Source organism: Microcoleus sp. FACHB-672, assembly GCF_014695725.1.
Classification (GTDB): domain Bacteria; phylum Cyanobacteriota; class Cyanobacteriia; order Cyanobacteriales; family Oscillatoriaceae; genus FACHB-68.
In genome coordinates, this window is record NZ_JACJOU010000004.1 from 115,343 (window position 1) to 325,435 (window position 210,093).

Below are 210,093 nucleotides of genomic sequence, written 5' to 3' on the forward strand. Positions count from 1 at the left end.
TGGAAAATGCCGCAGCCGCAGCGAAAGTGCTCGACCAACTTAAAGCCAGAAACATTCAGTTATGTATCGATGATTTTGGCACCGGCTATTCTTCTTTGAGCTATTTGCAAAGCTTGCCGGTGAGTACCTTAAAAATTGACCGTTCCTTTGTCAGCCGGTTAGATAGTCAGGATGAAAATTCAGAAATTGTTAAGGCCATTGTTGTGCTAGCAAATAATTTAGGGATGGATGTAGTCGCAGAGGGAATAGAAACCGAGCAACAACTAATGCAACTCAAAGGACTGCAATGCGACTCCGGGCAAGGATATTTATTTTCTAAACCTTTGGATACAAAAATGGCTGAGGCATTGATAACCTCAGCACCTAAGTGGTGAGAGAGGAGTGCTGAATTTGGAGTTTTGAGTTCAAGAGGTTGATAGACTAATGAGTATTTAACTTGGCAATATCTCTCGGACTCTACGCTAATAGACTATAAAGAAATTCTATAAAGGAATATGTATATTAACCGCAAAATAGCTACAGAAACACAGTAAATTGTTCTCGATAAAAGCTTAGAAGACTTGCAGAAACTAACCATATAAAATAATTAATAGAAGTTCCCATGAAAACGGATAAATGAAAAATTAGACAAAAATGTTATATTTTCTATCTATTTTTTAGAGAGTAGCAGTGGAGAGAACTTAACTTTAGCTTTCCTATTAATTAAGTTATGAAATATGGGCAGGTAAGAATATGTCTCTAATAGGCCATGTGTATTCCAGCGGTTTTAAACTCCAGTATATTATTGAGGGGAACGGGGTTCCTACCATTGTGGTTGGAAGTTCACTGTATTATTCTCGAACCTTCTCTAACAATCTTCGTAATAGCCTAAAGTTAGTCTTTGTCGATCATCGAGGTTTTTCACCTCCTTATGATTGTAAAGATACTGCTCAGTTCCAGTTAGACGCACTGGTTGATGATATTGAACTCGTTAGGAAAGAGTTAGGATTTGACAAGATTATTGTTATTGGTCATTCAGGTCATGCATTTATGGCGTTGGAATATGCGAAAAAATATCCTGCCAATGTGTCTCATGTGGTAATGATGTGTGCCGGCCCAAATTTGTCGCAGGAAAGCCATCTTGCGACTCAACGGTATCTGAATGACTCTGTTTGCCCTGAGCGTAAAGCAGCGCTTGCTGAAAACCTAGCTAGGTTGCCTCAAGAAATCGAAGCTGCACCTGAGAAAGCCTTTATTACCTATTGCCTTCTCATGGGACCCAAAAGTTGGTTTGACTACAACTTTGACGCGACAAAGCTTTGGGAAGGAGTAGAAGTCAATATGGCTATGTTTGATTATGTTTGGGGCGAGGTTTTTCGCGACATAGATATCGCTAAAAACTTAGATAAGTTGCAAGCACCTGTATTTCTGGCCCTTGGTCGCTATGATTATCTTCAGCCACCGGCATATCTATGGGAATCTGTAAGAGACAAGTTCAGTAATCTGACTATCCGCATATTTGAGAAGAGTAGTCATGCCCCTCAGTTTGAAGAACCGGCACTCTTTGATAAAGAGTTAGTCGAGTGGCTTTTCAATGTCAGCATAATTATGCAAAGCGATATTCAAGCACTCAGCAATGCAGAATAAACTCCCAAATACAGCGATTTTTAATTAACAAAGTGAAGGTTTGAAAATGTTGAAAATTGCCTATTTAATTTTCTGTATTCTAGGCACTGCTTTGCCCTACTCCCAGTTTATCCCGTTTCTTTTAGAAGAAGGGTTGAATATTAACGCTTTCTTCGGAGAGTTGTTTGCCAATCAAATTTCCGGTTTTTTCGGCATGGATGTCATAGTGTCATCCCTGGTTTTTGGTACTTATGTATTTAGCGAAGGTTCGCGTCTAAAAATGAAAAACTTGTGGATTTATATTGCCAGTAACTTACTGGTGGGTGTTTCCCTGGGTTTGCCTTTATTTCTCCTAATGCGGCAGCGCAAACTTGAAGAAACACCTTGAGAGTTTTGTAGTTGTGGGGTTTTGCTTTCGCTAAACCCAACCTACACAATCTGAAAAAAACGAACATCAACTAACCACTCGTTCTATCAGATTTTACACTTATACCATTAACTAAAAAGCCTTATCTTTTTACTCTACTAGCCCCTAGCCCCTTTTTGAGGTCTGCGAGATCGCCATAGAACCGGCTACAGAAATTGGCTCTAAAACTGGCTCCATTCGCGGCTTTAAGGGTAAGAAATTGCGAATAAGCTGGCCCACTGAAAGACTGCGGCGTTCTTGGACAAACAGCAAAGGCAAAATGGCCACCAGTCGGAGGACGGCTGAGAGGGCAAATAAGCCGGTTAAACCACCGACTGCCGGGATCTCGGCAAGAAAACCCCCGACTGTAGTTCCCAACGCACCCGTTACACCGGCAACGGCGGCGGCAATGCCAAAGTAGGTAGATGGCTGTCGTTTTGGTGCGATTTCCATCTGGATATTATTACTGCACAGGTCAATTGCCGCCCAAGTGCCGCCACCCAGCGCGTGCAGTAGTGGCAACCACAACCAAAGGGACAGAGAATTGTTGCTGGTGCCGACCCAGAGTAAAGGCGTCACTCCGACTAAAATCCCAACCAAAAGCAGGATGGGCCGGTTGCCCAACCGATCTGCCAATTTACCCCAAAGCATCAGCATCAGCAAGTTTGCTCCAGCGCTACAGCTGTTAAAAATTGTCACCCAACTCACATCCAAGCCTAAATCTTTCAGCAGGTAGAGATTGAAGAAGGGGCTGCTGAGATTAACCGCAAACGTCCAAAAACCAAAGTAGAACAGAAACATTAAGAAATTGCTGTCTTTGAGGAGTGCAGCGAAGTTTTTTGTCTCTGTTTCTTCCTCTTTCCCCGTCTCCGCCTTTTGGGGGTTCTCCTGCTGCTGGGGGTTAACATCTGCCATGAAACACTGACACCCCAGACTGATTAATCCTGCGATGACTCCGACAGATAAAGCGACTCCATAGCCTTGAATGGTGCCGCCGGCCCATGCCGATACGACGATTCCCATCAGTGGCACGCCTAGCAGTGTTGTCAAGCTGCCGGCACTGTTGCGAAAGCCAAAATACCGCCCTCGCAGCCGATGGGGAACTAATACGCTCATCCAGCTTAGCCACGAAGCACTGCCTAGTGCTGAGAGCAAATTGGCGGCAAAGACAACGGCTAGCGTCCCTTGCAACAGCAGGTGCCGGTCTGCGTGAGACCAACTAGCAAACCCGATCCCCACCACTAAAATCAACCACAACAGCCTTGAGAAGCCAAACATCAGCAAGTTATACCGGCTGCGACTCGTCTGCCGGTCTGCTAAATAAGCTCCCACCGGCTGCAGGAAGTTCATCACCATCGGCAGCGCACACAGCAAGCCAATTTCCCAACTCGTCGCCCCCAACCGTAGCGCGAAGTCTGTTAGCAACACGCCGGTGGTGGCTGCGCCAAAAATGTTGGAAAAGACACTATCAAACGTTGAAGCTTTTAAGCTAGAACGTATTGCCTGCTTAGAAATCCCCTTTTGCTCCCCCGTCGGTTCGCAAGTGCTGAGCACTTCGCAAGGCACGATGGAGTCGGAAATCTTCGTTTCTGAAATCTCCGGGTTTGAGAGAGAAAGTGATTCAACAGGAGCAAAATCCACCACGGGTCTGAGCATATGGGAATTGGCAACCTTTTGATATGAGTTGGAGTTCATGGCTGAGTGTTGCTAAGGGCAAGGTAATCTGCTGAAACTGTTTCGTCTCTTGGCTTTTACCGCTCAAACAAAACTCAAAATCCGTGCATTGAATATCTTGGGAGTTGAGCGAAGAATGAAGCCAACCCCACCTTCAATAAACAAGTATCGAAGGCGAGGCTAGCGTTACCGGGTAATTCTCTGAAAGTAAAGGGTGAGCGAGTGTGAACACATCCATCAGCCGGGAGATATGTCTCAATATTTTGAGACAAAACTACACAATTTGTCTGGGTGTTCCTATGCAATTTGCGATCATCTACAGTGCTTATTGACATTAAGACAAGGATGTGCAGTGTATTGGTCTATTCTTCTTAGAATGCCCAATCACTGCCGGTTAATCTCAATAAATTGATAGGAACTGCAAATAGCCCAGATAAAAGCGTACCCTGCCCTCTTCCCTTGGCTATAAAAAAGCAAGCTTGAGCAGCGCTTGACTTTGATGGTTGAGTCTGCCAGAAGAGAGGAAAAGCAACTGATACCAAATCCGGTTATGAGAGACACCTTACAGATTGACAAAATTCTCTTGGAGCAAAGGTTTTGGTTGGGTGAAAGGAGTGATATCAAAAAGGATTTGGTATCACTTATAACAAATGCAGTTTCACAGTCCAATCACTTGAAAATTGTTGTAATTAAGTTTCCGGAAATGTATCTGTAGAAGAGTAATAAACAATAACCGATAAGGGTGCTGTCAGGTGGTAGATCGCCTTGCTTACGATTGAGCAAGATTCTGCTTAGAACAAGTCAGGAATCAAATCGAGGAAATTACTTGCGATATCAGGGTCGTGTCGCGGTATGAGCGCATTTTTTACAGTTGACGGTAGTTCCCAAAATCCTTGTTAACAGCAGAATTCGTCTGTCGTTATATGCCCAAGATGCTGGATGGTTGGACAACGATGACTTTTGGGGAAGTTGGGTGGTCTAGTCTGGCGAGGTGAACTAAGGTATGCGAGAGGCTCAATTCAATGGTGATGGAGCAGATTAGACCATCACACATGAGGTTCTACCTTAGAAAAGATGATCTTGAAGGTGGGTTGGAAAACCCTGCTCATCAACTTTCAATTCAAGATACGCAAATCATTCATCCATTTTACAAAATATAGTAGGAGAAATCGCATGGCTAGTGATATCAAACTTCTTGATGGAGACCAGGTTCTTGTTGAAGGGGCTGATTTATTTATTGACCGAGTACAAGCAGCAGGACAAGAGCCTTCTTCTGTATCTTTAAATCTTAAGAACCCGACTGGTTTTTGGCATATTTCAGGCCCCCGCACCTATGAAGTTGGAAATCCCCTCTGTATTTTTTGGAATGATTACAGTCAGTGGTCTGGTGCGTATTTAACTATTAATACAGCAGGAAATGTTGGGATTGGAACCCCAGACCCTGGATATAAGTTGGATGTTGCCGATCGAATGCGGGTAAGACAGGCAAATGACACAGCAGGTATTTGGTTTTATCAAACTAAACCTGCTAAAGACCAAGCTTTTGTCGGGATGGCTAGCGATACTCAAGTCGGTTTCTATGGTAGTACTGGTGCTGGCTGGGGCTTTGTGATGGACACCACGACTGGCAATGTTGGGATTGGAACCCCAGATCCTGGATATAAGTTGGACGTTGCTGGTCGAATGCGGGTAAGAGAGGCAAACGGCACAGCAGGTATTTGGTTTTATCAAACTAAACCTGCTAGAAACCAAGCCTTTGTCGGTATGAGTACTGATACCCAAGTTGGTTTCTATGGTAATACTGGTGCTGGCTGGGGATTAGTCATGGATACCACCACTGGCAATGTTGGGATTGGTACTGGGCAAGCTACTCCCAGCCAGAAATTACATATTGTAGGTGATGCACTGGTGACTGGCACCTTAACCGCCACTGCCGTTAAGCAAACTTCATCAAGAGTACTAAAAGAGAATATCGCTGAACTTTCTCCACAAGAAGCCATATCGGCTTTAACAAATTTGAATCCCGTCAAATTCAACTTTAAAGCAGATAGTAGCAAAGAGTCGCATGTTGGTTTTATTGCCGAAGATGTTCCAGAGCTAGTGGCAATGGCTGATCGGAAGACACTAAGTTCAATGGATATTGTTGCCGTACTCACTAAAGTGGTACAGGAGCAACATCAGCAGATTTCACAACTGGTAACTGAGGTAAACGCTTTGAAGCAGACACAAAAAACTGCGTAGTTGAGGTGAGAGCTTACATGAAGAGAGAATGCTCTAGATTTGATTGATGAGGTCAAGAAACTGCCTCTAAAGCGTTGACTTTTTGAAGGCAAGATTCAACGCTTTAGAGGCAACCCAGAAAAAGTAGATCAGACATCCTATGAAAATAGGGCGTTGCTGAAAAGTAATAGTTTTGGCATCATAAAATCAGCTTCAGAGGTATCTAAATCATTAGCAATTCAGCAACGCCTAGATTTTTACGGAAATTTTAAATACTAGCATTCCAGTAACTTTACGGAAATAGAGATGATTTCATACAGAGAACAACTGGCAAAAATTGGATATTCAACGAGCCAATCTGTGTTATACCGAGATTTCTTCTTGGCTCCAAGCAGTCTTCGAGAAATCATGAGGTCAATGGACTTCCCGAATAAATTTTGGGAAGAGATTCCGGGAGATGAACTTGATCAAAATTGGACAAATGAGGTACAAGGCTGCGCCTTTGCACATAATCGTTGGTTCTTTACTTCTAATGCAGAAGGAAAGCGATTGCATGTATTTGACGGTCCAACCGGGCAGAAAATTAAGAGTTGGTCACTAGATAATCTCCCACCACCCGAACCCCCGTTGCCTGGTTTTTCTATTTATCATGTTGGTGCCATTATTATCAACGGCAATCAAATCTACATTGATCACTGGTGTGATGCTGGTGGACAAATCCTAGTTTTTGAAGGTGATGGAGCAACTCTGAACTTCTCAAAATGGATTCCCTTAAAAAATCCTAATGGAAGAGTAGGCATGATCGCAATAGACTTTACGAACCGCAGAGTCATCACTTCACTTGGAAAGATAAATATCGACCAGGTATATCTTCATGATCTCGATACAGGTGAGTTCCTTAACAAAACACTCACATTGAATCCGGGGATAACTGATGGTTGCTATGCTCAAGGAGGTTTCTTGTCACCCAACAACCATTTGTACATATCCTCCGGTCAGGGTGGCATACTCGACTCTAGCAAGGGGTATCAGTATATTTACTGCTACTCACTTCTAAACGGTAAGCTAATGAATTCGATTCCGGTTCGTTCAGCGGCAGGAAGACAGGAGCTTCAAGGCTGCTGTTATGCAAATATTACGCGTGAAGGCAAGAATGTTTTCATCCATGCTGTACTACTAGAGAACGAACCCGGAGCGAAGGATGATATTTTTCTGAAATCCTTTACTGCCGATCTTCCTGAGTTGATCTAAAAAGGATGGCTCATATTCACTTTTGGTGAAGGAGGTCAAGAAACTGCGTACAGAGGTTGACTCTTTGAATGCAAAAGTCAAAGCTTTAGAGGCAACCCAGAAAAAGTAGATTAAACCTGCTATAAAAATAGGAGCTGAAACAACACTAAATCGCTTCTATCCTATTTCCATCCTCAGTTGTGACTATGTTCTGTTTACATTTAGCAGAATGAAGACAGTAGTGATAATTGACAATCTAGGTTCTGGAGCGGATGACCTTTATTTCAAGCACTATAAGGTTGTTCATTCTGAAGATAAAGACAAGATTTAGCAGGGAGCAGCATCCTAATACCATGAATTTAACTATCAATAGGAGGAAGAAATGACTGAAGTTCATCTATCAAAAATAATGAAAGACCTGGGGATCACCTCTGTACGAGAGCTTTTTAATAGAACAGGATCTTCCGAGCAATCCGTCTTCAAACAAGCACAGATAGCAGCTATCGACTCACTTTACCTCAAAAATAAAAGTTTTAGAGGCTCTTTAGGTTTTCCTCTTAATGAAGTTCAGTTTAATGATAATGAACGGACTGCTGAGCGTAGATATGCTGGGGGAACATTAAAATTTCAATTACATGGACCCCAATGTAAGGAAGAAATAGTAGTTCGTGTGCGATTCGTTGGCTTTCATTGCAAGTCAGAGTCGGAGTGGGACCAAGGCTCAAACTCAGATGAACCTTATTTCATAATTGGAGTTGCTGGGTCAAACGGATCGAATACTGTAGGCTTTGGTCCTTATGAAGATGTAGATGGTGGCGAAAATGGATTTGAAGCATCATATATCGTAGACACGGTGCATAAAATTAAGCCACCAATAGTTCTTGGTGTTACTGCATGGGAATACGATTACGGAACACCCGAGGAAGCAGAAGGCAAGGTTAGAAAAGTCTTTGAAGAAATTGAAAAGAAATTTGAACAAGCACTTGGTCTTGTTGGTGAATCAGGAGACAGTCATGTCATGCCAGAATGGGCGCGAGAAATATATATAGGCTGGCTACCAGAGGGAATTGCTGCGGTATTTGGATTGGGCGACGATAAGGTGGGTTATAAGGCAAGAGTATTCTTTGACTATAAGCCAGACCTCCTAGAATGGGGTGCGCCAAAAGTTATAGGGAAGCATGGAGACAATGAGTACAACGTTGTTATCAATGTTGATGGTGGTGACCAGGGTAACTATGACCTTTACTTTCTAGTCGATCTTTTCCGGATAGAAGAATGTATCTTGCCTCATAAGGAATAGAGTTAAGGGTAGCTCGAAAAATACAAATCTTATTGAGAAGTGCACCGAAACTTCAATAATTTCAAGTACTAAAATTCGCAATAAGTCAATTAATCGAGTTGCCCTTAACGGGACTTAAACAAAAATCAAGCCCAAATCAAGTCCAAAGCCGCTTTGTGAGCCACTCCACAAATCGGAAAGACATGGCTGTGCGGAATGCCTCTAATGCCTCTATAAAAGTGTTTAAAGGTTTGTTTGCCCAACGCCTTCTTAAGCCTCCCGTTAAGGTGGGCCATAAGATAAATGTGTAGGCGCAAAACACCAGCGTGAAATGCCTGATTAGGCTTCTAGAATCTCTAACTTGATATTGATACCAAATCCGGTTTATTTAAGATACTAATAACTTGTCGTATTTAAGCCAATGATAATTCGTTAAATTTTTGATTTCCTCTCTAATCTGTTCCTGAAGAACGCAACATCTTTTGGCTAACACCTCTTCCAACTCTTCAATACTTTCAAAGTGTTGGTTGACCAGCGGCTCATCTACTAATGGCCATAACCTTTCTGCTGGTTGTAATTCCGGTGAGTAGGGGGGCAAAAATTCTGTCACAATTCCTATTGGTAATTTGACTTTTTTACTCTAATGCCATCCCGCTCTATCCTGCACTAAAAGTATTATTTTCTCGGTTGAAGCTCCGACTTCCTGTGCAAAGGTTTCCCAGACTAGGTTTAACCATTTTGTATTGACTCTTGGAATTAAATACCAATATGTTCTTCCGCTTTTTGGCTCCACGAATCCATATACATATACCCATTCATATCGATGCTCTACCACGGCTTTCGATCTTGACCCTACCAAAGCCCATACCTTTCTCAGTATTGGTTTCAACCCGACTCTATGTTCGTCAAAGAACCAAACTTCTATTTCCACTTTGTCGATGCTTTTGGTTTTTCTTCCGTTGGTTCTTGACTCCTTCTGCTCCTAGTTCGTTATAGTTCTTGACAATCTTTTTTGCATATTGATAGCCTAATCCTACGGCTCTTGCACTATTTTTTATCGTCCATCCCAAGGCGACTTTCCATAGCACGTGCCACCTCCTTGCTTCTACTGGGTCTTGGCTCATGAGATAGTTTTGTTTGAGTTCACTCACATCCAAATGATTCACTAGGTTGGCTTGTTTGGGCATCGGTTTTGACTGCCTTTTTCTTGCAATTATATATGTACCTTATAATAACCGGATTTGGTATGAAACATCGCCTACAAGAAATTCTGATAGGGGTTGAGGAACATTGGGCAGGAATTTCCTAAGGGATTGATGTGTGGAATAATTGGATGCCAAAGAATCCTGTAGCGAAAACAGCAGTAAAGCCAAGCTGACTAAGACAAACCGCAACGATGCCTATTTACGTGATTGAAATACCAAATCGGCAGAGTTTGACAATTGGAAAATCGAGGGAATTTCTGCCACGAATTGAAAATTATATGAAGCAAAGCAGTCGAATCTGAAGAGAGCGCTACTACTTAAGGTGAACCGGCAATGGCAGGGGATAATCAGAGAGTGTCTCAGTTGACGTATCTGCTGCTCAAACCAGAAAAACTTTCTGATGTCATCAAAGCGTTCTGTTTCGCACTGCCCCTAATTCTAACTTGTCTTTTCCCAGCCGGCGCAAAGCAATTTTAACAACCAGATAAATAGGAGAAATATATTTCAATTATTAATATAAATTTATTGCTCTGTCTTGCTGAAATTATCATAATTGCCTGATGAATCTTTCTAAACCCCGCTCTGGATATACGCTGCCGGTGTTTGCTTGCGCGGCTGCCCTCGCTGCATTACACCGGCTTAAAAACGCTTTGCAACCGATCCCGTCAGTATCAGTCGATTTAATTGAGCCGGCTGAAACAGTAGAAATTTCGATTGAACAGGTTGCCGGTATTAAAGAAGGCATGGCCTTAGCTATTACCCGCAGCGATCCCGGAGATAATCTTGACTTAACACGCAACACGCCGATTTGGGCAATGGTTGAATTCCAAAACCGGCAGAACTCTTCTCAACAAAATCTTAGTGATTCCGAATCACAAATCACTATCCAAGGAGGCGAAGGAATTGGCAGGCAAATGAACGCTAATGAGCAACCGGCAATTTATGCCTATGCGCGGCGTTTGCTACAAGAAAACCTGAGCCGGCATTTGCAAGCCGAGGAAAAAATTACCGTCACGATTATTTTGCCAGAAGGCCGGCAGCTTGCCACCCGCACCTCAAATGAAGCCTTTGGCGTAATCGAAGGACTCTCGCTGCTGGGAACCTCCGCTATCTCTCAACCTTTAAGTGCTCCCGGACAACTTGATGCCTACTGCGAAGAACTGCGACAAAAAGCTGGCAATTTTAATGAGTTAGTGCTCTGTGTCGGAGAAAATGGATTAGATTTAGCCAAGAACTTAGGCGTTAATCCAGAACAACTGGTGAAGACGGCCAACTGGTTAGGGCCAATTCTAGCGGTTGCCGGCACAGTGGGACTGCAATCGCTCTTATTATTTGGCTATCACGGCAAACTGATTAAACTAGCCGGTGGAATCTTTCATACCCACCACCACTTAGCTGACGGACGCCTAGAGATTCTTTGCGCTCATTGTGGGAATTTAGGATTGCCGGCGCAGGATTTACAAGCAATTTTTAAGTGTGCCACCGCAGAAGACGCGCTGCAATATCTCCGCACGTTGGATCAAGCTGCCGGCACTGATTGGGTCAGCTTAGTTTATCGCGCAATTGCCCAAAAAATTGACCAGCGTTCACAGAATTACATCCGCAATCATACAGAAGCCGGCGTTCTCGTCGGTTCCGTTATGTTTGATCGCAAACGTCAAATCATTGTTAAAAGCGATTTAGGTGCTTCATTACTAGCAAAATTTTGTTAGTGTAGTTTAAATCCATAGAATGAACTCTATAGATAAGCAATTCACAAGATGCCATCAGCCTTAAGTATTCATGGCTAAATGCCGGCAAGCGAAGGGTTGATTGCTGATTGTTGATTCCATCCAAAATCCACGCATCTAAAGTCTAAAATCAGCATGACCCTGCATACACAAACCCAAGAACCCTCAGAGGCGCTCTCTTCAGGAGAGATGGAAGAAGAAGCGTTTGTAAATCGCCAGATGCTCGTAATTCTGGACTTTGGTTCTCAGTATTCGGAATTAATCGCCCGCCGCATTCGGGAGACGCAAGTTTATTCAGAAGTTTTATCTTACCGCACCACCGCTGAACAGTTGCGCCGGTTGAATCCTAAAGGAATTATTCTTTCTGGGGGACCAAGTTCTGTTTATGATGCCGGTGCCCCCCATTGTGACCCAGAAATTTGGAATTTGGGCGTGCCGGTGCTTGGTGTCTGCTACGGAATGCAATTAATGGTGCAGCAGTTAGGCGGCGAAGTTGAGCGTGCCAAACGAGCTGAATATGGAAAAGCCTCCTTATTAATTGACGATCCCACAGATTTACTAACCAATGTGGATGATGGCACCACCATGTGGATGAGTCATGGAGATTCTGTGACAAAACTGCCAGATGGGTTCAAAGTGCTCGCTCACACCGGCAATACATCCTGTGCTGCCGTCGCCCACCATGATCAAAAGTTTTACGGCGTGCAGTTCCATCCAGAGGTGGTACATTCCATTGGCGGTTTGGCTTTAATTCGCAACTTTGTTTATCATATCTGCGAGTGCGAACCGACTTGGACAACAGAAGCGTTTGTTGAAGAAGCCATTCGAGAAATTCAGGCAAAAGTAGGCGATAAACGAGTGCTGCTGGCGCTATCGGGAGGCGTTGATTCATCCACCCTGGCTTTCTTGCTGCACCGGGCAATTGGAGATCAGCTCACTTGTATGTTCATCGATCAAGGCTTTATGCGTAAGTATGAGCCAGAACGGTTGGTGAAGCTGTTCAAAGAGCAATTTCACATTGATGTAGAGTATGTGAATGCCCGTGAGCGTTTCCTTTCACAAATTGCCGGTGTCACCGATCCAGAGAAAAAACGCAAGATAATTGGGCACGAATTTATTCAGGTATTTGAAGAAGAGTCTAAACGCCTCGGCCCTTTTGATTATTTGGCACAAGGCACTCTGTATCCAGATGTGATTGAGTCTGCTGATACGAACGTTGATCCCAAAACGGGCGAACGAGTCGCGGTGAAAATTAAGAGTCATCACAATGTCGGCGGTTTGCCAAAAGATTTGCGCTTTAAATTAGTTGAACCGCTGCGGAAACTGTTTAAGGATGAAGTACGGAAAGTTGGGCGATCAATTGGCTTACCCGAAGAAATTGTGCGCCGGCATCCTTTCCCCGGCCCAGGTTTAGCCATTCGCATTTTGGGTGAAGTGACGGCGGAACGGTTAAATATTTTGCGAGATGCAGATTACGTTGTCCGCCAAGAAATTAATCAGCGGGGATTGTATCACGAATTCTGGCAGGCTTTTGCGGTGCTGTTACCAATTCGCAGTGTCGGTGTTATGGGCGATCAGCGCACCTATGCTTACCCAATCGTTTTGCGATTAATTTCTAGTGAAGATGGCATGACGGCTGACTGGTCACGTGTGCCTTACGATCTACTGGAAACGCTTTCTAACCGAATTGTTAATGAGGTTAAAGGCGTAAACCGCGTGGTTTACGATATTACTTCTAAGCCGCCTGGAACCATCGAATGGGAGTAGAGGGCGAGAGGTAGAAACCCAACCCAACCTCCGCATCTCAACAGCAGATGTAGGTTGGGTTGATTACCCTCCGTTTCACTTCCCCCAACTCAATCTCCGCATCTCAACAGGAAAACTTAGCGGAGTCGCAGCTGATGTCTATCCCTTCTTCTGATCTCGCTGTCTCTGCCTTGATATAAGTTTGGATTGAAACGCAGAAGTCTTGCTTGAGAGAAGGGGCTACCGGCACGGCTGAGCCGGTTAAAGTCGAATTAATGATTAGGAAGTTTGCTCTTAACCTTCCTATTAACTTTTGTGGAAAACTACCCATAAATCTGTGGAAAACTACCCCTTTCTGTGGAAAACTTTGGGGAATTTTCCTCAACTGTCGGCAACTAATTTGTCTCAGATTCAGATTTGTAGGTGATATTTTCAGACTGGTAAGCCGGCGGCTCGATATGAATCATAACTCGCACCGGGTTGTAGCGTTCTTGCAGGCGAGTTTCTACTTCTTCTGTGATTTGGTGAGCGGTTTCCACATCCTCGGCATCTACAATCATGTGCATTTCAATAAACACCTGCCGGCCTACAATGCCACGAGAAGCAATTTCGTGACAGTTAATCACTCCCGGTACTTGGATCACCATTGCATGAATGGCTTCAGGGGCAATTGCCATTTCATCAACCAGCCAGGGTAAATTGTCTTTAATCACTTGCCAGCCACTGCGAAATACTAACAGCGCGACCGGAAACGCCAGCAGAATATCGAGCCACATTAGCCCCTGCCAGACGCCGATTAAACCGGCAATAACGAGAATTGTCACCCAAACATCACTCATGGTGTGTTTGGCGTCTGCAATCAAAATACTGCTGCCAATGCGCTGCCCGACATTGCGCTCATAATAGGTGACAAAAATATTGATGCCTAGCACAAGTAACAGCAACCACAGTTCTGAGGGAGAAATGTTCACCGGCTTGCCCCCGTTGAGCAGCCGGTCAACTCCCCCTTTTAAAATTTCAAAGCAGGCAATGCCTAGAAATGCGGCAATTCCTAGTGCTCCCACAGCGTCAAATTTCTGATGTCCGTAAGGGTGATCCCGATCTGGGTGGGGAGAGGCTAGTTGGTTGGTCACCAGTCCTAATATATTGTTGGCGCTGTCGGTGACACTATGCAGAGCATCGGCTAGTAAGCTAAGAGAGCCGGTGAGGAATCCCACCCCTGCTTTGATCACCAACACGACTAAATTCAGCAGCAGGGTAATGAGCAAAACTTGGCGAACTTTCGCGCGGTTATCTAGTAACATAAATTTGTCTAATTCACTATTAAGTTCTATGTCATTTAGTTTAGAGCTTAATAGTTAAAAAGGCTTCAATTTGTTGTGGGGCAAGGCTTTTAATGTTTATAAGTTGCAGATAGAGAGAGATTTAACTGACACAATTAATCAATTGCGCTCACCGGCTTCCCAAAAATTTCAAAAATGCTTTCCCTAATGTGACGCTATCTTTTAGCATTAAGAGCAGGATGTTAAATTTGATAGCCCATGTCTGTTTCCCAACTAAAACTGAATCTCATTGAAGGTTCTGTCTCCTTTAGCTTTAGCCCCCAAGCGGCGCGAGAGTTGCAAGGGGCACTGGCAGAATTGATGGTTAAACTCAGAGCTGTGGCAAATAAAACAGCCGTGGGGGGTGGCGGTAAACCTAGCCCTCAGAAACCGATGGAATACCAGCACACCGGCGAGGTGTTTTTAGAAATTTTCTGCAACCCGAACATTTGGCCCAGTCCATTTGCTGCGAAAGTTTTAATTACGCTGCGCGATGAGCGTATTCGCTTGACGACTGAAGCTGAACTAACTCGCACCCTTGAGGATGTTAACCAGTTTTTGGAACAAGTAGGTTAAATCTTCAGCACGCGTCAAGGATCGAGGGATGGGGATGTGCCGGCACCCTTGGACACCACTAACGCCAGTGAGTAGCCGAGGCGACATCATTAGCTGTATTGTGTTCCAATCGTTTTGAAGCGATTTTTAACGAATGAACCCAGATAATTTAACTGATTTACTGCAAAAAGGATTTCGCGTCACCTTGGGCGCTACAAGTGCCTTCGTTGAAAGTCTGCAAGACTCCGAAAAACGCGATGAAAATCTTTCTAAGATGCAATCAGATTTCGGTAAACTAACGGAGGAGTGGGCGGACAAAGGCGCGGTGACTGAGCTGGAAGCCCGAAACTTCGTGGATACTCTCTGGACTCAACAGGCTCAATCGGCAAACAGCGAAACAACGGCGGCAGGAGATGCCACCGTTACGACAAGCGCCGAGTCGGTTGCCGATCCTGATGTTCAGGCAGATGTTGAAGCGCTAACGGCACAACTTGCGGCGCTTCGAGCTGAGCTGGAGAATCTCAAGTCTTCAGACTCTAACGGGTGAAGGGTGCCGGTTGCCAGAGTGTAACCTTAAATCCCCTTAAAAACATAAAGTGCTCGTTAGGTATCCAATCGAGCACTCACAATGCCTATATTACGGGCGGTTTTTCAACCGACAAACAAGTCTTTGAGGCACCGCAGCGCCGATTTAATAATTTAATCGTTGTCCCAGACTTCACGACCCATGAGGTCGCCAATCCGGTCTCTTAGTAAGAAGTTGCATCTTTCTAACTCGTTTTCTACGCAGGCCCACTCACGCGCCGGTATATACTGACACAGACTGTAAATGGGTTGCTGGCGGCTAACGATGCCTTTACTCACGAGCTGCCGAGCTTCATCTTTTATGACATCGATGGAGTATCGAACGGTAGACAAATTCATATTAATCCTTTCAATCTTGATTTACAAACTAGCCGGGGTAGACCGTGAAAACCACTAAGGGGAGATGAAATATCTCGTAACAGGAGGTAAAACTCCCTACTTGATATATTAAACGTAAATTTGTATCTAGGTATACTGAATCCTTTCTATTGTCACGCTAAGTCCCCCGGAATTAGGTTAAATAATTATTAAGAATTTCCCAGATCTGAAGTTGGGTAAGCGGGCTGATGTGGTTGTATCCCTTACAATACCGTCATTCTGCCGCTGCCTGAAGCGTTGATAAAATTTTCGCTTTGGTAGAGCTGGGTGTTCCTCCTGCCGCTAGGCATGAATCGACAAGCTTTTCCCACTGCCGGTCAACGCTAAGGATTATGTAAATTACAAAGATTTGAATGTCGTCTCCGCCAGATCAGAAAGTTTGGGAGAGAGAAAAGGAAGTACCAAACAAGGTTTCTAGCGCGAGTGCTTGGGCGGGAAGCGTTTGTCCGTAGGAAAACACGTAAGTTATTTCTTTCGGTAGATCCGCTGAGAGCTGCTTTAATACATAAGGACTACCGTAAACCACTAATGCCTGTAGTTCCCCAGTTTTTAATAATTTTTTAAACCAAGCGAGTGCTGCCTCACTTACCTGGGCGCTGCTGCGGAAGGGATTGCCACGAATAAAGATTTGCAGCAATGTGGGGTGCAAGTTGCCTGCCGCTAAATTTTTGAGCAGAAAATTGCTGTTGCGGTCACAGATTTGGAGTTGATAGCCAAGTTGTTTGGGGAAGTCGATTGCCGGCGCGTGGTGGCCCAACACATCGCTGAGAAGGATGTCATCAAGGATGATGAGGTTCTGTAGATTGTCCTTTTTGTCAACCGGCAAAGGCAAAGAGCCACCGGCTTGCATTGAATCCTGCAAGATACTGGCAGCAGCATTTTGGGCTGCCGGTGTGGCGAGGAGACTGAGCGCTGCATCCTGAGTGGTGGAATAATTTTGTGCGGATTGTTCGTAAATTTTCCGCTTGGCTTGCCAAATTCGCTCGACGGAGGCGCGAATTCGTTCTGGGGAAATGCGACCGGCTGCAACGGCATCACATACAGCTTTGATCGCATTCGCGGGATCAAGCGGCATCAGCAGAATATCGGCACCGGCTTCTAACGCTAAAATCGGGGCTTCATTCGGGCCATATTCATTGGCGATGGCACCCATTACCAAGGCGTCGGTGACAATTAAGCCATTAAATCCCAGCTTTTCTCGCAACTGGCCGGTCAAAATTTGATGGGACAGAGTGGCCGGTTTCTCAGCGTCCCAGCATTTAATCACCAAATGAGCGCTCATGACTGCATCGACATCGGCAGCTATGGCAGCGGTAAAGGGCGGTAATTCAATTTCTGCGAGTCTATCGCTGCTGTGGGGCAACACCGGCAGTTCTAGATGGGAATCAACGGCTGTGTCGCCGTGTCCGGGAAAATGCTTGGCGGTGGTTAAAACCGGCCACTGATGAGCACCGCGAATAAACGCACTTGCCAGCCGGCTTACCGTTGCCGGTGTTTCACCAAATGAGCGGACATTAATCACCGGGTTGTCGGGATTATTGTTCACATCCACCACCGGCGCAAGCACCCAGTTAAAGCCGAGAGCGACTGCTTCTTGAGCGGTGAATGCTCCCATTGCTTCGGCGTAGCCTTCCGCTTTAACCGGGTCTTTGCCGGCAATGGCACCGAGGGCCATCGGTGGCGGAAACCAAGTGGCCCCGTCAAACCGTTGGCCCGTGCCTTCTTCGATATCAGAGGCAAGCAGCAAGGGAATTTTAGACCAAGATTGCAGCTGTTGAGTTCGTAAAATCAGATCGCCGCTGTTCCCCACCGGCAACAGCACACCTCCGACACCGAGGTTGGCGATCAAGTGTTTGAGGTTGGCTGCCGTTGGTTCCCATTCCGGATAACGAATTTGGTGATCAAACAGGTAGCCAGACGCCCGAATTACGAACATTTGAGCCACCTGTTCCTCTAAGGAGAGGGTTTTCACGTCAGGCAGCGCTGCTTTGGAATCAAAATTCGCCAAATCTGTCAATCCTCTTCTGCCGAGATAGTATAGAAGTCTTCGTCGCCTTCGGTTTCTGAAAAATCGTTGCCTTCATCACCGTTGCTTTCTGAAAGCTTGTTGCCTTCATCGCCGTTGGTTTCTGAAAGATCGTCGGGTTTGCGATCACCACTGATCTGATTAATCAGCGATAGGATGCGATCTCCCCGTTCTAAAGAGCGATCTTCTAAAAACACGACTTCTGGCGTGCGGCGTAGGCGGACTCTATGGCCCAGTTCGCTACGGACAAAGCCGGTTGCAGACTTCAAGCCGGCCATTGTTTCAGCCCGTGCCTCTATGCTGCCGTAGATGCTGACGAAGATTTTAGCGTGTTGCAGGTCGCCGGAAACGTCAACATCTGTAACGGTGACCATGCCGGCACCCACGCGGTCATCTTTAATATCGTTTAGCAACATCAGGCTAACTTCGCGTTTGATTTGGGAAGCCACGCGGGAAACTCGACGATCGGTAGCCATAATTTCAACCTTTTTAATGCAGTATGCGCTTTTGCTTTTTGTCAGTTACCTGATGTCAGTTGTGATCGGTTATGGGTTATTTGCCTGCCGGCAAAAGACACAGGAGGAATGACAAAAGGCAAAAACCTCTGAGTGCTAACCTCTAGTCTAGACTGGACTCAGCCCCAGCATGGCTCGCAGGGTCAAACTGATAAAGATTGCACCTGACACCAATAACGCTATTAGGGCAACTGCCGTGACAGGTCGCTTTATAAACGGTTTCAACCATTCAAACAAGAAGAAAAATATCCCCAGGATGATGGTGACAAAGTATCGGGGGTAACGAGTGACGTTTGTCCAAAAATCATCAAATGCGACCATATTTAAGAGCGGCTAACACGAGCGGCTAAGAGTCAGTGTTCTTTAACTGGTAACATTTGTTTGCAAGTTCGACAAGTTCAGCATATCGCCAAGATCCCCTATCGTTGAGCCGGCTTCCTAGTTCTTGAGGAATGGCGGCAAGTCCAAGGTAGGCACCACTCATCGCACCTGCCATTGCTGCCGTGGTATCAACATCCCCACCGACTGCGATAGCGGTGCAGATAGTTTGCCAGTAGTTTGCTGGCGTTTTGAGGAAAGAATACAAGCTCCACAATACGCTGCCAACAACAAACGGGGATATGCCCCGCCAATCAGATGTATAGTCGGTTGGTAAGCCGGCTGTGGAGACAAATTTTACGGCTTCTGCCGGCGGTTGTGGTATCCACAATATTAGTTCTTTTATACTCGCTGCGAAGGTCAGGTCTATTTCGCTGACCCACTGGCTTAATTGAGATAAAAATGGCTTCGGTTCCATACTAGATCCCTGAAGCCCAAGCGCAACCGCACCAGCGACTGCCACTGCGCCGGCAGAGCAACGCACGTCTTGATGGGTGATACGTCCTTGGTCATGTGCCGCTTGAATCATCTGTTGGGGATCATCACAAAAGATTAACCCAATGGGTGCCGCTCTCATGGCGCTGCCATTGCCGGCATCAGGTGCTGGAGTGCCGGCATCTTGCCAAGGGACACCTTGTGCCAGCCGCAGTGCCGCTTTTTCCGTTGCTCTACCGCGTCCAACAATTCGATTTTCTGTGAAAATTGCAGCGATGCGGCAGGCATAATCGTCGGGATCGAATCTGCCGCAGGTAACATAGCTTTGCAGGAGTTCCCTTGCCAGTTGCGAGTCGTCGGTATACTGACCGAAGGGATAGGGGAAGCGATCTCTCTCCCCTGGTTGCTTGATGCTCAGTTCATATTTAACATAATTCTGACAAGCTTCGGGGGCATAGCCTTCGACTCGGCAGCCGGTCGCGTCTCCAAGACACTGGCCGATCAGGCAACCGGAAAATTGTTCTGGACGCGGTAAGCTCATGCTCTTTTTGTTAACTGTAAATGTCTTAGCTGCTGCCTGTTTCTATTTTTATCGCTTATGTTAATGCAAGATTTAAAAACAGTCTCTCCCCGTCCGTTTTTAAAATGGGCTGGGGGTAAAGGTAAGCTGATTCAGCAGTATATTCCTTATTTTCCAACCGAATTTAAAACTTATTATGAACCCTTTTTGGGCGGTGGGGCTGTTTTTTTTCACCTGTTGTCGGCCCACTCTATTTTAACAGATATTAATCCAGAATTAATTAATGCCTATCGCTGTGTAAGAGATCTGGTCGAGGCAGTTATCTTACTTTTAGAAAACCATCACTTAAAACATCACAAAGAATATTATTATCAGGTGCGTTCGCGTGCCGGCACTTCAGAAGTAGAAAGGGCGGCTCGTTTCATTTATCTCAATAAAACTTGTTTTAACGGTCTTTATCGAGAAAATTCTAAGGGCGCGCTTAATGTTCCGATTGGAAACTACAAAAATCCAACCATTTGTAATGCCGAGTTGCTGCGCTCGGTTTCAGTCGCACTGAAAACTGCTCAAATCGAAGTCAGACCTTTCGATGCTGTTCTGAATTTTGCCAAAACAGGCAAAGACTTTGTTTATTTTGATCCGCCCTATTATCCTTTAAGCCCAACCAGTAATTTTACCGCCTACAGTCGCCATGCTTTTACTGAAGCAGACCAAATTAAATTGAAAGATATTATTACAAAATTGGTAAGTTTGGGCGTAAGTGTGATGCTGTCTAATTCAGATTGTTTGTTTATTCGAGAACTGTATAAAGATTTCAAGATTCACACGATATCAGCGGCAAGGGCGATTAACTCAAAAGGGAATAAGCGCGGAAAGATTGCTGAGGTTCTTGTGACTTCTTATTAAAATAAGCATTTGACTGGCGAAAACCTGGGGAAAGCGAGCGCAACATTGAGCGTTTATCGAGCAACTTGGTACAAGCGTTATTTTTTCTTCAATCAGTCACAATTAGGCTAGCAAAAATTTTCAATAGAAACTTCTAAATTAATAAGTTTGGTAGTTAAGTCTGCTTATCCCCATCTGTACGATACCGCACAGATAAAGCAGCTAAATTATATAGACGAAATGCAAACTTAATCTGTTACGATTGAATTGAATAAAAGGAAGTTTAGTCTTTTTTCTGCAAAATCGTTTCTGACATAAGCAGCGGTTTCTGTATTGCGTTGCTGATGTCATCACTTTTTTTATAATCATTTGGTCAAGAGAGCTATGCCTGTATCTAAAGATTCCGGAAGAGCGGGAAATCAACTGCTTGCAGCGCTGCCGGCTGAAGAGTACCAACGCCTGGTTCCTTACTTGGAAAAAGTTGAACTCAACAACCACCAAGTGCTGTATAACCCTAACGAACTCATCGAATTTGTGTATTTTCCCACTCAAGGAGTGGTTTCTTTGCTTTACGCGATGGAAGATGGCTCAACTGTCGAAGTTGGAATAGTTGGAGCGGAAGGAATGGTCGGTATTCCCGTAATTTTGGGAGGCATGAAAACGACGAACCTAGCTCTTGTGCAAGTTGCCGGCTATGGGATGCGGCTTAAGGCAAGCCTGCTGAAAAGTGAATTTGAACGGGGAGGTGTGCTGCAAACTTTGCTGCTGCGATACTCACAAGCGCTGTTGAGTTTTGTGTCACAGACTGCTGCTTGCAACCGGCTTCATACCCTAGAGGAACGACTCTCCCGGTGGCTGCTGCTAGTCCAGCACCGGCTACAATCGGACGAGTTGCCGCTCACGCAAGAATATATCTCGCAAATGCTAGGGACACGTCGCTCCGGTGTGACGGTGGCAGCCGGCACCCTTCAACAGGCGGGAATTATCTCCTACAAACGCGGTAAGATTAATATCCTTAACCAAGAGAACTTGGAAGCAACGGCTTGCGAATGTTATCAAGTGATCCAGAGCGAGTTTGCGCGGCTATTGAATCTTGAGCAAGGTTAAATTCTTAAGAAATTTCGGTTAAATTCCCGCTTATGTGCGAGAGCGTACTGACAACGTCAGGCAGGGGACTTTATTGTTTAAGGATGTAGAAATAGGCGTTAACGGCTCTTGTAGTAGCAACGGTCGTTTGTTCCTTTCCTAAAACAAGCTCTTGCGTACACGGGAGATCCATCCATGCTTAATGATTATCTATTGCTGGACGGTCTGCGGTTGCTCGTTGTGGATGACGACCCTGATACGATATCTTTACTCACGTTTCTCTTTGAAGCAGACGGAGCAGAACTGATCGCGGCAAATTCAGCCAGTGAAGCCCTACAAGCACTGAAATTTTTTAAGGCAGATATCTTAATCAGCGATATTAAGCTGCCTGAAGAAGACGGCTACGCTCTGATCGCCAAAATTAGGACTCTTGATGCTGAGCGAGGTGGAAACATTCCAGCTATTGCGATGAGTGGATATGTCAGGGATGAGGATAGCAGAGAGGCACTCTCAGCCGGTTATGATGCCCACATAGCTAAGCCGGTCAATCTAGATGAGTTAGTCGAAGTTGTGACGACCCTTGCTGCCCGAACTGGGGTATTACGCGGAATGGATGGCAGTGCTGAATTCCCCTTAGCTGTTTAATAAAATAATTCCTTGATCGAAAATTTGGTTTTCCCTATTGGGATCGCTGAGCAAAATGTGATAAGTTAGCCGGTGCGAATTTGAGTTAAATTCGCACCGGCTAATCTTAAATTTGTGCCCAAATCCATTCTATCCATCCTCGAACAGTAGAGGCACGTCTTCCTTGAGTGCCTGGGTTGATACCTAAATTGCTTCGCGACATGATTTCACAAATTTGCTCTTTTGATGGAATTCCACCGTTCTTTATACTTAATTCAAAGCATCGATAAAAAATTTCATGTTCTAAAATTTTTTTCATAAAATCAAGATATTTTAATTTATGTCTTTTTCTTAAAATAGATTTTGCTTCATTCGTTAACTTAAAACATATTTTTTTAGTTACAGGATCTTTATACTTTTTTATCAATCCTAAATATCTACTTGCATGAGTGTAATAATCCGTCTGTCTCCTATCAAATTGATAGTTTTCTGTAATCTCATCTTTAGTTAAATCTTTGTCAACTAATAATGATAATAAGTCAACAACTTTTTCAAATATATCTGCTTGCGGAATTGAAATATTTTTTGGTTCTGCTACTAATTGAATATTCTCAAAAAGGATAGAAACATCTTCTCGTTGTATTTCTTCATGGGCTATCGTATAATTCTTTTGGCTAACTAGAATCAAAGAATTATAATCTTGAGGATTTTTAAATTCATAAATAAAGAAAGTATAAGTGTCATTAGAATAGGTCATCAGTATGGGGATGACTGGTTTGCTGATTTTTTGTGACCATAGCCTATAGGGATAGTAAAGTTGTCGAATTAAAAAATCATCAATCATAGACTTTTTAGCTTCTATTAATAAAAAATAGTTTTTGCTCTCAAACCCCCCATCTATTTCACACTGAGAATTTTTTACCTCAATTGTATAAGGTTGATTAGCATTATTTAAATTTCCAATACTAAATTCAAAAGAATCTGTAGACATTCTTCCTGAAACAGTGTAATGAGTGCTTTCGCCATCCTCTATCAAATTATCAATAATTCCTATATTAAATGCACAATGCAAGGCAGAACTTTCTGAGTATAAATTTGTATAATCAATGCTTTCTATATTCTCTGGCAAATTAACAGGTATTACTTCAGTTTCCTTATTGTATTCCACAGAACAGTAGGAATCAAAATGACCAATAACATATTCGTTACGAGATATTGGTAGAATTGAAAGTTTGTGTTCTCTAAAGATTTCTGGCAAGTTAACATGATGATCAAACTTAGCCATCAATCTGCTTTCTCTTTCTTCATTGATTTGGGCTGCGCGGATTTTAAATAAACCATTTTTACTGACTTCCTCTAAAATATTGTATTGCTCAAACAGTTTTTTCCAAGATTCATCATTCTTAGTCATTTTTAGCTTCATTAGGGGTTATAGTTAAGAACTAAAATTTCCTCAACAACTCCTCTTTTTAAAGCATTAGAATTAATATTTCTTGTAGCCCTTACTATTTTAAAATTATCTTGATAATCTTTGTACAATTCTTTGATAAAATCCGTACAAGAGTTACTTAGCATAACCTGGCAACCTCGGTTAGTTAATTCGTCGAAAACTCTCTTTAATCGCTTCTGTTCTTCTCTATTAAAACCATTAACATCATAGCCAGTAAAAGAAGCTGTATCTGATACCGGATCGTAGGGTGGATCTAAATATACAAAATCTCCCTTCTTAGCAGTTTTAACGGCTTCTTCAAAATCCGTGTTCAAAAGTTTTACTTGATTTGTGTTTAAGTAATTACTGACAGCTTTTAAAACTGCATCATCTAAAATATTGGGATTTTTGTATTTACCAAATGGAACATTAAATTGGCCTTGAGAATTAACTCTAAATAATCCATTGTAACAAGTTTTATTCAAGAATATAATTCGAGCAGCCTTTTCTACTGGTGATAGACTTTGATATTTTTTAGTTGACCGATCTAAATCTCTAACATCATAATAGTAATGCTCACTATTATTATTCTTATAAACTGTTAATTGTTCAATCAGCTCATCTAATAAATCTTTCACAACTTGATAGCAGTTAATTAGTTCCCAGTTGCTATCATTAATAACAGCTTTTTTGGGTTGAAGTTCAAAAAATAATGCTCCACCCCCTATAAAAGGTTCATAGTATGTATGTTTGCTTAAACTTTTTTTAGGAACATATTTTAAAATTTCTGGTAATAGTTGTCTTTTACCTCCAGCCCACTTCAAGAAAGGTTTTACTACCTTATTGCCGCTCACAAACAACCTCTATAGACACCTATGGAACGAGACAAAAATGACTAATGATTTTTAAGTCATCAGCTATTATAAAGTAGATTGATTTTTAAGTCAACTACCTCAAAACTTATTTTTATAGATTCAAGAAATCATCCACGTTCATAGAATTCGCATAGAGCAATTCTAAATAAAACGTTATAACATTTGCGGGCATCTTGCCTTTAGCCCAGTTTTTTTATATTTTTTGCTTGTTTACAACTTATTTATGATTACTATAAAATGAGAAATTATGCGAGATCAAAAGAACAATCAATAAATATTTATTTATTATTTAAATTTTTATTGATTGATTTATAAAAGTGAAGAGTTTAAAAGCTAAATTTAATAAGATGCCCAAGTTTAAATCGGTTTCAAGAAAATTACCCCTTGGTCGAAAATTTGATTATTTTTATCTATCCCACTGAGCAAAATGTGAGTGGGATAGATATCAATTGCAGCAAAACTTAGCTTACTAACAGAATGGGCCGTTACTTCAGAATGACCAACCGGCCTGGTTCCTGCGCCGGCACCGCAAGTTAAATAAGTTGTGCCTTTAATAGTCCGTGTGCGTTCATAATTGTGATCATGGCCGTTGATGTAAAGACGGACGTTATATTTTTCAAACAAAGGCGTTAAGATTTGCTTTAATTGCTTGCTAGCTCCATGTAGGCCGGCAGAATAAACGGGATGATGACCGAAGACAATTTTCCAAGGGGCATCGCTGCTGCTCAGTTCTTTTTCTAACCAGGGAAGTTGGGTTTTCCAATCTGCATTGTAATTGGTGTCTAATGCAAAAAATTGGATGGAATCGCGGCGAAATGTATAGTAGCGCCCTGACATATTGAAACCGGCATATTTCACTTGGGGGTTGCCATTATCGGTGGCAATATCGTGGTTGCCAAGACAGGCTTGAAATTTCACTCCTGCATCCAGCAATGGCTGATAGGGTTTCTCGAAAACAGCCTCAATTTTTTCAATTTCACCACTATTGTAAATATTGTCGCCGGCAAGAATCGCTAAATCAAACGGGTGTTGCTGATGGTAGCGAGTCATCGCCTCAGCAACCGCATATTGTCCGCGTGTGCCGGTGCCGGTGTCTGCCAGGGAAACAAAGCGAAAAATTGGCCGGCTGAGGCGTAGAGAGGCGATTGTCGCCGCTTCTTCTGCATTGGCAGCAATGGCATAGCCAGCCGCACTTTGGGCAGTGTGTCCCCCAAGGGTTTTGCCCAGCGCAGTTAACCCAAAGCCGGTGAGACTGGTTAAAATTAAAAACTGACGGCGTGTAATGCTCATAGTTGGCTAGACTTCACAGGAAGACAAACGGCTAAGATATTCGATTTTACTTTCTGTGGGCTTACCGTGCCGGGAAAGTGAGCCGGTGATAGCGCCTGAAATCCACTTGAATCCCTATCAGGGATTGAACGCTTGATTTTTGAACGATTTACCCGGTGATAGAAACCGGCATAAAAGAGTTTTCTGGGGATGCCGGTATCACTCTGCTACTTCAGTTGCCCGGTGCGCCCATGTGATTTTTGTCCTAGAATGCCCATAAAATGAGGGGTGAAAACAGGGAAAGCGATTCCTTGAATCCCTCAACGGGATTGAAAAAAGGGAGATCACATGACCGAAAATCAGCCAAACCCCCCAGAGTCAGCACAACCTCAACCTCAAACGCCTGCGCCCCAAGCTTCAGGCGCACCGGCAGCAACAGGGTTGCCACCCCAGAAGCCATCGTTAGTCAAAACGCTCAGCATTAAAACGCTGCGGGGCACAATCGGGGTGTTAGAAAAGGCGGTGGCAAAACTGGAGGCACCCCCCCCAGCGCAGCCTCAGCCTTCTGTGTTCGATAAACTGCGCCCCGTACTCCTCAGCCTTTGGAATGGCTGGGTGGTTGTGCTGGATACGATTCGCTCTTTTTTACCGGCATCCCTGAGTCAAAAATTGCCCAACTGGGGTTTAACCAGCACGATAGCGGGACTTCTGGCGCTGGTCATTTGGACGGGATCTGCCCTATTCTCCGAAAAACCCCCAGAAGTTGCCAAACTTCCCACCGGAGGCGTCCCCACACCCCCAGAATTGAGCGCACCCTCAGCGCCGGTGCCGGTGGAACCTGCCCCAGAACCCGTACCAGAATTAACGCCGGAACAGCGCTTAATCGCCTCGATTCAGGAGCAAGTTACGGACGTTACCACTCAATATGCAGACGGGTTAATTCAGTCTGTAGAAGCGAATTTTCAGGGCAGTCTTTTGGTGGTAAAAGTTAGTGATGATTGGTACACCCTGAAGAATGGACGTCAAGATAAGTTGGCGAAGGAAATGTTACAGCGGGCTAAGGATTTAGATTTTAGCCGGTTGAAAATTTTGGACTCTCAAAGTGTTGTGGTTGCCCGGAGTCCGGTTATCGGGACTGATATGGTGCTTTTGAAGCGACGGGTTACGAGTCCTGAAGCTTTGACAAGTTGATTTTTTAACCGCAGATGGATGCAGATAAACGCAGATGATTGCGCGGGTGCCGGCAGATATCAGCAGATCAGGTTAGTTTAGGTTAAATAAGGCTGATTTATACGCTTTAACCTGGAGATCAATGCCGGTGATTGCTGTGCCAACCACGACAGCATAAGCACCTAAATCAAGGGCTTGTTTCGCCATTTCTGGCGATGCAATTCCGCCTTCACAAATTGCCGGGATTCTCACCTTTTCTACAATTTCAGCAAGCAAGTTAAATGCTGGGGGCGTTTGGTTTTGAGTGATGCCGGTGTAACCATAAAGTGTCGTTCCTACAATGCCTGCGCCGGCATCTGCTGCGGCGATGGCTGCTTCAATTGCATCCACATCTGCCATCACCGGCACGTTTAACTCTTTGTTAATCCGGTAAATTAATTCACCCACCACTTCTGGGCGATTTCTTAGGGTGGCGTCAATGGCAATAATATCTGCGCCGGCATCTGCAATTGCTGCTGCGTGTTCAAATAGGGGCGTAATATAAACGTCATATCCCGGCACTTGTTGCTTCCACAATCCGATGATTGGAATGCCGGCACCTAAACGTTCTCGCACTGCTTTAACGTGTGCAGGAGTATCAATTCGGATGCCGGCAGCGCCTTGATTGATCGCGGCTTGCGCCATTGCTGCAATGACTTGAGGATCGTGTAAGGGCGAGTCTGCCGGTGCTTGGCAGGACACAATTAGTCCTCGATTGAGTAATTCTATGGGCTTTACAAAATTAGCAGACATGGCAACAATTAGCGGCAAATATTTTTATATCTTACCGTATTTTCTGTTTTTTTATAAACCACAGATACACACAGATGGTTTTGAAAGATTTTTAGTTTGGCAGTTGATTAAGTTTTCTAGAAAGTGATTGTTAGGAAATTCAAGATTTCTCTAAATTCCTCTTAAAAAGCTTCGTCGGGTGCGTGAGTCACGCACCCGAATGATCTTACGGCTGAGGTGCGACTCCTTTTTCTTCGAGGCAGCGCTTAAACTCGACTTCTGCTACCGTTGTTTGATCACTGTTTCCTTTTAGTGCGCCGGCAAGCCGGTCATTTCCCATTTTATCCAGGGGTTTATCTGGCTTAGCAACTGTATTTTTATTACTTTTATTCAGGGACTGTTTGCATTCTTCAACCGCATCAATTCGTTGACCCCTTGCTTGAGAAACCGCAGAGTCTCCCTGAGTCAAATCTTCCTTGGGTTGCAAGGCGGTGTGTGCCCCATCTGCATAGTAAATATTGCTGTCAAAATTAAGATTCGGCATTGCCCAAGCTGAGAAAGCCGGCAAGCTGAATAACCAGAATAACCCAGCTAACACTGTAGTCACAATTGTGCGACTAAATATTTGAAAACCTCGATTAGAGTTAATCATTTTCTCATTCCTTTGTTCAAAAGTTTTTGTATTCTCTGATATGTTATTCAAGCTTTAGCTAAAATCAATGTGCCTTGAGAAAGATTTTTTTTATAAACATGAGAATAATAAATTGCAAACAAAAATTACCTCCAAAAAAACAGAGCCGGCAATGCCGGCTCTGTACTCTTAGCAATCAAATAACTTAAACGCTAATCGGCACCTTGCCATCAGCAGATTCAGGAGAACGAACTTGATTCAACAAATCTTGCAGAATCTCGCCTTCAATTACCTCGGTTTCTAAGATTTGAGAGGCAATTGTCTCCAGTAAATCCCGATTGTTTTTCAAGATATTGACAGCGTGCTCGTGGGCACTTTCCACAATTTCCTTGACTTCGTGATCAATGGCTTTTGCGGTTTCATCGCTCACCATACGGCGGGGGTTCATTGCACCCTCTCCTAGGAAGCTCGTTTGCTGCCCCTTATCATAAGCCAGAGGGCCAAGAACCTTGCTCATCCCGTAAGCGGTTACCATCCGTTCTGCTAAGTCAGTGGCGCGTTGCAAGTCATTAGAGGCACCTGTGGTGATGCTGCCAAAGACAACTTCTTCTGCGGAACGTCCACCTAAAAGTGTGGCAATTTGACCGCGCAATTCTGCTTCATCCATTAAGAAGCGATCTTCCGTTGGCAGTTGCAGGGTATAGCCTAAAGCTGCCATTCCACGCGGCACAATGGAGATTTTCGCAACTTTATTGCCACCTGGCATTAAGGCACCGACTAAGGCGTGACCCACTTCATGATAGGCAACAATCTTTTTCTCTTTTTCGTTGAGGACGCGGCTTTTCTTCTCTAAACCGGCAACAACGCGTTCAACGGCTTCAGCAAAATCTGCTTGTGATACGGTTTCGCGGCGATTACGTGCAGCAAGCAAAGCGGCTTCATTCACCAAATTTGCCAAGTCTGCGCCGGCAAACCCAGGTGTGCGAGTGGCAATGGCCTTGAGATCGATATCTGGCCCTAATTTCACCTTCTGGCCATAGATATTTAAGATGGCCAAGCGACCCGATAAATCTGGACGATCTACCAATACTTGCCGGTCAAACCGGCCTGGACGTAACAACGCAGGGTCAAGGGTTTCCGGACGGTTCGTTGCAGCCAAAACGATGACCGTTGCATCGCCGGCAGAGAAACCATCCATTTCTGTGAGCAACTGGTTTAACGTTTGTTCTCGCTCATCGTTGCCGCCGTACATACCAGAACTGCTACGGGATTTACCAATCGCATCAAGTTCATCGATAAAGACAATGCAGGGTGCTTTCTTTTTCGCCTGCTCAAATAAATCACGCACACGCGCCGCGCCGGCACCGACAAACAGTTCGACAAATTCAGATCCAGAGATGCTGAAGAAAGGCACGCCGGCTTCCCCTGCCACCGCTTTCGCTAGCAAAGTTTTACCCGTCCCTGGAGGGCCAACCAACAGCACACCCTTGGGAATTCGTGCCCCAATTTGGGTAAAGCGTTGGGGAGTTTTTAGGAATTCAACAATTTCAACTAACTCTGTTTTGGCTTCTTCTACGCCGGCCACATCAGCAAAGGTAATTTTTGCAGATTCACCTTCGACATAAACTTTCGCCTTGCTTTTATTAATTGAAAGTGCGCCTTGCGGGCCACCATTGCGACCGATGAAAAACTGCCAAATCGCAACAAAAATCAGTGGCGGAACCACCCAACCTAAAATATTGCTAAACCAGCCATTTTTGGGCGGCGGCGTGGCGGCAAATTCAACGCCTTTTTCTTCAAGCCGTTTGGGCAATTCTAAATCCAGTACCGGAGTTGTCGCTAACACCGCCGGCGGTTGGTCGCCTTCCGCTTTCAGCTGGTAGCGGATTTGATTTTGACCGACAGAAACTCGCGCAACTTCTCCGTCTTCTACCTGATCGATAAATAAGCTGTAGGGCACCTGTGGAATTTTGGGGCCAAAGAATTGCGGCACAAATATGTTTGCCAGCAAAAACAACCCCGATACCAGTAATAAAATATTGCCGATCTGTCGAGACCGAGGGGGTTGTGGCTTGTCTTTAATACTCATGGATGTCAGTGTTCCTTTGATTGAAGATTGAGAAATCGTTGGGGTGGGGTGGTTGCCAAAATTTTAAGGGATAGGCAACTTATTTTTAGCTAACTGGCCCATAAAAATGAGCGGCTTTACCCGCTCTTATCGCAGTTAGCAGAACAACCTCTCAAAGCTGAATTAAAAATTAAAAAAATGTAACTTACCATTTCTATTGTTTAATTTTTAATTCTTAATTTTAATCCCTCTCCAGTAAGAGATTAAGCAATTTCTAACCAGTCAAAGATTCGCTCTAATTGTTCTATCGTTACCAGTCCATACTGCCAAAGTACGATGGGCAGAACGTTTGAGCTTTGTTCGCACTCTCGTACAGCCAGCTTGATTGCATTGGCCGGCAGGGTCAATTCTTCTTGCAAGAAGCGGATCAATCGATTTAGCCGTGCAGACACCATCTCCATATTGCCCTTCACCTTAAAGCTAATGTAACAAAAATTTATTAACTTCTACAACATTCTCTCATAATTCAGCAGCAAGTAGACGGGATTAAGCCTGAGAAGCCGTCAGAGTAGCAATTTTTTGCAATAAATGAGCCGGCTGTATGGGTTTGACCAAATAATCATCCGCACCGGCAGCGAGGCAGTATTCTTGGTTATCGGTTCTCGCCTTCTCCTTCAACACCAAAACCTTAATCTGTTGCATCGCCGGTGATTGGCGCAAATGATAGATAATTTCATAGCCGTCCATACCGGGCAATTCCATATCAATAATCACCGCAGTGGGCTGCAAGACCTCTATTTGCTCGATAGCGGTGGAACCTTCAATCATCCACACCACCTGATATCCCGCCGCTGTCAGGGTGTCGCAGATGCTTGTCGCCGTGTCATCATCGTCTTCAACCAAAACGATGCGCCCCTGTAGATTTTCAGAATTGACAGACAACCCATCTTGATTAACCGTTGAGCTAGGCACCCTCAAAGGCTGAGCCGGCAACCAGACTGTAAAGGTCGAGCCAACATTAAGGGTAGATTCTACTTCAACCCAGCCGCCATGAAGTTCGACCAACTGTTTAGTAAGCGCCAAACCCAAGCCGGTGCCACCATATTTACGCTGGTAAGAGGTATCTAACTGCTGAAATTTCTGAAAAAGTAGAGGGCGCTGATTCTCAGAAATCCCAATGCCGGTGTCCTCAACCTGAAACAAGGCGGCATTGCTGTCAAGCCAAATTCGCAGCGTCACTCCTCCCCCTTCAGGCGTAAACTTAACCGCATTGCTCAAAAGATTGTTGAGAATTTGTTTTAAGCGCCGCTCATCTGCAATAAACAGATCCTGACTCGGCTCGAGTCTTAACTCACTTTTGAGTTCAACTCCATTTTTGGCAGCTTGTTCTTTTAGGGCTTCCAAACTTTGCTCAGCGAGTTGAGAAAGGGACAACTCACTGATATTCAAAACCGTCTTGCCGGCCTCTACTTGAGACAAGTCGAGAATATCATTAATCAGATGCAGCAAATGCTCTCCGCTGTCGTGAATCGTTTGCAAATAGCTCCGCTGCTTCTGATTTAACTGCCCAAAAGACCAGCGCAACAGCGTCCCCGACATCCCAATCACACAAGTTAGAGGCGTCCGCAACTCATGGCTCATCGTTGCCAAAAATTCACTTTTGGCGCGGCTGGCTGCTTGAGCAGCAATTAGCGCATCATACAGGGCTTGAGTACGCTCGCTTACCCGATCTTCTAAGGTTTGTTTTTGCTGTTGCAACTCAGCATAAAGTTGAGCTTGGTAAATCGCAATCGCTAAATGTTCGGCAATTTGTTTAAGAAAATCTTGTTCATTTTCTTGCCACCGGCGCGGTTCAAAGCACTGCTGGGCGATGAGTAAGCCCCACAATTCGCCGCCAACGACAATGGCTGTCACCAACTTCGCTTTTACCTGCGCTTCTCGTAGGAAATTTAATAAGCACGGAGAAAATACATAAGTTGTTTCAATATCTTCGATTGCCTGAGTGAAGCCCTTACGATATTTATCTCGCAAATGGCGTACCCCCACAAAACACTGCTCTTTCTCACGCCAGTGCAGTACAGAAGAGATACTATCGGATGCTCTCGCTTCGTAGGTAATCGAACCGCTGCCGTCTGGGATGTTCTGTTCTATCCGGTGCGAGTCTTTGCTTTGGCTTTTGAGGGGGTGAGCTTCGCCTTCTGTGCTTCTCTGCTTTTGCGGGACACTGTTATAACTATCAAATTGATAGATCACCAACCGATCAACTTGCAAAAAACTTCGTACCTTCTCAACAGCCGTTTCTAAAATGACAGGTAACTCCAAGCTTTGGCGGATTTGAGCCGTGACTTGATTTAAAACCCGTTCCTGTTCAATTTGCTGGCTTAGCGCCTCTTCTACCGGCTGACAGACGGAATAAGCGTATTCCATCTGTGGGGCAGGAAAGCTGCTGGTGTCTGGGGCGAGAATGTTCAGTAATTGCAGCGTAAACTCACTTTGAATTTTCCCATCATTGGGGCTGAGGATGCCCTCAGCTTGTTCGATTAGGCTGAGCACCTGGGGTTGGTTTTGCAGAACCTTCCGCAGATGAGATAAAAAAGCGGCGATAGTTGATTCCTCAAAGCTCACCTCGATTTGATAAAGCGTCATTTGAGGATTTTCCCAGCCTAGCGCCGAGGTAGCGGCGCTGGGAATTCCCGTCAGCAACGCGCTAAACCTTTGGGACACCACGACTGCAAACCGCCTCGTCCGCTGGCTTTGAAGAATTTCTACAGAGGCGAGAATATCTTCTGCAATCGTGACAGATGTTTCCCCTTGATTTTGAGCAACGTGTTGTAATAGGGTAAAACGCAGTTGCTCAAAGGTTGCTAACGGCAAGGTTCGACGGATGAATTGAGAATTAGGCATTGTAGCGGTTAGTTTGCAGAAAGCGTGACAGTTGATCTAAAGCCTTTCACCTGAGACTCAATCAGCATCTCGTAATCGACACTCGGAGTTTCCAGTGGTGGGTGCCCCATGATGATTAGCAGCAACATAGCCTAGAACTGGCCACGCCTTTTGGGTATCCTTGCCTAGGTTTCTTAGCGTCTAGTCAATCGCTTACTTTGTTATAGTAGTCTGCGATCTCATTTTTTCTAAGTAGGCTGAATTAAAATTATTATTTTGTTTCTTCAACTAAACCGGAAGCGGGCAGATATTGTTGATTACGATTGCGGCTGTGCAGCACGTTGGAAGAAAAAGCAGTATCCCAATTTTGCCGCAGGGGCGAGGTATTTCGGGTGATCAATCTTTGAAGTTGAGCCATTAGCGAGCGGCCTGAATCCGTTGCCCCTCATTTCTCTCCACCACCGACTCAAGCATCTTTTGCCTTTTTCTTCGTGTTGCCACAGGAGCTTAGCATCATGCACCGTCTCGCCACATCTCCCGGAGGATGGAATTCTCAATCCGAAGGGATTTCCTTTATTTCTCAAACACCGGCACCGATTGTTTTTCTCACTGCGGCTGATACGGATATTCAAACGCTTGCGGTTGCTGTTTCTAAACTTCCTAAGGGTTTCCCTGCCTTACGTGTGGCGAATCTCCTACAACTGCAACAACAAATAAGTATAGATGTTTATGCTGAAGAAATTTTAGAATCGGCACAAATTATTATCGTTCGATTGCTGGGGGGACGTGCCTACTGGTCTTATGGAATGGAAGTATTAATAGACACAATTGCACGCAACAAAAGTCATTTAATTGTACTTCCTGGCGACGACCGGCCCGATCCAGATTTAATCAGTCACTCCACAATTTCTCTGAAGGCGGTTAATCAGTTGTGGCGCTACTTCTGTGAAGGTGGCGTTGATAATTTCGTGAATGCCCTTCAGTTTGTCGCAGATGTTTGTCTGGGAAGTGCTTACAATCCACCGACACCCGTGGAAGTGCCTCGGGTTGGGCTTTATGCGTGGCAGCAGGAGATAGGAAGAGACGTTGGATCTGCACTCTCCTCTTCAGGAATGAAGAAGGCGGGGCTGCTTTTTTACCGCGCTCATTATTTGGCGGGAAATACTGCGCCGGTAGATGCGCTTTGTCAAGCTTTAATTGAGCGAGGATTAAAGCCGGTGCCGGTGTTTGTTTCTTCCCCGCGTGATCCGGATGTGCAAGCCGAGGTTTTAGAGTATTTCCAACCAAAAGACGCTGAGGAAATTCAAGTTTTACTTAACACGACAAGTTTTGCAATTAGTCAAATTCCAGACTTTGGTAAATCTGCCGGCACACTCACCCCCTCTCCCTCTCCCCTTCTCTCCCTAAACGTGCCGGTGTTGCAGGTAATTTTCAGTAGTGGCGGGGTGGAAGCGTGGGAAGCAGGATTTCAAGGACTTTCGCCGCGAGATATGGCGATGAATGTGGCGCTGCCGGAGGTGGATGGGCGAATTATTAGCCGGGTGGTTTCCTTTAAAGCCTTGCAACACCGGCATCCCCAACTAGAAACCGACGTAGTGGTTTATCAGCCGGTGAGCGATCGCATTAAATTTGTTGCAGATTTAGCCGCCGGCTGGGTGCAGTTGCGGCAAACGATGCCGGCGCAGCGGCGCATTGCACTAATTTTGGCAAACTACCCGACGCGAGATGGACGGATTGCTAATGGCGTTGGGTTGGATACGCCGGCAAGCTGTATAGAAATTCTCAAAGCGTTGCAACAGGCTGGGTATCAAGTAGAAAATATACCAGCAACTGGGGATGAGTTAATTCAACGCCTAACTGCTGGGATAACAAATGACTCAGAAGCGCGGGAATTACGCTCAATCAACCAACAATTATCGATAGAAGAATATCAAGAATATTTTGCCACTTTACCAGAGCCGGTGCAGCAGGAAATCACCAGCCGTTGGGGAAGTATTGAAGAAAAAATTATCCGCTCCTTTCCCATTGCCGGTATCCAATTTGGAAATATCTTCGTAGGAATTCAACCGGCACGCGGTTATGATCTCGATCCCAGTTTAAATTATCATGCCCCAGATTTAGATCCCACCCACGATTATCTAGCCTTTTATTATTGGCTGCGAAAACATTTTAATGCCCAGGCAGTCGTTCATGTGGGAAAACATGGAAATTTAGAATGGTTGCCCGGTAAAAGCATTGCACTGTCTGAACGTTGTTACCCAGAAATCGCTCTTGGTGCACTCCCACACTTATACCCCTTTATTGTCAACGACCCTGGAGAAGGTTCGCAAGCAAAAAGACGAGCGCAAGCAGTCATTATCGATCATTTAACACCACCCATGACGCGTGCCGAGCTTTACGGGCCTTTGCAAAAGCTAGAAAATTTAATCGATGAATATTACGAGGCCGAAAGTTTAGATCCCTCCCGATTGCCTATTTTGCAAGAACGCATTAGTCAGCTAATTGTCCGAGAAAATCTGCAGAACGATTTAGGACTAGAAAAAGATGATGTCGAAAATTTAAACACTCAAATTCAAACTCGAATCGATGGTTATTTGTGCGAAATTAAAGAAGCACAAATTCGAGATGGACTGCATATTTTTGGGCAGCCTCCCCAAGGCCGGCAATTACGAGATTTAATCGTCGCAATTGCCCGTCATCCGGGTGCCGGTCGCTTGGGATTAACCCGTGCGTTAGCTCAAGATTTAGCCTGGAATTTTGACCCACTCACCGCAGATCCAACCCAAACGATTAATTCCAACCGGCCTTTAAACGAGATCCGGCCAGATGCCGGTTACACGAAATTACTCAATGCCGGTGATCTCGTAGAAAAACTAGAACATCAAGCAGCAAAATTAGTTGAACAAATTATTAGTCAGAAACCCCAAATAATTTTAGAATCTCCGAATGTTAGCATAAAAGATTTCCAATCCTGCACTCAAAAAGAACTCGATTGGATACGTGATTATTTGCTGCCGGCGCTCCAACAAACAACCCAAGAAATTACCCAATTATTAACAGGATTAAATGGGCACTATGTCCCTAGTGGCCCATCCGGCGCACCCACACGCGGGCGTCCCGAAGTCTTGCCTACAGGTCGCAATTTTTACTCTGTAGATATCCGCGCCATCCCCACAGAAACAGCCTGGGATGTGGGGCGCAAAGCCGCTGAAGCACTGATTGAACGCTACACGCAGGAAAATGGCGAATACCCCAAAACGCTGGGTTTGTCGGTGTGGGGAACTTCCACAATGCGAACCGGCGGCGATGATATTGCAGAGGCGTTGGCTTTGTTGGGTGTGCGTCCAGTTTGGGATGGCCCATCGCGGCGAGTCGTGGATTTTGAAATTCTGCCGGTGTCAATATTAGGCCGGCCTCGTGTGGATGTCACGTTGCGAATTTCTGGTTTTTTCCGCGATGCGTTTCCGAATTTAATTGATTTATTTGATTGTGCAATCAATGCGGTTGCAGCTTTAAATGAGCCGGCACAGGAAAATCCTTTAGCCGCGCAAGTAAAACAGGAAACTCAATTTTGGGAAAGTGCCGGTTTAACGTTGCAGCAAGCACAAAGCCGGTCACGCTATCGTATTTTTGGTTCTAAACCGGGTGCGTATGGTGCCGGTTTACAAGGTTTAATTGAAGCACAAAATTGGACAGATGACGCAGATTTAGCCCGCGCTTATATTAACTGGAGTAGTTACGCTTACACCGGCATCTCAGATTCATCCCAAGGGGAAAATCTACCATATTCAAAAAAAGGCGAAATCTCTGCACCAGAAGCATTTGAGCAGCGTTTGAAGGGAATGCAAATTGTGCTGCACAATCAAGATAACCGCGAACACGATTTACTGGATTCCGATGATTACTATCAATTCCAAGGCGGTTTGACTGCGGCTGTACGGGCTGCAAGTGGTAAAAATCCTGATACTTATTTTGGGGATAATTCCAGGCCGGAAGCTCCTAAAGTTCGCCGCTTACAGGAGGAAATCGCACGGGTGTATCGTTCGCGGGTTGTGAATCCTAAATGGATTGCCGGCGTGATGCGTCACGGGTATAAGGGAGCTTTTGAAATGGCGGCAACGGTGGATTATTTATTTGCTTATGATGCCACAGCGCGTTGCGTGGAAGATTTTATGTATGAAGGGGTGGCGAAGGCGTATTTATTGGAGCCGGCTGTACGGGAGTTTATTGAGCAGAAAAATCCTTGGGCATTGCGCGATATGGCGGAACGGTTGCTGGAGGCGAATCAGCGTTCTTTGTGGCAATCTGCAAGCCAAGAAATGCTAGAAGATTTGAGGGCACTGGTTCACCAAGCTGAAGGGGTGATTGAATCAAAAACCGGCTCTTAAAATAAGAAATAGCCACTCAATACTTCACTGCGCGATGCCAAGCTGTAGGAACTGGTTTAAGGGCAACCGACTATCAAGATATTCCTAAAAATCTGCCCGCCGGTAGTTTGGTTTTTACATCGCCTGCTCCCTTTTTGCCTCGCCTGTAAGTCTTGTTAATGCTTGATCATCAAGGTTACGATAAAAAAAATTCTCTCACATCTTTTGAAGGGTGAAAGTGTCTGCTTGAAGTAATGTCGGCTTAAGTTTATCTAAACGACTGAACAATCCAATACTTTACTTAAACCCGCTCTTATAAGTTGTTGAGTTGCTTCCTCCGCCGATAAAGGTTGACTGAATAAATCTCCTTGCATTTCTTCACAATCTAGAGAAGTTAATAAATCTTTTTGTTCTGAAGTTTCAACACCTTCTGCAACCACTCGAATATTTAATCCTTTTCCTAAAGCAATAATTGCTCTAATAATGGCTGCATCTTTTGATTTTGGAGCCAAGTTATCAAGAAAAGAACGGTCAATTTTGAGCGTATTAAATGGAAAATTTTTCAGATAACTCAGTGAAGAATATCCCGAACCAAAACCGTCTAGAGAAAGGCGAACTCCCATACTGTGAAACTCGCGTAATCTCCCACTGGTTAAGTCGGCATTTTGCATCACGGTAGTTTCAGTAATTTCCAACTCCAAGCAACTTGCCGGTAATCCGGTTTCTTGCAAAATACGTGCCACTTTTTCGACTGAATTTGGCTGCTGAAATTGTCGGGCCGATAGATTTACCGCTACGCCTATCCGTGGCAAACCGGCATCCTGCCAAGCTTTATTTTGAGTGCAAGCAGTCCGCAATATCCATTCACCAATCGCTACAATTAGTCCATTTTCTTCAACAATCGGAATAAATGTTTCAGGCAAAATCAGCCCCAACTGGGGGTGCAGCCAACGCATGAGAACTTCCATCTGAGTGACTTCCCCAGTGGTTATATTGACTTGAGGCTGGTAGTAAAGCACCAATTCTTCCCGTTCCAAAGCCTGGTGCAGGCTATTTTCTAATGCTAATAATTCAGAAGCTTTAGAATTCATCGTAGACGTATAAAAATGATAGTTGTTACGACCGTCTTCTTTAGCCCGATATAACGCTGCATCTGCATTTTTAATCAGGGCTTCCGCATTTTCGCCTCCAAAGGGATAAAGCGCAATTCCTATACTGCTGCTGATATGAAGGTAATGAGTTTCTAAATCAAACCCAACTTTGAAGGTGTCTAAAATTCGTTGAGCAATCTTAGCCGCATCATTTTTACAAGTGATGTGGGACAAGAGCAAAGTAAATTCATCACCTCCCCATCGGGCAACAACATCGCCCTCTCGCAAACAACTTTTTAGCCGTTTAGCAACACCTTGCAACAATCGGTCACCAACAGCATGGCCGAGTGTATCATTAATTGTTTTAAACCGATCTAAATCTAGAAACATGACAGCTAGCGAACTTTGATTTTCGCTGGCATTAGCGAGTGATTCTGCAAGTCGCTCATTAAATAATGTTCGGTTTGGTAAACCCGTCAAAATGTCGTGTAAAGCCTGATATCGAATGGTTTCTTCTGCTTGCTTTCGCTCAGTAATATCTCGAAAACTGCACACTCTGCCAGTAATTTTTCCACCAATCCACTGAGGCTGAGAATAGCGCTCGAAAACTCTTCCGTCCTTTAATTCGTAAATCTCGTAGCATTGTGCGTCTGGTTGACCGAACAAATTCATGGTTTTGCAGAGAAACTCTGCCGGCTCTTTAAGTAAATCTAGTACAAAACTTACCACCTGATTCTGATCTTTTGACTCAATTACAGACTCAGGAATGCCCCACATATCTACAAATTTTTGATTGAAAACGACGATTTTTCCGCTGTCACCAACAAGGATTCCATCAGCCGTCGCTTCTAAGGTTCCGCGTAGGATTGAAAGCGATTGTTCAAGTTGTTCTTCTGTGCGCTTGCGTTCAGTAATATCTCGCTTGAGAATCACATAGTTGGCGATTATACCGGCTCCACTGTAGACGGGAGAGATCGTTGCCTCTTGAGGGTAAATCGTCCCATCTTTCCGCCTTCCGAGCAAACAACCATTCCAAACTTGCCCGCTAGAAATGGTCTTCCAAATACTTTGATTAAATGCTTCCTTATCCTCAGGAGTGTGCAGCAAGCTATCCGCAGTTTTCCCCAGCACTTCAGCACTGCTATATCCAGTAACTTTCTCAAAGGCTGAATTCACGTATTGCAGCCTTGCTTCAGCATCAGTAATTTCAATAATATCAGCCGCGTGCTTGACGGCAGTTACTAGCAGAGTGTTCGCTTCCTCGGCTTGCTTTCGGTCACTAATATCGCGAACAATAACGATAACTTGCTGTTCCAAAAATGGAAAAAATCTTGCTTCAAAAAACTTTTCTGTATTTTGAATTGGTAATGAATATTCAATCGTTACTAAAGTGTTTGTTTGAACAACTTTTCTAAGTGCCTGATAAGATAGCTGCGCCACATTACCTGGCATAACCTCTTGGAGTGTTTTACCAATGAATGCTTCAGGTGGTGCATACAATTGTGATGTTTTACCGGCATAATATTCTTGAATCATGCCGTCGGTTCGCAATCGGAAGTATAAATCTGGAGAAGTTTCAAAAATTGCTTTTAATTCTGCCGTAGCTAGTTTGGCTTGCTGCAAGGTTTCATGTAGTTTTATCCGCTGCTCACTCAGCTCTTGGGTTAAGTTTTTGGACTCTAATAAAGCATTTTTATGAGCTTGCAACAGCAGCAAAAACTCAGCCATAGGCGCGTGAATGGCAAAGTCATTAAAGGTTAATCCCAGCCGAGCAAGAGATTCTAGATCAGTGAGCCAAGGAAACCCTAAAAAGTAGAGAGCGTCTTGCTCCTCAACATAAACCATCGAGCCTTTAAACTGTATTCCATTTTGCTTAGATTCCAAAACAAATATGCATCCAGATTGCGCTCGGATCGCTTCAAATTCTAGAGCGATTACAGGAGAATTAATTTTAAAATGCTGTTCAATAGGGCTATCGGCTGCCAAACTAACATACAGCCGTTGTAGGACTTCTCCCACTTGCACAATTGAGCCATGCCGGTTAAAGACTAAGTGAAATGGAAACAGTTGTAAAAATAGCTGCGGCGGGAGTGTCACCCCAGAAAATGCTGCGCTTGTTGCTGGCTGAAAAGTGGATAAAAAACTTGTCACAATCGGCCCCCTCCTCTTACACTTCCTGTGCGTAATCTCAACAGACTTGCGACATCTCCCGCTAAGTTCCCTCGTCAGTTCCTTTTGCCTCGAAGTAAACCTCGCACTGGAAACACGAAAGTGCAAGTATGCTTAATTTTCTAGGATATCAGTGCCCACCATCAGAGTCACTAAAAGTGCTAGAAGCTCATACCCAGGTGCTTTGAGATCGTCGAGTTTTGGGGGAAACGCCGGCTTGTCGTCTTCTCTATCGAATGCAAAATGCTATAACCTTTTACTGATATGTAGAACACCCAATATTTACTGAAGGCTCATATAGTTTTACGGCTGATCCGGACAACCATCTCTATGCACGTGGCTATCGCGTTCCCAGCCGGCCTTTTTTCAAGGGGTTCCACTTGTTTTCATCAAAATGAGGTCTACTCCATCTTCAATTACTTTGTGTCCCAGGCTCGCTCTAAAAGTTGCGAGCCTTTTGATAGCTTGATTCAGTTAAGCTAACTCACACTTGCGTTTATTATATTCCGGTTAAGGTTAGCGAATGGCTCATCCGAAAGACATATTTCCCTAGTCGCCCATTTATGGATCATACATAACTGCTGACTGCTCGCGCAAATAGTTTGCATATTAAGTTTAGCTATGATCAAAAATCTATGTGTAAATCAAGGTTTTATCCAGGCAAAATGTAAAGTCTTACAATTCCAAAAAACTGTAAAAATAATTTCAAGAACTGGGAGTAAACATTTTTCCCCCTTCTTAAAGGCAAGAGGCACTTTGCTATCTTATGCAATTGGCATTTAATGAAAATGGATGTTGAGAAAGATTGCTTTAAAATCGCTCCTTTGCCGCCACCGGCTCTTGATGTGCAACCATTGAATTTAAATCGGCTGTCTCCCTTTGCCTGTTTTGACACACCGGCAGATCAATGACAAACTCTGCCCCTTCTCCTGGCGAGGAAACGCACTCAAGCCTTCCCCCATGCTTGTCTACCACAATTTGATAGCTGATCGACAAACCCAAACCAGTGCCCTGCCCCACCGGCTTCGTCGTAAAAAACGGCTCAAATAATTGTGTCATTACATCTTTTGTCATTCCCGGGCCATTATCCGCAATCCGCACCCTCACATAATCCGGGTGCGAGACTTCCGTACGGATCTTAATGCAGCTAGGATTGCCCTGCACATCTAGATCACAGCGCTGTGCGTTGTAGCAATTGAGCGCATCTAGTGCATTCGCCAAAATATTCATAAATACTTGATTAAGCTGGCTGGCATAGCACTCAACCAGCGGTAAATTCCCAAACTCTTTCACCACTTTAATGCCGGCACAATCAGGCTGAGCTTTTAGACGATTTTGCAAAATTAATAACGTATTCTCAATTCCCTCGTGAATATCAACCAGAGTAATTTCTGCTTCATCCAGTCGCGAGAAATTCCGCAAAGATAAGACAATCTGACGAATGCGTTCAGCTCCCATTTGCATTGAAGACATGACCTTTGGCAAGTCTTCAAGCAGAAAATCAAGTTCAATAGAATCACTCAAGTTTTCAATTTCAGCAGCCGGCTTTGGGTAACGCTGCCGGTAAAGATTCAGCAACTCAAGCACATCTTGAACGTAATTATGAGCGTGGCTTAAGTTGCAATAGATAAACGTAACTGGATTATTAATTTCGTGCGCCACACCCGCCAAAAGCTGGCCAAGGCTAGACATTTTTTCACTGTGCACCAAATGGGCTTGAGCTTGTTGCAAATAGTGCAGAGTTTGCTGCAACTGCTGAGCTTGAGCTTGGGCGGCAGCAGTCGCCGTACAACTTTGTTTGTAAAGTTCAACCAGCTTCATGTCAAGTGCCAGCTGTTCAGCCTCACTTTCCTTCTGATACTGACTCACTACTGCATCCAACGCTGTGAGCAATTCCGAGGACGCGGCACTCATAATATAACTAAGATAAGAATTCTCGGCCTTCAATTCAGCATCAGCAACAGAAATCAGCACCCTCACTTGCTCAATATAGTGACGCACCTGCTTGTCTAAATACAGCGGTGCCTCAAAATACATCGCTTCGATAGTCTTTGAGAGATTTGCCGGTAAATTCATGCTTTCATCGCCGCAGATCAGCCCATTGTGAGACTTTTCCATCAGCTCAATTGCATCCACCAGCGCCATCCGCAGCTTTTCTCGTTCCAGTGGATTTTCTGTGCAAACAAGTTTTAAGCAGAAGAAAGCGATTCGTTGCGATAGCATTCTCTGTCGCCCACTGACATTGACAACGGCTGCGTTTATTTCCCTAGCCATACTAATTTCATGATAAAGGCTGTCTACAGCTCGATTCACGGCAAGTCTCTAGTAAATTTTGATTGTGGAAGCATGACATATACTCTCATTTGTCCGAGTGGACGTAGAATTTATTAAGTCTGCCCAGCCTGCTTATAAGAGTTTCTAAAATTTTAAACCTCTTTGAGGACAAATGAGATGATTCAACCTAGAATCGCACCGATCTTTTTGGTATCTTTATAAAAACTATTATCTAGAGGGCTTAAAGGTTTTGTATGCTTTTATACGGAAGCAATTAAATTTTAATAAATTTTTAACACTATAGACTAAGTGTGCTGAACTTTCACAAGTAGCTAAAAAAACTAAACAGTTAAAAATTTTAAGTATTTTCTCGGAGTTAAAGGCGAATAGAAAAAATTCATTTACTTTTTAGGTGAGGGTGCGCCTTCTTCTCAAATGCGTTTAGTTGATTACCAAGAAGGTTAAAAACGCAACAAAAACCGGCAACTGGCAATCAGCACATCTGTACAATTCACGGCAATCCAAAATTTTGCGCTTGTTCATCCAGTTGAAGGTGACACCGAAGCATTCTGTCCTACGTCCGCTTGACTTGATTGCAAAAACCGGCATCTGTGAGCAGCGGAAAGTTTCAAAGAATAATCTGATAATTCATTGGACTCTCTGCCGGCCAGCAGATAAGTCAGCATTTCTCCTTTGCCCTTAATCGGAATATAGCCCCGTCTCTCAAACTGATAAAGATGCTGCAATTGCTCATAAGTCGCCGCACTGATCTGAATGCAACCAGCGATGCCGTGAGATTCCATGCGGTTCGCAATATTAACCGTGTCGCCCCACAAATCATAAATAAACTTGTTCGTGCCAATCACACCGGCAACCACCGGCCCGGTGTGAATTCCAATCCGAATCGTGAACGCTTCACCATGATCGGCATTAAATTTAAGGATGGCTTGCTGCATATCCAGAGCCATTTCAGCAATCGCTTGTGCATGATCGGGCCGGTGCATTGGGAGGCCACCGACAACCATGTAAGCGTCCCCAATCGTCTTTATTTTCTCCAATCCATGCCACGCTGCCAGCTTGTCGAAAGCGGAAAATATTTCGTTGAGCAGTTGCACCAATTCTGTTGCCGAGATTCGCGATGCTAGCTGGGTAAAACCAACAATATCAGCAAACATAACGGTAACTTCCGCAAAGCTATCGGCAATAATTTTTTGCTCCTGTTTCAAGCGCTCTGCAATCGGTTGAGGCAAGATATTGAGCAACAGACGCTCTGACTTTTCCTGCTCATTTGAGAGTTGCTGGAGCGCTTTTTGCAATTGTTCGGCTTGGCGGGCGCGTTCGTGTGCGAGCTGTTCAATCTGTCTCTGCCGGCTCAAAGAAGTGAGCAAATAAGTAACCGGAATGTGAGTCCAAAGTAACCCAATAATTAGCGCTGCCCAAGAACGCCAATGTTTTGTTTGAATTTCTCGATAAGCCGGCGTAGAAAGTAGGTAAAGCGACCATTGACGGCCACCAACCGTTAAGGTTCGCGTACCCACCGTCCGCTCAGTTTTGCTGATGCCATCGACTTGCAGCAAATTTTGCACAGCAGGAAATTCCACCACTTTTTTCGTGCTGGAGTCGTAAAAGGCAAGGAAGCGATTTTCTTGTCTAGACGCCCAGCGAAAAGCTTCACTCCTATTGAGCAAACTGCTTGTTGTATCCGTTTTGTCAGCAAGATAAAGATCGAGATTGCCAACGCCTCGTCCCTTTAAAGCCGCCTCAAAAATCTCAGCAACTCGAAATACTCCCACCACAAACCCTTGTAAAGAGTCAGGACTGTCGCTGGAAAAAGTATCTTGATTATCGTAAATGGGTTGAATGACCATGAGGCTGAGTTGAGCGTCTTTTGCCGGCTGTAACTCAACGCTGCCGGTGACAACCATTTTGCCGGTATCCCGCGCCCTTTCTAGTGCCGCGCGGTAAGCCGGCTGGCTTGCCAAATCAAACCCCAATGTCCTCTCGTTACCTTTGAGCGGTTCCAAAAAATATACAGGGTAATATTCTGGGCGTTGCTGAGCTGGGACAATTGCACCGTCAGCGTTTCGTTCGGCAATTTGGAAATTAGGAAGCGTGCCGGTTTGATCTGCCGCTTCGTAAGCTTGCCGGTTTGCGTCACTGACTTTTGGCACCCACGCTAAAAATTGAATGCTTGTGTTGCTAGACACAGGGCGCTGAACGAATTGCTTAAAAGCAGACGGTTCAATTTTGCCAGACGCGGCAAAGAAGTCGCTCAGGTTTGGGATAATTTGCAGATCTTCCTTGAAGTGCTGCTGCAGCGCGGCGGCAACTCCATCTGCATAACGGTTAAATTCATATTCGCGACGTTTGTCTTCCCATCTCGCTACAACAACGCACGCAAGGATAGACAGTCCCACCCCCACACAAAGCGTCAACCCGGCAGGGATATATCGAGACCAAGGTATAGGTTGTTTTTTAGGCATACTTGCATCTTTCCGACCGAGGTAAAGGAAGGCACCCCACTGAGTTTGAGTGAACGCAACGGCTTAAGTCATGCTTTTTGCGACTTAACAACTTTTTAAAGAAACGAACAAACTTCTAGCACTCGTGATAATACTGATCTACCACATAATAAGAGAGAGCCGAGCTGATTCATCGTAACTTTACATAGAAACGCTTTTTATTGCCTTGCTGATAAAGATTTGCAGCTCACCTGCTTTAGATTGCCCCAATTCCCTACTTACCTATCACCGAGGACAGCGGAATCAGAAAAGCTTAAGAAATCCGGATATTAATACAGAGATTGCATTACCTCAGCCTCAGGAACTACACTGAGAACTTGTTACTTTTTGAAATGTTTATATTCTTTTGATTCATGATATTAAAAAAATCTTTAATTTTTGTCTTTGACTAGCAGATTGTGGGTTGATAGGAGATAAGCGGCTCTAGTCGGAGTCAAAAATTAAGTTTGTTTAGTATATTTTGGGAAATGGCAGAGCAACAGCAGAGTAACGAGAACTTATCTTTTCAGGGCGAACCAAAGAAGCATTCAATATTTAATTCCCTGAGCCGTGCCGAAGCCTTTGCAGCCATTGCATTAGCGGCTATCGCTTCAGATGGTTACTTTACTAATACAGAGACACGAACAATCTTTCTCGTGCTATCGCGCATGAAACTTTTTGAAGGCTATTCAGAAGTACAAATTAAAAGCGTACTTGATAATTTGCTTCAATTTCTCAAGCAGCACGGAACAGAGGCGTTTGTCAACTCGGCCAAAGAATTTCTTTCCCCTGAACTTCAAGCGACAGCCTTTGCTGTATCTGTTGATTTAGTTTTGTCAGATGGCGTTTTACATAAAAAAGAGGAAAAGTTTTTAGCCGATCTTCAACACGCTTTAGGGGTTTCAGATGAAACAGCTGATCAACTGATTCACGCCATGCTTATTAAAAATCGGGGTTAGAAAAGCTGCTGCGTTATAAAGTGCCGGCTATTTATGAGTTAGAACAACTCGCAAACGTCATGTCAGTAAACTTACTGATTATGATCGACATCACTGAAAGAAAAAATATCTATCACATTTGATTTGTGCCGGCATCACCTGATTGGCTGAAAGTTGTCACAACCTCACACCGATCACCATCACCCTTTTTATAATTCTTTAGTGAGATATTAAAAGGATAAGCAATAAATTGATCGAACTGGGGGGAACAAAAATGGCAGTTAATTCTAGTTTTCTGTACGCCCGCAGTCGCTATTATGGCGAAGTCAAACCGGAAAATTTAGTTTTTAATGCAAACTTGCAAGAATTCGCTCAGCGCGTCAGCATCATCACCAGCTTAGCGACTGGGGGAAAACTCTCTCTAGAAAAAGCTTACACAGATATTGAACAGCTTTGGCAACAACTAGAAAGCAGTAAAAAACAGTTGAGAGTGGGTGAACATCCTTTCCAAATAGAAGAATAAAAACCATGTTATTTTGGTTTTTTAAATCTTCCCAAAAACTTATTTCCTGCCGGCATCTACTAAAAAATCAAATTAAATAACATCTACATTACCTTCTATCCTTGTATTAACTCTCAGGGTTCAGTTGTTTATAGCAACTGAACCGTGAAAATCATAATCTTCTAATTTCCGCGCTGCCGGCCTCTTCTAAAAACCTTACCCACCCACATCAGAAGTGTTGTAGAGTGCAAACATCTACAAACCGGCAACTCATGCCATGAATCGCGCAAACCTTACAGAAAACCCCTATTCTTCAACCCGGCAAGTCATCCTGGGACAACGGGGTGCAGTGGCGACAAGCCAACCCCTAGCTACCCTCGCCGGCATGGAAATGTTGTGGGCGGGGGGAAATGCCGTGGATGCCGCAATTGCAATGGCGATCGCTTTAACTGTTGTTGAACCCACCTCAAACGGCATCGGTTCAGACGCTTTCGCCCTCGTTTGGGATGGCAAGTTGCACGGCTTAAATGGTTCCGGCAAAAGCTGCCAGAACTTGACAGCAGAATATTTTTCTGGGGTAGATAAAATTCCGACTTATGGCTGGCTGCCGGTGACGGTTCCAGGTGCGGTTTCTGCGTGGCGTACGGTATGGGAACGTTGGGGCCGGCTGCCATTTGAGCAACTGTTTGCGCCGGCAATTCGCTATGCCGAGGAAGGCTTTCCCGTTTCGCCGGTGACATCCCTGGCTTGGAAACGTGCAGAAGCAACTTATTTGTCTCAAATCGGCTTGGAGTTTCAAGCGTTTAAAGCAGTATTTTTTAAGAATAACCGCGCACCATCTGCCGGTGAAATTTGGGCCAGTCCTACCCATGCTGCAACCTTGCGGGAGATCGCAACCACCGGCGGCGAAAGTTTTTATAGGGGCCGACTAGCTAAGGAAATGGCGAATTTTGCCGCAGAAACCGGCGGTTTTTTAACCTTAGCTGACCTCGCAGTCCACCAAGCTGATTGGGTAACACCAATTTCTACAGACTATCGCGGTGTGAGCGTTTGGGAAATGCCTCCCAATACCCAAGGGTTAGCCACATTAATTGCACTGAATATTTTAGAAGGTTTTGACTTAGGGAAATATCCCCGCGAGTCGGCTGACAGCTACCACCAGCAGATCGAAGCGATGAAACTTGCCTTTGCAGATGTTCACCGCTACACCGCCGATCCCAGATTTATGGAGATGCCGGTGGAACGACTTTTAGATAAAACCTATGCAGCACAACGCCGGCAACTGATTGGAGAAACCGCCATTCCCTTAGCTGAACCCGGTTTACCCAAAGGCGGAACCGTTTATCTCGCTGCCGCCGATGGGGAATTGATGGTTTCGTTTATCCAATCTAACTTTACAGGGTTTGGCAGTGGCGTCCTGATTCCTAGCACCGGCATCGCCTTACATAACCGGGCAATTGGGTTTACGTTAGAAGCCGGTCATCCCAACCAATATGCGCCGGCAAAGCGTCCTTTTCATACCATTATTCCTGGTTTTCTCACCCAAGATGGCGTGCCGGTAGGCCCATTTGGCGTGATGGGAGGGCCAATGCAGCCCCAAGGACATTTGCAAGTTGTGGTGAATTTAGTCGATTACGGCATGAATCCGCAAGCTGCCCTTGATGCTCCTCGCTGGCATTTTGTCAAGGATAATCACGTATTTTTAGAACCGGCTGCCGGTGTTCAATTAGCAAAAGAATTAAGTGAACATGGTCATAATATTCAAGTGAATCCAGAAGCCGGTTTATTCGGTCGCGGCCAAATCATTTTACGAAAAAATAAAGTCTTAATCGCCGCATCCGAACCCCGCGCCGATGGATTAGCACTTGCCTGGTAAGAAATATCAAGCAGGGTGCGTGACTCACCTATCCTACTTCATTGATTGAAATGATTAAGCCGGCCAAAAATTTATAGTGGGTTATTTCACTCGAAATGATATTAGCTGATACAAAATTAGTTCAGCTAATATCAATGAACTGACCCGATTTTTAGCGCCCTAACTGTTGTAAAATAGTTTTTCTTAATTCTTGGGCGTATTGAAGGTTGGGATTAATTTGCAGCGCCTTCTCCACAGACTCAAGAGCTTCTTTATTTCGTCCCTGCATAAATAGCATCATGCCTCGGAAATTCCAAGCCTCAGCATCGTTAGGCGTAATTTGAATTACTTTGTCAAAAGAAGCAACCGCATCTTTGTAGCGTTTCAAGTCATATAACGCAAAGCCTCGGTTGTACCAAGCCACAGCAAATTCAGATTTAATTTGAATCGCCTTGTCATAAGAAGCAACCGCATCTTCGTAGCGTTTCAAGCTGCTTAGTGCCAAGCCTCGGTTATACCAAGCATCTGCATTTTGAGGCTGAATTTGAGTCGCCTTGTCATAAGCAGCAACCGCATCTTTATAGCGTTTCAAGCCATATAGCGCATTGCCTTGCTTAAACCACAAAGCCGTCACAACAACGATAGAATTAACTTGAAATGTCTTGTCATAAGAAGCAACCGCATCTTCATAGCGTTTCAAGTCATATAGCGCATTGCCTCGCTTAAACCAAGCATCAGCATTGTTAGGATTAATTTGAATTGCCTTGTCATAAGAAGCAACCGCATCTTCATAGCGTTTTAAGTCATATAGCGCATTACCTCGAAACATCAAAGCCAAACCATAGTTAGACTTCATTTGAATTGCCTTGTCATAAGAAGCAACCGCATCTTCGTAGCGTTTCAAGTGATATAGTGCCCAGCCTCGGCCAAACCAAGCCCGAGCAAAGCCAGACTTCATTTGAATTGCCTTGTCATAAGAAGTAACCGCAGCTTCGTAGCGTTTCAAGTTGCTTAGCGCAAAGCCTCGGCTCAACCAAGCATCAGCAAAGTCAGGTTTAATTTGAATTGCCTTGTCATAAGCAGCAAGTGCATCTTCTTCGAATTGATACGGCTGAAAATCGTGGCCGAGTTTCAACCATTCTTGGGCACTTCGTACACTAGCAGCATCACCGATAGAAGGCTTATGAACATTTGCTAGATATATATTGATGGGAATTGCCCACTTACTATGGGAAGGAGAAACTTCCGCTTTATCAAAATTGGTATTGACTTTCGACGGTGGTTTTTGTGGTTGCTTACTAGCTTTGTGTGCCGCAAGAAAAGAAGCTTCTAGCCCCCCAATTCCGTGAACTGCCACCACCTTGCCAATTTTATCAAACACAGGACTCCCACTCATTTCCTTAGGAGTCATGGCACTATAAGAAATATCATAACCATCAGCAAAATCTTCCTTTGATAATACACGGCTGGCAACGAACTCCTTATCTATTTTTCCACTATCTGTCTTTTTTGCAAATCCAGAAATGTAGGCATTATCGCCAACTTTAAAACTCTCAGAATTGCCCAACTCAAGAGCTTTGTAAGAGCAATGTTGGCTGCCAGAATCAAACATCACCAATGCTAAATCATGATTGGGAAAAAGTCGAACTTTGTTAGCTCCCCAAACTTTCAAGTCATGGGTTTGTAGTTGCACTTGGCTACTCATCCCAATGACATGACGTGTGGTTAGCACTGTGCAGACATTCTTTTCTCCAGCCACAAAAAATCCGGTGCCATTTCTCTCCCCTTTCTCATGAGTAATTAGCACAAGACTAGGAGTTAATTTGGCAATATGAGGGGGAGTAAGTAGCTTGGTAACACCGGCAGATAATTTTTTTACACCACTACAGCCCGTGAGAGATAAAGTAAAAATGCTACAGAAAAGCAACCAGTACCGAAATTTCTTCATAGTGCACCCAAAGAATTTAAGAGTTAACGCTCAGCAGCTTTTGTTGCCGGCTCCACAAAATAGTAATCTTTCTAGGAAAGTGGGATGCTTGCCTTCAAAGTCCCTATTTTGCGAGGCAGTTTTATTTTCCTCAAACCCACCAGTCGTTAAAACCGCCGGCTAATAACCTAGTTCAGTTTTAACCGGCTGCAAAACAAATGGCTAGTGGTATTGAGACAACTTTCCCAATGATGCCGGTGTTTCAACCTCAGTATGCAGACATCAAAACTTGGATTGTGGCTAAAATTAGTTCAGCTAATATCAATGAATTCACACAATTTTTAGCGCCCTAACTGTTGTAGAATAGTTTTTCGTAATTCTTGGGCGTATTGAACGTTGGGATTAATTTTCAGCCCCTTCTCCACAGACTCAAGCGCTTCTTGATTTCGTCCCAATAAAACTAGCACTATGCTGCGTCCAAACCAAGCATCAGCATCATTAGGCTGAATTTGAATTGCCTTGTCATAAGAAGCTACCGCATCTTTGTAACGTTTCAAGTCATATAGCACACCGCCTCGGAAAAACCAAGCATCAGCAAAGTCCGGCTTAATTTGAATCGCCTTGTCATAAGAAGCAACTGCATCTCCGTAGCGTTTTAAGTCAGATAGCACACCGCCTCGGTTATACCAAGCATTTGCAAAGTCAGACTTAATTTGAATCGCTTTGTCATAAGAAGCAACTGCTTGCTTGTAGCGCTTTAACTTGCTTAGCGCCAAGCCTTGGTTATACCAAGCATCAGCATCGTTAAGGCGAAGTTTAATCGCCTTATCATAAGAAGCTACCGCATCTTCATAGCGTTTCAAGTCAGATAGCGCATTGCCTCGCTTAAACCAAGCCGTCTGAGAAAAGCCAGAATCAACTTGAATCACTTTGTCATAAGAAGCAACCGCATCTTCATAGCGTTTCAAGTCAGATAGCGCATTGCCTCGCTTAAACCAAGCCATACCATTGTTAGGATTAACTTGAATTGCCTTGTCATAAGAAGCTACCGCATCTTTGTAGCGTTTCAAGTCATATAACGCATTGCCTCGGAAAAACCAAACCGAACGATAGTCAGGTTTAATTTGAATTGCCTTGTCATAAGAAGCAATCGCATCTTCGTAGCGTTTCAAGTGATATAGCGCCAAGCCTCGGAAAAACCAAGCCTGAGCAAAGCCAGACTTTATTTGAATTGCCTTGTCATAAGCAGCAACCGCAGCTTCGTAGCGTTGCAAGTTAAATAGCGCACCGCCTCGGCCATCCCAAGCATCAGCAAAGTCAGATTTAATTTGAATTGCCTTGTCATAAGCAGCAAGCGAATCTTCTTCCAATCGATACGTCTGAAAATCATTGCCGATCTTCACCCACTCTTTGGCACTTTGTGTACTACTAACATCACTAGCAGGAAGCTTATGAACATTTGCTAGATATGTATTAATGGGAATTGCCCACTTACTATCGGGAGTTTCTCCTCCCAGCTTATCAAAGTTAATATTGACTCCCGACGGTGGTTTTTGTGATAGCTTGCCACCCGGTCTGAATGCCATTATAAAAGAAACTTCTGCCCCAGAAAGTCCTTGGACTGCCACCACCTTGCCGATTTTATCAAACACAGGACTCCCACTCATTCCCTCAGCAGTCATGGCAGTATAAGAAATAGCATAACCATCAGTTACGTCTTGCTTTATTAATACACGACTGGAAGCAAATTGCTGGGTTATTTTTTCACTATTTATCTCTTTAGCAAATCCAAAAATGTAGGCATTATCGCCTACTTTGAAACTATCAGAATTGCCCAATTCAAGAGCTTTGTAAGGGCAACCTTGGCTGCCGAAATCGAACATTACCAACGCTAAATCATGATTGGGGAAAAGTCGAACTTTGTTAGCTCCCCAAACTTTCAAGTCATGGGTTTGTAGTTGCACTTGGCTACTCATCCCAATGACATGACGTGTGGTTAGCACTGTGCAGACATTCTTTTCTCCAGCCACAAAAAATCCGGTGCCATTTCCCTCTCTTTTCCCGTGGGTAATTAGCACAAGACTGGGAGTTAATTTGGCAATATGAGGGGGAGTAATTAGCTTGGTAACACCGGCAGATAATTTTTTTACACTACTACAGCCCGTGAGAGATAAAGTAAAAATGCTGTAGAAAAGCAACCAGTACCGAATTTTCTTCATAGTGCACCCAAAGAATTTAAGAGTTAATGCTCAGAGTAACCTTTGATAGATTTTTCTCACTTAGTCTAAAGAGTAATGAGAAGCTGATAACAATTTTTGAGAAATTACTGCCCAAAAATTTATAGATTTTAAAGCTTCTAATTGCCGGCTGCCGGTTTAAAATAGTAGCTTTTATTGCCGGCTCCCCAAAACAGCAATCTTTCTAGGAAAGTGGGATGCTTGCCTTCAAAGTTCCTATTTTTAAGGCAAGGCTGTTTTACTTTCCTGAAACCCGTCAGCAGTTAAAACCGGCGGCTAATAACCTAAGTCAGTTTTAACCGGCTGCAAAACAAATGGCTAGTGGTATTGAGCAACTTTCCCGATGATGCCGGTGTTTCAACCTCAGTATGCAGGCATCAAAACCCGGAGTGTGGCTAAAATTGCGGCAGCTTGCAACCGGCACTTAATAATAATGCCGGCCTCACGATTAACCCATCTGAGAAGGTTAGGTGCAAACAGAGGCAAGCGTTTTATGGTAAAACAACCGAATTTAGCAGTAAAGGAAACTTGATGGTTGTGCCGCACCCATCAAGGTTGCCACCTGGCTGGATTGTTTAACCTGTACTGCGTAGAATCATGTTGCCCTTGATTGCGGCGAACCTGAAGAACTTAGCACCACAACCGCCCACGCGGCTTCACAATGTTTAAAAAATCACGCCATGAAACGAACCTGGCTTTTATTTTTACTGATTCTGGCCTTACCTAGCGCCGCCCTCGCTGCGGAAACAGCAGCCCCAGGCGGCTTTTTAGATGCCATTGATGCTGTCTTCGCCCAGATGGTTGAGGCAATGTCTGGGCTGCTGTTCTTAAGCATCGGCGGGATGCCCTTTATTGTGCTGTGGCTGATTGGCGGTGCAATCTTCTTTACCATCCGGATGGGTTTTGTTAACATTCGGGCTTTCAAGCACGCTATCTACGTGGTTCGGGGGCATTATGACGACCCAGCGGAAGAGGGCGAAGTCACGCACTTTCAAGCTTTATCGGCTGCCTTGTCGGCAACAGTGGGGCTGGGTAACATTGCCGGCGTGGCTATTGCCATCAAGCTAGGCGGCCCGGGCGCGATGTTTTGGATGACCCTCGCCGGCCTATTGGGCATGAGTAGCAAGTTTGTTGAGTGTACCCTGGGCCTTAAATACCGGCTGATCAGCCCAGATGGCCGTGTTTCTGGTGGCCCCATGTACTTTTTATCTCGCGGACTCGCTGAGGTTGGCTTACGCCCACTGGGTAAGGTTCTAGCAATTTTCTTTGCGATCTTCTGCATCGGCGGGTCTTTCGGCGGGGGCAATATGTTCCAAGCCAACCAATCCTTTGCCGCCGTCGCCCAAGTTTTGCCGGTTTTTGCTGGCCGCAGTTGGCTGTACGGTTTAGTGATTGCCTTTTTGGTTGCCCTCGTCATTATCGGCGGAATTCGTCGCATTGGGGCAGTGGCAGAACTGTTAGTGCCGGCTATGTGCCTCCTCTATGTCTTAGCTTCCCTGTGGATTCTGCTGTTGAACATCCCGGAAATCCCTGGTGCTTTTGCCACGGTTGTCAGGGAAGCGTTTTCTCCTACAGCCGTTGAGGGAGGCTTTATTGGGGTACTTGTGCAGGGGGTGAGACGCGCGTCTTTCTCCAACGAGGCGGGGATTGGATCGGCATCCATCGCCCACTCAGCCGCCCGGACTCATGAGCCGGTTCGTGAAGGAATTGTCGCCCTGCTAGAACCCTTTATCGACACGGTGGTGATCTGCAATATGACTGCAATTGTCGTCATTCTCACCGGCGTCTACAGCAATCCGGCAACTGCCAACTTAGATGGCATTTACATGACCTCAGCGGCCTTTTCAACCGTCATTAGTTGGTTTCCTGCAATCTTAGCGATTTCTGTTTTCCTGTTTGCTTTCTCAACGATGATTTCTTGGAGTTACTACGGGGAAAGAGCTTGGGCGTATCTATTTGGGGAAAATACAACAATTTTTTACAAGGCACTGTTCGTAATCTGCGTCTTCATCGGCTCAGTGGTGAACCTGCGCTCAGTGCTTGACTTCAGCGACATGATGATCTTAACGATGGCGTTCCCTAATATGTTGGGCGGCTTCCTCTTATCTGGAAAGGTGGCAGCTGATCTCAAGAATTATATGGATCGTCTCAATCGTGGGGAGATGCCGGTTTATAAGTAGGGCATGGGGCATAGGGCATGGCGAATGGGGCATGGGGCATGGCTACGCCAACCTAAAGGTACGGGCATAAATTCAGGAATGAGGAATCAGCAACATTTCTCCCCTCAGCACTCAGCACTAAAAACTCCCCCATTCCCCATGCCCCATGCCCAATCCCCTATTCCCTCTCCCCAGCATGATACGAACTGCGAACCAATGGGCCAGATCGGACGTGGGAAAAGCCCATTTCTGTGGCGATTTCGCCCAGCCGGCTAAATTCTTCGGGTGTCCAATATTTTTGCACCGGCAGGTGTTCTAAAGAAGGACGCATATACTGTCCCAAGGTGATGCGATCACAGCCGGCTTCTCGCAAATCTTTCATTGCCTCGATTATTTCCGCTTCTGTTTCCCCGTGTCCCAGCATTAACCCTGATTTGGTGGGAATGCTGGGATTAATTTCTTTAACGATCCGCAACACATCCAGCGATCGCTCATACTTCGCACCCCGGCGCACCGGCCCCTGCAAGCGTCTGACGGTTTCAATATTGTGGTTATAACAGGCGGGATTTGCTTTAACGACTGTCTCAATGCGTTGGCGCTGCTGCTGTGCCGGTGGAATCTCCTCAGAATGACCGCCCCAAAAATCGGCGGTGAGCACTTCAATCTCAGTTTGGGGATTGAGCCGGCGCACCGCTTCTATTGTCGCCACAAACCAGCTGGCCCCGCTATCGGGCAAGTCATCTCTGGCAACAGATGTCAGGACAACATAACGTAAGCCCAATTGCTGCACGGCGTCGGCTACCTTCTGGGGTTCCTCAGGATCTAAAGGCATCGGCGCATGACCTTTATCCACTTGACAAAACGCACAGGAACGGGTGCAAACTGGACCCATGAGCAGAAATGTTGCGGTTTTCTGTGAATAGCACTCACCTCTGTTGGGACACCGGCCCTCTTCACAAATGGTGTGGATCTGGCGCTGCTTAATAATTCTTTGAACTGTCGAAAGTTGGCTGGCTTTACCGATAGGGCGTCGCAGCCACTCTGGCATCGCTTCAATTTCTGCCCTCAGATGTTTGTTTGAAGATGGAGTTACAGAAGGTTGCTGATTTTGGTTAGGCATAAACGTGACATTATAATCCTTCAGGCAGGTTACTAACATCAATAACTGTGATATATTTTGCCTTTCTCAAGAGATGCCGGTGGGGTGTCTCTAAAAAAGTGAGGTTGCTTTTTTGCTGTTGGCTCCAATAGGGCATTAAGCTAGGGGATGAAGAACTCAGCTCGTTTTTAGCGAGACTTCAAAATACAGAAAAATGGAAATAGCCGGCTCAAAAATTGTATCGCTGCTATTACTGTTGTATAAAACTCTAATCAGAGTGATTTTGTTGGGCAGCGAGGACGCTACTTTACTTCGTTGTAGGGTGACTCACCGGGTCTGGGCTGGATGCACCGCAGCTAGGCATTGCTGATTCTTCTTCCGTCCTTGGCCTGAGCTAGTTTGTCTAATCGGGGTTGCATCCTCAACTAGGATTCAACTGCTTCAAGGTCACAAAACTGTCACCATTAAATTTAATCCTTCACTCAACCACTAGAGGAGTCAGTCGTGGCAAGTCACAAGATCCTGGTTATCGATGATAGTAAGGTCATTCGGGTGCGAGTTCGAGAAATGTTACCGCCTGGTAACTTTGAAGTCCTAGAAGCGAAAGATGGCGAAGAAGGACTCAAGCTAATCCGTCAGGCACGCCCCAATTTGATTATGTTAGATTTCCTCCTGCCTAAAGTGAGCGGTTGGGAAGTGTTTCAGCAGATCCAATCGAATGCTGAACTACGAAGCATTCCTCTGGTGTTAATGTCGGGGCGTAAAGAGGAAGTTACGGAGAAAATTCAGGAACCGTTTAAGCATTTTGCCTTTATCGAAAAGCCTTTTGAGAAGAAAACGCTGATTGAGGCGATCAAATTGGCAATGAAGATTGCGCCAAAAGCACCGCCAGCCGCAGCCGCGCCGGCAGGCGCAGCCGCACCAGCAGCGGCAGCTTCAGGTGATTCTTCTGCAGATGTTCAGGCACTGAAGCAGCAAATGGCCAAAATGCAGGCTGAAATTGATGGCTTGAAGAAACAAATCACTCAGATTATGACGTTCATTAAACAAAAAATGAAGTAGCCGACACGGGTAAGCAATAGGCTGTGGGGGAGTGTCGGCAAGTATAGAAGTCAACCAATTTACCCCACCATTGGCTAGCCGGCAGCTTGAAAATGTGATTCACTGACCAATTGCAGGGGCACGGCATTACCGTGTCCTTGTCGGTTTAATGGGCCATTTCGGGAATGCTGAGTGCTGAGGGAGGTGGCTGAATTCCAAACTTAAGATTTGTCCCCATCGCGTTTGAGAATGCAAAAGATGATAGATATCACATCTGCAGTTAACCGAGCAAATACTGCCGGTATTGATGCTACAGACATTCAACTTTTAGTGCTCGATATTGATGGCACCATTGCCGGGGTGTCGAATGAAATAAGCGAGCCGGTGAAGCAAGCAATTAAGGCAGCTCAGAGGAAAGGTGTCCAAGTGGCAGTTGCAACTGGGCGGATGTACTGCTCAGCTTTACGCTTCTATGAGGAAATTGGCTCGACTCTCCCTTTAATAACCTATCAGGGAGCGCTGATTAAAGATCCCGCAACCCAACACCTTCACCGGCACTTGCGAGTTTCTCAACCACTTGCGTTACAGCTGCTGGACTATTTTGAGTTGCCCGAACTGCGATCCCTGCTTTCTATTCACTGTTATGTGGATGACCGGCTTTATGTGCGCGAACTCACCCCAGCCAGCATCGCTTATGGCGAACGCACCGGCGTACAGCCCATTCCAGTTGGGGACTTGCGTCAATTTCTGACAATTGAACCAACCAAAATTTTAGCGCTGTGTGATGATCCCGCCGTCATTGACCAGTTGCTAGGAACGTTGCGCGGACGCTACACGCCGGCTGAGCTTTACTTAACCAAATCAGTCGCCACTTTTTTTGAAGCCACTCACCCAGCCGTAAATAAAGGCGAAGCGGTTCGTTACCTCGCTGAGGAGATACTGGGCTTGCCGGCTTCTAGCGTGATGACGATTGGCGATAACTTTAATGATGTCGAAATGCTTGTTTATGCCGGCCTTGGTGTAGCGATGGGTAATGCGCCGGCAGAAGTGAAGGCTGTGGCTAAATGGGTTGCTCCAAGCGTCGAGCAAGACGGTGCAGCGGCAGCGATTGAGGCGTTTTTGCTATAAGTGCTCAGCAGAAAGGGCACCGACGACTGGCCGTGTTTCGTCTCGGTGCCCTCGCTGGTTCGCTCCTCACACAAGAGAAACTCTAGCCTATGTACGTTTCGTTTGTCAATCCCTCTTCTTATATTTTTATTACAATTTTTATTAATGTTTTAACCCGCAACCATAGATTTTAGATTATGCATTTAAATTAATGGCTGATATAGGTGTGGTATATCGGAGCTAAGGTTGATCCTCAAACGCTTTCCTACTATCCTTTTAAGGATTTTAAAACTAAGTTTTAAGAAAGTAGTATTCAAACAGCTTTCATTTCATTATCAAAACTTTAAAGTTCCACCGGCGCACAAACACCGAACAAGTCTTGCAGAATTAACCGCAGCACCGATTGGGTAGCCATGATCAAACCCAATCTTGCTTGGGCAAGTTGTGGCGTTTCAGTTTTAACCTCGCCCCAAAGCCGACAAGCGCTGTAGAAGCTCTCAAACGCCGTACTCAAAGCAGTCGCCAGTTTCAGCCACTCACTGAGCCGGTGATCTGCCGGTGGCAAGGATAAAGCATCTAGGGTGTCAACTAACTGGGAAATTAAGCCCCATTCTGCTGGCTGCACGAACCGTAGGGCGGGAGAGGGGAAGACTTCAGCGTTGAGCCAGGGGATAGGGTTGGGGGCGAGTAGATGCCAAAATGGGGAGCAGAGTTCAGGATGGAGAGCGCTGAGGGTGATCGTGCCGTCCCAATGTGCCAAGCGCAGAAGTGAGCAGCAGCGAGCGTGAGCATACTGAATAGCAAAAAGGCTTTTAGAAGAATGAAAAGCATCTTGGGACTTATCTGCCCCCTGTTTCCCTTTTTCGCCGGCTATCCCTATCCCTGGCTTGGATAAGATTACCGATGCCGGTTGTTGCACCTGCCCTTCTCCCTCTCGTTCCAACAGATATTCTTTAAGCGGGAAAGGATCTATCCCCTGAGTAAGGCATTGCAACCAGTTCGCCAAGCCAGCGTTTGTTAGGTGCAAATGAATCCAACCGGGAGGGACAGCTTGAACAGTAAAATCCAGGCTGCCGGCATTGATTGGGGCAATGTGTAATAAATAAGCTGTAATTTTAGTTGCAATATCCATTGCAGACATCTGCCAGATTTTAGCCAGTTTTAACGCTATCGGACAAAGGTACAGAATTCGATTTGTATCTTTTGCCCGGAGTAAGGTTATAGACTCTGGAAAAACTTCTAAGGCAGCAGAGGCTAATGTTTGGGAGGTTGGGCCGTGCAGCCGGATGGCAGCTTGTAGCCGGCCCTCCAACGACCGCTTAAGAGCCGGTAATTTAGTAGCAGATAAATCAAAATTCACACTCACTCACCTGCATCCTTAAGTAATGGCGGACTCAATCCCAGCTTGTCATTGGAACTTTCAGCACAAATAACCAATCAAACAAAAACATCCTGAAACATTTATGGAGGTTAGAAGTATTTTTTGCTACCTTCAATTTTTCCTTAAGACCTATAAATAAAACAGAGACAACGCAGCTAAACCTAAAGGAGTTTGATTCTTTACTCAATTTTTTGAAATTTATGAGTGAAGTGTAACTTCCTCACACGGGTTCAACAAATGCGCTGTCTTTGAAGTCTTCACCGCTCTGCAAAAGCCTTTTTTATGCATTCATTCTTACAGTCACAAGTCTCTCGACCATTTTTAACTTGGCAACTGATTCTCGACTGGGCTGAGGAACACTATCGCTATCGTACATTTAGTAAAGATGAGCGAATTCCAGCTCGATCTGAGCTGCTGTATTTGGTGCAACGGGGTGCTGTGCGACTGGTGGGGACTGCCCAAGTGAGTGCCGCTGCCGGCAAGTCAAAGTCTCACTCAACTTCCATAGATTCATCAGAAGAAGCATTTTTAGGATTCGTGGGTGCCGGCCAACCGTTTGAAATTGTAGCCCAATCCCCGTTTAAGCTCCAAGCCTACGCCCATATCGATCAAACTTCTGTGGTGTGGATGTACTGGCAAGACTTAGACAACTGGCCTCATTTCCGCCGCGAAGTCATGGATGCGTTTCGCTATCAGCACCAGCGGAAATTGCTGTGGCTGGCAACTTTGGGACAGCGGCGCACCATCGACCGGCTTTTAGGGTTTCTCACGCTGTTGGTGGAAGAATATGGGGAACCTTGCGAGTTAGTTCGCAAAACCGGCAACGAACCCGGTTACTGCCTGCCTTGGGCGTTAACGCACGCCCAAATTGGTAGCGCCATCGGTTCTACCCGTGTCACGGTTACCCGCTTAATGGGTAAATTGCGAACAACAGGATTCATTCACACCCACGGCGATCATATTATCTGTTTGCCGTCAGCCATTCGAGGCCGGCGCTTAGGTGCTTAGCCGGCGGGAAAAAAGAAAAGTGACCAGTTTAGGGGAATTTTTCCCCGTGTCTTCTCACTGATCCTTTTTCCCATTCAATTTTCTTCGGGCGGGAAAGCCTCTGGCAAATGTTGAACGAGGTGTACAACCGTATCAAAACTTGCCTGATCAATATTGCCAAGCATATTTGCTAATGTCTCAGGAGATTGGTGTAGGGGCAGCGAAATCGTGAAACTCGAACCCTGACCACTGTTAGATTTTAAGGTAATAGAACCGCCGTGGAGTTCAGCTAATTTGCGAGTAATCACCAAACCGAGTCCCGTTCCCTGATACTTGCGAGACAAAGAAGAATCGATTTGTGAAAAGGGAGAAAAAAGCCGGAGTTGATCAGCTTCATCAATACCAATGCCGGTGTCCCAAACTTGAAAGTGAATGGTTTCAGGTGTAAAAATGTTACAGTCACCCTCTTCTTTTATCTCGTTGCGGGTGCGATAGATTTTTAGACCCACACTGCCTTGAGGGGTAAACTTGATGGCGTTTGTGAGCAAATTCAACAGCATTTGTTTCAACCGGCGAGGATCTGTAACCATGTACTCCAAGTCAGGTTCTACATCCACGTCCAAGTTTAAACCGTGATTCATCACTCGCTCTTGAATTAAGCTAATCACACTTTCACAGATATCTCGGATAAACACAAGTTGCGGCTCCAATTCCAGACGATCTGCCTCAATTCGTGACAAGTCTAGAATGTCATTAATCAGTTCTAATAAGTGTTCACCGCTGCTGTGAATACGGTCAACATACAACATTTGTTTAGGATTCAGTTTGCCGAAAGATTCCTCTAGCAGCACGCTGGAGAAGCCAAGAACCGCAGTCAAGGGCGTGCGAAGTTCGTGGCTAGTTGTGGCAATGAATTCTTCTTTGAGACGGTTAACTTCTGCAAGCTGGTAATTTTGTTCTTGGAGCAACCGCCACTGCTGCCTGATTTCCGTGACATCTTGACCAAACCCAATGACGCGATGAATGGTGCCGGTGGCGTCTGTAATCGGTGCGTAAACCGTTTCAAATGTGCGAGTGCCGGTGGGGAAGGAAATTTCGTGATTGAAAACAACTTTTTGGCCGGTGCTAAACACATGATGAATTAATGGTTCAATCGTACTGGCTTCGGTTCCTAACAGCTGCCGGTTGGTTTGGCCGATAATTTCACTCTGTGGTTTGCCGATAAAAGATGCTCCCGCTGGGTTGATGGAAAGGTAGCGCATCTGCCGGTCATATTCGACAAAGACATCCGTTGATTGTTCTAAGAATAAGCGGAAGTATTCTGCACTGAGGCGCTGTTCGTGTTCTTGCCGGTATAGACGCGCTTGACGGATAGCGATCGCACACTGAGAAGCCACCTGCTCTACTAAGTTCATTTCCTTTGCTTGAAACCGGCGGTGAGTGGTATGAAACACGCACACTACCCCAATTAAGCCTTGGTTATCCAAAATCGGACTAATTAGCAAAGACACTACCGTAGCAGCCTCTAGGGATTGTGCGCCCGGTATATCCTCAACCTTAGAACTTTCGGTTTGCGGCATCGGAACTTCGTGAATGCAGGGTTGACCGGCAAAGAGTCGGTTTCGGAACTGTTCAGGCCAATCTTGCAGAGACGAACGCGATCCAATCAGCGGCGCTGCTAGTTGAAGTGAGCCGATCAAGTGTTGAGAACGCACCTCAAAGACTTCCTGCCGCTCATCAAACAAACTGGCATAACAACCATCAACGCCAAGGGTGTTCGCCAAACCTTCCACCGCAATTTTTAGCATTTGGTCTTCACCCAGCGATTGCAGCAGTGCTTCAGTCAGCTGGCGGATCAGCTGCTCAAATTTCAGCGATTGTTCTAAAGAGCGCGTTCGCTGGTTAACCCGGTTTTCCAATTCATGCGCGTAAGCTTGCAGTTGGTGCACCAGATTGGCTTGCTCAATGGCAATGGCCAACTGATTGGCAACTGCTTGCAAAAGCTGCTGTTCGTCAGCCGTCCACTGTCGGGGACCCTGACATTGATGAACCACCAACAAACCCCACAGCGGAGGAATGGAAGGCCGGCGGAGCGCATTGCCGGCATCTTGCCTGGAGCCATTTTCTTGAAAGTTTCCGTTGCTACGATGCCCTGCGCCTTCGGTACGTTGAATGGCCACTGCCATCATGCTACGAACTTGCATTTGCTGTAGCATTTTATGGTGACATTCGGCGAGTTCTTCTGTCCGAACATCGGTCACACTCCATAGACGCCCGTTGCGATAGGCTTCCAGATAAGGCAGGGGAATACAATCTGCAGAGAACGACATCCCCTTAAGGGTCGGATAAATAACAAGAACGTCTTCAGCAACACAAATTCCACTGCTTGACAGATTTGGATTAACCTGAGCAAGCGCTGAGACGCTAAGCTCAACTAACGAATCGTCAACTAGCTGGTAAGCTAAAACTCGGTCTGCACCCAGTGCCTGTCTAAGACGCTGGACTGCTGTTTGCAAAATCGCATCGAGATCGAACGTCGCACGGATTTTAGCGGAAATTTCACTTAAGAGGGCTTCGCGCTCCCGCCGCTGCTGGATCTCCAGTTCAGCTCGTTGGTGTTCGCTTAAGTCTGTGACAAAACTCAGCAAGTAGCTTTCTTCTACCTCTTCGCCAATCAGCGACATTGCCACTTCTGCTGTGACAAAGGAACCGTCCCGCCGCAGATATCGTTTGCGAAGCGTTTGACGTTTGCTGCCGCCGTTCAGCATTTGTTGAATGACTCTCACCTCAACCGCAAAATCTTCTGGATGAGAAATTGATCGGCGATCTAAATGGCGCAACTGGGTTTGGGTGTAACCTGTGAGGCGACAAAATGCTGGATTGGCACTCAGGATACCGCCATCGAGGCTTTCGTAGAGAATGCCGATGGGGGCTTCCCAGAATAAGTTGTTAATGCTCTCATCCGGGCTGAATTTGGCCTGAGGTATGCCGGCTGCTAAGGGGTGAGGATTGCCTGGAATTTTAGTTTGTGAAACAGGTGGCGAATCAGGCAAGGGTGAAGTTTGTTGTTTTAAGTTGTTAACGTTTAACTTTTCAGTTTCTTGATTGCGCTTAATCGTTTCTTCTTGTAGGTTTTCGGTGACATCAGCGCTATTTTCTCCGACAACTCCTAAGAGTTGTAACCAAACCCGGCGCAGCACGTTGCTGTGATTGTTAAGGTCTGTTGCTTTTAATCCTGAGCAATGAGGTGCTGCCGCTGCTACTGCTGGGGTGCTGAGCAAATTGACGATGACTTGTGGGTCAAAGTTTAAGGAAACTTGCCAAATTGGGGTTGTTACGGATGCAGATAAGAACTCTGTTTCTGAAGATTGCCCTAGGGAAAATGAAGGATGAATTTGCTGATGGTGTTGTGACTTGAGGCTTGTTGTGGCAGGCTCTAGATGAATCCAAATATTGAGATAAGAACTCAATATGATTAAACTTGCTTCCACTTCAGCCAAATCAATTAACTGGAAGGTTGGCAACTGAGGCGTCCCGGTCGCTTCTGGGTTGCCGGCTGAATTTTTTGAGGCTCTGTTGTTGGCTTTTTTAGTAGATAGTGGCTGAACAGGGTTGCTGCTGTCGGCAGGCCGCACCAGCAGTTTTGGATCAAGGCTTTGTTGGGCTTTGTGGGCGGCTTCCCACCAGGTTTGCGCTAAACTCTGACAAAGTTCTCTATTTTTGCCGGCAGCCAATAACGTCCGCAACCGACCATTCGAGGCGACGGCTGTTTGTAAAATTTCTACTAGAGAACACACTCTGGGCCAAGTCAAATGGAGGATAATTTGACTTGGCAAAGTTAGATAGCTCATTCGTTTACCGCGCTGATTCAGTCGTTGTTCACTTATTTTGATAACGGTCAGCTCGCCTCTTAAGAAAAGACTAAACAACAAAATTTTTTGTTGGAAGCTTATGTCTAAGTCTAGCTATTAAATAACCATTCAGAGTTTTAAAGAGTTGATCCCAGGTAGTTGTACTTTCACAAAGCCAGATAAAAAGTCATCTTATGTACCCACCATTAAGTGCGGCGCTTACAGGCTGAGGTCATGCTTTATCCCTTTTCAACTTCTCTAGTCCTATTGTGCCTCGTTAATCGGGTAAGCAGAGCAAATATTTACAACGCCTTGTAACTATTAATACATTTTAAAGGGCTGCCGGAAAGCTGGCTCAGCAACCGACTGCATTGACATCTAGAGTTTGAAGGCGGTGAAAGGTGAGTTTGGCTGGTTGTCAATAAGTCGGCTTTCTAGCAAACAGGCTGATAAATAGAGCCAACATTGCCTGTAAGCCGAATCTTTGGGTAAGTTTTACGAATCGTTAAATTGACTAATTTTCCCCTGCCGACTGGGGATCGCTCTTGCCGGCGGGGGCGATTTGCACTCAGGCAATTGCAGGGACTCAGCTGCCGTCGGCACCCTCTGAATAACGCACAATTCCATCAGCAGACTCTGCATAATAGCTGCCGTCAGCGTCTTGATAATAGAGATTGCCCTCGGCGTCTATCGCTGCGATGTTCCCCTGAGAGTCTTCTGTATAAAGCGTTCCGTCTGCATCGACTGCTGTATAATTTCCTGCAACATCCACTACTTCGGCATTACCCCCGGCATCCTCTATATACACATTCCCCTCGGCATCCTCTGCATAAGCGTTGCCTTCCGAGTCGTATTGTGTGTAAACCATCAAAACAGTCCTTCATTGCAGACCTGATGGGTCGTATTCTAACAAAGGGTTGAGAAAGCTTTCTGAAAGCCATCTAAAGATTGAATGAAGGCTTTTCTCCCCTCAGCTTGCTGTGGATGAATGCGATAAACTGTCACTCTACAGGTCAAAAGCGAGGACACTTCTAGTATGGGTTTGGAGCCAACCACCGCTGATGCCGGCACTGAAGAAGTCTCAATCGAGTTGCCGACGAGCATCGAATCCTCCCCACTGCACAATGGGAAGCCGTCAAATCGAGCCAGCGCTCGTAAATCTTGGACAATCGAGAAAAGTGAAGAACTGTATCGCATTCGCGGCTGGGGGGAGCCTTATTTTTCAATTAATGCTGCCGGTCATGTAACGGTATCACCCAAGGGCGATCGCGGCGGTTCTCTCGATCTTTGTGAATTAGTAGAAGCCTTACAACAGCGTAACTTAGGGCTGCCTTTGCTGATCCGGTTTTCGGATATTTTGGAAGATCGGATTGAGCGGTTAAATGCTTGCTTTGCCAAAGCTATTGCCCGTTACAAGTATCCCGGTGTTTATCGCGGTGTTTTCCCGGTGAAATGCAACCAACACCGGCACTTGTTAGAAGACTTGGTGCGTTTTGGTCAACCGCATCAGTTTGGCTTAGAAGCCGGTTCTAAGCCAGAGTTGCTGATTGCTTTGGCAACCTTAAAAACCCCAGGGGCACTGCTGATTTGCAACGGTTATAAAGACCGGGAGTATATCGAAACTGCAACCTTAGCGCAGGGATTGGGACAGTTGCCGATTATTGTGATCGAGCAGCTAGAAGAAGTGCAGTTAGTGATTGAAGCCAGCCGTAAGTTGGGGATCGAGCCGGTGCTAGGGGTTCGAGCCAAGCTGAGTAGTAAAGGAATTGGCCGCTGGGGTGGCTCAACCGGCGATCGGGCTAAATTTGGCCTAACGATTCCCGAAATAATTCAGGCTGCCGATCAGCTCAATGAGGCCGGTTTGTTGAACTCGTTGCAGCTACTGCACTTCCACATTGGCTCTCAAATTTCCTCAATTAGCGTAATTAAAGACGCGATCCGAGAAGCCAGCCAGATTTATGTCGAGTTGGCCAAGTTGGGAGCCAATATGAAATATCTGGATGTGGGCGGCGGTTTGGCGGTGGATTACGATGGCTCTAAAACCAATTTCCACGCCTCCAAAAACTACAATATGCAAAACTACGCCAATGATATTGTGGCGGAAGTTAAGGAGGCTTGTGAGGAGCGCCAGCTGCCGGTGCCGACGCTGATCAGCGAAAGCGGGCGGGCGATTGCTTCCCATCAATCGGTTTTAGTCTTTGATGTGCTCGGTACAAGTGAAGTCCCGTCTGTGGCACCGGCACCGCTGGGAGAGCGAGAACACCTGATTTTGCGAAATCTCTACGAAACTTACCAGTCGATCGGCGTGGAGAATTACCAAGAGGCTTACCACGACGCGATTCAGTTTAAGGAAGAAGCGATTAGCATCTTTAACTTTGGCTATCTCAGCCTGCGGGATCGCGCGAAAGCTGAGCGTCTCTACTGGGCTTGTTGCGAAAAGATTCTTTCTCTTGTCCGCCAGCAGGACTATGTGCCTGATGATTTGGAAGATTTAGAGAATATCATGGCGTCGATTTACTATATCAACCTCTCTGTCTTCCAATCAGCGCCTGATAGTTGGGCGATTAACCAGCTGTTCCCGATTATGCCGATTCACCGGCTGGAGGAAGAACCGACGCAGCGAGGCACACTGGCGGATCTGACTTGCGATAGCGATGGCAAAATTGATCAGTTTATTGACCTTCAGGCGGTCAAGCCGGTGTTAGAATTGCATCCCCTGAAAGCCGGCGAACCTTACTACTTGGGTATGTTTCTTGCCGGTGCTTACCAAGAAATTATGGGCAATCTGCACAACTTGTTTGGCGACACTAACGCGGTTCACATCAAGCTGACGCCCAAAGGATACCAAATTGAACACGTTGTCAAGGGGGACACGATGACGGAAGTGCTGGGCTATGTTCAGTACGATCCTGAAGATTTGGTTGAAAGTATCCGCAAACAAACTGAGCAAGCTTTGCAAGAAGGGCGGATTTCCCTGAAAGAATCCCAGATGCTGCTGCAAAATTACGAGCGCAGTTTGAGCGGGTATACCTATCTATCGAGCTAGGGAATGGGGAATTGTTAATTCAATAGCGCTCAGGTGTCAGTTGCCACTGATATCTGAGCGCTATTTATTCGTGATTCCCTACAAGTTTTCGGTGCCTAAAAGTTCGGCAATGACTTGCCGTTCCGCCGGCGGTTGGTCTGGCAGCGATTTCCGGGCGTCGGTAATCAACCAGTCTAAAGCGGCTGCTTCCAGGTCAATGTTTTCGCCGTTTTTATCAATGCAGTAACGCCCAAAAACTAATTTATCGATTAACCGTGCCCCTTGCCCCAAACGCGAGTATTCAAAAATCACGCTGTTTTCAACGGTTGCCCCACTGCAAATACAGCAATTCGGGCCGATCATCGTTGGGCCGATAATTTTTGCGCCATCTTCAATGCGAGTCATGCCCCCGATGTAGACCGGCCCTTCAATCTCGACTTTGTCCCAGTTAATGGCGACGTTGAGACCTGTGTAGACGCCTGGCTTCACTTCATGCCCTGGAATGGCAACATTTTTGACTTCTCCGAGCAGCACGCCGCGAATGGCACGCCAGTAGTCAGGAACTTTGCCAATGTCCACCCATTGAAAATCCATTGTGATGCCGTAGAATGGCGCTCCAATTTTTACCAGATGGGGGAACAACTGGCCACCAATGTCAAATTCTTGGCCGGAGGGGATGTAATCCAAGACTTCTGGCTCAAAAATGTAAATGCCGGTGTTGATGCTGGTGCTGAGGGCTTCTTCGACTTTGGGTTTTTCTTGGAAGGCTTTGATCCGGCCCTCTTCATCCGTAACCACAACCCCATAGCTAGGAACTTCCTCTTTAGGGACGGATTTCATAACCACTGTGGCAATTGAACCTTTTTCGCGGTGCCACTTGACGGCAGCGGTTAAGTCCAGGTCAATTAAAGCATCGCCACACAACACCACAAAGGTGCTATCAAAAAAGGGAGAGAAGTCTTGGATGCGGCGCATCCCGCCGGCTGAGCCTACGGCTTCCCCTAGGAGTTCACCTTCTACAATTCTGCCTTCAAAGGAATAGGCAATCTGAACCCCAAATCGCTGGCCATCTCGGAAATAGTTCTCGATCTCATTTGCTAGATGGCTGACGTTGACCATAATTTCGTTAAAGCCATGTTGCCGTAGCAACTCAACTAAGAACTCCATCACTGGCTTTTGCAGGATGGGAATCATGGGTTTGGGAATGGTTTGGGTAATGGGGCGGACGCGGGTGCCCTTCCCAGCAGCCAGAATCATGGCTTTCATAAAAGTTTTTCTCTCAAGCCGTGGCCAATCAATTTAGTCAATTGATAGTTTACAGTTCGTTTAATGCCGATGGGAGCGAAGGACGCGCAAGTCATGCGTTGATTTAGAAATTTATCGTTCAGTCCAGCCGGCTCCAAACAACAGGCTACCAGTTATTTTCCTCATTAATGCACATTTCTTGAGATCCTGTGGATGCCAGCCTGCTGATGCATCCTTTTCAGCCGCTCAACTTGCCGGTTTAATGCTTTCATCCACTTCGGCGGCTGGTAGCTGGAGCGATTCTGGAAGCGCCCGGATTTTCAAGTCTTGGTAGAATTCCTCTTGACTTAACTCGACCTTAGACTGAGCCGACAGCAACAGCAGCGCCCAGAAAACGCCTACCCGGTCATTTTCCTTGATTTCTTGCCGGCTCGTGTCTGCCGGCACGGGTGACTCATCGGCAGCTTGCTGGGTTGCGGATGACAAACGCTCTAGCAATTGATCTAGCTCTAGCCAGTCGTGTTCTTGCGAGATTTGAGTCCAATTCTGGAGGAAAAACCGCTCCAAGACGCCGGCAACTTCGGAAAGATTTTCCTGGTGGGCCAGATGGGTGATGGCACGAGCGACCTGGGCACTGGATCTGGGGCTAGATTTTTTGGGACGCGCCCGACGGGGGCGATCTTCCATTGCTACTGCCATCAGCTGTAGCTGGTCGATCAATTCCTGAAGGGTGACGCGGCGTTTTTGCGGCGGCTGGGCAACGGCACGCCGCCGCAACTGGCGCTCTAGCTTTAGTGGCCCTCGCTGTGCAGTATCGTCGAGTAGTTCTGTGTCATCTTCGAGCAGTTCTGCCTCGTCCTCCGGCTCGGAAGAACGAGCCAGACTATCGGCTTTGAGCAATACCAGCATGGAGGCATACAAAAAAGCCTGCCCTGACTGCGATAGGGCGACTTCCCGCTCAAGTTGGCCGGCTTCGCGAACTGGAGCAAGTTCGCTTAAAAAGCGGTCAATGACCTCAATCACTTGGACATCCCAGGGGTTAATTTCTCCCTGTTTGGCTAGGTCGATTAGCAGGGCAATGCCGAGTTCTGGGGCAGACGAGCCGCGATGATTGAGGTTCGCTGCATCAGGGGACAATGAAACTGTCATATATTAGACCTTCATCTCAAATCCGCGCATACAGACTCGTGTCGAATGCTAAGTTAACACAACTGCATTCAGCTACCGCGCCCCATAAAGTACACAAGGGAAGTGGGGGAGCTTTTGGGGGTTTTTTTAACATTGAAGCAGCGAATCAGGGGAGATGGGGAGATACTGGGAAATGATTCGGTAATTAATTAATCGTAAATTATCTCATTTTTTGATTGGAAACGGCAAGCTGGCCACTAGCAGCCAGGAAGGAGTGGCAAGTCTTGGGCCAGTTTGTGGATCTCATGTTCAGCCGGTGATGCTAAGGCGTCACCCAGGCTCGCATTTGTGTCTGATCAGGCGTCTGTGGTTGACACCTCCTGAGCGAGAGAAGCATTCGTGGTGAGGGGTTCGCTGGCAGGAGGCAGCCGGTGCTGGTCTTGCAATTCTGCTTTATAGCGTTCCATATCTTGCTCTAATTCTTGAATGCGGTCATCTCTTTTACGAATTTGACGAATATCTTGGCGGGCTGCCAGTAGCCGCTGCAAGCGAGTCCACACACCAAAAAGCCAAGCTAAAACGGCTCCAATCCCCATCGCCAAAATCAGTTCAATGGAAATTGGGGCTTGAAATTGGATACCTTCGATAATCTGAATGGTGGCCGGCTGTGTATTTTCGATGCTGAATAAAACCAGCGCTAAGCACACTACGAAGATGATGACGAAGTTGAGCGGTCGCATCAATGGACTCCTGCATCTTGGGGTTCATTTGCCCATTTTACGGGGGCACCGGCACGATTCAGCATTGTGAGGTTGGAGATTTTAATCGGAAATCTCCGATAGGGAGATAAATTCTGAGTGATACAACAATGCCGGTGAATTTTGGCACTGGGATTTGCCGTCTTGCGTACTGAAATAATTATACAATTTCCGTTTGATAAGTTTATTATAAACTGGGTGGAGGAATTAATGGACAAACTAGCTGATGCAAAATGGATAGGTTGCCGGCATTGAAGGAACGCTTGGAGATAGGAAAGATTACTGCCTCTGGCTTTGAAGCGATTGGTGCCGGTTCAGCAGTCGCCACCCATTACGATGATCGCTCTCTGAAAGCGTATATTTGGCAACAAGACAATTAGTAAATTAAGTTGCAGACAAATCTTGATCAATTGCCAAAAGCTGGGGCTTTGGTGGTAGTCGCTTTCTGGAAACTGAAAAATAATTCTGGATTTTCGGCGCGAGGGTTTACGATTTTGCCATAATCAAGCTATCAGTTAAAAAGACCGGCAAGAAGCTATCATTGCAATTTGAGAATGTAACATTTTATATCAAAGATACCGTGTCGCTTGTTCTTTCTATCTAGGGTTTGCCTAGTGAGACTCGGCAGATAAAAATCTCTCATGAGATTTTCCCCTCTCCCCGTCTTTTGTTTTTTCACTGAAAGATGTGAGATGCTTTCTGTGAGGGAGGCTACCGGGCGAGTTCGGGCTTTCTCCTAGCAGGTTAAGCGCCATGGGCAACAACTCTCTAAAAAGATGCCGGTGTTTGCTGACAGTAAATGTCCATCTGCTGACAGCGAGTTGCTCGATGTTGCCGGCGATTCCCCGTACCTTGTTGATGCTACGGCTTTTTTAACAAGATGTTGGCGCTACAATTTTATATTTAAGCCACTACCTTTAAGGATAACCCTACGATGCTTGCTATTCCTGGCTACCAAATTCTCGCTTTAATTTATGAAAGTGCCAATTCCCTGGTTTATCGGGGACGCCGTGAGCATGATAATCAACCTGTTATCTTGAAACTGCTTAAACACGAGTATCCCTCCCCAGCAGAACTTGCCAGATATGAGCAGGAATATGAAATTACTCGGTCTTTAAATTTAGAAGGCGTTGTCAAAGCTTATGATTTGCTAAAGTATCAAAATACTTCAGTTATGGTTTTAGAGGATTTTGGCGGCGAGTCGTTAAGAACTTTAATGGCTTCGCAAAGGTTTACACTTTTAGGATTTCTGACTCTGGCTGTGAAAATTGCCAAAAGTCTGGGAAACCTTCATGCTGTTAATATTATACACAAAGATATCAATCCCTCCAATATCAGTTTTAATCCTGCGACCGAGCAATTAAAAATAATCGATTTTAGTATTTCCACTGTCCTATCTCGCGAAAGTACGGCGATTAAAAATCCCAGCATTTTAGAAGGAACCCTGGCTTATATGTCGCCGGAACAGACCGGCAGAATGAACCGAAGTTTGGATTATCGAACTGATTTTTATTCTTTGGGGGCGACTTTTTATGAATTACTAACCCATCAATTGCCGTTTATTGCAACGGATGCAATGGAATTGGTACATTGTCACATTGCTAAACAGCCGGTGCCTCCCCATGTGATTAATCCAGAAATTCCTAAAGTTTTGTCTGATATTGTGATGAAACTGTTAGCAAAAACCGCTGATAAGCGATATCAAAGTGCTTGGGGATTAATTGCTGATCTAGAGGAATGTTTAACTCAGTTACAGGATCAAGGGACAATTTCGGAATTTCCAATTGGTCGTCAAGATATATCTGATAAATTTCAAATCCCGTCAAAACTTTATGGCAGAGAACGAGAAATTGAAACACTTTTAATGGCTTTTGATCGGGTTTATGCCGGTACGACGGAACTCATGTTGGTTTCGGGTTATTCAGGAATTGGGAAATCAGCCTTAGTGCAGGTTCTTTATAAACCGATTACCAGGCGCAAGGGTTATTTTATCGCGGGGAAATTTGACCAGTTTCAGCGAAATATTCCCTACTCGGCTGTCGTCAGCGCTTTTTCTGAATTGGTACGGCAACTCTTAACAGAAAGTGAAGTGCAGTTAAATCGCTGGCGCGAAAAACTTTTGACTGCTTTTGGCCCTAATGGTCAAATTATTATTGATGTTATTCCCGAAGTCGAATTGATTGTAGGTACTCAACCTTCTATTGCGGAATTGGGTCCTACAGAGTCTCAAAATCGCTTTAATTTAGTTTTTCAAAACTTTATTCAGGTGTTTTGTTCGAGGGAACATCCACTCGTTATCTTTTTAGATGATTTGCAATGGGCGGACTCTGCAACACTCAAATTAATTGAGTTAATGTTGATGGATCAGGGGACGCAATATCTGTTTGTAATTGGGGCATATCGAGATAATGAAGTGAGTCCTACTCATCCATTAATGATGACCCTAGACACGCTACACCATGAAGAAGCGGTTATTAACCAGCTTAGCTTAGAACCTTTGAACCTTGAGCAAATCAGCTTACTCATTGCAGAGACTTTGCACAGTAATGAACAAGCTGTCAAACCATTAGCAGAATTGGTTTTGCGTAAAACCCAAGGCAACCCGTTTTTTGTGAGTGAATTTCTCAAAACTCTCTATCAAGAAAATCTTCTCACTTTTAATCCCCCATCCTCTGTGACTAAAGGGGGGTGGCAGTGGGATATGGCTAAAATTGAGGCGCTTGCTATCACAGATAATGTGGTGGAATTAATGATTTGGAAGTTAAAAAAACTGCCAGAATCAACCCAGCAAGTTTTACGTTTAGTGGCTTGTTTGGGCAACCAATTTGAATTAAATACCCTGTCTTTAATTCATAAAAAAGAAGCCTCAGAAACCTTTAAAGACCTTTGGCCGGCAGTCCAAGAAGGATTAATATTACCAGCGTCAGAATTAGAAAATACAGATCTTGATTTGATTAATTATCCGCTTTTAATTCTTAATTATAAGTTTTTGCATGACCGCGTGCAACAGGCGGCTTATTCACTGATTGATGAATCCAATAAAAAAGTCGTTCATCTGGAAATTGGGCGGTTATTGCTGGCGAATACCCCCGCCGAATACCGAAGCGAAAGAATTTTTGAGCTAGTCGATCATTTGAATGTAGCGAGATCATTAATTGTAGAGGAAGAAGAACAGCTTGAATTGGCAGTATTAAATTTAGAAGCTACCCGAAAAGCTAAAGATGCAACTGCTTACGTTTCCGCCCAACAGTATTTGACAGCAGGAATGGAAAGCTTAAGCGAAACGATTTGGGAGTCGGATTACGATCTAGCTTTTGCTTTGCATAAAGAACGGGCAGATATTGAATATTTAAATGGAAACTTTGAAGAGTCAGAAAAATTTATCAATTTAACCTTAGAAAATACGCAATCAACTTTAGAAAAAGCAGAAATATACAATCTCCTGATTGTGCAATATACACTGCGGGCTAAATATGAGGAGGGCGTGACAGCAGCGAGAAAGGCTTTAGCTTTGCTAGGCATTGAACTGCCGACAGATAATTTAGAAGCTGCAATCGGTGCAGAAATGGCAGCAGCACAAGAAACTTTAGCAAACCGAAGCATTGCTTCTTTGCTTGATGCACCAGAAATGAGTTTACCAGACAAAAAAATCGCTGCAAAATTAATCGTCAATGCTTTAACCTCTTTTTACTTGATAAAAGCTGAATTCTGGACTTTGAGCGTGCTTAAAGTTGTGAATATGTCGTTTCAATACGGAAATGCTCCAGAATCATGTCTTTGTTACTGTGCTTATGGAATCTTATTGATTAACGTTTTTGGGAATTATAAATTAGCCTATGAGTTGGGAAATTTAGGGAGAAAATTGAGCGAAAAATGGAATAATACCGATCTCAGATGTAAGGTTTTAGTAACCTTTGGAAATACAATTAATTACTGGTATAGACCGATAAAAGAAGGGAACATAATTACTAATGAAGGCTATCAAGTTGCTTTAAATTCTGGATGTTTGGAGTATGCTGGCTATGCGTTGCATAACAAAGTTGTAAATTTATTTATGCAAGGAACTAATCTTTCTCAAATCAGTGCCGAAATTCCTAAATATTTGCAATTTGCCCAAAAAACAAAAAATCAACTGTCTACTGATACGATGATTGGAATGCAACTCTTGATCATGCAGTTAGCCAAACTTGATCAAGAAGAAACTCCTCTTATCAAAAAAGGACTCAGTGAAAGCCAGTATGTAGAAGATTGCCGGCAACGCAGTACCTTTTTATCGCTAGCTGCGTATCAAATTTATAAAATTCAAGTTCTCTACCTCTACGAGCATCTAGATGAAGCCCTAAAAATTGCTTTAGAAACAGAAAGCTTACTTGCTTTCACCGGAGGGATAGCTGTCTCTACAGACTATAATTTTTACTTGTCACTTGTTTTAATTGCCGCCTATCCAGAAGCGTCAGAAGATGAGCAAAAACAATATTGGCAAAAATTAGAAACTAATCAACAGCAGATGAAAATTTGGGCAGAAAACTGTCCGGAGAACTTTTTGAATAGGTATCTTTTAGTCAAAGCAGAAATTGCTCGCATTTCTGGGAAAGGAGAAGAGGCAATAGATTTGTACGATCAAGCAATTGAATCAGCCTTAGAAAATCAGTTTACCCAAAATGAAGCCTTAGCCAATGAACTGGCAGCAAAATTCTGGTTAGCGAAAGGTAAAGAAAAGATTGCCAAAATTTATATGACTGAAGCGCATTATGGCTATCAGCGCTGGGGGGCAAAACGCAAAGTTGAAGATTTAGAAACTAAATATAGTCAGTTGCTAGCCAAAACGCCGGCTAAAAATCGGAGGGGTGATACTTCCAACACGAAGCTAGATGCAACGATTCACACGACAACCGGCAGCAATTCGGAATCTCTAGATTTAGTAACCGTCATGAAAGCTTCCCAAGCAATTTCTGGGGAAATTGTTCTGGATAAATTGCTGGCAAAGTTGATGAAAATTCTTATCGAGAATGCCGGCGCACAAAAAGGCTTGCTGGTTTTGCCAAAAGATGGAAAATTGATCGTTGTAGCCGAAGCATCTGTCACGCAAGATGAGGTGGTGATGCAGAAATCTAACTTGGTTGAGTCCAGTCAAGATTTGCCGGTGTCGGTGATTAATTATGTCGAGCGCACTCGCTCTGATATGGTTTTAAGTAATGCTGCCGGCGAAGGACGATTTACGAGTGATCCGTATATTTCTAAACGGCAACTGAAATCAGTTTTGTGCAGTCCGATCATCAATCAAGGGCAACTGATCGGCATTCTTTATTTAGAGAACAATTTAACCACCGGCGCGTTTACTCCAGAAAGACTGGAAGTTTTAAGGTTGCTTTCTTCCCAGGCTGCTGTGTCCTTAGAAAATGCTTTACTTTACGCTTCAGTCGAACAAAAAGTATCAGATAGGACACAAGAATTAAACGAAAAAAATGTTCGTCTCGAACAAACTCTTCACGAACTAAAACGTACCCAAACCAAACTGATTCAGAGCGAAAAGATGTCGAGTTTGGGGCAAATGGTTGCTGGGGTCGCCCATGAAATTAATAACCCGATTAGCTTCATTTATGGCAATCTTACACCCGCAAGCGAATATGTTCAAAGTTTGCTTTCTGTCATTAATCTCTACCAGCAACACTATCCCACACCGGCAGCCGAAATTTGTGAGGAGATAGAAAACATTGATCTCGAATTTGTGGTGGAGGATTTGCAAAAACTTCTAGATTCCATGAAAGTGGGTGCTGAACGCATCCGCAAAATAGTCTTGAGTTTGCGAAATTTCTCGCGGCTGGATGAAGCGGATATGAAGCCGGTTGATATCCATCAAGGAATTGAATCTACCTTGCTTATTTTGCAACCTCGAATAAGAAAAGAAGGAGGGCGTTCTGGAATTGAGATCATTAAAGAATATGGAAAGTTGCCTCTCATTACCTGCTATGCCAGTCAAATGAATCAGGTATTTATGAATGTCCTAAGCAATGCGATTGATGCTTTAGAGTCATTCGTTCCGTGTTCAGAATCCTTGGAAAATGAGCTAAAGCAAAAAACCATTTATATTCGCACTGAAGCAAATTCTACCGGCTTTGCGACGATTCGGATTTCTGATAATGGCCCAGGTATGACAGAAGATGTGATTCGGAAGATATTTGATCCCTTCTTTACCACAAAGCCGGTGGGTTCCGGCACCGGCTTAGGATTATCCATTAGCTATCAAATTGTCGTAGACTCTCACCAAGGGCAGCTTAACTGTATTAGCACCCCCGGTAAAGGTGCAGAGTTTGTAATTTCAATTCCCATCAAACCTCAAAAATAATAAAGCGGAAGGATAAAACTTGTTTCTGCAACGGGTTTATCCTTCCCCCTGATTGTTAAGCTAACGGTTTAGGTGAAACAGTGGGTTTCCGCCGGCTGCCAATACCAAATGCCGGCAGCAATTGATATTTCAAATATCCACCCGCAGCAACCAGCAAAATAATCACAAACGCACCAATCCCAATCGGACTCGGCACCCAGAACACAGTTTCCAAATGATTTAACTGACCCGGTTGGAGTGCCCAAACTAACTGATTTCCCTGTTTTTCCGGGCTAGTATCATCCGCAGACGCTTGAATTGTGCGCGCGCCCCAAGGCGTGTTTAAACTAAACTTGACATCGACCAATTCACCCGGACTGACTAAGACACTACCATCAGAAGAAAGTACGCCTAAAGAGCGCATATCCAAGTCATAAATTAACCGATTACGAATTGCAAACAACCAGTTATTTTGATTGACGGTAAGGTGAGATTGAATCTCAGGTAGCGCAGGCTCAAGGTTTGCATCTGAGCGAGATTTTTTAGAGTCAACCAAATTAAAAAATTGGTTAAACTTCTTTTCTAGCTCAGCGCCATTATTAAAAGGAATCGTGACCAGCATTTCTCGCTCAGAAATTCGCTGAGTTTTACCTCCCAGTTGCTGTGTGCGCCGCTTCACGCTATCTAACCATTGCTGAACGGTTAAGCTGCTAAAACTTCTGAGCTGTTCTCCCAACTGAATATGCTGTACAATTTCGCCGTGAGTCTGGCTCTCGAAGTTCACCCCAACATCATACTCCACACATCCTGACAGCAATAGCGAAGCCAAAAATATTACCCATAAAAGCCGCCATCGGCTCCAGATAGTCCGAAGACTCCGCATTAAAGAAAAACGATTGCTTGCTGCTAGCATTGCTGATGTAACCTCCACTATTTTTGCAGTTTTATATAGATTTGGTGGCCTAATTTTGGATTTATTTTAATTCGCTAAACCCCGTAAAATCTAAACGATTCGCTTTCGTTTTCCATGCTTCGCATAAAAATGACTCCCCATCTTCCCTACCCAGAAACACAATCCCTGATCAGTCTTTGGTTTCTTGGTATTTTAACGATTATTTTCAACCTCACTCAGGGTGTGCCGGCTTCCTAGCTCACAGAACTCAGGGCAATCAAGCGGCGCAGTGGCCCATTTGAAACCTCAAGCGGCTGCTTTTCGCCAATTCCTGATCGATCTTAGGCTGGATGGTGCTGCGGTTACTAGCCCGATGGCGATCGATATAACTGCAAAATCTGCCGATTACGGTTTAGCTGTGGGTTTTTTAGTGGTTAAATAAATCGAGCTACGAGATAACAACGACAGGAAGTTAGCTGTCCCCAGGGTGAAGCGGGCGTTTTTGCCGGCTGTATGGTTCTAGTCTGCGATCAAGTAAAACAGTTGGTGGCACAGACTCATGGATGAGTTGGATACGCGGGAATGGCTGCTCACAAATGGTTTAGGAAGTTTTGCCGGCGGTACGGTGTGCGATGCTCATACCCGCACCTATCACGGTTGGCTAATTGCGGCGCTTGAGCCTCCCAGCCGGCGCACGCTTTTGCTGTCTCATTTAGAGGCAAGCCTAGAAGTTGCCGGTCAGATTTTCGCCCTGGGGACGCATTTCTGGCTAGGCGGGGCAGTTTCCCCGTTGGGGTTCAATCTGCTGCGCTCTTTTGAAATAGAACCCGTTCCCACCTGGGTTTGGGGTCAAGATAACTGGCAGCTAACCAGGCAATTAGTGATGCCGTATGGAAGAGAAGAATTCGGAAATTCTCTGACTTCGGCTCAAATTGCCAATTCCCAGCCCGAATTGTGTCACCGGCTGTTAATTCAATATCGCTACACCGGCTCTGAAGTGGCCACACTGAGGCTGCGCCCTCTGATTGCGGATCGTGACTTTCACCACCAGCAAGGCGCTGATCCTGGGTTGCAGTTTTGGCAAGAAGCCGGTTCTCGGCAAGTCCGGTTGCAAGGAATCCGCAATGGTGAACCGGCAACGCCTTGGCAACTGCGTTGGAGTGCTGGGGATTACCAACCAGATGGGTTGTGGTACTGGAATTATCAATATTTAGAGGAAACGCGGCGAGGTTTAGGGGATCGGGAAGACCTTTACAGTACTGGCGAACTAAGCGTTTCTTTGCAACCAGGGAATGCCGTGGTTTTGGAAGCGAGGGTGGGATGGCCAGAAGCACCCCTATCTGACCTCAGCAGCGTAGACTTTGAAGCGGCGGTGGAAGCTGAGCAGCAGCGCTTAGATGGGCTGTTTGGCCGGCTGTCTCCACCAGATGCCGGTGAGCGGATTTGGCGACAACTGCTGAAGGCGAGCGATCAATTTATTGTTTACAGAAGTTCGATTGATGGGCCAACGGTGATTGCCGGCTATCCCTGGTTTAATGACTGGGGCCGGGATACGCTGATCGCGTTGCCTGGATTGGCTTTGGCGACGGGTCGTTTTGACATTGCTCGCGGGTTGCTGGAAACCTTTGCCCGTTACTGCCAGCAAGGGTTGATTCCCAATGCTTTCCCGGATGCCGGGGGTGAGCCGTTTTATAACAGTCTGGATGCAACGCTGTGGTGGGTTGAGACCCTGGGGCTGTATTTGGAAGCGAGCCAGGATTGGGATTTCTTGAACTTTGCCTATCCTGTAGTGCGGCAGATTTACAAGGCTTTTACCGCCGGCACTCGTTATAACATTCAGGTGGATGCGTCGGATGGGTTGCTGACGTGGGACGCTGCCGGTGTGGCCCTGACTTGGATGGATGCGGTAATTGATGGGCTGCCGGTGACGCCGCGCCGAGGCAAGCCGGTGGAAATTAATGCGCTTTGGTATTCTGCATTGTGTTGGGCGAGCCAGTGGGCAGAGCGGTTGGCAAGGGATGCCGGTGAGCGCTCTGTGAACTATCAAAATCAGGTTCGCAACTATTCACAAAAAGCGGCAATTGTCAAGAAATCTCTGTCAAAGTTTTGGAATTCGCAACAAGGTTATTTTTACGACACGCTGGAACCGGATGGGCGTGCCGATCCCCGAATTCGCCCCAATGCAGTGCTGGCGCTTTCTCTGCATCACTGCGCCTTCTCTGAGGGGCAAGGGCGTCGGGCTTTGCAAGTGGCGCGGGATCGGCTGCTGACGCCCTATGGTTTGCGGAGTCTTGATCCTGGCGATCCTGGCTATATTGGTGGTTATGCCGGTGATCGGTGGCATCGGGATCGCGCCTATCACCAGGGTACGGTTTGGAGTTGGTTAATTGGCCCATATATCCGGGCATGGCAGCGGTTTTATCCGAATGAGCCGGTTGCTTTTGATTGGCAGCCGGTGTTGGATCACTTCCAGCATCAAGCTTGTTTTGGCTCGATTTCCGAGATTTTTGATGGCGATGCGCCTCACGCACCCCAAGGCGCAATCGCTCAAGCTTGGTCTTTGGCAGAAATTCTGCGTCACTTTGCTGCCGGTGGTCAAATTTATAACAACTCAGGAGGGTAGCTAGTTGGCTCGTAGGAGAGTCGATTTGTTATTCAGAATTCCTGAGTGCTTGTAGGGAGATTCTACGACAAAATAACAGGTTTTATTTCAGCAGGCGATAAGCGCCTCAAGCAACCCCTATTCCCAATACTGCGGGTGCGGCAACAGCAGCACCTCCACCAAGCATTACAGCAGGTGCAATACCTCCGACCATTAATGCAATTCTTCTTGCTGTTTTGGCATCTTTCCTAGCATTACACTCATGCTGAGGCAGATCTTCGTTGTCTTCAAGAAATTTTCCTATTACTATGTCACTCGCTAAACCACTTACAAGACTGCCCACACCTAAAATACCAGCAGCGGCTTTACCGGCAACAGCAACATTAACGAAGCAGCTTTTCTAAATCCCACTTTCATAAGAGTTGTTGCTATAGAATTTAAAGACTTTATCGCGACTTCGGTCGCTTTGTGACTAGCAATTTTAGTTGCTTTTTAAGTTGCGATTTTTGTAGCCACACTAATAGGGGCCGCAGCACCAGCACCTGCTACGCCTGCTCTTACATTGTTCACTTGCTCGCTCTTATATTTTCCTGTTTTGCACCAGTAAGCAAAGTGTTCGCAGTTGTTACTATGGGCATATTGCCAATAAAATACCCCCATGCGTTAAATGAGTGGGAACCTCACTACGGCAGCGCCAGAAAAAGCTTTCCTTGTATATTGGTTATCTTCCTACTGCTCAAACTTATATTGAGCGTAATAGGAGGTACTGTGGCAATCATGTTACGCACATTAGCGATTGTGCTTTGCTTCTTACCGGACAAGAATGAAGTTTCGGAAAAGCTTTAAAAGACAGCGACAGAGAGCAGCACTCCTGTTTTGGTGGGGTTGCTTACCTTTCTTGCCGATAAAGCATACGTTACACGACGTCTGCTTAATAAACAATCGGCTAATAAGGAACAAGTTTAGGTTGAGGAACAATCCCTTGAAACTTTGAAAACTCAGTAACGAAGAATAAAAATTCGTCTGCTGCCTCTAGCCTTGCGTGCCGTAAGGCTGTTGGGGGACGCTTGCGTAGTAAACAACTGGCGAATCAGGAACAAGTTCAAATTGAGGAAGAACCCCCTGAAAACTCAATAACCGAGAACAACAATTCGTCTGTTGATTCATAGTCAAAGCCAATCTTCAAGCATAGAAAAACTTAGGGGAGCAACCCAACGAAGATATAGGCTACTCCCCTAAAATGCTGACTTCATAATATTTTTGTAAATGGCTCAAGCGGGATTTGAACCTGCGACCTTGGGCTTATGAGTCCCCTGCTCTAACCACTGAGCTACTGAGCCGTGCTTTTTTTCAGCCTTAATATCTTAACTCATCAAAGTTCAAGAGTGCAATAGCTAAATTGCAAATTGACTGACAAATTTATGAAAATTTTTCCAGGTAATCTCTCAAAACTGCTGATACGGCTGAGTTTTCTGAGGTTAGCCAGTCAACCGGCAACAATTGTGAATTCCTTCACGGGATCTTCATATTTCGATGTTAATCTCGAAAATAGAACCCTTTCAGGAAAGCAATCTAACGAGAGGGTGAGGACTGGTTAAAGCGATTTGTCTAGAGAAGTCTCCAGAAATCAAATCGGTGAAATTCAGATTCCTTCAAAACTTAGCTATCTTGAAGAGTTGGAACGCACAACATCTGCTGCGACAGAGTTGGCTAAAAGTTGTTTCACTTAACCAGACTTTTCTCAGAAAGATGCTTAAGGGAGCCAATTGGCTGCCCTGTCATCTATCCAATTAGCACAACAGGTGTTTTTATTCACGATTGTGCCCTGGGTGAGATTTTGAGTGGGGGATGTCTAAAATGGGCACTTCAGACTTCCACACTCAAGATTCTCTCAATCCTGCCGCTTAACTACTGAGGTAACATGGCAATCGGATCGATGGCTCCCGTGCCACGCCGGTGGAGTTCAAAGTGAAGGTGCGGGCCGGTACTAAAGCCGGTGCTGCCCATTTCAGCGATTTGCTGGCCTTGCTCGACTTGTTGGCCTTCGCGCACTAGAATCCGGTCATTGTGGGCGTATAGCGTCAAGCTGCCATCTGGATGCTGAATTTCAACCAGATTGCCATAACCCCCCTCGTTCCAGCTTGCGTAGGTGATAACACCAGGCGCAGCGGCGACAATTGGCGTGCCAATGGGACCGGCAACGTCAATGCCTGCGTGCATCCGTCCCCAGCGCCAGCCATAACCTGAGGTCATTTCTCCCTTAGCCGGCCAGATATAGCCATTAAAGCTAGCTGCTCCGTTGGGCAAATAGCGCTCAGCAGGGGCGAGAGGCGGTAAATCTGGAGAAACCATGCGGGGTTGAATGCCTTGATTGTAGGCATCAGCGCCAATTGGTGCTGTCGCAACAACCGGCGCTTGTTCGGGAGCCGGTTGCGTTATTTGTCCACTTCGGGTTCCCAACCGAGCTTGCTGTGGGAGTTTTCCCTGCAACGACTCACGAGGCTGAGCGGGAGTGAACTCTGGGTTGCTGATTTCTCTAGTCGGCACAGATAAGTTCATCACAGAAGGCACCACCGGCGTCGGAGTGGCGATGGCTGCGTTCCCTTGATTGCTAACTTTCTGTGTCTGGTACTTCTCTCTGAGCTTGAGGACTTCAGCCCTTAACCCTTCAACGTAAGGGTTAGATTTGTGGTTAACTTCAGACTCAAGCGACTGATTTGGTTGAACCGGCACCACTGCTACGTTGGCGCTTTCGTTGGGTTTGGATTCCATCGAACTCGAAAAACTGCCGACGATCTCAGGAGTCCCAGGAGTCACCAACGGTAGAGTCGGGTTCAATGCTGAAGCCGGCTGCGGAATTATAAGATTCGGCACTTGCTTCTCTTCAATCAGCTCAGTATTCGCTGCCGGGTTGTAAGCCGCTTCCGGTGCCACATTACTGTTGGCAATCAGAGTCATCGTCTGAGCTTGGGGTTTACCGGCATCAGCGACAGGAATTTTCAGCGTTTGATCCACATTGATAAAATTCGGATCCCTCAGCTCATTCGCATGAATCAACTCTGACTGAGAAACTCCATAATTCTGGGCAATCACACCGACTGTGTCGCCCGAATTGACTCGGTAAACATTTGCTTTCGCTTCTTTGACTTGCTTAGAAGGAATCACAACCGTTTGTCTGTCGTCCGTTGCAATCACAACCGCTTGCGACATATCCGGCACTTGTACTCCCTGTGAGGGCGTAAACACCGGCTGTTTGTCTTCAAGAGGCGATGCTGCCATCTCTGGGGCTGGCACCACAGTCGTTTCCGGTGTGGGCACACTCAGTGGCACGCTCTTGATTGCAGCTTCCGGACTCGCTGCCGGCACCACGGGCACAAACTCTGGATGCGGCACCACAGTCGTTTCCGGTGTGGGCGCAATCAGTGGCACATTCTTGAATTCAGCTTCCGGACTCGCTGCCGGTACTACTGGCACTAACACTTCTCGATCCGCCCCGACAGACGGATAGGAAAAGTTTGTGATTTGATTGGCCACAGAGGGGTTTTGCCCCCGCTCCGTAACCCATTGAGATGAACTTGCAGGCTCCTCAGACCGCAACTCCGCCAGACCATTTTTCAGCCGATTCGATGATCGCTGTAAATTTTTGATGGCAACATCTTGATTTGCCTTTAAAACCTCTTGCTTAGCCTTAAACAGCTCATTAACGTCATCCGCAATCGGACTGTTAATGGCTAAGGGTACCACCAGCGTGTTTGCCGGCGACACCACCTGAAATTCCTCAAAGCTCCTTGTGGCCTCAGGAATATCCAGCCTTGGCTCTGCAAGCCGGACAGGCTCTGAGCTAATGCTGTAGGAAGGTTCGTTTGCCGTAACGGGCAAAGCTATTTCCGTAGAATCAACTTCAGGTGACAAGGGCAAAAGCCTTGAATCTTCCTGTTCCGCGTGTCTGGGTAGCGCATTCGCTTCAGGTATGGCAATCACTGTCTGGGCAGCCGGTGTCACTTCATCGGTGACCGGCAACCAAGCTGTTTGATCTAACGATGAGATTGCCCTCTTCGCCGTCGGTTCAGCTTTTATGGGTTCAGCTGCAAACGCTCTATCTCCTTGTCTCGGCAGAAACAGGCTAGAGGCACCCATAGAAATGGCCAATCCAATCATGGCTGCAGAAGTACGAACCCGGCGGTTGCCCTCTGGGTGCGCCTGCCTGAATAATCCCAACTTGCACGCAGAAAATTTTACTAACGCCTCCTTTTCTGAAGAGGGGGAAGGAACAAACCTTACCTTCTGCGGAAATTCTCGTTTCAAGAAACGACCTCCTAACAACCAGCGCTTAACTGTCCTTGAGTGAACCAATCTATTATGACCAATCAATGATGAGAATCACCTCTAAAAGAGATCTAAATCACTGAGAGTCGATATGCTTAGGCAAGATTACCCTGCTTTTCCAATTTAGACAAGCTTACATTGATAAAAACCTCAGACCGGAGAGTTTTCGTCTAGCCTCGAGTGGTCAGGGGCTTGTGTAAGGCTTTCTCGCTGCTGTTCAGCGCTGTGTAGATGTTGGCACCGTTACTGTGGCCAAATAACGGAATTGACTCACCAGACGTGTATTTACGCTTATTTTTTCGAGAAATACAACCCTACCTTTTGGCTGCTCCGCTCTGGCATTACTCAAGTAACCGCCTCCACTGAAGCGCTCAATCTGCCAGTTTTGCTTAACAGATAAGTGTTTGAGCGAATTGAAGCTCATTGTTTTCGATCAAAAAAAACTATCTATTTCGCCACCTGTTCTCTCTGAGAGTTTGATAGAAATTTCTTATCACAAGTAACTTCGGCTCATTTTTATCATACCTGGATAGTTTTGGGATGATTATAGAACGACTTTACTAACTGTCGAAGTATTTAATCTCTTTTATGTAAAGGTTATTTATAAAAAATTATTTAATATCTGTGTAGATATATTAGGGATTTCCCTTCAGAACAAGTGTGCAATAATTCATCTTGCTGAAATCGCTACAGGTTAAGGTTTTCCACAGATGTGGCGGCCAGAACTATAAAGTGATAAAGTCATGACCGGCCTCACCAGTAGCGACTGTCAGCCGGCAAAGTTTTCAGCCCAAATAGCCCAATTGACGGCGCGCTTCAAATAAACCTATTGCCGCACTCACTGAAAGATTAAGGCTGCGAACGTGGGGCTGTGTCATGGGAATGTAGACAGTCTCATCACACGCAGATAACACTTCTGCCGACAGACCTAGGGTTTCACTGCCAAACAATAGCCAATCATTGGGCAGAAACTGAAATTGAATATAGCTACACTTTCCGCGAGTGCTAAATCCCACACATCGACCCCCACGCGCTTGCTGGAAATCTTGGAAAGCTTCTACAGATAGGTGATACTGCCAATTCACATACGGCCAGTAGTCCAAACCGGCTCGTTTGAGATAGCGATCACTAATTTCAAAGCCCATTGGTCCCACTAAATGCAGTTCTGTGCCGGTAGCGGCACAAGTACGGGCAATATTGCCAGTATTTGGCGGAATTTGGGGATGAATCAAGACAATTTGAGGCATGAATTACTTAATCAATCTTAATGCCGGCAACTATAGACTTAATCAGGCTCTCCAGACTGACTAAACCCCTCTCAAGATAGAGGTTAACTATTGCTTTTTCTAATACACCCTCCACCCACTCCATTGATTAAATATTCTAATTTCCCATTTGGGCACTGAACTAAGCAGCCAACAGTTGGCATAACTTATCTTCTAGATCCCGTTCTTGCTCAGCCATCGATTGAATAGCCTGAGTGATAATACTCTGACAATCGAGTCCTCCAGAGTGCATTTTTAGCCACTGTTGGGCGCTATTGCCTTCTCGGAGAATTTTTTTCAGGGGTGAGAGGAAGCAACTGAAGCCGCGTTTTTTAGCCACAGGCCAAACTTCTTGGTAAATTTCCTCAATCCAATCTCTAGCTAAGATGGGCCTGCCGTCCTGCCAGTGTCGCAGCTGGGCATCTAAACTTTGATGGGCAGCAGCCTGTTCGTTAGCATCCGTTAAGACTACTAATTCTTCTGCTCGGTTCCCTGCCGGCAACTGGCTCATTTCCAAAGGATCTAAACCCGGATCATTAAGCAATTGCCACAATCTCGCTTCTAATAACGCCGTAATCGCCAGCAGCGAAATCGGATCGGTAACTAGGTCGCAAATTCTTAGTTCCAGCCGGTTGAGATTGTAAGGACGCCGATCACCATTAGGGCGCACTGATGACCACAAGTGGCGAACATTTTGCATGGTTCCCAGCACCAGCTGAGCTTCAGTCCACTGCACAAAATGGCGGTGGCTTTCAAATAGCGGAACATGGGCCGGCGTTTTCGGAAACATCCGCCACCGGGTCGAGTGATTGCCGGTGATTTGGCCATTGAGGAACGGCGAAGAGGCACTGAGGGCGAGATATAAAGGAGCTTCTACGCGGATCAGGCGACAAGCCCGCATCAGTTGCTCCAAATCGCTGATGCCTATATTAATGTGAATGCTGGCGGTGACAACAGTAGTGCCGTAAGTTTGTTCAATGTAATCGTGGTAGGGATTATTGGGGTCAGATCGGTAGAAGCGATCGCTCCCTTCTAAGGGCAACGTACTGCCAGGGATCACCGTGTAATCACCCAGATTTTTTAAATACTCCCGCAACTCCACTCTCGGGCGCACTAAGGCACATAACAACCGCTCATAGCGACAAAAAGGCGCAGTGGTATATTCCACGTTACGACTATCTGGCTCTCGGACAAATCCATCTAAGTCAGCCACAATTCGGTCAGACAACCCCACAACCCTGCCTTGGGGTGTGCCGGTGTACATTTCGACTTCAAAGCCTTTTGATAGCAGCACAGTTTCTCCTTTGCTGAGTTAATGACTCTTTATCTAATATCAGGGAAAAGTGGGCGCTACATCTACCGAGCGTCTGAGGTTTTCGCTGAGCTTGTCACTAGATAGTTGTGTATATCCTTTCTAATTTACATAAAATTTAGGCAAAGATACTCAATTGTGATTATTAAAAGTCTACTTGACTGCAAAAGTTCTAACACTTATACAAAGAATTTCCACACTTGCTTTCCTGTAACTTTATTTTTTATGGGCTTAGGCTTTACCTAACACAAAGTAACCTAACGATTTGATTGAAAGCCCCACAAAAACTGGGCAAACAAGGAACCCTAAACTTCAAAAAATGCTGTATTTTTTTTATCCAAAGCCTAATTAAAAAGCTTGTTCTGCAAGAAAGGCAAGTGCTACCCAAAGTAGTAAAAATAGACAGTATTTTTAAGATTTTAAATATTTAAAAGTAAATAATTAAAATTTTAGATAAGTAGTTACCTTTTATCTTTAGCAAAAAGTTTTCAGGGAGAATTTTCGTAAAGTGTTAAAAATATATTTCTAGCCAAGCTAAACCATTAACACTGTTTGTTGCGAACAGACAAACTTCGCCGAACGTGCAGCAGACGAGAATGTATCTCTGGGTCACAAGAGCACAACAAGGGAATTAGGCTAATCGGATGCGAGTCCCCTACTTAGCCTGTAAGATAAAACACTATCAAACGAGGTCTTCAGAGATGGCCTTGTATCCTGCCTTGCCGATCATCAATGAGAGAGTATAACTGAGTCTATGCGTAGATGGGGTTCCTTATTACTAGCCACCATGCTCTTGGTCATGCCCCTAGTAGGCTGTCGGAGCCGGCAGTCACAACAGACAACATCCAGCCAAACTACCCGTCAGAGTCGCTTAGAGACTGTATTAAAACGCGGAAAGTTAATTTGTGGTGTTGGTGCTGACTTGCCCGGATTTAGTTATGTGGGCCAGGACGGCAAATATGTTGGATTGGATGTAGATGTCTGCCGTGCGGTCGCTGCCGCTTTGTTTGATAACCCGGATGCTTTAGAAATTCGACCTTTGACCCCTAAAGAGCGGTTTACCGCTATGCAGTCCGGTGAAGTGGACATTCTCAGTCGCAACACCACCTGGACTTTAGGCCGTGATACCGAAGTGGGAATGGAGTTCGCTCCCACGGTGTTTTATGACGGTCAAGCCATGATGGTAAGAAAAGATAGTGGCATTAAGTCATTAGAAGACTTCAAGGGAAAGGCTGTCTGCGTGCAAACCGGCACCACTACTGAGAACAGCTTGGCTGACCAAATGCGTAAACGCGGCGTTACTTATCAACCGCTTGTGTTTGAAGAAACCGATGCCACCTTTGCAGCTTACGCACAAGGTCGCTGCCAGGGTGTAACAACCGATCGCTCTCAACTAGCCGGACGTCGCAGCATTTTGCCAAATCCAAATGACCACATTATTTTGGATGCGGTGATGTCGAAAGAACCTTTAGCACCATTAGTTCTTGGTGGAGACACCAAATGGTTCGACGTTGTTAAGTGGTCAGTTTTTGCTTTATTTAATGCTGAAGAGTTAGAAATCACCTCGCAGAATGTAACACAGATTGCCTCTACAACCACCGACCCAGTAGTGCGGCGTTTTTTAGGCGTCGAAGGAAATCTGGGTAAAGGAATGGGTGTTTCTAATGAGTTCGCAATTCGCATCATTAAACACGTTGGGAACTACGCGGAAGTTTACGACCGCAACCTCGGCCCTAAAACACCGTTAAACTTGCCGCGTGGGATTAACAATTCTTGGGGAAAGGGAGGTCTGTTATACTCTCCTCCGTTCCTCTAAGAAGATACTTCAGTTGTCAATTCTTAGGGTTCTATTGTCAATAGCAAAAAACAATGGAGAGACAAAGGACAGAATACAAAGGACAAAAGATAAGGAACAAAACCCCCCTATGGCGTGATGACAGGTTTTGGCGGATTGCCGGCCAAGTTTTGGCCGTTTTGCTAGTAGGCATCACAGTTGCCATCTTAGTAGATAACCTACTTTTTAACTCTGAGCAGCAAGGAGTTGAATATGGGTTAGATTTTCTGGGTGAGCAGGCATCTTTTGATATTGGTGAAACACTGATTCCTTACTCCCCTTTAAGCCCCTACAGTCAGGCTTTACTGGTGGGGATAGCTAACACCCTGCGAGTGATAGTTATCGGGATAATTCTGGCTACTATTGGGGGCGTAATCATTGGATTCTCTGTAATTTCAGATAACTGGCTAGTGCGGCAACTGGCAATTATATATGTAGAAACCATCCGCAACACGCCTTTACTGCTCCAACTGTTTTTCTGGTACTTTGCTGTTTTTCTAACAATGCCTGTGCAAGAAAATTCAATTTCGCTGCTGGGATTTATTTCTCTTAGCAATCGCGGAGTCGAGTTGGGTAGTATCCGTCTATCTTCTGAATTCTGTGCTTTGCTGGTGGGGCTAACCGTTTACACTGCCGCTTTCATTGCAGAAATCGTTCGCGCCGGCATTCAATCTGTGCCTCGCGGACAGTGGGAAGCCGCAAAAGCTTTGGGAATCAAACCATTTTTGATGCTGCGGTTGGTCGTGTTTCCCCAAGCTTTGCGGGTGATTATTCCACCTCTAACGAGTGAGTATCTCAATTTAGCAAAGAATTCGAGTTTGGCGATTGCTATTGCCTATCCAGATATCTATTCGGTTTATTCAACCACCCTCAATCAGACGGGTCGCTCTGTAGAAGTCATTGTGCTACTTATGGGTACCTACTTGGCGATTGATCTTCTGATTGCCGGCGGGATGAATTTGTTCAACAACTCAGTACAAATTAAAGAGAGGTAAAAGTTTTAAACTTTGAAGGATAAGTTTGCCCGAATCCAAAGCTTGTAAATATTCATAAACTGAGTTTTGAGTGATGAATTTTACAGAATAGAAAATTCTAGATATTCGTAAAATAAGCTTTGTCGTTATACTTATCCTTCTTCTGATAAAATTTTCGCTTTAGATAGTCTCGAAAAAGCAGTCGCTCAAAACTCAGAATTAATGCAAAACCCTGAAAATTCAAAATTCAAAATTCAAAATTCTATCCCCTGGTTGCGCCAGAATCTCTTTAATACTTGGTACAACAGCTTACTCACGCTTTTCTGCCTCTGGCTGATCTACCAGTTACTGGGAGCGATTTTGGGCTGGGCAATTGGCAAGGCACAATGGGCAGTTGTCTGGGCAAACTTACGACTACTTTTAGTAGGCCGATACCCACTTGGCGAAACTTGGCGGCTGTGGTTGATTGGGCTTATTTTGGCGGGATTAACCGGCTTGTCAGTGTGGCGACCTCGTCTTTTGCGGCGGTGGTTGCCGGTGGGGTGGCTGGCTGCTTTCCCAGTCACTTTATGGCTCATTGGAGGCGGCTGGGGTTTAATGCCGGTGGGTACAGAACTTTGGAACGGTCTACTGCTGACCTTGTTAATGGCTGTGGTTAGTATTGTTCTATCTTTTCCCCTCGGTGTCTTACTCGCTTTAGGACGACAGAGCACTCTGCCGGTGGTGCGGTGGTTTAGTATCTTCTACATTGAAGTGATCCGAGGACTGCCTTTAATTGGCATTCTGTTTATGGCACAAGTGATGTTACCACTACTTTTGCCACCAGAAATCCGCTTGGATCGGGTGCTGCGAGCGATCGCCGGCTTGACTTTATTTAGTGCCGCCTACCTGGCAGAAAATGTGCGCGGTGGATTGCAATCTCTGCCTCGCGGTCAAGTTGAAGCCGGCAAAGCCCTCGGATTCAATCCATTCTTAGTCATTGGGCTAATTGTGCTGCCTCAAGCATTACGGGCGGTTATCCCAGCGATTGTCGGTCAATTTATTAGTTTGTTTAAAGACACAACTTTGCTATCAATTGTAGGATTGCTGGAGTTGATAGGGATAGCTCGGTCGGTTCTCGCACAGCCACAGTTTTTAGGGCGCTATGCGGAGGTTTATCTGTTTATCGGCATCATTTACTGGTTCTTTTGTTACACCATGTCTTTAATCAGCAGACGTTTAGAACAGCAGTTAGACGCGGGCAAGCGGTAAAAGGCCAGGAAAAAGGAAAAGGGAGAAGGGACAAATGAACCAAGAGATCAAGAATAAAGGACAAAACGAAGATTTGATGATTGTGGCCCAAGATGTCCACAAATGGTATGGCCAATTTCACGTTCTGCGTGGCGTCAGCCTTACAGTGAATAGAGGAGAAGTGGTAGTGATCATGGGGCCGTCAGGTTCTGGAAAATCCACGTTTATTCGCACCTTTAACGCTTTAGAAGAGTACCAGCAAGGACAAATTGAAATTGATGGGATTACTCTCAGTCACGATCTCCGCAATATCGATGCAATTCGCCAAGAAGTGGGGATGGTGTTTCAGCAATTTAACTTGTTCCCTCACTTAACAGTGCTGCAAAACGTCACCCTAGCACCGATTTGGGTTCGCCGATGGCCAAAGGCGAAAGCAGAAGAAGTGGCGATGCAGCTACTGGAACGTGTAGGAATTCTAGAACAAGCGCGGAAATATCCAGGCCAGTTGTCAGGGGGCCAGCAGCAACGGGTGGCCATTGCTCGGGCTTTGGCCATGCAGCCTAAGATTATGCTATTTGATGAGCCGACATCGGCTTTAGACCCAGAAATGGTGCGGGAAGTTTTGGATGTTATGCGCTCGTTGGCCGGTTCGGGTATGACAATGGTCGTAGTCACTCACGAAGTCGGGTTTGCTCGCGAGGTAGCAGACCGAGTGGTATTGATGGATAGTGGGATGTTGGTCGAGGAAGCTCCACCGGCAGTTTTCTTTCAAAGTCCAAAAGAGGAACGCACTCGCAAATTCCTCTCTCAGATTCTCTAAGTTTGAAAGCGTTCTAAGTGCTGTGCGGGAAAATTTCTATAATTTTCTGCTTTTAGTGCCAGGGATGATGAAGTTACGGCCAACCTAATAGCCCTTAAATGTTTAAAGTTATTCGCCTTTTATTTCTGTCTTAAATAAAACAGGGTTTCACTATTTAAAGAGACGACTATGTCAATTAACAAAGCCCGCTTGCGTCAACTACACTCCATGCTTGCCCCCATCATGGTTTTACCCATTCTGCTAACCCTAATAACCGGCCTTTTTTACCAAATGGCAGATGTTGCCGACAAGGAAGCAGACTTTTTCTGGTTGCTCGAGCTGCATAAGGGGAATTTTGGCCCTTTAAATTTAGAGGTAATTTATCCTTTTTTAAATGCTTTGGGTTTATTTACTTTGGCAATCACCGGCATTACCCTTTGGTTTCAAACCCCCCGTCGCCACCTTAGAAGCTAGCAGCTATCAAATTGAGACTTTGCAAGATAGCGTTTGAAGGCATATTATAAGCGCTTTCTGTGACCGAGCAGCGGATAATTTAAGAGTACACAAGTTAAGGGATGCCTGACAGTAGCTTAATTTGTAGTATTTATTACATTTTTAGATATTTTAAGAAATTATAGCATTTATAAAGAAAGTCTTAACTTCCGTACTATTAAATCTTTACCTCTGCTTAAGCTGTAAAAATTAGGATTTCTCATAGATTCAAATGCTCCCATGCTACTTGGAGGAGTTGTCTAAGCAGATACCAAAGTTACAACTCAGGTTGGGATCAAAAATATAAGAAGCAATAACCAGAGATTCTCGATAAAATCTGATAAATTATTTGAGTGGTGAAACAAAAGCACAATCTGCTCAGCAGTTTTTAAGTTAGTTAGGTGTGAGGACAGAAGAATAATGATGCCAAAGATTTTTAGGGCTGCCTTCCTTTACAAATCAGCCGTCCTAGGGGCAATTTTGGTTGTGACCAACAGTGCCTTGGCCGTTGAAGTTCCTGCCGGCGAAAAAGATGCAGAGAAAATCGCAGCAGCCGACCCAATTGCCTCGTCTCTGGAAAACAATAACCGGCCCACTCAACAGGCTGGTGATCTGCTTGCAGTAAGTGCCCTCGACCAGTCGTCGTCTGTTAAAGCCACCTCAGAGCCAGCCGACACTCGTTTAAGCACACAAGTATCAGCCACAGGAACACTTCCCGCCCCTACCTCCGCTCAGACATCAGAAATCACCACTCCAGTAGAAGCCGGCAGCACCTTACTGGCAGAACTCCCAGCCGACGGCACGCTCCCCTCTGAAACTTCTGTCCCTGCTGAACCCTCTGTGAATTCGCTAGACGGCATGGACCAAGCCAACGAAGAAGTAGACCCAATGGCTCAGCTGAGCGATGTGAACCAGCTCTCAGATGTTCAGCCAACAGACTGGGCCTATGAAGCCTTGCGGAACTTGGTAGAGAAATATAACTGTATTGCCGGCTACCCGGATGGAACATTCCGAGGAAACCGGGCCATGACTCGTTATGAGTTTGCAGCCGGCTTAAATGCTTGCTTAGATTCAATTTTGGCGTTGATACCAGAAGGGGAAGACTATGCCACCCCAGAAGATTTAGCGATACTGCGCCGGCTCTTAGATGAGTTTCAAGCAGAACTGGCCACCCTACGCGGTCGGGTTGATGTCCTCGAAGCTCGCACATCTGAATTAGAGGCCAATCAGTTCTCCACCACCACCAAGCTCAGGGGAGAAGTCATATTTGCCGGTAGTGACATTATCGGAGAAGGTGGCAGCTCGGTTCCCCACTTTACTCACCGCACCCGGTTAAACTTGGATACTAGCTTTACAGGCAAAGACCTCTTGAGAGCTCGCTTGCAAGTCGGTAACACCGAAGACTTGACAGCCTTTGGTGGAACTCCAATGGATCGCTTGGCATTTGAAGCCAATACTGAGAACCAATTTCAAATCCATAAACTGTTCTATCGTTTCCCCCTTACTAGCAAGGCTACAGTTGTCGTTGATGCCAATCAAGGCGAGTACAATGAGAACGTCTTCGTATTTAACCCGGCCTTAGAAAGTAGCGGACGGGGATCTGTATCCCGCTTTGGCCGATTCAACCCCATCTATCGGCAAGGCGGAGGACAGGGCCTAACCCTAAACTACGACTTTAGCAAAGCATTGGGTGTATCCCTAAGTTATCACGCTCCTAATGGTAACGATCCTGATCCCGCTCCTGATGGGGGAGGTGGATTTTTCAGCGGTTCCTATGCAGCACTCGGTCAAGTCACTTTCCGACCTAGCAATCGCTTTGCTTTAGGTTTAACTTACGTCAATTCCTACCATCGTAACGGCACCAACCTATCGGGGGGCACCGGCAGCAGCTTAGCAAATCGACCCTTCGGTGCAGTTCCTACTTCAGCTAATCACTATGGTGTTGAAGCCAGCGTCAATATCAGCCCTCGATTTATCATTTCGGGTTGGGGTGGCCTGACAGACGCTCAGCAAGAATCAGGAGGAGATGCAGATGCCCAGATAATCAACTGGGCTTTGAGCTTAGCTTTCCCGGATCTGGGCAAAGAAGGAAATTTGGCGGCCTTTATCATTGGGATGCCGCCTAAAGTGACAGAGAGCGATGCCACTGAAGATAGAAACTCCTCTTTACACCTAGAGGCTTTGTATCGCTATCAAGTGACGGATAATATCGCCATCACTCCAGGCTTGTTTGTGATTCTCGATCCAGAGCATAACGACAACAACGAAACGGACTTCGTGGGAACCGTCCGAACCACCTTCACATTCTAGGTGCCTCAATTGTCAGAAGGCGTTCAGTCTGATGATTTTGGGGTCTGAGCCTTAAAGTTTCCCACTCAGTCATCCTGATAGTCCCTGAAACTGTAGGTAGGGTGAACATCTCCACCCTACCTACAGTTTTTCAAATTTAAGTGGGAGCAAACTCAATAGAACTTTTTTGGATGCAAGTAGCTGCTTTTGAGTTGCTCAAACTGTACATGAGATGCTCAGCGAAGTCAGCCATTGATTTAGAAAACGTCTGCTATGTCCCCGGTCAGCTAAACCAACAGCTTAACCGGGAAAAATGTTTGAGCTTAATGTAGGAAAATAAAATTGGTGTAATCTACTGGAAGCAGCTCAGATTGAGCCATTTATTCAGAAGGCAGGTATTGAAGATGAAGTTACAAGACTTTCTCAACACAAATATCAAGTATGACGTTAATGCCATAGCATCTGACCCAGACCTCACCCGTCAAATCCAGATGCGGATGATCGAATTAAATTTGCTTGAACCGCCGGCAGATGGTAGATTTGGCCCAATTTCTACAGCGGCTTTGAGGCGTTTTCAATCCTTAATGCAATGTGAAGAACCAGATTTTTTAGGTGCCATCACTGCTAATAAGATGATTGAAACTAAGCCCCAGGAAATTGCCGTTCCGCCTCCAGTCCTTAAAATTATTTGCGACACAGTTTTAAAAGCAAAACCTATCCCCTTGTCTCAACTATCACAGGAAGAGAAACAAGAAGTTAAAGGCGGTCAATCTTTTAAGCTTTTGTCCTTTGAACTTGTTCGCAATCACGTAAGAGTCACTCTGCGTAAGGATTCTTTTAACAATTCTAAAATTTGGTACGCATTTGGGCACCATATTGAGGTTTATGAAAATACAACGCTTGTTTATCCAAAAGCTAAGCCAGCAACTGTAAAGCTTGATGTTCCTTATAAGTCTCAACTAGACAACTGGTTTAATCCCACAGGTTCTGGCAATGTAACTTCACTTGCCATGTGCTTGGAGTTCTTGGGCGCTCGTGGCAAGAGCAATTCTGGGCAATTTGAAGATGAGCTGTATGAATATACTGAAAGTAATGGTTTAAACAGACAAAATCCGCATGAATTGGTTCAAGTTGTGGCAGCTTACGGATGTCATGATCATTTTAAAGAAAATGCGACAATCGAGGAAGTTCAAGATTGGCTATCAGAGGGTAAGCCGGTTGTGATACATGGCTTTTTCTCTTCTTTTGGTCACCTTATTGCTATCGTCGGTTACGATGACAAAGGCTTCTATGTCCACGATCCTTATGGAGAATGGAGTCCTGAAGGATATCGTACAGATGGCAGTGGAGCTTATCTACATTACTCCTATCAGCTGATCCGCACTGTCTGCATTCCAGATGGGAGCTTCTGGGTGCATTTTATCTCGAAATAGTAGTGCTTAGAAATTCCGAACAGGAAATGCGTTAATGAAAAATCTACCGGCCCTACCGAGATCAGTCTATATAAATTTGCCGATGGGGCCGGTAGATTTATTGTTTAATGCACTTTATTTTTCATCGAGAAAATTAACTAAATTTTAGTGATCATCTTTTTGAAGCGACTGGGTGCCGGTGTTAAGTTTCATGCTTAAATCTAGCCAAGTCGAGCGAGTTATGGGGGCGCTGGTGGAAATGTAGTCAACGCCGGTTTGGGCGACAGCACGCAGGGTTTCCAGAGTGATATTGCCCGATGCTTCAATTTTGATATGAGGCTGTGAAGCCCGAATTAGCTGCACTGCTTGCTGCATCAGCTCAACAGGCATATTGTCTAGCATGATGATGTCCGCTCTGTGGTTGAGGGCTTCTTCTACTTGAGCTAGTGTTTCTGTTTCCACTTCTACTGTGAGAGGGTAAGGAATTCGCGCTCGAATTTGCGTGATTGCTGCGCCAATGCTGCCGGCAGCGGCAATGTGGTTATCCTTAATCATCACACCGTCATCGAGTCCCATGCGGTGGTTCTTAGCTCCTCCTACTTGGGTTGCGTATTTCTCTAAAAGCCTAAGACCAGGCGTTGTCTTGCGAGTATCTACCAGTTGTGCAGGGAGATCAGCAATTTGCTCAACATATTTGCTTGTCAAGCTGGCGATCCCACTAAGACGCATGGCTAGGTTTAAGGCCACTCGTTCACCCATGAGTAGCGCATCTAGTGGGCCATTAAGGTGAGCGACGACTTGTTTTGGGTTGCACCATTCACCTTCGGCAACAGTAGGCACGAAGCGAACCTTATCATTCAACATCTGAAAAACTAAGGCAGCGATAGGCAGGCCCGTGATCACGCCCGGTTCCTTGACAATCCATTCGGCTTGCCCCTCTGGGACGTTTGCCGTAAATAGGCTTTGAGTCGTGCGATCTCCTCGGCCTATGTCTTCCAGCAGCCAGCCCTCCAAGAGCGGCTCCAACACCAGCAAGGGGGGCAAAACAGTATTAGCGCTCACAGCGTACATTTCCCTATTAGAGTATTAGAGTTTTTCTTCATGGAGATAAGCTAGCTCAAAGTCTTACCGGCAGGGAGTTTGAGAGATTTGTTAAAACAATTTCAAAATATTTTTTCAAAAAGGGGTTGACAGACTTTGGGGGAATTGATAGATTAGTAAAGCGCTCAAGGGAAGCGACGTGAAAGCGAAGCGCCTCAAAGCGCCCTGAACCTAGAAAAAATAATAGTTTGAAAGCCAGAAACATTCAACCGGGTCAAGAAAAAACTTAGAACGAGCTGATTAGTCAGTAAGTGAAAGGAACCGGAACCGAAGAAATACCGGAGCCAAACCAAACGGAGAGTTTGATCCTGGCTCAGGATGAACGCTGGCGGTCTGCTTAACACATGCAAGTCGAACGGAGGTAGAAATACCTTAGTGGCGGACGGGTGAGTAACGCGTGAGAATCTGCCAAAAGGACGGGGACAACAGGGGGAAACCGCTGCTAAAACCCGATGTGCCGAGAGGTAAAAAATTAATTGCCTTTTGATGAGCTCGCGTCAGATTAGCTAGTTGGTGAGGTAAAGGCTCACCAAGGCGACGATCTGTAGCTGGTCTGAGAGGACGACCAGCCACACTGGGACTGAGACACGGCCCAGACTCCTACGGGAGGCAGCAGTGGGGAATTTTCCGCAATGGGCGAAAGCCTGACGGAGCCAGACCGCGTGGGGGACGAAGGCTTTTGGGTTGTAAACCCCTTTTCTCAGGGAAGAAAAAAATGACGGTACCTGAGGAATAAGCATCGGCTAACTCCGTGCCAGCAGCCGCGGTAAGACGGAGGATGCAAGCGTTATCCGGAATGATTGGGCGTAAAGCGTCCGCAGGTGGCTCTTCAAGTCTGCTGTCAAAGAGCAAGGCTCAACCTTGTCAAGGCAGTGGAAACTGAAAGGCTAGAGTGTGGTAGGGGTAGAGGGAATTCCCAGTGTAGCGGTGAAATGCGTAGAGATTGGGAAGAACACCGGTGGCGAAAGCGCTCTACTGGACCTGCACTGACACTGAGGGACGAAAGCTAGGGGAGCGAATGGGATTAGATACCCCAGTAGTCCTAGCCGTAAACGATGGAAACTAGGTGTGGCCTGTATCGACCCGGGCCGTGCCGTAGCTAACGCGTTAAGTTTCCCGCCTGGGGAGTACGCACGCAAGTGTGAAACTCAAAGGAATTGACGGGGGCCCGCACAAGCGGTGGAGTATGTGGTTTAATTCGATGCAACGCGAAGAACCTTACCAGGACTTGACATGTCGCGAACCCCTTTGAAAGGAGGGGGTGCCTTAGGGAGCGCGAACACAGGTGGTGCATGGCTGTCGTCAGCTCGTGTCGTGAGATGTTGGGTTAAGTCCCGCAACGAGCGCAACCCTCGTCCTTAGTTGCCATCATTAAGTTGGGAACTCTAGGGAGACTGCCGGTGACAAACCGGAGGAAGGTGGGGATGACGTCAAGTCAGCATGCCCCTTACGTCCTGGGCGACACACGTACTACAATGGTTGGGACAGAGGGCAGCCAGACTGCGAAGTCGAGCTAATCCCGAAAACCCAGCCTCAGTTCAGATCGCAGGCTGCAACTCGCCTGCGTGAAGGAGGAATCGCTAGTAATCGCAGGTCAGCATACTGCGGTGAATCCGTTCCCGGGCCTTGTACACACCGCCCGTCACACCATGGGAGTTGGCCACGCCCGAAGTCGTTACTCTAACCCGCAAGGGAGGAGGACGCCGAAGGCAGGGCTGATGACTGGGGTGAAGTCGTAACAAGGTAGCCGTACCGGAAGGTGTGGCTGGATCACCTCCTTTATAGGGAGACCCGCTTCATCTGTCAAAGAAGAGTAAAAATCATCAGACAGAGAGAAGATATCCCGAGGTCGTGACCGGGTGAAGAAGAAAGGCTTTCAAACTATTAAACGGTTCAGAAAATGGGCTATTAGCTCAGGTGGTTAGAGCGCACCCCTGATAAGGGTGAGGTCCCTGGTTCGAGTCCAGGATGGCCCACCTGAATAGAAGTGAGGAAAGAGGAAAAACCTCTCAAAACGAACTTCTCTAGTGGGGGTATAGCTCAGTTGGTAGAGCGCTGCCTTTGCAAGGCAGATGTCAGCGGTTCGAGTCCGCTTACCTCCACTCAACCAACAGCCAAAATCTAAAAAAAAAGTCATCTCGTCATTGCCAAATCAAAGAAAAAGCGGTTAGAATAAGAATCCGCTCAATGAAAAGGCAAAACGCGAACAGCGGAAAAAATTCAGCAACTGAACTTGAACAAAGACAAGCCAGCCTGCTGGATGAGATTCCAGTCAGAACCTTGAAAACTGCATAGCAACAAGTCAGGTAGAAAGTGTCAGGCAAACAGCGAAGCGCAGCCGTAAAAGTTGTGCCGAGCGAATTGCCCCACAGACAATCAAAGAAAAATAGTGGTCAAGCTACAAAGGGCTGACGGTGGATACCTAGGCACACAGAGGCGAAGAAGGACGTGGCGACCGACGAAACGCTCCGGGGAGCTGGAAGCAAGCATTGAGCCGGAGATGTCCGAATGGGGCAACCCCTAGTACAGCCTGTTGAATACATAGACAGGAATGAGCCAACCGGGCGAACTGAAACATCTTAGTAGCCCGAGGAAAAGAAATCAACAGAGATTCCCCGAGTAGTGGTGAGCGAAACGGGAAAAGCCTAAACCAACTGGAATACCAGTTGGGGTTGTGGGACAGCATCACGAGACGGGAAAGGTTAGACGAAGCCATTGAAAGCGGCACCAGAGAAGGTGAAAGTCCTGTAGTTAAAAACCCGAACCGCTCAGCTGTATCCCGAGTAGCACGGGGCACGTGGAATCCCGTGTGAATCAGCGAGGACCATCTCGTAAGGCTAAATACTCCTGTGTGACCGATAGCGAAACAGTACCGTGAGGGAAAGGTGAAAAGAACCCCGCAAGGGGAGTGAAATAGAACATGAAACCGTCAGCTTACAAGCAGTGGGAGGACGATTTAACGTCTGACCGCGTGCCTGTTGAAGAATGAGCCGGCGAGTTATAGGTTGTGGCAGGTTAAGGCAAAAATAGCCGGAGCCAAAGCGAAAGCGAGTCTGAATAGGGCGAATTCGTCACAATTTATAGACCCGAACCCGGGTGATCTAACCATGTCCAGGATGAAGCTTGGGTAACACCAAGTGGAGGTCCGAACCGACCGATGTTGAAAAATCGGCGGATGAGGTGTGGTTAGGGGTGAAATGCCAATCGAACCCGGAGCTAGCTGGTTCTCCCCGAAATGTGTTGAGGCGCAGCGGTTGAGATTATAACCTGGGGGTAAAGCACTGTTTCGGTGCGGGCTGCGAGAGCGGTACCAAATCGAGACAAACTCTGAATACCAGGCGTACACTCAGCCAGTGAGACGGTGGGGGATAAGCTTCATCGTCGAAAGGGAAACAGCCCAGACCACCAGCTAAGGCCCCCAAATGGGCGCTAAGTGATAAAGGAGGTGGGAGTGCATTGACAACCAGGAGGTTTGCCTAGAAGCAGCCAACCTTAAAAGAGTGCGTAATAGCTCACTGGTCAAGCGCTCTCGCGCCGAAAATGAACGGGGCTAAGCGGCCTGCCGAAGCTGTGGGATATGTAATTTATGTATCGGTAGGGGAGCGTTCCGCAGTAGTGAGAAGCACTAGCGGCAAGCAGGTGTGGACGAAACGGAAGTGAGAATGTCGGCTTGAGTAGCGAAAACATTGGTAAGAATCCAATGCCCCGAAACCCCAAGGGTTCCTCCGCAAGGCTCGTCCACGGAGGGTCAGTCAGGGCCTAAGGCGAGGCAGAAATGCGTAGTCGATGGATAACGGGTTAACATTCCCGTACTGATTTAGGTTTGTGCAGAGGGACGGAGAAGGCAATCGCCAGCCGGATGTTGGTTACCGGTTCAAGCGTACAAGGTGTTGAGGGACGGAGAAAACGTCCTGAGCTGAGGCGTGAGTACGACCCCCTACGGGGGGGAAGTGGTAGAGGTCAGGCTTCCAAGAAAATCTCTAAACACGTTAAGCCTAAATTACCTGTACCCGAAACCGACACAGGTGGGGAGGTTGAGAATACCAAGGGGCGCGAGATAACTCTCTCTAAGGAACTCGGCAAAATGACCCCGTAACTTCGGGAGAAGGGGTGCCCACGCAAGTGGGTCGCAGTGAAGAGGCCCAGGCGACTGTTTACCAAAAACACAGGTCTCCGCCAAGTCGTAAGACGCAGTATGGGGGCTGACGCCTGCCCAGTGCCGGAAGGTTAAGGAAGTTGGTCAGGGGGAAACCCTAAAGCTGGCGACTGAAGCCCCGGTGAACGGCGGCCGTAACTATAACGGTCCTAAGGTAGCGAAATTCCTTGTCGGGTAAGTTCCGACCCGCACGAAAGGCGTAACGATCTGGGCGCTGTCTCGGAGAGAGGCTCGGCGAAATAGGATTGTCTGTGAAGATACGGACTACCCGCACCCGGACAGAAAGACCCTATGAAGCTTTACTGTAGCCTGGAATTGGGTTCGGGCTTCACTTGCGCAGGATAGGTGGGAGGCATTGAAGATTCCCTTGCGGGGGAATTGGAGCCACCGGTGAGATACCACTCTAGTGAAGCTAGAATTCTAACCCTAACCCGTTAACCGGGAAGGGAACCGTTTCAGGTGGGCAGTTTGACTGGGGCGGTCGCCTCCTAAAAAGTAACGGAGGCGCGCAAAGGTTCCCTCAGGCTGGTTGGAAATCAGCCGCAGAGTGTAAAGGCATAAGGGAGCTTGACTGCAAGAGCCACAACTCAAGCAGGGTGGAAACACGGCCTTAGTGATCCGACGGTTCCGAGTGGAAGGGCCGTCGCTCAACGGATAAAAGTTACTCTAGGGATAACAGGCTGATCTCCCCCAAGAGTTCACATCGACGGGGAGGTTTGGCACCTCGATGTCGGCTCATCGCAACCTGGGGCGGAAGTACGTCCCAAGGGTTGGGCTGTTCGCCCATTAAAGCGGTACGTGAGCTGGGTTCAGAACGTCGTGAGACAGTTCGGTCCATATCCGGTGCGGGCGCAAGAGCATTGAGAGGAGCCCTCCTCAGTACGAGAGGACCGGGAGGGACGCACCGCTGGTGTACCTGTTATCGTGCCAACGGTAAACGCAGGGTAGCCAAGTGCGGAGCGGATAACCGCTGAAAGCATCTAAGTGGGAAGCCCACCTCAAGATGAGTGCTCTCATGGAGTTAATCCAGTAAGGTCACGGAGAGAACATCCGTTAATAGGCGCTAGGTGGAAGCCCAGTAATGGGTGCAGCCAAGGCGTTCTAACAGACCGAGGGCTTGACCTCACCTTCTATTGATTACTACTAACTTGTTGCTATGCAGCCTTCAGGGTTGTGTTAACCCACTAATTTTTCCTGGTGCGTTTGGCGCGGCGGAACCACACCGACTCCATCCCGAACTCGGAGGTGAAACGCTGCAGCGGCGAAGATACTTGAGGGGTAGCCCTCTGGAAAAATAGCTCCGTGCCAGGTCTCAATTTTCTTCAAAAGCTCCTTACTAATAAGGGGCTTTTTGTTTTTAATTTGACGTTAATCAGCCAACTTAACTATTGTTTAGAGACAGACTCTTATTGAACTTGAAGAAAAATTAAATTTTTACGTTGCCCACTCTATAATGCGTTCAAAAACTTAAAAAATAACATTATTGCGTTCAAAAACTTAAAAAATAACATTATTATGTCATCTGTGTTTTTAGCAATTATTCTCGTTGCTTTGCTTAATCTGTCGGGTGTTGCAGTGATCACTTACCTTTTTCCGAAACGCGACTCCCACCATTAGATTTGCATGAATGATGAGCCAGAAACAAGTGCGAGAAATGAGTGCTCGTTTCAGACAAAAAAAGGATGGGCGAGCGACCCATCCTAAACAGTCAATCAGGAAATCTATTTAAAAACTTTGAAGCGCTAACCAGTTATTGTTCCTGAGCCGGCAGGGGTGCCGGTCGCACAGCTAACTTGAGGCTTTGGCCATTGCGGCGCAATTCTACTTGCATATCCGTCCCGATTTTGCCTTTTTCAACTTCTTGTTGAATGCTGCCGGCATCGTTTACTGGTGAGCCATTCAGCTTTTGAATAACATCACCGACACGTACTCCCGCTTTGGCTGCCGGTGAATCTGGCAAGACTTTCATCACTAACACGCCTTGATCTTCATTAACAGTCACAGGCGCATTCGGATTTTTATTGATATTTTCCTTAATTTCTGGGGTTAGCGTTACCATTTGGATGCCTAAATAAGGATGTTGCGCCCTGCCGGTGGTTGCGAGTTGATCAGCAATTTGTTGTGCCTTATTAATCGGAATCGCAAAACCCAACCCTTGCGCCCCACTAATGATAGCCGTATTCATCCCAATCACCTCACCGGCTTGATTCAGCAGAGGCCCCCCTGAATTACCGGGATTAATTGCAGCATCGGTTTGAATAAAGCTGACTCGCTTATCAGGCACTCCGACTTGAGAACTTGTGCGGCCAGTAGCACTAATAATTCCCACAGTTACCGTATTATCTAACCCCAAAGGATTGCCGATGGCAATTGCCCATTCACCGGGTTGTAGCTGCTCAGAATCACCCAGCTTTACACTCGGCAAATTATTCGCTTCAATTTTCACAACGGCAACATCTGTGACGGGATCGACCCCCAAAACTTTGCCCTTAAACTCACGTCCATCTTTCAGCGTTACTGTTACCGTGTCGGCACCATCGACGACATGAGCGTTGGTCAGAATATTACCGTCGGAGTTAATAATAAAACCTGAACCTGAACCTCTTTGAACCTGCGTCTGAGGTGGAATTGGAACCTTAGAGCCGAAGAATTGACGGAAGAAGGGGTCATTCAAAGCATCGGGTATCTGGGAAGTCACGGTTCGAGAGGCATCGATCCGCACAACAGCCGGCCCAACATTCTGAACCACTGAGGTAATAAAATTAGACTCGGTCGATATCGGCAATCGAGATTGAATGATCGGGCGAACTGGCACCTGAGCCGCCACAGACGCAGCCGGCTGGAGCGAGAGCACTTTCTGAGAAGCTAAGTAAGCTCCGGATAGAGCCATGCCGGCACCCAACAAAAGTACCGACAGATAACTAGCTGGCTTTTGCCAACCAGAGCGTGAAGCATTGAAGTCGATGCTGTTTGGCTGGCTAGAATGATGATTGGAATCGCGGGGTTGTGTTTGCATTGATAGTACCTGCTGCAAAGACGTCAGAATCAAGCGCTCTTGGCTTTAGCGAAAGCAGCCTTCAAGAGTTGACTCTTTTTAATTTAGATAGTGGATATGACGCTCTTGTGACAAACTTGTCTCAAAACCGTGATGATTTTATTTTCTTGTCCTTGGCAGCTCAAACAGGCTGGTTTTCAGATGGGAATGGGGAATGGGGCATTGGGGATTGGGCAATCAAACTCTCACTGCATTCCCTGCAACACTTGCCGAATTAAATCTGCCGGCACCTGATCGGTTACCGTTGCCGCACCGATTTTTTCTGGTAGTACAAACCGAACTTTTCCTGCCTTGACTTTCTTATCGCTTTGCAAACTTTCCAGAATTTTATCAATATCCAAAGGTGCCGGCAATTGAGTGGGCAAACCGGCTTTTTCAATTAATGCCAACTGCCGGTGATCGCAATCTTTATCCCACATTTGCAACTCAACTGCTAGCTGACTGGCTGCCACCATGCCGATGCCAACCGCTTCCCCATGATTGACGACTTTATAGCCGGTGAGGCTTTCCACCGCATGACCGATGGTGTGACCGTAATTTAAAATTGCCCGTAAGCCCGATTCTTTTTCATCTTTGCTCACTACATCTGCCTTACTTTGGCAGGATCGGCTTAAAATTTCTAGCAATAAATCAGCACTCACATAGCGCATTTGATCCAGGCGCTTGCACTCTTCCAGCTTGACAAATAACTCAGCATCCCAGATGACACCGTACTTAATCACTTCCGCCATGCCGGCTCGAAATTCCCTTGCCGGCAGCGTTTTCAGCACATCCGGGTCAATTAAAACCAACCGAGGTTGATGAAATGCCCCAATCAAATTTTTACCTTGCGGGTGATTAACGCCGGTTTTGCCGCCAATAGACGCATCCACCATTGCCAAAAGTGTTGTCGGCACTTGTACAACATTAATCCCGCGTAGCCAAGTTGCCGCCGCAAAGCCGGTCATATCGCCAACCACGCCACCGCCTAGCGCAACCATTGTTGACGAACGTTCTAAGCGGTTTTCCAAGGCAGCATCGTAAATCTTTTGCAGCGACTTGAGGGTTTTGTACTGTTCACCGGCAGGCAAAATGCAGCTAGCCACTTCAAACCCAGCCGTTTTTAAGGATGCCTGTACCTGTTCTCCGTAATGCCGGTAAAGCACCGGGTTAGAAACCAATAAAACTTTCTTACCGAGTTGCAACGGTTGCATCTGTGCGCCCAGTTCACCTAAACTGCCACAGGCGATCGCAATCTCATAAGACTGCTGCGGTAGATTCACGCGGACGACAGAAGCCATAATTCAATGCCTGATCAATCTTCAAGGTTACTGTACTTAGTACGTTTCTACCGCAGTCTTAACCAAAAGTCGAGTGTGCCGGTAGCAACCCGCTTCAGGGGCTGTATTCTAGCCCGCACCATGTTTCAATAGTTCTTATTAGATTTTGATGGAGAAATGTAAATGAGCGTAGATGCAGCCTTGTCTTATTTTCTGCTTTTAGGCGGTGCGTTTGGAACTGCTGTTGTGCTGCTATTTGGCTTGAGAGCTGTCAAACTGCTTTAGGCGCTAGGTTCTCGTTCCCAGGCAAGCGCTTGGGAACGAGGAGAATCGCTGAGTTAACTTGCTAGTTTCGCCGGCACCTCGGCTTCGGTAAGTTTGTGTTCCGCCTCATTTGCCAGAAACTCAGCCACCTGTGCTTCAATTTCATCGCGCACAATCTGCCGGTATTCTAAGAAATGCTCGTTGTGAGCGCACACTGTCAGGTAATGCTCCCACACCGCCGGATTGCGCTTAATGATGCTAAATAGGTGATGCCAGAATATCCAGCGAGTATTGCGCTTGAAACCCTGACGCCAGCAGACAATCAAGAAAGCGCGTACATCCACCCAACTGGGCCATTTAAACGGAAGTTTGCACACCGGCGCACCCATCATCAAGAAACAGCGATAGGTGCGATCCAGAAATAGCTTCGGATCGTACAACTGCCAGAACGCTTCCACATATTCCCTGGCAATCTCTTCTAAAGGCCGGGTGGGAATAAAATTCATCAATGTGGTTTGATTGATGTTGCCATCTTTGTTCCGCATCCGTCCTTCTTTTTCCAGCCGGTTCCACAGTGCGGTATGCGGCAACGCTTGCAACATGGCAAACGTTGTGCTAGGAATTGCTGCCAGCTCTGCAAATCGGACAATCCGATCACCAGCACCCGATTTTTCCCCATCAAAGCCAATAATAAATCCAGCCATTGGTCGCAGCCCAGCACGCATAATTGTCTGCACAGCATCAATCAGCGAACTGCGCGTGTTTTGAAATTTCTTGGTTAGTTGTAAACTTTCTTCATCCGGCGTTTCAATCCCCACAAACACCGCATCAAAATAGCACTCTAACATCAGCTGCATCAGTTCCGGGTCTTCTGCGAGGTCAATGGATGCTTCTGTATTAAATCGGAACGGATATTTATGTTCAGCTTGCCAGACTTTTAACTCTTTCAGCAACAACTTAACATTGCGTTTGTTGCCAATAAAGTTGTCATCTACCATGAACACACTGCGCCGCCAGCCTAATTCATAGAGATAATCCAACTCGGCTAGCAACTGTGCCGGTGTTTTGGTGCGGGGTTTGCGACCATAGAGTACAATAATGTCGCAGAATTCACACTGGAACGGACAGCCGCGAGAGAACTGAACCGACATGGAATCATAGGCGTCGAATTCCAGCAAATCGAAACGCGGAACGGGGGTGCTTGTCACATCCGGCTTCTCACCGCCAGATCGGAAAATTCCTTGCGTCTCACCTTTTTGAATCGCCTCGACAAACATCGGCAGCGTGATTTCCCCTTCATCCAAAATCAGATAATCCGCACCGGCTTCTGTGGCTTCACAGGGAACCGAAGTTGGATAAGGACCACCGACTGCGACTCGCTTGCCGCGCCGCTTGGCTTCACGAATTTGTTCAAGCAAATCAACTTTCTGGACAATCATCGCAGAAAGAATGACAATGTCTGCCCATGCCCAGTCTTCCTCAGTGACAAAGCGAATGTTGCGATCAACCAGCTTAAATTCCCACTCCTGAGGCAAGATTGCTGCCACTGTCACTAAACCTAAAGGCGGTAGCAAAACCTTGCGATTCACAAGTTCTAGGATTTTCTCGTAAGACCAGAACGTTTTGGGAAATAGAGGATAGACTAGCAAAACCCGCATTGATAAGCTCCTCACACTGTGAAATTAACATCTGAGTCTAAATGACTTAAGCTTAACGCGACTTGACTGCTTTCCCGGTTTGTACAACCGGCAGCTAAGTAAGTGAAACGTTCAAAATTGTCGCTTGTAAAGTTTTGTAACAATCCAGAAAATTCCACAGGGTTAACCGATATAAGCGGTTTAAGCAATTTCATTCCTCATGAAATATAGCGTTCACCGGGAAGCTAGAGTTATGAACCCGCAGCAAAGCCAACTTTATCAACAAATCCAAGCATTTTCCCTCGACGATCCCGATGCGAAATGGTGTTTTAGCCGGCGACTGGCAAAAGAAAAGGGCTGGAGTGATCGCTACACTCAGCGAGTGATTGCGGAATACAAAAAGTTTGCGTTTCTGGCAGTCGCGGCAGGACATCCGGTTTCCCCATCTGAGCCGGTTGATCAAGTCTGGCATTTGCATTTAACTTACACGCGATCTTACTGGCAAGAATTTTGTTCTCAGATTTTACAAATGCCACTGCATCATGAACCTTCTCGCGGAGGTAGCAGTGAACGCGATAAATATAACGATTGGTACAAAAAAACACTTGCCAGTTACGAGCGTTTTTTTGGGTATGCACCCCCTAATGATATCTGGCTTCCCTTGCACATTCATGCCAGTCACAGCAAGCAATTCGTGCAAGTCAACCGGCAACAGAATTGGATTGTGCCGAAGCCAAGTTTGAATTTCTTGCCCAAGATTGACTGGAATCAGCCGGCATTCTTGGCAGTGCTATTTGTTTTAACCCTTGCTGTAAGCGGCTGTGCTTCTTCCCTACAATCAGGCACTTTCCCCAATCCGCTTAACCTAACGGGGCCAACCTTTTTGGCACTATATGTATTTTTAGGGCTTGTCAGCATCATCTTGGGAGTCCTGCTGGGCCATTATCTGCGACTGCCGGGTGGCAACTCTACTGTTGAACTGGATTTGTATGAAACTGCCTACCTCAGCGCCGGACAACACCACACCGTGGATACGGCAATTGCCAGCCTTGTACAGCGCGAACAAGTGGAACCGCATACAGGCTGCCGGCTTGTCCTCACAACGACCTTAGAGCAGATTGATCACCCACTAGAACAAGCCGTTGCCGCAGCAATTGAAACCTATGGAAATATTTATCAGGTGAGAACAGCGACTGCGGTTACTGCTGCGGTTGAGCAAATTCGTGAACGCTTACAGCAATTGCAACTGCTGCTGAATCAAAAGCAAGCTGATTTTGTTCGGATCTTTTCAGCAATTCCTATTTTCTCTTTGTTGGCACTCGGCGTTACCAAAATTTTCGTGGGACTCTATCACGGCAAGCCAATAGGGTTGCTGCTGTTTCTGTGCATTCTCACCGCCTTCATTGGGTCAATTTTTCTATCTTCATCGCCGTTTCGTAGCCGATTAGGCGATCACGTACTCGTGAATATTCAAAGTCATTTGGGACGTCCAACAGTTGCTAGCACCACTGATCCGCAACTTCCAAGGGCGTTTGCTGTACTGGGCGCTGGCGTCTTAGCCGGCACCACACTTGTCGGTTTAAAAGAAGTTTTCATTCCTCCTGTGGCTGTTAGCAGTAGTGCCGGTGGCGGTGATGGTGGCGGCGGCGGCGGTGATGATGGTGGCTGTGGTGGTGGCGGTGGCTGCGGTGGCTGCGGCGGCTGCGGCGGCTGTGGCGGCTGAGACATGAGTAAGTATTCAGCGATTTGCCAGATGAAATGCAGTTGCTTGTATTGAAGGGTTGCCGGTTTATGTAAAGTTTCGTAACCATCCAGATAAATGTATCAGATCAATCCCAATAAGCAGATTGCTGATGAGGTGAGGATATGATGAGTTCGTTCGCCGGCACTCCCGAATTTTTCGTTTTGCTTGCTCCCCAAACCGAAGATTTTTTGTGTTTGGTAGAGGGTACGGATGGGGCGAATCTGTGGGAATGGACTCCTTTCATCATGAGGGCAATACAGTTCAAAACCTTTCAGGAAGCGAGGGAGAAAGCCGAAGAGTTAGTTAGGGATCGCCAAGAAGGTTACGAGCTAGCCGTGTGTCATGTTTTAGTATTCGACGACGGAACACATTTCATGTGGGGAAAGCAGGAAATCATCAGAAAGGGAAAGGGCTTTTCAACAATTGAGATAAACGCAGTCAATAAACCCCTATAAGCAAATAATGATGAGGTGAGGATATGATTGGGCAGGTGTTAGGCGAGCGATACCAAATTCAACAGCAACTCAGTAAAAAACCCGGACGAGAAACCTTTCTGGCGTTTGATCTCGTAACGCAGCAACTCGTGGTTGTCAAAATTCTGAAATTTGGTGGGGACTTGGAATGGGATCACCTGAAGTTGTTTGAGCGAGAAGCGCAAATCTTACAAACGCTTTCGCAGCCGACAATTCCTAAATACCTCAATGGGTTTGATCTCGATTTACCCACTTGCAAAGGCTTTGTTTTAGTTCAAACTTACATCAAAGCTGTTTCTTTAGAAGCTCATTTAAAAGCTGGCCGTACCTTCAGCGAGTCAGAGGTGAAACAACTTGCTGAAAAGCTCTTAGAAATCCTGATTTACTTACACGAACAAAAGCCACCGATTATTCACCGAGATATAAAACCGAGCAATATTCTGCTGAATAACCGTTCAGGTAATAATGTGGGGAACGTGTATTTGGTTGATTTTGGTTCTGTACAGAATTTGGCAGCGGTGGAAGGAGGAACTTTTACAGTTGTGGGAACCTATGGTTATATGCCGGTGGAACAATTTGGCGGGCGGGCAGTACCGGCTTCTGATTTGTATAGTCTGGGGGCAACGTTAATTTATTTAATGACAAGAGTGCATCCCTCTGATTTGCCGCAAAAAGATTTTCGCATTCAATTTGAACAAGTAACGGAGCTAAGTTTAGAATTCAGTCGCTGGTTGAGAAAGATAGTAGAACCGAGTTTGGATAAACGTTTTACTTCGGCTCAGGTAGCTTTGCAAGCGTTGAAGCAACCCAATTTAATCGATTCTGCACCGTTGATTCCTAGAAAGCCGGCAGGTAGCAATCTATTACTTACCAAGAGTGCAGCCGAACTGCAAATTATTATTCCATCATTTCTACAAGTAGTATTATCTAATTTTTTTAAATTCAATTGGTCATTGCCGATTATTATCAAAAAAATGTTTGTTGGTTTACATATTATCATCGAAAAAATAGTTTCATTTGCGGTTTTTATTGTTCTCTTTGGTTGGATGTTTATCGGTTCTTTGGTGGCAGGCATTTATTTTTATCCTTTGATGGGCTGGGTAATACTAGGTTTTTTGTTCTTTATTGCTATTCATAAATTATTTTACAAAGTTCGGTTACAAATAAATCAAGAAAAAATTTACTTTATTCAAAAAATTCTTGGATTTCAAATAATGACTTCATCTCTGAGAAAAGATATTATCAAAATTGAGCGAATTTGTCCTCATGTAAAAATTATAGAAAGCCCAGACAGTTTTTCATCTAATCTTGTTCGCAGCTCAATTGTGGTTTGGGCCGGCACCCAGAAATATGAACTGACAAATTTGACAGAGCCAGAACTAGATTGGTTGGCTTATGAGTTGAGTGAATGGTTAGAGTTACCTATCGAAATCCGCCAAGTACATACAGTAAAATCTACTAGCTAAATGATGTTTTTGTTTGAAATCGGCCTTCTAATTTACCTTACTTTATGTGTGAATTAAATGAACTCGTGTTAGAAACCCGTTGCTATCCGCATGGCAGCTTGGAGCGTCAAAAAAGGCTGAATCTTATTATTGCGAAGATGCAGCGCTCCACCCAAATTTGGCAAGCTCCAAATGTGCAAAGAGATGATTATCAGGAGGCACTGCAACAAACTTGGCTATGGTTTTGTGAGAATCTTGATCGTTACGATCCTAGTAAAGCCGGGGTCATGACGTGGTTCAACAATAATTTAAGGTTTAAAATTCTCAACCGCTGGCAAGAAATCAAAAAAGAAAAAGCAAAATTTATCTATTTAGAACACCCTCTGAATAAAGATGAAGCACCCTCCATGTGGAATATTCCAGACAGCCGGCCTGAACCTTCAACTCTTATGGAAGATCTCCTAGAATGGTTGGAGAAAAACAAAAAAGAACTCAAACGAATTCATGTAAGGAACTGCCCAGATGTGAACTGTTATATTTTAATCCGCTGTCGGTTGCCGCCAGAACCCATTCCTTGGGAAACGCTTTCTAAAGAACTTAAGGCTGCCGTTCCGACCTTGAGCGGTTTCTATCAACGCGAGTGTATTACTCAGCTCCAAAGATTTGCCAAAGAAGGCGGCTACCATTCCTAACATCACAATTAATCATGAAAGACTTAACTTCCTTTAGTACCTTTAGCATTCCTCTAGCTCCCAGAGATCGCTACACTGCCGAACAATTTGCGCGGGAGCAACCAACTGCCGAAAAAGCCACTCAGGTTTATTGCAATACTTTGGCAGTTTTGGTCGTCCATTACTATTTGCGAATGCTCGATATTTCTGTCGATCTCAAAACGAGTTATAGCTGGAACGCCGGCTGTCGTCTTGGGGCAGATATTGCTGATTTATATTTACCCGGAAAAGGGCGGCTAGAATGTCGCCCCATCCCTCTAGGAGAAGCAACCTGTGCCATTCCCCCAGAAGTTTGGGCAGATCGACTGGGTTACATCCTTGTTGAAATCAATGAAAGTTGTGAAGTAGGAACGATCTTAGGATTTGTTCAACTTGCCGCACCCACCATTTTCCGCTCACAATTACAACCACTTGACGCATTACTAGAAATATTGCACTCTACACCGACACTGGTTCCTTCACTCGGATTTATCCGCTTAAATCAATGGTTACATCAAGTATTCGATCCAGGTTGGCAGGGTTTTGAAGAATTAGTTTATCAGCAGCAAGCCTGGGCATTCCGCACGCGACTGGCTAAGTCTGTCCGCACGCGACAGGCTGAGTCTGTGAGTGTTTGGCAACCAATTGAACAGTTGTATTCTAGTCAAGAGACGGCTATTCTGCAAGATGAGCATTTTGCCCCCAGCGATGCACTGAGTTATTTAATTCAGAGGACTGAAGACGAAGAAGTGCGCTGGAAAGCGGCTGAACTCTTGTGGGATCTTGCTCCGGAAAACCCGCTAGCCGGCATTCGACGCGTCACTGACTTGAGAAGCCAATTAGCCGGTTATGCCGGCGCTTTAATGGTGGCAATTTTGCCTAAGGCTGATCAAACTTTCGCATTGTTATTGCGAGTCTATCCGCTGCGCTATCAATCCTATTTGCCAGCCGGTTTACAACTGGAAGTAAGCGGACAGGATGAATTGGGTAATCCAGTGAAAGAAAATGTTATAGCAAGAGAAAGTGATGACTACATTCAGCTAAAGTTAATTGCAGAACCGGGAGATCGGTTCAGTGTTGCCCTCAAGTTGGACAATGCCCGCTTTGAAGAACACTTTATGGTCTAACGCCAAGCGCGAATAAGCGATGGGAAAGCAGATTATCTTCACAATTGGTAATGGCAGCTTTGATCAGGGATTTCCCGTAGAGTTTCAGATTCGAGAAGCTGGACAAACTGCATTTACGATTACGGGACAGCTACCTCCTGCTGCGGAAATTCTGCAACGCTATGATCATTGGCAACAGGCTTATTGCTCTTTAGAGAAAGTGCGGCATAAATTGCGGCGCATCAAGATTCCTTCTAACCAAACAAAAAACGTTTCCAATTCCAAGGATTGTAGTAAATTAGCAGAAGATCTTGAAACCACTTTAAAACAGTGGTTTGATTGCTTACCTCTGCAACAGTTTTCCGAGCCGGCTCAGATTATTCTGCAAACTCAAGATCCTGCGTTGCGCCGGCTTCCCTGGCATCTGTGGAATTTAGTCGAGCATCGCCCTGATATCGAGCTATGCGTTAATTTCCAGAATCTTCCCAACACTCAGCCGGTGTGGAAGCGACTGCCAAACCCGGTGCGAATTTTGGCAGTTTTGGGCAGTGATGAAGGCATTGATACTCAAGCAGATTTGCAAGTTTTGCAGCAGCTACCGGCTGCTAAGGTAACGCAATTACAAATGCCGCACCGTAGCCAACTGATTGAGACACTGCTCAAACAACATTGGGATATCCTGTTTTTTGCCGGCCATAGTTTTAGCAATACTGAAGGAAAAGGGGGGCAAATTTATCTCAATGAAACAGAATGTTTGTCTCTCAATGATTTGCGACTCGCCTTACACGCAGCCGTGCAAAAAGGCTTAATGCTGGCAATTTTTAATTCCTGTGATGGCTTAGGACTCGCGCAAAATGCCGCAGACTTACAAATTCCCCATGTTATCGTCATGCGGGAACCTGTTTCAGATCCGGTGGCTCATGCTTTTTTGCGCTACTTTTTTGAAGCATTTGCTCAAGGGCAATCTTTGTATCGTTCAGTATGGCAAGCGCGGGCAAAACTTCAGGGAATGGAAGACAAATTTCCGGGGGCTTCTTGGCTGCCGGTATTATGTCCAAATCCAACAAAACCGCTGCCCGTTTGGTGTAAACCGCGCTCTCCCTATCGTCAACTGACTTTGTTAATCGGCATTTTAACAATTCCCCTTGCTTTATTTGCCGGTTGGAAAGTTTATGAATGGAATGCTTTGCAACGTCGGATCAGTTTAGGCGAAAAAATTTTAATCAAATCTGTTAAAACACCAGAGAAGGAAGCCGGTGTAAAAGCTTTTGCAGCTAAGAATTTTCCCAAGGCAATTTCCCACTTCCAAACCTCCTTAAAAATCCATCAAAATGATCCGGAAACGCGGATTTATCTGAATAACGCCAAAGCCGGCTTGCATCCTGCCATAACAATTGGTGCGGCTGTCCCCATCGGCACAAATTCCAATGTTGCCCAGGAAATTTTGCGTGGTATGGCACAGGTACAGGAAGCGGTGAATCGTGCCGGCGGCATCAACGGGAAGTTTTTAAAAGTCCAAATTGCCGATGACAATAATAATCCCAACCTCGCCAAACGCCTTGCTGAAGTGTTTGTGGAAGACAGCAACATCCTAGCCGTCATTGGACATAATGCCAGCGATGCTTCTGCTGCCGGTGGTGCCGTCTATCAGGGCAAGTTGGTGATGATTACACCCACCAGTTTTTCTAAAGGCTTGGTTGAACTCGGAGGGCGTGCTAACGATAACTTTTTGTTTCGTACAGTTCCCAGCCTGAGCTCAGCAGCCAATAAGCTGGCTCGCTACGCTATCAAAACGGCGCAGAAAACCCGTATTGCCATGTGTTTTGATATTGATTCTGTCGATAATCAATCTTTTCGCTATGAATTTGCGGCGGTAATGGATAGCGCTATCCGAGAAGATGGGGGTACGCTCATCGATATTCGCTGCAATTTTGGTGCACCGGGCTTTAATGCCGAGGTGGCGATCTCCCGCGCTAAAAATCATGGGGCTGATGCCATGCTGTTGTCTCCCCATGTTGATCGCCTCTCCAACGCGTTGGACATTGCTAAGGCGAATCGGGGACAATTAGCTTTATTTAGTAGCCCAACATTGCACACGGCAAAAACACTAGAAGGACAAGCCGATGTTAATAATTTGGTGATTCCTGTTTTCTCGCATCCAGCAGCGATGTCTGCCAATCATCCATTTATCGCAGGTGCTAAAAACTTGTGGGGCAGTTTAGAAACCCTCACTTGGCGAACTCCCAGCGCTTACGACGCCACGCAAGCCGTTGTAGCGGCAGTAAAGCAAAGCGATGGTTCTCGACAACAGTTGCAGCGAGTGTTATCAAGTCCGGGGTTTTCAGTTCCGGGTGCTTTCGATGAAGTGCAGTTTCACCAGTGGGGCGATCGTGTTGGGGGAAATCCCGTCTTGGTTCAAGTTCAACCCAATCGTTCTGCCGGCAAGTATGAATTCAAATTAATTGAAGGCGTTGAACAATCTGTCAGTTTAAAGAAGACGAAGTTAATTCCTTAGAATGCAAAAGTTTTCTTAGCTCTCCGTGGGAGTGTAGGGTGCGTAAATCACGAACCCTACTAGCACTGTTCTCGATTAAGAAAGCCAAAAATTATCTGCCGGCATAAGCTTTCATCGGTTCCTTGATAAATCGAATATAAAGATGCCTGAAGGTTGATTTAATCACGCGAGGCATTCCAAAGTCGATAGGAACCAGAGAAGCCGGAAGTTTCCAATCAGAAATTTGCAAATCTGCCGGTTGTTGCAGTGGGAAGTGAATGTCTGCGAGTTCTGGACACAATCCCAACCTCATTGATGCGGCAACTGTCGGCACAATGCTTGGCTCAACATTCAAAATTTCTAAGATCGCACGATCCAGAGCAAAAACATCTTGAGAAGCGCCTAAAATCCCCAAATTCCGGGGTTCACCGCCACTAGGGCCGTTGCCTTCATGGCCAATTATTCCATCCAAAATAGTTAAATTTGGGTTAACTGCTCGTGCGGTTTCTACTAGCATTTGACCAAACCGGCTGGCATCTTTGCCGGCTTCCATGTGCCACCAGGCTTTCATTTTTCCAGGCACACACCCAAATAAGTTTTTAACGCCCATCGTCATGGTTAGCTGAACGTGGGATTTTACCTTTGGTAAATTAATCACCACATCTGCTTCCATTGTTTCTTTACTCAGTAACAAATGGTCAAATTCTTTGCTGACGGTTTCGTATCGCTTCCCGTGAAATTCAACAACCGGCAAATTTAATTCTTCTAGAATCGGCTGATATCCATTTGCCACAGCTACCCCTCTAGCGCTGCCAAATGCGGGGCCATCTCCCATAAACGGTTTACCCCCAACTTCCCGCACCATTTTGGCAACGCAGTAAACAATTTCTGGGCGAGTCACGCATTCTTTAGTCGGACGTGATCCGGTGAGCAAATTGGGTTTGAGCAGCACCCGATCTCCGAGTTTAACAATCGCCGCCATTCCTCCCAAAGGTTCTAGCAACGTTTCCAAAGATTCCCGCAAAATTTGGCGTTCATAAGAGCCGGCGCGAATTAAACTAACGGTAGGCATGATGGTAATTTTTGTCCTAATTTAGCTGAGCTTATTTGGAACTATGCATAACTGTGGGGAGGGTTTTAGTAAATTTTATTTAAAAATAACAAAAATATCTAAGTTTTGCCATTAATGGATTATTGTTATTAAAATAAATCAGTTTTTGGTTAAAATTGTGCTTTGTCATTTGCCGTCGGCACTCCAACAAATGACAAAGACAAAGAACCTTTTAAAATTGTTACCGGGCTGCACCACGCGTCAGGGCAGTCACCCGCTTAGCATCTGGGAAAACACCATCGCCGGCAATCTCAGGGAAGGGAGGTTTCACTTCCACTTTTGCCACCTTATCAAGTCTGATAACAACGCTTTGATCAGACAGATGCAGCGTTATCCAATTTTGCTCGGAAGCAATTTGCAGTTGCTGATAAAATTCTTGGGGCGTTTTCGTGATACTAAATGATTCGCTCTGACCGTGCACGTAATGAAAGGTCACTTGGGTTGTGCTATCTTGACTTGGCATTGACAATCATCTCCTGATTTAAAATTCGGCCTTTGAAATTAGGAGGGCGCACACACTTTTGTGGGCGTACACGTCGGTACGCCCCTACAAGCCCCTAGCCCCTAGCCCTCTTCACGTGGCAGTGCGCTCATTGTTTCCAAGTCTATAACGTTTGCCAGTTCTTCAGCACTCATCAGGCCCCGTTCTAGGACAATCTGCCGCAGAGATTTGCCGGTTTCTAGGGATTCTTTGGCAACGGCAGCAGCGTTGAGATAGCCGATATGAGGGTTAAGGGCAGTAACAAGGGCTAAGCTTCCTTCAGCGTAAGCGAGGCAGCGCTCACGGTTGGCGCTAATGCCTTCTAAGCATTGCTGAGTCAATGCTGCCAAAGTGTTGCCGAGAATTTCAATACTGTGAATTAGGTTATAGGCAATCAGCGGCATCATCACGTTTAATTCTAGTTGGCCGGCTTGGGCAGCCAGGGCGATGGCACTGTCATAACCCATGACTTGAAAGCAAACCATTGAGGTCATTTCTGCCATCACGGGGTTATATTTTCCGGGCATAATTGACGATCCAGGCTGCACCGGCGGCAGCTGAATTTCTTTGAAACCTGTTTTTGGCCCAGAATCCATCAGGCGCAAGTCATGGGAAATTTTAACGCAATCCTGGGCAAGGTTCCGTAATGCACCGGACACGCTAACAAACGGTGCCATACTCTGCATCGCTGCCATCAAATGAGGGGCCGGTCGCAATGGCTGATCAATCAATTCTGATAAAATTTGGGCGACACGATGGCGATATTGCGGGTGCGTATTCAAGCCGGTGCCGGCAGCACTCCCGCCCAACCCCAGCGTCATTAAATCCTCTGATGCTTTCTCAACTCGAATCATGTGTTCGGTGAGAATTTGCGCCCAAGCACGAAAGCTTTCTCCTAAGCGCACCGGCACCGCATCCTGCAAGTGAGTTCTGCCAGATTTAACAATATCTTTGAATTCTTCAGCTTTGTTATCTAAAGCAGCGATCGCCCCTGAAAGCGCGGGGTAAAAGGTTCTCTCCAAAGCCAACAGTCCCCCGATCCGAATTGCTGTGGGGATTACGTCGTTTGTAGACTGACCGTAATTAACGTGATCGTTGGGGCTAACGCGCTTGTAATTGCCTTTTTCATCACCCAAAATTTCTAGCGCCCGATTGGCCAGCACTTCATTAATATTCATGTGGTGGGAGGTGCCGGCACCGGCTTGATAGATATCCACCACAAACTGATCGCGGAACTGGCCGGCGAGAACTTCGTCAGTTACCTCTACAAGCACTTGACTAATCTCTGTCGATATGCATCCAAGTTCGCCATTAACCACCGCCGTAGCTTTTTTAATCAGCACACAGGCATCGATATATGTGGGCAACGGTTTTATCCCACTAATCGGGAAATTTTCAATGGCACGTAGGGTTTGAATGCCGTAGTAGGCATCGGCAGGGATTTGCCGTTCCCCCATAGAATCTCGCTCTGTCCGGTAATTTGTGCCTGATTGTAGATTCATGGTGTGGGTTTGGGTACTTTAAATAAAATCATCCTAAAGTAAGATGCCAGATTCTTGGTGCTAATGGCAGTCAAGTTGTTGAGTTCAGGGCAGATTTTGGGTATTTTAGATAAAATCATCCTAAAGTTAGATGTCAAACCTTATGAGTAATGCAGTCGCGGTGGAACTGGAAGTCGAGTTTTTCTTCCAGAAAGGGTTACACCTCAACCGATCTGAGCAATACGCCCACGCAGTTGCCAGCTATGATAAAGCCTTAGAACTGCAACCGGACTACCACGATGTCTGGTACAGTCGGGGGAATGCGCTGTATCACCTGCGCCGGTTTGAGGAAGCAATTGCTAGCTATGATAAAGCGATTGAGTTTAAACCGGCCTTTCATGAAGCATGGAACAATCGCGGCAATGCCCTAGATGACATGGGCCAGTATGAGGAAGCAATTGCCAGCTATGATAAAGCGATTAAATTTAAAACTGACTATTACTGGGCTTGGAACAATCGCGGCATTGCCCTCAAAAATCTGGGCCGCTACGAAGAAGCAATCACCAGCTATGATAAAGCCATTGAATTTCAACCCAATTACTACTGGGCTTGGTATCACCGGGGGATTGCCCTAAGACACTTAGGCCGGTTAGAAAAAGTGATTGCCAGCTACGACAAAGCCATTGAGATCAAACCGGACTTCCACGAAGCTTGGCACAATCGGGGAAATGCCCTATATGACTTACAACGCTACGAAGCGGCAATTATTAATTATGACAAAGCTTTAGACGAAAAACCTGACTATCACTGGGCTTGGTATAACCGTGGGATGGCGCTTCTGAATTTGGGTTACTATGCAAAAGCGGTTGCTAGCTTAGATCGTGCCTTAGTGCTTCAACCTGATAACGCCGATACTTGGTACTTTCGCGGTCAGGCGTTGGATAACCTAGAGTGCCATTATGGGGCCATCGCCAGCTACGATAAAGCGATAGAGTTGCAACCCGATAAACACAAAGCCTGGTACAACAAAGCCTGCTGTTATGCCGGTTCCGGTCATATTGATTTAGCAATTGAACACTTACAAAAAGCAATTAATCTCAATCCCGACGAATACGTGGAAATGGCAAAAACTGACTCGGATTTTGACGAAATTCGGGAAGATGGGCGATTTCAGGCATTAATTCAACAAAAATCTTGTTCCACCCCTTCTACAACTGCAGTGCTGTGGAATTAGGAATGGGCGCGATAGTGAGGCAGCCTCCATCCCGCCGGCATCCAATCACTCAGCAAATCTTTCCCATACAGGGCAAGATTTAGCAGAAATTGTGAGGGATTTGCAGCCAATGAGGTGACGCTCAAGCAAAAACAACTGCTTAGCGCCACCTATTGGCGTTATCGAAACACTTTTAACTACGAATCACAAGTTACTTTTAAATTGTGGGAAAATTTATATAGAAAACATGAGTACGCTATATAAAGTTACTAGACTTTGCCGTAGTGCTTGCTCAGTAAGGTGACGCTATTGGGTTAAAACTTAAGTGGCCAGACATTTCCACTTTCTGAAAGTCGGCCCTAGGACAGTAGAAAGAAACATCGTATCGGCAGATCTTGTGAACTTTTATTTCAAAACTAGCTGCATTCTTAGTTCTGTCGCCTGTTTCCGGGAGAATTGGGGAACTCTAACCCTTCTATGGGACTCTTGATGGTTGTGACGTGTTTCCACAAAATTCGGGGAAACACACTCCAAGCATTTCCTGCCTCGTAGAGTTTATAGTGTTCTCATGCTCCAGCAATTACTGCTCAAACACCTAGCAGATGCAATTCAGAAGGCTGCAGCCTCACTCTCTAGGCCACAAAAGCACGGGCTGCTCATCGCCATTGATATCGTACTATTTTTGGCAGCTATTTACAGCGCGTTTGGGTTACGTTTCAGCACTCTAGACCCCGTTGCAAAAATTCTGCCCTACACTTGGTTAATTTTCTTACTGATTTTCATTAAACTTTTCGTGTTTTTAGCACTAGGCATCTACCGCCCAGTGCTGCGCTACACCGGCTTAGAATTTTTATTTAGCGCCGCTAGAGCAGTCCTGCTCAGCTGTGGTGCATTTGTTGTTCTTGCCTATTTACTAGAATTCTTACAACTGCCGCGTTCGGTTCTGCTCAACGATGCTTTGCTGACCCTGCTCTTAGTTGTTGGGGTGCGGGTATCTATGCGCTGGATTGTTTACCATTTAACTTACCAGCCCAATTACAGCAACCCGCCAGAACGGGTGGTGGTTTACGGTGCAGGAAAAGCCGGTTCCCAACTCGCCCAAGCCTTAACTTACCATAATGGCTACCATCTCGTAGCCTTCGTGGATGACGATGTATCTCTTCACAAGCAAATTATTCAGGGGCTTACCGTTTACCCCCCAAAAGACCTTCCCAAACTTTTAGCCCAAAAAAGCTTTGACACCATCTTACTAGCCATGCCCTCTGTGGATCGGGCAGCCAAACGTCAAATTATAGAAAGGTTGCAGTGTTTGTCAGTGCCGGTGAAGACTGTACCCGGTATTGGGGAGATATTATGCGGCAAAGTTTCTATCAGTGAAATCAGAGATATAGATATTGCTGATCTTCTAGGACGAGAAGAAGTTGTACCAGATCCAGACTTGCTGCGGATGAATATCACAGGAAAAGCGGTTCTGGTGACGGGTGCGGGTGGCTCAATTGGCTCTGAGTTATGCCGGCAGATCGCGCAGCAAGCACCTAAATGCCTGATCTTATATGAGCAGAGTGAGTTTGCCCTCTACAGCATTGACATGGAATTAACTGAAGCTTATCCCAAGCTTCATAAGGTTGCCTGCTTGGGGAGTGTAACCGAGCAAATGCAGCTAAGTGCTATTTTGTATAAATATAAGATAGAGACGATCTATCATGCTGCTGCCTACAAACACGTTCCGATCGTAGAAGCCAATCCCGCTCAGGGAGTAATTAATAATGTTTTAGGAACGCTGACAGTCGCTCGTTGTGCCATTGAGTGTGGGGTCAATAATTTTGTCTTAATTTCCACCGATAAAGCGGTGCGCCCTACGAATGTTATGGGAGCAACAAAACGCGTGGCGGAGCTGATTTTACAAGCACTGGCAGCTCAACCGGAAATGACAACCTGTTTCACTATTGTGCGATTTGGCAACGTGTTAGATAGCAGTGGTTCAGTTGTACCGCGTTTCCGCAAACAAATTGCCGAGGGCCAGCCAATTACATTAACCCATCCGGATATCACTCGCTATTTCATGTCTATTCCCGAAGCCGCTCGTTTAGTCATCCAAGCCGGATCTTTAGGAAAGGGAGGTGAAATTTTTCTATTGGATATGGGTCAACCTGTTCGGATTTACGATCTGGCGTTGCAGATGATTCAACTCAGCGGCTTAGTACCGGGAAAAGATATAGAGATCAAAATTACCGGATTGAGACCCGGAGAAAAGCTACATGAGGAATTACTCATTGATTGTGCAAATGTCGCTCAGACCAGACATCCGAAAATTTTCTGTGCAAATGAAGCTAAAATGCTTTGGGAATTTTTGCACCCACGCATAGAAGCGCTGCTTGCAAAAGCGCGAAGAGATGACCATACGGGTGTCATTGCCCAATTGCAGAGTCTCGTACCAGAATATAAGCTGGCAGCATACCAGCTAGCGAGGTCTGCCAAAGTCCCAATTTCTGTAGACTAGGCTACAAGTACAGGTAGCGGAAAGCCAATCTCACAAAGGATCCTAGGCCGCCTCCGCGAGATGAACACTAAAGCTGTAGAATCTCCCCAATGGCTCAGTAACCATTGATGAACTGGATCAAACCTTTGAACGTTAGAAAACACCACACTTTGACCGTTTAGGTCTTGTCCCTGCTAAGGTATTGTAAAAACTCTAGAAGCCCTACTATGGTTCGTGCAACTTTTAGGTATCCGACATCAATACATTCTCCACTCGCCACTGGCCACTGGCCGAGCAAACCCCTGAGCAAACCTTTCATTGGTCTAACAGTTTCGGCTCTAATAATACTGACGCACTCCTTGCCCAGTTTGTCTCAGGGTCGGGCTTTCAGTGATACTACACCTAGTCAACTCGTTGCTCCCAGTCAACTGCAAGAGGCTTACATCTTAGGGCCTGGTGATATCATTCAGATCGATATCTTTAATGTGCCAGAGTATAGCGGCGAGAATGGTCGATACCAAGTTTTAGTGGATGGCTCACTAAATATGCCCCTGATTGGCCGTGTAGATGTCCAAGGTCTAACCTTGCAAGTGGCGGCACAAAAATTTTCTCAACTATACGCTGAATACCTTACACGTCCTATCGTTACGGTAAGTTTGCTGCTAGCTCGTCCCCTGAGTATTGGGGTAGCAGGAGAAGTGAACCGCCCAGGCTCCTACGTCCTTGATGCTCTGGGAGCCGGTAACACCGAGGCTGGCGCTCAAGTTCCAACAGTGACACGCGCTCTTCAAAGTGCGGGTGGAGTTACCCAATCTGCGGATCTACGACGAGTTCAGTTACGTCGCCCCCAACCCTCTGGTAGTGAGCAAATTATCAACCTGGATCTGAATGAATTGTTGCAAACAGGCGACTTGCGCCAAAATTTAAGTCTGCGGGATGGAGACACAATTTTTATTCCGACTAAAACAAATGTAAATCTGGCAGAAGCCGCTCTATTAGCAACGACTACGATCTCTGGAGATCCAACTCGACCCCTGAATGTCGCAGTGGTTGGCGAAGTCACTCGTCCGGGTTCCTACACAATGCAAAGAGTAGACGATGAGGGGGCACAACAGGGGCTGATCACTTTAACTCGGGCGCTTAGAACAGCAGGTGGAATCACGCAATCAGCGGATATTCGGCGGGTTGAAGTGCGTCGAAATACTAAAACAGGCAATGAACAAGTCATAGAAGTGGATCTTTGGCAACTTCTGCAAACGGGCGACCTCAGCCAAGATGTAATCCTTGATCAGGGAGACACCATCGTTGTTCCGACCGCCGAAAATATAGACTTAACTGAAGCTCGCCAAGTCGCCGCTGCCAGTTTTTCTCCGGGAGCAATGAGAGTCAGTGTTGTAGGGGAAGTGGCTGAGCCGGGTCCGGTAGATTTACCCCCCAACACTTCCTTAAACCAAGCATTGCTGGCAGCAGGAGGTTTTAACAACATACGAGCTCGCAGACAAGACGTAGAACTGGTTCGCCTAAACCCAAACGGCACTGTTTCTCGCCGGACTGTGCCGGTGGACTTTTCTCAAGAACTCAATGAAGAAACGAATCCCGCTCTACGCCCCAATGATGTGATCGTTGTAGGTCGGTCTGGCATTACTAAAACCGCAGATACAATCACCACGATTCTCAGCCCGTTTGTTAACCTATTCGGGGCGTTCAGAATTTTCGACGTCTTGTTCTAGTTTGGGCGAGATCAACTAGCATCTTTGCTTTAGAAACAGCCGGACTCGGTTGAATTCTAACAACATAAATGCAGAGTTTCGTCTAGGATACGAATTAATAAAACATACAGAGGGGTCAAGATGGAGACCGCACATAATTATCAGCCATCATCACCGCAGAGTCATACTAGCCAATTTCAGCAATTACAGCCGTTTTACCCCGCTGAATTACAAGAGCATGACGACGATGAGCTGGATCTAGAACAGATATGGACGATTGTCCGTCGTAGAGCCGTTTTAATTGCCGGAATCACCACCGTAGTGGCGGCGGCTGCCTTGGCTTGGACTCTCAATCAGACACCTAAGTATAAAGGTACATTTCATCTGTTAGTCGAGCCGGTTATTAGCGATCAAAGTCAACTTGCTGGGATTTCTTCGGCACTTCAAACCATTGGTATGGGTTCAGTCATGCCTAAGCAAGGCTTGGATTATGAAAGCCAAATACAGGTCTTGAAAAGCCCCAAACAAATGGCTCCTATTATTCAGCAGTTGCAATCTCGATATCCTAAAATTGACTACCGTTCTCTATTGGGTGGAGCGGGTCAAAAAGGAAGCTTATCGATTGAGCGAATAAAAAAAGCCAAGGTTTTAGAAATCAATTACCTAGATTCCGATGCAGAAAAAATTCAGTTTGTTTTAGATCAATTGGCCCAAGGTTATCTTAGGTACAGCCTAGAAGACCGCAAAAGCGACAGCCGACAAGGAATTCAATTTATTGAAGATCAACTGCCGCAGTTGCGCCAGCGAGTAGACACGCTACAACAGCAACTTCAGCAGTTTCGCCAGCAGTATAACTTGATTGACCCTGAAGTTCAAGGCGAAGAACTGGCTGAGCAAGTTACAGCGCTTCAACAAGATAGCTTAGAAACCCAAACCTCGCTGGCTCAGCAGCAATTGCTTTTCGGGAATTTGCAGCAGCGGCTTGGGCTAGACCCGGAGAGTGCGCTAAAAGCATCTGCGCTAACGCAATCACCGCGCTATCAGCAATTACTCAATCAGCTGAGAGAAATAGAAACAAAGATTGCGACAGAGAAAGCTCGATTTACAGACAATAGTCCTAGCATTCAAGCGTTACGAGATCAACAGCAAAACTTACTCCCTCTGATCCGTCAAGAAGCCCAAGAAGTTTTGGGTGAAAACATTTCGCAGAGCAATACCCAAGTATTGCGAGCGCCGTTCCAAGATTCGATTCGGTTAGGTTTAGCTAGCCAATTGATCGATACTGCCAACAAAATTGAGCTTTTAAAAGTACGCAATCAAGCGATTGGCGAAGCTCAAGGTTTTTTCAATCAACAAGTTCAGCAGTTTCCAGTCATGATCCGCCAGTACACGGATCTACAGCGGGAATTGGGCGTGGCGACTGCTACGCTTAACCAACTTTTAGGACAACGAGAAATGTTGCGAGTGGAGGCAGCGAAGCAGGATGTACCTTGGGAATTGATTTCGGAGCCTAAACTCGTACGCAACAAGAAGGGCAAACTAATACCGGCTGAACCCAGTGTATCCAAAACGTTCGCGATAGGAATCATCGGAGGCTTACTGCTGGGACTGGGTGCGGCTTTGCTTGCAGAGCGGCTCAACAATGTGTTTCACACGCCCCAGGAATTGAAAGATACTACCCGATTGGCTCTGTTAGGAGTTATTCCTTATAGTGATCAAGCGATGGAAGTTCCACGATCTCGTGTAATGGCTGATTCAGCTACCAAAGCTGACTTCTACTATGCCGGCGCTTCGCCGTTGATGGAGGCTTTTCGCTCTCTCAACGCTAATATGCGCCTCCTCAACTCTGGCAATCCTATTCGCTCTGTAGTAATCAGCTCTGCCGCACCGGCAGATGGTAAATCGACGGTGGCTGTAAATCTAGCGCAGGCAGCAGCGGCAATGGGACAGCGGGTCTTACTGGTGGATACAGACCTGCGCTGGCCTCAGGTTAGTAGCAAAATGGGTCTGAAAAATACCCCAGGATTAACCGAAGCGCTCACGACAAACGCAGCACCGGCTGATGTGATGCAGCAGTCGCCAATGGAAGAAAACCTGTTTGTCCTCACAGCCGGCTCGATTCCTTCCGACCCGCTGAGACTCCTTTCCTCTAAGAAAATGCAGAGTTTTATGGAGCAATGGCAAGCTGCGTTTGACTTGATTATCTATGACGCACCGCCTTTGCTGGGTTTGGCAGATGCTAGTTTGCTAGCCGGCCATACAGATGGGATTTTGCTCGTTGTGGCAATTGGCCAGACAGAACGCTCTGAGGTGACTCAAGCATTAGACGGATTGCACACATCTGGCACCCCAGTTTTAGGTGTGGTGGCAAATAAGGCTAGTGGCTATCCGATGAACGCCTACTATGACCACCGACGCTATCCCACATCCTATCAGGATGAGCGCCGCCCCGATCCGGATGCTGTCGTCCTCTAATCGCTTAATCCATAACAAAATTCAAATCGAATAAAAGGCAAAAGGTCAAAAGAGATAAAAATCTTTACTTTTGCCTTTTTATGTTTAAAATTGACCCGAACATAGTAGCCGACACTACTTTATTGAGTTAGGTTTAAATTATCTAAATTTTAGAGAAAACAGACAGATTCCAAGATTAATTTAAGAATAAGTGCTTCGGGTGGCTGTGCCGATGTTTGTTTTGCAGCCGGCTACCCCAGTTCATTTTTGAAAGGGAGATCGGGTAATGGCCATCGCAACAACCAACCCTGCAACCGGGGAAATACTGAAAACATTTGACCCGCTAACGGATAACGAGATCGAAGTTAAACTCGCTCGCTCTCAACAGGCGTACCAAGCATACCGGCACATACCAATGACGCAAAGAGCCGGCTGGCTGAAGGCGGCTGCTGATATTTTAGAACACCGGCGCGAAGAGTTTGGCAAAATCATGACCCTGGAAATGGGGAAAACACTCAAATCTGCGATCGCAGAAGTGGAAAAATGCGCCCTCGTCTGCCGATATTATGCCGACAATGCCGCTGAATTTTTGGCAGATGCGCCGGCAGCTACCGATGCCAGCCGAAGTTTTGTTCGATATCAGCCACTTGGCCCCGTTTTGGCCGTGATGCCTTGGAATTTTCCCTTTTGGCAGGTGTTTCGCTTCGCTGCACCGGCACTGATGGCCGGCAACGTTGGCTTGCTCAAACACGCGTCCAATGTCCCCCAGTGCGCCTTAGCCATTGAAGAAATTTTTCTGCAAGCCGGTTTTCCCGAGGGAGTCTTTCAAACCTTGCTCGTTGGTTCAGACAAAGTGGCCAACTTGATGGCTGATGAGCGCGTCAAAGCCGCCACCTTAACCGGCAGTGAACACGCAGGTGCCAGTCTAGCCGCAGTTGCCGGCAAAGAAATTAAAAAAACTGTGTTGGAATTAGGCGGCAGTGACCCTTTTATTGTCCTGGAAAGCGCTGATCTCGAAGCGGCTGTAACGACTGCCGTAACAGCAAGACTGCTGAATAATGGCCAATCTTGTATTGCCGGCAAACGCTTTATTGTTGCTAACAGCATCGCTGATGAATTTGAGCAACGATTCGTAGAGAAATTTAAAGCATTGCGAATGGGCGATCCAATGGATGCTACAACAGATATTGGACCCTTGGCTACCCCTGGCATTCTCAAGGATTTGGACAGCCAAGTACAAAACTCCATTGCCAAAGGGGCAAAAGTCTTAACTGGGGGACATCCCTTGTCAGATCGTCCGGGCAATTTCTATCCCCCCACAATTTTGACGGACTTCTCACCAGGCTCACCGGCATACCAAGAGGAATTTTTTGGGCCGGTGGCATTACTGTTCAGGGTTGCCGGTATTGACGAGGCCATTGAGTTAGCCAACAGCACGTCTTTTGGCCTGGGTGCGAGTGCCTGGACATCTGATGCAGACGAACGCGAACGCTTAATTGAGGAATTAGAAGCCGGTGCCGTATTTATCAACGGTTTGGTGAAATCCGATCCTCGGCTGCCTTTTGGGGGCATCAAGCGTTCTGGATACGGTCGGGAATTAAGCGTCCAAGGTATTCACGAATTTGTGAATATCAAGACAGTTTGGGTGAAGTAATGGGGATTTATCCTTCACAGTGATCAGGAGAGTGGGTGAAACACATTCGGTAGACAGCTCACGCCCTTTAAAACCTTGCAGATCGCTAGATTAGTCGGCACGAGGCGAATCTAGCGATCTACAAGCATCTTGAATTCACAGTTTCTGCAGAGCCGGCATCACAAATATTCAGGATACGCTACTTCGATACAAGTTGACAGCAGGAAATGCTCCTGCGAATTGTAGTAGAAGAAACTGCAACAAAATGTGTAGGGGTTACTTTGTACAAAACTTCACAAATTCCTAGATATTTGAGCCGACTCCAGCCGTGAAAGTAACCTATGACAAAGAAACTGAGTCAATGACAATCACCCTACGAGAAGCTGCTATTAAAGAAAGCGATGAAGTAGATCCGGGCGTGATTTTAGATATTGGTTATGATTGTGGCATTGCCCGCTTTAAGATTTGATCAGCATCAAAGGTAGTCTCAAAATTACCGGAAATACAGGCTGTTGTAGGGGAATAAAACCCTATTCACACAAAGATCGACATCATCGTTGAGGTAAGGTTACATGACCGAGATGAACACCGCCCAATTGCTAGTGCGCTGCTTGGAAAATGAAGGAGTGCGCTATATTTTCGGGTTGCCTGGGGAAGAAAATATACACGTTTTAGAAGCACTCAGAGATTCTTCCATTCAATTTATTACTACACGCCACGAGCAAGGCGCAGCCTTCATGGCCGATGTCTACGGTCGCTTAACCGGCCAAGCCGGCGTTTGTCTTTCCACCCTTGGCCCAGGTGCGACCAACCTGATGACCGGCGTTGCGGATGCCAACCTCGACGGTGCTCCCTTGGTGGCAATTACCGGCCAAGTGGGAACGGATCGAATGCACATTGAATCCCACCAGTATCTCGATCTCGTGGCGATGTTTGCACCCGTGACTAAATGGAACGCCCAGATCGTTCGCCCCAGCATCACCCCCGAACTTGTGCGGCGGGCATTTAAACGAGCGCAATCAGAAAAACCCGGTGCGGTTCATATTGATGTGCCGGAAAATATTGCCGCTATGCCGGCCCTTGGCGAACCGCTTAGTAAAGGAAACTTAGAAAAAACTTACGCTTCATTTAACAGTATTGAGCAGGCAGCCGAGCTGATTTCCCAAGCCACTAATCCTTTAATTTTAGTCGGTAATGGAGCGATTCGAGCCAACGCCAGTGAAGCGCTTACAGAATTTGCAACCCAATTAAACATTCCTGTCGTGAATACTTTTATGGGTAAAGGAATGATTCCTTATACTCATCCTTTGGCGCTGTGGGCGGTGGGCTTGCAATTGCGAGACTACATCAGTTGTGGCTTTGATAATACCGATTTGGTGATTGCCATTGGCTACGATTTGATTGAATACTCCCCGAAGAAATGGAATCGCGAAGGCAAGATTCCCATTATTCATATTGGAGCGATCCATGCTGAGGTTGATAGCAGCTATATTCCCAAAGTTGAAGTCGTGGGGGATATTTCAGATTCTCTGAGAGAAGTGATGGGACGGGCAAACCGGCAAGGCAAAGCAGAGCCTTATGCCTTGGAGCTGCGGGAAGAAATTCGGGCGGATTACGAACAATATGCCAACGATGATAGCTTTCCCATTAAACCGCAAAAACTGATTTATGACCTGCGGCAAGTCATGGGTCCAGAAGATATTGTCATCTGTGATGTGGGCGCTCACAAAATGTGGATGGCGCGGCATTATCATTGCGAACGCCCCAATACTTGCTTGATTTCTAATGGATTTGCAGCGATGGGAATCGCAATTCCTGGCGCAATAGCTGCTAAATTAGTTGCTCCCCAACAGCAAGTTGTTGCTGTGACGGGGGACGGGGGATTTATGATGAATTGCCAAGAACTGGAAACCGCTTTGCGCGTTGGCACAGCTTTTGTTACGATCATTTTTAATGATGGTGGCTATGGCTTGATTGAGTGGAAGCAACACAATCAATTAGGTCATTCAGATTTCGTTAAATTTGGCAATCCTGATTTTGTTAAATTTGCTGAAAGCATGGGGCTAAAAGGCTACCGAATTGAATCAACTGCTGAATTTATTCCCACGCTTAAAGAAGCTTTGGCTCAATCTGTGCCGTCGGTGATTGATTGCCGGGTTGATTACCGGGAAAATTTGCGCTTTACTCAAAAAGCTGGAGAGCTAACTTGCACGATTTAAATTCCTTTGAACGCGAGTAGGCCCTAAAACTTACACATCGGAATAACCACTTTTATGGTATATTCTATAAAACCCTCACTTAAAGTGAGGGTTTTGTTTAAATTTGTAGATTTTAGAAACCGAAGTTTGGCAAATAGCATTTTGTCTTAAGTGAATAATAAAAATACATTAGAAAATTTATAAATAAGCAGCAAGCTTAATGAAAATTGCAACTTGGAATGTTAACTCGATTCGCAGCCGATTAGAGCAAGTAATTGCCTGGTTACAGGTGAGTGACGTTGATGTCTTGTGTCTGCAAGAAACAAAAGTTGTAGATACAGATTTTCCGCGTACAGACTTTGAAAACATAGGGTATCACGTCTACATTTACGGGCAGAAATCATACAATGGGGTGGCGATTTTCAGCCGGCAGCCGATGGAAGATGTCAGCATGGGATTTGTGCCGGTGTTGGGCACAGAAGTGGGGGATTTGGATGAGCAAAAGCGGTTGATTGTCGGCACTCTTAATGGCGTCCGCATTGTTAATGTTTATGTCCCCAATGGTTCAGAAGTTGGCAGTGATAAATATCTCTATAAGCTCAGTTGGCTAAAGCTGTTGCGGGAATATTTAAAAAGGGTAATTGACAACAATAATCAGTTATGTATTTGCGGAGATTTCAATATTGCTTTGGAAGATCGAGATATTCACAACCCCAAAGCTTTTAAGAATCAAATTATGGCTTCTGACTTGGAGCGCCAAGCATTACGGGCTGTTCTAGAATTGGGGTTAGGAGATGCGTTTCGTAAGTTTACGGAAGAAACCGGCCACTTTAGCTGGTGGGATTATCGTAGCGGTGGGTTTGCGCGGAATCGAGGTTGGCGGATCGATCATCTTTATTTGACACCGACTCTTTATGAGCAGTCTGTAAGCTGTACGATTGACACAGCTCCTAGAAAGTTAGTTAAACCGAGTGACCATACGCCGGTGATTGTTGAAATTTAAGTTTTAAATGCGTAATTTAGAACCGCAGATAGACGTAAATCTACACAGATCAGTTGGATGATCATCTGCGTAGATTTGCCACAGGCTGCTGTTCAAAATCTTAAATTAAAGCAGGAATTAACGCTATGTTTTTAGTCACGGGAGCAACCGGCGGATTAGGTCGGCGAATTGTGCGGGTGTTGCGTGAGCAGCAGAAGCCGGTGAGAGCGTTTGTGCGTCTCACATCTCGTTACGGGGAACTAGAACAGCGCGGCGCGGATATTTTCATCGGAGATTTGCAGCGAGAACGGGACATTCAGAAGGCGTGTCAGGACGTACAATACGTGATCACCGCTCACGGCGCAAATGAAAGCAGCGGCAGCGCTCAGGCGATAGAATACCGGGCGAATATTGACTTAATTGACAGTGCCAAGGAGGCAGGCGTTGAGCATTTTGTGTTCACTTCCGTGTTGGGGGTTGATCGCGGATATGAAGATGCGCCGGTGTTTAAGGCGAAGCGGGAAGTAGAAAAATACTTGCAGGCGAGTGGCTTAAATTACACGATTTTGCGGCCCTCTGGGTTTTCCTCGAATCTGCTGCCACTGGCGGAACGGTTTCGGCAAACCGGCATTTATTTGCTAATCGGTGATCCGAGAAATCGTACTTCGATTGTTAGTACCGATGATTTGGCAAAGATTGCAGTAGATTCCGTGACAGTTGAGGGGGCAAGAAATCAAATTTTGTCGGTTGGCGGGCCAGAAATTCTGACACGAGAGGATGTGCCGCGCATCTTTGGCCGAGTTTTTAATCGAGAACCCATTATTCTCAATCCGCCGCTACTAGCGTTTGATGGGTTGCGAAATGCGTTAGGGTTTCTGAATCCTCAGTTGCAAAAGTCTCTGGGAACGCTGCGAGTTTTATTGGCAAATGAGTATTTCTGCAAGCCGGAAGAAATTGCGCGGCTAGAATCGATGTTTGATATGAAGATGGAGTCTTTGGAGCGTTTTATCCGGCGTTATATGGGAGTTTGATTTGAGATGGGGTGGCAAGATGTTCACCCTACACAAAAGCCGGCCTTTGTAGTTTTTTTAGTTTTACGCCGGCACTGCTTCTTCTGATTCATCTCGGGATTGGAAGTACGACAAGAGGTTAGCAACCGCTAAGTCTGATGCTTCTTGCAAGTTAGTTGGGACTAAATTTCTGTAACCGACAGTTTGGGATTGTCGGCTGATATAAAGTTCAGCTTCTCGGCGCAGTGTCGGGTTCATCATAAATCGTAACCGGCACTTCAATTCCTAAACAGACACCGGCATCCAATAATTCCACGCCAAAGCCAACAAAATCGCCACACCGGCACCAATCAACGTATTAATAATATTCACCACTTCATTCGTCAGCCAATCAAACTTTGATTGCAATGTTGCCCCAATTACACTTTCTAAATTGGTTGCAATAAACGCAGCAATTATACACAAGATAACTCCTGTCCAATTAATCATCCCAACACCCCAAGCAACCAAGGCGATCAGCGCCGATGCCACGATGCCGGCAAGCGTTCCTTCCAAACTTACTGCGCCTTCCGTTCCTCGCTCCACCGGCTGCAAGGTGGTAATCAAAAATGTCCGCTTTCCATATACTTTGCCTACCTCACTTGCCGTCGTATCCGACAACTTTGTGCTAAAACTCGCTACATAGCCCAAGAGGAGAAGTGAGACGAGGGGAATAGAAGCAGGGACAGAAACCGGCAGCAGGGTTCCCAAGGCGCAAAGTGTGCCGGTGAGTGCTGAACCCCAAACATTTTCTGGGCCTCTAGCACCGGATCGCTTCTCAGCAATACCGGCAGCCTCTTTCTCTGCCATGCCGATGCGCGTAACCGCAGAACCCACCAGGAAATAAAACATCACCACCGCATAGCCTCGCCACCCCAAAGTCCCCCAAATGATTACCCCTAACACCCAAGCGTGCAACAAGCCTGCCGGCGTGAGTAACTTCTTTGGCGCAAAATAGGCAACCCCCAACAGAACTGTATTTAATACAACTGCCACCAACCAAGGATTCAGAGAATAAACTGTAGATAACATTTAACTAACCTCTGACAATACCCAAATTATGAACCAAGTTTTATTTCATCTTGCCTTTCCTGTCACCGATATTGCCCAAACAAAAGAATTTTACGGCAATGGCTTGGGGTGCGAAATTGGGCGAGAATCTCCGAATTCTATCATTCTCAATCTTTGCGGCCATCAAATTGTCGCCCACGTTACCCGCGAACCTCTAACCCCCCAAAGAACGATTTATCCCCGCCATTTTGGGCTGGTTTTTACCGCAGAAGCCGACTGGGAAGCCTTGCTAGAACGAGCGCAAGAAAAACAGCTACTCTTTAGAGAGCAGCCAAAGCGCCGGTTTACCGGCTTACCCACAGAACACCGCACCTTCTTCTTAGAAGATCCGTTTCATAACTTACTGGAATTTAAATATTATTGCCATTCGGAGGCAATTTTTGGGGTTCAGGAATACGCACAAGTTGGTGATGCGGTTTAACCGGCTCTTTTAAAGCCTCAGCAACTGCCTGCAAACTTTTAACACTAATCACCATGCCGGCGTGGGCAAATACCTGCACTTTCACCTCTTTGCCCACCGGCATTCTCGAACTGTGTGCCGGCAAAATAATAAAATCCCAAGGCGTCCAAATCGAGGTAAAATTTACCCGTTCCAGCATCGCCGCATCCTCATTCAAAGCGTCAATAAAAGCACTACCAGGACGCATTTGAATGCAAGTTGGTTGAGGCAAAAGGTAAGCCATTGATGTGCCGTTATGGGGAGTAGAAATCGTAATAAAGCGCTGCACTCGCTCAATTCCCCCCAACCGCTGCAAATAATACCGGCTCACCAAACCCCCCATACTCAAACCCACTAAATCAATAGGCTGTTTCGGGCCAAACGTTTTATCAATATATGCTGCCACTTCTTCAGCTAGGTGATCAAGTCCCAGATTCGCATCACTGAGAGTCATATTCAGCGCATAAACCGACCACCCAAGCTTACTTAAATAAGGAGACATCCTATTAAAAACGCCCGCTTGCCTAAAGATTCCATGAACTAATAAGACTGGGTTTCGCTCGTTTGCACTGCTCATAAGTAGGAAATGGAAAGTAGAAACTAAGAATAGGGAAAAACTAGCAAAAAATGCTTTTTAACCTCAGAACACAACTTTTGCTTATTTAACTGCGGTTTTAACCACCGTCTTAACTAAAAAAAACATCACACTGCAAGGCTGATTCATTTTATTGAAATCCACCAAGGATTAAACTCCCTGTGGGACTATCACTTTACAAGAATGAATCAGCCTTCCGGCATCGACAGTTTTTTTATCTATCTATAGTTTCAACCACTGTATTAACTTTAATCGGTGACATTAACGCTTTTGCAACAACCTTCAAACTCCTGGGATCTGTCACCATCTGGGAATGAAGAGGAATTGGCAGCACCACCTCTTTGCCCACCGGCATTTTTGAACTATTTGCCGGCACAATCATCAAATCAAACGGTGTCCAAATCGAGGTAAAATTCAACTGATCTAGCATCTTCACATCTCGATCTAAATCTAGCAAAAATTCGCTTCTTGGACACATTTGTAAATATCCCGGACGCCTGCTGCTGTGCGCTAACCAAGTGCCCTGATGCGGTGAAGAAATCGTAATAAATCGCTGCACCCGGTTGATGCCTCCCAACCGCTGTACATAATACCGGCTCACAATTCCACCCATGCTAAACCCAATCAGATCAAACCGTTGTGCCGACTCAAATATATTGGCTGCGTAATCTGCAACTTGCCTAGCCAATTCATCCAGACCAATATCACAATTATTTGGGATTAGATCCAAGCTATACACCGGCCAACCTAGCTTCGTTAAGTAGGCTGTCATTGTGTTAAAAAGGGCGCTGGTGTCCCAGATGCCGTGAATTAGTAAGACTGGGTTGCGGGTGTTTGAACTGTTCATCTTGCCTTCATTCTCTTACCTATCTATTTCAAGCTTAGATTGGTACGTTAGCTATGCTCATTCAGGATATGACAGCTCATCATCTGGAACCCAGAAGTTTAAAATTAAAATGAAGCCGGGATCAGGAAAGGATGAATGGAACTGTTGAGACTGATTTAAAATTTTTCTGTGGGTGATGAGATTCGATGTGAGCCAGTACGATCGTCTACGCTGAGTGCGCCCGATCCAAATGCCACTACCATCAGTAAACCACCCATGAGGCCCAGATTTTTCAGAAACTGACCTTGTTGCATGGGTTCAGCAAAGTTTGTGTGAAAAATTAAGGTAGTGGGAATTAAGAAGCCGATCAGTCCTAATGCTCCGTATCGAGCTTTAAAGCCAAGTAATACTGAGAGTCCGCCGGCAATTAAAAGGATGATGGTGGGGACAATTAACACTCCGGGTAAGGGAATTCCTTTCGATGCCATCTGCTGAATAGTGCTGCCTGGATCGAGCAGTTTATCGATGCCGGCTTTAATAAAGATGAGTGAGAGAAATATCCGCGCTAGCAAGGGAACGTATTTTTGCATTTTGCCTCTTTGGATATTGTTATATTTGCAACTTCGGTTAATTGGGCCGATATTCAGGGATTTGGAAGTCTTTATCCTGTCACCAAAAATTTTACAGGAATAAAGATTTAAATTATTATAAAGATTTTAAGAGAATAAATGGATTTTTGCCACTAAATGGTTTTTTCAGCTCGCATTTGCAAATAGGCGGTTGAGTCCGATGAGTCAAAGTCAGAGTCAGATTTGTATTCTCGGTGGGGGGTTTGGTGGCCTTTACACGGCTTTGTATTTGAATCGTTACCGCTGGAAGCAAAAACCTCAAATTACTTTGGTTGAGCGCAAAGATCATTTTTTATTCACACCACTGCTTTATGAGTTGGTGACTGGAGAATTGCAAACGTGGCAGATCGCGCCCCGTTTTGCAAAACTTTTAGCCGGCACTGATATTGATTACCAACAGGGAACGGTTGAAAGTGTCGATCTCGATATGCGTCAGGTGATGCTATCTGGTGGGGAAGTTTTGAGTTATGACCGGCTCGTAATTGGAATTGGCAAGGAAACGCTTTTAGACGTGGTTCCGGGTGCTGCCGGTAATGCTCTGCCTTTTCGCAGTTTAGCCGATGTTAACCGGCTTAAGGAACGGTTGCGATTGTTGGAATTGAGTAATTTGTCACAAATTCGGGTGGCGGTTGTGGGTGCCGGCCCGAATGGGGTGGAATTAGCTTGCAAAATCGCAGATCGCTTAAAAGAACGAGGGCGTTTACTGCTCATTAACCGAGGCGACAAAATACTGAAAAATTTTGCCGGTTCCAGTCGAAAAGCTGCGATAAAAGCACTGAGGAGGCGAGGTGTACAGTTGGAACTTTCAACAACAGTTGAATCGGTTGAACCTGATTTTATTACCCTGGTTCATCAAGCTCAGCCGCGCACTTATCCAGTCGATTTGGTGCTTTGGACTATTGGCACGCGAGTGGGAGATTGGGTGCCAAGCATCACAAACGTTCAAAATGACCAACGGGAGCTTCTGGTTCGTCCCACACTGCAATTGATTGAGCATCCTGACGTTTTTGCCCTAGGAGATATTGCTGCCTCTAACGACGAACACTGGGCACCGGCAACGGCTCAAGCGGCTTTTCAACAAGCTAAAATTGCTGCAAAAAATATCCGATCTTCTCTAACCGGCAGAACTCTGCGGACATTCCGCTATTGGCACATTGGCGAGATGATTACTTTGGGAATTAATGCCTCTGCAATTTCTAGTTTTGGTATCAATCTTTCAGGGCCGGTAGCCGGGGTCATCAGACGGTGGGTTTACCTGCTGCGAATGCCAACATTTCGCCATCGTTTTAAGGTTGCGCGTGATTGGTTATCACAATTGTTCCGGGGAGGCATCAAAGCTGATTCGTAACCAAAACTATAAAGAGCATTTAATTTGCCTAAAATTGGGTTCTCGGCTAAATTCAATTTAGTTCAATGTCTCAGCAATCAGCACTACTCAACCTCTTTCCTACTCTCTATCGGAAAAACCGCTGATAAAGGGCGATTACATTTGTGCCATCGGTGGTAACGCCCGAAGTTATGAAACCTTAATGGCAGCAATGGAAAAACTGCCAGATATTTCGCTCGTTCTTGTTACCATACTTAAGAACCTGCACCACCTAAAAATTCTGCCTAATGTGAAATTCATGGTCAATATTCCTCAAGAGGAGGCCATGAATATCATCAACTATTCTCGCTTTATGGTGCTACCGCTTTTAGGTTCGGAGATTCCCTGTGGTCATGTCACTTTAGTGGCGGCGATACATCTGAGCAAAGCATTCATCATCACAAATTCGCGGGGAATTAGCGACTATGTGATAAATGATTATAATGCCGTTACTTGCGAGGCTTTTAAACCGGCTGCCTTAACTGATTCAATTCAGACTTTGTGGGACGATCCTGATAGATGTGAGTATTGGGGTAAAAATGGCTGGCAGTTCGCACAAACCTATTGCTCAGAGAAGCCGGGTGTGAAGTATATGCAGCACTTGATCTGGGGAGAAAACACCTAGAGGTTTAGCCTCCGCTTCTATTGCCCAAAACCGCCTTGAGACAGGCTTATAATATGTAGCCAAACTTCGGCTACATATTATGTCGTGGCTGCTTTTGAAGTCGGCTGAACTGTATAAGCTCCGTTTTACAACTTCCCTTCCCCATCTCTAAAAAAATTGACGGGTAGCAACCGGCTCCTGCAATTTCTAGTTCGAGGCAGGCTTTCGCCCTATCTCTGCTTTGCTCGCCTCAAGCAAATTATTACAATTGTTGTAGATTACTGATAAAGAAAATCCCTTGCATCTTGCTGCCGGCTACGATAAATAGGGGTTTGCGCTCACTGAGTCGTTAAATTTTATTAAAAAATCTCGCTAAATCTTGTAAAGGGGCTTATCAGAACTTCATAATTAAGCCTGCATCCATTTATATTTCACCGGCATTTCACAGCGTCAGCGGGTCTTGATATCAGTCCGGCTAGATATTGCATGAGCTGTCTGGGCTTCAGTAGCGTTCATTAGCATCAACTTTAGGAGTCATTACCATGTTCGGTTTTATCAAAAACTTGTTCGGCGGCATTTTCGGCTTCATTGGTAAAGTTTTAGGCTTGAAAAAGTCTGGATACGCCTTAGAATTTGAACCGGCTCAGGGTGAAAAATCAGCACCCGCGAAACAAGACACTTCCGCTCAGAAAAAAATAGTCGCAACCGCAACTGGCAAAGTGAAGGAGCCGGCGAAACCAGCAGCAACTAAGGCAGAATCGGCTAAAAAACCAGAGCCGGTCAAAGCTCAAACACAAGCCCCAGCCAAAGAGTCCAAACCGGCAGCCAAAGCCCCAGCCCCCAAAGCAGAGCCGGCTAAATCTCCTGAGCCGGTTGGTGGTTTTGCCACTCGCTACTTGACGCCCACTGCAACCTCAACCCGCCGCCGTCCCGGTGCGAATATGAGTTCCTTCCTTGACATGGCACGTCAAGTAAACACAGCCCGATAGGATAGTCAGGAATCAGAGATTTCAACCCTGAATAGAATAGAAGGGGAGAAACCTTTCTCAGTGTTCTGACTCTTTGCTGAAAGTCCTACATTGAATCGATGCCTGGATTTTAGATTTTGGATTTTGGATTGGCAACCAATTTAAAATTTAAAATCTAAAATCTGCTTAGCCTTTGTTCTTGAGGAAAACTAAGCAACTATACAAATGGAATGCCGCATCCCAATTACTCGGCTCTCTGCGAAATAAATCGATGTAAGGCTTGATTCGTTCCAGCAGTTCGGGATAATCTTGAGCCGTTTCTCCAAAAAAGTTGAAATTAGCCCACACCGGCGCTTGAGATAGATTGCGATTGAATAAATCGAGCAAAGCATTCCAGTTGAAACGATTCGTCACTTGGCCGGCTTGAGGGGCATTTTTCTGAGTTTGAGCCAACTCAATCCCCTGCTGGAAGTCGTAACTAAAATCGCAAAATCGGAGAATGCAGCGTCTGCCTGGTAAATGCAGATCGCAAAATAGCGCATAATCCTGAGTCGCTTCTTTCCGCTCCACTTCGTTGCGACTCACGTTATACTCCACAATTTGTTCAAAAATCGGCAAAAGTCCTTCCGCACGCTGGCTGATTTCCGACCATTGAAACGTTAAAGCACCGAGCCGATCATTTTCATCTTTGCAGACAACAATCGGTTGAGGGGAAACTGCCTGGAAATGACTGACGCGAAAGACATGAATTTTCTCAATATCCGCTAAGGAGGCCCAAAAGTTGGGAATGCCGCCGCTTAGCAGTTCTTGAGAGTAAACTTTCAGTTCTCCAATCGTGCCGGCGCGGTAAGCTCTCCAACCTCGGCTCGGCAAGTGCAACCGCGCCGTATAGGGATCAAGCTTCATAATTCGGGCAAAATTCTGAGCCGCTTTTGTTTTTGCTTCCGCACTAATCGGTTCTAAGACGAGTAACCCCGGTTCAGCATTTTGAGGGTCAGTTTTCGCTTGAGCAATTGCTTGAGCGTGCTGGTCTTTTTCCATTTCTTCAAGACGCTGCAACCCCTGACGCGCTTGTACTAAAACCTTGGCAATCGTGGTGCCGCGTAGCAATTGCCGGTAAACTTTTTCTGCCATTTGTGGTTTGCCGGTGCCTTCATGCAAGCGCCCGACATAAAACTGCACCCAAGGATCATTCGGCGACTCGTTGAGTAGCTGTTTAAGTAAACCTGCTGCCGTTCGGTAGTCTTTGCGCTCAAGAGCTTCGGCAACTCGATCAATATCGCTCATAAAGGTTTGCCCGGTTCGGGTGGAGAATTAAATACTTGAAACGATAATTAAACAGAGGTATTCTTAATTTTTAGTGGCTAATTGTTAATTGTTTATACCAATTTAACTTAATCCTAAAACAGGTAGTTAAGTTTCCCCCCTTTTTTTACAGTGCTTCATCAAAAAAAATAAAGATAACTCGTCTGTGTCTGCCGGCGCTAGCATCCGCCTATGCCTAACGGCACGCTACGGTATCATCTGTGTTTATCTGATGTGGTTAAAAAAAATTTCCCCAACTCTACACAAATAGAAACGTATTAATTTTTTAATTCCCAAGCTGCTGCCAGGAGCGACAAAGCAACAACCGGCGCAGTCACAGCTCTAAGAATACGACGCCCTAAAGACACAGGTTGAAAACCGGCTGCAATCGCTGCTTCTACCTCTGCCGGCGTCCAGCCGCCTTCAGGGCCGGTGGCAATCACAATTTTAGATTTTAAATTAGAAATTTGAGGCTTTTCCGCTAACAGACAATCCAGTAAATGGGGAGACTCACCACGAGCGACACAAATATATTGCCGATCTGTTTCTTTTAAAAAAGAACTCTTGACAAATGACAAACCTGTGGTGAATTCGTTTACTTCTTGAATAGCAGGAATAATTTGGCGTTCTGATTGCTCAGCTGCCTCTTGGGCAATGCGCCGCCAGCGTTCAAGCTTCTGCGAACTGGGGTTAAGCAGAGTGCGCTCACTCAACACCGGCATCATGTAACTCACCCCTATCTCTGTACAGTGACGCACGATCTCATCAAAGCCATTGCCTTTTGGCAACGCCACCATCAGCGTCACCTCCACCGGCAGCTCAGTTTGTGCCGCCGGCATCAGCTCTAAAATTTGCGCTTCTTGGAGCGAGATGAGTTCAGCAAGCCACCATTGCCCCTGTGGTTCCATCGCCACAAAGCGATCACCCCCCCGCAACCGCAAGACACGTCCCAAATAATGCTGTTGTTCAGCACTCAGGAGAATTTGCTGGTTGTGGAGTTGAGAGGGGGTGATCGCTAGCCGTTGTAGTTGAGCCAATTAAAAATTGAGGACACAGAGCACAGGATAAAGGATACAAGAAAAGCACTAGCCTTTAGCCCTGGAATCAGCAATGAGGGAATAGGGCAAGGCTGCGCCAACCTAAAGGTAGGGGAATAGGGAATAGGGGAGAAATCCCCTTCTCTTCTCCCTAGCCCCTAGCCCCTCTTACCCCTCTCCCTTGGCAGTTTTCAGGTAAGATTCGATGATCTCAGTAGCCAGTTGAACCAGGGGCTTAGCCTGACGCTTTGCCTCTGCTTTTAGCTCTGTGTAAACCTCATGGCGAAGGCTAACGCGATGCCGGATATTCGCATCTGCGGGGGCATTTGCAGAAGTTTCAACTTGGCCGTTTTCCTCGCTGGTGGAGGTAATCTCTTGGTTGTTAGTGTCGGTAGTCTCGGTAGTCATCGTGGAAGCAGCTGAGTAGGTGGTGGTAAATTGACGGATGGCTTGAAAACCGGCCCGATCACAAAAATCCCCAAAACTTTCTGCAGGTTGCCGTTCTTTTTTGAAATAAACAAAAATCGGCTCTAGAAAAGTTTCCAGGTCATTGATATGTAGCCGGTCGTCGTAGGTTTGGGCTAGCCGCGTTTGGCCAGGAGAACCCCCCAGCCAAACCTGATAGGTTTCCGGGGCACGGCCAACAAACCCTAATTCCGCCATGTAAGGACGAGCGCAGCCATTTGGGCAGCCGGTCATCCGCACGACAAAATGCTCTTGTTCCATGCCCAGCTTGTCCAACAGCGCCCGAATCCGATCCAGTATACCAGGCATCGCCCGCTCTGATTCGGTCGTGGCCAAGCCACAGGTGGGCAAAGCTGGACACGCCATTGACAAGCGTAGCAAGGGATCGATTTCTTTGAGCTGTTGGATGCCGCGGCTGTTAAGAATCTCTTGAATTTCGGCTTGGCTGGCTGGGTCAATATCATACAGCAGAACGTTTTGATGGGGCGTCAGCAGCATCGGCACGTTGAACTTCTGTACAATTTCCCGCAGGGCAGTTTTTAGCTGGAATTGGTCTTCATCTTTAATCCGGCCATTTTCCACGGAAATGCCCACAAACAGTTTGCCATCTCCCTGTTCGTGCCATCCTAGGAAGTCTAAATACTTCCACTCAGGCAGCGGTTTTAAAGGCTGGATCGATTTGCCGAAGTAGCCTTCTACTGTGCTGCGGAATTTCTCAACTCCCCATTCCTCAAGGAGATATTTCATTCGCGAATGACGCCGGTCGGCGCGGTCGCCATAATCGCGCTGCGTCGCTACAATGGCTTTCACCAAGTCGTAGACATCTGCTTTGGCAACATAGCCGATTGGATCAGCTAAACGTGCAAATGTTTCTTCTTTATTATGAGTGCGGCCCAAACCGCCGCCGGCAAATACGTTAAATCCTTCTAATTCCCCTGCTTCATTGGTCATTACCACCAAGCTGAGATCCTGGGAAAAGAGGTCTACTGAGTTATCGCCCGGTACAGTGACGGCGCATTTGAACTTGCGCGGCATATAATGAGTGCCGTAAATCGGCTCCACTGTGTCGTGGAAGATAGTGCCGTTACCGTTACGCTGTCTTGCTGCGACAACTTCTGGGTTTTCTTCAGCAGAAATAACTTTTTCGCCATCCAACCAAATTTCATAATATGCGCCGGTTTGCGGGGTCAGCAGGTCGGCGATGTTATTGGCGTACTCGAAAGCATACTGATAGTCACGGCGGTTTCTGTACGGTGCCGGTGGTCCCATCACGTTACGGTTGACGTCGCCGCAAGCGCCTAAAGTTGACCCCATGTTTTTGATGATGGAGGAGAAAGCCACTTTGAGGTTTTTCTTTAAAATGCCGTGCAGTTGAACGCCTTGGCGAGTGGTGACGCGAAGGGTGTGGTTGCCGTACTCGTCAGACAGTCGGTCTAGTGCGAGATATAGCTGCGGCGGAGTGAAACCACCGGGGTTGCGGGTACGCAGCATGAACTGGTAGTCCTTCTCCTGCCCCTTAACCCGATTATCCCGGTTGTCTTGTTGATACGACCCATGAAATTTGAGAATTTGAATGGCATCTTCAGTGAAATGAGTCGTATCTTCTAGTAATTCACTTGCAACAGGTTCGCGCAAGAAATTGCTGCGTTCCTTAAGACCTTCCACTTTGGAAGGTTTGCGTTCAGTGGGAGTGGGGATGGGAGTTTTAACCATGAGAACGATGCAGTAGAAGTTGGCAAAAGGGCAAGGAGTGGAACAGGGTGTCTCTGTACGTGCGATGATTTCGTCAGGCTGCGCACGATAGAGACTTGCTAGGAAAACAAAAATCTACAGACGCCTAACTCTGGGAATACGAACAACGGAAATCCGGTCGGAATTGTGATGAATACTCTAAGTTTATCATTGCCTGTCCTTTACTGGGACTTTTTTATCAATTATGAGTAAATGTCTAGGGCTAAGCAAATGGGATTGACCGACATTAAGACCTGTTGAGCAGTCTTTCAACAAATTTAATTATATTTTCATAAAGCAAGTAGGGTGAGCATTGCCCACCCTACTGATAAGAAGCTGAGAAACCTTTACAGACGTGCCTACTCGGTTTTCTACAAGCTATTTCAAGTTTTTTGGAAACGATTAGAAGTGATAACCGGCACCAAATTGGAAGCTAAGAGCAGAGGCTGGACTGTTTTGATAAGCATTAATTCCTAGCTTGGCATCTGAGTAAACAACAATGCTTTTAGCGACTTTCGCTTCGACGCCGGTTGTTAGCACGACTGCATCTTTATTGCCGGCAGGCGTAGGTTTTCCATTAGCTTCTACAAAAGAGTAGCCAACGCCGGCATAAAGATTCGTATTATTGTTAACGGCTAAATCGTAGGAAATAATTGGCATAATTGCACTGGTTTCATTACTGAAAAGCACAGCGCCACGCAGAGACACCGGTACATTTGGAAGTGCATAACGCCCTTGAATATTTCCGCCAAGTGTAGCAGCATCACCATCTTGTCCACCATTGGTAACGCCAGCAGAAACGCCGGCACCAATATAGCTAAATTTATGGGGTTCAGGCTGCGCAGACGCTTTGCCGGCAGTTCCAAAAAGAGGTGCCAAAATCAGAGCGGACAAAGCAGAAATTGTTAAGGCAGACTTGATAGAAAATTTCATAGTATTCTCTCCAATCCTTGAGTTATGATTGTGTTCACTTACCTTTAAAGTCGTCTCCTCAAGTTTAAAAGTTCCAATAATTTTTCAGAAATATATTGACAAAAATCACTAAAAAGACTTTTCTACCTCTCTAAAGTTCCCAAATATTTTTGCTCTCTTGTTTCCCTTTTGCCGCACCCGATGTAAACTATTGAAATGGCATATTAGAGAGCGAATTATTCCCTGGAAGACCGCTTATAGCGCAGGATTAAGATAGTAACCACTGTTAAGAGACTGTTTTTAAACTGTCACAAGTTGCAGCAATATGATTGTTATATGAAATAATTTATAAACAGAAAAACTAGAAGTAACTGAATTAAAAGACTCACTAGAGAAGCTTTTTATTATTCCAAAGAAGACAAGCGCAATTGCCAAACATCCTAGAGAAGCAGGGACTTTTTATTATTCCAAAGAAGACAAGCGCAATTGCCAAACATCCTAAAGAAACAGGGAAACGCAGATAAAAGGCTGGCAGGATGCCGGCACCCCAGATAAATTTTGCGAGGTCACAGCACCGAAAGACACAAAACCCGCATGACAAAGCCTGGAATTGCTTCATCATGCGGGTTTATTTAACCGCTCACCAGCAGCTCAATAGGAACCTCAAGCGCCGGCAAGATAGCAGTTAGTCTTCCTCAATATAGGCTTCATCTTCTTCATCTTCAGCCTCAATCTGCGTAACCGAGTTTGCTGAAACCACAGCACCGAGTTCCAGTTTTTGACGGACGAGCTTCTCAACTTCGTCTGCAACAGCCGGATTGTCTTCTAGATACTTAATCGTATTGTCGCGTCCTTGACCGATGTTATCACCGTTGTAGCTATACCAAGCGCCCTTGCGGACAATCACAGCGGTTTCCTCGGCAATGTCAAGCATACAGCCGACGCGGGAAATGCCCTTGCCAAACAAAATGTCAAACTCGGCAATCCGGAAAGGCGGGGCAACCTTGTTTTTAGCCACTTTGACTTTGGCACGGATACCAAATTCTTCGGTGCCTTTTTTGAGAGTTTGCGCCCGACGAATATCTAGGCGCACCGAGGCGTAGAATTTGAGAGCATTACCGCCCGTTGTGGTTTCTGGGTTGCCGTAGGTAACACCGATCTTTTGGCGCAACTGGTTAAGGAAAATAACCGTACAGCCAGATTTACCGATGTTGCCGGTGATCTTCCGCAGCGCTTGGCTCATCAAACGAGCTTGTAAGCCCATGTGGGAGTCGCCCATATCGCCTTCAATTTCAGCACGGGGCACCAATGCGGCGACTGAGTCAACAACGACGATATCAACCGCAACAGAACGGACAAGCTGATCGACGATTTCCAGCCCCATCTCACCCGTATCTGGTTGGGAAACCAGCAGATTTGCGATATCGACATTCAGCGCGGCGGCATAGGTGGGATCTAGCGCGTGTTCGGCATCGACGAAGGCAGCAATCCCACCGGCTTTTTGCACTTCTGCGATCGCGTGCAGCGCCAGAGTCGTTTTCCCAGAACTCTCAGGACCATAAATTTCAATAACCCGTCCCTTGGGCAAGCCTCCGCCCAAGGCTAAGTCTAAAGTGAGTGCGCCGCTGGGGATGGTCTCCACCTTCATGCGGGTGGCATCTCCAAGTCGCATAATTGACCCTTTGCCAAAGCTGCGCTCAATTTGGTTGAGCACCATGTCCAAAGCTTTTTGCTTTTGGGCTTTATCAGTGGATTCTGTTGTTGCCATGCCTCGCCTCAAGGTGAGAATTGTGGGTCGTTTGGATTTGGATGAGAGTTTTATTTTAACGTTTCGCTGGGGGGGTGGGGTGCTGGGAAATACCGAAGAAGAGAGGGAGTGTGGGCGAGGAGGCGAGGGGGAGTGTGGGTGAGGGGGCGAGGGGCAGATTTAGGGGGCTAAAAGCAAGCTGGTATCTGCGATCTGCGTTTGTTTAAATTTTTGTTAAGCCTTTTAAGTTTCGCACCGGCACTGAAGCTGGCTAAGTATTTCTGCCCTGTTTGTCTACGCTTTTGTCGGCACTTCAGCATCGGTGACAAATTTTTGCCAAAACCATAGTTCAGGTTCCAATACCAGATGCCGGTTAACATCGCGCACAGCAACGGGGTGATATCCCTGCTGACGCCATTCTTTACGCTTGATATCAGGCAGGCGAGTCACTAAGACGCAGTGGTGCTTATTGAAGACAGCAACATAAGTGCCGTCGCGCCGGTAAATTCTATCGGCCACCCAAAATCCTTTCACTTGTTGGGCTTTGACGATTCCTACCGGCAAAATCTCCTAATTGTTGTTTAAATCTTCCTACTCCAGGCCGGCAAGCACCAAACCTCAAAGAATTTACGGGCCGCTTCCCGCATTAGTTGATAATTGCGTAGATGTTCAGGGGCCAAATCAGCCATTTCGTTGCTGAGTTGGTCAAAGAATCTGTCTGCACCAGACTTCTACAGTCTTTTCCGACTGTCTCGAAACAGTCTCAAGCCGATGCGTTCGCCCTGAATATACTGGTGGCACTCACACTGTCTGGTATGCCATTATCCTTTTGTGCGAATTTTTGTATCATTTAAGCCCCTCGAAAATCTCACACACAAGAATAGTTCCGTGATTCCCCGGTCGCTAGCAGTTAACTCACCCTCAATACTAAAAAGAGAATTAACTGCTCCAACCATGAAAACAAAGTCCTCGCTTCTACTGATTTTAGCTGTCTTAGCTTCTTCTCTTGCTATTGCGCTACCCGCTAAAGCCATTTGCAAAGTAACAGACCCAACAGGAACTCCACTTAATGTGCGTGATCGGCCAAGCGGTGAAGTTATAAATACCCTTCGCAACGGTTGGATCGTGTACATTGAAGACTCAGCAACCGACGACCAAGGCCGTCCTTGGGTTAAAGTAGGCAGCTATTCCGAGGAAGGATACGACTCATGGGGTTGGGTTATTAGAGAGTTTATTAGCTGCTACAAGACTTGAACTCACCTTCCAATTCCAATGAGTTGGACTGCGTCTTTAACACCAGATTTCGGCTGATTTCAGAATATAAATTTTCCTAATTTCAGGGAAAATAGTTGAATAAACGTTTAATGGGTAAAGCAATGAAAAGAAATTGGCTGATTACACTCGCCCTTGTCTCCATCGCACTTCCTGTTAGGGCAGAGGAAACTAGATGTGGATGGCTACATAATCCCACGCCTGCAAACTGGTATCTAGACGATAGAGATAACAATTGGGTTATTTCAATGCAAGGAGGATATCAAGCAGAGGGAATGGACAATATACCCAGTTTTAACGAACAGGAATATGTTAAAACCAATGGTTACTATGGATATGGCTGTGCTTGTTTGGATGTTGAAACAGATAGCAATACGGGGAAAATTCTCACAATTCAGAGTGGTGAAATGTTGCCCTTAAATGCTTGCAGCACAGATCCAAATTTGCCACAAAGATGAGTTTTTGAATAAGCTTTAAAGCTTTCTATATATAGCAGTTCTCAATTGGATGAAAAACTGGGGAAAGTCAAAAAGAGCTTGGAGGGAAGCCCCCAAACTCCCTCCAAATGTGGTGATTTGCTGAGCGGCAAGACCCCCAAAGACAATTGTGAAAGAGCCATTTGGATTTGAAACCCTAGATTGAATACGAACGAGAATTATACGGTTAGGCGATGCTGCCGCGCTTGCGGGCTTCTTTATACGATGTGCCCACATTTTGTAAGCCGGCTCTAATCATCTCTCGTTCCAGCAGTGAAAAGAAACGGGCGCGATCACCTCCTCGCACAACGGCTTGATTGTGAGCTTCTGCAAGTGCAACCGGATAACCATAGCCTTTCTGCACCTGAGCAACGGTTAAACTTAAGGTGGAGTCTAGCAGGTCGGGGTTTTCAGCCACCCACGCCGGCACCTCTATGCGAGCAATTTCAGTCCCGACATGGACATAGCAGAAATATATCGTGTGAGGGCCATACTGATCCAAAATGGGGGCAGAACTGCGCCACAGGGGACTTCGCTGCCCCGGTTCCAGCAAGGAGGCCCATAAGGCAGCATCTCGCAAGGGTTCAAAAACCTGGCAGGGTGCTTTGATCGGTTTGCCGGCAGCGTCTAAAGGCATCGTCGGCGGGCAATGGGTGACGCAGTTAGGAACTTCGTGAGGGCAAGCTTCCAAGCGCAGAAAGTTGATCGCTTCAATGCTGCGGGAGGCGCTGAGATATCCGACAATCGGAATTTGAGCGGCTTGTAGCTTGTCCCAGGCATCGAGAATTGTGCAGAGGATGCGATCGCGTGCCTCAGTTGGCAGCGGTTCTAAAAACCAGTAAATTAGCGAACCGTCCACCATTGCGATGGTTGGCACCGGCAGCGCGGGAGCTGGTGCCCACACATTACAGGCTAGTTCTGCTAATATCGTTGCCTCCGATGCCGTGCGCCGGTAGCCCATCCACTCTTCTGTGCGAATTCCCCATTGCCGAGATTCATAAAGGTCTTCGGGCCGGTAGAATACTTCGGGAAGGCTGTCTAAAAGGGGATGCCGACTTTCGCCATAGTGCAATACCACTCTGCCCACGTTAATTAAATAGCAGTATGCGATTTCATGGTGGTTCGGGGCAATTTGAGAGCCATCTGTGGCAATGACGGTGTGGACAGGTGGTGCCGGCGCAATGTAGACGCGAGTTTGTAAATCCTCAACCGGCTCGGCAGCGGTAAAGATCAGGCGATTTCGCCAAGCTTGTTGTTTCGTGACTAATTCCGCATAATGAGCTTCGGCTCTGTGCATCAGGTGCTGGGCTAAGTCTAAGCGGTGGCGACCTGCATGGGCCTCTTGGGTGAGATGCTTACTGATGCCGGGAAGTTGCCGTGCGAGTTGTGTGAGATCAAGCATAATAATTCAGGGTTAATCATTAGAGGTGAGTGGTTTTCTCATCACGACTTTGTTCTAAGCCACTAACCTGTCTCATGATTTTATGCAATTTCAAAGCAAAATGGGATGAAATTTTAGATTGCTATGTTAATCAGCATCTAATTTGCCAATTCCTGCCGATTAAAATATCTCCCTCTCTATTTTGCTTGACATTGTAGAAAATCGGCGTTGCTGGAAAAGAACTTAAAGGTTTCGCTACTGCGATCTCCAATGATCCATGCCAAAATACCTGCCTGTTTGTGGTTAACAGCAGTCCAAATCCATAAGTTGTTGCGCTTATTGCCAACAAAGGTCAGGAATCTCTTCAGACTTTGGGACATTTGGCAGTGATAACCCAGCTTCTCGCACCCAATGCAAGATGGTCGTCTGGTGGATTTTAGTGACTCGTTCAATCCCTCTGAGTCCCAAGAGAAGAAAGATGCATCTTCAAGTATATTTGCTTGACATCGTTGGAATACTGCCAGGGCCGGTAATGCTCAAGAAACTAGCGAGGATTGAGTTATGGTGTACCTTTTATAGACAACCGTTGTCCGGTGCAATTTCCTATCCGAGCTACAGCCAATATTGATGAATCCTCCGCACGAGGCATCTACTATTACGAGGATGAAAGGGACGGTGTGGAGGTTTGTTGGTGTTTTGCTAGTCCAGAGGAAGCAGAAGCTGATACGTTTCGGCGTCCTAAAAAGAAACCACCGAAACAGCAACCTAGGTGAAAGTTAATTACACAGTAAGCACAGAGGGCTAACAAGTCAATAAAGCGGTTTTTATTTGGTAGCATAGCGGTTGTTTACCAGCGCTTAGCATTACCGTTTTGCAGCAAAATAATAATTGGTAGCAGTTGATAGCTTTTAGTATGATTATCGATATGAAGTCACCCAAAGAAGTTCTACACGACTGGGTTGCTGCGTATAACGCTCGCGACCCTTACAAACTTATCGATCTTTATCACGATGACGCTATCAACCATCAGGTTGCGTTTGGTGATCCTCTCCAGGGACGCGAGGCACTGCTTGAGAGTTTCATCGCCTTCTTCAACGCTTTTCCAGACAACTACACGCATCCTGAAAATATCTTCGAGGATGGTGAGTGGGCGATTATCGAGTGGAGCGGTGGCGGCACATTCTTGGGTGAGCTTGGGGGCAACGCACCAACCGGCAAACGTTTCACACTGCGCGGGTGTGGCTTCTTTCAGATCCTTGAGGGCAAAATCTGTTTCCAGCGTGGCTACATCGACAAGTACACTTGGTTCACGCAAATAGGTTTACCAGTCTCATAAACTTGTAAGTGCTACACAACGGCTAAGTTTAATTGTGCTACTCCAATTCGGCCCTTAATATTGAAGTGTTCACTGCCTTACTGCTGCACTATTTGAAGTATCGGACAGTTTCTCTTCCTGGTTAAATCATTCCTCCTTTAGGAACGCCAGAAAATCAAATACTGATTCGCTTAAGGCCACGCTGCAAACTCTTGAGAGAATTGAGAGAGAGACAGCAGATTGATGTGTGGGGTTGCACCGGCAGCTTCCCGCTCAACGGCTGTATTGTAACCCCAATCTGCCAGAAAAAGCCTAACCTGGGTGAGGTCTGGCTGCTGCTGCACGATTTGCAATGTTTTGAGCCGGTCTTCTACAAACCAAATACTCGGTTCATCAGCCGGCGTTTGTAATAATTCTCGCAGAATAAAGTGCTTAGGACGCTGCACTTCTTTGCCAAAGATACAGGCATCTGGCAGTTCAATGTCTTGTTCCTGCAGCAGTTGCCGAACGAAACGCCCTTCTTTGGTGGTAATAATGACTAAACGCACCGGCAACTGCAACAGATGCCGCAATCTTTCGATGACACCGGGATAAAAGCGGTGGTAACTTAACCAGTCTGCTACATCAGTGGCGATCCATTCATCCCGCAGCCGATCAAGTTGCCTGCCGGTGTCTGAGGGTTGCAGTCCTTCTTCTAACAACAACTGCGGCGCAATTGTTTGCCACTCCAGCAGGATTTTCTCTTCAGGAACACCTAATACCAAGGCGCGGATTAGCACCGGCATCTCCCAGCCGGTTTCGATCACAGGTCGTAGCCGGTAAAATATGGGGGCTAACTCTGCCGGTGGTGTGGTGTCTGCCGGTGTCCAGATTTGACAGTAGGTGCGCCATGCAGCTTGGAAATACTCAAGCAGTCCATCACAAAGGACGCCATCAAAGTCAAGCGCGAGAATTGTGGGAGGGTTCGCCGGCATGGTTTGTCGAGATGCAACGTCGCTGTCTATGATCGCACAGTTGAGCAAAGCGTAAGTGCAACATATCTGCACTCAGCAAGGCAGTAGGAGAAACTTAAATTATCACTTCAGTATTTATCTGGATTTTTGCTCAAAACTTGCATGAGTTTTAATCTCAAAATTTCCTTGCTTGTTTAAATTAAGCAATTCCTACTCTAAAATTTAAAATTCAAAATAGAAGGCCGGCAGATTAATCGCTGCCTTTTTTTTATCTTAAAGTAAAAAATTATAAATAGCAAAGAAATAGTGAATTAATCTAAACAGTGTTTCGCACCGCATCCTAAGTACGAAGATTTACATACATTACTTATCCGTTAAATTACATAGATAAATCTCAATAAATTCACGGATAAATAATAATGATGAGTCTGCTTGTTTTGTAAAGTTCTGAGTTTCGATAACTTCAGAAAAAAGCTTTTCCTAACGTGTTTTCATGCATAATCTTGCAATCTTCTAGAGCAAGACTTTTAACTCTAACGTGAAGTTTTAATGAAGGATAATCTGAATAAAGCACTTAAGTGGTAAAAAAAAGAATCAAGCAATATCACTGCTATTACTTCATATAAATCGCTAATATCATGTCAAGCGCGTCACCTGTTAAGGTTAGTTTTAACCAAAAGAATGCAAGGATAAATCAGACCTCAGCCATGCGGCTGCCCCGAAGCCTCAGCGCCCTTGAAACTTGGGGCTTTGGTCTGACAGGTCACTTGGCATGGATTGGCACCGCACCGCTGATGCACGCTGCGCTTGGCCCCTCTGCAATTTTCGTGTGGTTGCCGGCGGCAGTTGTGGGGGTGTTACTAAACTTGCAGGTGAAACGCTTAGGGGAAGAGTGGCCAGATGTATCGGGCGGAACCCCTAATTATGCAACCAGGCTGCTCTCGAAGTATCCAGGTCTGGGTCGCTATATGGCGATCGCATACTTCATCGGCTGGGCCGGCTATTTGCCGATCAACCCAATCATCCTCACGGCGCTGGTTAAAGCCAACCTAGAACCCTTGGGCATTGCTTGTCCCGAAACCGCTCTCAAAATCGGATTCACGCTAATCGCTTATATTGTGGCGTTGAGCGGCACCCGCACCTTGGGAATTTTGCATACATTTTTCATTTTCCCAGCCGTGGGATTCTTGCTGGTGTTTTGCGTTCAAGGTTTGGGATGGTTAGCTTTCTCGCCGGCTAGTCCGGGACTTTTTCCCAGCAGTTTCTCGCCCTTAACCTTTACTGACTGGGCGAAGTGGTTCTTCTTTGCCGTCTACATTGCTTATGCGTGCGAAACAGGCTCCTCATTTGTCGCTGACAGCCGGCGTCCTGGAGAAACATTGCGAGCTCTCAAGCTGGCCGCTTGCCTAATCCCTGTTGTCGTTCTGGGCGGATCTTGGGTACTCATGCGTTTAGCGACACAACCGGGGCTAGGCGAGGATACATTTATGAATATGTTCGCCGCAGCTAAGCCATTCTGGGGTGAATCAGCCTCTTTGATCGTCACGCTACTAATTGCCTCCAGCAGCCTTCTCGCTTGTGCCACTGCGGTTTCCAACTCTCCCCGCATTTTGTATCAACTAGCCCTAGACGGACACCTTTCACCTGTCTTCACGATCGTTTCCCGGCAGGGTGTTCTGCAACCGGCCTTAATTTTCTCCCTTTTCATCAGCCTGATTTATTTGGCTTGGGGAGATATCTCTCGAATCGTAGTAGTCACCGGCAGTGGCTATATGGCAGCCATGATGTTAGTTCATCTGGGACTATGGCTACGCCGGGATCGGGCAGAAGTGCGCTGGGGTAAGTGGTCACTCGGCTTCTGCATCATGGAGGCACTTGTCCTGCTAGTGGGAGGCGTTGCTTGGAGTTGGCAAGATGTGCTGATCGGGCTGCTGTGTCCTGTCGCCATTTTGAGCGCGGATGCCCTTAGTCGCCGCATTGCCTTTCCACCGTTTCATCCAACGTGGTGGATTGAGCGTTACCGCCGGCGGAGTCGTCAGTTCCAAGATTTTGTTGCCTCTCAGGTACTCATTCTCCTCGTATTAGTTTGTAGTGCAACCGCAATTACCTGGGTGATTCGGGACAAGTTCGAGCGCATCGATCCCCGTGCCGGCAACAATCTTTTAGTTATTTTGCTCCTAACCAGTGCATTTGTCTCGATTGCCGTTGCCTGCTGGACAAGCTTGCCTCAAGTTGCTGCCATTGACGAAGCCCGTCAACACGCTGAAAATCTTTTTATTGCTGCCCTTGACACGGTTCCAGATACGATTCTCGTCGTCGGTGAAAACGGGGAAATTGATCAGGCAAACCCAGCCGCAGAGGCACTCTTCGGCTTAAATGCCCATGAGTTGCTGGGGGAAAACTTGAACACACTTTTGCCCGGTTTAGGACATTCGCCGGCTCAATGGTCAAACCAAAGCGAACAAGCATTGGAACGCTATCAAGGCTTACGCATCATTGAAGCGACAGTTTCCGAGCGTTCAAATCGTAATCTTCCAGAATATATTGTCATTCTGCGCGACATTACAGAGCGCAAACACGCCGAGGCGGTTTTGCACGAAAGCGAAGAACGATTTCGCTTAATGGCAGATACCGCGCCGGTTCTGATTTGGGTTGCCGGCACTGATAAACGCTGTCATTACTTTAATAAAGTTTGGCTAGAATTCACCGGCAGAACAATGGAGGAAGAAGCCGGTCATGGCTGGCTCGAAGGTGTTCATCCTGAAGATAGACAACAGTGTTTAGAAACCTATATTACTGAATTTGACGCCCGCCAAAGCTTCCGAATGGAATACCGTATCCAGCGTGCTGACGGCGAGTATCGCTGGATCTTGGATACTGGAAATCCTCGGTTTTTACCAGATGGCAGCTTTGCCGGCTACATTGGCTCCTGTATTGACATTACTGAACGCAAGCAGATCGAGTCAGCGCTACAAGCATCTAACCAGAGAACTGTAAATATTTTGGAAAGTATCACTGATGCCTTTTTGGCTCTAGATCGGCAGTGGAACTTTACTTATATCAACCGACAAGCGCTTCATTTTTTTCAAAGAAGTACACCCGAAGAACTCCTCGGCAAGAATATTTGGCAGGAATATCCGCAAACAAGCGATTCGCTCTTTTACCATCAGTATCACAAAGCTGTCGCTCAACAAATTCCTGTAGCGTTTGAGAGCTACTCTCCACGTTTAAATATTTGGCTTGAAGTCCGCGCCTATCCGGCTGAAGATGGGCTTTCTGTTTACTTCCGTGACATCACTGAGCGCAAGCAAGCGGAAGAAGCCCTACAAACATCAGAAGCTCGTTTGAGAGCGCAAGCAACGCAGCTAGAACAAACACTGCAAGATTTACAGCGAACTCAAACTCAACTGATCCAGACAGAGAAAATGTCAGGTCTTGGTCAGTTGGTTGCCGGGGTTGCTCACGAAATTAACAATCCGGTTAACTTTATTTATGGCAACATCACTCACGTCAGCGAATACGCTCAGGAACTCCTGAATTTAATACACCTTTTCGAGCAGGGTTATAGCTACAGCGATCCTGAAATTCAAGATTCTATTGACAAGATGGATCTTGATTTTATTATTGAGGATATGCCCAAGACCCTGTCTTCTATGAAAGTGGGAGCTGAACGTATCCGAAATATTGTGCTGACGTTGCGGAATTTCTCCCGGCTTGACGAATCAGATATGAAGCCGGTTGACATCCATGAAGGCATCGAAAGCACGCTGTTAATTTTGCAGAATGCGTTGAAGAACAAACCAGATTCTCCTGGTATTGAAATTATCAAGAAATATGAAGCGTTACCTCTGGTTGAATGTTATGCCGGCCAACTCAATCAGGTGTTTATGAACATCCTCACCAATGCCATTGACGCCTTGCATAAGCATGACAAAGAGCGAGCACCTGAACAGATCAAAGAGAACCCCAGTCAAATTACAATTCACACGCAAGTGCTGGACAGCAATCGCATAGGAATTCAGTTTAAAGACAATGGGCCAGGAATGAGCGAAAGCGTTCTGGCGCGAATATTTGATCCGTTTTTTACAACAAAACCTGTGGGAGAAGGCACCGGCTTGGGATTATCCATCAGCTATCAAATTATCGCTGACAAGCATAAAGGCCGGCTAGAATGTCACTCAGAACCCGGAGAAGGCGCAGAGTTTTGGATTGAAATTCCCATTAAGCAAAGCTGAGTGGGAGTTAAACGAGCGCACTTGATAGCTGAGTTCAAATCCGCAGAAGCGAGCCGGTGCATCCACTCGATAAAAAGCTCAAATAATCATTCAACTTCTAATCAAAATTTAAGTAAAAATGCCTACGCCGCCTTTTACTGGTGTGGATAATCCTCAGCGCGATTCCACGCGCTTACCCCGTAGCTTGAGTGCGCTGGAAACTTGGGGGTTCGGACTCACCGGCCATTTAGTAGGATGGGTCACCAATGCGCCGGCAATCCACTTAGCGCTGGGACCGGCTGCCATTTTTGTGTGGTTGCCGGCAGTATTCATGGGAGTGCTGTTCAACCTGCAAGTGAAACGCTTAGGGGAACAGTGGCCAGAAATGTCAGGGGGAACGCCCAATTATATAACCAGACTGCTGAGTAACTATCCCGCGCTAGGCCGTTATGCCGCAATCGCCTATTTCTTAGCCTGGGCCACCTTTCCGCCGGCAAGCGCCATCATCCTCACAGAAATTGTCAAAGCCAACTTAGAACCCTTTGGCATTGATTCCCCCGAACTCATTCTAAAAATAGCGTTTACCCTCATCGTTTACATTGTGGCGTTGAGCGGCACCCGCACCTTGGCAATCTTGCAAGCATTTTTCATCTTCCCAGCCATTGGATTCTTGCTAGTCTTTTGCGTTCAAGGTCTGGGCTGGTTAGCCTTCTCACCCAACAGTCCCGGATTTTTCCCCTCCAGTTGGCCGCACCTAACCTGGGTTGATTGGGGCAAGTGGTCTTTCTTCGCAATTATGAGCAGTTGTGGCTGCGAAACTGCTTCCTGTTTTGTTGCTGACAGCCGGCGTCCAGGGGAAACCCTACGATTTCTTTCCTTCGCCGCTTGGCTGATTCCTCCCGTGTGTCTGGGGGGTTCCTGGGTGCTGGCGCGGTTAGCAGCCTCTCCGGGAGTGAATGACAACTCTTACTCGCTTTTAGTAACCTCTGCCACCATGTTTTGGGGCAGTTGGGCAACATTACCTATAACACTCCTGCTCGCCTCAAGCTGTCTAGTGATTGCCGCAACTTCCGTCGCCAATGCGCCTCGCGTTTTATACCAACTCGCGCTAGACGGATACATTTCACCCGTGTTCAGCATCGTCTCTCCAGAGGGCGTTCTGCAACCGGCCCTTATATTCTCCCTTTTCATTAGTCTGATCGCTTTGGGTTGGGGAGATTTAGCCCAACTTGTCGTACTAACCTGTGCGCCGGCGATGGTAATGTTCATGGCATTGCATCTAGGTCTGTGGCTGCGTCGGCTTCAGCCAGAAGTGCGGTGGGGGCGGTTGTCCCTTGGCTTCTTCGCCTTTGATACGCTGGTGCTGGTAATGGTTGGCGTGGGATGGGGTTGGCAAGATTTAGCAATTGGGTTGTTATTGCCGGTGGCAATTGTGGCAGCAGATGCAGTGATCCGCCGTGTTTCCTTGCCACCCTTCTCCCCACAGTGGTGGGTGAGGAAAACCCCTGTGCCTTACCATCGCCAGTTTAAAGATTTTTTGGTGCTTCAGGTCGTTACCCTACTCGTATTAGTCTGTAGCGCTACGGTTATAGGCTGGGCGCTCAGGGCAATATTAGATAGAAGCGCTGACAGTGCCGGCAACGATCTTTTAATTGTTTTATTGCTAACAGTCGCCTTTTTTGCGATTGCAATTGCTTGCTGGACAAGCTTGCCTCAAGTTGCTTCAATTGCTCAAGCGCGGGAACAAGCAGAAAACTTGTTTATTACTGCCCTTGATACCGTTCCGGATACGATTCTCGTCGTGGCTAAAAACGGCGTGATTCTCCAAACTAACCCAGCCGCATCCACACTTTTTGACACCGGCACCGTTGAACTGGTTGGGCGTCATCTTCATGAGTTTTTGCCGGCAATAACGTTGGAGCCAGAGTTAGGGCAAAGCCGAAGTGAACAGATATTCAAGCGAAGTGAACAAGAATTACGCACGCTCGAAGCAACGATTTCACACCGAGCGAATCGAAAGCTACAAGAATATATTGTGATACTGCGCGATGTGACGGAGCGCAAGCAAGTTGAGTTAGAATTGCGGCAAACATTGCAACTTAAAGAAGAACTTGCTGCCACGGCAACTGAGCAAGCCGAACAATTAGAAGGAGCGTTTCAGGAATTGCGGCAAACTCAAGAGCGGCTGCTTCAATCTGTAGAATCTGACCGAGTTTTAACGCACGTTACAGACCAAATTCGCAGAACTTTAGATTTAAAGACAATTCTGGAAACAATTGTGCGAGAAGTCCTCGCGTTACTTCTCACAGATCGAGTTGTCATTTACCAATTCACCCAAGATTGGAAAGGCAAAATTGTTGTAGAAACCGTCAGCGGGGAGTGGCAATTACTTCAGGGAGAGGAGTATGCAGATGAATGTTTTCCCACAGAGTACGCCCGCCTTTACACCTACGGACGCGTTAGAGCCGTTGATAATATTGCTGAGTCAGATTTAAATCCCTGTCATAAAAAGTTTTTGCAAGAACTTAACATTAAAGCCAATCTTGTTGTACCGATTCGGATTGATTATTATTTGTGGGGATTACTAATCGCGCATGAATGTTCTGAGCCTAGGGTTTGGCAGCCGGCAGAAATTGAATTGCTGCAACAATTAGCTAACCAAGCAGCAATTGCGATTCAGCAAGCCGAACTCTATCAACAAAGCTGTTCTGCGGCTCAAACAGCAACCGCTCAAGCTCAGAAACTCGAACAAGCGCTGCAACAGCTTCAACAAGCTCAGGCTCAATTGGTTCAAAGTGAGAAAATGTCTTCGCTCGGTCAGTTGGTTGCCGGTGTGGCGCATGAGATTAACAACCCGGTTAATTTCATTTATGGCAACCTCACGTATGTTAGTGATTATACTCAGGCTCTCATGACGTTAATCAACCTTTATCAAGAAGGTTATTCCCATACTGACCCAAAAATTCAAGACATTATTGAAGAGATTGACCTTGAGTTTTTGCTAGAAGATTTGCCAAAGACGGTCTCTTCCATGAAAATGGGAGCGAATCGCATTCGAGAGATTGTTTTAACCTTGCGAAATTTTTCTCGGCTTGACGAAGCAGATATGAAGCCGGTGGATATTCATGAAGGTTTGGATAGTACCCTTTTGATTTTGCAAAATCGCTTGAAAGCAAAACCGGAATTACCCGGGATTACAATTATTAAGGAATATGGGGAGTTGCCGGCAGTTGAATGTTATGCCGGCCAACTCAATCAAGTTTTTATGAATATCCTGGGCAATGGAATAGATGCCCTGCACAAACATGACGAAGCCCGAACACCTGAACAAATTAAAGACAGCCCCAGTACCATTGCAATTAGCAGCCGAGTTATTGACAGCAATCGCGTAGAAATTCGATTTAAAGATAATGGGCCGGGAATGACAGAAAACATTAAAAAACGAGTATTTGACCCGTTTTTTACAACAAAACCAGTTGGTGAAGGCACCGGCTTGGGATTATCGATTAGTTATCAAATTATTGCAGACAAACATGGTGGGCAGATGAAGTGTAACTCGCAACCGGGCGAGGGGGCAGAGTTTATTATTGAGATTCCTATCAGGCAAAGCGCTTGTGCAAAAGTGAAGATTAGTTAATTCTTTGTTAAGGTAATTAACTCTAGCCGGCTCCATACAAAATAACCATTTTCCTTGGCAGAGGCTTCAAGAACCCAATTTCCTCGTGCCATAAACTGTGACGTCTATAAACGTATACTTTTTGTCGATAAGAGTCTGTGCGGTAAAGCTTTCAAGCCGAAAAATAAAATTAATCGATAACTGAGAACTGCTTAGAAAAATTTCATACAAGCATTTACTGAATTATTTATAATGGTGTATTCAAAATATTTAGCTTTTAACACCTAAAAAATAATAATGCCTACGCAGCCTTTCATGGGTTTAGCCGGCGATCAGCCTATCGCAAAGCCCCTTCCCCGAACCTTAAGCGTCCTAGAAACTTGGGGATTTGGTCTCACTGGCCATCTCTCATGGCTTTTCAGCGTCCCGACAATCGCTGTAGCCCTAGGGCCATCTGCCATCTTCGTGCTATTACCGGCAGTCATTGTGGGGATGCTGCTCAACCTCCAAGTCAGGCGCTTAGGCGAACGTTGGCCAGACATTGCTGGGGGAACGCCCAATTATACCGCTAGGCTACTCAACAACTATCCCCGCCTGGGTCGCTATGCAGCAATTGGTTACTGGAGCGCTTGGATAGCCTTTTTGCCAATCAACGCAATTGGTATTACGGAACTGATCAAGGCCAATCTGGAAACGATGGGAATCGCCTGTCCGGAGACAATTCTAAAAATTGGCTTTACGGTGATCCCCTTTATCTTGGCCTTTAGCGGCACCCGCGCTTTGGCAATCCTGCACTTGTTTTTTATCCTGCCGGCGATAGCATTCCTGTTTACCTATTGCCTTCAAGGTCTCGGCTGGTTAGCTTTCTCTCCAGCGTCTCCCGGATTTTTCCCTTCTGTCCAGACTAGCAGTGTCGCGTCTTTCCAAATCAAAGATTGGATGCAGTGGCTTTTCTTCTCCCTCTGGGCTACCTGCGGCTGTGAAACCGCGTCCTGTTTTGTCGCCGATAGCCGCCGTCCGGGGGAAACTCTGCGTTTTCTCACCTTCGCAGCTTGGTTAATTCCTGTGCTGTATCTGGGTGGTTCCTGGGTAGTCATCCGTTTGGCTACCGAACCGGGAATTGGCGTCAACCCTTTTAGCATCTTGTTAGTAGCGGCCCAACCTTTCTGGGGCAGCTCAGCTTCTTTTCTGGTGACGCTGTTGATCAGCTCAGGCTGTCTTCTCGGCTGCGCCACAGTCGTTTCTAATACACCGCGGATCTTATACCAACTTGCCAAAGATGGGCAGATATCGCCAGTATTTGCAGTGGTTTCCCGCCGGGGTGTCTTGGGTCCTAGCCTTGTGTTTGGCCTTTTACTCAGTTTGGTTTGTTTAATTTGGGGAGACATCACCCGAATCGTTATGGTGACGGGGACGGGTGGGTTTGCCTGTACCCTGATTCTGTTTCTAGGATTGTGGCTGCGTCGAGGCCGGCCTGAAGCACGTTCGCGAAACCGGCGTGAAGCTGTTTGGCCTTGGTGCTGGCTGGGTTTATTTGTATTAGAGGCAGTTGTCTTGATCGTCGCCGGCTTAGCGATCGGCTGGCAAGATATGCTCCTGGGACTTCTTCTTCCCCTTGCTCTTTTAGGAGTGGATGCCGCAATTCGCCGCATTCCCTTTGCGCCATTCCATCCAAACTGGTGGATCAACCGCGATCAAATCAAGCCTCAAGGCCATTTCAAAGATTTTGTAGCAGTTCAGGTGCTAGTCTTGCTGATTTTGGTTTGTGGCGCTGCCTCTGCCAGTTGGTTTATTAAGGCAAAGTTAGATGGGGACGCTGCTAGTGCCAGCAACGATCTGTTTATCGTTTTGCTTATGACGATTGCCTTTGTGGGAATCGCCATCGCTTGCTGGACGAGTTTGCCCCAAGTTGCAGCGATTGCCGAAGCGCGAGAAATCGCTGAAAGTCGCTTTATTACAGCGCTCGATACCGTTCCCGATACGGTTCTCGTCATTAATAACAATGGTGCGATCCGTCAAGCAAACCCAGCCTCCGAGCAACTCTTTGACCTAAAAACCGTTGAGTTAATTGAGCGTCCTCTTAATCATTTCTTTCCACAGTTACCACTGGTTCCGGATTTGTGGCCTAATCGGAATGAACAAACACTGGATCGCGGTGATCGTGGCTTGCGTTTTATTGAATTAACGATTTCTCAACGAGCCAATCGAGAGCTATCAGAATATATTGTTATCCTGCGCGATATAACAGATCGCAAACTTTCTGAGGTGGCTTTGCGGGACTCGGAAGAAACTGCAAGGCAGCAAGCCACTCAACTAGAACTTACCTTGCAAGATTTACGGCGCACCCAAGCACAATTAATTCAAACCGAGAAAATGTCTAGCCTGGGTCAACTGGTTGCGGGGGTCGCTCACGAGATTAATAATCCAGTCAATTTCATCCACGGTAATCTCGCTCATATCAGTGAGTACACAGAGGATTTCCTGAGTTTAATTAACCTTTACCAGCAGGGTTATCGTCATAGTGACCCAGAAATTCAAACCCTTATTGAAGAAATTGATCTTAACTATTTAGTAGAAGATTTACCTAAAATGGTGTCTTCGATGAAAGTCGGGGCGAATCGCATTCGAGAAATTGTTTTAACCTTGCGTAACTTTTCCCGGCTTGATGAAGCTGAAATGAAGGGTGTTAACATTCATGAAGGTCTTGACAGTACGCTGTTGATTTTGCAGAATCGCTTGAAAGAAAAACCAGAACTGCCCAGTATTGAAATTATTAAAAACTATGAGGATTTACCTTTGGTTGAATGCTATGCCGGCCAACTCAATCAAGTCTTTATGAATATCCTCAGCAATGGAATTGATGCCCTACATAACCATGATAAAGAGCGAACCGCTCAACAGATTCAAGAACAGCCCAGTACCATTACTATTCAAACGCGATTGTTAGCCAACACCCGCGTGGTAATTAGTTTTAAAGATAATGGGCCGGGAATGAGCGAAATTGTTCGTAAACGGATATTTGATCCGTTTTTTACAACAAAACCTGTGGGAGAAGGCACCGGCTTGGGATTATCGATTAGTTATCAAATTATTGTAGACAAACATGGAGGCCGGCTAGAATGTGTATCGCAACCCGGAGGAGGGGCAGAGTTTATTATTGAAATCCCGCTCACGCAGAAGCTAAAGCAGCGCGAGAATTAACCGCTTTTCGACTGAAAATGTCATGATGGAAATACAGCATCAGCCGGCAATTTTTTATGTTAGCAGTTTCAACCTCTAAAACTCCCCTGTTAGGGGCTTCTTTGGCAGAGTTAACCGAGTGGGTTCAGCAACAGGGGCAACCGGCTTATCGGGGGCAACAGTTGCATCAATGGATTTATCAAAAAGGGGCGCGATCGCTTTCTGAAATTACGGTATTTTCTAAACAGTGGCGTGAAACGGTTGCAGATTTCCCAATAGGCCGGTCAACCATTCACTACCGCTCAGTTGCCCCGGATGATACGGTTAAGTACCTCCTGACGCTGGCAGACGGTCAAATTATCGAAGCGGTTGGCATTCCCACAGAAAAGCGCCTCACGGTTTGCGTGTCTTCCCAGGTGGGTTGTCCGATGGGCTGCGATTTCTGCGCCACCGGCAAGGGCGGTTTTAAGCGCAATCTCGCCACTCACGAAATTGTTGATCAGGTTTTAACGGTTCAAGAAGACTTTAACCGGCGCGTCAGTCATATTGTCTTTATGGGCATGGGCGAACCCTTGCTGAATACGGATAACGTTCTGGCTGCCTTGCGATCACTCAACGAAGATGTGGGCATCGGACAGCGAAATATCACGGTTTCTACGGTGGGAATCCAAAATCGCATCCGCCAACTGGCAGAACATAAACTCCAAGTTACCCTAGCGGTTAGCCTCCACGCGTCTAATCAAGAGTTGCGTGAACAGCTAATTCCCAGTGCGCTGCGGTATCCTTTGCCAGAGCTTATATCAGAATGTCGGGAATATGTCAAAACAACGGGCCGCCGGCTCAGCTTTGAATATATTTTGCTTGCCGGCATGAATGACTTGCCGGAACACGCAGTTGAACTTGCGGAGTTAATGCGGGGATTTCAATGTCATGTCAATTTAATTCCCTACAATCCGATCAGTGAAGCCGGTTATCAGCGTCCCAGCCAGCAGCGGATTCAATCATTTGTGAAAGCATTGCAAGATCGGAAAGTTGCAGTGAGTGTACGTTATTCTCGCGGTTTAGAAGCGGATGCTGCTTGTGGGCAACTTCGAGCTTCTAAAAGTTAACAATTCCTCGGCTAACTTTTCCCGTGATCATCTCCTAATCTCAGCTTCTTGCCCAAATATCTACAACTAAAGAGGGATGCAGAAAGTAATTTTTTATCTGCATCCCTCTTTAGTTAAGGAATAAGTTACCAGGCGAATGTATAGTTTGCTTAAAAACGCGATTCCCTAAATTCCCCTGAAGGGTTTTATCCAGCATTTTCATCCCTGATTCAGCGTCTAGTTTGGGTGCCGGTAAAGATACCTTTGGTCGTGATGATTTAGGGAGGGAAGAATTACTGGGGGGCGTAGATGCCAGGGGCGTAGGCTTCTACCACTCTGCCGGTGTCAGAGCAGGTAACCATAAAATAGTCACAGGCGGGGCATTGTGTCCGGGTTAATTGACTAATTAACAGGTAGTGGCGCTCAGCATGGCTGCCACAGTTTGGACAGTGAATTGTCATTTTTATCTGCATATTAAACTCTCTCTCTTTAGACGTATACATGAAACAATCTGAAAAAAAAAGGGGTAGAACGTAGCAACAGTTACAGTTCCAAAACACACTCAAGAAAACTTAGCTACTCGATTTATTCAGTGACGAATAAGCGAGTCAAGCCTTTTTAACATTATCTTTTATTATGTCAGTAATAATGCCGAGTGTCAATTTTAGGATTGCGGGGATCGCCTTCTGGGTCAGCGATCCCCGCGATGGATCAATTCCGGACAGAAATTGTCGAGTTCGCTTATATCCGAAATGTTACTTAAAAAGCTAGGAAGAAAACATTAAATTTTTTACAGGATAGACGTTTATTTTTACGTTTATTTATAAATATAAAAGTTGTGTTCTCATGAAAAGCCGGCTGTTGAGTGGGTTGGAATTTAGCTGAGATAAAAACAACAGAAAAGAGCGCAACCAACTTAAGTGATTAAACTGGAGACGCGACTGAGCGCGTCTCGCCTATCTATGAAATTAAACCCGCATTCCCATATCTTTCAAACTTTGGCGCAACTGGCTAGCTGCCGGCGACTGACGTTCCTCGTAAAGTGAAATTGCCTGACGAAACCTGTCTAAACTCTCTACAACATTGCCGGCTTTGAATAAAGCTACGCCCAAATTTTGGTGAGCTTCGGCATAATTTGGATTCAGTTCAATCGCTTGCCGATAAGATGCGATTGCCTCCTTTAAGCGTCCCTTCTCTTTCAAGGCAATGCCTAAATTAAAATGAGCCGTGGCTAAATTGGGTTCTATTTGCAAAGCAGTCTCATAAGCGCTTTTAGCCCCCGTCAGATCGCCGCTTTCCAGCAGTAAATTACCCAAATTGTTATAAGCGCCAAGTTTCAGTTGAGGCAAGAGTCCTTGCTCAAGGGCAGCCCGATAGTGGGATTTGGCTTTAGATATCTGTTGCCGGCGCGCGTAAGCAATGCCTAAATGGTAGTGAAGTTCATACAACACTGGTACCTCCACTGATTTGGGTTCACCCCAGCTAGGCACCCCTTTCAATCCCACCTCTAGCAATTGAATGCCGCGTTCGATCTCACCCATTTGTACATACAAAGCCCCTAACTTACTGCAAGTGTAAGGATCACAAGGGTGCTGAGCGAGATAGCTTTCCATCGCCTGCCGCGCTCTGGTAAATTTGTCTAACGCGGCAATCGTCCCCGGTTTGTAGCCTTCATGCAAAATCGCCACCGGCGCTAAATTAACCACCTGCCATCCCTGAGAAGTTTTCAGCAGGTTGGCAACGCTGTCATCCACCATCGAATGATAAGGATGAGAGAAATAAATATATGGGTGATTGCGAAATAGCCTGGATACCAGAGAGTAAGGAGATTGTGCGGCACCCACCTCTTGACGCATCAAGTTAATTAAGAGGTAGTCCTCATTCTCAATTGCCTCTTTGATCTGCGGCACAACCTCTGGCACCAGCATTTCATCCGCATCTAAGACTAAAATCCAGTCACCCGTCGCATATTTAAGTGATTCATTTCGCGCCGCCGAATAGTCATCGCACCACTCAAAGTTATAGACGTTTGCCCCAAAGTCACGAGCAATCTCAGGGGTGCGATCCGTTGAGCCGGTGTCAAGCACCACGATCTCATCCACCACATCCTTAACACTATCGAGACAGCTTGGCAGCGCCGCCTCCTCATTTTTCACAATCGCGCAAAGGCTCAGTTTCATTTTGTGCCGCCATTCCCAAGTTAAAAGCATCGCTGTCATTTTAGAGGCAAACCCACCCCACCATAACTCTTGCCCTGATTGGGAACGATCCGCCACGTGCCGGTACAACAATTAAAAACATTTAAAAACTCATCCTGATTAAGAGCGATCCGCCACGTGCCGGTACAACAATTAAAAACTTTTAAAAACTCAAACCATAGTAATTCTCTCGACTGTTCAATTTAGAATTTCAAATTCTAAGCACACCTGCACTTGACACTCAACCGATCAACCCTTTTGGAGGGGGTTTGGGGGACGCAACCGTCCACCAACGGGGGGTTTGGGGGGAACCCCCCCAATGCCTTTCTGACTTCCCATTTTTTATAGCAATAAGGAATTAGTACAATGTCTAAAAAATAATCAGATGCTGACCCAGTAACTTTACTCACAATATTCAACATCCCACCCTTGCATTTTTTACCCAAGCTGAAAATCCCAACCAGACTTTGTGCCAAGATCGAAATCGATAACAAAGCCAATCACCGGCTTTCCTTCTACCACACCGGATAAAACTCATGCTCGGACAAACCATCGGTGGGCGCTACTCCCTGATCAGCGAATTGGGAGAAGGGGCATTTGGCAAAACTTACCTAGCAGAAGACCGGCATTTACCCGGCAACCCCGTCTGTGCAGTTAAACAACTCAAACCCGCCAGTACAGATCCCAAGACTTTAGAGGAAGCAAGGCGCTTATTTCACACAGAAGCAGAAACCCTTCAGCAGCTTGGCCCCCATGAGCAAATTCCCCGGCTTTTAGCTCATTTTGAAGAAAATCGAGAATTCTATTTAGTTCAAGAATTCATCAAAGGTCACGATCTGAGCTATGAAATGACTGCCGGCAAACAATTGAGCGAATCCTATACCATCGCGCTTTTACAAAACACCCTCAAAGTCTTGGAATTTGTTCACCAGCAGCAAGTCATCCACCGCGATATTAAGCCATCCAACCTGATGCGACGAGAACCAGATGGCAAACTGATTCTGATTGATTTTGGTGCGGTTAAACAAATTAGAACGAAGGTAGTCAATAGTCAAGGAATGACGAGATCGACGGTGCAAATTGGCACATTTGGCTATATGCCCAGCGAACAAGCCCAAGGCCGGCCAAAATTAAGTAGTGATATTTATGCTTTGGGCATGATCGCGATTCAAGCACTCACCGGCATCTTTCCCGATGAACTGCCAGACGATCCTGAGACGGGTGAAATTTGCTGGCGAAACCTAGTGCCGGTGCGCGCAAACCTGGCAGATATTTTAGACAAAATGGTGCGTTATGACTTCCGGCAGCGCTACCCGTCTGCAACTGAGGCATTACAAGCATTAGCCGGCTTGGAAACTTCACCCATTTCAATAGTCCCCAATAAAGCCAAAGCTTGGTTAAAACATAGCAAAGTGCTGTATCAAGCTAAACGTTATCAGGAAGCAATTGCTGCCTGTGAGCAAGCAATTTCAATTAAATCTGACTTTCATGAAGCTTGGGATATGCTTGGCAATGCGCTTTATGAATTAGGCCGGCATCACGAAGCACTAACATCGTATGACAAAGCTATTCAAATTAAACCTAACTTTCCCGAAGTTTGGAACAACCGCAGCAGAACACTCTTTAGTTTACAGCGCTACGAAGAGGCAATTTTTGCCTCAGACAAAGCGATTCAACTCAAGCCAGATTTCTATGCAGCTTGGAATAACCGAGGCTTTGCGCTTTTTAGTTTACAGCGTTACGAAGAAGCAATCGCTGCCTATGAACAAGCGATTTCTATCAAGCCAGATTTTGCGGAAGCTTGGTTGAATCGAGGTTCGGCGTTTGAGGAATTGCAGCGCTATGAAGAAGCCATTGCTTGTTATGACAAAGCCATTCAACTCGAGCCAGATTACCCTCAAGCTTGGAATAGCCGAGGCTTGGCGTTTGATAACTTGCAACGCTACTCACAAGCTATTGCCTGTTATGACAAAGCGATTCAACTCAAGCCAGATTACTATCAAGCTTGGAATAACCGAGGCGTGGCTTTAGATAACTTGCAGCGGTATAGAGAAGCCATTGCCTCCTTTAATCAAGCGATTCAACTCAAGCCCGATTTTCAATTAGCCCTAGATAACCGAAACGAGGTGCACGGTAAGTTGCAATGGTATATATAGATTCTCCAGTTTTATGCTTGAGGATTTTCGCTAGCCGGCATTCAGGCTGAAGCTGCCAAATTCCAAGCATTCGAGCGATACCGGGCGAGCAGCAAAACTCTGATAGCCTTAAACAGATCCGATCCGCTTGAGTCTGCCGGCATACTTAGCTAAAACATACTACGACTTTTGGTAGCTCGCTTCCCATAACAAAGCTGAAGCGTTTAATATAAAAGCCATAGAAGACTGCTTTAAATTCTCAACGACTCAAAATTTTTAACAAATACAAACTTTAATCTATCTTTTGACCGATTGACAAAAATTAAGTCTAGCGAACGAACTCAAAAAATTCTATTCCTATTGTTTCTTCCCTATGATAGAGGGAATCCCGATTAATCAATTGATATTCTTAGGAAAGATAAGACGCAAAGAAAAAAAGAGTTTATCTTTCAAGGAGAAAATGACATGGGAATTCTAGCTTGGGTTGTTTTAGGTTTGATTGCCGGCGCACTTGCAAAAGCCATTTACCCAGGGCATCAAGGCGGTGGATTTCTAGCAACAACAGCGTTAGGGATTTTGGGTGCAGTTGTTGGTGGTTATTTGGGTAGTATGTTCTTGGGAACAAGCGCCGCTTCTGGTGCTCTCTCAATTCCTAGTATTGCTTTTGCAGTCTTAGGCGCAATCCTCCTTCTCTTCATCTGGGGTTTAGTAACTCAACGCGCTGCGTAATTGCTTCAAAGCTTCAATGGGTGGTTTAATTCGTCTCAATCCTCCAGCTTGTCGTTGGGGGATTGTTTGTTTTTAGAGCCAACTGATTGATTGTTTTGAGGAAATTGTTTTCCCTTGAAACGAAGGAAGTGATAACCATGCCTTGGAATAAAAACAATTATCCAGATTCCATGAAAAACCTCACCGCTGAAGTGAGGGAAAAAGCGGTTGAAATTGCCAATGCTTTGCTAGAAGAGGATTACGAAGAAGGCAAAGCCATTCCGATTGCGATTGCGAAAGCAGAAGACTGGGCAAGCCGGCGCGGTAAACAAGTGAAAAAGAAAGATTCTGAATAAATCTGTGCAATCAGAGAAAGTGAGCAGCAACCAACGCAAGCCCCAGCCGGCCAAACTCGTCAAAGCCGGTTAAGACCCGAACAATTCACGATACAGTGAATAGTGCCGGCTCGCAAAAAACTTGCTAAATTGCATCCAGTAAATTTTTCTATCAAAATAGGGACAGCCCCAAAGCCGCGAATCTAGGCTGATCGCCGAAAACTTGCCGGCAGGATGTACAGCCGGCAGCAATCGGGCAACGCCAAATCCCGGCTTTGAGATCGGAAAATTTACAGGTAGCTAAATGTGGCAAATAGCTGCCTGGAGTGTGCTGCCATTGCTCTCACCCCTACATCTATGGACTCTTTTTTACTCGGACAAATACTGGCAGGACGGTACAAAATTGTCAGCTTCTTGGGAGGAGGGGCGTTTGGTCAGACTTACATCGCACAAGACTTGCAACTACCCGACTACCCACGCTGTGTTGTCAAACAACTCAAACCGCAGACAACCGATCCGCTGACATTAGAAACTGCCAGACGTTTATTTGATACCGAAGCAAAAGTCCTGCATCAATTAGGCCGGCATGATCAGATCCCTCGTCTGCTTGCTCACTTTGAAGAACAGCAAGAATTTTACCTGGTGCAGGATTGCATAGAAGGGGAACCGCTCAACCAAGAAATCAAAGTCGGTAAGCGTTTAAGTGAAGCAGAAGTCATCGTTTTATTGCGTGATGTTTTATCAACCCTAGCCTTTGTCCACCGGCAGAATGTCATCCACCGTGATATTAAACCCTCCAACTTAATCAGACGCAACTCAGACGGCAAAATTGTTTTAATCGACTTTGGTGCAGTCAAACAAGTGAGTACCCAAGCTGGGGACGATAATTTTACTGTTGCCATTGGCACTCCCGGCTATATGCCAAACGAACAGTTGGGAGGACAACCGCGTCCCAACAGTGACATCTATGCGTTAGGTGCGATCGCCATCCAAGCATTAACCGGCATCCTTCCCTCCCGGTTGCGGCAAGACGCGCAAACCGGCGAACTTATTTGGCACAATGACGCCCAAGTAAGCGATCGGCTAGCAGCCATTATTGATAAAATGGTGCGCTATCACTTTAAAGATCGCTACCAAACCGCTGAGGAAGCCCTCGCAGATCTTGAGGATCTGGAAAATTATGCGATGGCTTCAACCATTGCCTCTCACCCCAGCCTAGAAGGGCCAATTGATGCGCCCAGAATGCCGGCTGGCTCAACCCTGCCTCAACAGGGGGCAACGGTGCATTCAACTCCACCCCGGCAACGCTCTAAAAAGTTGTGGTACATCTTAATACCCGGACTGGTTGCCGGTTTAGTTGTCGGGTTTTTTAAGTTTTTTCCCACCACCGATTATCTCGCTCAAGCCAATCAATTTCTCGACGCGCAACAACCAGAAGAAGCGATTTCAACCATTGATAAATCTCTCAGGATTAACCCGAATGAGGCAAAAGCCTGGAAAATTCGCGGCGATGCTCTCTTTTTATTAGAACGCTATGAGGCAGCGCTGGCAGCCTACGAAAAAGCCAGTCAAATTGACCCAAAAGATCCCAAAGCCTGGAACAACCAAGGGGAAACGCTTTATTTATTGCAACGCTACGAAGAAGCCCTCAAAGCCCACGACAAGGCGCTAGAACTTGCTGCTAATAATATTCAAGCCGTGAATGGGCGGGGGATTGCCTTGCTTGGTTTGAAGCGTTACCAAGATGCCCTTTCTTCCTTTAATAAAGCTCTACAAATCCAGCCGAATGACCCTAAATCTTGGGAAAACCGAGCTTTAGCGCTAGAGTATTTGCAACGCCTCCAAGAATCGCGTAAAGCGTTTGAAGAAGCGCTGGCTTCTTATAATGACAAAATTAAATTAAATGCTAATGATTTAGAAACTTTGATTAACCGGGGGCGCGTGTTAGGAAAATTGCAGCGTCCCACAGAAGCGCTCGCTTCTTATGACAGCGCGATCAAAATTAACCCAAACTTTTTTCCCGCCTGGGTGGGGAAAGGCAGTACATTATTTTTTGCCCAGAAACCTGAAGAAGCCCTAAAAGCTTATGATCAAGCGCTGGAAATTAGACCAAAATCTTATTTGAGCCGGCATAATCGAGGGTCTTTACTCATGGCAATGCAGCGCCCCGAAGATGCTATCAAAGATTATGACAAAGCTATCGAAATTCAAAATAACTTTTATCCGGCTTTAAGAGACCGAGGATTTGCACTTTTGCAATTGCAGAAAACTCAAGATGCAGTCGCTTCTTTTGATAAAGCGATAAAATATGAAAGTAAGGATCATAAATCTTGGGTGGGTCGAGGCATTGCACTCAAGCAGCTTAAGCGTAACGAGCAAGCGCTAGCAGCCTTAGACAAAGCGATATCGATTGAGCCAAACGATCCGGTTCCTTTGTTCCATCGGGGTTTGACTCTAGAGGAAATGCAACGAGATGAAGATGCCCTTAATGCTTATAACCAAGCAATTACAGCGGATGCGACCTTCGCGCCGGCTATCGAAGCTCGTTCTAAGCTACAACAGAAGTTAGGGCTATAATTTCTTTCTTCCCCACTCAGCACTCAGCACTCAGCAGTTAAAATACTATGGAATGGAAAAACTTTTTACACCAGCAGCGCCAATTATTTTTAGGGACAAGCGCTAGCCTTTTGCTTTTGGGCGCGGGTATTATGGTGCCGGCAACCAACGTCAGCGCTGCTGAAAAAGTGCTGATTAAAGTCAGCGTTTTTCGAGCTTCAGTTCCCGTCAGCGATATGAAAAACTTCGCTGAAACCGGGGAAGTCTCTGCTTCCCTGCGAGATATTTTCAATGCGACAAAACAAGACCCGGAAGTTACTCGCAATGCCTTGACGGAAGAAGTAGCGGTTGATTTTTTGCTCTTAGATCGCGCCCTCAATCACCCGTTTGGTGAAGCTTTATTAGATGAATTGGGGAAAGTCGTACACACGCGAGCTGATAGCGCCAACCGGCAAGCTTTGCGCTCCGCCATCATCCTGTCGGCAACGGAAGATAAGAAAATATCGTTGTTAGAAGTTATTCAAAACTATCCGTCACCTGAAGTGCAAGTAGAGGGAGATCGCCTCATCGAAGCTGCTGCCCAACTGCGCCGATTTAGTGATGTGCTGCAGGTAATTTTACAGCACTGGCCAAATATTTTCCCTTGAGAAATTTCCCTTTCAAGATAAATCAGCTCGCCATTACACAGCAAAACAGCCGTCCTTAATAAAGAAGTTAAAATGCTTCTTTATTAAGACAAACTGGGAATTTTGTAACTTAGCTCATCAAAAATTTTGGGGAGTTTTAGGGTGTTGCCGGCGCTGATTGTTGAAGATCAGGTGGCATCAAGACTTTGTCAATTACCACGAATGTGATGTTGTTGTTTTTGCCATTCCTAATATTAAATGAATTATCTGTTACTTTTGCATCATTCAGCAATAACTCATTAGCACTCGCATTCACTTGAAGTTTTACAAGGCTGCCTTCCACAGTTTTCACCTGTCCCGCTGCGAGATCGGCTTCCGTTACTTCGCCGGCAATTACATGATAAGAGAGCAGTTTTGCCAGGTTTTGTTTGTTTTTTGACTTCATCAATTCCTCAAGCGTTCCTGCCGGCAACGCATCAAAGGCTTCATCCGTTGGCGCTAAAATTGTAAATGGCCCTTCTTGGTTCAGCGTCTTTTCTATCTCTGGGGTTTCATTGAGGGCAGCAGCTAATTTATTAAAACCTAACTGCTTAATTTGTCCAATTAGCGGCCCTCGCGTGGGATAATAAGCACCGGGCGTGAAAAAACTTGGCCCGTAATAATACTGCGCCACTACCGGCCAACTAATGAAGCTAGTCGCACTAATCACTCCAATAAAGCTTGCAAGCTTTTTTATTAAGTTTTTACGATTCCGGGCACTCATTGATACCTCTCCACCCTTCTATCGCGGGATATATTGCAGTTTTCTGACATTTCTGACGTTAATTTTAACTGTTCGTTCCAAGTTTTCATCAAAGTTGCGAACCTGAACAAGTCTTCACATTAGTTTAGCTCTTCAACTCGTGCCGGCGCTAACTGCTCAGAACTAACAGGCTTTTGGCCGGGATTAGAGCATTAAGGGATTGAAAACTGGCCGACTTGAGAGGGTAAGATGATTCGGGATATTTGTCTATTTTAAAATCACATTGTTTTCTTCCGATATAATTTTTCAATAAGTAGATAGGCATCAATAAACCTCAAAAAATCTCACATTATTTATAATAGCTGTGAAAATAAAGGAAGTCTTGGCTGAACTGCCAGATTTAGAAACTGAGCGGCTACTGCTGCGAAAAATGGGTTGGCAGGATGTGGAAGATATCTTTGAATATGCCTCTATTCCTGCGGTTTCCCAATATACAACTTGGGAACCTCACCAATCTCTTGAAGATAGCCAGCGTTTTCTTAAGGCTACGATTGAGGGATATAATCAGCACGAAATAGCTTGTTGGGGAATAATAGAAAAAGCCGGCAATAAATTCATCGGTGCTTGTGGGTTTGCAGAGTGGAGGCCAGATTGTGCGCGGGGAGAAATTGGTTACGTTTTGTCCCCAAAGTATTGGGGAAACGGTTACATGAGGGAAGCTGTGCGGGCAATGATGGGGTTTGGTTTTTGCCCCATGCAGCTAAATCGCATTGAAGGGAGATGTATGGTTGAAAATACGGCTTCCGCAAGGGTTATGGAAAAAGCCGGCATGAAATTTGAAGGCGTACTGCGACAGCATCTATTTGCCAAAGGCATCTATCACGATGTAAAAATGTACTCGATTCTCAGGCAAGAATGGATCAAGTAGAAAATTTGAAAAAACCCCGTCCTAATAATTTTAGGACGGGGTTTATATTTAATTTCACCGATTTCTTTAAAATCCCATTAGTCGCTTTACATCTCAGAAGGCACTATGACCGGGCCAAACACATAAATCATGCTTTTGCTTACTTTAATGTGCGTTTTGATGGCGTTTTAACCGGCTGCTTTGAGTGATGTTAACGATGTTGGCTTCGCTCGCTGTTACCAGCTATTTAAAACGTGGTAGCCGGCTGATTACTTAGAAGGCTGGGTGTTTTCCTCTTCTTCAGTTGGTGAGGTCACAGTCCCTTCACTGGAAGGCTTGTCATCCGATTCCATTCCAGAAGGCATAGTTGCGGGCCGATCTCCAGAAGGCATGGTAGTTGGCTGGTCAACAGAAGGTGTGGTTGCGGGCCGTTCTACAGAAGGCATGGCTTCGGAATCTTCCCCAGTTGGTGTGGTCATGGGCCGTTCTCCAGCCGGTCTTGCCGAAGGCCGATCTCCAGTCGGTGTGGTCAGGGGGCGATCTCCAGTCGGTCTTGCCGAGGGCCGATCTCCAGTCGGTGTGGTCAGGGGGCGATCTCCAGTCGGTCTTGCCGAGGGCCGATCTCCAGCCGGTGTGGTCATGGGGCGATCTCCAGTCGGTCTTGCCGAAGGCCGATCTCCAGTCGGTGTGGTCATGGGGCGATCTCCACTCGGTCTTGCCGAAGGCCGATCTCCAGAAGGCATGGTGTCGGACTCTGCCCCAGTCGGTGTGGTCGAGGGCCGATCCCCAGCAGGCATGGTGTTGAGTTGTTCTTCTACCGGCGAGGTAACACTTCCTTCACTAGAAGGCGCGTCATCAGGCCGTTCTAAACTAGGCGTAAGTTCTGGCCGTTCCTGCGTAGGAGTAGTTGTTGGCTGTTGTGCACTGGGGGCGGATTCTGCTTTAACAGCCGCTGGGAGGCTGAGCAGGAGAGCAGCGCTGGCGGTGCCGGCTATGCTGATTACTTTTTTGCTTAAAACCAGAAAATTCAGTGTTTTCATGGATATTCCTCCGTTTTTGTGTAAAGATTTTGTAACAACCTGTTAAAGATTATGACATTTTTTGTAGCAGTTGCGAGTTTAGAAAAAACTAACAGGAGATTACAATGCTAGAGCTGTACCAATTTGAACTGTCTCAGTACAGTGAAAAAGTGCGCCTAATGCTTGATTATAAAGGATTAGCGTACCGAAAAATAGAAGTGACCCCAGGGGTGGGCCAGCTAGAAGTCTACCGGCTATCTGGCCAGCGGCAATTGCCGGTACTCAAAGATGGAAATATTGTTATTGCGGATTCTACGGAGATCGCCAAATATCTTGACCAGCAGTATCCAGATCGACCGATGATCCCCACAGCCCCCAAAGAACGGGCGCTGTGTTTGCTCATGGAAGAATGGGCGGATGAGTCGATTGGTGTGAAAAGCCGGAAAGTGCTGTTTAACGGACTCAGCCAAGATCAGCGCTTTCGCAGCGCTATGTTGCCGGCGAATACCCCTGATGTTCTGAAAAATCTGGTTGAATCCGTGCCGTCTGAGGTGCTCAAGACCTTAGGATTTGGGCTGGGAGTCAGTCCTGATGCAGTGAAATCCGCCACAGAAGCGATTAAGCAAGACTTAGAAGCCTTATGCTTGCTGCTGCGTGAGCAAGCTTATTTGGTAACAGATCATCCAACAATGGCAGATTTGGCCGTAGCTGGGTTATCGATATTGCTCAAGTTTCCAACCGGCCCTTATTTGGATCTGCCGGCAGAGTTGCGCGGTAAAGGTGTCCCCGGCATTGCCGATAACCCTTTGTATGACACATTTTTCACTTGGCGTGATCGCCTCTATGCAGACTACCGCCAGCCGTTAAGTACCGTCAGCGCCAGCGTCAGCGGTAGCCGGCCAACTTCAATCGAGATAGATTAATCTTTCGGGCATAGGGCATAGGGCATGGGGCATTGAATGAGAGGGAGTGGGGCATGGGGCATAGGGCATGGGAAGAGTAGGAGAGTTTGCAATTCCAAATGCCCAATGCCCAATCCCCAATCCCCAATCCCCAATTCTCCGTAACGTGGTTTTAAATCAAAATTCAGCATAAGATCAGCCACAGGGTTAAGCGATTTGTGGCATGAATCCAGAAAAGCCTTTAGGCTCGGTTATTCAAGGTTCCCTTAGTCAGGGACTCGAAGTGCGACTTCATCCGGATGTATCTGTAGAAGATATGCGGGTGGGTAAATTTTTGGTTGTTCGGGGCACGAGATCGCACTTTTTTTGTATGCTCACAGATGTTTGTCTGGGAACGTCGAGTGCTCGCATTGTGGCGAATCCTCCCCTCCCGGAGGACGATTTCTTGCAAGCGGTTTTAGCCGGCAGTGGCACTTATGGCACGATTAGTCTGTCGCCAATGCTGATGCTGACTCCAGACGAACTTGAGGAATGGGAGAGAGGCGGAACGGCAGCAGTGCAGCGGCGCGCCGGCTTAGAAGAAAATGATGGTAAAGGGGTACTTGCTTCTTTTCAGGCGCAAAGTGGCAGGCAGATCGAATTGCTGCCGGTGAAGACAATTCCCAGCCATTTCTCTCAAGTTTTTGACGCCAGTGAACGGGATTTCCGCAGCGTTTTTGGTTGGGAAGATGACCCCCACCGACGCAATTTTGCGATTGGTAAACCGCTTGATATGGACGTGCCGGTTTGTATTGACTTAGATCGGTTTGTCGAACGCAGCAACGGAGTATTTGGCAAATCCGGCACCGGCAAATCCTTTTTAACTCGCTTGTTGTTATCTGGGGTGATCCGCAAGCAAGCAGCGGTGAATCTAATTTTTGATATGCACTCCGAGTACGGTTGGGAAGCTGCAACTGAAGGCAAACAATTTAGCACGGTTAAAGGTTTGCGACAGTTATTCCCCAGCCAAGTTGAAATTTACACCCTCGATCCCACCTCAACAAAACGGCGTGGGGTGCGAGATGCTCAAGAACTTTATCTCAGCTACGATCAAATTGAAGTTGAAGATATTAGCCTCGTACAGAGAGAGTTAAATCTTTCAGAAGCCAGCATCGAAAATGCGATCATTCTCCGCAACGAGTTTGGCAAATCTTGGATTACTCAGTTGTTGGCGATGAGTAATGAAGAAATACAGATGTTTTGTGAGGAGAAGCGGGGTAATAAGTCTTCGATTATGGCGCTGCAACGCAAACTCATGCGTTTGGATGAACTCAAGTATATGCGGAACAGCAGCCCGAAGGATTATATCGGTCAGATTTTAGAATCGATCACTGCCGGTAAACACATCGTCATTGAATTTGGATCTCAATCGGATATGCTGTCTTATATGCTGGCGACGAATATGATTTCTCGCCGCATCCACGCCAGTTATGTTCAAAAATCTGAGCGGTTTTTACAGTCGAAAAATCCCATTGATCGCCCCCGCCAACTGGTAATTACCATTGAAGAAGCGCACCGTTTTCTTGATCCTGCGATTGTGCGTTCAACGATTTTTGGCACCATTGCACGAGAAATGCGGAAATATTTTGTCACTCTACTGATTGTCGATCAGCGTCCTTCGGGAATTGATAATGAGGTAATGTCTCAAGTTGGCACCCGCATCACTGCTTTGCTAAATGATGACAAAGATATTGATGCAATTTTCACCGGCGTCTCTGGCGGACAAAGTTTACGCTCAGTTTTGTCTAAGTTGGATTCCAAGCAACAAGCACTTATTTTAGGTCATGCCGTGCCGATGCCGGTGGTTGTGCAGACTCGTCCCTATGACGAAACCTTTTACAAGGAAATTGGGGAGGTTGCCTGGGAAGAAATGCCTACTGCTACAGTTTTAAAAGCTGCCGAAGCGGCTAGAGCAGATTTAGGCTTTTAGAAGCTAAAAGGTAGAAGGATAAAGCAAAAGCTGTTTCTTTTACCTTTTCTTAAAGGATTTATTAAAAAAAACAAAAATTATCAAGAAACCGTGAAGAGTCTGCTAGCCTCTAGGAGTATGGCCTGTGCCCATCAGTTGGCTAAGATTTTTGTGAGGATAGCAAGTTATGGATCTGGTTTCACTTCTAATTACTTGGCTAATTACTGCTGTTAGTTTGTTCGCCATTTCATACCTACCTATCGGGGTAGAAATTGACGGATTTAATAAAGCATTACTTTCCGCAGCCGTTTTTGGACTTTTGAATGCTTTTGTGCGTCCGATTCTGGCGTTTTTTGCTTTCCCCTTTACCTTGCTGACTTTAGGCTTATTCTCGATTATTCTCAACGCGATTATCTTTGGATTAGCCGCTTATTTAGTCACCGGCTTTAGACTGCGCTATGGTTTTTGGAGCGCTTTACTAGGTGCGTTTTTACTGGCCGTTGTGAGAAGTCTAATCTATCAGTTGCTAAAAATTTAGAAGGTATTAGAAATTTATCTAATACACCAAAGTTAGAGATTGCAAGAAAAAGGGTAATTTAAAATTAACTATGAAAGTTTAATTTTAAATTACCCTCTATTAACAACAATTTAGATTTCCTTAAAAACGAACATCATACTCAACGGTTGCGCGACTTTCCCCAGAGAAATCAGTTGAGCCGCGCAATAGAAGTTGCTCGTTGAGCCGGTAGCGGAGACTGAAATCCGTAGGTTGATCGTCAGTGAGAACCCTTAAAATCGAAGCTGAGATATTGCGAGTGATATCAAAGCCGGCTTCAGCCGCCAAATCCAAACTTGAAGAACTCGTTCCGTCCTTCGTCGTGATCGTCGGGAATAGACGAAACTCACTAAGTCCCAAAGCTCGACCCAGCACTGATTCAATCGGACTCAGCAAAGCGGAACCGGCCAAGTTAGCAATTGCCAGCGTCGTGTCTCCTCGTCCCAAAGTATTCACAAAGCCGCCACCCAGCAAACCCACAATCTCAGATTCGCTGCGCCCAGGAGAACTCGTCAGCTCCAGATTATCAAACAGTTGGCTTGCCGGCCCTTCTACTTTGGCAATAATCCGAACGGTTTGCGCCTCTCCCAAACCAGTGAGAGCATCATTAATCTCAGACGACCCAGCCGTGATAGGCTGCAGGCTTCCCCTCACCTCAGCAACAGACGCCGCCAACCGGACATCCAGATAAGGGTCTAAACCACCCCCAGGGTTAAATGTCGCCGTCTGTGGGTAGCCACCATCCAGCCTGAACTGAGTGGTAAACAAATTTACTTCGCCGCGCTCTAGACTAATCGTTCCTCTCGGTTGCAGGTCATAGAGAGGGCCATTAATCGTGAGATTGCCGGTCGCTTGGAAATTCAACACCGGCTGGCGGGTAATTCTGAGATTATCGCCCAGAACCAACACCAGTTGGTTAAAGCTCACCTCTGGCCCACCACCACCGCCACCCCCGCCGCCACCGCCGCCTGCACCCCTCGCCGCCGCTTCAGCCAGCAAAACCTGACCGTCATTGAGCTGAATACGCCCGCTCACTACAGGTTGTAGCGCAGTGTTACCAATTCCAACTAAGCCGGTGACACCGCCGCGATATAACCCTTTGAGATTCACCGCCAGCCGATCTAAACTGATTCGCAAAGGATTCTGCCGGCCTGGATCATCGGGTGCAAGTTCAGCCGCAATCGGCAACACACCCTGAGCCATAACTTGGCCATCACTAAACTGACCTTGAATGCCTTCTACCACAATGCGGTCACGGTTAAACAAAACTCTTCCTGTCACAGCAGTTAAAGGTTCCGGCAGCAGCCTCGCCTCCAGCGTTGCATTCTGAACCTGAGCGACCCCCGTGATAGTCGGCGCAGTTAAAGTCCCCTCCACACGCACCTGCACCTGTCCCTGACCATCAACCCATCTGATCTCTTGGCCGCTTAGCACATTTAACAGCGCTAGACCGTCATTTTGCACATTCACAGCCACATTGATCTGGTCGTTCCCAGGCAACGCCGGAAAAGGCACACTGCCAACCACTTGAATCGGATCGGGACCGGAAACCACCGCCGTCGCCCCAAACTCCAAACGAGCCTGTGAATAAGAGAAACTTGCCTGTGCCGTTTCAATGGGCGTCCGGTTCAGGGTTCCCTCTTCTAGCCGGATTTCCCCGATTGCTTGCGGATTCAATAAACTGCCGCCCAAAGTCGCCTTCGCATTTAGCTTGCCGGTGACATCCACCGGCACCTGCCCAAACTGCGCTGCAAACTCCTGCAACGGTTCTACAGGGAAATTTTGTACCTGCAACTGTCCCGATTGATTTTCACCACCAATTTTTCCAGAGAAAGCCACCAGCGTCTCTCCCCGTTCAAAGCGCAGGGGTAGCAGTGTCAGCACCCCGCCATCAAAACTGCCATCCACAACGACGCGATCTACGGTGTAGCGCCCCCAATTCCAATCTTGGCCTAAGACCTGAAATCTTGCTTCCTCCACCCCAGTCTGCAAGGAACCGGCCACGTTAATTTCCGCCCCAAATGTGCCATCCAGCTCAGCTAAATCTGGCAACGGCGAAGACTCTTCTCGCGCCGTCCTTTGCTGGTCTAACAACGCCTGAATTTCCGAAAACCGGCGCAATTGAGTCAGCAGATCCGCATTCGGCAAACCCACTCCCACAGGGGCTACTTCAGCGCCACTAGCGTAGTCCGGTGGCTCTAGACCTCGTGTGAGATCCTGTAGCCTAAACACTTGCAGCGATGTCAGAATTTGCTGCAATTTGCCTTGCACCACGCTCACCTGAGCTTGGTATTGCGGGTTCGGGCCGGCTGTGACGCTGCCGGCTAGCAAATACTGACTTTCTCCAATCTGTAACTCGCCGCCGGTTAGGCTTGCCGCGCCATTGACGAAGCTGAGTTGACCCTCGAAACTATCCGCTTTGATATAGCCCACACGAGGATCGTCAATCTTAACGGCTCCAGCCAACTGTAGAGACGTGACATCTCGTGTTGCAATGAAATTGCCCAAATTCACATCAAAGTTGCCAGAAACGTTGCCAGTGACAAATCCCGGCCCTGCAACTGCCGGCGCAGGTAGCTTTAATGCGGTTAAAGGAAACTGTTCGACACTGAGTTGCAACTGATTGCCGGTGCGAGTCCCTCTGGCAAAGGCTTCCGCGCGACGAACCAGAAAATTCGTGGGCAGGTTATTTTCATCTAAATTGAACGCAATTTGATCTTGTGTGCCAGTGAGTTGCAAGTTAACTTGTTTGCCGGCAGCATAATTTACACTGCCAGTAAGAACCGGCTCGAATGCAACTTGATTCAACACCAAGTCATATACCCGCACATCTCCAACCACTTGGGGCGCACTGGGCGTGCCGGTGATGCGTCCGGTAAAATCACTCAGGCCGGTAAACGCCACCGCATCGGGAAGTTGTTCCAAAGGCAGGTTTTTAAGATTGAACTTACTCGCTTGTACATTTAAATCGAGACCAGTCAGTTGAGGCGCACCGGCACCTTCTAACTGGGCATAGAGAAAGCCTCTGGCGTTTAAGCCGGTAGCCGTTGCCTGGTTAATTTGCACCTTTTCACCATCCCAGACAATCGCAGCCGTCAGCGGATCGGTGACGATCGCCACGCCCTCAGAAAAACGCACATCGCCTTGAGCGCGAATCGCTGCCGGTGTCAACTGCGTTAAACTACCCGATACATTTAAGTCACCACTAAATAACCCCCGTAAATCTGGATTAAACCGGCTCAGTTGAACGCCGGTTGGTTCTACATTTGCCTGCCATTGACCATTGGCGACGCGTACATTTTTAGCTTCAACCGTACCACCGGCAACCCCCAGACGCCCGGAGCCGGTTGCATTGATGGCAGCTACAGTCAAGGAATCGGTACGCCCTGATAAATTAAACGTGCCGGTTAGTTGTCCTAGCTCATCCGCAATTCCTGCTGCTTGTGCTGGCAAAAAGGGAGCCACCGGCACAGCTGCGGCTGCAACGGTTGCCTGCCATCGGCCATTCGTGGTTGCCACGCTCAGATCAGCCGAACCTCCTGCTACATCAAGGCTTCCAGACCCATTGACGCGAATCTTTTCAGCAGCAAAAGATTCTGTATTTCCAGATAAATTGAAGGTGCCATTAAACCGGCCCAACTGACCGGCCACTGCTGCCGCTTGATTGGGTAAAAAAGGCGTCAGCGGCACTTGGTCAGCGGCAACTGTTGCCCGCCACTGTCCAGCATTGGTTGCGACTGTCACATTGGCAGACCCATCAGCAACGGCCAGACTGCCGGAACCATTTACACTCACGGTATTGGCGGCAAAAGAACTGGTGCTGCCGGCTAAATCAAACGAGCCGGTGAACCGGCCCAAGTTTCGGCCATAAGTCCCTACAGACTCTGGCAAGAAGGGATTGAGTGCGAGCTGATTTGCGTCCACCGACGCCTGCCAGCGACCCTCAGCCACCCGCACATTCTCGATGCTGAGGGTGCCGCCGGCTACCGTCAGATTGCCCCCTCCAGTTGCATTAATGGATTCAACTGTCAAGCTATCCGTTGTCCCTGACAAATTCACCTGTCCGCTCACTGGGCCAACGCGCGACAAATTATTAGGCAAGAATCGGCTAATTTGAACTTCCGAACCTTCAACCGACGCTTGCCACTGACCGCCGTCGAGTTGGCCGGCGACGTTAGCCGTACCGCCGGCAACCCTCAAGCTCAGATTTCCCTCAGCATCAATGGTTGCCGGTGTCAATTCAGCAACCGGCCCGGAAAAAGTGATTTCTCCGCCCGTCACCTGACCCTGCAACGATGCGAGATTTTCCTGGGATAAGGGAGATTTGCCCTCCCCTGAGACAGAGGCAGCAATTTGTGATAGTTGGTCTACTTCCAGCCCTGAAGGCGCAACCGACGCCTGCCATTGCCCCTGATTTAACTCCCCACTCACCTCTGCCGAACCGCCGGCAATACTCACAATTGCCGAACCACTGGCTTCCACGGTTTCTGCTGAGGCATTCTCTGCAGGGCCAGACAAACGAATTCGACCCCTGAGGACGCGTCCAGGCAAGTTTTTGAACCTCTGGAGGTCTGACACCTCAATATCGGGTGAGACGCTTGCTACCACCTCTGGCAGTTCGCTCAAAGCTAGCCCCAAAGGCTCAACCGTTGCTTCCCACCCCTTGCCAATCACCAACTGTCCTTGGGCTGCAACAGTGCCACCGGCAACCGTAGCAATAGTATCCCGAAACAAAACACTTTCCCCCACTACAATCGCTGTCCCCTTCGCCGGGTAAGCCGCTTGTGGAGCTTGCCATCGCACCGTTGTTTGGAGTTTGCTATTAGGGCCAACAATTTCGCCGGCAGCCGCAACCTGCCCAATATTAATCGGTGCAGGGATGTTATAAAGCTGCGCGAGAGCATCCCCCGGCAGCTTTTCACCTTGAAATACGATATTTAAAACAGGGGGCGCTTGGTCTAAACCCAAGCGAATGGTGCCCTCGCCGGTGACTTGGCCGCCAACGGTTGGAGTCGCGCGAATATTATCTAAAGCAAGCAGTCCCGGCGTGAACTTAAAGCCGGCACTCAGCCGGTCTAAATTCACTTTGTCAATTAGTAACGGTGGCTTGTCCGACTGCGCGCCTTCAGGGGTTGTCACGGTTCCAGTCACGACTGGCTCACTAATTTTGCCTCTCACCAGGATGCTGGCTTTGACAATTCCCTCTGTTGTAAATGGAGTTTCCACCGTCAGTGCTTCTAAGGCGTCTTTCACGTTGACGGGTGGAACTTGGATCGCTAGATTAGAATCTTCCTTGAGTGAAATGAAGCCTTGAGCTTGCGCCGGCACTTTTCCGTAAATTGTGGTGACATTCTGCACGCCCACATTTTGGCCGGCAAATTGCAGCTGGCCATTTGTTTCAAACAGCGGTTGTGGCAGGGGATCGATCTTAGCCGTTACGCCTTTAACTTGTGCGGTTCCCCTTAAATCGGCCTGTTCATCCCGTCGCACTTGAACTTCTAAGCTTCCGTCTAATCTGCCGGCATATAAGGCAATGGGAAGTGTGACCGTCCGTTTTAGTAACCGATCCAAGTCAACTGCCAAAAAATCCCGTGCTTGGATGTTTAAATTCGTTGCTAGACTCGGCAGCACCGTATTGCCGGCCACGTTGAAACTGCCGCCGGTAGTAGGCTGGCCGGTTACGTCATAGATAAATCGTTGATTTCGATCCCGCAGTTGCAATGAGCCATTAACCGGCGTCAATGTAATCGGAGTATTGGGAGTGGGGGGTAAATTATTCGTCGGCTGACCTTGTGCTGGGTTCGGTTGCCCTGGTGCTGGAGGCTGCACAGGAACACCGCCTGGAATTGCCTGACCTTTAACTTCTCTGCCCCCACTCGGCAGCAGCACGACGTTAGCATTTCGCACCCGAATCGTGTCAATTTCGGTTCTGATAGGCCCGGAAGCCTGTCTTTCAACAAGTTTGGGAACTGTAATCCACTCCCCATCCGGATCTTGCTCGATATATATATCCGGCTTAACCAGGGTGATATCTAAAATTAAGTTTCTAGTGGCCAACAGTTGCAGGATGTTAAACCCGATTTCCACTGCTTCCACGGAAGCACGATCAGGATCGGTGCCAGTCGGGGGAAGCCGTGAGGGGCCAAACCGCAAGCCGGCGGGGGTAAAGCGGTTTACCTGCCCTAGCTGGACGGGTCGCTGTAGGGTTTCAGTGAGTTCTTTTTCGACGAGTGGAGCCAATTTATTGTTGACAAAATACCACACATAGCCGCCCCCAGCCACCGCTCCAACGCCCAAGGTAAGACCCAAGGTGATGCCGGCTCGCTTCAATACGATCGGCCAGCGACGCCGATTAGAAGTGGGTTCTGGTTGGTTGCCTGAATTTGGAGAGTTGGTCATCTCATCGTTACCTCATAAGGAGGCTTTCCGAATCTGTCCCGTAATTTTTGTCACCTATTCAGGCAATCGGAACGGAAAGCTATTGCAGAGTCTGGAAAACGTGCCAAAGCTATGTTAACGAAGACTCTGCCTCAGGAAGATCGTTTCAACCGAATTGATCCGTTTTTCTGAGGCTGCCGGTAAACACAGAACTGAAAACCGATCAATTTGTTTCACTGTTCACCCGAAGAAAAAAGTAACAGCCGGCAAATCGGGCGACATAAGGTGAAAGTGCTTTAATCCCAGAGTTTGAGATAATGTAGTAAAAAGAATCTAAGGCATTGATTAAGTTTCCAGTGAGGTAAAGCCATGCCAACTGCTGTTCTCCCAGAGTTCGTGCAAGATAAAGAGTTGCTGGAAGGTTTTTATAAGGGAATTATCGAGATTCCTGATGGTGCTGTAACCCTTGGCACAACTAGCGGGAATACAGCAGGACAGGGTACAACCGGCGATGATACCCTCACCGGCAGCGCTGGTGCCGATACGCTTCAAGGCGATTTGGGGGATGACAGTCTTCTTGGCAATGGCGGGAACGATACACTTTTGGGCAGTGATGGCGATGACACAATCCTGGGAAATGCCGGCAATGACCAAATTTTCGGAAACCGAGATTTAGACTCACTTTTAGGCGGCGAGGGTGCCGACACGATTCTGGGCGGACAAAGTGGTGATCAACTCTTTGGTGAAGCCGGCAATGACTATGTTAATGGCAACCGAGATAGTGATACGGTTTATGGTGGCATCGGGGATGATACGGTGCGCGGCGGGCAAGAGGCTGATAGCCTTCTAGGAGAGGCCGGCAATGATTCGCTGTTTGGCGATCTGGGTCCTGATACGTTAACTGGTGGGGATGGGCTAGACAGGTTTGTGATCGGTAAAGGAACCGGCGGTTCATCCCTTACTGGTGCAGACCTCATTGTTGATTTTGTCAATGGTCAAGATGTAATTGTGTTAGCAGACGATCTGACGTTTGCAGATTTACGAATTTCTGCCGGCACAGAGGCTCAGAATGGCAACGTGATTATTCAAATTCAAGACCCCGATCAAGCCCAAGGCACGAATCTCGTCTTGGCAATCATCCAGGGTGCGAACACCGGCACCATAAATACGGCTGCTTTCACTCCGCTAGTTATTTAAATAGATTAGGGAATGCAAGATTGCCGGCAATTTTAGAAAGATTGTTTCTGGCAATACGGCAGTGTTGAGCGGATGGTAGGATGTGAAAATATGAGGCAAAGAGTTTAGCAAGTCGTTTGAGGCCATGCGAGTGTTCGTCTTAATCTTTAACGCCCGAACCGAGAATGAGGGAATTCATACGCTTAAGGATCTGCGATCGCAACGCAATAAAGTTCTTATGTTCGAGTCCGAAGACGACGCCACGCGCTATGCATTGCGTTTAGAAGCTCAAGATTTTCCAGCTCCCTCGGTGGAAACGGTAGACGACGACGAAGTTATGGAATTTTGCCGCAGTGCAGACTATGACTGGGAATTGGTGCCGGCAGGTGAGCTGGCACTTCCCCCAGAAAGCAATGTGGAAGAAACAGAATGGCAAGCCGACAGTGTTGAAGAAGAAGAGATGACTCAATCTGAACTTGATCGCATTCGCCGGCAATTTGAAGGTCTTTTATAAAGGATAAAAGGTGAAGACTTTGGAGGAACGCGGTCATCTGCTGACTGAGCAAATCAATCCCAACAGTCGAAATTTAGACCAGTTGAGTTCGCTGGAATTTGTAGATTTGTTCAATCGGGAAGATGCTCAGACGCTTGCGGCAATTGCAGCGGCGCGGGAAGAACTGGCAAAGGCAATTGACCTGACGGCAGAGAAACTGCGTAGCGGCGGACGTCTGTTTTATGTGGGTGCCGGCACGAGTGGTCGTTTGGGAGTGCTGGATGCGGCAGAGTGTCCGCCTACTTTCTGCACGGCGCCGGAACTGGTGCAGGGAATTATTGCTGGGGGTGCAGGCGCTTTAATCCGCAGTTCTGAAGATTTGGAAGACAAGGCTGAGGATGGATCGGAAGCGATCTCTCACCGGCACGTAACGAAACTAGATGTGGTGGTGGGAATTACTGCCGGCGGGACGACTCCATTTGTTCATGGTGCCTTGCAAGCGGCGAAAGCACGGGGTGCAACGGCGATTTTGATCGCGTGTGTGCCGGCTGAACAAGTGAGTGCAGAGGCTGACTTGGATATTCGGCTGATTGTTGGCCCAGAAATACTGGCCGGTTCAACCCGACTGAAAGCCGGTACAGTTACGAAGATGGCGTTAAATATCCTCTCCACCGGCATTATGGTGAAGTTGGGCAAAGTCTACGGCAATCGCATGGTGGATGTTGCGGTTACGAATAAAAAGCTCCATGATCGCGCTTTGCGAATGCTGCAAGACTTGACAGATCTTAACCGCGACGATGCCGGTTATTTATTAGAGCGCAGTGGTCGTTCTGTGAAGTTAGCGCTGCTGATGCACTGGACAGGTTTGGAACGTGAAGCCGGCAATGAGTTGCTCGCTAAGCACCAAGGTAATCTCAGAACAGCTACAGTCAGTTATCAAAATCAACAGGATTGAGAATTTAATTGTAGATGTGCGGATTTGAGATTTTGGAGGGATTTAACCCAATCCAAAACAAGTTTCTGTTTGCTCAATCGAAACTTGCCAAGTCCGCCAATTCCTCCAATTATTTTGCTCTATCAAGCGGCCTGAATAGCAAAAACTCCCTAAGCTGAGCTATCAAAAATTTACTGAAGCCTATTTGATATTTTGTTAAAGAAGTGGGTAAATTTTCAGGGAGCAGGGCGGATAACCAGAAATTTATAAGCTTTTTTACTTAACGTTGCCAATTCTTTTTAAACGAGAACTTATGGCAGGTTGCTAGATTTTAATAGATGCCTGACAAGGTTTTATTTTTTATATGTATTTTGTAATAACTTTTTCAGAAGGAAAACCGGCTCTCATAAAGCTCTGAGGTTTGGGGAGGCAGGAGCCTCCCAACCCTAGCGCTTAAAATCAACTTGGGAAAGCCAAAGTAAGGTGGGTGATGCCCACCCGACTTTGCTAATCTGTACTGCCGTACTGGTGTAAAACTTCCGCAGGCTCTTGGGCTTGAAGCGGCTCAGGCGTAGAGGTTTGCAGAGTCTCTTCATCAATTTTCGTCCATTCGGTATGGAAGAATCCAGCCTTATCCGTGCGCTCATAAGTATGAGCACCGAAGTAGTCGCGCTGAGCTTGAGTGAGGTTTTGCGGCAAACGGTTGCGCCGGTAGCTGTCAAAATAATCCAGTGAGGCGCTAAACGCCGGCACGGGAATGCCCAGCTTGGCTGATTGTGATAGGACTTCCCGCCAAGCGTCTTGCCGGTCGAGAATTGTTTGCTTAAACTCAGGTGCAAGCAGCAAGTTAGGCAGCGTTGGGTTTTCCTTGAAAGCTGATTTAATCTTATTCAAGAACCCAGCCCGAATAATACAGCCACCCTTCCAAATACGAGCCGTTTCACTCAAGTTGAGATCGTAGGAATAAGCTTGCGACGCGGCACTGAGTAAAGCCATCCCTTGTGCGTAGGAGCAAATCTTCGAGCAATAAAGGGCATCGCGGATCTGGTTAATGAAGGTTTTCGGATCTCCCTCATACTTGCCAGTCGGGCCGGTTAAAAGCTCTGAAGCAGCGACTCGCTCTTTCTTAAAGGACGACATGATTCGAGCATTAACAGCCGCCGTCATGGTAGGAATAGATATCCCCATTTCTAGAGCACTCTGTACTGTCCAGCGCCCTGTACCTTTTTGGCCGGCAGCATCCAGAATCACATCAACCAAAGGCAATTGGGTATCTGGATCAATGCACTTGAAGATATCTGCCGTAATCTCAATTAAATAGGAATTGAGTTCGTCGGTGGTATTCCACTCGGCAAAAATTTCGTGCAACTGCTTATGATCAAGGCCCAAAGCATTTTTGAGCAAGTCATAGGCTTCTGCAATGAGCTGCATATCGCCATACTCAATGCCGTTGTGCACCATTTTGACATAGTGGCCGGCACCCGCAGGGCCAATGTAGGTCACACAAGGCCCATCATCCACCTGAGCCGCAATCTTCGTCAAAATTGGCTCTAGATATTCGTAGGAGCTTTTTGTGCCTCCGGGCATCAAGCTAGGGCCATTTAGCGCTCCTTCTTCACCGCCGCTAACGCCCATGCCGATAAATCTAAATCCCTGTGGCTCTAGCTCACGGGTACGGCGAGCGGTATCGTCATAGAGGGAGTTGCCCCCGTCGATGATGATGTCACCTTGATCCAGCAGCGGTTGAAGCTGGTCAATGACTGCATCCACCGGCGCGCCGGCTTTCACCATGATCAGGATTTTGCGGGGACGTTCTAGGGATTCGACAAATTCCTCTATGGTATAGGCGGCTTTAACATTCTTTCCCTGCGCCCGTGTTGCCATAAAGGCATCAGTTTTTTCGGCAGTTCGGTTATAAACCGAAATAGGGAAACCGTTACGCTCAACGTTCAGCGCCAAGTTTTCCCCCATGACGGCTAAACCAATCACACCAAAGCTCTGCTGTGTCATAAGACTCTTTGCTAACTCTGCACTTTAGGAACCGTCGGTTCTTTTACTCAGGGTAGCCCGATATTTGGGGTTTTCCCGTAAAGAAGACCTTAAGACTCAAGTATCTTGTGTCTGTTCGGGATAATTCACGGTTCATTGTCATTAAGCACTGACAATGTAAGCATCTGTCAGTCGGCTTGGTTCGTTCAAAAATAATTGCAGTTGTTCCCTGCTACGTGTGAGTGCCGGCTAGCCCTTTTTTACACAATGAAACTGAGTTATGCGTGGGGGAGAAGGCTGACACAGCAATAATTTTAGCTCGGCAATTCAGTAAAACAGATGTGTGCGCTCGCCCACTTGGTTAACCTGACTGGGTGTAGCGGCAAGCTCATCGTGCCAGACAAAATTATTTCAGTCCACAACAGTTCTCGTCTTATGCATCTCATTCCCAGAATCAAGTTTGGCAAAATTTGCGCTGGTGCCGGCTTGGGAATTGCCATCGTACTAAACACCCTCACCCCTGTAGCTCAAGCAATACCGGCACCTCATCCACCGAAACCTCACACAGTCCAGTCGAGTTCTGAAAACTCCGCCGGCCCTCAACGGGCAAGCAGTCAAGCTCAATTACTTGGCGATCCCGTAGGCTATTCTCTCAATGGACAGCACGTCGTCTACCGGGGCGAAGATGGCCATATCTACGAACTTTGGTTTGACCGTAACGAATGGAAACAGGTCAACTTAACGAAAGAAGCTAACGCACCTCTTGCAGCCGGAAACCCCAGCGGCTACTCGTTGGGAAGCTTGCACGTTGTCTACCGGGGCGAAGATGGCCACATCCACGAACTTTGGTTTGACGACGATCAGTGGAAGCATACTGACTTAACCCAAGAAGCCCAAGCACCTCTAGCAGCCGGAGAACCTGTGGGATATGTTCTGGAAAGCCAGCACGTTCTCTACCGGAGTTCAGATGGCCACATTCATGAACTTTGGTTTGACGCGGATCAGTGGAAGCACACCAATTTAACTCAGGAAGCCCAAGCACCGCTAGCTGCCGGTGATCCATCTGGCTACTCTCTGGGAAGCCTGCACGTCGTCTATCGAGGCACAGATGGCCACATCCACGAACTTTGGTTCGCCCCAGATGCCCTCAATAACAAGTGGCGTCATGAAGACTTAACAGAGGCAACAAAAGCCCCTTTAGCAGCCGGAGAACCTGTGGGTTACGTCCTCAAAAGCCTGCACGTCCTCTATCGAGGGACAGATGGTCAGATCCATGAGCTTTGGTTCGACACTAAAGCGTTTAATAAAAAATGGCGTCACAGCAATTTAACTGAAGCGGCGAAGGCACCTCTAGCGGCAGGAGATCCCACCGGCTATTCTCTGGGAAGCCTGCACGTCGTTTATCGGGGAAACGATAACCAAATCCACGAACTTTGGTTCGATAACAAAGGATTTAATCAGGATTGGGAGTACACAAATTTAACCGAGGAAGCCAAAGCACCACCGGCAGCCGGAGATCCATCGGGATATGTCCTGGGAAGCCAGCACGTCGTCTACCGGGGCGAAGATGGCAAAATTCACGAACTTTGGTTTGACAATAAGGCATTTAATCAACGGTGGAAATATGCCAACTTAACCGAGGAAGCGAACGCGCCGGCATCGGAAACAGGTCAAAGGTAGTGAGAGGGGGAGACGGCAGGGGGCACTCTTTCACTTGATTCCGTCATTCTCAATGCCGGTGTAGGTGCCGGCGGGGAACAGTCCTAACCAAGGATCGGAACTGGGTGTAAGAAAGAGTTCGGCATAGACGCGCTCGTTTAAGGTTGCTACATCGTCGGTACTTTCTCCGCGCACAAACCATTCGTGAATCTGCGTGTGAAACAAGTATTCGTTGCGAACGGTATCTAAAGCGATCGCTTGCTCAAAATTAGGCAAAACCGGCACTAAAGCATTTTCACCTTTGCCGGCATAGGCTTGCGGATTCTTACTTCGCATCAACGCTTGGCTATTGGCATCGAGACGGGCGTCTGCGGCGTGGAGTTCGGCGAGTTGTGCCCATTTGGCGTCATCCATGACGGTTGGTAGTGTCTGGAGAGTGGGCGAAATCGCTCGCACAATGGGCAGTTCGACCCTCGATTTGGTCATTGCCAATTCACCGGCTTCTAAAGCGGTGGGGGGATTGCTTCCCGGCTGAAGATTATTCACGCTTCCCGGCAAGGGTAAGGAGATCCCTAGCTTCGATAAATCTGCTGTCCAAGCTACTTCAATATCCGCAAGGCGGGCGCTGTGATACTGGCTTAGAAATGCTTGGCGCTGGCTGCCGGCAAGCTGAGATGATTGCTTGACAAGTTCTTCTATTTTTGATAGATGTTTCACAAAGGCTTGAGGGCCATACAATCCGGGCAAAGCATCAACGGGGCGTCCATCAGTATCAAGAATGTAATGAATACTATTGCCGGTGAGGGTGCGCTCTAACCGGCGTCCATCCCCAAAATCAATCGTGACTCTAGGTGCCGGTCGTACAGATTCCCAGTGCAGAACAAAGCGATCACGCAGAATATTAGAAACTTCAGCATTTGGATACAGCGCGATGCGGAAAAACCGGCTATTAGCACAACTCAACTCTTCATCGAGCCGGCCTAACAAACGCAACGACAGAATCGGTTTGCCGGTGGCTTTTGCAACAGCTTTGGCTTGTTCTAAATCCGTGTGCCAGTACAAGCGTGAGGCGTAGCAGTCTCGCTGCTGGCAAATCGCATCCAGTGCGCTACTGAGTCGTTGCATCTGGGGACGGTTGCCTTGAAGTTGGCTGCGCTGCAACTCACTGCCATAAACTTCTAAAAACGCCTCAATTCCCTTTGCTCCTTGGGCGCGTAGCGCTGTAATCGCCTTGGCAGATTCAGAAGAACTTTCAGAGATAGCAGCGCGTGCTAGGACTTGCAGAGGCGTTTGAGCGAAAACCGGCTCTATAAACAGGCCGGCACAAACAAGCATTACAGCAGAAAGCGAACCATTGACTCTCATCACAACTCTCCCGTTGATCGTAGCTTTCCCGTGGTAGCGCCCAAATTGCAAAAATTGTCAGACTTTGTACAGCAAGACGATGTTAACAGTTACGCCCGGTTCCGTCACCGGCAAGCTAGATAAAATCCTTTGCCCGCAACCACCGTCGGCAAGCCGAGATCACAGCATTGTCCCAAAAGATAGAGATCAAGAGGCTATAGGAACGATAGAATGAGCCTGATAAGACGAATCGGCGGTTTGTCTAAATAGTTCACAGCGGGAGATACCGGCAAGATGCTTTCATACATTCTGGCGTTGACAGTCGCTCTTGGTAGCTTCGCCCTTTACATGGCTGCTTTCTTTTTTCCTGAAGTCCATCGTAAAGGGGACTTTATCTGGAGTGGCGTAGGACTGTTTTATGCCTTGGTGTTATGGTTTTGTGCCGGACGAATTACCGGCGCTGTGCTGTTGGGAGAAACCGCCAGCATTAGCTTACTCGGTTGGTTGGGTTGGCAAACTCTGAAATTAAGAAGGGAAGTCACTCCCTCCCAAGAGCGCACTCAAATCGCTGAACCAGAGAAGTTAACAGCGGGTGTATCTCAGGTAGGCGGAGGGCTGACAAACCTCTTCAAACGCAAGTCTAAATCGGCTCCTGTCCCCGTTGAAAATACAGTGGTGCCGACAGCAGATATTCCCCAGCCGGCTCAGATACCCCAGCCTATCGCTGAAGTTGATGGTTCCTCTGTTAATCAGTTGGTTGAAACGGCAACTGAGCTACAAACACCGGCTTCTCAGGAAACGATTAGGCAAGAAACGCCTGTCTCAGAAGAAGCCATTGCCGTCACAATGGCAGAAACGCTTTACGAGGAAATCGAGCAGGCAGCCAAGTCAGTCGCCTTTGAAGAAATCTTGCCCCCAGAGGCACGCCCAAACGCAACGCCTGCGCCTGAAGCCTTAGCTGCACCTCCAGAAGAAGTGCTGAATCCGGAAAGCCTGCGCCCAACGCCTGCGCCTGATGCTTTAGATGCGCCTCTAGAAGAAGTGCTGAATCCGGAAATCCCTTCGGTTAAAGAAGCGTTTATCTCCGCAAGAGAGGAAGTGCTTTCAGCGCCCGAACAAATTGAGCCGGCAAGCGGAGATACCCAGCCGATCACAACAAATGCGGAAGCACTCGAACAAGTAGAACCGGCAAGCGGAGATACCCAGCCGGTAACAACAAATATTGAAAATATGCCCGCCGCCGCCGCACTAGAAGGTGCAACCGGCGAATCTGACACATTAGAGGACGACGAATTTGACGATGAGGTGTTTGAGCCGGCACCCCCAACATCGGCAAAACCGCCCCAGAAGCCAACCGCAGTTAAGCGCCCTCAAGAGTCACGCCCGACTAAACCGACGGCAGCAGCCGATGGTGGGGCAAATCAACTGCTTGCGCCAGTCGCAGGTTTGATCTCCACCCTGCAAAACGGCATTCAAGGGTTGCTGAATAAAGTTAAAAAACCGAAAACTCAGCCGGAAAGGAAAACACCTTCATCGGCAAGCGTTTCCAAGCGGGTAGAAGAACAGTCACCCCTGCAAGTGGATGCAGTGCTTGAGGTATCTGTGGTTGACACAGTAATTACCGACGCAGAAATCGTCTCAGAATCAACAACAATTATCACAGACGCAAATAATCCCGATGCGCCCGTTACTGTTGTTGTTGAAGAATTAACGATTCTAACCGAGCCGGCAACCTCTACTGATAGCAGCACAGAGACGACAAGCCGGCTGGAAGCAATTCCCCCCAACCCTCCAAGTCCCGAACTCGTAGAAGCCGCCCAAGAATCTGCGAACGAAGTCACCGATTCCTCACAATCTCAAATCCCGATTGAGGAAATTGCGCCTGAAGTCGAACTCGCACCGCCGGCAGAAGGTTCTGACGAGGAAAACCTGGAAGTGAGCGCTGAGGCAGAACCTGAGCCGGCAGAAGCGCTTGATATTCCTCCCCTGGAAGCAACCCCGTTAGAATTAGAACCCACCTCATCGGCACTAACAACCCCATCTGCATCAGAAGCACAATTCCCGACGCCAAGTATTGAGATCCCAATTCAACCCACCGCGCCAAAGACAGAAACCTCTGAATCAGAAAGCCGGCTGGAAGCCATTCCCCCCAATCCTCCCAGTCCCGAACTCGTAGAAGCAGCCCAAGAATCCGCCAACGAAGTCACCGATTCCTCACAATCTCAAATCCCGATTGAGGAAATTGCGCCTGAAGTCGAACTCGCACCGCCGGCAGAAGGTTTTGACGAGGAAAACTTGGAAGTAAGTGTTGAGGCGGAACCTGAGCCGGCAGAAGCGATTGATATTCCTCCCCTGGAAGCAACCCCAGTAGAATTAGAACCCACTCCGCCGGCATCGGCAACCCCATCTGCATCAGCACCCACCCCGTCGGCACCGGGAACCCCACCCCAAGCTGCTCAAAAGGATAACGTAGCCAAAGTAATGCGAGCCGGTAGACAAGATCCCGCCCTCGTAGAACCAGCTAAACGCTCCGCCGAAGCCAAATCTAAGAGCAATCCTAATGCCGACGAGGGAAAAGGGGCATAGGGGATTGGGCATGGGCATAGGGGATTGGGCATCGGACTCAGCACTCAGCACTCAACTTGAGCGGCTGCGGTAGGCGGAGGTGAAAGGAGGCGAGCGAAGCGTAATCTCCATACTGTTTCACTCAGAACTCAAAGCTCTAAACTCAAAACTTAAAACTGAGCACTCTACTCTTCCAATGCCCAATCCCCCATCCCCCATGCCCAATTGCCAATACTCCTAACTGAACTCAAAGCGATAGAATGAGGGTTTAATTACCCTTCTACTATCGTTCGGGGTTCGATTGTGACAGAAGCGAAAACTTACAAAGATACCGTCAACTTGCCCCAGACTAAGTTTGATATGCGAGCTAGCGCTGTCAAACGGGAACCGGAATTGCAAAAATTTTGGGCAGAGCAACAGATTTATGAGCGGCTGTCGCAGGAAAATCCCGGCGAGTTGTTTATTTTGCACGATGGCCCACCCTACGCCAATGGCGCACTCCACATTGGGCACGCCTTAAATAAAATTCTCAAAGACATCATCAACCGCTACCAACTACTACAAGGGCGCAAGGTTCGCTATGTCCCTGGCTGGGACTGTCACGGCTTGCCGATTGAGCTGAAAGTCTTGCAAGAAATGAAGCAAGAGGAGCGCAAACAACTCACGCCCTTGCAATTGCGCCACAAAGCCCGTGACTTTGCGGTTAAAACTGTGGAACAGCAAAGCCAGGACTTCCAGCGCTACGGCGTTTGGGGCGACTGGGCACACCCTTACCTGACTTTAAAACCTGAATACGAAGCTGCACAAATCGGCGTTTTTGGCAAAATGGTCTTGAAGGGCTATATCTACCGGGGACGCAAGCCGGTGCACTGGAGTCCGAGTTCAAAAACAGCCCTTGCTGAAGCCGAACTGGAATATCCTGAAGGGCACACTTCGCGCAGCCTCTATGCTGCCTTCCAGATGACAGGTTTGGCGTCAAGCGTGCCGGCAGAATGGCAGAGTTATTTACCGGCTCTCGGCGTCGCCATCTGGACAACAACCCCTTGGACAATCCCCGCTAACCTCGCCGTCAGCGTCAACCCTGAACTTACTTACGCTGTAGTAGAAACGGCTGAAGATTCGGTTAAATACAAATATCTAATTGTGGCTGCTGATTTAGTTGAACGTCTTTCAGCAACACTGGGCGTAAATTTAACCGTCAAAGGCACAGTCAAAGGCGCGGCGCTAGAACATTCCAGCTACCGGCATCCATTATTTGACCGGCAGAGTGAAATTGTCATCGGTGGCGATTATGTTACTACTGAATCCGGCACCGGCTTGGTACACACCGCACCGGGACATGGTTTAGAAGACTATCAAGTTGGGCAGCGTTACGGGTTGCAGGTGCTTGCGCCGGTGGATGAAGATGGCAACTTTACCGCAGAAGCCGGTCAGTTTGCCGGTATGAATGTGCTGGGAGAAGGCAACGGCGCTGTGGTTGAAGCTCTTGCAGAAGCCGGTTCCTTACTGAAAGAAGAACCCTACGTTCACAAATATCCCTACGACTGGCGTACCAAAAAACCGACTATTTTTCGGGCAACGGAACAGTGGTTTGCTTCCGTTGAAGGATTTCGGGAAGAAGCGATGAAAGCCATCGCGGAAGTGAAATGGATTCCCACCCAAGGGGAAAACCGGATTAAATCAATGGTTTCAGAACGTTCTGACTGGTGTATCTCCCGTCAGCGCAATTGGGGTGTTCCGATTCCCGTTTTCTATGACGAAGAAACCGGCGAACCTCTGTTGAATGAAGAAACCATCTCCCACGTTCAGGCAGTTGTGGCAGAAAAAGGTTCAGATGCTTGGTGGGAACTGCCGGTTGAGGAATTGCTGCCGGCATCCTATCGCAACAATGGCAAAAGCTACCGCAAAGGCAGCGACACAATGGATGTTTGGTTCGACTCAGGCTCATCTTGGGCAGCAGTCGCCAGACAGCGCGAAGAATTGAACTATCCAGTTGATATGTATCTGGAAGGTTCCGATCAGCATCGCGGTTGGTTCCAGTCCAGTTTGCTCACCAGCGTGGCAAATAACGGCTGTGCGCCCTATAAAACGGTCTTAACTCACGGCTTTGTTCTCGATGAAAAAGGCCGTAAGATGAGCAAATCGATGGGCAATGTTGTTGATCCCAAGATTGTCATTGAAGGCGGCAAAAATCAACAAACAGAACCACCTTACGGGGCAGATATTCTGCGGTTGTGGGTGTCATCGGTCGATTATTCTTCCGATGTTCCTCTCGGCAAAAACATCTTGAAACAAATGTCGGATGTTTACCGAAAAATTCGCAATACCGCGCGATTTTTGTTGGGGAATGTGCATGATTTTGACCCAACTCAAAATGCTGTGCCTTACGAACAACTGCCGCAGCTTGATCGGTATATGTTGCACCGGATGACAGAAGTTTTTGCAGAAGTTAAAGCAGCCTACGAAAATTTTGAATTTGACCGAGTTTTCCAAGCTGTACAGAATTTCTGTGTCGTCGATTTGTCTAACTTCTACTTAGATATTGCCAAAGACCGGCTTTATATCAGCGCCCCCGATGCTTTCCGGCGTCGCAGTTGCCAAACTGTGCTAGTCATTGCTCTGGAAAATTTAGCCAAAGCCATTGCACCGATTCTCTGTCACATGGCAGAAGATATCTGGCAATATATTCCTTATTCAACTGCTGACAAATCGGTTTTTGAAGCCGGCTGGGTAAAAGTAGAAGATAGCTGGAAAAAACCGGAATTATCGCAAGTTTGGCAACAATTGCGGCAAATTCGTGGGGAAGTTAACCAAGTTCTAGAAGAAGCCCGTAAAGATAAAACGATTGGCTCATCTTTAGAAGCGAAAGTGCTGCTCTATGTTGCCGATGCAGAATTGCGCCGGCAGATGGAAATTATCAACCCAGATAGCTTAGACGGAAACGGCGTTGATGAACTGCGCTACCTGTTTATTTCCTCTGAGGTGGAATTGCTAGATTCACCGGCATCTCTGGAAGGAGTACAATATAAATCCCAATCTGAAGCGCTGGGAATTGGCGTTGTTAAAGCAGAGGGTGAGAAATGTGATCGTTGCTGGAATTACTCAACTCTCGTGGGTAAATCAACCGAGCATCCTTTAATTTGTGAACGATGCGAGCCGGCATTGGCTGGGGAATTTTAAAACTGGAAATTGAATAGAGGAAAAGATGCCGGTTGTTTATATCGGCATCTTTTTTATTTCTTTATAGGGTAAGCAGCTTTTAAGAAGGATTCTCAATTTCTAAGTCTAATAAATCAGTCCTTGAATCCTTCTTATTTTCTTTTCGATATTGTTCCAACATTACAAAGTCACAAGGTCTATATAATCCTTCTAGCTCTTTTGTATCCAACTCAAAATCTTCTATATCTGCCCATACGCTGTAGAGGCGCATCATTTCATCACCAAGATTTTTGATTAGCACGTCATAAAGCTTAGGGTGTTGTTTTTGAAGAGTAAATAGACGGGAGTCTTTATATAGCATATCTTGTAAACATGACCAGCATCCAACGCGCTGATAGCCCATATTGTAAAGTGGATTCAATGGAAGTTTATACTTTTGGATGTAGTCAGCAATATCTTGGTCTTTCCAAGCATAAAGGCACCAGGCGATGAGTGTGTTGTATGTTTTGCTATAGCGCAAGGCTCCATAGTCTGCAAAGTTTAACTTTCGCATCAAACTTTCAGATACACGCAAGCCTGTAATTACACCTTCAATCTTGTGTTCTCGATAAAATTGACGGGCGGGTGTCTCCTTCATTCGCCTACAGCATGAATTAGACAGCTTAACATCTGCCTTGTTTGATAAATCACGCATGAAGGTTGTATTCCCCCGGCCAGCAACAGGAATACCTTGTTCCCCGGTTAACTTCCAGAAATCAACTTTTGGCTTAACTTCATAAAAATTGAGGTTCCAATCTTGTGCCAGTTGACGAACGTACTTAATTGATTCAGGAAATTCGATACCCGTGTTTACGATCATTACAGGAATATCGGGTCTGATCTTACGGGCGATGTCAAGAGCGACTAAGCTATCACGTCCACCACTAAAAGCCACAGCTACATTGTCTGTAGCTTCAAAGAGAGTTCGTAGCACTTCACGAGCGAGAGCAACTTTACCCCTCAAATCTTTACGGTAGCAAACAGCAAGTTGCTTGATTACTCTGCCAAGACGCTCAGGTTTAGCGAAGGCATCTTCCTTAATTGTGGGTGGAGGACGATGGAAGATAGCCACTTTGCCAGTGCGGCTTTCCCATGTTCGGAGTTGATGAGGAGAAGAGTCGATTAGACGCTGCCCGAAAGATTTTGAGTATATAAGCGGGAGAAACTTATCAAAATATCGAGCTTCGAGCCTTTCTTCAATATTTGACATAGTGTGCTCTGCCTTACTATAAGACTCTCTACTTGAATAATACTGTCTAAAGAGAGAATACAGGCAGCGAAACTACTTCCTCTAGCTGGCATCTTCTTGCTTCCTACAGGCTGGCGGTGGAAACTTGACCCGGAGAGGCTGCCCGAAGAAATCAACATTGAGGATCAACTCTCCCTTTTGTAGCTCAGAGAGTCTATCCTTGATCTCTTTGGGAAATGCACGGTAGGGGTCTGTGCTTGTCTCCGTTGCATCCGTCAGTCCGAAAGCTTTGTTTGCACAGTTACCATATACTTGAGGATTGATACGTGATGCAAACTGCTCTGCACCAAAAAGAATTACCCCAAGAGAACCACCTCTAGCAGTAATGTCAACAATGTCGGTTGTTAATGGCGAAGATAAACCAGAAGGTGCATACTTATTCAGTTCATCTACAAAAATGACTATTTTCTTCAGTTCTCCTGTATCTCCAAAAGCCATTTTGTCTTCAACAGCTTTTAAAACATCTCCAAACACCCACTGCTTCTCAAGATCATTTACGCTACCAATATCCACAACTACAGTTTGACCAGCAGTTAAAGAGTCTTTAATGAAAGTAGAAGGCAAGCGAAAACGATTGCTTGCAAAATCCTGGCGCTCATAGTCAAATACACCAGTTGTTCTATTATTTGTTGCAGTATTTAGACTTTTCATTACGACTCTAACTGTAGAATCGGTTGCATTGAGGTACGAGCTTTTTTTTGCTACATGGGTTTGCAATTGACTTGACAGGTCAGAGAAAGTTCTCTGTGTCCAAGCGTATGAGGTGTTGTCATTATCCAGAGCATCAATAAGTTGCTCTTGAGGATCTGTGAGGGGTTGACTAGCTAAGAGAAGACGAAGCTTACCTTGTACATCCTGTAATGTATATCGATAGATGAAGTAATTATTTGGTTGGTTAGTAATTAGCCCATCTCCTGCCAGAGGTAAATTTCTCAAATCGGCATTGATTCGATTCGAGTCATTCTTTGACGAGGGCAGAAAATAGAATACGCTATTTTCATCAAATGGTCGCGCTTCTAACCCCATAGACTGCCAAGATTCTTGTAAGTTTCGTAGTCGTTCGCGCTGATCCTCCTCCAATTGTTCAAATTGTGCTGGGTTATTGGCTGCGGAAAGCAATCTATTAGGACGATGAATTTGTAGGAGATCACTTCCCTTGACGTTGAAGATGACGAAAGCTGTATCTTTTTGTGTTTGGAGAATTGCAGAAATAAGGAAAAGGATATAAGATGTCTTTGCCGCCAATCGAGACTTACCTGAAACATTGAGGTGCGCTCCTTCAGGACCCGTCAACCAGGATGCTTCCATGCAAACAGGAACTTTCACATTATTGGATTGCTCAATGTATCCAATCGGTATCCTGTATTCTTCTCGAATGTCATTTGCTCTCAACAAAGCTTGAATTGCTTCAGCATCTGCAAGATAGACAGGGCTATTAAACTGAACAGGCATTCGCACATTATCAGATGTTCCAAGAACTTGTGCTTTTGCAACATTGAAGGCTATGCGGTCAATCTCGCTAGTGAGTTGAACATCACCAAAGTTTGTTGATGCAAAAATTTCTAAAAAACTTTCCGCATCCGTGTAGCTCGTAATGTCTAGCACCTGTGCATACACTTGACGATGCGTTTGTTGCTCTCTGACCACTATTAAATCCAGTGGATTAATGTTTGTACTTGGATCAATCCAAAAGTAGAATTCGCGGCTATTGTTGCCCTGCATTTTGGTTGCCGCAACACGCCCAATAGTGTTTTGGCTCGGATTAGACTCTTGAGTTTGTTCCTGATTATATTCCTGAGCCTGATTTTGATTCGGTTGAGGAAGTTGACCGACCATGTGATTATTACTCCATCTAATACTGACTAGATTCCCAGATGCCTCTAAGTTTATCTACAGACTTTAGCTTGCTCTTAATCAAAGTCTCAGCGACATAAATTGGATACAGGAAAGACTCACCGCGTCTGTTGTCATACAGATACGGAGTTCGCAGTCTGAAAAGCTTATGACTGAGAGCATTAACAGTTTTTAATCTGAGAGTCGAATCTAGGTAAACATTAGACGGTGGTAGCTCAACTTTGATAATGCCGCTTACAGGACTCTGACGAGCATTGTGCAGCCTAATGAACCACATATAAGTGTATTTATCTAAACGGTTGATCTCTGGTGTGAGTTTGTACACAGGGCTGCGCCAACCTACAGGTAAGTTTGTCAGTATGCCTACAAGGTAGCCTATTCGTTCTCGCGTACTGTTTCGTTCAACAATTGGGTTGAGAGTAAAAGATTTACTGATTCCTACAACCTGAATATCACGCATATTATTGTTATAAGCATCTATGTCAAACAGCGTACCGTCTGCCGCAGTCCAATTGTCTGGATAGCTGTTAGAAAGTTCTCGAACTAACTCTCTTTCGCAAATTCGCATCCTTCGTCGCGCCCTTCGGATAGCTGCATTTCGCATCTCGACCATATCCGTAGGATCGATTTGCCTATTGCCAGATAATTTATCTGTAGGATCTTCAAGCTTAAATGTGCCACTAACTTGAAGATTAATGCCCATGCCTTGCTGAACGGAGGCTAAAATCATGTGCCTATTGTTAAAGCCTGTTTCTTGCCATCGTCCGTTATCAAAGGAAACAGCAACAGCACCCACATGAGATAGCCCAACAGGATACGAAACACCATTGGCACCTAACAGAAAGCCAACATTGACTGTTCGAGGCGAACCGTCAATAAAATGTGAAATCTGAGTTTCTGGGGTGTCCGCCGATAACTCGTCGATGCGCTGCTGTGGATGAAGCTCTTCAGCATGGGCATCTGCTGGTATTGTTGTATCCTCATCGCTACGAATGAACTGCTGTAAAACCTCTTCAGGCAACGACTCTGAAGAACTCCAAATTTCTATGCCGTGAGGTTCTAATCCTTGGCGGAACTGCCTAAGCGAAGCTATGTCATCCGTTAGGGGCATAGTAATTATGCTGAGGAAGGAAAAGTGATCCCGATTATTTTGACTCAAGAGTTCAACTTTGGCAATATCTCGATTAAGTCAAGCATTATTATTCCTCGCCTTTCCACTCTACTTGCCTTCATCTAATGGCTCATCGCACCAGCTTCACCCGCTACAGGCCAGCATTTTTGCGCCACACCAGCCGATGTCCCTTTAGCTCAGCCCGGTGTTCTTCCAGAAATGGAACCAACCTCGTCGCTCGCCTTTCCTACAAAGGAGTGATCCCATCAAATGACCAACGATTCAGATTCAATCCCACCATTAAGAAATAACAACGGCATCGCGCTCATGCCCAACATTCTCACCACATAACCGGCTTCCAATCTAGCTCTCAGCCGATGTTTGAGCCGCCAAGTGTAGTCCTCATTCGTGCCATCATACACGCCTACCAAGCCAGCTCGCCACTTTTTGCCCAAATCCAAAAGCTGAGACATCGTTGTATCTTGGTTCTCTACCAGGATGTAGAGCTTATCCGCAGGGTAGGCAATGAAATGGATGATGCTGGTTTTAGGCAGGGGACGATAAGCGTGTTGGAAAGCCGAATAGGTTTCACGTCTGTATTAATAAATACTTTCAATTTTTAGTTTCAAAGTTGCAAATCCCCATCATTTTAACTGGAATAAACTATAGCAATTTTAAATTGGTTGTCAGAGTTCTAGCGGTCAAGAGACCCGCACTCTAAGGTTTTCAGGCTGATGAGCCTTGATAAATCGCACAGCAATGCTCTAGGTGAAAAATCTTAGGGAGAAACCGCCACTTTTAGTGTGGATTATCACTTAAACATTTAACATTTTAATGAGTCTGAATCTTTCAAAAGAACGAGGTTAAACAACCATCAAGCGTCTTAGTGTGGAGGCATAATTCTCACGAATTTGAGAAAGTCTTTGAGATTGTTAAACACACAATTGTAGAAGGTTTCTATGGTTTCCAATCAACAACAAACCGATTCAACGTCCGATCCCGACAACGCCACACCGGCAACTGCCTCATCCGCCTAAACTGCCGACACCGGCTTCCCCCGGACAAATGCCGGTTCCCCACTTTCCAGCACCGGGACGCTTAGATCCCCCGGTGTAGGCTCAAGAAATGCCTAATAGGACAAACGCTATGAGGCAATATAATCGCTTTCCCCCTCGCTGGACACGACGACAACTCCTTCGATTTGGGGTTGCCGGTGTTGTCTTACCCCTCGCTGTCTCTCAAATATCCAGTTGTGTGAAACAGGACTTATCGATTATGAGAAGCTCAAAACAAGCTGGTTCAGCTGCGACTGAAGGACAATTGCGTTCTCGTCCAAGCCAGCCCACAGAAGCCGGAACTCCCGGACTGCATCCGTTGAAGTTGGATGGTAAGCGAGATGGCTTCCTCTACGTGCCTAAGGGCTATCGCCCTGAACGCCCCGCCCCCCTCGTCTTGATGCTACACGGTGCAGCAGGCGACGCTGAGGGCGCACTGAACATCGTTCAAAAGCTAGCAGATCCATACGAGACGATTTTGCTAGCTGTAGACTCGCGCCGGCAGACCTGGGATATGATTATGGGCCAGTATGGACCCGACATTGCCTTCATGGATCGGGCGCTGGCACAGACCTTCAGCCGTTATGCCGTAGATCCAAGCCGGTTGGCAATTGCCGGCTTCTCTGATGGCGCTTCCTATGCTCTCTCGGTTGGCGTCACCAATGGCGACCTGTTTACCCATGTCGTTGCCTTCTCACCCGGATTCATGGCACCGGCAGCCCAAGTTGGCAAACCCCAATTGTTCATCTCTCACGGCCAACGAGACGAGGTGCTACAAATTGATCGATGTAGCCGTCGAATTGTACCCGTGATGCAGCGAGCCGGTTATGAGGTGGTATATGAGGAATTTGACGGGCCTCATACCGTTCCTGGGCCGATTGCTCTGAAAGCCTTAGAGTGGTTTAAAGAAACACCCCCAACAGAGAGTTGACCATTCCCTTCTACTTGAAGCACTGAAAAGGCAGTTTCTCCTAAAATTCTATGGGTTGCTGTTGCCTTTAGGAATGTTATCCCAGAGCAAAAACTGACCTAGGTTCCTATAGGCACTCAAGCCAGATCAATATGCACTGGTTACATTGGTTAAGCCAAACTTTGCCGTATTGGTGATGGCTTTTGGGTAAAGTCTGTTAATATCTAGAGCCGCAATCTTTTAGTCAGGATGCGGTTGACCTAATACCTTGAGCGTATTGTAGGAAAAATCTTTACGGGATTCAAGGCGATTTTGTTCAGCGGTTTGCCACGCGCTCCTACGAATAGCATTTTCAATTTCAGGAATTGTGAATCCGCTTTGGCTTATGTAACTAAAAGTGTGTTGAGAGAGCTGAATTGATTTTACCTCTAATTTAGATTTTCTCTAGAAATTTCATAATTATTTGTGCTAATTCAAATTCAATTTTTAATATTGTTGCTTTTATTAATTAAATTTGATTTTCAAGATTCATCTCCATAAAGCCAATCATCATATTCTTTTGATTCCATAAGTTTTACTCAGCAAAACTTCTTCAGAATCTCCTCATTCGCTCAAAATTATCAATTTGCCGCTGAAATAAATCGGCAAATTTTTATTTAGCAAAATGCGGGTTTGACAGAGTTGATGGGGATCGGATTTCTCGACTTTTTTCAAGATACGTTAAAATCTGTCTCTACAATCAATCCGAGTCCAACACAAACAAAAACGCTGATTGAGCCTATGAAACTGAAAAGTACCGCTTTTGCTGCGAATGAGTCGATCCCCGCTAAATACACCTGCGATGGGCAAAATATTTCTCCACCGCTGAGTTGGGATGAAGCGCCGGCAGAAACTCAAAGCTTCGCCCTGATCGTTGACGATCCCGATGCACCAGGAGGGACATTTACCCACTGGGTTCTTTTTAACTTGCCGGCAGAAACTCGCCAAATACCAGAGGCTGCAAGCGATACAGGCGGCGTTCCTGGCAAAAACGATTTTGACACATTCGATTATGGCGGCCCTTGTCCCCCAGGCGGCACTCACCGTTACTTTTTCAAACTCTACGCATTGAATCACAACCTGGAACTCGAACCGGGGATCGAAAAAGCCGATGTGCTGAGAGCGATGGAAAGCCACATTTTGGCCACAGCAGAACTCGTAGGACATTACACCCGAAAATCTTAGTCCTGTATTAACCTCACAGCGGTGCCGGTAGCAGTAATGAGCAAGAGACTACCGGCTCCGTCAATGTTAATTGTGCCGGTGTTAATTTCGACGCCAATCACCGCATCTGCACCCAGGCGCTGAGCGCGTTGTTCCAGTTCTGCAAGTGCGTCCCGTTGCCCCCGTTCAAACACCTGTTCATAGCTGCCGGTGCGCCCACCGATGATATCGCGAATGCCGGCAAAAAAATCTCGCACGGCGTTGGTGCCGTAAACGACTTCGGCTGTTACAATCCCCAAATAATCTTGAATGACCATCCCTTGAAGAACGTCAGTTGTTGTTACAATCATTGATTGTCCTCGCAATGTGAAAAAAATCGCACAAGTCCGGATATCAATATCAATCATTGCTGATTGAATATTGAAGCAACAGTAGCATATTAGATTTGGCAGGAATATCTTAGGCCGTGCAAAAGCAAACTCTGTTCGTCATCAGTTTCTGGTTGTTGGGATCGCTCCCCGCCACCCAGCCACCTGTCGCCCAAGCTCAAGCACTTGTGGCGCAAAACAACAACAACCAACAGCTGGGCAAACTTCTCCAGCAAGCCCGTGAATTAGTAAACAAAGGAGATTTTCCCACCGCCTTAACACTTTACGAACAAGCAGCCAACTTAGACCGCAAAAACGCCCGAATTTTCTCTGGTATAGGCTACGTGCAGGCGCGCCAGGCAAACTACGAAGCCGCTGCATCAGCCTACCAGCAAGCCGTTGCCATTGAACCCAATAATGGAGATTTTCAATACGCGCTGGCATTCAGTTTAGCTCAGGCCGGCGATAATGCCGGGGCTGCCGGTGCCTATCGTCGCGCCGCCCAAATTGATCCAAAAAACATGAATGCTCATTTGGGACTAGGCGTTGTGCTGATGCGCCAAGAAGACTACAAAGGCGCTCAGAATGCATTTCAAAAAGCGATTGACCTTGACGGCAAATACTGGAAGGCTTATGAGTCGATGGGATTATCGCTCGTGCGGCAAGGCCGGCATCAGGAAGCGATAGAGGTGCTAAAACGAGCCGCTGGAATGGCTCCCAAGCAAGCAAGTGTGAAGCTGGGTTTAGGCACGGCTTACTTGGCGGAAGGCAACTTAAACGCTGCGAGAGTGGAGTTAGAACGAGCTGCCCAACTAGAGCCGCGTAATCCTGACATTCACTTCCAAGTTGGCAAAATATTCCAAGCGCAGAATGATTTTGCTCGTGCTGTCGTGGCTTATAAACAAGCCATAGCCATTAATCCCAAATCTGTAGAAGCGCAAGCGGCAATTGGCGATGTTCGCTTGCAAGAGCAGGATTATTTAGCAGCGATTGTGGCTTACAAAGAGGTCATTAAACTCGCTCCTGAAAATGCTGGAGCCTACTACAACCTAGGTCTAGCATTTAAAGGTCGAGATCGCCGGCCAGAAGCAAAAGAAGCCTTTGAGGAAGCCCGCAAACTCTATAAAAAGCAGGGCAACACTAAATGGGTGGAAAAAGTTGATAAAATGCTGCAAGAACTGAAAAACTGATTGTACTTAGAAGTCAGGTAAAAATGAAGAATTAAGCATTGAAAATCGGGTCTCTTAATTCTTCATTTTTCTCAAGTGTAGTGACATAGAAAGGCGAAGTACATTGATACTTAAAGGCAAGACTTGTGGAAGGCATCCATTCAACAAAGCGTTAATAACTCACCAACGCCGGCAAAGGCGCAACTCCACTGTCCACGTACCTTCTGCTGGTAAAATGCTTTAAAACTCGGGTAATGAGATTGATGGAATGCAATCTCGATGGTCATGATTTCACTAGGGCACAGTTGACGATGGCAGTGGCGATGTTTGAGTTTATCCCCTATCAGTTGTTTATGCCACAAAGGTTCAAAAAGAAGGCCGCAAATCATCGATAGAGCAAAAAAGTTCTTCTTGACTAAGCATGGGACGAGCAAGTATTGCTGTTGTGTGATGACTTTTAGCTTACTCGCTTGTCCCTTCCTTATCCCGAACTCAGGTTATGTAGCTTGCCGTACCACCTTAACCTCGCCAATAGCTGTCTGAGAGCCTTGAGCTTTCCCTGCGGCATCGCGGGTTTCCAGTGCTTGCCCCTTATTAGCCGAAAACCATCCTACTTCAAGGCGGTAATGCCCAGGTCGTACATTAGGCACAGTTGTTAACTTATGAACATCTCGCACAACTGTACCTGGCACGATTTGATCGAGAGGCAAATAGCCAGCTACCAAAGGAGCATCGGAACGGTTCTGAGAATTTCCATCTTGATTACGCAGGCTGACGCTTATGTTGAAATCTGGCGGTAGTGGCTCCAGAAATTTCCAGTAGAACGTAACTAGAATCTCCTCACCTGGTTTTAGCTCAGATCGACTCAGGTCATATCCTAGCAAGCGTATCTGTTTACCAAAAGATAAAGAGAGGGGAACCTGGATGTTTTTTAAATCCTCAGGTAGAGGCACAGGGCCTGGATAGACTCGCACATAGTCAACTCCGTGTAGCTGTACAGTGTGCAACGGTTGCTGTGCTGTAAAGTAAGCGAATACAGCCGGTTCTGGCTTCTGGCGCTGTATCGCATTGATGTAATACACCACACGATTAACTGATGTCCACTTGTCTAGTTCTACAGTACGACCTTGAAAATAGGGGGCAAACACTGTGGGGTGCAATACAGCTGCGGTAATTTCTTGAGTATTGGGTGACTGGTTTAACCAGTGAGCAGCTTGATCTAGACCCTCTCCTTGACCTATCGTTAACAAGTTTTGAACGGTGCGTGGACCCCCCAATAAAGGATTGTAGTAAGTTAAATAGTAGGGATAATGGGGTAAAAGGATGACAATTTGAGCGAGTGCAAGCAAGACTCCAGTCTTTATTCCTCGGTTAGTCTTCCATCTAGCAACCCAGTTATTAGACAAGCGAGGTTGTAGTGATACCCCCCAGTGTTTAACCCAAGCTCCAATTGTTCTCCACCCAACCCCAGCCAACAAGGCTAGCTCTGGCCAAGCGAGAAGGAAGTAGCGATCAAACTTGCTATTGATAGTAGATAAAAAGACTAGGACACACAAGGGGATTAAGAACAGGGCAATTAGCTCAGGGGTTTTCTTACAACCACGACGCAACTTGGGAATGACCAGTATGGCTAAACAAGCTAGTAACCCAGCTTGCATGGCGGGTGAAAGACGATAGGCTAGGACTAACGGATAGAAAGCAAGCCCTGGCGAAGTGCTTATCTGTCCTAGAAAGAAATGACCACCCCTATCAGCTTCTTTTTCAAGACCTTCTTTGAGGGCGTCAAATGTTTGTCGAGGTGCCACCCACAATGCGGGCCAAATCAGAAAGATGACCGCACCTAAGCTCATGCTCCACAACATCAGATCTATAATTTGTCGCTTCCAGCCTCTTGGAGGAAAATTTGTCCGCCAGAGTCCTAACTCAATTAGAACAATCCAGATAATAACTGCAGGCACAAGGCAAAGAGTCGGTATTTTAGCAGCCGTTGCCAATCCCATTAGTGCACCTGAAGCTACAAGCCATTTGCGATCGCCATCTCCCCGTAAGTAAAGCAGAAGAAGGAGCAATGCCAACACACTAAAGTCAGCTTGTAAGGCATCAGTTGTGATGAAGCGCTGATAGCCTAAAAAGAACGGTTCTAGTATAAGTAAGCTAATGGCAGCTAGAGCCGCAGGTCGCCCTAACAGTTGTTTGGCAAGTATATATATCCCTACCATGCAAGCTGAAGTAATCACTGCTTGTAGCAAGCGAGGTATTATATATAAGTTGATGGGTATAGACGACTGTATTATAGCGTTTCTCGAATAACAGAGGTACAGTAATGGGGAGCTGTTGAGGGTGTAAAGATGAAAGCCTACTCACTGGACTTGCGGGAAAAAATAATCCAAGTGTATGAGAATGAAGAAATATCGCAACGGGAATTGGCGAAACGATTTTGTGTAGCCAAAAGCTTCATTCAAAAGTTAATAAAACAGTAGAGAGAAAG

The 210,093-nt window shown here is 46.5% G+C and carries 154 protein-coding genes, 3 tRNA genes, 3 rRNA genes and 1 pseudogene (1 of these 161 running past the window's edge); 90 read left to right on the top strand and 71 right to left on the bottom strand.

Annotated elements, in window-relative coordinates; genetic code table 11:
• The 3 genes from H6F56_RS01630 to H6F56_RS01640 form a co-directional block, all read left to right on the top strand.
• On the top strand, nucleotides 1–374 hold the final stretch of the coding sequence (locus H6F56_RS01630) for an EAL domain-containing protein (RefSeq protein ID WP_190665074.1). The gene continues 3,475 nt to the left of window position 1, outside the view; the window shows 374 of its 3,849 coding nt (coding positions 3,476–3,849); its start codon lies beyond the left edge, outside the window; the stop codon is at nucleotides 372–374.
• Between the two features lie 358 nt (nucleotides 375–732).
• Complete coding sequence (locus tag H6F56_RS01635) at nucleotides 733–1,626, top strand: alpha/beta fold hydrolase (protein WP_190665075.1); 894 nt, start codon at nucleotides 733–735, stop codon at nucleotides 1,624–1,626.
• Nucleotides 1,627–1,672: 46 nt separating this feature from the next.
• On the top strand, nucleotides 1,673–1,993 hold the full coding sequence (locus H6F56_RS01640) for a DUF2834 domain-containing protein (RefSeq protein ID WP_190665077.1): 321 nt from the start codon (nucleotides 1,673–1,675) through the stop codon (nucleotides 1,991–1,993).
• A gap of 144 nt (nucleotides 1,994–2,137) precedes the next feature.
• Here the strand turns inward: H6F56_RS01640 and H6F56_RS01645 are convergent, their stop codons facing one another.
• Nucleotides 2,138–3,706, bottom strand: coding sequence for an MFS transporter (locus H6F56_RS01645; RefSeq protein ID WP_242031824.1), 1,569 nt, complete (start codon nucleotides 3,704–3,706; stop codon nucleotides 2,138–2,140).
• Between the two features lie 1,152 nt (nucleotides 3,707–4,858).
• On the opposite strand from H6F56_RS01645, the gene H6F56_RS01650 reads away from it, so the two are divergent.
• The 3 genes from H6F56_RS01650 (at nucleotide 4,859) to H6F56_RS01660 (ending at nucleotide 8,435) form a co-directional block, all read left to right on the top strand.
• Nucleotides 4,859–5,926: a tail fiber domain-containing protein gene (locus H6F56_RS01650; RefSeq protein ID WP_190665078.1), complete on the top strand. Its 1,068-nt coding sequence runs from the start codon at nucleotides 4,859–4,861 to the stop codon at nucleotides 5,924–5,926.
• Between the two features lie 285 nt (nucleotides 5,927–6,211).
• Complete coding sequence (locus H6F56_RS01655; protein ID WP_190665079.1) at nucleotides 6,212–7,156, top strand: YncE family protein; 945 nt, start codon at nucleotides 6,212–6,214, stop codon at nucleotides 7,154–7,156.
• Nucleotides 7,157–7,517: 361 nt separating this feature from the next.
• Nucleotides 7,518–8,435, top strand: a complete 918-nt coding sequence (locus tag H6F56_RS01660) for a hypothetical protein (protein ID WP_190665081.1) — start codon at nucleotides 7,518–7,520, stop codon at nucleotides 8,433–8,435.
• A gap of 136 nt (nucleotides 8,436–8,571) precedes the next feature.
• Here H6F56_RS01660 and H6F56_RS01665 read toward each other — a convergent pair.
• The 3 genes and pseudogenes from H6F56_RS01665 to H6F56_RS25685 form a co-directional block, all read right to left on the bottom strand.
• Nucleotides 8,572–8,784: pseudogene (locus H6F56_RS01665) on the bottom strand (IS701 family transposase); the annotation flags it as partial.
• 18 nt (nucleotides 8,785–8,802) lie between these two features.
• On the bottom strand, nucleotides 8,803–9,024 hold the full coding sequence (locus H6F56_RS25675) for a hypothetical protein (RefSeq protein WP_199312522.1): 222 nt from the start codon (nucleotides 9,022–9,024) through the stop codon (nucleotides 8,803–8,805).
• 295 nt (nucleotides 9,025–9,319) lie between these two features.
• Nucleotides 9,320–9,601 carry a helix-turn-helix domain-containing protein gene (locus H6F56_RS25685; protein ID WP_199312524.1) on the bottom strand — a complete coding sequence of 94 codons (282 nt, stop codon included), beginning with the start codon at nucleotides 9,599–9,601 and terminating at the stop codon, nucleotides 9,320–9,322.
• 578 nt (nucleotides 9,602–10,179) lie between these two features.
• Here H6F56_RS25685 and cbiD point away from each other — a divergent pair.
• Together cbiD and guaA are read left to right on the top strand one after the other, a co-directional pair.
• Entirely contained in the window at nucleotides 10,180–11,331 is a 1,152-nt protein-coding gene (gene cbiD, locus H6F56_RS01675) for a cobalt-precorrin-5B (C(1))-methyltransferase CbiD (RefSeq protein ID WP_190665083.1), read from the top strand.
• A gap of 207 nt (nucleotides 11,332–11,538) precedes the next feature.
• Nucleotides 11,539–13,116, top strand: a complete 1,578-nt coding sequence (guaA, locus tag H6F56_RS01680; protein WP_242031834.1) for a glutamine-hydrolyzing GMP synthase — start codon at nucleotides 11,539–11,541, stop codon at nucleotides 13,114–13,116.
• A 374-nt stretch (nucleotides 13,117–13,490) separates the two neighbouring features.
• Here the strand turns inward: guaA and H6F56_RS01685 are convergent, their stop codons facing one another.
• Nucleotides 13,491–14,399: a cation diffusion facilitator family transporter gene (locus H6F56_RS01685; protein ID WP_190665085.1), complete on the bottom strand. Its 909-nt coding sequence runs from the start codon at nucleotides 14,397–14,399 to the stop codon at nucleotides 13,491–13,493.
• Nucleotides 14,400–14,636: 237 nt separating this feature from the next.
• Here H6F56_RS01685 and H6F56_RS01690 point away from each other — a divergent pair, with 237 nt between their 5' ends.
• Together H6F56_RS01690 and H6F56_RS01695 are read left to right on the top strand one after the other, a co-directional pair.
• A complete protein-coding gene (locus H6F56_RS01690; protein WP_190665087.1) occupies nucleotides 14,637–14,993 on the top strand; it encodes a hypothetical protein in 357 nt (118 codons plus the stop codon).
• A 133-nt stretch (nucleotides 14,994–15,126) separates the two neighbouring features.
• Nucleotides 15,127–15,519 (top strand): hypothetical protein, encoded by a 393-nt coding sequence (locus H6F56_RS01695; protein ID WP_190665088.1) that lies wholly within the window; start codon nucleotides 15,127–15,129, stop codon nucleotides 15,517–15,519.
• Between the two features lie 152 nt (nucleotides 15,520–15,671).
• On the opposite strand, the gene H6F56_RS01700 is transcribed toward H6F56_RS01695, so the two are convergent.
• From H6F56_RS01700 to H6F56_RS01720, 5 genes are all read right to left on the bottom strand, one after another.
• On the bottom strand, nucleotides 15,672–15,896 hold the full coding sequence (locus H6F56_RS01700; RefSeq protein WP_190665090.1) for a DUF4327 family protein: 225 nt from the start codon (nucleotides 15,894–15,896) through the stop codon (nucleotides 15,672–15,674).
• A gap of 409 nt (nucleotides 15,897–16,305) precedes the next feature.
• Nucleotides 16,306–17,871 carry a glycoside hydrolase family 3 N-terminal domain-containing protein gene (locus tag H6F56_RS01705; RefSeq protein WP_190665255.1) on the bottom strand — a complete coding sequence of 522 codons (1,566 nt, stop codon included), beginning with the start codon at nucleotides 17,869–17,871 and terminating at the stop codon, nucleotides 16,306–16,308.
• 77 nt (nucleotides 17,872–17,948) lie between these two features.
• Nucleotides 17,949–18,437, bottom strand: coding sequence for a 30S ribosome-binding factor RbfA (gene rbfA, locus H6F56_RS01710; protein WP_190665091.1), 489 nt, complete (start codon nucleotides 18,435–18,437; stop codon nucleotides 17,949–17,951).
• A gap of 147 nt (nucleotides 18,438–18,584) precedes the next feature.
• Nucleotides 18,585–18,797, bottom strand: coding sequence for a DUF751 family protein (locus tag H6F56_RS01715; RefSeq protein ID WP_190665092.1), 213 nt, complete (start codon nucleotides 18,795–18,797; stop codon nucleotides 18,585–18,587).
• A 25-nt stretch (nucleotides 18,798–18,822) separates the two neighbouring features.
• Entirely contained in the window at nucleotides 18,823–19,830 is a 1,008-nt protein-coding gene (locus H6F56_RS01720) for an ADP-ribosylglycohydrolase family protein (RefSeq protein WP_190665093.1), read from the bottom strand.
• A gap of 63 nt (nucleotides 19,831–19,893) precedes the next feature.
• Here H6F56_RS01720 and H6F56_RS01725 point away from each other — a divergent pair, with 63 nt between their 5' ends.
• The 3 genes from H6F56_RS01725 to H6F56_RS01735 all read left to right on the top strand — a co-directional run bounded on the left by H6F56_RS01725 (nucleotide 19,894) and on the right by H6F56_RS01735 (nucleotide 22,425).
• The gene (locus H6F56_RS01725) at nucleotides 19,894–20,715 is read left to right on the top strand and encodes a DNA adenine methylase (protein ID WP_242031825.1); all 822 of its coding nucleotides are present in this window, start codon (nucleotides 19,894–19,896) and stop codon (nucleotides 20,713–20,715) included.
• Between the two features lie 363 nt (nucleotides 20,716–21,078).
• A complete protein-coding gene (locus tag H6F56_RS01730; protein ID WP_190665096.1) occupies nucleotides 21,079–21,801 on the top strand; it encodes a Crp/Fnr family transcriptional regulator in 723 nt (240 codons plus the stop codon).
• 174 nt (nucleotides 21,802–21,975) lie between these two features.
• A complete protein-coding gene (locus tag H6F56_RS01735; RefSeq protein WP_190665098.1) occupies nucleotides 21,976–22,425 on the top strand; it encodes a response regulator in 450 nt (149 codons plus the stop codon).
• Between the two features lie 106 nt (nucleotides 22,426–22,531).
• On the opposite strand, the gene H6F56_RS01740 is transcribed toward H6F56_RS01735, so the two are convergent.
• The 3 genes from H6F56_RS01740 to H6F56_RS01750 form a co-directional block, all read right to left on the bottom strand.
• Nucleotides 22,532–23,815 (bottom strand): type II restriction enzyme, encoded by a 1,284-nt coding sequence (locus H6F56_RS01740; RefSeq protein WP_190665100.1) that lies wholly within the window; start codon nucleotides 23,813–23,815, stop codon nucleotides 22,532–22,534.
• A gap of 11 nt (nucleotides 23,816–23,826) precedes the next feature.
• Nucleotides 23,827–24,687, bottom strand: a complete 861-nt coding sequence (locus H6F56_RS01745; RefSeq protein WP_190665101.1) for a DNA adenine methylase — start codon at nucleotides 24,685–24,687, stop codon at nucleotides 23,827–23,829.
• 378 nt (nucleotides 24,688–25,065) lie between these two features.
• Complete coding sequence (locus H6F56_RS01750) at nucleotides 25,066–25,998, bottom strand: metallophosphoesterase (RefSeq protein ID WP_190665103.1); 933 nt, start codon at nucleotides 25,996–25,998, stop codon at nucleotides 25,066–25,068.
• A 327-nt stretch (nucleotides 25,999–26,325) separates the two neighbouring features.
• Here H6F56_RS01750 and H6F56_RS01755 point away from each other — a divergent pair, with 327 nt between their 5' ends.
• A complete protein-coding gene (locus H6F56_RS01755) occupies nucleotides 26,326–27,168 on the top strand; it encodes a hypothetical protein (RefSeq protein WP_199312526.1) in 843 nt (280 codons plus the stop codon).
• Between the two features lie 72 nt (nucleotides 27,169–27,240).
• On the opposite strand, the gene H6F56_RS01760 is transcribed toward H6F56_RS01755, so the two are convergent.
• The 5 genes from H6F56_RS01760 to H6F56_RS01780 form a co-directional block, all read right to left on the bottom strand.
• Nucleotides 27,241–27,939 carry an N-acetylmannosamine-6-phosphate 2-epimerase gene (locus H6F56_RS01760; protein WP_190665105.1) on the bottom strand — a complete coding sequence of 233 codons (699 nt, stop codon included), beginning with the start codon at nucleotides 27,937–27,939 and terminating at the stop codon, nucleotides 27,241–27,243.
• A gap of 205 nt (nucleotides 27,940–28,144) precedes the next feature.
• Nucleotides 28,145–28,570: a hypothetical protein gene (locus H6F56_RS01765; RefSeq protein WP_190665106.1), complete on the bottom strand. Its 426-nt coding sequence runs from the start codon at nucleotides 28,568–28,570 to the stop codon at nucleotides 28,145–28,147.
• A 184-nt stretch (nucleotides 28,571–28,754) separates the two neighbouring features.
• Nucleotides 28,755–30,638 carry an ATP-dependent zinc metalloprotease FtsH4 gene (gene ftsH4, locus H6F56_RS01770; RefSeq protein ID WP_190665108.1) on the bottom strand — a complete coding sequence of 628 codons (1,884 nt, stop codon included), beginning with the start codon at nucleotides 30,636–30,638 and terminating at the stop codon, nucleotides 28,755–28,757.
• 242 nt (nucleotides 30,639–30,880) lie between these two features.
• Complete coding sequence (locus H6F56_RS01775; RefSeq protein WP_309236421.1) at nucleotides 30,881–31,078, bottom strand: DUF2949 domain-containing protein; 198 nt, start codon at nucleotides 31,076–31,078, stop codon at nucleotides 30,881–30,883.
• Between the two features lie 85 nt (nucleotides 31,079–31,163).
• Nucleotides 31,164–33,521 carry a GAF domain-containing hybrid sensor histidine kinase/response regulator gene (locus H6F56_RS01780; protein ID WP_190665111.1) on the bottom strand — a complete coding sequence of 786 codons (2,358 nt, stop codon included), beginning with the start codon at nucleotides 33,519–33,521 and terminating at the stop codon, nucleotides 31,164–31,166.
• A 494-nt stretch (nucleotides 33,522–34,015) separates the two neighbouring features.
• On the opposite strand from H6F56_RS01780, the gene cobN reads away from it, so the two are divergent.
• The gene (gene cobN / locus H6F56_RS01785) at nucleotides 34,016–37,888 is read left to right on the top strand and encodes a cobaltochelatase subunit CobN (protein WP_190665112.1); all 3,873 of its coding nucleotides are present in this window, start codon (nucleotides 34,016–34,018) and stop codon (nucleotides 37,886–37,888) included.
• 251 nt (nucleotides 37,889–38,139) lie between these two features.
• On the opposite strand, the gene H6F56_RS01790 is transcribed toward cobN, so the two are convergent.
• The 3 genes from H6F56_RS01790 to H6F56_RS01800 all read right to left on the bottom strand — a co-directional run bounded on the left by H6F56_RS01790 (nucleotide 38,140) and on the right by H6F56_RS01800 (nucleotide 45,884).
• Nucleotides 38,140–41,109, bottom strand: coding sequence for an EAL domain-containing protein (locus H6F56_RS01790; RefSeq protein WP_190665114.1), 2,970 nt, complete (start codon nucleotides 41,107–41,109; stop codon nucleotides 38,140–38,142).
• Between the two features lie 828 nt (nucleotides 41,110–41,937).
• Nucleotides 41,938–43,440: an ATP-binding protein gene (locus tag H6F56_RS27000; RefSeq protein ID WP_309236422.1), complete on the bottom strand. Its 1,503-nt coding sequence runs from the start codon at nucleotides 43,438–43,440 to the stop codon at nucleotides 41,938–41,940.
• Nucleotides 43,441–43,940: 500 nt separating this feature from the next.
• Entirely contained in the window at nucleotides 43,941–45,884 is a 1,944-nt protein-coding gene (locus tag H6F56_RS01800) for an adenylate/guanylate cyclase domain-containing protein (protein ID WP_190665116.1), read from the bottom strand.
• A 506-nt stretch (nucleotides 45,885–46,390) separates the two neighbouring features.
• On the opposite strand from H6F56_RS01800, the gene H6F56_RS01805 reads away from it, so the two are divergent.
• The 3 genes from H6F56_RS01805 (at nucleotide 46,391) to H6F56_RS01815 (ending at nucleotide 49,218) form a co-directional block, all read left to right on the top strand.
• Complete coding sequence (locus H6F56_RS01805; protein ID WP_190665117.1) at nucleotides 46,391–46,861, top strand: tellurite resistance TerB family protein; 471 nt, start codon at nucleotides 46,391–46,393, stop codon at nucleotides 46,859–46,861.
• Nucleotides 46,862–47,114: 253 nt separating this feature from the next.
• On the top strand, nucleotides 47,115–47,363 hold the full coding sequence (locus H6F56_RS01810) for a hypothetical protein (protein ID WP_190665119.1): 249 nt from the start codon (nucleotides 47,115–47,117) through the stop codon (nucleotides 47,361–47,363).
• A 256-nt stretch (nucleotides 47,364–47,619) separates the two neighbouring features.
• Nucleotides 47,620–49,218: a gamma-glutamyltransferase family protein gene (locus H6F56_RS01815; protein ID WP_190665121.1), complete on the top strand. Its 1,599-nt coding sequence runs from the start codon at nucleotides 47,620–47,622 to the stop codon at nucleotides 49,216–49,218.
• A gap of 151 nt (nucleotides 49,219–49,369) precedes the next feature.
• On the opposite strand, the gene H6F56_RS01820 is transcribed toward H6F56_RS01815, so the two are convergent.
• The gene (locus H6F56_RS01820; RefSeq protein WP_190665123.1) at nucleotides 49,370–51,145 is read right to left on the bottom strand and encodes a tetratricopeptide repeat protein; all 1,776 of its coding nucleotides are present in this window, start codon (nucleotides 51,143–51,145) and stop codon (nucleotides 49,370–49,372) included.
• Between the two features lie 197 nt (nucleotides 51,146–51,342).
• Between H6F56_RS01820 and H6F56_RS26685 the strand changes: the two genes are divergently transcribed.
• Nucleotides 51,343–51,477, top strand: coding sequence for a hypothetical protein (locus tag H6F56_RS26685; protein WP_255513660.1), 135 nt, complete (start codon nucleotides 51,343–51,345; stop codon nucleotides 51,475–51,477).
• On the opposite strand, the gene H6F56_RS01825 is transcribed toward H6F56_RS26685, so the two are convergent.
• Entirely contained in the window at nucleotides 51,466–53,343 is a 1,878-nt protein-coding gene (locus H6F56_RS01825; protein ID WP_190665124.1) for a tetratricopeptide repeat-containing serine protease family protein, read from the bottom strand. The genes H6F56_RS26685 and H6F56_RS01825 overlap by 12 nt on opposite strands.
• Before the next feature lie 698 nt (nucleotides 53,344–54,041).
• Between H6F56_RS01825 and H6F56_RS01830 the strand changes: the two genes are divergently transcribed.
• Nucleotides 54,042–55,541 carry an alanine/glycine:cation symporter family protein gene (locus H6F56_RS01830; RefSeq protein ID WP_190665126.1) on the top strand — a complete coding sequence of 500 codons (1,500 nt, stop codon included), beginning with the start codon at nucleotides 54,042–54,044 and terminating at the stop codon, nucleotides 55,539–55,541.
• Nucleotides 55,542–55,698: 157 nt separating this feature from the next.
• Here the strand turns inward: H6F56_RS01830 and lipA are convergent, their stop codons facing one another.
• Complete coding sequence (gene lipA, locus H6F56_RS01835; protein WP_190665127.1) at nucleotides 55,699–56,640, bottom strand: lipoyl synthase; 942 nt, start codon at nucleotides 56,638–56,640, stop codon at nucleotides 55,699–55,701.
• A 483-nt stretch (nucleotides 56,641–57,123) separates the two neighbouring features.
• Between lipA and H6F56_RS01840 the strand changes: the two genes are divergently transcribed.
• Complete coding sequence (locus tag H6F56_RS01840) at nucleotides 57,124–57,681, top strand: response regulator (protein WP_190665128.1); 558 nt, start codon at nucleotides 57,124–57,126, stop codon at nucleotides 57,679–57,681.
• A 228-nt stretch (nucleotides 57,682–57,909) separates the two neighbouring features.
• A complete protein-coding gene (locus tag H6F56_RS01845; RefSeq protein WP_190665130.1) occupies nucleotides 57,910–58,788 on the top strand; it encodes a Cof-type HAD-IIB family hydrolase in 879 nt (292 codons plus the stop codon).
• A gap of 322 nt (nucleotides 58,789–59,110) precedes the next feature.
• Here the strand turns inward: H6F56_RS01845 and H6F56_RS01850 are convergent, their stop codons facing one another.
• Nucleotides 59,111–60,133, bottom strand: a complete 1,023-nt coding sequence (locus H6F56_RS01850) for a DALR anticodon-binding domain-containing protein (protein WP_206753384.1) — start codon at nucleotides 60,131–60,133, stop codon at nucleotides 59,111–59,113.
• Between the two features lie 297 nt (nucleotides 60,134–60,430).
• Here H6F56_RS01850 and H6F56_RS01855 point away from each other — a divergent pair, with 297 nt between their 5' ends.
• Nucleotides 60,431–61,156 carry a Crp/Fnr family transcriptional regulator gene (locus tag H6F56_RS01855; RefSeq protein ID WP_190665133.1) on the top strand — a complete coding sequence of 242 codons (726 nt, stop codon included), beginning with the start codon at nucleotides 60,431–60,433 and terminating at the stop codon, nucleotides 61,154–61,156.
• Between the two features lie 74 nt (nucleotides 61,157–61,230).
• Here the strand turns inward: H6F56_RS01855 and H6F56_RS01860 are convergent, their stop codons facing one another.
• Both H6F56_RS01860 and H6F56_RS01865 read right to left on the bottom strand, forming a co-directional pair.
• Complete coding sequence (locus tag H6F56_RS01860) at nucleotides 61,231–64,986, bottom strand: GAF domain-containing protein (RefSeq protein WP_190665135.1); 3,756 nt, start codon at nucleotides 64,984–64,986, stop codon at nucleotides 61,231–61,233.
• Nucleotides 64,987–65,572: 586 nt separating this feature from the next.
• The gene (locus H6F56_RS01865; RefSeq protein ID WP_190665136.1) at nucleotides 65,573–65,854 is read right to left on the bottom strand and encodes a hypothetical protein; all 282 of its coding nucleotides are present in this window, start codon (nucleotides 65,852–65,854) and stop codon (nucleotides 65,573–65,575) included.
• 168 nt (nucleotides 65,855–66,022) lie between these two features.
• Between H6F56_RS01865 and speA the strand changes: the two genes are divergently transcribed.
• Complete coding sequence (gene speA, locus H6F56_RS01870) at nucleotides 66,023–68,032, top strand: biosynthetic arginine decarboxylase (RefSeq protein WP_190665138.1); 2,010 nt, start codon at nucleotides 66,023–66,025, stop codon at nucleotides 68,030–68,032.
• 78 nt (nucleotides 68,033–68,110) lie between these two features.
• Here speA and H6F56_RS01875 read toward each other — a convergent pair whose 3' ends face one another.
• From H6F56_RS01875 to H6F56_RS01885, 3 genes are all read right to left on the bottom strand, one after another.
• Nucleotides 68,111–69,277, bottom strand: a complete 1,167-nt coding sequence (locus H6F56_RS01875; protein WP_190665140.1) for a sugar phosphate nucleotidyltransferase — start codon at nucleotides 69,275–69,277, stop codon at nucleotides 68,111–68,113.
• Between the two features lie 225 nt (nucleotides 69,278–69,502).
• Nucleotides 69,503–70,405, bottom strand: a complete 903-nt coding sequence (locus tag H6F56_RS01880) for a segregation/condensation protein A (RefSeq protein WP_190665141.1) — start codon at nucleotides 70,403–70,405, stop codon at nucleotides 69,503–69,505.
• A 335-nt stretch (nucleotides 70,406–70,740) separates the two neighbouring features.
• Nucleotides 70,741–71,124, bottom strand: coding sequence for a LapA family protein (locus tag H6F56_RS01885; protein WP_190665143.1), 384 nt, complete (start codon nucleotides 71,122–71,124; stop codon nucleotides 70,741–70,743).
• Between the two features lie 251 nt (nucleotides 71,125–71,375).
• On the opposite strand from H6F56_RS01885, the gene H6F56_RS01890 reads away from it, so the two are divergent.
• The 3 genes from H6F56_RS01890 to H6F56_RS01895 all read left to right on the top strand — a co-directional run bounded on the left by H6F56_RS01890 (nucleotide 71,376) and on the right by H6F56_RS01895 (nucleotide 77,488).
• Nucleotides 71,376–71,522, top strand: a complete 147-nt coding sequence (locus tag H6F56_RS01890) for a hypothetical protein (RefSeq protein ID WP_190665144.1) — start codon at nucleotides 71,376–71,378, stop codon at nucleotides 71,520–71,522.
• Nucleotides 71,523–71,895: 373 nt separating this feature from the next.
• On the top strand, nucleotides 71,896–72,018 hold the full coding sequence (locus tag H6F56_RS26690) for a hypothetical protein (protein WP_255513661.1): 123 nt from the start codon (nucleotides 71,896–71,898) through the stop codon (nucleotides 72,016–72,018).
• 58 nt (nucleotides 72,019–72,076) lie between these two features.
• Nucleotides 72,077–77,488 (top strand): ATP-binding sensor histidine kinase, encoded by a 5,412-nt coding sequence (locus H6F56_RS01895; RefSeq protein ID WP_190665146.1) that lies wholly within the window; start codon nucleotides 72,077–72,079, stop codon nucleotides 77,486–77,488.
• A gap of 55 nt (nucleotides 77,489–77,543) precedes the next feature.
• Here H6F56_RS01895 and H6F56_RS01900 read toward each other — a convergent pair whose 3' ends face one another.
• Nucleotides 77,544–78,380 carry a DUF3153 domain-containing protein gene (locus tag H6F56_RS01900; protein ID WP_190665148.1) on the bottom strand — a complete coding sequence of 279 codons (837 nt, stop codon included), beginning with the start codon at nucleotides 78,378–78,380 and terminating at the stop codon, nucleotides 77,544–77,546.
• Between the two features lie 114 nt (nucleotides 78,381–78,494).
• Here H6F56_RS01900 and H6F56_RS26695 point away from each other — a divergent pair, with 114 nt between their 5' ends.
• From H6F56_RS26695 to H6F56_RS01910, 3 genes are all read left to right on the top strand, one after another.
• Nucleotides 78,495–78,617 carry a hypothetical protein gene (locus H6F56_RS26695; protein ID WP_255513662.1) on the top strand — a complete coding sequence of 41 codons (123 nt, stop codon included), beginning with the start codon at nucleotides 78,495–78,497 and terminating at the stop codon, nucleotides 78,615–78,617.
• Nucleotides 78,618–78,648: 31 nt separating this feature from the next.
• Nucleotides 78,649–78,801 carry a hypothetical protein gene (locus tag H6F56_RS01905; protein WP_190665150.1) on the top strand — a complete coding sequence of 51 codons (153 nt, stop codon included), beginning with the start codon at nucleotides 78,649–78,651 and terminating at the stop codon, nucleotides 78,799–78,801.
• A 117-nt stretch (nucleotides 78,802–78,918) separates the two neighbouring features.
• On the top strand, nucleotides 78,919–80,982 hold the full coding sequence (locus H6F56_RS01910; RefSeq protein ID WP_190665152.1) for an amylo-alpha-1,6-glucosidase: 2,064 nt from the start codon (nucleotides 78,919–78,921) through the stop codon (nucleotides 80,980–80,982).
• 1,246 nt (nucleotides 80,983–82,228) lie between these two features.
• Here H6F56_RS01910 and H6F56_RS01915 read toward each other — a convergent pair.
• The 4 genes from H6F56_RS01915 to gshA form a co-directional block, all read right to left on the bottom strand.
• Nucleotides 82,229–82,301, bottom strand: a tRNA-Met gene (locus H6F56_RS01915).
• Between the two features lie 568 nt (nucleotides 82,302–82,869).
• Complete coding sequence (locus H6F56_RS01920) at nucleotides 82,870–85,266, bottom strand: peptidoglycan DD-metalloendopeptidase family protein (RefSeq protein WP_190665155.1); 2,397 nt, start codon at nucleotides 85,264–85,266, stop codon at nucleotides 82,870–82,872.
• Nucleotides 85,267–86,072: 806 nt separating this feature from the next.
• A complete protein-coding gene (locus H6F56_RS01930; protein WP_190665159.1) occupies nucleotides 86,073–86,534 on the bottom strand; it encodes a tRNA (cytidine(34)-2'-O)-methyltransferase in 462 nt (153 codons plus the stop codon).
• Nucleotides 86,535–86,694: 160 nt separating this feature from the next.
• Nucleotides 86,695–87,846, bottom strand: a complete 1,152-nt coding sequence (gshA, locus tag H6F56_RS01935; RefSeq protein WP_190665160.1) for a glutamate--cysteine ligase — start codon at nucleotides 87,844–87,846, stop codon at nucleotides 86,695–86,697.
• A gap of 772 nt (nucleotides 87,847–88,618) precedes the next feature.
• Here gshA and H6F56_RS01940 point away from each other — a divergent pair.
• The 7 genes from H6F56_RS01940 (at nucleotide 88,619) to H6F56_RS01970 (ending at nucleotide 96,915) form a co-directional block, all read left to right on the top strand.
• Nucleotides 88,619–89,680: an amino acid ABC transporter substrate-binding protein gene (locus H6F56_RS01940; protein WP_190665162.1), complete on the top strand. Its 1,062-nt coding sequence runs from the start codon at nucleotides 88,619–88,621 to the stop codon at nucleotides 89,678–89,680.
• A gap of 53 nt (nucleotides 89,681–89,733) precedes the next feature.
• Nucleotides 89,734–90,693, top strand: coding sequence for an amino acid ABC transporter permease (locus H6F56_RS01945; RefSeq protein ID WP_190665163.1), 960 nt, complete (start codon nucleotides 89,734–89,736; stop codon nucleotides 90,691–90,693).
• Nucleotides 90,694–90,894: 201 nt separating this feature from the next.
• Nucleotides 90,895–91,923 (top strand): amino acid ABC transporter permease, encoded by a 1,029-nt coding sequence (locus H6F56_RS01950; protein WP_190665165.1) that lies wholly within the window; start codon nucleotides 90,895–90,897, stop codon nucleotides 91,921–91,923.
• A gap of 34 nt (nucleotides 91,924–91,957) precedes the next feature.
• On the top strand, nucleotides 91,958–92,722 hold the full coding sequence (locus H6F56_RS01955) for an amino acid ABC transporter ATP-binding protein (protein ID WP_305076110.1): 765 nt from the start codon (nucleotides 91,958–91,960) through the stop codon (nucleotides 92,720–92,722).
• A gap of 168 nt (nucleotides 92,723–92,890) precedes the next feature.
• Nucleotides 92,891–93,175, top strand: a complete 285-nt coding sequence (locus H6F56_RS01960) for a PepSY domain-containing protein (protein ID WP_190665166.1) — start codon at nucleotides 92,891–92,893, stop codon at nucleotides 93,173–93,175.
• A gap of 438 nt (nucleotides 93,176–93,613) precedes the next feature.
• On the top strand, nucleotides 93,614–95,503 hold the full coding sequence (locus H6F56_RS01965) for an iron uptake porin (RefSeq protein WP_242031827.1): 1,890 nt from the start codon (nucleotides 93,614–93,616) through the stop codon (nucleotides 95,501–95,503).
• A 383-nt stretch (nucleotides 95,504–95,886) separates the two neighbouring features.
• Entirely contained in the window at nucleotides 95,887–96,915 is a 1,029-nt protein-coding gene (locus H6F56_RS01970) for a C39 family peptidase (protein WP_190665167.1), read from the top strand.
• 144 nt (nucleotides 96,916–97,059) lie between these two features.
• On the opposite strand, the gene nadC is transcribed toward H6F56_RS01970, so the two are convergent.
• Nucleotides 97,060–97,956, bottom strand: a complete 897-nt coding sequence (nadC, locus tag H6F56_RS01975; protein ID WP_190665168.1) for a carboxylating nicotinate-nucleotide diphosphorylase — start codon at nucleotides 97,954–97,956, stop codon at nucleotides 97,060–97,062.
• Between the two features lie 329 nt (nucleotides 97,957–98,285).
• Here nadC and H6F56_RS01980 point away from each other — a divergent pair.
• The 5 genes from H6F56_RS01980 to rrf all read left to right on the top strand — a co-directional run bounded on the left by H6F56_RS01980 (nucleotide 98,286) and on the right by rrf (nucleotide 103,462).
• Nucleotides 98,286–99,776: ribosomal RNA gene (locus tag H6F56_RS01980) — 16S ribosomal RNA — on the top strand.
• A gap of 121 nt (nucleotides 99,777–99,897) precedes the next feature.
• Nucleotides 99,898–99,971, top strand: a tRNA-Ile gene (locus H6F56_RS01985).
• A 53-nt stretch (nucleotides 99,972–100,024) separates the two neighbouring features.
• Nucleotides 100,025–100,097, top strand: a tRNA-Ala gene (locus tag H6F56_RS01990).
• A 289-nt stretch (nucleotides 100,098–100,386) separates the two neighbouring features.
• Nucleotides 100,387–103,276, top strand: a 23S ribosomal RNA gene (locus H6F56_RS01995).
• 68 nt (nucleotides 103,277–103,344) lie between these two features.
• Nucleotides 103,345–103,462, top strand: a 5S ribosomal RNA gene (gene rrf / locus H6F56_RS02000).
• The 16S, 23S and 5S rRNA genes sit together here with 2 tRNA genes alongside, the layout of an rRNA operon.
• Before the next feature lie 439 nt (nucleotides 103,463–103,901).
• Here rrf and H6F56_RS02005 read toward each other — a convergent pair.
• Both H6F56_RS02005 and aroB read right to left on the bottom strand, forming a co-directional pair.
• Nucleotides 103,902–105,167: an HhoA/HhoB/HtrA family serine endopeptidase gene (locus H6F56_RS02005; RefSeq protein ID WP_190665169.1), complete on the bottom strand. Its 1,266-nt coding sequence runs from the start codon at nucleotides 105,165–105,167 to the stop codon at nucleotides 103,902–103,904.
• Nucleotides 105,168–105,391: 224 nt separating this feature from the next.
• Nucleotides 105,392–106,486 carry a 3-dehydroquinate synthase gene (gene aroB, locus H6F56_RS02010; RefSeq protein ID WP_190665170.1) on the bottom strand — a complete coding sequence of 365 codons (1,095 nt, stop codon included), beginning with the start codon at nucleotides 106,484–106,486 and terminating at the stop codon, nucleotides 105,392–105,394.
• 162 nt (nucleotides 106,487–106,648) lie between these two features.
• Here aroB and H6F56_RS02015 point away from each other — a divergent pair, with 162 nt between their 5' ends.
• The gene (locus H6F56_RS02015) at nucleotides 106,649–106,750 is read left to right on the top strand and encodes a cytochrome b6-f complex subunit PetL (protein ID WP_190665171.1); all 102 of its coding nucleotides are present in this window, start codon (nucleotides 106,649–106,651) and stop codon (nucleotides 106,748–106,750) included.
• Between the two features lie 53 nt (nucleotides 106,751–106,803).
• Here H6F56_RS02015 and H6F56_RS02020 read toward each other — a convergent pair whose 3' ends face one another.
• Nucleotides 106,804–108,387, bottom strand: coding sequence for a B12-binding domain-containing radical SAM protein (locus H6F56_RS02020; RefSeq protein ID WP_190665172.1), 1,584 nt, complete (start codon nucleotides 108,385–108,387; stop codon nucleotides 106,804–106,806).
• Nucleotides 108,388–108,586: 199 nt separating this feature from the next.
• Between H6F56_RS02020 and H6F56_RS02025 the strand changes: the two genes are divergently transcribed.
• The 6 genes from H6F56_RS02025 (at nucleotide 108,587) to H6F56_RS02050 (ending at nucleotide 116,359) form a co-directional block, all read left to right on the top strand.
• Nucleotides 108,587–110,089: a TIGR04222 domain-containing membrane protein gene (locus H6F56_RS02025; protein WP_242031828.1), complete on the top strand. Its 1,503-nt coding sequence runs from the start codon at nucleotides 108,587–108,589 to the stop codon at nucleotides 110,087–110,089.
• 143 nt (nucleotides 110,090–110,232) lie between these two features.
• Nucleotides 110,233–110,565, top strand: a complete 333-nt coding sequence (locus H6F56_RS02030) for a hypothetical protein (RefSeq protein WP_190665174.1) — start codon at nucleotides 110,233–110,235, stop codon at nucleotides 110,563–110,565.
• A gap of 23 nt (nucleotides 110,566–110,588) precedes the next feature.
• Complete coding sequence (locus tag H6F56_RS02035; protein WP_190665175.1) at nucleotides 110,589–112,049, top strand: serine/threonine protein kinase; 1,461 nt, start codon at nucleotides 110,589–110,591, stop codon at nucleotides 112,047–112,049.
• Nucleotides 112,050–112,093: 44 nt separating this feature from the next.
• Entirely contained in the window at nucleotides 112,094–112,720 is a 627-nt protein-coding gene (locus H6F56_RS02040; RefSeq protein ID WP_190665177.1) for a sigma-70 family RNA polymerase sigma factor, read from the top strand.
• A 14-nt stretch (nucleotides 112,721–112,734) separates the two neighbouring features.
• Nucleotides 112,735–113,865: a DUF1822 family protein gene (locus tag H6F56_RS02045; RefSeq protein ID WP_190665179.1), complete on the top strand. Its 1,131-nt coding sequence runs from the start codon at nucleotides 112,735–112,737 to the stop codon at nucleotides 113,863–113,865.
• Between the two features lie 19 nt (nucleotides 113,866–113,884).
• Nucleotides 113,885–116,359, top strand: coding sequence for an ABC transporter substrate-binding protein (locus tag H6F56_RS02050; RefSeq protein WP_190665180.1), 2,475 nt, complete (start codon nucleotides 113,885–113,887; stop codon nucleotides 116,357–116,359).
• A gap of 91 nt (nucleotides 116,360–116,450) precedes the next feature.
• Here the strand turns inward: H6F56_RS02050 and H6F56_RS02055 are convergent, their stop codons facing one another.
• The 3 genes from H6F56_RS02055 to H6F56_RS02065 all read right to left on the bottom strand — a co-directional run bounded on the left by H6F56_RS02055 (nucleotide 116,451) and on the right by H6F56_RS02065 (nucleotide 119,432).
• Nucleotides 116,451–117,410, bottom strand: coding sequence for a DUF362 domain-containing protein (locus H6F56_RS02055; RefSeq protein WP_190665182.1), 960 nt, complete (start codon nucleotides 117,408–117,410; stop codon nucleotides 116,451–116,453).
• Nucleotides 117,411–117,630: 220 nt separating this feature from the next.
• Nucleotides 117,631–117,912 (bottom strand): hypothetical protein, encoded by a 282-nt coding sequence (locus H6F56_RS02060; RefSeq protein WP_190665183.1) that lies wholly within the window; start codon nucleotides 117,910–117,912, stop codon nucleotides 117,631–117,633.
• Nucleotides 117,913–118,013: 101 nt separating this feature from the next.
• Entirely contained in the window at nucleotides 118,014–119,432 is a 1,419-nt protein-coding gene (locus H6F56_RS02065; protein ID WP_190665186.1) for an aspartate ammonia-lyase, read from the bottom strand.
• Nucleotides 119,433–119,562: 130 nt separating this feature from the next.
• Here H6F56_RS02065 and H6F56_RS02070 point away from each other — a divergent pair, with 130 nt between their 5' ends.
• The gene (locus H6F56_RS02070; protein ID WP_242031829.1) at nucleotides 119,563–120,645 is read left to right on the top strand and encodes a tetratricopeptide repeat protein; all 1,083 of its coding nucleotides are present in this window, start codon (nucleotides 119,563–119,565) and stop codon (nucleotides 120,643–120,645) included.
• On the opposite strand, the gene H6F56_RS26700 is transcribed toward H6F56_RS02070, so the two are convergent.
• Entirely contained in the window at nucleotides 120,642–120,770 is a 129-nt protein-coding gene (locus H6F56_RS26700) for a hypothetical protein (protein WP_255513663.1), read from the bottom strand. The two genes, H6F56_RS02070 and H6F56_RS26700, sit on opposite strands and share 4 nt — an antisense overlap.
• Nucleotides 120,771–121,192: 422 nt before the next feature.
• Between H6F56_RS26700 and H6F56_RS02075 the strand changes: the two genes are divergently transcribed.
• From H6F56_RS02075 to H6F56_RS02110, 8 genes are all read left to right on the top strand, one after another.
• Nucleotides 121,193–123,124, top strand: a complete 1,932-nt coding sequence (locus tag H6F56_RS02075; protein WP_190665188.1) for a polysaccharide biosynthesis protein — start codon at nucleotides 121,193–121,195, stop codon at nucleotides 123,122–123,124.
• 347 nt (nucleotides 123,125–123,471) lie between these two features.
• The gene (locus H6F56_RS02080; protein ID WP_242031830.1) at nucleotides 123,472–124,833 is read left to right on the top strand and encodes a polysaccharide biosynthesis/export family protein; all 1,362 of its coding nucleotides are present in this window, start codon (nucleotides 123,472–123,474) and stop codon (nucleotides 124,831–124,833) included.
• A gap of 120 nt (nucleotides 124,834–124,953) precedes the next feature.
• Nucleotides 124,954–127,287, top strand: coding sequence for a GumC family protein (locus H6F56_RS02085; protein WP_190665189.1), 2,334 nt, complete (start codon nucleotides 124,954–124,956; stop codon nucleotides 127,285–127,287).
• A gap of 265 nt (nucleotides 127,288–127,552) precedes the next feature.
• Nucleotides 127,553–128,920 (top strand): NAD-dependent succinate-semialdehyde dehydrogenase, encoded by a 1,368-nt coding sequence (locus H6F56_RS02090; protein WP_190665191.1) that lies wholly within the window; start codon nucleotides 127,553–127,555, stop codon nucleotides 128,918–128,920.
• A gap of 307 nt (nucleotides 128,921–129,227) precedes the next feature.
• Entirely contained in the window at nucleotides 129,228–129,368 is a 141-nt protein-coding gene (locus tag H6F56_RS02095; RefSeq protein WP_190665192.1) for a DUF2283 domain-containing protein, read from the top strand.
• A gap of 112 nt (nucleotides 129,369–129,480) precedes the next feature.
• The gene (locus H6F56_RS02100; RefSeq protein WP_190665263.1) at nucleotides 129,481–131,118 is read left to right on the top strand and encodes an acetolactate synthase large subunit; all 1,638 of its coding nucleotides are present in this window, start codon (nucleotides 129,481–129,483) and stop codon (nucleotides 131,116–131,118) included.
• 199 nt (nucleotides 131,119–131,317) lie between these two features.
• Nucleotides 131,318–132,100: an exodeoxyribonuclease III gene (gene xth, locus H6F56_RS02105; protein ID WP_190665193.1), complete on the top strand. Its 783-nt coding sequence runs from the start codon at nucleotides 131,318–131,320 to the stop codon at nucleotides 132,098–132,100.
• Between the two features lie 125 nt (nucleotides 132,101–132,225).
• On the top strand, nucleotides 132,226–133,110 hold the full coding sequence (locus tag H6F56_RS02110) for an SDR family oxidoreductase (RefSeq protein ID WP_190665194.1): 885 nt from the start codon (nucleotides 132,226–132,228) through the stop codon (nucleotides 133,108–133,110).
• 63 nt (nucleotides 133,111–133,173) lie between these two features.
• Here the strand turns inward: H6F56_RS02110 and H6F56_RS02115 are convergent, their stop codons facing one another.
• Together H6F56_RS02115 and H6F56_RS02120 are read right to left on the bottom strand one after the other, a co-directional pair.
• On the bottom strand, nucleotides 133,174–133,350 hold the full coding sequence (locus H6F56_RS02115; RefSeq protein ID WP_190665195.1) for a hypothetical protein: 177 nt from the start codon (nucleotides 133,348–133,350) through the stop codon (nucleotides 133,174–133,176).
• Between the two features lie 24 nt (nucleotides 133,351–133,374).
• Nucleotides 133,375–134,160: a TIGR00297 family protein gene (locus H6F56_RS02120; RefSeq protein WP_190665196.1), complete on the bottom strand. Its 786-nt coding sequence runs from the start codon at nucleotides 134,158–134,160 to the stop codon at nucleotides 133,375–133,377.
• A gap of 28 nt (nucleotides 134,161–134,188) precedes the next feature.
• Between H6F56_RS02120 and H6F56_RS02125 the strand changes: the two genes are divergently transcribed.
• Nucleotides 134,189–134,620, top strand: a complete 432-nt coding sequence (locus H6F56_RS02125; RefSeq protein ID WP_190665197.1) for a VOC family protein — start codon at nucleotides 134,189–134,191, stop codon at nucleotides 134,618–134,620.
• Here the strand turns inward: H6F56_RS02125 and H6F56_RS02130 are convergent.
• The 3 genes from H6F56_RS02130 to H6F56_RS02140 all read right to left on the bottom strand — a co-directional run bounded on the left by H6F56_RS02130 (nucleotide 134,550) and on the right by H6F56_RS02140 (nucleotide 136,649).
• A complete protein-coding gene (locus H6F56_RS02130; protein WP_190665198.1) occupies nucleotides 134,550–135,215 on the bottom strand; it encodes an esterase/lipase family protein in 666 nt (221 codons plus the stop codon). The two genes, H6F56_RS02125 and H6F56_RS02130, sit on opposite strands and share 71 nt — an antisense overlap.
• Before the next feature lie 232 nt (nucleotides 135,216–135,447).
• The gene (locus H6F56_RS02135; RefSeq protein WP_190665199.1) at nucleotides 135,448–136,080 is read right to left on the bottom strand and encodes an esterase/lipase family protein; all 633 of its coding nucleotides are present in this window, start codon (nucleotides 136,078–136,080) and stop codon (nucleotides 135,448–135,450) included.
• A 155-nt stretch (nucleotides 136,081–136,235) separates the two neighbouring features.
• Nucleotides 136,236–136,649 (bottom strand): DoxX family protein, encoded by a 414-nt coding sequence (locus tag H6F56_RS02140; RefSeq protein ID WP_190665200.1) that lies wholly within the window; start codon nucleotides 136,647–136,649, stop codon nucleotides 136,236–136,238.
• A gap of 199 nt (nucleotides 136,650–136,848) precedes the next feature.
• On the opposite strand from H6F56_RS02140, the gene H6F56_RS02145 reads away from it, so the two are divergent.
• The 3 genes from H6F56_RS02145 (at nucleotide 136,849) to H6F56_RS02155 (ending at nucleotide 139,647) form a co-directional block, all read left to right on the top strand.
• Nucleotides 136,849–138,036 (top strand): NAD(P)/FAD-dependent oxidoreductase, encoded by a 1,188-nt coding sequence (locus H6F56_RS02145; RefSeq protein ID WP_190665201.1) that lies wholly within the window; start codon nucleotides 136,849–136,851, stop codon nucleotides 138,034–138,036.
• 181 nt (nucleotides 138,037–138,217) lie between these two features.
• Nucleotides 138,218–138,679, top strand: coding sequence for a glycosyltransferase (locus tag H6F56_RS02150; RefSeq protein WP_190665202.1), 462 nt, complete (start codon nucleotides 138,218–138,220; stop codon nucleotides 138,677–138,679).
• A 521-nt stretch (nucleotides 138,680–139,200) separates the two neighbouring features.
• On the top strand, nucleotides 139,201–139,647 hold the full coding sequence (locus tag H6F56_RS02155) for a hypothetical protein (RefSeq protein ID WP_190665203.1): 447 nt from the start codon (nucleotides 139,201–139,203) through the stop codon (nucleotides 139,645–139,647).
• Between the two features lie 165 nt (nucleotides 139,648–139,812).
• Here H6F56_RS02155 and H6F56_RS02160 read toward each other — a convergent pair whose 3' ends face one another.
• The 5 genes from H6F56_RS02160 to recA form a co-directional block, all read right to left on the bottom strand.
• Nucleotides 139,813–140,913: a tetratricopeptide repeat protein gene (locus H6F56_RS02160; protein WP_190665204.1), complete on the bottom strand. Its 1,101-nt coding sequence runs from the start codon at nucleotides 140,911–140,913 to the stop codon at nucleotides 139,813–139,815.
• A 296-nt stretch (nucleotides 140,914–141,209) separates the two neighbouring features.
• Entirely contained in the window at nucleotides 141,210–141,968 is a 759-nt protein-coding gene (locus tag H6F56_RS02165) for a 16S rRNA (uracil(1498)-N(3))-methyltransferase (RefSeq protein WP_190665205.1), read from the bottom strand.
• 168 nt (nucleotides 141,969–142,136) lie between these two features.
• On the bottom strand, nucleotides 142,137–144,146 hold the full coding sequence (sir, locus tag H6F56_RS02170) for a sulfite reductase, ferredoxin dependent (protein WP_190665206.1): 2,010 nt from the start codon (nucleotides 144,144–144,146) through the stop codon (nucleotides 142,137–142,139).
• Nucleotides 144,147–144,566: 420 nt separating this feature from the next.
• Nucleotides 144,567–145,097, bottom strand: a complete 531-nt coding sequence (locus H6F56_RS02175; protein ID WP_190665207.1) for an outer membrane beta-barrel protein — start codon at nucleotides 145,095–145,097, stop codon at nucleotides 144,567–144,569.
• 664 nt (nucleotides 145,098–145,761) lie between these two features.
• Nucleotides 145,762–146,844, bottom strand: coding sequence for a recombinase RecA (gene recA, locus H6F56_RS02180; protein WP_190665208.1), 1,083 nt, complete (start codon nucleotides 146,842–146,844; stop codon nucleotides 145,762–145,764).
• Between recA and H6F56_RS02185 the strand changes: the two genes are divergently transcribed.
• On the top strand, nucleotides 146,843–146,986 hold the full coding sequence (locus H6F56_RS02185) for a hypothetical protein (protein WP_190665209.1): 144 nt from the start codon (nucleotides 146,843–146,845) through the stop codon (nucleotides 146,984–146,986). The two genes, recA and H6F56_RS02185, sit on opposite strands and share 2 nt — an antisense overlap.
• Before the next feature lie 131 nt (nucleotides 146,987–147,117).
• Here the strand turns inward: H6F56_RS02185 and H6F56_RS02190 are convergent, their stop codons facing one another.
• Complete coding sequence (locus H6F56_RS02190) at nucleotides 147,118–147,387, bottom strand: hypothetical protein (RefSeq protein ID WP_190665210.1); 270 nt, start codon at nucleotides 147,385–147,387, stop codon at nucleotides 147,118–147,120.
• 390 nt (nucleotides 147,388–147,777) lie between these two features.
• On the opposite strand from H6F56_RS02190, the gene H6F56_RS02195 reads away from it, so the two are divergent.
• Complete coding sequence (locus H6F56_RS02195; protein ID WP_190665211.1) at nucleotides 147,778–148,077, top strand: SH3 domain-containing protein; 300 nt, start codon at nucleotides 147,778–147,780, stop codon at nucleotides 148,075–148,077.
• Nucleotides 148,078–148,199: 122 nt separating this feature from the next.
• Nucleotides 148,200–148,553, top strand: coding sequence for a DUF4087 domain-containing protein (locus H6F56_RS02200; protein ID WP_242031832.1), 354 nt, complete (start codon nucleotides 148,200–148,202; stop codon nucleotides 148,551–148,553).
• Between the two features lie 205 nt (nucleotides 148,554–148,758).
• On the opposite strand, the gene H6F56_RS02205 is transcribed toward H6F56_RS02200, so the two are convergent.
• Complete coding sequence (locus tag H6F56_RS02205; protein WP_190665212.1) at nucleotides 148,759–149,973, bottom strand: DNA double-strand break repair nuclease NurA; 1,215 nt, start codon at nucleotides 149,971–149,973, stop codon at nucleotides 148,759–148,761.
• A 176-nt stretch (nucleotides 149,974–150,149) separates the two neighbouring features.
• Nucleotides 150,150–150,332 (bottom strand): IS1 family transposase, encoded by a 183-nt coding sequence (locus H6F56_RS27250; RefSeq protein WP_190665213.1) that lies wholly within the window; start codon nucleotides 150,330–150,332, stop codon nucleotides 150,150–150,152.
• Nucleotides 150,333–150,545: 213 nt separating this feature from the next.
• On the opposite strand from H6F56_RS27250, the gene H6F56_RS02215 reads away from it, so the two are divergent.
• Nucleotides 150,546–150,725, top strand: coding sequence for a hypothetical protein (locus H6F56_RS02215; RefSeq protein WP_190665214.1), 180 nt, complete (start codon nucleotides 150,546–150,548; stop codon nucleotides 150,723–150,725).
• Nucleotides 150,726–150,865: 140 nt separating this feature from the next.
• A complete protein-coding gene (locus H6F56_RS02220; RefSeq protein WP_199312531.1) occupies nucleotides 150,866–151,288 on the top strand; it encodes an ester cyclase in 423 nt (140 codons plus the stop codon).
• A 170-nt stretch (nucleotides 151,289–151,458) separates the two neighbouring features.
• Here the strand turns inward: H6F56_RS02220 and H6F56_RS02225 are convergent, their stop codons facing one another.
• Complete coding sequence (locus tag H6F56_RS02225; RefSeq protein WP_190665215.1) at nucleotides 151,459–152,241, bottom strand: HAD family hydrolase; 783 nt, start codon at nucleotides 152,239–152,241, stop codon at nucleotides 151,459–151,461.
• A 686-nt stretch (nucleotides 152,242–152,927) separates the two neighbouring features.
• Here H6F56_RS02225 and H6F56_RS02230 point away from each other — a divergent pair.
• From H6F56_RS02230 to rlmN, 4 genes are all read left to right on the top strand, one after another.
• A complete protein-coding gene (locus H6F56_RS02230) occupies nucleotides 152,928–156,455 on the top strand; it encodes a PAS domain S-box protein (protein WP_190665216.1) in 3,528 nt (1,175 codons plus the stop codon).
• A 118-nt stretch (nucleotides 156,456–156,573) separates the two neighbouring features.
• Nucleotides 156,574–160,071, top strand: coding sequence for an amino acid permease (locus H6F56_RS02235; RefSeq protein WP_190665217.1), 3,498 nt, complete (start codon nucleotides 156,574–156,576; stop codon nucleotides 160,069–160,071).
• 276 nt (nucleotides 160,072–160,347) lie between these two features.
• Entirely contained in the window at nucleotides 160,348–163,251 is a 2,904-nt protein-coding gene (locus tag H6F56_RS02240) for an ATP-binding protein (RefSeq protein ID WP_190665218.1), read from the top strand.
• A gap of 56 nt (nucleotides 163,252–163,307) precedes the next feature.
• Entirely contained in the window at nucleotides 163,308–164,339 is a 1,032-nt protein-coding gene (rlmN, locus tag H6F56_RS02245) for a 23S rRNA (adenine(2503)-C(2))-methyltransferase RlmN (RefSeq protein WP_190665219.1), read from the top strand.
• Nucleotides 164,340–164,611: 272 nt separating this feature from the next.
• On the opposite strand, the gene H6F56_RS02250 is transcribed toward rlmN, so the two are convergent.
• Entirely contained in the window at nucleotides 164,612–164,791 is a 180-nt protein-coding gene (locus tag H6F56_RS02250; protein WP_190665220.1) for a replication restart DNA helicase PriA, read from the bottom strand.
• Between the two features lie 495 nt (nucleotides 164,792–165,286).
• Nucleotides 165,287–166,498 (bottom strand): tetratricopeptide repeat protein, encoded by a 1,212-nt coding sequence (locus H6F56_RS02255; RefSeq protein ID WP_190665266.1) that lies wholly within the window; start codon nucleotides 166,496–166,498, stop codon nucleotides 165,287–165,289.
• A 554-nt stretch (nucleotides 166,499–167,052) separates the two neighbouring features.
• Between H6F56_RS02255 and H6F56_RS02260 the strand changes: the two genes are divergently transcribed.
• From H6F56_RS02260 to H6F56_RS02280, 5 genes are all read left to right on the top strand, one after another.
• Nucleotides 167,053–168,672: a serine/threonine-protein kinase gene (locus tag H6F56_RS02260; RefSeq protein WP_190665221.1), complete on the top strand. Its 1,620-nt coding sequence runs from the start codon at nucleotides 167,053–167,055 to the stop codon at nucleotides 168,670–168,672.
• Nucleotides 168,673–169,116: 444 nt separating this feature from the next.
• A complete protein-coding gene (locus H6F56_RS02265) occupies nucleotides 169,117–169,380 on the top strand; it encodes a GlsB/YeaQ/YmgE family stress response membrane protein (protein WP_190665222.1) in 264 nt (87 codons plus the stop codon).
• Nucleotides 169,381–169,517: 137 nt separating this feature from the next.
• Nucleotides 169,518–169,715, top strand: a complete 198-nt coding sequence (locus H6F56_RS02270) for a DUF2188 domain-containing protein (RefSeq protein ID WP_190665223.1) — start codon at nucleotides 169,518–169,520, stop codon at nucleotides 169,713–169,715.
• A gap of 336 nt (nucleotides 169,716–170,051) precedes the next feature.
• A complete protein-coding gene (locus H6F56_RS02275; RefSeq protein ID WP_190665224.1) occupies nucleotides 170,052–172,271 on the top strand; it encodes a serine/threonine-protein kinase in 2,220 nt (739 codons plus the stop codon).
• A 47-nt stretch (nucleotides 172,272–172,318) separates the two neighbouring features.
• On the top strand, nucleotides 172,319–172,897 hold the full coding sequence (locus H6F56_RS02280; protein ID WP_190665225.1) for an alpha/beta hydrolase: 579 nt from the start codon (nucleotides 172,319–172,321) through the stop codon (nucleotides 172,895–172,897).
• A gap of 136 nt (nucleotides 172,898–173,033) precedes the next feature.
• Here H6F56_RS02280 and H6F56_RS02285 read toward each other — a convergent pair whose 3' ends face one another.
• Nucleotides 173,034–173,639 carry a fasciclin domain-containing protein gene (locus tag H6F56_RS02285; protein ID WP_190665226.1) on the bottom strand — a complete coding sequence of 202 codons (606 nt, stop codon included), beginning with the start codon at nucleotides 173,637–173,639 and terminating at the stop codon, nucleotides 173,034–173,036.
• A gap of 343 nt (nucleotides 173,640–173,982) precedes the next feature.
• On the opposite strand from H6F56_RS02285, the gene H6F56_RS02290 reads away from it, so the two are divergent.
• A complete protein-coding gene (locus tag H6F56_RS02290) occupies nucleotides 173,983–174,546 on the top strand; it encodes a GNAT family N-acetyltransferase (RefSeq protein ID WP_190665227.1) in 564 nt (187 codons plus the stop codon).
• A gap of 248 nt (nucleotides 174,547–174,794) precedes the next feature.
• Here the strand turns inward: H6F56_RS02290 and H6F56_RS02295 are convergent, their stop codons facing one another.
• Nucleotides 174,795–175,565, bottom strand: coding sequence for a hypothetical protein (locus tag H6F56_RS02295; RefSeq protein ID WP_190665228.1), 771 nt, complete (start codon nucleotides 175,563–175,565; stop codon nucleotides 174,795–174,797).
• 104 nt (nucleotides 175,566–175,669) lie between these two features.
• Between H6F56_RS02295 and H6F56_RS02300 the strand changes: the two genes are divergently transcribed.
• The 3 genes from H6F56_RS02300 to H6F56_RS02310 all read left to right on the top strand — a co-directional run bounded on the left by H6F56_RS02300 (nucleotide 175,670) and on the right by H6F56_RS02310 (nucleotide 178,932).
• The gene (locus H6F56_RS02300) at nucleotides 175,670–176,467 is read left to right on the top strand and encodes a glutathione S-transferase family protein (RefSeq protein ID WP_190665229.1); all 798 of its coding nucleotides are present in this window, start codon (nucleotides 175,670–175,672) and stop codon (nucleotides 176,465–176,467) included.
• Between the two features lie 202 nt (nucleotides 176,468–176,669).
• Entirely contained in the window at nucleotides 176,670–178,415 is a 1,746-nt protein-coding gene (locus H6F56_RS02305) for a helicase HerA domain-containing protein (protein ID WP_190665230.1), read from the top strand.
• Between the two features lie 166 nt (nucleotides 178,416–178,581).
• Nucleotides 178,582–178,932: a phage holin family protein gene (locus H6F56_RS02310; protein ID WP_190665231.1), complete on the top strand. Its 351-nt coding sequence runs from the start codon at nucleotides 178,582–178,584 to the stop codon at nucleotides 178,930–178,932.
• 120 nt (nucleotides 178,933–179,052) lie between these two features.
• Here the strand turns inward: H6F56_RS02310 and H6F56_RS02315 are convergent, their stop codons facing one another.
• On the bottom strand, nucleotides 179,053–185,349 hold the full coding sequence (locus H6F56_RS02315; RefSeq protein WP_190665232.1) for a translocation/assembly module TamB domain-containing protein: 6,297 nt from the start codon (nucleotides 185,347–185,349) through the stop codon (nucleotides 179,053–179,055).
• Nucleotides 185,350–185,697: 348 nt separating this feature from the next.
• On the opposite strand from H6F56_RS02315, the gene H6F56_RS02320 reads away from it, so the two are divergent.
• The 3 genes from H6F56_RS02320 (at nucleotide 185,698) to murQ (ending at nucleotide 187,952) form a co-directional block, all read left to right on the top strand.
• The gene (locus H6F56_RS02320) at nucleotides 185,698–186,525 is read left to right on the top strand and encodes a calcium-binding protein (RefSeq protein WP_190665233.1); all 828 of its coding nucleotides are present in this window, start codon (nucleotides 185,698–185,700) and stop codon (nucleotides 186,523–186,525) included.
• A gap of 124 nt (nucleotides 186,526–186,649) precedes the next feature.
• A complete protein-coding gene (locus H6F56_RS02325) occupies nucleotides 186,650–187,018 on the top strand; it encodes a DUF3110 domain-containing protein (RefSeq protein ID WP_190665234.1) in 369 nt (122 codons plus the stop codon).
• A gap of 10 nt (nucleotides 187,019–187,028) precedes the next feature.
• Complete coding sequence (murQ, locus tag H6F56_RS02330) at nucleotides 187,029–187,952, top strand: N-acetylmuramic acid 6-phosphate etherase (protein WP_190665235.1); 924 nt, start codon at nucleotides 187,029–187,031, stop codon at nucleotides 187,950–187,952.
• Nucleotides 187,953–188,438: 486 nt separating this feature from the next.
• On the opposite strand, the gene gndA is transcribed toward murQ, so the two are convergent.
• The gene (gndA, locus tag H6F56_RS02335; RefSeq protein ID WP_190665236.1) at nucleotides 188,439–189,941 is read right to left on the bottom strand and encodes an NADP-dependent phosphogluconate dehydrogenase; all 1,503 of its coding nucleotides are present in this window, start codon (nucleotides 189,939–189,941) and stop codon (nucleotides 188,439–188,441) included.
• A 318-nt stretch (nucleotides 189,942–190,259) separates the two neighbouring features.
• Here gndA and H6F56_RS02340 point away from each other — a divergent pair, with 318 nt between their 5' ends.
• Complete coding sequence (locus H6F56_RS02340) at nucleotides 190,260–191,600, top strand: hypothetical protein (protein WP_190665237.1); 1,341 nt, start codon at nucleotides 190,260–190,262, stop codon at nucleotides 191,598–191,600.
• Between the two features lie 30 nt (nucleotides 191,601–191,630).
• Here the strand turns inward: H6F56_RS02340 and H6F56_RS02345 are convergent, their stop codons facing one another.
• Nucleotides 191,631–192,944, bottom strand: a complete 1,314-nt coding sequence (locus H6F56_RS02345) for a hypothetical protein (RefSeq protein ID WP_190665238.1) — start codon at nucleotides 192,942–192,944, stop codon at nucleotides 191,631–191,633.
• A 79-nt stretch (nucleotides 192,945–193,023) separates the two neighbouring features.
• Between H6F56_RS02345 and H6F56_RS26705 the strand changes: the two genes are divergently transcribed.
• The 3 genes from H6F56_RS26705 to ileS all read left to right on the top strand — a co-directional run bounded on the left by H6F56_RS26705 (nucleotide 193,024) and on the right by ileS (nucleotide 198,668).
• Nucleotides 193,024–193,158, top strand: a complete 135-nt coding sequence (locus H6F56_RS26705; protein ID WP_255513665.1) for a hypothetical protein — start codon at nucleotides 193,024–193,026, stop codon at nucleotides 193,156–193,158.
• A 59-nt stretch (nucleotides 193,159–193,217) separates the two neighbouring features.
• A complete protein-coding gene (locus H6F56_RS02350) occupies nucleotides 193,218–195,509 on the top strand; it encodes a Ycf66 family protein (protein WP_190665239.1) in 2,292 nt (763 codons plus the stop codon).
• Nucleotides 195,510–195,791: 282 nt separating this feature from the next.
• Nucleotides 195,792–198,668, top strand: a complete 2,877-nt coding sequence (gene ileS / locus H6F56_RS02355) for an isoleucine--tRNA ligase (RefSeq protein ID WP_190665240.1) — start codon at nucleotides 195,792–195,794, stop codon at nucleotides 198,666–198,668.
• 79 nt (nucleotides 198,669–198,747) lie between these two features.
• Here the strand turns inward: ileS and H6F56_RS02360 are convergent, their stop codons facing one another.
• The 4 genes from H6F56_RS02360 to H6F56_RS02375 form a co-directional block, all read right to left on the bottom strand.
• A complete protein-coding gene (locus H6F56_RS02360; protein ID WP_190665241.1) occupies nucleotides 198,748–199,896 on the bottom strand; it encodes a phosphoadenosine phosphosulfate reductase family protein in 1,149 nt (382 codons plus the stop codon).
• Between the two features lie 81 nt (nucleotides 199,897–199,977).
• Nucleotides 199,978–201,771, bottom strand: a complete 1,794-nt coding sequence (locus H6F56_RS02365; RefSeq protein WP_190665242.1) for an ATP-binding protein — start codon at nucleotides 201,769–201,771, stop codon at nucleotides 199,978–199,980.
• Nucleotides 201,772–201,787: 16 nt separating this feature from the next.
• The gene (locus H6F56_RS02370; RefSeq protein ID WP_190665243.1) at nucleotides 201,788–202,900 is read right to left on the bottom strand and encodes a hypothetical protein; all 1,113 of its coding nucleotides are present in this window, start codon (nucleotides 202,898–202,900) and stop codon (nucleotides 201,788–201,790) included.
• 266 nt (nucleotides 202,901–203,166) lie between these two features.
• Nucleotides 203,167–203,373 (bottom strand): hypothetical protein, encoded by a 207-nt coding sequence (locus H6F56_RS02375; RefSeq protein ID WP_190665244.1) that lies wholly within the window; start codon nucleotides 203,371–203,373, stop codon nucleotides 203,167–203,169.
• Nucleotides 203,374–204,046: 673 nt separating this feature from the next.
• Here H6F56_RS02375 and H6F56_RS02380 point away from each other — a divergent pair.
• Complete coding sequence (locus H6F56_RS02380) at nucleotides 204,047–204,886, top strand: alpha/beta hydrolase (protein ID WP_199312532.1); 840 nt, start codon at nucleotides 204,047–204,049, stop codon at nucleotides 204,884–204,886.
• A 759-nt stretch (nucleotides 204,887–205,645) separates the two neighbouring features.
• Entirely contained in the window at nucleotides 205,646–206,089 is a 444-nt protein-coding gene (locus H6F56_RS02385) for a YbhB/YbcL family Raf kinase inhibitor-like protein (protein WP_199312533.1), read from the top strand.
• Here H6F56_RS02385 and H6F56_RS02390 read toward each other — a convergent pair.
• Nucleotides 206,086–206,418 carry a YbjQ family protein gene (locus H6F56_RS02390; protein WP_190665245.1) on the bottom strand — a complete coding sequence of 111 codons (333 nt, stop codon included), beginning with the start codon at nucleotides 206,416–206,418 and terminating at the stop codon, nucleotides 206,086–206,088. The genes H6F56_RS02385 and H6F56_RS02390 overlap by 4 nt on opposite strands.
• 116 nt (nucleotides 206,419–206,534) lie before the next feature.
• Between H6F56_RS02390 and H6F56_RS02395 the strand changes: the two genes are divergently transcribed.
• Nucleotides 206,535–207,626, top strand: a complete 1,092-nt coding sequence (locus H6F56_RS02395) for a tetratricopeptide repeat protein (RefSeq protein WP_190665246.1) — start codon at nucleotides 206,535–206,537, stop codon at nucleotides 207,624–207,626.
• A gap of 140 nt (nucleotides 207,627–207,766) precedes the next feature.
• On the opposite strand, the gene H6F56_RS26710 is transcribed toward H6F56_RS02395, so the two are convergent.
• The gene (locus H6F56_RS26710; RefSeq protein WP_255513666.1) at nucleotides 207,767–207,892 is read right to left on the bottom strand and encodes a hypothetical protein; all 126 of its coding nucleotides are present in this window, start codon (nucleotides 207,890–207,892) and stop codon (nucleotides 207,767–207,769) included.
• A gap of 210 nt (nucleotides 207,893–208,102) precedes the next feature.
• The gene (locus H6F56_RS02400) at nucleotides 208,103–209,926 is read right to left on the bottom strand and encodes an ArnT family glycosyltransferase (RefSeq protein ID WP_255513669.1); all 1,824 of its coding nucleotides are present in this window, start codon (nucleotides 209,924–209,926) and stop codon (nucleotides 208,103–208,105) included.
• Between the last annotated feature and the right edge of the window lie 167 nt (nucleotides 209,927–210,093).

Coding starts and splice junctions, on each gene's coding strand:
- H6F56_RS01635 (WP_190665075.1), top strand. CDS start 733: ATGTCTCTAATAGGCCATGTGTATTCCAGCGGTTTTAAACTCCAGTAT.
- H6F56_RS01640 (WP_190665077.1), top strand. CDS start 1,673: ATGTTGAAAATTGCCTATTTAATTTTCTGTATTCTAGGCACTGCTTTG.
- H6F56_RS01645 (WP_242031824.1), bottom strand. CDS start 3,706: ATGAACTCCAACTCATATCAAAAGGTTGCCAATTCCCATATGCTCAGA.
- H6F56_RS01650 (WP_190665078.1), top strand. CDS start 4,859: ATGGCTAGTGATATCAAACTTCTTGATGGAGACCAGGTTCTTGTTGAA.
- H6F56_RS01655 (WP_190665079.1), top strand. CDS start 6,212: ATGATTTCATACAGAGAACAACTGGCAAAAATTGGATATTCAACGAGC.
- H6F56_RS01660 (WP_190665081.1), top strand. CDS start 7,518: ATGACTGAAGTTCATCTATCAAAAATAATGAAAGACCTGGGGATCACC.
- H6F56_RS25685 (WP_199312524.1), bottom strand. CDS start 9,601: ATGCCCAAACAAGCCAACCTAGTGAATCATTTGGATGTGAGTGAACTC.
- cbiD (WP_190665083.1), top strand. CDS start 10,180: ATGAATCTTTCTAAACCCCGCTCTGGATATACGCTGCCGGTGTTTGCT.
- guaA (WP_242031834.1), top strand. CDS start 11,539: ATGGAAGAAGAAGCGTTTGTAAATCGCCAGATGCTCGTAATTCTGGAC.
- H6F56_RS01685 (WP_190665085.1), bottom strand. CDS start 14,399: ATGTTACTAGATAACCGCGCGAAAGTTCGCCAAGTTTTGCTCATTACC.
- H6F56_RS01690 (WP_190665087.1), top strand. CDS start 14,637: ATGTCTGTTTCCCAACTAAAACTGAATCTCATTGAAGGTTCTGTCTCC.
- H6F56_RS01695 (WP_190665088.1), top strand. CDS start 15,127: ATGAACCCAGATAATTTAACTGATTTACTGCAAAAAGGATTTCGCGTC.
- H6F56_RS01700 (WP_190665090.1), bottom strand. CDS start 15,896: ATGAATTTGTCTACCGTTCGATACTCCATCGATGTCATAAAAGATGAA.
- H6F56_RS01705 (WP_190665255.1), bottom strand. CDS start 17,871: ATGTTCGTAATTCGGGCGTCTGGCTACCTGTTTGATCACCAAATTCGT.
- rbfA (WP_190665091.1), bottom strand. CDS start 18,437: ATGGCTACCGATCGTCGAGTTTCCCGCGTGGCTTCCCAAATCAAACGC.
- H6F56_RS01715 (WP_190665092.1), bottom strand. CDS start 18,797: ATGGTCGCATTTGATGATTTTTGGACAAACGTCACTCGTTACCCCCGA.
- H6F56_RS01720 (WP_190665093.1), bottom strand. CDS start 19,830: ATGAGCTTACCGCGTCCAGAACAATTTTCCGGTTGCCTGATCGGCCAG.
- H6F56_RS01725 (WP_242031825.1), top strand. CDS start 19,894: ATGCAAGATTTAAAAACAGTCTCTCCCCGTCCGTTTTTAAAATGGGCT.
- H6F56_RS01730 (WP_190665096.1), top strand. CDS start 21,079: ATGCCTGTATCTAAAGATTCCGGAAGAGCGGGAAATCAACTGCTTGCA.
- H6F56_RS01735 (WP_190665098.1), top strand. CDS start 21,976: ATGCTTAATGATTATCTATTGCTGGACGGTCTGCGGTTGCTCGTTGTG.
- H6F56_RS01740 (WP_190665100.1), bottom strand. CDS start 23,815: ATGACTAAGAATGATGAATCTTGGAAAAAACTGTTTGAGCAATACAAT.
- H6F56_RS01750 (WP_190665103.1), bottom strand. CDS start 25,998: ATGAGCATTACACGCCGTCAGTTTTTAATTTTAACCAGTCTCACCGGC.
- H6F56_RS01755 (WP_199312526.1), top strand. CDS start 26,326: ATGACCGAAAATCAGCCAAACCCCCCAGAGTCAGCACAACCTCAACCT.
- H6F56_RS01760 (WP_190665105.1), bottom strand. CDS start 27,939: ATGTCTGCTAATTTTGTAAAGCCCATAGAATTACTCAATCGAGGACTA.
- H6F56_RS01765 (WP_190665106.1), bottom strand. CDS start 28,570: ATGATTAACTCTAATCGAGGTTTTCAAATATTTAGTCGCACAATTGTG.
- ftsH4 (WP_190665108.1), bottom strand. CDS start 30,638: ATGAGTATTAAAGACAAGCCACAACCCCCTCGGTCTCGACAGATCGGC.
- H6F56_RS01775 (WP_309236421.1), bottom strand. CDS start 31,078: ATGGAGATGGTGTCTGCACGGCTAAATCGATTGATCCGCTTCTTGCAA.
- H6F56_RS01780 (WP_190665111.1), bottom strand. CDS start 33,521: ATGCCTAATTCTCAATTCATCCGTCGAACCTTGCCGTTAGCAACCTTT.
- cobN (WP_190665112.1), top strand. CDS start 34,016: ATGCACCGTCTCGCCACATCTCCCGGAGGATGGAATTCTCAATCCGAA.
- H6F56_RS01800 (WP_190665116.1), bottom strand. CDS start 45,884: ATGCCTAAAAAACAACCTATACCTTGGTCTCGATATATCCCTGCCGGG.
- H6F56_RS01805 (WP_190665117.1), top strand. CDS start 46,391: ATGGCAGAGCAACAGCAGAGTAACGAGAACTTATCTTTTCAGGGCGAA.
- H6F56_RS01810 (WP_190665119.1), top strand. CDS start 47,115: ATGGCAGTTAATTCTAGTTTTCTGTACGCCCGCAGTCGCTATTATGGC.
- H6F56_RS01815 (WP_190665121.1), top strand. CDS start 47,620: ATGAATCGCGCAAACCTTACAGAAAACCCCTATTCTTCAACCCGGCAA.
- H6F56_RS01820 (WP_190665123.1), bottom strand. CDS start 51,145: ATGAAGAAATTTCGGTACTGGTTGCTTTTCTGTAGCATTTTTACTTTA.
- H6F56_RS26685 (WP_255513660.1), top strand. CDS start 51,343: ATGGCTAGTGGTATTGAGACAACTTTCCCAATGATGCCGGTGTTTCAA.
- H6F56_RS01825 (WP_190665124.1), bottom strand. CDS start 53,343: ATGAAGAAAATTCGGTACTGGTTGCTTTTCTACAGCATTTTTACTTTA.
- H6F56_RS01830 (WP_190665126.1), top strand. CDS start 54,042: ATGAAACGAACCTGGCTTTTATTTTTACTGATTCTGGCCTTACCTAGC.
- lipA (WP_190665127.1), bottom strand. CDS start 56,640: ATGCCTAACCAAAATCAGCAACCTTCTGTAACTCCATCTTCAAACAAA.
- H6F56_RS01845 (WP_190665130.1), top strand. CDS start 57,910: ATGCAAAAGATGATAGATATCACATCTGCAGTTAACCGAGCAAATACT.
- H6F56_RS01855 (WP_190665133.1), top strand. CDS start 60,431: ATGCATTCATTCTTACAGTCACAAGTCTCTCGACCATTTTTAACTTGG.
- H6F56_RS01860 (WP_190665135.1), bottom strand. CDS start 64,986: ATGAGCTATCTAACTTTGCCAAGTCAAATTATCCTCCATTTGACTTGG.
- H6F56_RS01865 (WP_190665136.1), bottom strand. CDS start 65,854: ATGGTTTACACACAATACGACTCGGAAGGCAACGCTTATGCAGAGGAT.
- speA (WP_190665138.1), top strand. CDS start 66,023: ATGGGTTTGGAGCCAACCACCGCTGATGCCGGCACTGAAGAAGTCTCA.
- H6F56_RS01875 (WP_190665140.1), bottom strand. CDS start 69,277: ATGAAAGCCATGATTCTGGCTGCTGGGAAGGGCACCCGCGTCCGCCCC.
- H6F56_RS01880 (WP_190665141.1), bottom strand. CDS start 70,405: ATGACAGTTTCATTGTCCCCTGATGCAGCGAACCTCAATCATCGCGGC.
- H6F56_RS01885 (WP_190665143.1), bottom strand. CDS start 71,124: ATGCGACCGCTCAACTTCGTCATCATCTTCGTAGTGTGCTTAGCGCTG.
- H6F56_RS01890 (WP_190665144.1), top strand. CDS start 71,376: ATGGATAGGTTGCCGGCATTGAAGGAACGCTTGGAGATAGGAAAGATT.
- H6F56_RS26690 (WP_255513661.1), top strand. CDS start 71,896: ATGGGCAACAACTCTCTAAAAAGATGCCGGTGTTTGCTGACAGTAAAT.
- H6F56_RS01895 (WP_190665146.1), top strand. CDS start 72,077: ATGCTTGCTATTCCTGGCTACCAAATTCTCGCTTTAATTTATGAAAGT.
- H6F56_RS01900 (WP_190665148.1), bottom strand. CDS start 78,380: ATGCTAGCAGCAAGCAATCGTTTTTCTTTAATGCGGAGTCTTCGGACT.
- H6F56_RS26695 (WP_255513662.1), top strand. CDS start 78,495: ATGCTTCGCATAAAAATGACTCCCCATCTTCCCTACCCAGAAACACAA.
- H6F56_RS01910 (WP_190665152.1), top strand. CDS start 78,919: ATGGATGAGTTGGATACGCGGGAATGGCTGCTCACAAATGGTTTAGGA.
- H6F56_RS01930 (WP_190665159.1), bottom strand. CDS start 86,534: ATGCCTCAAATTGTCTTGATTCATCCCCAAATTCCGCCAAATACTGGC.
- H6F56_RS01940 (WP_190665162.1), top strand. CDS start 88,619: ATGCGTAGATGGGGTTCCTTATTACTAGCCACCATGCTCTTGGTCATG.
- H6F56_RS01945 (WP_190665163.1), top strand. CDS start 89,734: ATGGAGAGACAAAGGACAGAATACAAAGGACAAAAGATAAGGAACAAA.
- H6F56_RS01950 (WP_190665165.1), top strand. CDS start 90,895: ATGCAAAACCCTGAAAATTCAAAATTCAAAATTCAAAATTCTATCCCC.
- H6F56_RS01955 (WP_305076110.1), top strand. CDS start 91,958: ATGAACCAAGAGATCAAGAATAAAGGACAAAACGAAGATTTGATGATT.
- H6F56_RS01960 (WP_190665166.1), top strand. CDS start 92,891: ATGTCAATTAACAAAGCCCGCTTGCGTCAACTACACTCCATGCTTGCC.
- H6F56_RS01965 (WP_242031827.1), top strand. CDS start 93,614: ATGATGCCAAAGATTTTTAGGGCTGCCTTCCTTTACAAATCAGCCGTC.
- H6F56_RS01970 (WP_190665167.1), top strand. CDS start 95,887: ATGAAGTTACAAGACTTTCTCAACACAAATATCAAGTATGACGTTAAT.
- H6F56_RS02005 (WP_190665169.1), bottom strand. CDS start 105,167: ATGCAAACACAACCCCGCGATTCCAATCATCATTCTAGCCAGCCAAAC.
- aroB (WP_190665170.1), bottom strand. CDS start 106,486: ATGGCTTCTGTCGTCCGCGTGAATCTACCGCAGCAGTCTTATGAGATT.
- H6F56_RS02015 (WP_190665171.1), top strand. CDS start 106,649: ATGAGCGTAGATGCAGCCTTGTCTTATTTTCTGCTTTTAGGCGGTGCG.
- H6F56_RS02020 (WP_190665172.1), bottom strand. CDS start 108,387: ATGCGGGTTTTGCTAGTCTATCCTCTATTTCCCAAAACGTTCTGGTCT.
- H6F56_RS02025 (WP_242031828.1), top strand. CDS start 108,587: ATGAAATATAGCGTTCACCGGGAAGCTAGAGTTATGAACCCGCAGCAA.
- H6F56_RS02030 (WP_190665174.1), top strand. CDS start 110,233: ATGATGAGTTCGTTCGCCGGCACTCCCGAATTTTTCGTTTTGCTTGCT.
- H6F56_RS02035 (WP_190665175.1), top strand. CDS start 110,589: ATGATTGGGCAGGTGTTAGGCGAGCGATACCAAATTCAACAGCAACTC.
- H6F56_RS02040 (WP_190665177.1), top strand. CDS start 112,094: ATGTGTGAATTAAATGAACTCGTGTTAGAAACCCGTTGCTATCCGCAT.
- H6F56_RS02045 (WP_190665179.1), top strand. CDS start 112,735: ATGAAAGACTTAACTTCCTTTAGTACCTTTAGCATTCCTCTAGCTCCC.
- H6F56_RS02050 (WP_190665180.1), top strand. CDS start 113,885: ATGGGAAAGCAGATTATCTTCACAATTGGTAATGGCAGCTTTGATCAG.
- H6F56_RS02055 (WP_190665182.1), bottom strand. CDS start 117,410: ATGCCTACCGTTAGTTTAATTCGCGCCGGCTCTTATGAACGCCAAATT.
- H6F56_RS02060 (WP_190665183.1), bottom strand. CDS start 117,912: ATGCCAAGTCAAGATAGCACAACCCAAGTGACCTTTCATTACGTGCAC.
- H6F56_RS02065 (WP_190665186.1), bottom strand. CDS start 119,432: ATGAATCTACAATCAGGCACAAATTACCGGACAGAGCGAGATTCTATG.
- H6F56_RS02070 (WP_242031829.1), top strand. CDS start 119,563: ATGTCAAACCTTATGAGTAATGCAGTCGCGGTGGAACTGGAAGTCGAG.
- H6F56_RS02075 (WP_190665188.1), top strand. CDS start 121,193: ATGCTCCAGCAATTACTGCTCAAACACCTAGCAGATGCAATTCAGAAG.
- H6F56_RS02085 (WP_190665189.1), top strand. CDS start 124,954: ATGGAGACCGCACATAATTATCAGCCATCATCACCGCAGAGTCATACT.
- H6F56_RS02090 (WP_190665191.1), top strand. CDS start 127,553: ATGGCCATCGCAACAACCAACCCTGCAACCGGGGAAATACTGAAAACA.
- H6F56_RS02100 (WP_190665263.1), top strand. CDS start 129,481: ATGAACACCGCCCAATTGCTAGTGCGCTGCTTGGAAAATGAAGGAGTG.
- xth (WP_190665193.1), top strand. CDS start 131,318: ATGAAAATTGCAACTTGGAATGTTAACTCGATTCGCAGCCGATTAGAG.
- H6F56_RS02110 (WP_190665194.1), top strand. CDS start 132,226: ATGTTTTTAGTCACGGGAGCAACCGGCGGATTAGGTCGGCGAATTGTG.
- H6F56_RS02115 (WP_190665195.1), bottom strand. CDS start 133,350: ATGATGAACCCGACACTGCGCCGAGAAGCTGAACTTTATATCAGCCGA.
- H6F56_RS02120 (WP_190665196.1), bottom strand. CDS start 134,160: ATGTTATCTACAGTTTATTCTCTGAATCCTTGGTTGGTGGCAGTTGTA.
- H6F56_RS02125 (WP_190665197.1), top strand. CDS start 134,189: ATGAACCAAGTTTTATTTCATCTTGCCTTTCCTGTCACCGATATTGCC.
- H6F56_RS02130 (WP_190665198.1), bottom strand. CDS start 135,215: ATGAGCAGTGCAAACGAGCGAAACCCAGTCTTATTAGTTCATGGAATC.
- H6F56_RS02135 (WP_190665199.1), bottom strand. CDS start 136,080: ATGAACAGTTCAAACACCCGCAACCCAGTCTTACTAATTCACGGCATC.
- H6F56_RS02140 (WP_190665200.1), bottom strand. CDS start 136,649: ATGCAAAAATACGTTCCCTTGCTAGCGCGGATATTTCTCTCACTCATC.
- H6F56_RS02145 (WP_190665201.1), top strand. CDS start 136,849: ATGAGTCAAAGTCAGAGTCAGATTTGTATTCTCGGTGGGGGGTTTGGT.
- H6F56_RS02150 (WP_190665202.1), top strand. CDS start 138,218: ATGGCAGCAATGGAAAAACTGCCAGATATTTCGCTCGTTCTTGTTACC.
- H6F56_RS02155 (WP_190665203.1), top strand. CDS start 139,201: ATGTTCGGTTTTATCAAAAACTTGTTCGGCGGCATTTTCGGCTTCATT.
- H6F56_RS02160 (WP_190665204.1), bottom strand. CDS start 140,913: ATGAGCGATATTGATCGAGTTGCCGAAGCTCTTGAGCGCAAAGACTAC.
- sir (WP_190665206.1), bottom strand. CDS start 144,146: ATGGTTAAAACTCCCATCCCCACTCCCACTGAACGCAAACCTTCCAAA.
- H6F56_RS02175 (WP_190665207.1), bottom strand. CDS start 145,097: ATGAAATTTTCTATCAAGTCTGCCTTAACAATTTCTGCTTTGTCCGCT.
- H6F56_RS02185 (WP_190665209.1), top strand. CDS start 146,843: ATGCCTCGCCTCAAGGTGAGAATTGTGGGTCGTTTGGATTTGGATGAG.
- recA (WP_190665208.1), bottom strand. CDS start 146,844: ATGGCAACAACAGAATCCACTGATAAAGCCCAAAAGCAAAAAGCTTTG.
- H6F56_RS02195 (WP_190665211.1), top strand. CDS start 147,778: ATGAAAACAAAGTCCTCGCTTCTACTGATTTTAGCTGTCTTAGCTTCT.
- H6F56_RS02200 (WP_242031832.1), top strand. CDS start 148,200: ATGAAAAGAAATTGGCTGATTACACTCGCCCTTGTCTCCATCGCACTT.
- H6F56_RS02205 (WP_190665212.1), bottom strand. CDS start 149,973: ATGCTTGATCTCACACAACTCGCACGGCAACTTCCCGGCATCAGTAAG.
- H6F56_RS27250 (WP_190665213.1), bottom strand. CDS start 150,332: ATGTCCCAAAGTCTGAAGAGATTCCTGACCTTTGTTGGCAATAAGCGC.
- H6F56_RS02220 (WP_199312531.1), top strand. CDS start 150,866: ATGATTATCGATATGAAGTCACCCAAAGAAGTTCTACACGACTGGGTT.
- H6F56_RS02225 (WP_190665215.1), bottom strand. CDS start 152,241: ATGCCGGCGAACCCTCCCACAATTCTCGCGCTTGACTTTGATGGCGTC.
- H6F56_RS02230 (WP_190665216.1), top strand. CDS start 152,928: ATGCGGCTGCCCCGAAGCCTCAGCGCCCTTGAAACTTGGGGCTTTGGT.
- H6F56_RS02235 (WP_190665217.1), top strand. CDS start 156,574: ATGCCTACGCCGCCTTTTACTGGTGTGGATAATCCTCAGCGCGATTCC.
- H6F56_RS02240 (WP_190665218.1), top strand. CDS start 160,348: ATGCCTACGCAGCCTTTCATGGGTTTAGCCGGCGATCAGCCTATCGCA.
- rlmN (WP_190665219.1), top strand. CDS start 163,308: ATGTTAGCAGTTTCAACCTCTAAAACTCCCCTGTTAGGGGCTTCTTTG.
- H6F56_RS02250 (WP_190665220.1), bottom strand. CDS start 164,791: ATGCAGATAAAAATGACAATTCACTGTCCAAACTGTGGCAGCCATGCT.
- H6F56_RS02255 (WP_190665266.1), bottom strand. CDS start 166,498: ATGAAACTGAGCCTTTGCGCGATTGTGAAAAATGAGGAGGCGGCGCTG.
- H6F56_RS02260 (WP_190665221.1), top strand. CDS start 167,053: ATGCTCGGACAAACCATCGGTGGGCGCTACTCCCTGATCAGCGAATTG.
- H6F56_RS02265 (WP_190665222.1), top strand. CDS start 169,117: ATGGGAATTCTAGCTTGGGTTGTTTTAGGTTTGATTGCCGGCGCACTT.
- H6F56_RS02270 (WP_190665223.1), top strand. CDS start 169,518: ATGCCTTGGAATAAAAACAATTATCCAGATTCCATGAAAAACCTCACC.
- H6F56_RS02275 (WP_190665224.1), top strand. CDS start 170,052: ATGGACTCTTTTTTACTCGGACAAATACTGGCAGGACGGTACAAAATT.
- H6F56_RS02280 (WP_190665225.1), top strand. CDS start 172,319: ATGGAATGGAAAAACTTTTTACACCAGCAGCGCCAATTATTTTTAGGG.
- H6F56_RS02285 (WP_190665226.1), bottom strand. CDS start 173,639: ATGAGTGCCCGGAATCGTAAAAACTTAATAAAAAAGCTTGCAAGCTTT.
- H6F56_RS02295 (WP_190665228.1), bottom strand. CDS start 175,565: ATGAAAACACTGAATTTTCTGGTTTTAAGCAAAAAAGTAATCAGCATA.
- H6F56_RS02300 (WP_190665229.1), top strand. CDS start 175,670: ATGCTAGAGCTGTACCAATTTGAACTGTCTCAGTACAGTGAAAAAGTG.
- H6F56_RS02305 (WP_190665230.1), top strand. CDS start 176,670: ATGAATCCAGAAAAGCCTTTAGGCTCGGTTATTCAAGGTTCCCTTAGT.
- H6F56_RS02310 (WP_190665231.1), top strand. CDS start 178,582: ATGGATCTGGTTTCACTTCTAATTACTTGGCTAATTACTGCTGTTAGT.
- H6F56_RS02315 (WP_190665232.1), bottom strand. CDS start 185,349: ATGACCAACTCTCCAAATTCAGGCAACCAACCAGAACCCACTTCTAAT.
- H6F56_RS02320 (WP_190665233.1), top strand. CDS start 185,698: ATGCCAACTGCTGTTCTCCCAGAGTTCGTGCAAGATAAAGAGTTGCTG.
- H6F56_RS02325 (WP_190665234.1), top strand. CDS start 186,650: ATGCGAGTGTTCGTCTTAATCTTTAACGCCCGAACCGAGAATGAGGGA.
- gndA (WP_190665236.1), bottom strand. CDS start 189,941: ATGACACAGCAGAGCTTTGGTGTGATTGGTTTAGCCGTCATGGGGGAA.
- H6F56_RS02340 (WP_190665237.1), top strand. CDS start 190,260: ATGTGTGCGCTCGCCCACTTGGTTAACCTGACTGGGTGTAGCGGCAAG.
- H6F56_RS02345 (WP_190665238.1), bottom strand. CDS start 192,944: ATGAGAGTCAATGGTTCGCTTTCTGCTGTAATGCTTGTTTGTGCCGGC.
- H6F56_RS26705 (WP_255513665.1), top strand. CDS start 193,024: ATGTTAACAGTTACGCCCGGTTCCGTCACCGGCAAGCTAGATAAAATC.
- H6F56_RS02350 (WP_190665239.1), top strand. CDS start 193,218: ATGCTTTCATACATTCTGGCGTTGACAGTCGCTCTTGGTAGCTTCGCC.
- H6F56_RS02360 (WP_190665241.1), bottom strand. CDS start 199,896: ATGTCAAATATTGAAGAAAGGCTCGAAGCTCGATATTTTGATAAGTTT.
- H6F56_RS02365 (WP_190665242.1), bottom strand. CDS start 201,771: ATGGTCGGTCAACTTCCTCAACCGAATCAAAATCAGGCTCAGGAATAT.
- H6F56_RS02370 (WP_190665243.1), bottom strand. CDS start 202,900: ATGCCCCTAACGGATGACATAGCTTCGCTTAGGCAGTTCCGCCAAGGA.
- H6F56_RS02375 (WP_190665244.1), bottom strand. CDS start 203,373: ATGTCTCAGCTTTTGGATTTGGGCAAAAAGTGGCGAGCTGGCTTGGTA.
- H6F56_RS02380 (WP_199312532.1), top strand. CDS start 204,047: ATGAGGCAATATAATCGCTTTCCCCCTCGCTGGACACGACGACAACTC.
- H6F56_RS02385 (WP_199312533.1), top strand. CDS start 205,646: ATGAAACTGAAAAGTACCGCTTTTGCTGCGAATGAGTCGATCCCCGCT.
- H6F56_RS02390 (WP_190665245.1), bottom strand. CDS start 206,418: ATGATTGTAACAACAACTGACGTTCTTCAAGGGATGGTCATTCAAGAT.
- H6F56_RS26710 (WP_255513666.1), bottom strand. CDS start 207,892: ATGACCATCGAGATTGCATTCCATCAATCTCATTACCCGAGTTTTAAA.